Below are 219,313 nucleotides of genomic sequence, written 5' to 3' on the forward strand. Positions count from 1 at the left end.
CGAAAATCCTCGAGTGATGATCGCATGCCCGGCGCCCGCGCCGGGCAGCTGATCGCGAAAGGGCCGCCCATTGGGCGGCCCTTTTTCGTTGACCGCGGCACCCGCGACGCGCGCGCGCTCGGATCGCGTCTGGACGACGCAATTTGCCGCTGCGGACCCATCGTGAGGGGCTTGCCAAACAGGGCGCTCAGCCGTATATGCGCGCAACGGCCCGTGGGTCGTGAAGGGCGGGGTGATTCCCCGCCTTTTAGGTTCGATGAGGGTGCGGCGATGCGCGTCCATCCTCCTCTCAACCTTAACGCCAAAATAGGACTGTTCGATGAACCAGAACATCCGTATCCGGCTCAAGGCGTTCGATTACCGCGTCCTCGATGCATCGACGCAGGAAATCGTGAACACCGCCAAGCGCACCGGCGCTACGGTTCGCGGCCCGATTCCGCTGCCGAACAAGATTGAGAAATTCACCGTTCTGCGTGGCCCGCACGTGAACAAGAAATCCCGCGATCAGTTCGAGATTCGTACGCACAAGCGTCTTCTCGACATCGTCGATCCGACCCCGCAGACCGTGGACGCGCTGATGAAGCTCGACCTCGCGGCCGGCGTGGATGTCGAGATCAAGGTGTAAGGGGGCAGATCATGTTGCGCTCTGGAGTTATCGCAAAGAAAGTCGGCATGACCCGGCTGTTCATGGAAGACGGCAAGCAGATCCCTGTCACCGTCCTCCAACTCGAAGGTTGCCAGGTCGTCGCACAGCGGACCGCTGACAAGGACGGCTACAGCGCCGTTCAGCTCGGCGCCGGTGCGGCAAAGGCCAAGAACGTGTCGAAGGCCATGCGTGGTCACTTCGCCGCGGCCAAGGTTGAACCGAAGCGGAAGATCGCCGAATTCCGCGTCGACGCAGAGAATCTCATCGCCGTTGGCGAAGAGATCTCGGCAGAGCATTACTTCGAAGGTCAGTTTGTCGACGTTGCCGGCACGACCATCGGTAAGGGCTTTGCTGGTGCAATGAAGCGCCACAACTTCGGTGGTCTTCGTGCATCGCACGGCGTGTCGATCTCGCACCGTTCGCACGGTTCGACCGGTCAGTGTCAGGACCCGGGCAAGGTCTTCAAAGGCAAGAAGATGGCCGGCCACATGGGCGCCGTCCGTGTCACCACGCAGAACCTGCAGGTCGTGAAGACCGATGCCGACCGCGGCATCATCATGATCAAGGGCGCGGTGCCGGGCTCCAAAGGCGGCTGGGTCACCATCAAGGACGCCGTGAAGAAGCCGTTCCCCGAGAACGCTGCTCTGCCGGCTGCCCTGAAATCCGCCGCTGCTCCGGCTGAAGCCGAAGCCGAGAAGAAGGAAGGCGACGAATGAAACTCGACGTGATCAAACTCGACGGCGGTGCCGCGGGCGAAGTCGAGCTGACGGACGCGATCTTTGATCTCGAGCCGCGCGCCGACATTCTGCACCGTGTGGTTCGCTGGCAGCGTAACAAGGCGCAGGCCGGTACGCACAAGGTCAAGACCCGCTCGGAAGTCAGCTACTCGACCAAGAAGATTTATCGCCAGAAGGGCACCGGCGGCGCACGCCACGGCTCCCGCAAGGCGCCGATCTTCCGCAAGGGTGGTATCTACAAGGGTCCGACCCCGCGCAGCCACGGCCATGATCTTCCCAAGAAGGTCCGCGCACTCGGCCTGAAGCTGGCTCTGTCGGCGAAAGCCAAGACCGGCTCGCTCGTGGTGATCGACACCGCGGAGACCGATGGCAAGACCAAGACGCTGGCGGCACAGGTCAAGAGCCTGGGCTGGAAGCGCGCTCTGGTGATCGACGGTGCATCGGTGAACGAGGGCTTTGCCCGCGCCGCCGCGAACATCGACGGTCTGGACGTGCTGCCCTCCGTCGGCGCCAACGTGTATGACATCCTCAAGCGTGACACTCTCGTGCTCACCAAGGCGGGTGTCGAAGCTCTGGAGGCTCGACTGAAATGACCGCTAAGGCACAACACTACGACGTGATCCGCAAGCCGATCATCACCGAGAAATCCACCATGGCCGGCGAGAACGGCACCGTGGTTTTCGAAGTGGCGATCGACTCGACCAAACCGCAAGTCAAAGAGGCCGTCGAGGCGCTCTTCGGCGTGAAGGTGAGATCGGTGAACACCACCATCACCAAAGGTAAGGTCAAGCGTTTCCGCGGCCAGATCGGCAAGCGGAACGACGTCAAGAAGGCCTATGTGACCCTCGAAGAGGGCAACACGATCGACGTGACCACCGGTCTCTGATCGTCGCCTTCGGCACATTCGGGAAAGCCCTCGCGTCTGCGGGGGCTTTTCCAATTCCCGGCTGCATTTCTCGGCCGGGCGGGGGAGGGCGGAAATCGCCCCAAACCCCGGTAAATAAGGGCCTCAAGGCCCTTTGCGGCGGCGGTTGCGCTTGACCTTGATCGACTCTTTGACTAGAGCAGGCCATCCGCTGAGCCCCGGATTCGTCCGGGGCTTCGCTTTTGTTCGAAAGAACAGATCGTCTGGGACCTTCGGGGCCCTCTAAATCGGCCACCTTCGGGGGGCTAAACTCCGGCACACCCGATACGCGGGTGCTGTCGCATTACAACGGAAGACAGAAAGCATGGCACTTAAGTCGTACAAGCCGACGACGCCGGGCCAGCGCGGGCTGGTGCTGATCGACCGTTCGGAGCTGTATAAAGGACGTCCCGTCAAAGCCCTCACCGAGGGCCTGACGAAGTCGGGCGGCCGGAACAACACCGGACGGATCACTGCACGCCGCCGCGGCGGTGGCGCAAAGCGTCTCTATCGCATCGTCGATTTCAAGCGGAACAAATTCGACGTGTCGGCCACCGTGGCCCGCATCGAATATGACCCGAACCGGACTGCGTTCATCGCGCTCGTCCAGTATGACGACGGCGAGCAGGCCTACATCCTGGCCCCGCAGCGCCTCGCCATCGGCGACCGCGTCGTGGCGTCGGCAAAGGCCGACATCAAGCCCGGCAACGCAATGCCCTTCTCGGGCATGCCGATTGGTACCATCGTCCACAACATCGAACTGAAGCCCGGTAAGGGCGGTCAGATCGCACGCGCCGCGGGCACCTACGCTCAGTTCGTCGGCCGTGACGGTGGCTACGCACAGATCCGCCTCTCCTCGGGTGAACTGCGCATGGTTCGTCAGGAATGCATGGCCACCATCGGTGCCGTGTCGAACCCCGACAACTCGAACCAGAACCTTGGTAAAGCCGGTCGTAACCGCCACTACGGCAAGCGTCCGTCCGTCCGCGGCGTCGTGATGAACCCGATCGACCACCCGCACGGTGGTGGTGAGGGTCGTACCTCGGGTGGTCGTCACCCGGTGACCCCGTGGGGCAAGCCGACCAAGGGCAAGCGTACCCGCAACACCAACAAGGCGTCGCAAAAGCTGATCATCCGCTCGCGCCACGCCAAGAAGAAGGGGCGGTAATCCATGACGCGCTCTGTTTGGAAAGGCCCGTTCGTCGACGCCTACGTCCTGAAAAAGGCCGAGAAAGTCCGCGAATCTGGCAAGAACGAAGTCATCAAAATCTGGTCGCGCCGCTCGACGATCCTGCCCCAATTCGTGGGTCTGACGTTTGGCGTCTACAACGGCCAGAAGCATGTTCCCGTGAACGTCTCCGAAGACATGATCGGTCAGAAGTTCGGTGAGTACTCGCCGACTCGGACCTATTACGGTCACGCGGCTGACAAGAAAGCCAAGAGGAAGTAAGCCATGGGCAAGGATAAGAATCCCCGCCGCGTGGCGGACAACGAGGCGATGGCAAAGCTGCGCATGCTGCGCACTTCGCCCCAGAAGCTGAACCTGGTAGCCGCGCTGATCCGCGGTAAGAAGGTCGACCGTGCTCTCACGGACCTCACCTTCTCGAAAAAGCGGATCGCCGTGGACGTGAAGAAATGCCTTCAGTCCGCTATCGCGAACGCCGAGAACAACCACGGTCTGGACGTTGACGAGCTCGTCGTCGCCGAGGCCTATGTGGGCAAGAACCTTGTGATGAAGCGCGGTCGTCCGCGTGCACGTGGCCGCTTTGGTCGCATCAACAAGCCGTTCTCGGAACTCACCATCAAGGTGCGTCAGGTCGAGGAGCAAGCCTAATGGGTAACAAGACCAATCCGATCGGCATGCGCCTCCAGGTCAACCGCACCTGGGACAGCCGCTGGTACGCCGACACCAAGGACTATGGTGATCTGCTTCTGGAAGACATCGCGATCCGCGAATTCCTCCACGAAGAGTGCAAGCAGGCGGGTGTTGCCCGCATCATCATCGAGCGTCCGCACAAAAAGTGCCGCGTCACGATCCACACCGCACGCCCCGGCGTCATCATCGGCAAGAAAGGCGCGGACATCGAAGTTCTGCGCAAGAAGCTGGCGAAGATGACCGACAGCGAGCTGCACCTCAACATCGTTGAAGTGCGCAAGCCCGAGCTCGACGCCCGCCTCGTGGGTGAGAGCATCGCGCAGCAGCTTGAGCGTCGTGTGTCGTTCCGTCGTGCGATGAAGCGTGCCGTGCAGAACGCCATGCGTATGGGCGCCCTGGGTATCCGGGTGAACGTCGCTGGTCGTCTGGGTGGTGCCGAGATCGCACGTACCGAGTGGTATCGCGAAGGCCGTGTGCCCCTGCACACCCTGCGCGCCGACATCGATTACTCGCACGTCGAAGCAACGACCCCCTATGGTATCATCGGGATCAAGGTCTGGATCTTCAAAGGCGAGATCATGGAGCATGACCCCGCAGCCCGCGATCGTAAGTCGCAGGAACTGCAAGATGGTCCGGCTCCGCGCGGCGCCATGGGCGGCCGTCGCTGAGGAGGTTTGAGAAATGCTTCAACCGAAACGCACTAAATTCCGGAAGATGTTCAAAGGCCGCATCAAAGGTGAGGCCAAAGGCGGTTCCGACCTGAACTTCGGCCACTACGGCCTGAAGGCACTTCAGCCCGAGCGTGTGACGGCTCGTCAGATCGAAGCGGCTCGCCGCGCGATGACGCGTCACATGAAGCGTCAGGGCCGGGTCTGGATCCGTATCTTCCCGGACACCCCCGTGACCTCCAAACCCACCGAAGTCCGGATGGGTAAGGGTAAAGGTTCCGTGGATTTCTGGGCCTGCAAAGTGAAGCCGGGCCGCGTGATGTTCGAGATCGATGGCGTCTCCGAGGAAGTGGCGCGCGAAGCGCTGCGTCTGGCGGCGATGAAACTGCCGATCAAGTCGCGCGTCGTGGTTCGCGAGGACTGGTAATCCCTTCGGGATGACCGCATGACAAAGGCCCCCGCCGAGCGATCGGCGGGGGCTTTCCGTTTCATTCCCGCGCGGGGCAGGAGGGCCTGCGTCGCGCCGCTCGACAGAGGACCGCGCCATGGCCCAGATCCGTTCCCTCTTTGCGACCCGTCTCTACCGCGCCCGCCTGTCGGAGTTCGATCCGGCGGTCGACGCCGATGAGCTTGAGGGCTCGTGTTATTCCATCGCCGAAGACGACGAGGCAGGGCAGGAGTGGTGCGAGAACAACGGCTATCCGGGCTACACGTCCTATGCCTCGCTGACCGACCTGCCGTGGCGCTTTCCGATCTTCGGTGATCTGGTGAAGGCGCTGGACGCGCATGTGGCGGCCTTTGCCGAGGATCTCGAGTTCGACCTTGGGGACAAGCAGCTCGTGCTGGAGGATCTGTGGATCAACATTCTGCCCGAGGGCGGCACCCACGGCTCGCACATCCACCCGCACTCGGTGATCTCGGGCACGACCTATGTGGCGATGCCCGACGGCGCCAGCGCGCTGAAGCTGGAAGACCCGCGGCTGCCGATGATGATGGCCGCACCGACCCGCCGCAAAGGCTGCCGCGAGGAACTCGAGAGCTTTGTCTACGAGGCACCGGTGGTGGGCGATGTGCTGCTCTGGGAAAGTTGGCTGCGGCACGAGGTGCCGATGAACATGTCCGAAGACGAACGCATCTCGGTGAGCTTCAACTACAAGTGGGAGTGACCTGAACCGGCACCTCCACCACTGCTGGGGCCGGTGCGTCGGCCCCGGGAAATGACAACCCAGCCATGCGCGCGGGCCCTTGTTTTACAGGGTTGTCACGATCGAGATTCTGGCCTATATCGCGCGCTCATCCACCTCCACCGGGAATCAGGGTGACCCGCATAACGACGGGGCTCTCCGGTGATGTTGAAACGAAGGAGCGACCATATGGACGCCAAAGAACTTGCGAACAAGACCCCGGATCAGCTCCGGGACGAGCTCGTCGCGCTGAAGAAGGAAGCGTTCAACCTGCGCTTCCAGAAAGCCACCGGCGCTCTCGAGAACACCGCACGCATCCGTCAGGTGCGCCGCGACGTTGCCCGCGTCAACACCGTGCTGAACCAAAAAGCCGCTGGCGCGGCCGCAACCGAGTAAGGGAGGCTAAGTAATGCCCAAGCGTATCCTGCAAGGCACCGTGACCTCCACGGCAAACGCACAGACCGTCACCGTTTCGGTCGAGCGTCGCTTCAAGCACCCGGTCATGCAAAAGACCGTTCGTAAGTCGAAGAAATACCGTGCCCATGACGAGGCCGGGAAATTCGCCGTTGGCGATACGGTCCGCATCATCGAATGCGCGCCCAAGTCGAAGACGAAGCGCTGGGAAGTCATCGCGGAATAAGCGTCTCGCCTCGGCCTAACGGTCGGGGCCTGCGCTTTTCCTGCGATGGTGCCCAGCATCATCGAAACCCTGGGGGGTAGACCAAGAACAACCCCCAAAGGTCGGGAGAAACCAAATGATCCAGATGCAGACCAATCTGGATGTCGCTGACAATTCCGGTGCCCGGAAAGTTCAGTGCATCAAGGTCCTCGGCGGCTCGCATCGCCGCTACGCATCGGTCGGCGACATCATCGTCGTCTCGGTGAAAGAGGCCATTCCGCGCGGTCGCGTGAAAAAGGGTGACGTCCGCAAGGCCGTCGTCGTGCGCACCGCCAAGGAAGTTCGTCGTGAAGATGGCACGTCGATCCGCTTCGACCGCAACGCAGCTGTCATCCTGAACAACTCGGGCGAGCCGGTCGGCACCCGTATTTTCGGGCCGGTGGTTCGCGAACTGCGTGCGAAGAACTTCATGAAGATCATCTCGCTCGCTCCGGAGGTGCTGTAATGGCTGCTAAACTCCGCAAAGGTGACAACGTCATCGTCCTGTCCGGCAAGGACAAGGGCAAGACCGGCACCATCGAGTCCGTTGATCCCAAGGCTGGCAAGGCAGTTGTCGGCGGCGTGAACATGGCCGTCCGTCACCAGCGTCAGAGCCAGACCGAGCAGGGCGGCCGCACGCCGAAGGCGATGCCGATCGACCTGTCGAACCTGGCGATCGTCGATGCCAACGGCAAGGCAACCCGCGTCGGCTTCCGCATGGAAGGTGACAAGAAGGTCCGCTTCGCCAAGACCACGGGAGACGTGATCGATGCTTGATACCGCGACCTACATGCCGCGTCTCAAGACGCAGTACCGCGACACGATCAAAGCTGCTCTGAAAGAAGAGTTCGGCTACAAAAACGACATGCAGATCCCTGCTGTCGACAAGATCGTGCTGAACATCGGCTGCGGTGCAGAAGCCGTGCGCGACTCCAAGAAGGCGAAATCGGCTCAGGAAGACCTGACCAAGATCGCCGGTCAGCTGGCCGTCACCACCAAGGCAAAGAAGTCGATCGCCGGCTTCCGCGTCCGTGAAGACATGCCGCTTGGCGCCAAGGTCACGCTGCGTGGTGACCGGATGTACGACTTCCTCGATCGCCTGATCAACATTGCGATGCCGCGTATCCGCGACTTCCGTGGTGTGAAGCCGTCGTTCGACGGTCGTGGCAACTTTGCCATGGGCGTCAAGGAGCACATCGTTTTCCCCGAGATCGAATTCGACAAGGTCGATGAGGTTTGGGGTCTGGACGTGATCATCACCACCACCGCCGCAACCGACGCGGAAGCCAAGGCGCTGTTGAAGCATTTCAACATGCCCTTCAACGCCTGAGGAGCGAGACACATGGCTAAAAAATCCATGATCGAACGCGAAAAGAAGCGTCAGAAGCTGGTGGAACAGTATGCCGCCAAGCGTGCCGCTCTGAAAGAGATCGCGAACGACGAAACCAAGCCGATGGAAGAGCGTTTCAAGGCCCGCCTTGATCTGGCAAAACTGCCGCGCAACTCCTCGCCGACCCGTCTGCACAACCGTTGTCAGCTGACCGGTCGTCCGCACGCGTATTACCGGAAGCTCAAGGTCAGCCGTATCGCCCTGCGCGAACTCGGCTCGAACGGCCTGGCCCCCGGTCTCGTGAAATCGAGCTGGTAAGGAGGGTATGAGATGAACGATCCTATCGGCGATATGCTCACCCGTATCCGTAACTCCCAGATGCGCGGCAAGTCGGTCGTTTCGACCCCGGCTTCTAAACTGCGCGCTTGGGTTCTCGACGTGCTGGCGGACGAAGGTTTCATCCGCGGCTACGAGAAGGGCACCGACGCAAGCGGTCACCCGACGCTCGAGATCAGCCTGAAGTACTTCGACGGCACCCCCGTCATCCGCGAACTGAAGCGGGTGTCGAAGCCGGGCCGCCGTGTGTACATGGGCGTGAGCGACATCCCGCAGGTCCGTCAGGGCCTGGGTGTCTCCATTGTCAGCACGCCCAAAGGCGTGATGTCGGACGCAAACGCCCGCGCTGCCAATGTCGGCGGCGAGGTGCTCTGCACGGTATTCTAAGGAGGGACTCATGTCTCGTATTGGGAAAAAGCCGGTCGAGCTGCCGTCGGGTGTCTCCGCATCCGTCACTGGCCAGACCGTGGAAGTGAAGGGCCCGAAAGGGACCCAGACCTTCAACGCCACCGACGATGTGACGATCACCGTCGAGGACGCCACCATCACCGTTGCGCCGCGCGGCAACTCGAAGCGCGCGCGTCAGCAGTGGGGCATGTCCCGCACCGTGGTCGCGAACATGGTTCACGGCGTTCAGGACAGCTTCAAGAAAGAGCTTGAAATCCAAGGTGTGGGTTACCGCGCCGCGGTTCAGGGCTCGGTTCTGAAGCTGAACCTCGGCTACAGCCACGATGTGAACTTCGACATCCCGCAAGGCATCACGGTCACCACGCCGAAGCCGACCGAGATCGTGATCGAAGGTCATGACGCACAGCAGGTTGGTCAGGTTGCGGCGAACATCCGCGACTGGCGCCGCCCCGAGCCCTACAAAGGCAAGGGTATTCGCTACAAAGGCGAATACATCTTCGCCAAGGAAGGCAAGAAGAAGTAAGGACGCAGAAAATGGCACTCAGCAAACGGGAACTGTTCCTCAAGCGCCGCCTGCGCGTCCGGAACAAGCTTCGCAAGACGAACGCAGGTCGCGTGCGTCTTACGGTTCACCGCTCGAACAAGAACATCAGCGTTCAGCTGATCGACGACATTCGCGGCGTGACCCTGGCGTCGGCCTCCACCATGGAGAAAGACCTGGGCGTGACCGGCAACGGCGCAAACGTCGATGCGGCTCAGAAGGTGGGCGCGGCTATCGCCGAGCGCGCCAAGAAGGCCGGCATCGAAGAAGCTTACTTCGACCGCGGTGGCTTCCTGTATCACGGTCGCGTCAAGGCTCTGGCCGACGCAGCCCGCGAAGCAGGCCTGAAAATCTGATCAGCGCGGCGGGCTCGCCCGCCGCAGGATCGACAGTGGCAAGGCGGGCCTGTCCCGCCTTGCGCTTTTGCAGGTGGAAACACCTCGATGATCCGGGATCGCCCGCCCTTCGGCGCAGCGATCACCTGGATTGGACAAATCGGTGCCGATGCGGCACGGGCCCCGGCCTGCACCGCCACGCGCCAACCTGAGAAAAGGATGCCAGATGGCAGAACGTGAGAACCGCCGGAACCGTCGCGACCGCGACGAAGCTCCGGAATTCGCCGATCGCCTTGTTGCGATCAACCGTGTGTCGAAGACCGTTAAAGGCGGTAAGCGTTTCGGCTTTGCCGCGCTCGTCGTCGTCGGCGACCAGAAGGGCCGCGTTGGCTTTGGCAAGGGTAAGGCCAAGGAGGTCCCCGAGGCCATCCGTAAGGCCACCGAGCAAGCCAAGCGCAAGATGATTCGTGTGCCGCTGCGCGAAGGCCGCACGCTGCACCACGACATCGAAGGCCGTCACGGCGCTGGCCGTGTGGTGATGCGCACCGCACCGACCGGTACCGGGATCATCGCTGGTGGTCCGATGCGTGCCGTGTTCGAGATGCTCGGCGTGCACGACGTGGTCGCCAAGTCGATCGGTTCGCAGAACCCCTACAACATGATCCGCGCCACTCTGAACGCGCTGGAGCGGGTGAACTCGCCTCGCAACGTCGCACAGCGTCGTGGCAAGAAGGTCGCCGACATCCTCCCGAAGCGTGACGAAGCCCCCGCGGAATCGTCGCAAGTGGCTGAGGAGGCCTGAGACCAATGGCGAAAACCATCGTTGTGAAGCAGATCGGCTCGCCGATCCGTCGCCCCGCCGTGCAGCGCCAGACGCTGATCGGCCTGGGCCTGAACAAGATGAACAAAACCCGCGAGCTTGAGGACACCCCCGCCGTGCGCGGCATGGTCCGCAAGATCCCGCACCTGGTTGAGATCATCGAAGAGCGCGGCTGAGCCGTCTCTCTTTGCCAATCTCGGAAGCGCCCCGGACCTCATGCCGGGGCGTTTTCTTTTGGGCGCCTGCCTTGTGGGGCAGGGGCCTCCGGCCTTCAAACAGCATCGCGAGGACCTTCGAAGGCTGCTGGCGGTAACCAAATCGCAACACTTCCCAAGCGACACTTCGACCGGGGACCAGCGCGCGCCGGTCTGCACTCTTGCACCGCACAAGCTCGGGCGCTATACGCCCACGGTGGCCGGGTTCTTTGAATCCGATCCACTGATTCCGAAAACATGCATGCCGCGTTTGCTCCATCCGTCGCTGGGGGGCACATCCGGCAAGGAGAAGCGACAATGAAACTGAATGAACTTCGCGACAACGAAGGCGCAGCACGCTCGAAAAAGCGCATCGGCCGTGGCCCGGGTTCGGGCAAAGGCAAGATGGGTGGCCGTGGTATCAAAGGCCAGAAATCGCGTTCGGGTGTGGCCATCAACGGCTACGAAGGCGGCCAGATGCCGCTCTACCAGCGTCTTCCCAAGCGTGGCTTCAACAAGCCGAACCGGAAGTCCTACGCCGTGGTCAACCTCGGCCTGATCCAGAAATTCGTCGAAGCCGGCAAACTCGAAGCGGGCTCGATCAACGAAGACACGCTGGTGACCTCCGGCCTCGTGCGCCGCAAGCTCGACGGCATCCGCGTTCTGGCGAAGGGTGAGGTCACCTCGGCCCTGACCATCGACGTCACCGGTGCTTCGAAAGCCGCTGTCGAGGCGGTCGAGAAGGCAGGTGGCGCGCTCAAGACCGCAGCCGCGGCTGAATAAGCGGGTTGTGAGCGGCCGTTGTGCCGCTTACATAAGGCCCCACGTTTTCCACGAACGCCGCCGGAGCCGGAAAGCGCCCCGGCGGCGTTTCGTCTGAGAGAGGACCCTCATGGCATCCGCTGTGGAACAAATGGCCGCCAACACCAGCTGGGCGGCGCTTGGCAAGGCGACGGACCTTCGCAACCGCATCTTCTTCACGTTGGGGCTGCTGATCGTCTATCGTCTCGGCACCTATATCCCCGTTCCGGGCATTGACGGCGCAGCGCTGCGCCAGTTCATGGAACAGGCCGGACAGGGCATCGGCGGCATGGTTTCCATGTTCACCGGCGGCGCGCTGGGACGGATGGGCATCTTCGCCCTCGGCATCATGCCCTATATCTCTGCCTCGATTATCGTTCAGCTGCTGACGGCCATGGTGCCGGCGCTTGAACAGCTGAAGAAAGAGGGCGAGCAGGGCCGCAAGAAGATCAACCAGTACACCCGCTACGGTACGGTCGCTCTGGCGCTGTTCCAGGCCTACGGCCTTGCGGTGAGTCTCGAGGCGGGCGATCTCGCTCATGATCCGGGCTGGTACTTCCGCACAGCCGTGGTGATCACCCTCGTGGGCGGCACCATGTTCCTGATGTGGCTGGGCGAGCAGATCACCGCCCGCGGCATCGGCAACGGTATCTCTCTCATCATTTTCGTCGGCATCATCGCCGAGATCCCCGCCGCGCTGGCGCAGTTCTTCGCCTCGGGCCGCTCGGGTGCCATTTCGCCCGCGCTGATAATCGGGGTGATGGTCATGGTCGTCGCGGTGATCATGTTCGTGGTGTTCATGGAACGCGCCCTGCGCAAGATCACCATCCAGTACCCGCGCCGTCAGGTCGGGATGCGGATGACCGAGGCGCAGCAGTCGCACCTGCCGGTCAAGGTGAACCCGGCGGGCGTGATCCCGGCGATCTTCGCCAGCTCGCTGCTGCTTCTGCCGACCACGATCGCGACCTTCAGCCAGACGGGCTCCACTGGCCCGGTCATGTCGACGATCCTCGCCTACTTTGGCCCGGGTCAGCCGCTGTACCTGCTGTTCTTCGCGGCCATGATCATCTTCTTCGCGTATTTCTACACGTTCAACGTGTCGTTCAAACCCGACGAAGTGGCCGACAACCTCAAGAACCAGAACGGTTTCATTCCGGGTATCCGCCCGGGCAAGAAGACCGCAGACCACCTCGAATACGTGGTCAACCGCGTGCTGGTGCTGGGCGCTGCCTATCTCACGGCCGTCTGCCTGCTGCCCGAGGTCCTGCGCTCGCAGTTCGCCATCCCGTTCTACTTCGGCGGCACCTCTGTGCTGATCGTTGTGTCGGTGACGATGGACACGATCCAGCAGGTCCAAAGCCACCTGCTCGCACATCAATACGAAGGTCTTATCCAGAAATCGCAGCTGCGTGGTAAGGGTAAGGCACGCAAACGGAAGGGACCCGCACGGCGATGAACATCATTCTTCTTGGACCGCCCGGCGCAGGCAAAGGCACTCAGGCCAGAATCCTCGTGGACGAGCGTGGCATGATCCAGCTGTCGACTGGCGACATGCTGCGCGAGGCCAAGGACAGTGGCACCGAGATGGGCAAGAAGGTCGCTGACGTGATGGCACGTGGCGAACTCGTCACCGACGAGATCGTCATTGGCCTGATCCGCGAAAAGCTCGAGGCGAACCCGACCGCCGGCTATATCTTCGACGGTTTCCCGCGCACGCTGAAGCAGGCGGATGCGCTGGCAGAGCTTCTTGAAGAGCAAGGGCAGACGCTGGACCGTGTGGTCGAACTGCGGGTGAACGACGATGCGCTGGTGGAGCGGATCACCGCCCGCTCGACCTGCGGCTCCTGCGGTGAGGTATACAACGACCTCACCAAGCCAATCCCGGCGGATGGCAAGTGTTCCAACTGCGGGGGCACCGAGTTCAAGCGTCGGGCCGACGACAATGCGCAGGCGCTGCAGAAGCGACTGATGGAATACTACAAGCAGACCTCGCCGCTGATCGGCTATTACTACGCCAAGGGTCAGCACACCCGTGTGGATGGTCTGGGCGAGATCGGCGACGTCAAAGCCGCGATCGCGTCCAAGCTCGACTGAGCCGTTTCTTCTCCGGGCCGGCACTTCGCTCTGACGAAGGCGGCCCGGGGAGTCCCGCCGAAAAGGGCGCAAGCGCCCCCAATGTGTCCACCGCCTCAGGCGGCTCCGGCGATCTCTCGGACACGGCTGAAGGCAACCGACAGGTTTCGCCCTTCGCCCGCGTAAAGCCTCGACAAGTACCTGCGATCCTGCGCCGACATCGCGCCGTAGGCCATCGACCAGTCCGGGAACATGCGGGTAGGGATGTGCCTGTTGATCCGTTCGACCACCGAAAAGTGGCGGTGGTCCTCGCGAATCTCCTCGAACAGGCCCCGCACGGTGCTGCGCGCCCCTTCGAGCACTTGGCAAAACCCATCTTCCTCGCGCAGCAGACAGCCGGTCACCCCAAGCAGCAGATTGCGGTCGATCGCCTTGGTCATGATGTCCACATCGGATGTGTGACGCTGCGGAAACAGTGAGCGGCTCGTGTAGAGCAATTGGTAAATCATTGATCTCCCAGTCCTGCGCAGGGTTGCGCGACGCAAATCGAGAGGGCAGGGTGCCTACCGAGGGTTTGGGGAAGGGTTGTCGTGACCTGCATGAGACTGTAAACGATGGGGATCGAGAATGGTTCCCGAATGGGGCTTGACGCTCCTTACGAATCCTCATACCCACTCCCATCTCTAATCGAGACTCAGTTTGCGAGCCGGGCCGCGCCTGTCTTGCAGATCACCTCATCAGCGGAAAGCCCGGCGGCGCCTGCGTGCCTCGGGCTGATGTTGTGAAAAAAGGTTCTGGAGCTACGGAACCGCAACGAAAGGAATAGACACTTGGCACGTATTGCCGGCGTTAACATCCCGACCCACAAACGGGTGCCGATCGCCCTGACCTACATCACCGGTATCGGCGACACCTCCGCCAAAGCCATCTGTGACGCCGTGAACATCGACGTGACCCGTCGCGTGAACGAGCTGTCGGACGCCGAAGTTCTGGCGATCCGCGAGCACATCGACGCAAACTTCACCGTCGAAGGCGACCTCCGCCGTGAGACGCAGATGAACGTCAAGCGCCTGATGGACCTTGGCTGCTACCGTGGCCTGCGGCACCGTCGCAACCTCCCCGTCCGCGGTCAGCGGACCCACACCAACGCTCGCACGCGTAAGGGCCCCGCAAAGCCCATCGCTGGCAAGAAGAAATAAGGGAGGCTGACCAATGGCACGTGATACCCGTCGCGGAGGCAAGAAGAAGGTCTCCAAGAACATCGCCGCAGGCGTGGCGCATGTTAACTCCTCGTTCAACAACACCAAGATCCTGATCTCGGACGTGCAAGGCAATGCGATCTCCTGGTCGTCCGCTGGCACCATGGGCTTCAAGGGCTCGCGTAAGTCGACCCCTTATGCTGCTCAGCTCGCCGCCGAAGATGCTGGCCGCAAGGCGCAGGAACATGGTGTGAAGACGCTGGAAGTCGAAGTTCAGGGCCCCGGTTCGGGTCGTGAATCGGCTCTGCGCGCTCTGGCTGCCGCGGGCTTCAACATCACGTCGATCCGCGACGTGACGCCGATTGCTCACAACGGTTGCCGTCCGCCGAAGCGTCGTCGCGTCTGATCGGACTTACTTATGAGGTGGGGCCTCGCCTTGTGCGCGGGGCCCTGCCTTCGTCATTTCAACCTCGGGCGTCCGCGCCTTTGGACATGGGGCACGGACTGGAATGGAGGGACGCATGATCCACAAGAACTGGGCTGAACTTATCAAGCCGACCCAGCTGGAGGTTCGCCCCGGCGCCGATCCTACCCGCGTTGCGACCCTCGTCGCAGAACCGCTCGAGCGTGGCTTCGGCCTGACCCTCGGCAACGCGCTGCGTCGGGTCCTGTTGTCGAGCCTTCAGGGCGCGGCAATCACCTCTGTGCAGATCGACAACGTGCTGCACGAGTTCTCGTCGGTTGCCGGCGTGCGGGAAGATGTCACCGACATCATCCTGAACCTCAAGGGTGTGGCTCTCCGCATGGAAGTCGAAGGCCCGAAGCGTCTTAGCCTGACCGCAAAAGGTCCGGGCGTGGTAACCGCGGCGGACATCGCCGAAACCGCGGGCATCGACGTGCTGAACAAGGATCACGTGATCTGCCACCTCGACGAGGGCGCGGACTTCTACGTGGAACTGACCGTCAACACCGGCAAGGGCTACGTCTCGGCTGACAAGAACAAGCCCGAAGACGCCCCCATCGGCCTGATCCCGATCGATGCGATCTACTCGCCGGTCAAGAAGGTCGCCTACGACGTGCAGCCGACCCGTGAAGGTCAGGTTCTGGACTATGACAAGCTGACCATGAAGGTCGAGACCGACGGTTCGGTCACGCCCGAGGACGCGATCGCATTTGCCGCCCGCATCCTGCAGGATCAGCTGTCGATCTTCGTGAACTTCGAAGAGCCCGAATCCGCTGGCCGTCAGGACGACGACGATGGTCTCGAGTTCAACCCGCTTCTGCTGAAGAAAGTGGACGAACTGGAACTGTCCGTGCGTTCGGCGAACTGCCTGAAGAACGACAACATCGTCTACATCGGCGATCTCATCCAGAAGACCGAAGCCGAGATGCTCCGCACCCCGAACTTCGGCCGCAAGTCGCTGAACGAGATCAAAGAAGTGCTGTCGGGCATGGGTCTGCACCTTGGCATGGACGTCGAGGACTGGCCGCCGGACAACATCGAAGATCTGGCGAAGAAGCTGGAAGACCAGTTCTGAGCCAACCGAAGGGCGGGGGAGACCCCGCCTTTCACACAAGGGCATTCCGCCCCAAGGAGAGAGCCCCGCACGCATGGGGTTCCGGACAAAGCAAAACACGTATCTGGAGATAGAAAATGCGTCACGCAAAAGGTTACCGCCGCCTGAACCGTACCCACGAGCACCGCAAGGCGCTGTGGGCAAACATGGCCGGCTCGCTCATCGAGCATGAGCAGATCAAAACCACCCTGCCCAAGGCGAAAGAACTGCGCCGCGTGGTGGAAAAGCTCGTCACCCTCGGCAAGCGCGGCGACGTCCACGCCCGCCGTCAGGCTGCCGCGCAGCTCAAGCAGGACATGCACGTTGCAAAGCTTTTTGACGTGCTTGGCCCGCGCTACGCAGAGCGTCAGGGCGGCTACATCCGCATCCTGAAAGCCGGCTTCCGCTATGGTGACATGGCGCCGATGGCGATCATCGAGTTCGTCGACCGCGACGTCGATGCCAAAGGCGCTGCCGACAAGGCCCGCCTCGAAGCCGAAGAGGCCCTGGCTGACGCCGAATAAGATTTTCTCTCTTCGAGAGACCTGGGCGCTGCCGGCAACGGTGGGGCCCTTTTCTTTTGCGCCGCGCCTTTGGTGGAGCGTGGCGGTGAGTATTTTGGGAAAGATGAAAGCGCGGTCCCAGTGGCGGGCTGCGTATTCGTTGAACAACGAAAACCGGGGTGTGGCGTGAAATTTCGGGCTGGGGGCGCATAACCGCTTGCAGCCGCAGGAAAGCCGAAGCTAGCTGCGGCCCATTGCATTCCCTGCTGGAAGGACAAAGATCATGAGAACCCGTGCAGCCGTGGCGCTGGAAGCCGGCAAACCGCTCGAGATTATGGACGTGGAGCTTGATGGCCCGAAGGCTGGCGAGGTGCTGGTGGAGGTGAAGGCCACCGGCCTGTGCCACACTGACGAGTTCACCCGGTCGGGCGCCGACCCCGAGGGCATCTTCCCGGCCATCCTTGGCCATGAGGGCGCCGGGGTGGTGCTGGAGGTGGGCGAGGGCGTCACCACGTTGCAGCCCGGCGATCACGTCATCCCGCTTTATACCCCCGAGTGCCGCGAGTGTCCGTCGTGCCTGTCGGGCAAGACCAACCTCTGCACCGCGATCCGCAATACCCAAGGGCAGGGGCTGATGCCCGATGGCACCACCCGCTTCAAGATGCTCGATGGCACGCCGATCCATCACTACATGGGCTGCTCCACCTTCGCCAACCACACGGTGATGCCGGAGATCGCGCTGGCCAAGGTGCGCGACGACGCGCCCTTCGACAAGATCTGCTACATCGGCTGCGGCGTCACCACCGGCATCGGCGCGGTGATCAACACCGCGGGCGTCGAGATCGGCTCCACGGCGGCGGTGTTCGGTCTGGGCGGCATTGGCCTCAACGTGATCCAGGGGCTGCGCATGGCCGGTGCCGACATGATCATCGGCGTTGATCTCAATGACGACAAGGCCGAGATGGCCCGCAAGTTCGGCATGACCCATTTCGTGAACCCGTCGAAGGTCGAGGACACCAAGCAGGCGATCATCGATCTGACCAAGACCGAGCGCGACCAGATCGGCGGGGTGGATTACAGCTTCGACGCCACCGGCAACGTGCAGGTGATGCGCGACGCGCTGGAATGCTCGCACCGCGGCTGGGGCGTGTCGGTGATCATCGGCGTGGCGCCGGCCGGGGCCGAAATCAGCACCCGTCCGTTCCAGCTGGTGACGGGCCGAGTCTGGAAGGGCACGGCGTTTGGCGGCGCCAAGGGCCGCACCGATGTGCCGAAGTTCGTCGACTGGTACATGGACGGCAAGATCGAGATCGACCCGATGATCACCCACAAGCTGACCCTCGACGAGATCAACCACGGCTTTGATCTGATGCACGAGGGCAAATCGATCCGCGCGGTCGTCGAGTTCTGAGACCGGCACTGCGCCGCCGGCCCTTGGGCCGAGACGAAAATTCTTCCGGCAGGCGCTTGGCTTGCCGGGAGTCCCGCGCCACCCTATAGCTGCAAGATGCCAGACAGGGGACGGCGGTGATGAGCCTGCGCGACAAGCTGAAGGAACTCTACGAGGGCGGCAGTGACCGGGCGCACCGGTTTCGCTACGCGCTTCTGGCCTTCGATATCTTTACCGTCATCTTCGTCATCGGCACGTCCTTCACCGACCACGGGCGGATTGTAGAGACCATAGACGTCGCCTTTGGCGTGGTGATCCTGACGGATTTTCTCGCGCGGCTTTGGATCGCGCCACGCAAGACCCCGTTTCTGTTCAGCCCCGCGACGGTCGCTGACCTTGTGTCGATGGTGTCGTTCCTTGCGCCGCTGGCGGGCGAAGGGCTTGGCTTCTTGCGGGTGCTGCGCACCTTGCGGCTGCTGCACACCTATCAGCTCAGCAAGCGGTTGCGTGAGGACTTCAAGTTCTTCCGCCAAAACGAGGACGTGCTTGTCGCCGTGGTGAACCTGACGGTCTTCCTCTTCGTTATGACCGGGCTGGTTTATGCGCTGCAGTACCGCAGCAATGACGACATCAACAATTACGCCGACGCGCTCTATTTCACTGTGACGACGCTGACCACCACCGGCTATGGCGACATCACGCTCGACGGCTCGTGGGGGCGGGTGATCTCGGTGGTGGTGATGATCTGCGGTGTCACCCTGTTCCTGCGGCTCGCGCAGGTTCTGTTCCGCCCGATCAAGGTGAAGAAGACCTGTACAACCTGCGGGCTGCGCCTGCATGACGCCGACGCGATCCACTGCAAGCATTGCGGTGAGGTCATCCATATCGAGACCGAAGGGCAGAATTGATGAGCGAGACGCTGGAGGTGCGCCCCTACGCGACCGAAGACGCCGAGGCGCTTTGGCAGATGCTGGAGCCGGTGTTTCGCGCCGGTGACACCTATGCCATCGATCCCGATATCACGCGCGAGGCGGCGATCGCCTATTGGACGGGCCCGGAACGCCGGGTCTTTGTGATGACCGACGGGGCGCGCCTGCTGGGCACCTATTATATCGTGCGCAACCAGAAGGGTGGCGGGTCGCATGTGTGCAACTGTGGCTATGTCACTGCGGCAGATGCGCGGGGCAAGGGGATCGCGCGCAAGATGCTCGCGCATTCGCTTCAGATCGCGCTGCAGCTGGGCTTCCGGGCGATGCAGTTCAATTTCGTGGTCTCGACCAACACGCGTGCGGTCGAGACCTGGCAGAAGGCGGGCTTCGATATCGTTGGCCGCCTCCCCGGTGCCTTTCATCACCCCGCGCAGGGCGACGTGGATGCGCTGGTCATGTACAAGACGCTTGCGGGCAGTTGAGCCCGCGAAGGAGACAGAAATGCGAGACGACACCCGCCTGCTGGCGGTCCTGATCGACGCCGACAACACCTCACCGAAATACGCCAAGGCGATCTTCGACGAACTGGCCAGTCTGGGCGAGGCCAGCGTGCGCCGCTGCTACGGCGATTTTTCCAGCCAGCAAATGGCGGGCTGGTCGAAGGTCACCGCCGAGTTCGGCCTCGTGCCGCACCACCAGCCGGCCAACACCGTGGGCAAGAACGCCAGCGACATCGCGTTGGTGATCGACGCGATGGACCTGATGCACTCGGGTCGTTTCGACGGCTTTGTGCTGGTCAGTTCCGACAGCGATTTCACCCGGCTTGCCAGCCGCATCCGCGAGCAGGGTCTCGATGTTTACGGCATGGGCATGCAAAAGACGCCGGATGCCTTCCGCAAAGCCTGCAAGCGGTTCATCTTCCTTGAAAACCTCGACAGCGCGCCGGAGAAGGCGGCGGGCATCAAGCCGCAGAAAAGCGGCAGCCTCGAGGATGCGCGCAACCTCATCTTCACCGCGATGGACGCCATCGAGCAAGAGGATGATTGGTACACGCTGGGCCAGCTGGGGCAGTTCATAACCGCGGCCAATCCCGATTTCGACACCCGCAGCTATGGCAAGCGCAAGCTGTCGGATCTGGTGGACGAACTGAAGGTTTTTGAGACCAAGCGCGGGCCCGGCAACCAGTTGCTGGTGCGGCGGCTCGACTGAGCCCGGCGCTCAGACGCCGTAACGGGCAAGGAAGGTGGTCACCGCGCCCTGCACCGTTCGGTCGACCTCGGCGGCGCCGGGGCGGGCGCCGACGCCAAAGATGGTGCGTGTCCAGATGCCGGCCTTGCACAGCTCGATGAATTGGTCGGCGGCGAATTCCAGATCGTCGATGCGCAGCTCACCGCGGGCCGCCGACAATTCCAGATAATCGGTCAGCTTGCTGCGCATGGTCATCGGGCCGCTTTGGTAAAACTGCTGCCCTAGATCGGGGAAGCGGTCGGCCTCGGCGATGCAGATGCGAAAGATGCGCTGCCCGGTGTCCGACAGCACGAATTCGAGGAAGGCGCGCGCGACAGGTGGCAACACCCGCTCGGGCGGCTGCGCCGGGTCGATGGTGGTGGTGGCGCGCTCGGCCTGCATCGCGCACTGCCGGCTGGCCACCTCCATGAACAGAAGTCGCTTGTCGGGGAAATAGCTGTAGAGGGTGGCCTTGGAGACCCCCGCCGTGCGCGCGATCTCGTCGACATTCGCCCCCTCGAACCCGTCTCGGAGAAAGATCGCCCGCGCGCCGTCCAGCACTTGCTCGAACTTCCGCCCGCGGCGCACACCGGCTGTTTCGGTCCTCATCGGGCTGCTCCTTTGTGCACAGCAGCATAAACTGCGCGGTTCAGTTCGGGCAAGCAAGATGCCTGAAGACGTGACAGTCTGCCGCCTTGCTCCGAAGCCGTATTTCTCTAGATTAGAATTATTCTAAACTGCTGAGTCCCGGAGTTCTCCCATGCGTTTCTTCACCCAGCGGCGTCATTTCCGCGACCTGAGCGAGCAGGAGGTGCTCGCGCTGGCAATCTCCTCCGAAGAGGACGATGCCCGTATCTACCGCTCCTATGCAGACAGGCTGCGCACCGATTATCCCGACACGGCCGCGGTCTTCGACGGTATGGCCGAGGAGGAGGATGGCCACCGCCGGGCGTTGATCAACCTGCATCGCATGCGGTTTGGCGAGGTGATTCCGCTGATCCGCCGCGAGCATGTGGCGGGCTTCTACGCCCGGCGCCCGGTGTGGCTGGTGCAAAACCTGTCGCTCGAACGCATCCGCGACGAGGCCGAGGCGATGGAGCGCGACGCCGAACGTTTCTACGTCGAGGCTGCCAAGCGCAGCAGCGACGCGGCAACGCGCAAACTTCTGGGGGATCTGGCGGCGGCGGAGGCCGGCCACGAGGAGCGGGCCGGAGAGCTTGCCACGGCGCATCTGGGCGGTGACGCGCGCGAGAGCGAGGACCGCATGGCGCACCGCCAGTTCGTGCTGACGTGGGTGCAGCCGGGGCTGGCGGGGCTGATGGATGGCTCGGTTTCGACGCTGGCGCCGATTTTCGCCACGGCCTTCGCCACGCAGGACACGTGGACGACCTTTCTGGTCGGCCTCGCCGCCTCGGTCGGGGCGGGCATTTCCATGGGGTTCACCGAGGCTGCGTCGGACGACGGCGAACTGTCGGGGCGTGGCTCGCCGGTCAAGCGCGGCATCGCCTCTGGCGTGATGACCACGCTAGGCGGGCTTGGCCATGCGCTGCCCTATCTCATCCCGCATTTCTGGACGGCGACGATCCTCGCGTGGGTCATCGTGTTCTTCGAACTCTGGGCCATTGCGTGGATTCAGAAGCGCTACATGCAGACTCCCTTCCTGCGCGCCGCGACGCAGGTGGTCCTTGGCGGTGCACTGGTTCTGGCGGCAGGGGTGCTCATCGGCAGCGGCTGAGCCCATGCCGCAGACGCATCTCGGCTGCGCCGCCCGGCCTGCCTCCGGCGGGGATATTTGGGTCTAGACGAAGCCGCAGGCGGGCTCGGGCCTTCGTCTAGACGGAAATATCCCGGGGGAGCCGCGCGCAGCGCGGCGGGGGCAGCGCCCCCGGAACCGCCGATGCCCCGCGATCGCCTCTGGCACCCTGCGCCCGGTCATGGCAAACCACCCGTGCAAAAGCGCGGACGCCAAGGAGACGCACCATGACCCAGTTCGGCAAGGGCTGCCATCTGCATCTGATCGACGGATCGGCCTTCATCTTCCGCGCCTACCACGCGCTGCCGCCGCTCACCCGCAAGTCCGACGGGCTGCCCATCGGTGCGGTCAGCGGCTTTTGCAACATGCTGCAGAAATACGTCGAGGACAGCTCTGGCCCCGATGCACCGACCCATGTGGCGGTGATCTTCGACAAGGGCAGCCACACCTTCCGCAACGATCTCTACGATCAGTACAAGGCCAACCGCGAGGCGATGCCGGAGGACCTGCGTCCGCAGATCCCGCTCACCCGCGAGGCCACCATCGCCTTCAACATCGCCTGCAAGGAGCTTGAGGGGTACGAGGCCGACGACATCATCGCCACGCTGTCGTGTCAGGCGCGCGAGGCGGGCGGGCGCGTCACGATCATCTCGTCGGACAAGGACCTGATGCAACTGGTCGGCGACGGCGTCGAGATGCTCGACGCGATGAAGAACCGCCGCATCGACCGTGACGGGGTGATGGAGAAATTCGGCGTCGCGCCCGAGCGGGTGGTCGATGTGCAGGCGCTGGCCGGCGACTCGGTCGACAACGTACCGGGCGCGCCGGGCATCGGCATCAAGACCGCGGCGCTGCTGATCAACGAGTATGGCTCGCTCGAAGAGCTTCTCGATCGGGCTGAAGAGATCAAGCAGCCCAAGCGGCGCCAGACGCTGATCGACAAGCGCGACCAGATCGAGCTGTCGAAGAAACTGGTGCAGCTCGACTGCGAGACGCCGCTGGATTTCACCCTCGACGATCTGGAAGTGCAGGATCCCGATCCCGATAAGTTGCTCGCCTTCCTTGCGGAGATGGAGTTCAGCACACTGACCAAGCGAATTGCCAATGCGCTTGGCGCCGAGGCACCGGTGATCACCGAGGCCAAGGCCCCGGCGGCGGACACCCCCGCATCCGGCGACGCGCCCGAGATGCCGCCGATCGACCCTGAGGCCTACACATGGGTGAAGACCGCCGAGGACCTCGCGCCGTGGATCGCGCAGGCGCGGCAGCGCGGCTGGGTGGCAGTGGACACCGAGACCACCGGCCTCAACGAGATGACCTGCGACCTGGTCGGCGTGTCGCTGGCGATCGAGCCGGGACAGGCCTGCTACATCCCGCTGGCGCATCGCGCGGCGGGCGGCGAAAGCGATCTTTTCGGTTCGGACGATCTGGCCGAGGGGCAGATGGCGATGAATGCCGCGCTGGACCTGCTCAAGCCGCTGCTCGAAGACCCGGCGGTGATGAAGATCGGCCAGAACATGAAGTACGATGCCAAGGTGCTGTCGCGCTACGGCATCGGCGTCGCGCCGATCGACGACACCATGCTGATCTCTTACGCGCTGCACGCCGGTCTGCATGGCCACGGCATGGACACGCTGTCGGAACGCTACCTTGGCCACACGCCGATCCCGATCAAGGACCTGCTGGGCTCGGGCAAGAAGATGATCACCTTCGACCGGGTACCGGTGGCGGAGGCGGTGAAATACGCCGCCGAAGACGCCGACATCACCCTGCGCCTGTGGAAGCTGCTGAAGCCGCGGCTGCATCAGGCGCGCGTCACCCGCGTCTACGAGGGCACCGAGCGCCCGCTGGTGCCGGTGCTGGCGCAAATGGAACTGGCCGGGGTGCAGGTGGATCGCGGTACGCTGTCGCGCATGTCGACCGCTTTCGCGCAGAAGATGGCAGGGCTTGAGGCCGAACTGCACGAACTGGCGGGCCATTCGTTCAACGTCAACTCGCCGGCGCAGGTGGGCGAGATTCTCTTTGCCGAGATGGGGCTCGAGGGCGGCAAGAAGACCAAGACCGGCGCATGGTCGACCCCCGCCGAGGTGCTGGAGGATCTGGCCACCGAGCATGACTTCGCCGCGCGCGTACTGGACTACCGCCAGCTGCAGAAGCTGAAGTCGACCTATACCGACGCACTGCAGGAGCACATCAACGCCGAGACCGGGCGGGTGCACACCTCCTATTCGATCGCCGGGGCCAACACCGGGCGGCTCGCCTCGACCGAGCCGAACCTGCAGAACATCCCGGTGCGCTCGGAAGAGGGGCGGCGCATTCGCGAGGCCTTCGTCGCGCCCGAGGGCAAGGTGATGGTGGCGCTTGACTACAGTCAGATCGAACTGCGCATCCTTGCCCATATGGCCGATATCGACGCGCTCAAGCAGGCCTTCCGCGACGGGCAGGACATTCACGCGATGACCGCGTCGGAGATGTTCGGCGTGCCGATGGACGAGATGACCTCGGAAGTGCGGCGCCGCGCCAAGGCGATCAACTTCGGCGTCATCTACGGCATCTCGGGATTTGGCCTTGCGCGCAACCTGCGCATCCCGCGCGGCGAGGCGCAGGCCTTCATCGACCGCTACTTCGAGCGTTTCCCGGGCATCAAGACTTACATGGATGACACCATCGCCTTCGCCAAGGAACACGACCGGGTCGAGACGCTGTTCGGGCGGGTGATCCACACGCCCGAGATCAACGCCAAGGGCCCACGCTCGGGCTTTGCCCGTCGCGCCGCGATCAACGCGCCGATCCAGGGCACGGCGGCGGACATCATCCGCCGCGCAATGATCCGCATGCCCGCCGCCATCGAGGGGCTGCCCGCCAAGATGCTGCTGCAGGTTCACGACGAACTGATCTTCGAAGTTGAAGAAGACGGCGTCGACAAGCTCATCGCCACCGCGCGCGAGGTGATGGAGGGTGCCGCCGAGCCGGTGGTGAAGCTCGACGTGCCGCTGGTCGTGGATGCCGGGCAGGGGGCGAACTGGGCCGAGGCGCACTGAACCGGGGGCGGTCCGGCAAAGAAAAACGGCGTCCCCGCGGGGACGCCGTTTCTTGTTTCAGCGGTCGCGTCTGGGGCACAGCGGCTTCAGAGCAGCCCGGCTTGCTTGAACAGCTCGGGCAGGCTGGCCTCGGGGCGCGGACCCATGTGGCTGATCACCTCGGTGGCGGCCACGGTGCCCATGCGGCCCGCGGTCTCCATGTCGGTGCCGCTGGCAAGACCGTAGAGGAAGCCGGCGGCGAACTGGTCGCCCGCGCCGGTGGCATCGACGGGCACGATCTTGGTCACCGGCACATCGGTGCGCACGCCGTCGCGCATGATCGTCACCCCGTCGCCCGAGCGGGTGCAGATCACCAGCGGGCAGATCGCCGCGACGCGGGCGAGGTCGGCCTCCAGTGAGTCATCCTGATAGAGCGAGCGGATCTCGGCCTCATTGCCGATCACATAGTCCATCTCGTGCTCGATGAGTTGCAGGAAGTCCTCGCGGTGGCGCTCGACGCAGAACGGGTCGGAGATGGCGATCCCGGCCTTGCCTCCGGCGGCGCGGCAGGCGCGGGCGAGGCGGATGAAGGCGTCCTTGCCCTTGTCCTTGTCGAAGAGGTAGCCCTCGAGAAAGACGATCTCGGCCTCGGCTGCCACTGCCTCGTCGACATCATCGGGCCCAAGCTCGGCGGAGATGCCAAGGTAGGTGTTCATCGAGCGCTCGCCATCGGGCGAGACGAAGATCATCGAGCGCGAGGTCGGCAGTTCGCCACCGGGCACCGGCGGGTTGACGAAAGCGGTGCCGTCCTTCTCCATCGCCTCGGCGTAGAACCGCCCCAGCGCGTCGTCATGCACCCGGCCGATGAAGGCGGTGCGCAGCCCGAGGTTGCCCAGCCCCGCGAGCGTATTGGCCACAGAGCCACCGGGGGCCTGCACGCGGCCGTCCATGGCCCCGTAAAGCAGTTCGGCGCGGTCGCGCTCGACCAGTTGCATGATGCCCTTGGTGATGCCCATGTGCTCGAGGAACGAGTCGTCCGCCCGGGTCAGCACGTCGACGATGGCGTTGCCGATGCCGACAACCTGATACTTTTTCATAGGGTCTTTTCCTCGAATTGGCAGAGGTCGCGGATCAGGCAGGCCCCGCATTTGGGCTTGCGCGCGACGCAGGTGTAGCGTCCGTGCAGGATCATCCAGTGATGCGCGTGCTGCTGGAAATCCACAGGGATATTGTCTTCGATGGCGCGCTCGACGGCGACCACGTCTTTGCCGGGGCAGACGCCCGAGCGATTGCCGAAGCGGAAGATATGTGTGTCCACCGCCTGCGCCGGGTAGTGCCACCACATGTTCAGCACCACGTTGGCGGTCTTGCGCCCGACGCCGGGCAGGCTCTCCAGCGCGGCGCGTGAACAGGGCACCTCGCCGCCGTAGTCCTCGACGAGGATCTTCGACAGCTTGATGACGTTCTTGGCCTTGTTGCGGTAAAGGCCGATGGTCTTGATGTGTTGGGTCACGCCCTCTTCGCCAAGGGCGAGCATCTTCTCGGGCGTGTCGGCGATCTTGAACAGCTCATGCGTGGCGCGGTTCACCCCGGCGTCGGTGGCCTGCGCCGACAGGGCGACGGCCACCACCAGCGTATAGGCGTTGACGTGATCAAGCTCCCCTTTCGGCTCCGGCTCTGAGGCGTGGAAGCGGGTGAAGATCTCGCGGATCGTATGATAATCAAGCTGCTTGGCCATGCCAGAGCTATGCAACGCCGGGCCCTGTGCCGCAAGTCCGGCTTCTTCTCTTTGGCAAATACGCACGGCCGTCCCGCGCCGCTTGCGCAACATTCGGGTCGCGCGCGATACCCGTTTCCCGCTATTCCAATGGCCAAGAGCATCGGGAGGCCGCAATGGGCGAGCTTGCACAGCAGGGGTACCACTTCAACGTCATGCGCCGGGCGATCGAACTGATCGATGCGGGCGGGCCGCAGATGACGCTGGAGCGGCTGGCCGCCGAGATGGACATGAGCCCGGCGCATTTCCAGCGGGTCTTCTCCCGCTGGGCCGGGGTCTCGCCGAAGCGCTTCCAGCAGTATCTCGCGCTTGGCCATGCCAAGGCACTGCTGTCCGAGCGCTTCTCGACGCTCGAGACGGCGCATGCGGCGGGGCTGTCGGGGGGCGGGCGGTTGCACGACCTCTTCCTGCGCTGGGAGGCGATGAGCCCCGGCGAGTTTGCCAAGGGCGGGGCGGGGCTGACGATCTTCTGGGGCTGGTTCGAGAGCCCCTTCGGCCCGGCGCTGGTCATGGGCACCGAGAAGGGCATCTGTGGCATGGGCTTCGCCGCCGAGGCAGGCGAGGAGGAAACCTTCCGCGACCTGCTCTCGCGGTGGCCGCAGGCGGAGTTCGTTGAGGACCCGATGTTCCTGCGGCCTTGGGTGCTGACGGCCTTTGGCGTGCAGCAGGAGGGGGAGGTGCCGATCTACCTCATAGGGGCGCCATTCCAGATCAAGGTCTGGGAGGCGCTGATGCGCATCCCGACCGGCCATGTCACCAGTTATTCCGAGATCGCCGAGGCCATCGGCAGCCCCCGCGCGGTACGCGCCGTGGGCACGGCGGTGGGGCGCAACCCGGTCTCGCTGCTGATCCCCTGCCACCGCGCATTGCGTAAGTCGGGCGGGCTCGGGGGCTATCACTGGGGGCTGCCGGTGAAGCGCGCCATCCTAGCGTGGGAGGCGGCGCGGCTGGAGGCTGCCGAGACAGAACTGCCGGCCTGAAAACGCCGAAATACTATGACATGCATGGGCGGGGATCTGCCGACAATGTGTGCAGGCCGCCATTGGCTCAGGCGCGTTGCACACTATAACTGGGGCACACCCAAGATTGGGCCAACGAAACGAGGCATTACATGTTCCGGGCAAAGACTTCTGTCATTCTCACTCTCGCCGGCGCGTTGGCGCTGACCGCCTGTACCGACGTGAGCGATCCCAACCGTCAGGCAAAGAACGGCGCTCTGATCGGTGCGCTTGGCGGCGCCGTCGCGGGCCGCGCGATCGGCGGCAACAACTCCGACGCCACCAAGAACGCGCTGGCCGGTGCCGCCGCCGGTGCCATCGCGGGTGGCCTGATCGGCAACAACCTCGACAAGCAAGAAGCGGCGCTGCGCCAGCAACTGGGCAACAACGTCGGCATCACCAACACCGGTGACCGCCTGATCGTCACCATGCCGCAGGACATCCTGTTCGCCACCGACAGCGCCTCGCTGCGCCCGGACCTGCAGGGCGATATTTCCACCGTCGGCCGCAGCCTGCTGGAATACCCGAACACCACCGTTCAGGTCGTCGGCCACACCGACAGCGACGGCGCCGCCGCTTACAACCAGTCGCTGTCGCAGCGCCGCGCGGCTTCGGTGGCGTCGCTGCTGATGCAGCAGGGCGTCTCTTCCTCGCGCATCCAGTCGATCGGTCGTGGCGAAGACCAGCCGATCGCGTCGAACCTGACGCCGGAAGGCAAGCAGCAGAACCGCCGCGTCGAGATCGTCATCCTGCCGAACGCCTGATTTCGGGTCGCCGCAGAGACATTTCAGGGGGCGTCCGGGGAAACTCGGGCGCCCTTTGCTTTGGGGCTTGCTGCTGTCCTGCGCGCAAAAAAATGCCCCCGCCGAAGCGGGGGCCGTTGATCCCAAGGGCGGGCGATTAGCAGCCAGTGCCGCGACAGACCACCTTGAGCGTCCGCAGCAGCACTTTGATGTCGGTGCCGAAGGACATTTCGGAGAGATAGGCGGTGTCGAACTGCGCGCGCTCGGCAAAGCTGGCTTCGTTGCGCACCGACGTTTGCCAGAAACCGGTGATGCCCGGGCGCAGCGCGTAATAGGCGGTGCCGGGGTAGATCGAGGTTTGCTCGACCATAATCGGGCGCGGTCCAACCAGTGACATCTCGCCGCGCAGCACGTTCCACAGTTGCGGCAGCTCATCCACCGAGGTCTTGCGCAGCACGCGGCCGATGGGGGTGATGCGGGGATCGTGGCGCAGCTTCTGGTTTCTGTTCCATTCGGCGCGAGCGTGCGGGTTGCTGCGCAGATGCGCGGCGAGCAGGCAGTCTGCGTTCGGCACCATCGTGCGCAGTTTCCACATGCGGAAGACCCGCCCGTTGCGCCCGACACGGCGCTGCAGGTAGAGCGGCGCGTGACCGTCGCGCGCCACGAGCGCGGCGCAGAGCAGCACGATCGGAAGCACAGGCAGAGCCACGATTAGAACCAAAGCGATATCGAGGACCCGCTTGAAAGCGTTGCGATATGCAGCGTGATACGGGGCGCGGGTCAGCGCCTCGTCGATCAGGTTTTCAAAGTCCACCGCTGCGTGGGGCGGTTGGTGGGCATGCATCGTCAATTCGACCTCCCCGAGGTTCATCGACGGAAGCTATGCAAGACGGCACTTGTGCCAAGGATCACCTCAGGATGCAGGATCTTGGCGCGGTGCCACGCGGCATCGCGATAGAGACCTGCCCGGCAGGCGCATCAATGTTTCAGATGTTCAGTCCTCAGCGACGTTCAGCAGACTCACAAACACTCCCAAAGTGGAAGCACCAACCCCCAAGTGCCGTTATGTGGCGGAAACAAGGCATCCGCCCGACAAGAATGGTTATGAGCCTGAGGCGAGACATCGTCAACTCAAGCTTTGGAACGCAATCTTGAGGTGATCCGGTGGGCCTTGGGGGCTTACTGCAAGCCCCTGTGAATAAGCATCTTTCGGGGCCGGGAAGGGGGCTTGGGGGATGGGGAAGCCGTGCTTTCGATGGCGTCGAATGCGCGCGAAATGGAAACGGTGCTTGGCGCCTTGTCGGGCGATCTGTTGCAAGCGGGTGGTCAAAATGTAGGCATTTCGAGAATGGTTTCTAGATCGTGGTGAATGGACCGGCTTTCGCCTCGATCTCGCCGTTCGGAGAGCGCTGCTGTGGAAACAGTAGCGGTGGGTTTAGCCGAAATCTCTCGGTCGCGGCGCGGACAGGCGGCGAGGTGCGGGCGTTTGCAGGGAGGACACGCAAGAGGCGATTTCGTCAGATCACGGAATGTTACAGTTTGATGTGGTTGGCGATGAGCGTGCCCGAATCATCGCGTCGTTTCGCCCGGTTTTGGTCGTAATACGTACGAATCTCGTCACAATGTGCGGTCAGAGTTGGGGTGAATGTGGCGATCTTGCCGCGTCCGCCGCAGTTGCATGGCGCGCGGCAGAGGCCTATGTGCGAGCAAACGCGCGTACGCGCGGGCGGGCGAAGTCAAAGGGATCAGTATGGCGAACCATCTCTATCAGGGCGATCTGCCGGACGGGCTGGACCTTGGTCCCGTGGTGGCCATCGATTGCGAGACCATGGGGCTCAACCCGCATCGCGACCGGCTCTGTGTTGTGCAGCTGTCGGCTGGCGACGGGGATGCGCATCTGGTTCAGGTGGCGCGCGGGCAGACCGAAGCGCCGAACCTGTGCCGTCTGCTAGAGAACCCGGAGGTGCTCAAACTGTTCCATTTCGGCCGGTTCGACATTGCCGCGATGTACAACACGTTCGGCGCGCTGGCCGCACCGGTCTATTGCACCAAGATCGCCAGCCGTCTGGTGCGCACCTACACTGATCGCCATGGGCTGCGGAACATCGCGCAGGAACTTCTCGGCGTCGATATCTCCAAGCAGCAGCAGTCCAGCGACTGGGGCGCGCCCGAGCTGAAGCAGGCGCAGATCGACTATGCGGCCTCGGACGTCTTGCATCTGCACCGCCTGCGCGATGCGCTGGACGGCATGCTGGCCCGCGAAGGCCGGAGCGAGCTGGCGCAATCGTGCTTCGACTTCCTGCCGACGCGGGCGAAGCTTGATTTGCTGGGATGGGCCGACACCGACATCTTTGCGCATTCCTGACTCATGGCACAGCGCCGCGACTCATATTCCAGCTTCATCGCGTGGCTGAAGATCCTGCTGCCGCTGGTGGCGCTGGCGTCGCTTTCCACGCTGTTCCTGCTGTCGCGCGGCTCGCAGACCTCGCAGGACATCCCCTTTGCCGAAGGGAACATGCCCGAGTCTGAGCAGGTGGCGGCGCCGCAGTACTCGGGCACGACCACCCGCGGCGACTCGGTGACAATGACCGCAGAGCGCGCGCGCCCCACCGGCGGGGCGGGGGGCGAACTGGAGGCGGACGGCTTTTTTGCCACGATGGACCTGACCGACGGCAGCCGGATCACGCTCGATGCGAACCTCGCGACGATGAGCGACGGCACGCAGGCGGCGCTGCTGCAGCAGGGCGTGCGGATCACCAGTTCGACCGGCTATGTGATCACCACCGATGAGATGCGCACCGCGTTGGACCGGATCGAGGCAGAGACGCTGGCGCCGGTCCGCGGCGAGGGGCCGGCGGGCCGTTTGACCGCCGGGAGGATGAAAATTACCTCCTCGGGCAAAGAGGATGACGTGCATCTGCTTTTCACGGACGGTGTGAAGCTGATATACGATCCGAAAACTGAGTGAGTTCATTATGCTTCGCATTGCCGCCTCGATGATTGCGCTGCTCATGCTGGTCAGCCCCCTGTCTGCTCAGGGCACCAGCGTGGCGTTCGGCGGAATGCAGCAGGACACCAGCGCCCCTGTCGAGGTGACGGCGGACCAGTTGGAGGTGAACCAGAGCGACGGCACCGCGCTCTACACCGGCAATGTGATCATCGGGCAGGGCGAGATGCGCTTGGCGGCACCGCGCGTGCTGGTGGTCTACGCCGAGGGCGAAAGCGGCGCGGGGCGGATTCAGCGCATGGAAGCCACTGGCGGCGTCACGCTGGTGAACGGCGACGAAGCCGCCGAGGCCGAGCGCGCCGATTACGACATCGACGCCGGCACCGTGGTGATGACCGGCGACGTACTGCTGACCCAAGGCGGGAACGCGCTGACCTCTGAACGCATGGTGGTGAACCTTGAGGATGGGACCGCCCAGATGGCCGGGCGGGTGCAGACGGTGATCAACCAAGATGGCAGCGGGCAAGGTCAGAACTGATGGTCCGTCCCGAACTTACCGTGACCGAAGGCAGTCATGGCCTGCGGGTCGATCATCTGCGCAAAAGCTACCGCAAGCGCACTGTGATTCAGGACGTGACGCTGAAACTCGACCGCGGTGAGGTGGTTGCGCTGCTCGGGCCGAATGGCTGCGGCAAGACGACGACGTTCTATTCGATCGCCGGTCTGGTGAACCCCGAAGGCGGGCAAGTCAGCATCGACGGGCGCGAGGTGACCTATCTGCCGATGTACCGCCGCGCGCGCATGGGTATCGGCTATCTGCCGCAGGAGAAGTCGATCTTCCGAGGGCTGTCGGTCGAGGACAATATCGCTGCGGTGCTCGACATCGCCGAGAGCGATCGCCACCGCCGCCGCGAGAGGCTCGAAGAACTGCTTGGCGGCTTTTCCATCGAACACCTGCGCCGCGCGCCCGCACTGGCGCTGTCGGGCGGCGAGCGGCGCCGGGTCGAGATTGCCCGCTGCCTTGCCGCCAACCCCAAGTACCTGCTGCTCGACGAGCCCTTTGCCGGGGTCGATCCGATCAGCGTGGGCGATATCCGCCACCTCGTTGCCGACCTTAAGAAGCGCGGCATTGGCGTGCTGATCACCGACCATAACGTTCGCGAGACGCTGGAGATCGTCGACCGGGCGTACATCCTGCACGACGGGCAGGTTCTGATGTCGGGCACGCCGACCGAAGTGGTGCAGAACGAGAACGTGCGCCGGGTTTATCTGGGCGAGAATTTCCGCATCAGCTAAAGCGATTCCTTGAGGAATTCCGCCTATTCTTCCCTCTCGAGTTTGCGACAGATCATTGACAAAACGGGGGGTGCTGACCTCAAATGAGGATATGACGCACCGTTTTTCTGCAGATCCGGCACACGCGTCCCCCGAGGAGAGGGGCCGCCGGATCCATTCTGCAGCGGCCTTGCGTCACCCCTGATCCGCACCACATCTGAGGCAGCCTCCGGGCTGGATGCGATACGGATCCAAAGAGAGAAGGAACAAAGATGCGCTATCAGATCACGGGTAAGCAGATCGACATCGGCGACGCGCTCCAAACTCATACAAAACAAGAGCTTGATGGAGTATTTGGGAAGTATTCCGGCCGTCCGACCGATGCGAGTATCACCTTTTCCAAAAGCGCGCATGAATACGTCTGCGAGGTCTCGGTCCACCTTTCGACGGGGCTGACAACCTCGGCCAAGGATAAGGCCACCGAGATCTATTCGGCCTTCGATGGCTGCTGCGAGAAGATCGACAAGCAGTTGCGCAGATACAAGCGACGCCTGAAAGACCATCACAAGGATCGCGTGGAGCCCGTTGAACTCCAGAACGCCGCCTCGTATATCCTCGCGCGCGAAGAGGACTCGCACGACGATAACGAGCCCGATACGCTGCAGCCCATTATTGTGGCGGAGATGGAAACCTCCATCCCGTCGCTGACCGTGGGCGAAGCCGTGATGCAGATGGAATTGGCCGGGGCTCCCGTGCTGGTCTTCCGCAACGAGAAAAAGGATGGCGTGAACGTCGTGTATCGGCGTGACGACGGCAACATCGGCTGGATCGATCCGTAAGGGTCGCACACTGGCCGGTGGAATCGGCGCCTTCGAGCAGACAGTAAAGGGCGGTCCATGACCTTTCTTGAACTCCTGAAACCGCAGGCCGTGAAGGTCGTCGCGGCGGCAAGCAGCAAGAAGCGGCTGATGCATGACATCGCCGAGCTGGCCGAATCCGCCTACGGCATCCATGCGGCCTCGGCCGTCGAGGCGCTGATGGAACGCGAGAGCCTTGGCCCCACTGGTGTGGGCCATGGCGTCGCGCTGCCGCACGCGCGCATTCCGGGCATCGATCAGGTCCACGGGGTATTCATCCTGCTGGAAAAGCCGGTCGAGTTCGAAGCGGTGGACCGGCAGCCGGTGGATGTGGTCTTTGCGCTCTTCGCGCCCGAAGACGCCGGGGTCGAGCACCTCAAGGCGCTAGCGCTGGTCTCGCGCTCGCTGCGTGACGCGGCGCTTTGCACCAAGCTGCGGGCGAACCCGGATCCGGCAACGCTCTACGCGGTGCTGACAGAGGACCGCTCGTCGCAAGCGGCCTGAGCCGGCGGTACACCATTGGGGGAGCGGGCAGAAATGTCCGCTCTTTTCTTTTGCGGTGTCGGTTGGGGCGGCGGGCCGCCCTCAGCCCCAGTCGCGGAAGCCGAACATCAGATAGTCGCGCTGATAAACATCGCGGGCCAGCGCCTCGAGGTCTGGGTCGTAGATGTCGGCGAGCGCGTAGGGTGTGGTCGCCACCTCTGTCTGCGGTTCCGGCGGCGCCGGGTGGCCGACCTGCATGGCCAAGGCGGGCAGATAGACGGCCATCTCATCCTCGCGCACGATCATGTCGGGCAGGGTGAACTCGGCCATGCCTTGCAGGCATTGGCTCTGCGAGGCCCAATGCCCGTCGATCCGTAGCGCGGTCTGACCAGCGAGGTTCGCCTTCACAAAGCGCAGGAACGCCTCGAAGCAAGCGCGGTGCTGCTCTGCGGAATAGTCGGGGCCGGGAGCGCCTTCGGGCAGGGGCAGCCCGTGGGCGCGGCGCAGCGTCTTGCGGATACGGGCGAACCCACCCGGGCCGGTGTCGAGAATCTTGCTGCAGAAGGCCTCATGCGCGCGCGACAGCGGGTGGCGCACCACGGTAAAGCCGCGATGGCCCGGACGGGCGCGTTTCCATTGGCGCAGGGTCTTCTGGGTGAACCGGGTGGTCAGCGCGGCGTCGGAGACGTTATCGAGTTCGCCAAGCCAGCGTCGCACGGTGTCTGTGGGGCCCGAGTGGATCGGCATGTAGATCAGCGGCGTTTCGGCCCCAGCGACGTAAGAGGGCACGACGGGTCCGCGGCGCGGCTCGAAGCTTGGCGTGCGCGCGAGGTTGAAGCGGTCGAGCCGGGCGAGCGCGCGCTCCATCTCGGCGGGATTGGCGACCTTCTCGGCCACCGGCTGCGGGTTCTGCCGCTTGAGTGAGGCATCCAGCGCATCGAGCCGCGCCGGGATCCCCAGCCACTTTGCCAGCCCGTTCATCACCGCGACGTTCTGAAGGTCCTCGTAGGCGACGTAAAAGGCGGTTTGCCCGGTCACTTGCAGGCTCTGCATCAGATGCACCTGAAAGTCCTGCAGCCGCGCCAGATGCGCCTCGAACTCTGGCCCGTCGAACTGCGCCTGCGCATCCTTGCGTTTCTTGACGTTGGTCAGCTTCCACTGGCCGGTGGCCTGCGCGATCTTCCAGCTGACGTAGCTTTCCACGGGGTTGCGGGTCAGCACGATCTTGGCCACGCGCGCGTCCTCAAGCAGCGGCTGCAGCATACGGGCGTCGTGGTCGTGGAAGAAACGGAAGCCGCCCATCCCGCCGGGGGTGTCGTGCCGGATCGCCCGCAACAGGCGCATCGGGTCGGCGTCACGCTCGGCTTGGCTTATCCCGAGGATATCGCCGGAGTTTGGGTAGCCGATGAAATGCGGGTTGAACGCTTCGCCGTGGCAGGTCAGCCCGTCCATCGCGTTGAGGTTGGTCTCGAGGAAATTCGAGCCGGTGCGCATCTCGGCAAAGACGACGAAACAGTCGAAGCGGTCGGACATGAAAGCTCAGTTCTTCACGAGGTAGGGTTTGCGCGCCGGCGAGGCGCTGGGGCGGGGGGCCGGTTCGACCGGGAAGTCCCCCATGAGGTAGGGATGCATGCCCTGGTTCTTCAGTTGCTGCAGGAACCGCCCGAAGCCATCGAGATCGCGCATCACCGGCGCCTCGGCCAGTCGGCGCGGGGTTTTCTGGCCGATCTCGTCGATGATCATCTGCAGCGGCTCCATCGGCGCCTCGATGAACTCGGCCATGGTCCAGATGCGGATCCGCGCCTTGGCGTCGGGCGAGCGCAACTGATCGAGCAGCGCATGCTCGGCCTTTTGCAGGGCGGCGGCCTCGGCGCGCAGCACCGGGAAAGCCTCGCCTGATCGGAACAGCGGCACCGCCCATGCGCCCGAGATCACGCTGATCTGGGCGTTGGGGTCGCGGGCCATGTCCCACATGATGTCGGGCGTGTCATGCGGGCCGAACTGAAAGCACTGCCGTTCGCCGCGCGTGCTCCAGATCAGGTTGGTGAGAAAGGCCCGTGGGTTCCAGTCGCGATAGGCGGGGGTGTCTGGCAGTGCGCCATTCAGCAGGCTTTGCCCGCCCGCGAACTCGGCGCGCTCGGGCGCGAAGAGGTGCCCGTGCACCTGCGCCCCGGTGGTGCGCCCGAGCCAGTGTTCGAAGTCCTCGAAGAGCTCGGCAAAGCCTTGGAAGACCGAATAGCGGGCGGCAGTCATCCCGTTCTCCCAGCCAAAATTGGGAAAGCGGGACTGCATGTAGAGCCCCACGCGCCCGCGGGTCCGGCGGTCGACCGCCTTGGCGAAGATGCGGTCGATCTTGCCGGGGTTCGGCTCCTGCCGGTTCTCGGCGCTTTCCGCATGGGTCAGGAAGGCCTGATAGAGCCGCTCTGCATGCGGCCAGATCTTACGTGCAACGAAACAGTCCGACCGGCGCAGCAGCTGCAGATGATCGTCGTAGAAGATGTGCGGCTTGCCCTGAAAATCGAACTTCGACAGCGTCAGCGAGCGGCTCTCGATGTTGCGCGAATAGAGCCGCGCGAGAGACTGGAAATAGCTCTCGTCGGGGATCCAGACCCGTTTGAAATAGCGTTCGCGACGGCGGCGCTGCGGGGCTTCGAGGATCGCCGAGAGGGTCTGACGGGTCAGACACCACCATTGGCTGCCCATATGCGGCACGATCCCTTTTGGGATGCGCCGGCTTATGCGCAGCGCGCGCTGCGCCTCGACCAGCCGGTCGAAGAGGTAGCGGTTGCGCCGCCAAGAGAATGGAAAGAAGAGCGTGAACCGCTCGTCATCAAGCCCGCCCACCGTCCATGGCACGTCGGCGGTGGTGGCGCTTTCGATGAAATCGGTCTGCGGGCGGGCGTCGAGGTAGGAGATTAACTCCTCTACCGGGCGCAGCGGCAGACAGGAGCCGGACGTGAGATAGACGTGACGCACCCCCGCGAAACGGTCCAGCATCAGCTCTGCGGCGTCCTGACTGGCGGCGACCAGCCCCCATGTGCCCCATTCGCAGCGGTGGCGGGGGGAAAACAGCACGTCCGGCAGGTCTGCCAGAGCCGTCGTGAAAGCGTCATAGGTTTGCTGCGGCACTTTGCCGTCGACATGGATCACCACCGGGCAGCCCGCCCGTGCCCAGTGCCGCGCCACCTGCTCGGCGCGATCAAAGGCGGTGTGCACCAGCATGAGGATCCCCACGCTCATCGCTGCGCCCCGGTCATGCCCAATTGCCTTTGGACATCAGGCCCAGAATCTCCAACTGCCGCCAGTTGATGTATTTCTCGGACCACTTGCACCACAGATCGGGGTTGTCGCGGACCGCTTCAGCATAGGCGATATACTCGGTGGACCCGGCATAGTGCTGCTTGCGGTTCAGTTCCTCCTCGGCCTTGGCGTTGAATGTGTCGAGGAACTTGGTGTGCAGCAGCAGCCCCGAGGCCTTTTCGCCCCCCCATTCATCGTAGACGAGGTTGAGCCCCCGCGGCAGGAGCATATGCGTCGAACTGACATAGGCGTAGCGCCTGTCCCATTTGACCAGCGGCACCTTGTTGAGCGCAGGCGCGCGCTCGGGCCGGTCGCCAAAGAACATGCGCGCCCGCGGCCCGCCTTGGATCCAGAGGTTGCCAAAGCGCTTGTTCCGTTTGACCGAGTAGTTGCCGGCATCGAACCACGCGGCGATCTCCAGCGGGTCCTGCCCGGCCTTATAGGGCTGCGCGTCGAGCCGGCCCTTGGGGTACATGTCGAGAAGCATGGCCGAGAAGCTTTTGATCGACGAGGCGTCGAGCCAGTCGGTCAGCGCGCGCAGCGGGCGGGTGTCGCAGAACGGGTAGAGGAACAGCTCGTCAGGATCGACGACAAGCACCCAGTGCCCGTCGCCGTATTTGCGCAGCAGCCAGTTGATCCAGTCCATGCCGAAGCGTGCGCGCTTGTAGCTGGCGCGGGTGTGCCAGACAGAGACATCCTCTTGCGCCCTGAGGTAGTCGAGCGAGCCATCGGTGCTGTCGTTGTCGACCATGACGAAGTGGTTCACGCCCATGTCGCGGTAGTATTGGAGGAACCACGGCAGGCGCACCCCTTCGTTGCGGGCGGTGCAGAACACGATCAGATCGGAGGGGCGGATGCGGTCGGTGCGGTTGGCCACAGGGCTCAGTTCGCGCCGTTTGCGCAGGGCCCGGATCAGCCAGCGCTTGCGCTGCAGCCGGAGCCTGTATGATTGCCATGCACCCACTCACTATCCCTCGTTCGGGGCGAGGCCCCGCGGCCGGCTTGGCGCCAGCTATCAGATCAGGGTTAACACGGCTTTGAAATGGGCGTCCCACGTTGGCGGGGCGAACGCCGCCCGCACCCGGTTCATCCCGTCCGGTTGCTCCCGATACCCTTTGGCCATTTGCCTTATTCTTGCGGCCCAAAGATATCGGTCCGATTCGTCTGCGTAAACCGGATTGTCGCCCAGCACTTCGTGCACCACCGGCAGTGGCGCGCTGAGCACGGGCACGCCCAAGGCTGCCGCTTCGACCGGCGGCAGGCCGTAACCTTCGGCATGACTGGGAAACAGCAGGCCGGCGCTGTGCTGCAGCAGGGCGGCGGTTGCGCCATCGTCAAGGCCGGGCAGTTCGTGGACGCGGGGGATGCCTGCGTCGAGGGCGGCGAAGACCTCTTCGTTCTGCCAGCCGCGCTGGCCGCAGATCAGCAGATGCGCAGGCGGTGTCAGATCGCGCCAGATGTCGAGCAACAACGCGTGGTTCTTGCGCGGCTCGATTGTGCCGAGTGCGACGAAATACGGCTGCCCGGTCCATGCGCCCTTTGGTGCGGTGGCGGGACTTGGGCGCGGCACCCCCAGATGTGCGACGATGCTGTCGGGAACGCGCTCGCCTGCGAGATGCCGGGCCATGTCGGCGCGGGTCACCTCGGAATTGCAGATCACCAGATCGGCGCTTTTGCCCACCCGGCGCAGGAAAGCACCAAAGTTCTCGACGCTGCCGTCGCGCTGGAACTGTGGCCAGTCGAGCGGAATGGTGTCGTGCAGCAGCACCGCGATCCGGGCAGCGGGCATTTGCCTGACGGCGGCGATCACCCGGTCCGAGAAATTGCTGTGTCCGGTGTTGAGATAGACCGTCCCCTCGGGCAGTTGCCGCCGCAGCATCGGCCCGAGCAGAGAGGGCAGGGCGCGGCCACATGCGATGCGGCGCAGCGCGCTCTCAGCACCTGCGCGGGCCGGATCGTTTCGGCGCGCCGCGCGGGCCAGAAAATCGGGGGCGGGCCAATCCCGCGCGTCGAGGCGCCATTTCACCTCGGCGCAGCCTGCACCATCCAGAAGCAGGTAGCCCAGCGAGGTTTTTACTAGCGCAAAAAGCGGAACCGGCTCCGATAGGAGCCGGTCCAGATAGGCGTATTCCACACGATCCACGCCGGTCATCACCCGGCCCGCGCGGCTGGCGAGCCGTGTCAGATCCAGCAGGCGCGCTGGCGGCGAGCCGCTCTCAGCGATCGTAGTGCCCGTTGAGGTGCCAGTTCCACGCATCTTCGATCATCTTGGGCATGGTGGACCGAGCAGGCTCCCAGCCAAGCTCGGCCAGCGCGCGGGTCGAGCCGGAGACCAGCTTCGTGGCATCCCCGGCGCGACGTGGCCCTTCGGAGTGCGGCACTTCGCGATTGGTAACTGCGCGCGATGCGTCGATCACTTCGCGCACCGAGAACCCTTTGCCGGTGCCGAGGTTGAACACAGAAGATGGCTTGCCAGCTTCGAGCCATTTCAGCCCGAGCACATGCGCATCCACCAGATCCATCACATGCACGTAGTCGCGGATGCAGGTGCCATCCGGCGTGTCGTAATCGGTGCCATGGATGGTCAGCGCCGGACGCTTGCCGTCAATCGCCTCGAGCATCACCGGGATCAGGTGAGTCTCGGGGCGGTGGTGCTCGCCCACCTCGCCCTCGGGATCGGCGCCCGCGACGTTGAAGTAGCGGAAGATCACGTGGTTCAGCCCGTCTGAGGCGGCAAAGTCGCGCAGGATGTTCTCCACCGCGCGCTTCGAGGCCCCGTAGGCGTTGAGAGGGAACTGCGGGGTGTCTTCATCGAGCACGACGTTGTCATGCTCGCCGTAGGTGGCGCAGGTCGAGGAGAAGACGAAATTCTTGCAGCCCGCGGCACAGGCGGCCTCGATCAGCGTCAGCGAGCCCTCGACGTTGTTGCGCCAGTAGAGCCCGGGCTGGGACATGGCCTCGCCAACCTGACTGAGCGCGGCGAAATGCATCACTGCGACCGGCTGGTACGTCGCGAAGACCTCGTCGAGCCGCGCGCGGTCCGAGAGGCTGCCTTTTTCGAAGGGCCCGAATTTCACCGCCTGTTCCCAGCCGGTGACCAGATTGTCATAGGTGACGGGCGTATAGCCCGCCTTTTTCAAAGCTTTACAGGCGTGCGAGCCGATATAGCCCGCGCCACCCGTCACCAGAACGTTTGCCATAAGGGGTTTCGCTGCCCTTACTGCGCGGCTTTGCGCGCAGAGATCACTTCATGCAGGTAGGCCTCAAGATCGTCGCGCAGTTCGTCGCGCTCGAGACCGAAGGAAACGGTGGCCTGCAGAAAGCCGGCTTTCGAGCCGCAGTCAAACCGCTGGCCGTTGAAGCGGAAGCCGTAGACGCCGTCGTCCTCGCTGCCGATCTGCTTGGCGATGGCATCGGTCAACTGGATCTCGCCGCCCGCGCCGACTTGCTTGTCTTCGAGGTTCTGCAGGATCTGCGGCGACAGGATGTAACGGCCGATCACCGCGAGGTTCGACGGCGCTTCGCCAGCTTTCGGCTTTTCGACCATGCCCTTCACCGAGACGAGCGAGCCCATGTCTTCTTCGACGTCGAGGATACCGTAGGCCGAGGCCTTGTCGGAGGGCACTTCCATCGCCGCAACCATGTTGCCGCCCACTTCCTCGTAGGCTTCGACCATCTGCTGCAGGCAGGGCTTGTCGGCGGCGATCACGTCGTCGGGCAGCATCACGGCAAACGGCTCGTCGCCGATCAGGCGGCGCGCGCACCAGATCGCGTGGCCAAGGCCAAGCGCCTTGTGCTGGCGGATGTAGGCGATCTCGCCCGAGTCCATGTTGGTGGACCGCAGCGTTTCCAGAAGCTTGTCCTTACCTTTGGCTTCAAGCTGCTGCTCGAGCTGCGGAGCGTGGTCGAAATAATCCTCGAGCGCGCCCTTGCCGCGCGAGGTGACGAAGATGAACTCCTTGATGCCCGCGGCGCGGGCCTCATCGATCGCGTATTGTACCAGCGGACGGTCAACCAGTGTCATGATCTCTTTCGGGACTGACTTGGTTGCGGGCAGGAAACGGGTCCCCAAACCCGCCACGGGAAAAATCGCTTTTGAAACTTTGCGCGACATGGAATTTGCTCCTTAGACGTGTGCTGAGCACAGTGCAGCCAGCGTGAATCAATTGATAACAATCATATTGCTGTGACAGCGTAAAAGTAAATCTATGCCCTGTGAAAGGGCAAAGCGCGGCTTGCCCCGCGCACCGTCTCAACGCGGGCGTTTTCGGTGGCGATACGGTTGGAAAACCGGCAGAAACGAAAGAGTTTTTCTGTCCTTTCGCTGCGCCCGAACAGGCCACCGGTCTGCTCCCAGTAGCCCTCTGGGCGGAATCGGACACGGTGATAAAGCGCTGTGTGCGAAAAGCGGTGCAGTGTCACGATGTCGCCGTTTTTTGTGCGGCTCTGCGCCGCCTGTCGGAGCGCGGCGCGTCGGTATGGTGGCCCGGCAAGTGTAACCCGCCGTGCCCCCGGCAGGCCGGGGTAGGGGCGGAAGTCCGAGCCGCTGCTCTCGATGGGCGGCAAAGGCGATGGCGTCCGCTGCGCGCCGGCTTGAAAGCCCGCGTCGAGCCCCTTCAGCAAACGCGCGACATCATCGGCTCCGAGCGGTCCGCGCTGCATCAGGCGCAGTAAGCGCCTGCGTTGCTCCGCGCGCTGGTCTGCCCAGATTTCGCGGTGCCGATCGACCGGCGAATGCCGCAAGAGGAAGGCGTGGATCGAGGCCCCGATTTCGGAAAGATCAAGCGGTGTTCGATCGCTGGCGCGGTGGCTGCTGGCGGCGTAGCCATGATGTACTTCGGCGCGCGGTGTCACGGCGACCCGATGCCCGGCGGTGGCGTGGCGCAAATCGAGGTCGGTTTCGTCGAGGTAGAAGCGAAAGGCCGGGTCGAAGCCGCCCATGTCTGCCAATGTCTCTCGCCGGTGGGCCATATTGGTGCCCTGCAGCTTGAGCGTTCGGCCCGGCTGCATTTCCGGTACATGCGGGTCGCTGCCCGCCAGCCGCAGATCTTCCTCGCGCAAGTCCGCGCCAATCGAGCGCCCGCGCCATTGGAAAGAGATGCCGTTGCGACCGCGCACGAAACCTCCCGCGGCGGCCACCTTGGGATCGGCAAAGGGCGCGCAGAGATGGTGCAGCCACAGCGGCTCCGGCACGGCATCATCGTCGATGAAGGCAACGATCTCTCCCGCCGCATGCGCGAGTCCGAGATTGCGTGCGTCGGAAATGTTGGGCTCGTCGAAAGGAACGAGCTTGATGTGGGGGCGGTCGGCCCGTGCGGCGACCGCCGCCGCGCCTTTGGGGCAGGCGACCACCACGACCTCGAAGGCCGGGTGGTCGAGCTGCGCAACACCGGTCAGGCAAAGATCGAGGGCCGCGGGACGTCCGCGGCTGACGATCACCACGCTGACCGGCAGGGCGGTCATGCCCGGATCACGCCTCTTTCAGCGCGACGTCAGGCGAATAGGCGATGAAGAACGGGTTGGCGAAGCCCGGTTTGCCATAGGACAGCGGCGTATGGTCGTCGAAGCGCACCACGCGGCCGCCGGCACCCTGCAGCACGGCCTGACCTGCGGCGGTGTCCCACTCCATCGTGCGGCCAAGGCGCGGATAGAGGTCGGCTTCGCCGGTGGCCACGAGGCAGAACTTCAGCGACGAGCCGGCGCTCTTCATGTCGGCGGTGCTGTATTTGTTGATATAGTCGTCGGTGGCCTGATCGCGGTGCGATTTCGAGGCGACAACGAGCAACGCCGAATTGTCGGGCGCGCTGACCTTGATCGGCGTGGTCTCGCCGGGGGTTTCCTTGTCGAACGGTCCCATTTCCTCGACCGAATTTCCGACGCTGTCGGTGTAGAACATGCGGTCGCGGGCCGGGGCGTAGACCACGCCAAAGGTCGGTACGCCGTTTTCGACCAGCGCGATGTTCACGGTGAAATCGCCGCGCCGGTTGACGAATTCCTTGGTGCCGTCGAGCGGATCGACGATCAGGAAGGTCATCGCGTCGATGTCATGGCTGTCGGCCTGCTCTTCGGTCACCAGCGGCAGGTCGGGGAAGGCTTCGCGCAGGCCAGCCGAGATAAGTGCGTCTGCGGCCTCGTCGGCTGCGGTGACGGGGCTGGCGTCGGACTTGGACTTAACTTCGAAATCATCAGAATTATAAATTTCCATGATCTTGTCCCCCGCTTCGAGCGCAAGGCGACGGATCACGGCAACAAGGTTTTCGTAATTCAAGGCGGTACTCCCTTCCGCGGCGCGGATTTATTGATTTGAAAGCCTGCGACTCTTATGCTGCGCTGCATCGAGATGGGCAAGAAGACCCGTCCTTTTCTGCCAGTACCGGAGCAGTGTTGCCATGTTTCAGACCTCGAAGCCGCGCTCTCGGCTGGGATCGGCCCTCTACATCTTCGAGTTGATCTACCACAATTCGGTTCGCGCTGTCCGGAAGAGCCACGGCAATGCCTTCATGGCGATCTTCATGAACATGCTGCAGACCATCATCTTCGTGCTGGCCTTCTACTTCATGTTCCAGATCCTCGGGATGCGCGGCACGGCGATCCGTGGGGATTTCATGATCTACATCATGACCGGGGTCTTTCTTTACATGACCCACACCAAGACGCTGGGCGCAGTGGCAGGGTCAGAAGGGCCAGCCAGCCCGATGATGCAGCACGCGCCGATGAACACGGCGATTTCCATCGCCTCTGCCATGCTGTCGACGCTCTACATTCAGGTGCTGTCGCTTTTTGCCATCCTGTTCGTCTACGACGTGGCGTTCAATCCCTTCGTCATGTCAGAGATTCACGACCCCATCGGCGCGATGGCGATGCTGCTGCTGTCATGGTTCTCGGGCGCGGCGATCGGCATGGTGCTGCTGGCGGCGAAGCCGTGGTTTCCGACGCCGGTGTCGATCCTCACCACGGTCTATCAGCGCGCCAATATGATCGCCTCGGGCAAGATGTTCGTGGCCAATTCGCTGACGCCGGGCATGCTGGCGATCTTCGACTGGAACCCGCTGTTCCACACTATCGACCAGTCCCGCGGCTATGCTTTTGCCAATTACTTTCCGCGCAACTCCAGTTGGGAATATGCGCTGTGGGTGTCGATCGTGCTGATCATGATCGGGCTGATGGGCGAGTTCTACACCCGCAAGCACGCCTCGGCGTCTTGGGCGGCGCGGCGCTGAAACTGCGGATCCGGGGGGCTCGCGCGTCCTGCGTGCGGAAGCGGGCGCTGGCTGCGAGACTGGACGCGGGACGCAATCTTGCGCAGTCTGGTGCGGGCGGGACGTTTCGGAGGAAGCAAGAGTGCGACAGCTTATCATTGCGGCGGCGCTGCTGAGCGCCACTCAGGTTACGGCGCAAGATCTGCCGGGCTTCTATGACGTGTCGGGCGTGGCGGCAGATGACATCCTCAATGTCCGAGCAGCGCCTTCCGTAGATGCCGAGACTCTGGAGACGCTCGCGCCCAATGCCAGCGATGTGCAGGTCAGCGCGCTCGATGATGCGGGGACGTGGGGGCGCGTGGTGAGCGGCGAGGGCGTGGGCTGGGTGTCCATGTCCTTCCTGTCGCCGGCCCAAGACGGGACCTTGCCGCAGGTGGCCGGGCTGCGCTGTTTCGGCACCGAGCCGTTCTGGTCCTATGAGGTCCGGCAGGGCGATACGGCCACATGGCAGACGCCCGACGGCAGTGAGACGCTGCTGGCCGGGCCGATCGAAGCCGCCAGTGGCATGACGCGGCCCTTCTCGGCTGTGGCGGGCGCCGACAATCTGCAAGCGGTGCTGGTTGCCAGCCCCGAAGCGCAGTGCAGCGATGGCATGTCGGACCGGCTCTACGGTCTTTCGGCCACGCTGGTGCTGACCGGACGTATCGCGGGCACGTTTGGCGGCTGCTGCGAGCTGTCGCGGTAGGGCGGCCCTAGGTCACCACGCGCAGCGTCAGATTGATCCGCCCGCCCTGCGGCAGCAGGCTGGACGAGCCGAAGCGGATGCGATCGACGCCATGATACTTGAGCCGCGCCGCGCCGCCCATCACCACCACGTCGCCGGATTTCAACCAGACCGACTCGGTCTTGCCGCCGCGCGCCTCATTTCCCATGCGAAACAGCCCCTCGTCGCCCAGCGAGACCGAGACCACGGGGCAGTCGAAATCCGTCTCGTCCTTGTCCTGATGCAGCCCCATGCGCGCGCCTTCGCCGTACCAGTTGATCAAGCAGCACTCGGGATCGCGGGGGCTGTTCGAGACCGCACGCCAGATCGCCAGCACCTGTGCGGGAATCGGCGGCCAGTCGATGCCTTCGGGGTGGCGCGGCTCGTAGCGATAGCCGCGGCGGTCGGTGACCCAGCCAAACCGGCCCGCGGCGCTCATCCGGACCGACATCTTCTGCCCGCGCGGCGTGACCGGCTGGTAAAGCGGCGCCTGCCGCAGCAGCTCGCGCAGCGTGCCTACGAGCGCTTCCTGAGCCGGACGGTCAAGAAATCCCTGGAACAGCTTGAAGCCTCGGATGTCGAGAGGGGAGGTCATGGCCCCGTTTTGTGGCATTCCGCCACGGCGTGCAAAGAAATTCCCCCCAAATGCAGGCAAAGCCCCGCCACAGCCGCTTGCAGCGTTCAAACCCCCTCCTTATATACCCTTCGAACGCCGCGAGGCCCCCGCCGGACGGCTTCTTCAACAAGCGGGGCTGGATGCCGTAACGGGTCCGACGCCTCGCGTCATCGCCTTGAATTGGAAAGGGATCGAATCATGGGCAAAGTGATCGGTATCGACCTCGGCACCACGAACTCCTGCGTCGCCATCATGGACGGCAGCCAGGCACGTGTGATCGAAAACGCCGAAGGCGCACGTACCACCCCGTCGATCGTCGCCTTCGCCGACGACGAACGTCTTGTCGGCCAGCCCGCAAAGCGGCAGGCCGTCACCAACCCCGAAGCCACCATCTTCGCCGTGAAGCGTCTGATCGGTCGCCGCACCACCGATGCGGAAGTGACCAAGGACCAGAAGATCGTCCCCTACAACATCGTGGACGGCGGCAATGGCGATGCCTGGGTTGAAGCCAAGGGCGAGAAATACTCGCCGTCGCAAATCTCCGCCTTCATCCTCGGCAAGATGAAGGAAACCGCCGAGAGCTATCTCGGCGAAGAGGTGACCCAAGCGGTCATCACCGTGCCCGCCTACTTCAACGACCAGCAGCGTCAGGCGACCAAAGACGCCGGCAAGATCGCTGGCCTCGAAGTGCTGCGCATCATCAACGAGCCGACCGCGGCTGCTCTGGCCTATGGCCTCGACAAGAAAGAGTCGAAGACGATTGCCGTGTATGACCTTGGCGGCGGTACGTTCGACGTGACCATCCTCGAGATCGACGATGGCCTGTTCGAAGTGAAATCCACCAACGGCGACACGTTCCTCGGTGGCGAAGACTTCGACATGCGCATCGTCAACTACCTCGCGGACGAGTTCAAAAAAGAGCACCAGGTCGATCTGACCAAGGACAAGATGGCCCTGCAGCGTCTGAAAGAAGCTGCCGAGAAAGCCAAAATCGAACTGTCCAGCTCCAGCCAGACCGAGATCAACCAGCCGTTCATCTCGATGGGCTCGAACGGCCAGCCGCTTCACATGGTCATGAAGCTGACCCGTGCGAAGCTGGAAAGCCTCGTGTCCGACCTGATCAAAGCGTCGATCAAGCCGTGCCAGGCCGCGCTGAAGGATGCCGGCCTCACCAAAGACGAGATCGACGAAGTCGTTCTGGTTGGCGGTCAGACCCGTATGCCGAAAGTCTTCGAAGAAGTGACGAAGTTCTTCGGCAAAGAGCCGCACAAGGGTGTGAACCCGGACGAAGTGGTTGCCATGGGCGCCGCCATTCAGGCTGGTGTTCTGCAGGGTGACGTGAAGGACGTTGTTCTTCTCGACGTGACCCCGCTGTCGCTGGGCATCGAGACGCTGGGTGGCGTGTTCACCCGCCTGATCGACCGCAACACCACGATCCCGACCAAGAAGTCGCAGATCTTCTCCACCGCCGAAGACAACCAGTCGGCCGTGACGATCCGCGTCTTCCAGGGCGAGCGCGAGATGGCTTCTGACAACAAGCTGCTCGGCCAGTTCAATCTAGAGGACATCCCGCCGGCACCGCGCGGCCTGCCGCAGATCGAGGTGACCTTCGACATCGACGCCAACGGCATCGTCTCTGTTTCGGCCAAAGACAAAGGCACGAACAAAGAGCAGAAGATCACCATTCAGGCGTCGGGCGGTCTGTCGGACTCCGACATCGAGAAGATGGTTCAGGACGCCGAAGAGAACGCCGAGGCCGACAAGGCGCGCAAAGAGCTGGTCGAGGCCCGCAACCAAGCGGAAAGCCTCATCCACTCGACCGAGAAATCGATCGAGGACCACGGCGACAAGGTCGACCCGTCCACCATCGAGGCCATCGAACTGGCGCTGTCGGCGCTTAAGGACGATCTCGAGAAGGACGATGTCACCGGCGAGAAGCTGAAGGCTGGCATCCAGAACGTGACCGAAGCGGCCATGCGTCTGGGCGAGGCGATCTACAAGGCGCAGGCCGAGCAGGGTGAAAGCACCCCCGAGGCCGATGCCGACGACGCCGACAAGTCGGGCACGTCGGATGACGACAACATCGTGGACGCGGATTTCGAAGACCTCGATGACCGCAAGCGCAGCTAAGCCATAGCGGAACCAGACGGGGGCCGGTCCGGATGCCGGACCGGCCCTTTTCTGTTCCGGGCCAAGGAGGGCATGGATGTCCAAGCGTGACTATTACGAGCTGCTCGGCGTCGCCAAAGGGGCCTCCGCGGACGAGATCAAGAAGGGCTATCGCAAGAAGGCGAAGGAACTTCACCCCGACCGGAACGCGGACAACCCTGACGCAGAAGCTCAGTTCAAAGAAGTGAACGAGGCCTATGAGGTTCTCAAGGACGCCGACAAGAAGGCGGCCTACGACCGGTTCGGTCATGCGGCCTTTGAGGGCGGCATGGGCGGCGGTGGCCGTCCGGGCGGCGGAGGCGGCGGATTCGGCCAGCAGGGCGATTTCGCCTCGGCGTTCTCCGACGTGTTCGACGATCTTTTCGGCGATTTCATGGGCGGTGGCCGCGGTGGCGGCGGCGGACGCACGCGCGCTGCGCGCGGTGCCGACCTGCGCTACAATCTGCGTGTGACGCTCGAAGAGGCCTACAACGGCCTGCAGAAGACCATCAACGTGCCGACCTCGGTGCAATGCGATGAGTGCAGTGGCTCGGGTGCCGAAGGCGGCGCCGAGCCGGTGACCTGCCCGACCTGTTCGGGCATGGGTAAGGTCCGCGCCACGCAGGGTTTCTTCACCGTCGAGCGCACCTGTCCCACGTGTTCGGGGCTGGGCCAGATCATCAAGAACCCCTGTAATGCCTGTGGCGGTCAGGGCCGGGTGCAGAAAGAGCGCGCCCTGTCGGTGAACATTCCCGCAGGTGTCGAGACCGGCACCCGCATCCGTCTTGCCGGCGAAGGCGAGGCGGGCATGCGTGGCGGTCCTGCGGGCGATCTCTACATCTTCATCGAAGTGAGAAAGCACGAGATCTTCGAACGCGAGGCCACCGAATTGCACTGCCGTGTGCCGGTGTCGATGATCGCCGCCGCGCTTGGCGGCGACATCGAAGTGCCGACGATCGACGGTGGCCGCAGCCGGGTGAAAATCCCCGCCGGAAGCCAGTCGGGCCGGCAGATGCGCCTGCGTGGCAAGGGCATGCCCTCGCTGCGTGGCGGCGGCACGGGTGACATGTTCATCGAACTGGCGGTCGAGACCCCGGTAAACCTCACGTCGCGGCAAAAGGAACTGCTGCGCGAGTTCGAAGGGCAGTCCGAGGACAACAACCCGGAATCGAAGAGCTTCTTCTCTTCGGTCAAAGGTTTCTGGGACTCGATGAAGGGCTGAAACTCGGCCTCTTCGAGATCAAAGACGGCGCGGGGTTTCCCGCGCCGTTTTCGTTTTGGCACCAGCCGGTCCCGCGCTGTTTAAGGGTTTTCTAACCACGCCGCCGCCATGCTGCGCCGATGACTCGCCCGCGCCATTTTTCGGACGGCCAGCCCTCGCTTTTCGCCCATGACGAGGCACCGGTGCAGCCGGTGCCCGGTGGGCGGGCGCTGCCGTCCTACATCCGCGATCACCGCAAGCGCCTGCGCGCGCGGTTTCTCGAGGGCGGCGCCGATGCGATGCCGGACTATGAACTGCTTGAACTGGTGCTGTTTCGTGCGATCCCACGTCAGGATGTGAAACCGCTCGCACGGCGGTTGCTGGACCGTTTTGGCGATTTCAACGCGGTGGTCTCGGCTCCGCCTGCGCGGTTGCGCGATGTGCAGGGGGTGGGGGAGGCCGTGGTCCTTGAATTGAAGATCGTCGAAGCTGCGGCGCACCGGCTGGCGCGCAGCCGGGTGCTGCAGCGGCAGGTTGTCAGCTCGTGGGAGGCGCTGCTGGCTTACTGCCAGACCGCCATGGCACACCAGCAGACCGAGCAGTTCCGCATCCTCTTTCTTGACCGCAAGAACGTGCTGATCGCCGATGAGCCGCAGGCGCGCGGCACGGTGGATCATGTGCCGGTCTACCCACGCGAGGTGGTGAAACGCGCGCTTGAGCTTAACGCCAGCGCGCTGATCCTTGTCCACAACCACCCCTCGGGCGACCCCACGCCAAGCAGCGCGGATATCGAGATGACCGCCCAGATCGAGGCAGCGGCGTCGGTCATGGGGATCACGCTGCACGATCATCTGGTGATCGGCCGCTCGCAGGAACTGAGTTTTCGCGCCGAGGGGCTGCTCTAGCTCAACGCAGCCAGACCTCGACGCGGCGGTTCACCTCACGGCCCCAGACGGTCTCGTCGCAGGCCATGGGCATCGCCTCGCCAAAGGCATCGGTGTCCATCGTGATGCCCGCCAGATCGGTGGCTTCGGCAGCGGTCCGCACGGCATCGCGCACCGAGGCGGCGCGCTCCGCGGCGATCTCCAGATTGCCTGCCGCCGGTCCTTGCCCATCCGAGAAGCCGACGAAAACCAGCGTGCGCCCGGCATATTCCCCCAGTTCCAGCGCGCGGGCCAGTTGCTGCACGTTTGAGCGTGACTGCGCATCCAGCCGGGCGGAATTGGGCTCGAAGCGGAACGAAGTGGTGAGCCGCCGCATGGGCGACAACGTGGTGACCAGCCGCTTGAGTTCAGCAAGCCCCTCTTCGCCTTCGGCCACCTGCACGGCGTTGGCGAGCCGGTCGCCCTGCGCGTCAAGCAGCAGTTCCTCGGGGGTCTGATCGACGAAACCGGCGCGGCGAATGACGATCTGCGCCGGGGCGGAGCGGGTGAACTCCAGGAACTCGCGGGCCAGCTTCGGCAGCCGCCGGGCGGGCAGATAGACAAACACCGGCGTGGTCAGCGGGTAATCCTCGGTCTTGATCGCCTGCCGACTGCCGCGAAGGTGAAAGCCGCAGCTGCCGCTCAGCACCAGAGGCCGGGCGTTGCCAACCTCGGCGGCGCTGACGAAGCCGAGGCCCAGCGCATCCGCCGTCACCGCCTCGGACAAGGCGGCGGCGTTGGCGTGGCGCCGGGTTTCGGCGCTGCGCATGGTCAGGGATGGGGGCTGCAGCAACTGGTCTTCGAGCGCCTGCACCAGTCCCGAGCCTTCGGGGGGAAGATGCAGGACAATGGGCGCGTCGGGCCCACCAAGGGTCTGCCAGTTGCTGATCTCGCCCGACAGGACATGCGCCAGATCCGGCAGGGTTACTGCACTGACGGGGTTCTGCGGCGCGACGACGGGGATCAGCGCGTCCAGCGCAAGCACGCGGCTGCGGTTCGGCGCATCAAGATCGCCCAAACCGGCAGCCTGCGCCAGCTCACGTTCGGCAGGCCGGATCTCGCGCAGCGCGATGGCGATGTCGGCCTCATCGGCCAGCAAATCGGCAAAGCCTTCGCCGGTGCTCGACGGGGCGACGTCGAAACGACCGATAACCCGCTCGGGATCGCTGAGCGTGAAGCGCGTGCCGCCCCCCTCCAGCGTGCTGCGGGCGGCGGTATAGTCGTTGCGCTGCGCAAAGCTCTCGATCAGCGCGGGCATCAGAAGTTCGCCCATGGTGGCGGCGCCGGAGATGCGCAGCTCGGCCACGAAATCGGTGAGCGAGGGGCAGCCGACGCCTTCACAAAGCACGCCAGAGCTGTCGACGGTGAGTTCGCCGTAGCGGCTGTCGATGCGATAGAACTCGCCATCGAACCCCAGCATCGTGCCGCTCAGTTCGATGCCGCCATCGCGCGAGCGCAGGGTGACGTCCTGCGCTTCTGCGGCTGTGCCGAAAGCCATGCCGGTGAGGGCGCCCGGAATGAAAAGTGCGGCGAGGATCGCCGCACGGACCTGTCTCATCTGGGCCTCTTGACCGCTCGTTCTACTTTGCGGCGATCTTCAGGTCTTCGAGCAGGTTTTTCAACACCAGAAAATCGCCGGTGGTGCTGCAATCGGGGACCGCGAGCGTAAGGTCGCGCGCCCGCAGGCTGCCACCGACCCGACGTTCCAGCATCTGCGCCTCGATCTGCTGGCCGCAGTTGGCGCCGGTGATCTCGGCCTCGATGGTCAGCGCCACGGCGCCTTCGGTCTGCGCGGCGGCGGCGGGGAACGTATAAACCTCGGCAATGCGGGGATCGGGGCTGTCGGCGTCGCCGAGCCGGGTCAGGAAGCCGCCTTCGCCCTGCGCGGTGCGGGTGAGATCGCCCGCGGCGGCGGCCCAGACATGGCCGGTCTCGGTCCCGCGGGCGCCAAATTCGTTGGCGTGAAGTGCCAGCCCGCTGTCCCCGCGCCACTGCAGCACGACGCGATCGTAGAAGGGCAGGGCGGGCACTTCGGCCATGGCGGTCTGGCCGTCGCCATTGGCAAAGGCCGCGATGAACAGCGCATTTTCGGCCAGCGCAGGCACTTTCACCCGCAGGGTGCCGTCGGGTTGGGTCACCTCGGTGAACATCAGCCCGTTGTGATGGATGGTCAGGCGCTCGGAGGCGTAGCAGGGGGCCTCGATGTCCAGCGCCACGATGGCCCCGGCCCCGGTGCGCGCACTCATCTGAACGCTGCAGTCAGGGGCGGCCAGCGAAGTTTCCTCCGGCAGCCGGGATGGCAGACCGGGCGCGCTGGCAGCGGGGTCCGTGGCGGCTGAGGCGAGATGGACCTGCGCCTTTGGCAGCGCGGTTTCGGCGGCGCGGTCGGCGGGCAGCCGCGGCAGGGTCGCCGAGGAGGTGTCTTCGATCTGTGCGATCTGCAATGCGGCGGGCGCTGTGTCGCGCGCGTCGTACTGCTGCATCGCAAAACCGATGGCGACTGCGGCGCAAATCGTCACGGCGCCAAGCCTGTAGGTCTTCATCCGTCCCATGAACTCCCCCATCACTCTTAACCCTGGCCAGAGACACGGCCACTCGAACTGGTCCGGAAAACAGTCTGTCTGAGAAAAGAGGCGCTGGTTGGGCAATGCCGCGGAGTCATCGGGGCGGGCCTGCGACATAGTGTGCCGCGGACCCGCCCCGCCGTTCCGTCAGTGCTGTCGAGAGGTTCAGAGGCTGCCGTGGCAGTGCTTGAACTTCTTGCCCGAGCCGCAGGGGCAGGGGTCATTGCGGCTGGGGTTGCCCCATGTCGCGGGATCGCTCTCGTCAAAGCCCGCGACCAACGGCTCATGCGCTTCGGGCGTGCCGGCGGCTTCGCTCGGTCCCACGGCCTTGGCCTGCTCGGCGACGCGCTGTTGCTCGGCCTGCTGCGTGGCCATCTGCTGCAACATCTGCTTTTGCTCTTCTTCGGTCATCGGGCGGACCCGGCCGAGCTGCTCTGTGACGCGCTCGCGCAGCGATTCCAGCATCGACTCGAACAGCTGGAACGCCTCGGTCTTGTACTCGTTGAGCGGGTCGCGCTGCGCGTAGCCGCGGAAGCCCACCACCGAGCGCAGGTGCTCGAGCGTCAGCAGGTGGTCCCGCCATTTCTGGTCGATGGTCTGCAGCAGCACCTGCTTCTCGATCTGGCGCATGGTGTCGGGACCAAAGGCTTCGGCCTTCTCGGCCATCTGCTTGTCGGTGGCCTCTTCGATGCGCTCGCGGATGGTCTCGGCGTCGACGCCCTCTTCTTCGCCCCACGCGATGACCGGCAGGTCGATGCCCAGCTTCTCGATGCAGGCAGCGTAGAGGCCCTGCATGTCCCACTGGTCGGCATAGGCCTTGGCGGGCACATAGGTGTCGACCAGCTCGTCGATCACCTCGTGGCGCATGTCCTGCGCGATCTCCGACAGGTCCTGCGCCTCCATGATTTCCAGGCGCTGCGCAAAGATCACCTTGCGCTGGTCGTTCATCACGTCGTCAAACTTAAGCAGCTGCTTGCGGATGTCGAAATTGCGGCCCTCGACCTTCGCCTGCGCGCGTTCCAGCGACTTGTTCACCCACGGGTGGATGATCGCCTCGCCTTCCTTCATGCCGAGCTTGGACAGTACCTTGTCGAGCCGCTCGGAGCCGAAGATGCGCATCAGGTCATCTTCCAGCGACAGGTAGAACGAGCTGCGGCCCGGGTCGCCCTGGCGACCGGAACGGCCGCGCAGCTGGTTGTCGATGCGGCGGCTTTCGTGGCGCTCGGTGGCCAGCACGAAAAGACCGCCGGCTTCTTTCACTTCCGCTTCGGCCTTGGCGTGCTCGGTCTCGAGCTTCTGGCGGATGTCCTCGGGGTCGGCGTCGGGGCTGGCGGCGATGGCCTCCATCACCTGAAACTCGAAGTTGCCGCCGAGTTTGATGTCGGTGCCGCGGCCCGCCATGTTCGTCGCGATGGTGATCGCGCCCAGCTTGCCGGCATCTGCGACGATCTGCGCCTCCTGCTCGTGCTGACGGGCGTTGAGCACGTTGTGCTTCAGCCCGGCCTGCGTCAGCAGTTGCGACAGCATCTCGGATTTCTCGATTGACGTGGTGCCGACGAGGACCGGCTGGCCCTTTTCGTGGGCGACCTTGATCTCTTCGGTGATCGCGGCGAATTTCTCGCCGGCGGTGCGATAGACCTTGTCGTCATCGTCGATCCGCGCGATTGGGCGGTTGGTTGGCACTTCGACCACACCCAGCTTGTAGATCTCGGCGAATTCCTCAGCCTCTGTCAGCGCCGTACCGGTCATGCCCGACAGCTTGTCGTAGAGGCGGAAGTAGTTCTGGAAAGTGACGCTGGCGAGGGTGACGTTCTCGGGCTGGATCTGGCAGCCCTCTTTCGCCTCGATCGCCTGATGCAGACCGTCCGACAGGCGGCGACCGGCCATCATGCGGCCGGTGAACTCGTCGATCAGCACCACTTGGCCGTCGCGGACGATGTAGTCCTTGTCGCGGGTGTAGAGCTTGTGCGCGCGCAAGCCCTGATTGACGTGGTGCACCACGGTGGTGCTTTCCGGGTCGTAGAGCGTCTGGCCTTCTTCGAGGATGCCGCGGCGATGCAGCATATCCTCAAGCGCCTCGTTGCCTTCGTCGGTGAAGGTGACGTTGCGTGTTTTCTCGTCGAGCGTATAGGCGTCCTCGGGCAGTTCCGGGATCAGCCGGTCGATCGACACATAGAGATCCGAGCGATCCTGCGAGGGGCCGGAGATGATCAGCGGCGTGCGCGCCTCGTCGATCAGGATCGAGTCCACCTCGTCGACGATGGCAAAGCCGTGGCCGCGCTGCATCATCTGATCCAGCTCGGCCTTCATGTTGTCACGCAGGTAGTCGAAGCCCAGCTCGTTGTTCGTGGCGTAGGTGATGTCGCAGGCGTAGGCCTGCTTCTTCTCGGCCTCGGGCTGCTGCGGGTAGACCACACCGGTGGTCATACCGAGCGCGCCAAACACCTTCGACATCCATTCGGCGTCGCGGCGGGCGAGATAGTCGTTGACGGTGACCACGTGCACGCTCTTGCCGGTCAGCGCGTTCAGATAGGCCGGGAAGGTGGCGACGAGCGTCTTGCCCTCACCGGTCTTCATCTCGGAGATGTTACCTTGATGCAGGAAGGTGCCGCCCATCAACTGCACATCGAAGGCGCGCAGGCCAAGCGCTCGTTTCGCCGCCTCACGGCAGTTGGCGAAGGCCTCGGGCAGCAGCTTGTCGAGGCTTTCGCCGTCGGCAACGCGCTTGCGATACTCCTCGGTCTTGGCGATCAGCCCAGCGTCATCAAGAGCCTCGAACTCGGGTTCCAGCGCGTTTATCTGAGCGATCAGAGGTCGGGTGGCCTTGATCTTGCGGTCGTTCGGGGTGCCGAACACCTTCCGCGCGAGTTTTCCCATTCCGAGCATGTGGCCTGCCTGTCCTGTCTGACAAAGTCGTGTTCTGCGTGAGGCATCCGCTTGCCCGCCTCGCACTCAACCCATATGACACAGGGGAACGACCGGCCTTGCAGAGCCTTTTGGCGATGTAAGCGGCAGGTTGGTAAGTGTCAACGCCGCCCGGTGGCGGGCGGCCAACAGGAAGGACGCCTAGATGCCCAAAACCCTCACCAAACTGGGCGCGGCCGCGCTTGCCCTGACGTTCGCGCTGCCGCTTCACGCGCAGGAGCAAGCCGAAGAGCCGAGCGCCGAGACCGTCGTCGCCACGGTGAACGGCCAGGACATCACCCTGGGCGAGATGCTGATCATCCGCGCCGGCCTGCCCGACCAGTACCAGCAGCTTGGCGATGACGTGCTCTGGAGCGGCATCCTCGACCAGCTGGTGCAGCAAGAGGTGCTGGCGCAGGACGAAAAGGCGGTCGAGACCAACCGCGTAAAGCTGTCGATGGCCACCGAGCGCCGCACGCTGATGGCCGCCGAGACCGTTTCGGCCGTGGCCGAAGACGCGGTGACCGACGAGGCGATCCAGGCCGCTTATGACGCGCAGTACGCCAATGCCGATCAGGGGCAGGAGTTCAACGCGTCGCACATCCTCGTGGAAACCGAGGAAGAGGCAAATGCGATCATCGAAGATCTGCAGGGCGGCGCCGATTTCGCCGAAGTGGCGCAAGAGAAGTCGACCGGTCCCTCCGGTCCCAACGGCGGCGAACTTGGCTGGTTCAGCGCCGGCATGATGGTCGAGCCGTTCCAAGCGGCGGTCGAAGGGATGGAAACCGGCGCGATCACCGAGACCCCGGTGCAGACCCAGTTCGGCTGGCACGTGATCAAGCTCAACGAGACCCGCGCCAAGGAAGCGCCGGCCCTCGACGAGGTGCGCGACCAGATCGCGCAACAGGTGCAGCAGGCGGCGGTGCAGTCCTACATGGACGAGGCCATCTCGGGCGCCGAGATCACCCGCACCGAGGCCGGCGAGATCGATCCCTCGGTTCTGTCCAACTTCGAGCTTCTGGAGGAGTGAGTGGCCAAGACCCTCGCCGTTTCCCCGCTGGCCCCCGCGGCCTTTCCTGAACTGCCGGTGATCGACGGGGTGCGGTTCGCCTCTGTCGCCGCCGGGGTGCGTTATGCGGGGCGCACCGACGTCATGCTGGCCCAGCTCGACGCGGGCAGCACCATGGCGGGGGTCTTCACCCGCTCGGCCACACGGTCCGCCCCTGTGCTGGACTGTCAGGCGAAGATCGGCGCGGCCTCGGATGAGGGCGCGGCGATCATCGTCAACTCGGGCAATTCCAACGCCTTCACCGGCAAGAACGGCATCACGTCCACCCGCGCGGTGACCGAGGCGGTCGCCGCCGCCACTGGCCTGCCGGAAACCCGGGTGTTCTCGTCGTCCACCGGCGTGATCGGCGAGCCGCTGCCGCACGAGCGGATCACCGCGAAGGTGGAAGAGCTTGTCGCCGGGCTCGAAGCGGGCGGTATCTCCGGCGCGGCCAAGGCGATCATGACCACCGACACTTTCCCGAAGGGCAAGGCTGTGACAGTCAGCCTGCCGGGCGGCGAGGTGAAGATCGCGGGCATTGCCAAGGGGTCGGGGATGATCGCGCCCGACATGGCGACGATGCTGGTCTATGTGTTCACCGATGCCAAGGTGCCGCAGCCGCTGCTGCAGACGCTGGTCAGCAAGATCAATGATCGCAGCTTCAACTGCATCACCGTCGACAGCGACACCTCCACATCCGACACGCTGCTGATGGGCGCCACCGGCGCCTCTGGCGTCGAGGTGACCGAGGCCGATACCGCCTTCGCCGCAGCGCTCGAGGAGGTCTTCCTCGATCTCGCGCATCAAGTGGTGAAGGACGGCGAAGGCGCCACCAAATTCGTCACGGTCAATGTGACCGGTGCGGAAAGCGATGCGGATGCCCGCACCCACGCCATGGCCATCGCCAACTCGCCGCTGGTGAAAACCGCGATCGCTGGCGAGGACCCGAACTGGGGCCGCATCGTCATGGCGATCGGCAAATCCGGCGCAGCGGCAGATCGCGACCTGCTGACCATCCGCTTCGGAGATGTGCTGGTGGCCGAGCAGGGGTGGGTGTCGCCGGACTACCGCGAGGAAGACGGCGCGCGGCTGATGAAAGAGCCAGAGATCACCATCTCGGTCGATCTTGGGCTCGGGCAGGGCGCGTCCACGGTGTGGACCTGTGACCTCACCCACGGCTACATCAGCATCAACGCTGACTACCGCTCCTGAGCGGTTGCCTCTTCGTCTAGAGGCAAATATCCCGGGGAGCGCGAGGGGCAGGCCCCTCGCTTTCCCGACCCAGCCGAAAGCGCCGCTCCATGAAGAAGATCGTCCTCGTTTCCGCCGTTGCCCTGATCGACGTGGAGGGCCGCGTGTTGCTGGCGCAGCGCCCCGAAGGCAAGTCCATGGCCGGGCTCTGGGAGTTTCCCGGCGGCAAGGTCGAGGCCGGCGAAACTCCCGAAGCGGCCCTTATCCGGGAATTGCACGAGGAGCTGGGAATCGAGACCTGGGACAGCTGTCTCGCACCGCTGACTTTCGCCTCGCATGCCTATGATGATTTCCATCTGTTGATGCCGCTTTTTGCCTGCCGCAAATGGCAGGGCGTGCCGCAGGCGCAGGAAGGCCAAGTGCTGAAATGGGCGCGGGCAAAGGACTTGTCGACCTATCCGATGCCGCCTGCCGATATCCCTCTGATCCCGATTCTTCGAGATCTGCTATAGGCAAGGGGATTCTCCGGTTTCGGCCTGATTGACCATAAATTCAGCGCAAAAAAGTGCGGAATTGCCTAGTAATGAAACAGAATTGTGCAACTTAAGTGTAGTTTTGACTGCGCGCATGCGGTAAAAAGTTACTGCACAAGGTTTTAGTTGAGGACACAACATGTTGCGCACCATCATCATGGGTAGCTGCATTTCGGTCCAGGGCTTTCTTGAGAAGACTCTCCCCGATGGACGCATCATGGTGCGTGTCGGGCAGCAGCTCTTCACCGGGCGCCCGGTCTGATTTTCACGCCCCTAGAAGTCAACGATTTGCGAGTCGCCCCGAAACGGGCGGCTCGTATTTTTTTGCGCTTATGAATGGCTGCGGCTGTGCCGAATTGGTCCGAGGGTGAAAAGCGCATTCCCCTAGCTTTCCCCTCAACATGAAAAAGCCGGCGATGATCCATCGCCGGCTTTTTCGATATGTGAGGCCTCCGCGAAGAGGCAGGGGAGGGGTCAGAGCTTGCGCTCGACCTCCTCGCGCTCGAAGATTTCGATGACATCCTGCGGGCGGATATCGTCGTAGTTCTCGAACGCCATGCCGCATTCCTGGCCGGACTGCACTTCGGCAACCTCGTCCTTGAAGCGCTTGAGCGTCTTCAGCGTGCCCTCGTGGATCACCACGTTGTCGCGCAGCAGGCGAACGCCAGCCGAACGGCGTGCAACGCCTTCGGTGACCAGACAGCCTGCAACCTTGCCGACGTTGGAAACCTTGAACACTTCCTTGATCTCGGCGTAGCCGATGAAGTGCTCGCGGATTTCGTTCGACAGCAGGCCGGAAGCAGCCGCCTTAACGTCGTCGACCAGATCGTAGATCACCGAGTAGTAGCGGATCTCCACACCCTTCTGGTTGGCGCCGTTGCGGGCCGGAGCGTTGGCACGGACGTTGAAGCCAATGACCGGGCAGCCCGATGCTTCGGCAAGGCCGATGTCGGTTTCGGTGATTGCGCCCACACCCGAGTGGATGACGCGCACGCGCACCTCGTCGTTGCCGACCTTCTCGAGCGCCTGAACGATCGCCTCTGCCGAGCCCTGCACGTCCGCTTTGACGATGACCGGAAGCTCCGAGACGCTCTCGTCGTCTTTGGCTTTCTGCATCAGCTGTTCAAGCGTCGTGGCAGCACCAGCGGCGGCCCGCTTCTCTTTCGAGACATGTGCACGATACTCGGCGATCTCGCGGGCCTGCGCCTCGGTCTCGGTGACGTTGAGAACGTCGCCGGCCTCGGGCGTGCCGTTAAGACCCAGCACCTCGACAGGCACCGACGGACCGGCTTCCTGAACGCGCTCGCCCTTGTCGTTGATCAGCGCACGGACCTTACCGTACTGCTCACCGACAACGAAGACATCCCCCTGCTTGAGCGTGCCGTTCTGAACCAGAACGGTCGCAACCGGGCCGCGGCCCACGTCAAGCTTGGCTTCGATCACCGCACCTTCGGCTGCCCGGTCCGGGTTTGCCTTCAGTTCCAGAATCTCGGCCTGCAGAGCGATGGCTTCGAGCAGCGCGTCGAGGCCCTTGCCGCTTTTGGCGGAAACCTCGACGTCCTGCACGTCACCGGACATCTCTTCCACCACAACCTCGTGCTGGAGCAGGTCGGTGCGCACCTTGGTCGGGTTGGCCTCGGGCTTGTCGCACTTGTTGATCGCCACGATCATCGGCACACCGGCCGCTTTCGCGTGGCTGATCGCCTCGACCGTCTGCGGCATGACCGCATCGTCCGCGGCAACCACCAGAACGACGATGTCCGTCACCTGAGCACCGCGCGAGCGCATCGAGGTGAAGGCCGCGTGGCCCGGGGTGTCGAGGAACGACAGAACCGCGCCGCTTTCGGTGGTTACCTGATAAGCGCCGATGTGCTGCGTGATGCCGCCGGCTTCGCCGGAGGTCACATTGGCGTTGCGGATCGCGTCGAGCAGCGAGGTCTTGCCGTGGTCAACGTGGCCCATGATCGTGATGACCGGCGGACGACCTTCCAGGTCTTCCGGCTTGTCTTCTTCGATCTTGATCACGTCTTCGACGTCGGCGTCGGACACGCGGGTCACGCGGTGGCCGAATTCCTCGATGATCAGTTCCGCGGTGTCAGCGTCGATGGTCTGGTTCTGCGTCGCCATGATGCCGCTTTGCATCAGCGATTTAACCACATCCGCCACACGCTCGGCCATACGGTTGGCCAGCTCGGCGACGGTGATCGCCTCGGGCAGCTGAACGTCGCGCACGACCTTCTCGCGCTGTTGGCTGCCGCCCATCGCCTTCTGACGCGCGCGCTCTTGCTTGCGCTTCATCGCCGCCATGGACTTCTGACGACCGCCGCCGCCGCCCAGAGCTTGGTTCAGCGTCAGCTTGCCGGAGCGGCGGCCACCATCGTCGCGGCCACGGGCTGACCGGCCACGCTCTTCGCGCTCGCGGTCGGCCTTGCGCTGCGGCTGTGCCGCCGGCTTGGCTGCGCCAGCGGGGCGCGCCGGGGTCGACGAAGCATCGGCAGCCGCTGCGGGCTTCTTCGGCGCGGCATCGGCCTTCTTGGCTGCTTCCGCAGCCTCGGCTGCCTCGCGGGCCTTACGCGCTTCTTCCTCGGCTTTCGCCTTGGCACGCTCTTCGGCTTCGCGCTGCTCGCGCTCTTTCTGTTCTTTCTCGGCGCGCATACGCTCGCGCTCTTCAGCGCGGGCCTTTTCTACGGCCTCGCGCTGTGCAGCCTCCTCGGCTTCACGCGCCTTGGCGGCCTGCAGCGCGCGCAGCCGGCGTTCCATCTCCGCTTCGGTGATGCCCGCCGGGCGCTTGCCCGATCCGCCATGCGATCCGCCGCCCGAACCCTTTGCACCGCCAGCGGCGCCCGTTTTCGGGACCACGACGCGTTTACGCTTGGTCTCTACCACGACGTTTTTCGTGCGCCCGTGGCTGAAGCTCTGCTTCACGTTCCCCGAACGGGAGCCGCCGCGCAAACCCAAAGTCTTCTTGCCGTCGTTATCGCTCATTAAGATTCTCTTATCCTTTCCGGCGGCCCTTGCCGCCCGCGGCAGCCCCTGCTGCCGCTCTCGCGTCCGCCGATGCGACGCGCAGGCCCTTCAATCGTTGGGCCTCCTCTACAACACGTTTGGTGAGTCCACCAGCGCCAAGCGCGGCATGTATCACCTTTTCACGTCCGAAGGCCAGCCCCAGCTCGTCCGCGGTGAGCCAGCCGATGTAGTTCCCCCCGTAGGGAGTACTGAGTTTGGTCTTGCCGCGGGCGCTTCCGTCCTCGGCCTGAATCAGCACGCGGGCTTCTTCCTTACCCAGCCAATCCTTCACCTTTTCATAGCCGGCGACCGCTCCGCCGCCCTTGCGGGCAAGGCTGATAAGATCGACGACACGACGCGCCAGCATCCCTTCAACGAGGTTCGCCAGATCGTCCGGCACCGTCACTGGTGCCTTGGCAGAGCGGGCAAAGAGACCTTTGCCCGCCGCCTTTTCCAATGCCTTGCGGTCGGATGAGACCCAGATGCCCCGTCCCGGCAGTTTGCCGGCGATATCGGGAACCACTTGGTTCTCGGGCCCAACCACGAAGCGGATCAGCCCGGTCTTTGGCTCTACATCGCCGGTAGCGATGCAGCGCCGTTCGGGCCCGTCCGCCCTGTCTTTATCCCGGCCTCCGCGAGTCATCTGTGGCTCAGGCCTCCGACTCTTCGGATTCGCCGTCTTCAGCTTCGAGCTCTTCGCCCTCGGCGTCGTCGGCCACCAGTTCCTCGGGGTCGACCCAGCCCAGCATAACACGGGCGGTCATGATCAGGTTCTGCGCTTCATCAAGATCGACGTTGAATTTCTCGAGCAAGCCGTCGTCTTTCTGGCGCTCGCCGTCGACGGTGGTCCAGCCGCCGGCAAGTTCCCAGTCGGCGCAGGTGGCGAAATCTTCGAGCGTCTTGATGCCGTCTTCCGCCAGTGCCTCTACCATTTGGGGAGTGAGGCCCTCAAATTCAATAAGGCTGTCCTCGACACCCAGCTCGCGGGCTTTTTCCAGCGCCTTGCGGGCCTGCTCTTCGAGGAACTCGCGGGCGCGGGTCTGCAGCTCTTCGGCGGTGCTTTCGTCGACGCCGTCAATCACCAGCAGCTCGTCTTGCTCGACGTAGGCCACTTCTTCGAGGTTGGTGAAGCCTTCGGCAACCAGCAGCTGGGCAAAGAACTCGTCGACGTCCAGCGTGTCCATGAACAGCTTGGTGCGCTCTTCGAATTCTTTCTGGCGGCGGGCCGATTCTTCTTCCTCGGTCATGATGTCGATGTCGAGGCCGGTCAACTGCGAGGCAAGACGCACGTTCTGACCGCGGCGGCCGATGGCCAGCGACAGCTGCTCGTCGGGCACGACGACCTCGATGCGCTCGGCATCCTCATCCAGAACCACCTTCGACACTTCGGCCGGCTGCAGCGCGTTGACGAGGAAGGTCGGCATGTCCTCGTTCCACGGGATGATGTCGATCTTCTCGCCCTGCAGTTCGTTCACAACGGCCTGCACGCGGCTGCCGCGCATACCGACGCAGGCGCCGACCGGGTCGATCGAGCCGTCGTAGGAGATGACGCCGATCTTGGCGCGCGAGCCGGGGTCACGGGCCACTGCCTTGATCTCGATGATGCCGTCGTAGATTTCCGGCACTTCCATCTTGAACAGCTCGGCCATGAACTCCGGCGCAGTGCGCGACAGGAAGATCTGCGGGCCGCGGGCCTCGCGGCGCACGTCTTTGACGTAGCAGCGGATCCGGTCGCCGGGGCGGTAGCTTTCGCGGCCGATTTTCTCGTTGCGGCGCAGGATCGCTTCGCCACGGCCGATGTCGACGATGACGTTGCCGTACTCCTCGCGCTTGACCTGACCGTTGATGATGGTGCCCTGACGGTCCTTGAACTCTTCGTACTGACGGTCACGCTCGGCTTCGCGCACCTTTTGCAGAATCACCTGCTTGGCGCTCTGCGCGGCGATGCGGCCCAGATCGACCGGCGGCACTTCCTCGACGTAGGTGTCGCCCACCTGCGGATCGGCCATGTACTGCTTGGCCTGCTGGACGGTCATCTCGGACTGATAGTTCTCGAGGAGGTCCTCCTCGACCACGGTGCGCACGCGGGTGAAGGTGGCGCGACCGGTCTTGCGGTCGATCTTCACGCGGATGTCCATCTCCGAGCCGTAGCGGCTCTTGGCGGCGCGGGCGAGGCTCTCTTCCATCGCTTCGATCACCAGCGAGGGGTCGATCATCTTCTCGCGGGCGACGGCCTCGGCGGTCTGCAGAAGCTCGAGCTGGTTGGCAGAGGTGATTGCCATGGTCTTAGTCCTCCTGAGCGGCCGCGTCGTCGGCCTCGATGTCGTCGAATTTGGTTTCGTCTACTTCCTGCGCCTTGCGGGCGCGGAGCATGTCGCGGATCAGCTCGTCGGTCAGAACTAGCTTTGCGTCGGACAGCCAGTCGAACTGCAGGCCAATGGTCTGCTCTTCGCCGCCGTCTTCGATGTTGAGCAGCACTTCGCTGCCCTCCACCCCGGTCAGAACCCCGCGCCAGCGCTTGCGGCCGTCGATCAGTTCCGAGGTCTCAAGTTTGACCTCGTAGCCTTCGAAGGTCTCGAAGTCCTTGAGGCGGGTGAGTGGGCGGTCGATGCCGGGCGAGGAGACCTCGAGCGTATAGGCGTCGATGATTGGGTCCTCGACGTCCAGCACGGCCGAGACCGCGGTGGAGATATCGGCGCATTCATCCACTTCGATGCCGCCGTCGGGGCGTTCGGCCATGATCTGCAGCGTCGAGGTCTTGCCGCCCATCAGGCGGAGTCGCACAAGTTCAAACCCCATGTCTTCGATGACGGGGCCAACGATCTCGGCGAGGCGCTTATCAAGCGATGATTTGGCGATGAGGTCGGTCATTTTCTCCGACTCCTTCGGAAACAAAAATACGGGCGCGCGGCCCGTCGGTGTTTCCCGGTGGTGCTTCGGTGCCAGGACCGACGCGCCGCTGTTGAGGCGCCATATACGTGTCTGCGGTGGATTTCGCAAGGGTGATTCATTTGCGGTCTGGGGCAGGGAGGCCAATTCTGCCCCGGCTGCGCGCGCAGGACTGCCGCAGGCCGTGCGTCATCTCGCTGTCGCGCAAAACGCTTTCCATCTTCTGGCGTTTGCCGCTTCATTGGCGCGACCTTCCGTCAATTCGTTTTGCGCGGTGGAACCCGCCGGGGGGCCACGCCGTTTCCGCTGCGTGTTCCGCCCAAGAGGACCCTTGATGCAAATCTTCCGTTGCCCTGCCTGTTCCAGCCCGGTCTATTTTCACAACCTCGCCTGCGGCTGCGGGCAGGAGGTCAGCTTTGATCCCGACGCGCAGACCATGATCGCAGGCGCCCCCCATTGCGCCAACCGCGGTGACATCGGCTGCAACTGGGTGGCCGAGCAGGGCGGGCTCTGCCGCTCCTGCGCGATGACAGAGACGGTGCCGGACCTGCGCGCCGCGCAGAACCTGCCGCTCTGGGAGGGCAGCGAATACGCCAAGCGCCGGATGCTGGCCGAGCTTGGCCGCTGGGGCTGGTTCACCTCGTCCGATGCCGGCGCGCGGCCGGTGTTCCGCATGCTTTCGGAGGAGACACTTACCGGCGAGACGGATGTGATCATGGGTCATGCCGACGGGCTGATCACCATCAATGTCACCGAGGCGAGCGAGCCGGTTCTTGCCAAGCGACAGGAGCAATTCGGCGAACTCTACCGGACGATGCTGGGCCATATGCGGCACGAGATGGCGCACTTCCTGTTCCTGCGTCTGGCGGGGGAGCCGGGGTTTCTTGATGCCTTCCGCCCGCTTTTTGGGGATGAGCGCGAGGACTACGGCGCCGCCTTGCAGCGCCATTACCAGGCGCCCGCCGCGCCGGGTGAGACACACATTACCGATTACGCCACGGCGCACCCGCATGAGGATTGGGCCGAAACGCTGGCGCATCTGCAGCATCTGGTCTCGATGCTCGACAGCGGTGTGGCCAGCGGGCTGCGGCTGCCCGGTATGCCGGGGGAGGGGTATGATCCGTACCTGGAGGCCGACACCGATGCGGTGATCTCACAGGCGGTGAAATTGTCGATCGCGGTCAACCACGTGAACCGGGCGCTTGATCTGCCCGATCTCTATCCCTTTGTGCTGACCCAGCCGGTGCGCGAGAAGATGGCGCTCGCGCACCGCTGGTTGCGCCGTCTCTGAGCGGCGCGGGATCAGTTTCCCAGCAATCGCGCGCTGCGTGCGGCGTGCCGGAACAGCTGGGCATCGCGGCCCACAGCGCGGCGGGACAGGCGGCTCAGCGCGCCCTCGGCACGCGCCGATGCCGTTTCGAGCCGCCGCATCCGGGCAAGCGCGGCCCGTAGTGCGCGGCGTTCGGCTGCCGAGGTCTCTGGCGCGCCGAGGATCTCTTGCGCGCGCATCGCCGCATGACCCAGGTCGAGCAGCGCCAGCCCGGTATCCAGCGCATCGCGCTGCGCTCTTGCCGAGTGTTCGGTCAGTCGGAAGAGACGCAGCAGCCGGTGGTAGAGCCGGGCGCGCCAGACGTCCTTGTGCTGCGGGGCTGCCGGATCGGCGGCCAGCGCTGCCACGTCATGCAGCATCATCCGCGCCAGCGTCGCCTGTTTGCGGCGCAGGGTCGGCGGGTAGACCGTGCGGTACGCCACCAGCGCCGCCAGCGGCGCGGCGACCACCGCGAGCCCCATCATCACAGAAGTGCCGAAGCTGCCGGTCAGCGGCACGGCCGGATGTAACAAAAGCAGCATCACCATATTGTAGTCGAAGCTGACCTTCATGCCCCGGTCGTGCCCGCCGAGAACCCCGCCAAGCACAATGAACGGCAGCATCATCGCCACCATCTGCCATTCTGCCCCGGCATAGGGCCAGAGCAGCCAGCGGATCGCGATCGCCATGCTCGCGCCCATGAGTTGGCCGAGAAAGACAAAGGGCAGCATGGCGATCGGGTTCTCGAAGGTGGTGAAGATCGAGATCATGATCGACATGCCCAGCAGCAGAAACGCGCCAGCGGCAAAGCCGGTGATCTGCCACAGCGCACCGAACAGCAACAGGGCGGCCGTGGCGCGGATCGCCGCCTCTCGCGCCCCGATCCAGTCACGGTGCAGGACGGTCGGCAGGGCGCTTTCCGGCACCGGGGCGCTGCGGTTCTCAGGGGCGCGCCACTGGGCCAGCGCGGCAACAAGCGGACGCAGGGGCTCTTCAAGGCCGGGCAGGGCGGCAGCGCGCTTCAGCGCCTCCAGCGCGGCGGCGCCGTCATCGGCGCGCAGGGCCCCGGCGGCGTCGGTCAGCGCGATGGTGGCGGCCTCGGGAAGCGCCGCGCCCTCGTGCCCGCGCCGCCAGAGCAGCAGCGCCAGCGCCGTTGACAGCAGGTTGCGCGTTGCGCGTGTCTCGCGGTGCGACCGCAGCGATCCGGCGGCGTGGGGGTCCAGCGTGTCTTCGGCGCGGGCCATGGCTGAAATCAGGCCGCGAGCGGCTTCCGAGTCCTGTTGCGGTGCTGCGATCTGTTCGCACAAGTCAGCCAGCAAGCTGCGGATGCGACCGCGCAGCGCCTTGCCATCCGCAGCGGGGGCCAGCAGCCAGCCCACCAGCAGCGCGGCAACCACGCCGACAAGCACGGTCGCCATACGGTCCGCGCCCAGTGCTAGAACGTTCTCGGGGTGCCCGACGTCAAGCAGCGAAACCATCGCTGCAGTGTAGCCCGCTAGCACGGTGCCATAAGCGACGAAGCCGCGCGCGAGGTTGGCGAGGCCCGTGCACAGGCCCACCCAAAACGCCAGCCCGATGACCAGCAGCGCCGGATGCACCAGCATGGCGAAGATCAGGCCGACCCCGGCGATCGTCCCCACTACGGTGCCGGCAAAGCGGAAGAGGCTCTTTTCGAGCAGTTGCCCGCGCACAGGCTGAGACGCGGCCCAGACGGTCATCCCCGCCCATTGCGGATGTTCGAGCCCAAGCAGCCACGCGACGATCAGTGCAAGGCAGGAGGCAAAGGCGGTGCGCAGAGCAAAGATAAGCCGTGCCTTGTCGAATCCGAGGGACTGTAGGGCCGCGGTCATGCGTTCACCTCCCGCGTGTACTTGTCGTCCAGCATCGCCTCTGCACGCGCCGCCATGCGGGCGAACCCGTCGAGCATCGCCGCGAGGTCGTCGTCGCCGATGCCGGCCAGAAGCTCATGCTCGGCGCGCAGCAGCATGGCGCGAACTCTGTCCAGTTCTTCACGGCCGTCTTCGGTCAAGTGGATGCGCCGTGCGCGGCGGTCGTTCGGATCGACCCGGCGCTCGACAAAGCCGCGATCTTCCAGCAGGTCCAGTAGCCGTACAAGGGTCGAGGTATCAAGGCTGATGCGGGCCGCGAGATCGCGTTGGCTGATGCCGTCTCCGCCTTCGGCGAGATGGATCAGGGGGCGCCACGTGGCGTCGGTCAGCCCCGCCTCGGCAAGACGCATGTCGACGACGCGGTGCCACTGCCGGGCCAGAGAAACAAAAGCGAACCCGAAGCGGTCGCGGGGGGCGGAATACTGTGTCATGAGATTTAATGTAGATAAAAATAATTTGCAATACAAACTAAATGCCGGGCTTCCGACTGGCGCAGAAGGTCGCACCTTTACGCCGCGTCGTCAGCGGGGCGCCGCGCTCCCCTTTGCGTGAACGGTGCACGGATTGCGCCGCACTGCCCTGCGGGCTAGTCTTCGCGGCAACCAATCAACAGGAGGCGGCATGTCGGGCAAGGCAATCGGGACACTTCGCGGCACAGTCATGGCACTGGCGCTGATGGCTGCAGGTGCGGTTTCGGCCGAAAGCCTGTCGGGTGATTACCTTGCCGCGCGGCAGGCCAGCTTCTCCGGTGATTTCAAGGCGGCCGCCCGCTACTACGGCGAGGCGGTCAAGCATGATCCCGAAAATGCGGACCTGCTCGAGCGGGCTGCGCTCGCCAATATCGGTTTGGGCGATTTCAACAGCGCAGAGGCGTTGGCCGAGCGCCTGACCGCGCAGGGCCACAACAGTCAGGTCGGACATCTCGCCGAGGTCGCCGTGCTGGCGCATGAGGAAAACTACGACGCGCTGTTGTCCCGCGTCGAGGAAGGCCGCTCTGCCGGGCCTTTGGTCGACGGGCTGATCAAAGCATGGGCTGAGCTTGGCCGTGGCGATGTGAGTGCCGCTCTGGCGGGCTTTGACGCGGTCTCTGAAGAGCGTGGGCTGGCCGCCTTCGCGGCGTATCACAAAGCGCTGGCTCTGGCGTCGGTCGGGGATTTCGAAGGCGCCGAGGCGATCTTTGCCGATCCCGGAGCCGGAGGCATGCAGATGACCCGCCGCGGTGTCATGGCGCGGCTCGAAATTCTGTCGCAGATCGACCGTCAGGATGACGCCATCACCTTGATCGACGAGGCCTTCGGCCAGCAGCTTGATCCGGGCGTTGCCGAATTGCGGGCGCAACTCGAAGCTGGCGAGACGCTGCCCTTCGACGTGATCTCCTCTGCGCGGGATGGGGTTGCCGAGGTGTTCTTCACCATCGCCAGCGCCCTCGCGAACGAAAGCGCCGAGGACTATACGCTGCTGCACGTGCGGGTCGCCGAATACCTGCGCCCGGATCATGTTGGGGCGCTGCTTATGGCGGGTGAACTGCTGGAACAGATGGGGCAATACGAGCTTGCCGCCGCAACCTATCGCCGCGTGCCGCGCGACGATGCCTCGTTCCACGTCGCGGAACTCGGCCGGTCTGACGCGCTGCGCGCCGAAGGCAAGCTCGACGCGGCGGTGGAAGTGCTGGAACAGTTGGCCGACACTCATGGCAACCTGCCTGCGGTGCAATCGGCGCTGGGCGATCTGATGCGCCAGCTGGAACGCTATGACGAGGCGATTGCCGCCTATGATCGGGCGCTTTCCACCTTTGACGAGCCCGATCCGGCGCAATGGTTCCTCTACTACGCCCGCGGCATCTGCAAAGAGCGCGGCGGCGATTGGGATGCCGCCGAGAAGGATTTCCGTGCCGCGCTGGAGTTCGTGCCGAACCAGCCGCAGGTGCTGAACTACCTCGGTTACTCCATGGTCGAGCATCATGTGAACCTCGACGAGGCGCTGGAGATGATCGAACGCGCCGTCGATGCCGAACCGCAGAGCGGTTACATCGTCGACAGCCTTGGCTGGGCGCTCTACCGGCTGGGCCGCTATGACGAGGCGGTGGAGCATATGGAGCGCGCGGCAGAGCTGATGGCGGTGGACCCGGTGGTCAATGATCACCTCGGCGATGTTTACTGGGCCGTCGGTCGCAAGACCGAAGCGCGCTTCCAGTGGCAGCGGGCGCTGTCTTTCGTGGGTTGGGAGGATGCCTCGGACGATGTCGATCCGGACCGCATTCGCCGCAAGCTCGAGGTCGGGCTCGACGCGGTTCTCGCCGATGAAGGCAAGCCGCCGCTGAAGGTGGCGCATGACGTGGACTGACGTCTTCGCTCCGGCGAAGATCAATCTTACCCTGCACATCACCGGCCAGCGCGACGACGGGTATCACCTGCTCGACTCGCTGGTCGTCTTTGCGCCCGTGGGTGATGCGCTGCGCGTCGCGCCTGCCGAAGAACTGACGCTGCACCTCGAAGGTCCAGAAGCCAAAGGCCTGCCGGCCAATGGCGACAACCTCGCCCTGCGCGCCGCCGCCATGGTGGGCGAAGGGCAGGGGGTTCGGATCGTTCTGGAAAAGCTTCTGCCGGTTGCGTCGGGCATCGGCGGTGGCTCGGCGGACGCGGCGGCGGCTGCGCGCGCCGTGCTGGCAGGGTCCAACGCGCTCGACGATGCCATGATGGCGCGCGCTGAGGCCGCTCTTCTGGCACTGGGAGCCGATGTGCCCATGTGCCTTGCCTCCCGCCCGGTGCGGGTGCGCGGCATCGGGGAAGGACTGGAGCCGGTCAGCTTGCCGCCACTGCCTGCGGTCTTGGTCAATCCGCGCGTTCCGGTCTCCACGCCGCAGATTTTCCGCAGCCTGACCTCGCGCGATAACCCGCCGATGCCAGACATGCTGCCGGAGTTTGCCGGCGCGGAAGGGCTGATCGACTGGCTGAAGGATATGCGCAACGACATGGAGCCTGCGGCGCGGGCTCTGGAGCCGATGATCGATACGCTGCTGTCGGAGCTGCAGGGCCAGTCCGGCTGCCGACTGGCGCGCATGTCGGGCTCTGGCGCGACGTGTTTCGGGCTCTTTGCCAGCATGGATGAGGCCGCAGCTGCGGCAGAGGCGCTGCGTGCTGCGCGCCCGGACTGGTGGGTGGCCGAAGGTTTGCTGGGGGATCAGCAGGCGCGGGCGATGCCGCGCCGAGGCTGACTTAGGGCGCTACGCGCGCGGCGCAGGCTCAGTAAAGCCGCCCCACCACGAAGTCTGCCAGTTCGATCATCACGTCACGCATCTCGGATTGCGGCAACTGCGCCATCGAGGCCTTGGCCTTTTCCGACCAGCCGAGCGCATCCTCGCGGGTGGCTTCCAGCGCGCCGTGCTTGTTCAGCAGTTCCAGCGCGTGCTCGAGGTCGCCGTCTTCCTGCTTACCCTTCTCGATGGTGCGCTGCCAGAAGGCCCGCTCTTCGGCATCGGCGGCGGCTACAGCCTTGATCACCGGCAGCGTCAGCTTGCGTTCACGGAAGTCGTCGCCGACGTTCTTGCCGGTGGCAGAGGTGTCGCCCATGTAGTCGAGCAGGTCGTCGGCGATCTGGAAGGCGATGCCGAGCGCGTCGCCATAATCGAACAGGGCCTGCACCTGCGCCGGATCGGCCTCGGCGATGACGCCGCCCACCTCGGTCGCGGCCGAGAACAGCGCTGCGGTCTTGCCGCGCACCACCTGCAGGTAGATGTCCTCGTCGGTGCGCAGATCCTGCGCCGCGGTCAACTGCAGCACCTCGCCCTCGGCGATGGTGGCGGCGGCGTTGGACAGGATCTCCAGCACGCGCAGGTTGCCCGGCTCGGTCATCAACTGGAAGCTGCGGGCGAAGAGATAGTCGCCGACCAGAACCGAGGATTTGTTGTCCCACAGCAGGTTCGCTGTCGGGCGACCGCGGCGCTGCGCACTTTCATCCACGACGTCGTCATGCAGCAGCGTTGCTGTGTGGATGAACTCCACCGTCGCGGCCAGATGCACGTGATAGGGACCATCATAACCGCAGATATTCGCCGCGGCGAGTGTCAGCATCGGCCGCAGGCGTTTGCCGCCAGCCTCGACCAGATGCGCCGTCACTTCGGGAATGCGCGGCGCGTGTTTTGATGCCATCCGCTCGCGGATCAGCGCGTTGACCGCGCCCATATCCTCGACCAGCATCGACGCCAGACGATCATGCGGTTTCGCTTTTGCCGTATCCAAGCCCATCAGACCCCCGTCACAGGCTCGACAAGGCCGGGGCCCTGTCCTTACATCCCCTTTATGGAAGAACTTCTGCGAACCACCGACATAACGCTGATCCCGCTGGCGAAGACCCTCCTTGATGGGCAGGGTATAGACAGCTTTGAGTTGGACGTAAATATGAGCGTCCTAGAGGGATCACTTGGCATTCTGCCGCGCCGCCTGATGGTGCGCAGCGGCGATCTGGAAGCCGCGCGGCGTGTGCTGCGCGAGAACGGCGTTGCCTTCGAGGCGGGTGCATGAGGCGCGATCCCTTCGCCGAGGAGGATTTGCGCAAAGACGCATTCCTTGGCGGGATGGCGCATATATGGCAGCCAAAACATGGGCTTGGATATCGCGCGGGCGTGGATCCCGTGCTGCTGGCGGCGTCGGTCGAGGCGCGGCCGGGCCAAGAGGTGCTGGAACTGGGATGCGGCGGTGCCCCGGCGTTGGTCTGCCTTGGGGCGCGGATCGGCGGATTGCGGCTGGCCGGGGCGGAAATTCAACCCGCATATGCTGCGCTCGCGCGCCGTAACATTGCCGAGAACGGGCTCGACGGAGAGATATACGACGCCGATCTGGCGGCACCGCCGGCGGCTTTGAAGGCGCGCAACTTCGATCACGTTCTCGCCAACCCGCCCTATTTCGAAGAGGGCAAGCGCAGTGCAGCCCCGGACGCCGGGCGCGAACTGGCGCTGGCAGGGGCCTTGCCGCTTGCAGAGTGGGTGTCACTGGCGGCGCGGCGGCTGAAGCCGCGCGGCACCGCCACCTTCGTGCAGCGGGTTGAGCGGCTGCCCGAGTTGCTGGCGGCGCTGGCGGCGAATCTGGGGTCTGTGGAAGTGCTGCCGCTGGCGCCGCGGGCGGGACGCGAGCCCCGGCTGATTCTCGCGCGGGGCCGCAAGGGCGGGCGCGCGGCTTTCCGCCTTTGCCCGCCGCTGATCCTTCACGCTGGCGCGTGTCACCTTGAAGACGGCGAGAATTATACAAATGTCATTAAAGCAGCCTTGCGTGACGGAAAACCGATCAGCTTTTCTGGATGAGCGGGGTTTGGAGCAGGTCTCTGACCTTCCGTAAAGCAATGCTGCGAGTGCGGCGTGACAGAATGTAAAAGTTATGCTGCACTGTATCTGCCCAAAGCAAAAAAGGAGGACATAATGAGCTTAACTTCTCACCTGCAGGAACTGAAGAAGAAGCACCAAAACCTCGCCACTACCGTGGAAGAGATGCAGCGCAGTCCGGGCGTGGACGATCTGCATGTCGCGGCTCTAAAGAAGCAAAAACTCCGTATCAAAGAAGAGATTAACAGGCTCTCGGTCGAGGCCAGCTAAGCGGGCCCGGGCAGGTCTGGCCCGACCGGGGCGAACCCACCCACCTTGAGAGCGATCAGGTCCGCACGGCAGCCGCGCCGCCGGACCGCAGAGGTTCCGGGCCCGAATCTTTGGGCCCGGGCGGCAGGGCAGGCGCCAGACGGCGCGCGGCAATTTCAAAGCACGGCTTTTCACGACCCCCTTTTCATCCCCTTGCACGAAGAGGCGCAGGCATCGCCCGCGCGTGAGCAAGGCCGTGTGCGGGAACATGCCCTGCATGAAAAAAGCGCCCCCGGAGAGCCAGGCTCCGGGGGCGCACTCGTTTCCGGGGCGGGGGCGCCCGCGCCGGGTCAGTCGATCGGTTCGAGCTGTTCTTCGAGTTGCGCGCGCAGGTGCGCGTGTTGGGTCGGCAGCTTCAGGGCCCGTCCAGATGTGCGCGGTCCTCGTCGCGGTCGAAGCCCGGCTCATTGGTGGCCACTTCGAACAGCACGCCGCCGGGGCTGCGGAAGTAGATCGCGTAGAAATAGTCGCGATCAATCTGCGGGGTGATCTGAAAGCCGTTCTCGGTCAGCGCCTTGCGCACTTCAAGCTGCGCAGCCCGGTTCTCTACCGCAAAGGCGATGTGGTGGACGCTGCCGGCGCCTTGGCCCGCTTGCGGGGCATCGACTGTTTCGATGTCGATGGTGCCCGCACCCGCGTGCTCGGGCAGCGAGAGGCGCATCACGTTCCCCTGCCGGCACTCTTCCTCGTAGCCCATGAACTTCAGCAGCTCTGCTGTGGGGCCGGCATCGCGCAGACGCATCTGCACCGAGTGGAAACCACGGATCGCCATGTCGTCGCCGATACCGCTGCCGGTCCAAGGCGTGCGGCTGTCGTCGGCCTCGACCAAGGCCAGCCCGTCGCCGTCGGGGCCTTCGAACTCCAGCCGGTGCTCACCGTAGCGGTTGAGCCGCTCCAAACCCTTCACGCCCGCGTCGGTCAGCCGCGCCTCCCACGCGTCAAGCGATCCCTCGGGCACGGCAAAGGCCGTGGTCGCCACCTCACCTGCGCCCCGCTTGCCGCGGGCGGCATTGGGGAAGGGGAAGTAGGTCATCACGCTGCCCGGCGTGCCGACCTCGTCACCGTAGTAGAGGTGATAGACGTCGGGCGCGTCGAAGTTGACGGTCTTCTTCACCCGGCGCAGGCCAAGCGTGTCGGTGAAAAAAGCGTTGTTGCGAGACGCGCTGCTGGCCAGCGCAGTCACATGATGCAGGCCTTTGATTTGGGTAAGCATGGTCTCTCTCCTGATGCGGAATTGCTAGAAATATAAGGAGAAGGGCATCATCAGAAAACGAACGCTGCCGCGCGCAAGGGGTGCATCAGCGCACATCCCGCGCGCCAAGCAAAAGCCCCGGCAGGTGTACCGCCGGGGCTCTGGGTGGGTGTCGGGTGCCGTGGCGGCGGGTCAGACGAAGAACTGCGCGCCGTTGGCAGAGATCGTCGAGCCGTTCACGAAACCGGCCTTTTCGTCGGCGAGGAAGACCACGCAGCGGGCGATCTCCTCGGGCTCGCCGAGGCGGCCGGCGGGGATCTGCGCGATGATCGACTCGCGCACCTTTTCGGGCACCGCCATGACCATCTCGGTGGCGATGTAGCCGGGGCAGATGGCGTTGGCGGTGATGCCATAGCGCGCGCCTTCTTGCGCCAGTGACTTGATGATGCCCAGATCCCCGGCCTTGGTGGCGGCGTAGTTCACCTGCGCGAACTGGCCTTTCTGGCCGTTGATCGACGAGATCACGATGACCCGGCCGAACTTGCGTTCGCGCATGCCCGGCCAAAGCGGGTGCACGGTGTTGAAGACGCCGGTGAGGTTGGTGTCGATGACCTCTTTCCACTGTTGCGGCGTCATCTTGTGGAACGGCGCGTCGCGGGTGATTCCGGCGTTGGCCACCACCACGTCGATCGGTCCAAGGTCAGCCTCAACCTGCGCGAGCCCGGCCTTGGAGGCCTCGTAGTCGGCGACGTCCCACTTGTAGGTCTTGATGCCGGTCGCCTCGGTAAAGGCGGCGGCCTTCTCGTCGTTGCCGGCATATGTCGCTGCCACCTCGTATCCCTCGGCCTTGAGCGCCTTGGAGATCGCCTCCCCGATCCCGCGGCTCCCTCCCGTGACCAGTGCAACTTTCGCCATAGTATCCTCCAGTCCAGTCCGTCGTGATTTGAAACGTTGTTATGTTTTTGTTAATCTTTGGGTAACTTTGTTGCGCAGAAGTCGTCACCTGTCCAGCATTTGTTGGGCATCGCGGGCGCCTTGTGCCCAAGTGTCGCGGAGTTTCTGCGGGTCGGTGAAATCAATCTTGTCGGCTGCGGTCTCACGCGAGGGCCAGAGGTAATGACGGCCCGGCACATCGGGCAGACGTTTATATTCGCGTGTCAGCAGCACCATCGTCTCGCCGTCGTCCGGTTCGGGCAGCGGTGCCTGATCGGCCATGCCACCATCGACCACGCGCCGGCCTTCCCAGAGCGGCGGTTCAAACACCGGAGGGATCACCGCGGCGGCGCAGATGAGATCGATAAGCCGCCCCTCGCGGGCAGCGGTGTTGGCATTGATGAGGTTGGCGGTGAGCCCCATCTTCTCGGCCCAGTTGAAATGCGGCGATCCGACGAGATGCAGTTCGGCTTCATAGGCCGCTGCGAGCGCCGTGCCGGTCATCGTCGGCAGGCCGGTCTCGGGAGGATGTGCAATAAGGATTTGTAACTGCGGCCCTTCAGCGATCTTGCGGGCGGCTTCGGCGTCGATCACCTCGGACACCACGCCACAGTAAAGCTCCTGATGCGGGGTGATGCCGTTCTCGTCGGGGCGCAGCAGGTCGATATTGCTGTCCTGCTTTTCGAAGGCGGCGCACATGCGGTCCAGCAAGCGCTCTTCTACACCGGCGATATAGGCGCAGGACGCGAGTGCACCGCCGCTGACACCGGTGATGCGCTTGGGGCTGGGTGGGGGGCGGTGGCGGCAAAGCTCGGTCATGAAACCGCCTTGCCAGAAACAGCGCAGCCCGCCGCCGGAAAAGACGATCTGCGCGGGGGTGTCGGGAAGCCGTGGCTTATCGGGACTTGTCGTCATGGCCGTCCTTCGTGTCCTTGCGTGGGCACGGAAGCCGCGGGCACCGGGCTGACAGGGTCAGCGGCGCCCGCGGCGGTCGTTCAGTCGCGCTCGACGCAGAGGGCAACGCCCATGCCGCCACCGATACAGAGGGTCGCGAGGCCTTTCTTGGCGTCACGGCGCTGCATTTCAAACAGCAGCGTGTTGAGGATGCGTGCACCCGAGGCGCCGATCGGGTGGCCGATGGCGATGGCGCCGCCGTTGACGTTCACGATCGACGGATCCCAGCCCATGTCCTTGTTCACGGCGCAGGCCTGTGCGGCGAAGGCTTCATTGGCCTCGACGAGATCGAGGTCCTCGGGCTTCCATCCGGCCTTTTCCAGCGCCTTGCGCGAGGCGTGGATCGGGCCGACACCCATGATCGACGGATCGAGCCCGGCGGTGGCATAGGAGGCGATGCGCGCCAGCGGCTGGATGCCGCGCTTTTCGGCGTTCTCGGCGCTCATCAGCAGCACACCGGCGGCGCCGTCGTTGATGCCCGAGGCGTTGGCCGCGGTGACCGAGCCATCCTTGGTGAAGGCCGGGCGCAGCTTCTGCATGGCTTCGATGGTGGCGCCGTGACGGATGTATTCGTCCTTGTCGACGGTGATGTCGCCCTTGCGATGCTTGACCACGAAGGGGATCACCTCGTCATCGAACTTGCCGGCGTTCTGCGCGGCCTCGGCCTTGTTCTGCGAAGCGACGGCAAACTCGTCCTGCTGCTCGCGGCTGATTTGCCACTGCTCGGCGACGTTTTCGGCCGTCTGGCCCATGTGGTAGCCGTTGAACGCGTCCCACAGGCCGTCGCGGATCATCGTGTCGATGTATTTCACATCGCCCATCTTGTGCCCGGCGCGCAGATGCGCGGCGTGCGGCGAGAGGGTCATGTTTTCCTGACCGCCCGCGGCGACGATATCGGCGTCACCCAGCAGGATGTGCTGGGCGCCCAGCATCACGGTGCGCAGGCCCGAGCCGCAGACCTGGTTGATCGACCAGGCAGCGCTTTCCTTCGGCAGACCGGCATTGATATGGGCCTGACGCGCCGGGTTCTGTCCCTGCGCGGCGGTCAGCACCTGACCAAGAATGGTCTCCGAAACCTCTCCCTTCTCGATCCCGGCGCGCGCGACCAGCGCTTCGAGCACGGCGGCCCCCAGATCATGCGCAGGTGTGTTGGCAAAAGCGCCGCTGAAACTGCCCACGGCGGTCCGTGCCGCAGACGCGATGACGACATTGGTCATGAAGTTCTCCCTCCAAGCAAAGCGTGCAGTCGGAGTGCCCGTCCGCCGCCCTCGTGGCGGGGTCAGGGCCTCCGCTATTGGCCTCACCGTTGTTGATAACGCGGGGATCCGCAACTGCACAGAGGCAGCTTCACGGTTTTGCGTTTGATAGCGCAATTCGTCGCAGTTTCAGGGAGAAGGCCGGTATGAAGCGTGTATGGCGCGTGCTACCCGCCCCTGCCTTGACGCAAGGCGCTTTCCGCCGCGTCGGTGCGCCAGTCGGGGCTGATTGTCGGCGCGCCATAGAAATACCCCTGCAGGCAATCGATGCCGCTGGCTGCCGCGATCTGCGCGTCGTCCAGCGACTCTACCGATTCGGCGACCGTGAACATGTCGAACTCCTCGGCGATGGCGACGATGGCGCGCGCCAGAACCTGATTGTCGGGGTCGCGGGCGATGCCGCGGATGATCTGGCCGTCGATCTTGAGAATATCGAAGGAGAAGCGTTTGAAATGCCGCAGGGCGGTCTGCCCGGCGCCGAAATCGTCCATGGCAAAGGTGATGCCGCGGCGGCGCAAGTCAGCCATGAAGCCGATCACCAGTTCCGGCAGCAGCATGGCCGAGCGTTCGCTGATCTCGAGGATCAGCCGCTCGGCCACCGTGGGGTCTGTGGCGAGTCCCTGTTCCAGCACCTGCATCCAACGCCGGTACCCGATCGAGCGGGCGGACATGTTGATCGCAAGGCGCAGCCCCGGTGTGTGGATCAATTCGGCCAGCCCCTGTTCCAGTGCGATGCAGTCAAGAATCCGCCCCTCTTCGCGCTCTTCCATCTCGAAGATGAACTCGCGCGCGGGGACGATGCGGCCGGTTTCATCCATCACCCGAAGCATCGCCTCATAAAAGGCGACCTGCGCGGGAGCAGCGGCGTGCACCACCGGCTGGAACACCAGCAGCACCTGCCGATGGCGGATCGCTTCGCGGACGCGCTGCAGCACGTCGCGATCGCGCAGGCTCAGGGCTGTGTCCAGCGGATCGCCAACGGGCACCGGACCCGCGCGACCCGGTGCGCCGGCGCGTCCTGCGCCGCCTGCATGCGGTGCGGCGTTCGCCCGATTGCGGTGTGGCACTGAACTGGACATCACGCTCTCCCTTTGAGGGCAGTGGCATGGTGCACACCGAGGGGTTAATCACCACCTAAGCCGCGCCCAGCGGGAAACTGGGGGCGAAAAGCGGGCAGGGTGCTCATGGCCTGTTGACTCCCCCGCCAAAGCCCATATAAGCGCGCGCTCATTGGTGTTGGTGGCCCCCGCAAGGGGATGCCTGTCGGCCTTCGGGCAGGAGGACAACGCCCTTCACAACTTATGAAGGAGATCAGCCGTGACCAAACGCACGTCTGCCAAGTACAAAATTGACCGCCGCATGGGCGAAAACATCTGGGGCCGTCCGAAGTCCCCGGTGAACAAGCGCGAATACGGCCCGGGCCAGCACGGCCAGCGCCGCAAGGGCAAGATGTCGGACTTCGGTCTGCAGCTGCGCGCCAAGCAGAAGCTCAAGGGCTACTACGGCGACATGACCGAGAAGCAGTTCCGCCGCATCTTCGGCGAAGCGGAGCGGATCAAGGGCGACACCGGTGAGCTGCTCATCGGCCTGCTCGAGCGCCGTCTGGACGCCGTCGTGTACCGCGCCAAGTTCGTGCCGACCGTCTTCGCGGCCCGTCAGTTCGTGAACCACGGCCACGTGCTGGTGAACGGCAAGCGCGTGAACATCCCCTCCTACCGCGTGAAGGAAGGCGACGTCATCGAGGTTCGCGAGAAGTCGAAGCAAATGACCGTTCTGCTGGAAGCTGTTCAGCTCGCAGAGCGTGACGTGCCCGACTACATCGAGGCAGACCACTCCAAGATGACCGCGACCTTCGTGCGCACCCCCGGCCTTGCCGATGTGCCCTACGCGGTTCAGATGGAACCGAACCTCGTCATCGAATACTACGCACAGAACTAATCCTTCTGTCCGTACGATATTGGAAAGGCCGTGCTGAAAAGCGCGGCCTTTTTGCTTTTGTGGCGTAAGGTCTGGCGAAGCGCTGGCGAAGCGTCGGGCACGGTGTTCGCGGCAAGGTAAGGCAGGGCAAGGCTGAGCAAGCCACGGCGCCGTCGCAACGGCGGCAGGATGTTCCCGAGAGAAAAGAGCGCGCCCGCGACCGGGTCAGCCCCGGGCTAGACCTCGGGAGCGAGAATCTTGCGGAACACCGTCTCGACATGGGCGTTGGCGGCGGCCCAGCCGGGCTCTTCGTCGGGCACCAGAACCCGCACCTGCGTGTCGAAATCCGCGAAATGCTGGGTCAGCGCCCAGATCGACATGATCAGTTGCTGCGGGTCCTGCCGGGCCAGCTTGCCCGCCTCCATCCAGCCGGCGATCAGTGCACATTTCTCGTCGAACAGTGGTTTCAGATCGCTGTGCAGATGCGGCAGCATGCGCGGCGCGCCTTGGATGATCTCGGTGGCGAAGAGTCTGCTCTCACGCGGGTAGGCGCGGCTCATCTCCATCTTGCGCCGGACATAGCCGAGAATCTCTTCCATCGGCTCGCCGTCCGGGTCCATTTCGCGCAGCGGGTCGAGCCATTCGGTCATCAGCGCGTTCAGCAGGGCAACGTGGATCGCCTCTTTACTATCGAAATAGTAGATCAGGTTGGGCTTCGACATCCCCGCCGCCTCGGCGATCCGGTCCAGCGTCGCGCCGCGAAACCCGTGCTGCGAAAACTCGTCCAGCGCCGCCTCCATGATCTTGCGGCGATTGCGGATTTGGATCCGGCTGGGCTTTTTCACGGGAGAAACGGGCATCCGGTTCCTGTCTTGCTGTTTTTGCGGGCGCCTCTGCCCGATCACTGTGCATATGCTGCGACTGCCGGAAGGCGACCTTGCGGAAGCCTCTGGGGCGCATTGCAATGAAGCCTTTACCAAACGGTAAAAAACACGCGGGAGACGCGCAAGCGCCTCATTGCAAGACATGCACATCGCAGGACAAGGCGGCGAGGACAAGACTATGGCGGCACAGGATAGCGCGGCACCGGGCAGGAACCTTCGGATCAATGGCGAGCGTTTGTGGGACAGCCTCATGGAGATGGCGAAGATCGGACCGGGCGTGGCGGGCGGCAACAACCGGCAGACGCTGACCGACGAGGATGCCGAGGGCCGCGCACTCTTCCAAGGCTGGTGCGAGGCTGCGGGCCTGACCATGGGGCTTGATGAGATGGGCACCATGTTCGCCACCCGCGCCGGTGAGGATCCCGATGCGCTGCCGGTCTACATGGGCTCGCATCTCGACACGCAGCCGACGGGCGGCAAATACGACGGCGTGCTGGGGGTGCTGGCAGCGCTCGAGACGGTGCGCACGATGAACGATCTGGGGATCAAGACAAAGCACCCGATCGTCGTCACCAACTGGTCGAACGAGGAAGGCGCGCGCTTTGCCCCCGCGATGCTGGCCTCGGGCGTGTTCGCCGGGGTGCATGACCTTTCCTTCGCCTATGCGCGCAAGGATCTGGAGGGCAAGACCTACGGTGATGAACTGGACCGCATCGGCTGGAAGGGCGACGAGCCGGTCGGCGCGCGCAAGATGCACGCCTACTACGAGTTGCACATCGAGCAGGGGCCGATCCTCGAGGCCGAAGGCAAGGACATCGGCGTCGTCACCCATTGTCAGGGCCTGTGGTGGCTGGAGTTCACGCTGACAGGCCGCGCTGCGCATACCGGATCGACACCGATGGACATGCGGATCAACGCCGGGCTGGCGATGAGCCGCATCCTCGAGATGGCACAGGAGGTGGCGATGGCCGCGCAGCCGCACGCCATGGCGGGCGTCGGGCAGATGACCTTCGAGCCCAACTCGCGCAATGTGCTGCCCGAGAAGGTGATCTTCACCGTCGACCTGCGCTCGCCCGATCAGGCCAAGCTCGACGGCATGCGGGCCGAGATCGAAAAGCGTGCGCCGGAGATTTGCGCCGAACTGGGCGTGGACTGTGCGGTCGAGGCGGTGGGCCACTTCGATCCGGTCACCTTCACCCCCGAACTGGTCGGCACCGTGCGCGCGGCGGCCGAGGACTTAGGCTATTCGCATATGAACATCGTGTCGGGCGCCGGGCATGATGCCTGCTGGGCAGCCAAGGTGGCCCCCACGACGATGATCATGTGCCCCTGCGTCAAAGGCATCTCGCACAACGAGGCAGAGGAGATCTCGCAGGAGTGGGCGACGGCTGGAACCAACGTGCTGCTGCACGCGGTGCTGGAGACGGCGGAGGTCGTGGGCTGAAGTGGGGCTCTGCCCCATCCGCGGCCCGGGGGCCGCGGACTCCCCGGGATATTTGTATCTAGACGAAGCCCGGACCCGCGCAGGACAGAGGGAGAGAGACATGTCCACGGTGATCAAGGGCGGGACGATCGTCACCGCCGATCTGAGCTATGAGGCCGACGTGCTGGTCGAGCACGGCCGGATCGCCGAGATCGGCCCGGACCTGACGGGTGACGAGGTGCTCGACGCCTCGGGCTGCTATGTGATGCCGGGCGGGATCGACCCGCACACGCATCTCGAGATGCCCTTCATGGGCACTTATTCGGCGGATGACTTCGACAGCGGCACCCGCGCGGCGTTGGCCGGCGGCACCACCATGGTGGTCGATTTCGCGCTGCCTGCGCCGGGGCAGGGGCTGCTGGATGCGCTGCAGATGTGGGACAACAAGTCCACCCGCGCGCATTGCGACTACTCGTTCCACATGGCGGTGACGTGGTGGTCCGAGCAGGTGTTTGACGAAATGAAGGAGATCGTCGACCGCGGCATCACCACCTTCAAGCACTTCATGGCCTACAAGGGCGCGCTGATGGTGAACGACGACGAGCTTTTTGCCTCGTTCCAGCGCTGCGCCGAACTGGGGGCGATCCCGCTCGTGCATGCCGAGAACGGGGATGTGGTGGCCGAGCTTTCGGCGCGGCTTCTGGCAGAGGGCAACACCGGCCCCGAGGCGCATGCCTACTCCCGCCCGCCGCAGGTCGAGGGCGAGGCCACCAACCGCGCCATCATGATCGCCGATATGGCGGGCGTGCCGCTCTACGTGGTGCATGTGAGTTGCGAGGAGAGCCACGAGGCGATCCGCCGCGCCCGGCAGGCCGGCAAGCGGGTCTGGGGCGAGCCGCTGATCCAGCATCTGACTTTGGATGATAGAGAGTACGCCAACCCCGATTGGGACCATGCCGCGCGCCGGGTTATGTCGCCGCCGTTCCGGAACAAGGCGCATCAGGACAGCCTCTGGGCCGGGCTCGCCGCGGGCTCGCTGTCCTGCGTCGCGACGGATCACTGCGCCTTCACCACGGATCAAAAGCGCTATGGCCTGGGCGATTTCACCAAGATCCCCAATGGCACCGGTGGCCTTGAGGACCGGCTGCCGATGCTCTGGACGCAGGGCGTGGGAACGGGGCGACTGACACCGCAGGAGTTCGTTGCGGTGACCTCGACCAATATCGCCAAGATCCTCAACATCTACCCGCGCAAGGGCGCAATCCTCGTGGGGGCGGATGCCGATATCGTTGTGCTGGACCCGGCCCGCGAGAAGGTGATCTCGGCAAGAAGCCAGCAATCGGCCATCGATTACAACGTCTTTGAGGGCATGACCGTGAAGGGCCTGCCGCGCTTCGTGCTGAGCCGGGGCAAGGTCTCGGTCATCGAGGGGGGGATGCTCTCGGAGGAGGGGCACGGCCAGTTCGTCGCCCGCCCGCCCGCGGGGCCCGTGAACAAGGCGCTGAGCGCGTGGAAGGGTCTGACCGCGCCGCGTCCGGTGGCGCGTGGCGGCATTCCCGCCAGCGGCGTCTGAGCGGGGCAGAGAAGCCGGCAGGGCAGAGAAACTGACAGGCAAGCGAAACTGACAGGGCAGGGGGCCGGCAGACGCTTCCGCCACAACAGGAAGGCAAGAGATGACACAGACACAGGTCATGCAGTCAAAGGGCGCGCAGACCCAGACCACACGGGAACAGGCCGGTCCGTCAGCCATGCCGCCGGTGATCTCGGCGCAAGGGCTCAACCTTGTGTTCGAAACCGGCGATGGCCCGGTGCAGGCCCTCAAGGATGTTGACCTGAAGATCGGCAAGGGTGATTTCGTCTCCTTCATCGGTCCCTCGGGCTGCGGCAAGACCACCTTCCTGCGGGTGATGGCAGACCTTGAGACACCGACCTCGGGCACCGTTCTGGTCAATGGCGTGACCCCCGAGGCCGCCCGCAAAGCCCGCGCCTACGGCTACGTCTTCCAAGCGGCGGGGCTCTACCCGTGGCGCAGCATTGGCGGCAACATCCGCTTGCCGCTGGAAATCATGGGCTATTCCAAGGCAGAGCAGGCCGAGCGGGTGAAGCGTGTGCTGGATCTCGTGGAGCTTTCTGGCTTTGAGAAAAAATATCCGTGGCAGCTGTCTGGCGGCATGCAGCAGCGGGCCTCGATCGCCCGCGCGCTCGCCTTCGACGCCGATATTCTGCTGATGGACGAGCCTTTCGGCGCGCTTGATGAAATCGTCCGCGACCACCTCAATGAGCAGCTTCTGGCACTTTGGGCGCGCACTCAGAAGACCATCTGCTTCGTCACCCACTCGATCCCCGAGGCGGTGTATCTGTCGACCAAGATCGTGGTCATGTCGCCGCGCCCGGGGCGGATCACCGACGTGATCGAAAGCCCGCTGCCGAAAGAGCGTCCGCTGGATATCCGCGACACGCCGGAGTTTCTCGAGATCGCCCACCGCGTGCGCGAGGGGCTGCGCGCGGGGCATGCCTATGACTGATGTTCAAGTGCCTGACACGCAGTCTGCACCGCACAAAGCCCGCGCTGCGACCCGGAGCGCGCCGATTTCGCGCCGCGCCCCGGTGCCGCCCCGCAGAGGGTCTCGGAACGCGGGCTCCCCTTTCACCTTTCGCGGTCATCGGCTCTCCAGCCTGTACCGCGTGAATAGGGAAACACTCAAACCTTTCATCTTTCTGAAAATACTCAAGGCAGACCGGACCCCACAGGGAGAGGGGCATGAGTATTTGAGGAAAGATGAAAGCTGTAGGGGGCTAGGATGACCCATCCTGAGGTGAGGCGCGCGGGTGAGGCTGACATTCCCGCCTGCGCCGCGGTGGTCAACGGCTGGATCGACGCGACGCCATGGTTACCGCGGATCTTCTCCGCTGAAGAGATCGAGGGTTTCATCCGCGAAGCCTTCCCCGCGCGCGAGATATGGGTGACCGGGGCGCCGGTGGAGGCCTATCTGTCGCTTGATCCCGTAACCCTCAAGATCGGGGCGCTCTATTGCGCGCGGTCCGGCGCGGGGCTGGGCAAGGCATTGCTGGATATGGCGAAAGAGGGGCGTGAGCGGCTTTGGCTTCATACCCATGTGCCCAACACTGACGCTCAGCGCTTTTACCGGCGCGAAGGCTTTGTCGAGACCGGCCGTATTGCGCCCGAGCCTCCCGAGACCGTCGAGGAAATGCGAATGGAGTGGGTGCGATGAGAAACCTTATTCCCGTTTTGACCGTGGTGCTGGCCATCGTGGTGATCTGGTACGGCGCGGCCATAATGCTCAACAAGCAATGGGTGCTTGATCAGGCGGCCCGGCAGGAGCAGTCGCTGACCTCGCCGCAACTCATCGCCGCGACATGGTCGCAGGAAAAGCCCAAGCTGCCCGCGCCGCATCAGGTGGCGGGCGAGCTCTGGGACACGGTGGCGATGAAAAAGCCCACCTCCAAGCGCAGCCTTGTCTACCACGCTTGGGTGACGATGAGCGCCACGGTGCTGGGCTTCGGTCTTGGCACGCTGCTGGGCTTCGCGCTGGCTTTGGGCATCGTCTACAACCGGGTGATGGACATGTCGGTGATGCCCTGGGTGATCGCCAGCCAGACCATCCCGATCCTCGCCATCGCGCCGATGATCATCGTGGTGCTCAACGCCATGGGGCTGTCGGGGCTGCTGCCCAAGGCGATGATCTCGATGTATCTGTCGTTCTTCCCGGTGGTGGTTGGCATGGTGAAGGGGCTGCGCAGCCCTGACCGCATGCAGCTTGACCAGATGCGCACGTGGAGCGCCTCGCGCGGGCAGGAGTTTCTGCGGCTGCGGCTGCCGGCCTCCATGCCCTATCTCTTCGCCTCGATGAAGATCGCCATGGCGGCGAGCCTTGTCGGCGCCATCGTTGGCGAACTGCCGACGGGCGCAGTTGCGGGCCTTGGTGCGCGGCTGCTGGCGGGCAGCTACTACGGCCAGACCATTCAGATCTGGTCGGCGCTGCTGATGGCGGCGGCGCTGGCGGCGGTGCTGGTGGGGCTGATCGGCCTTCTCCAGCGGGCGACACTCAAGCGGATGGGGATGGCATGATCTGGATTGTACTGGGACTGATTGTCTGGGCTGCGGGGCTGGCGCTCAACGTCCACCTGTCAAAGCTGAAGGGCAGCCGCTGGGCGGCGCTGGCGGTGCCGGTGATCTTCGGTCTGACGTTGATCTTCGTCTGGGAAGCGGTGGTACGCGGCTTTGGCATCTCGCCGGTGCTGCTGCCGGCGCCATCGGTGATCGCCGCGCGCTTTGGCCAGTCCGGCGGCGTGATGTGGGAGGATTTCGTGCAGACCGTGCTGAAGGGCGCGCTCTCGGGCTACGTCCTTGGTTGCGGCGCGGCGCTGGTGACGGCGGTGATCGTCGACCGTTTCGACTTCCTGCGGCGAGGTCTGCTGCCGGTGGGCAATTTCGTCGCCGCGCTGCCAGTGATCGGCATCGCGCCGATTTTGGTGATGTGGTTCGGCTTCGACTGGCAGTCGAAAGCGGCGGTCGTGGTGGTGATGGTGTTCTTTCCGGTGCTGGTCAATGCGGTGCAGGGGCTGGCGGATACCAGCGCCATGCAGCGCGACCTGATGCGCACCTATGCCGCCAGCTACTGGACCAGCCTGTGGAAGCTGCGGCTGCCGGCGGCGCTGCCCTTCATTTTCAACGGGCTGAAGATCGCCTCCACCCTCGCGCTGATCGGTGCCATCGTCGCCGAGTTCTTCGGCTCGCCGATCCGCGGCATGGGCTTTCGTATTTCCACCAGTGTCGGGCTGCTGCAGCTCGACCTCGTGTGGGCAGAGATCGTAGTGGCCGCGCTTGCGGGCTCGGCCTTCTACGGCGGCGTGGCGCTGATCGAACGCGCCACCACCTTCTGGCACCCCTCGCAACGGGGCCAGTGACACAGACAAGACCAAGAAACGCGCAACGCAACAGGAGAGTATGATGACCAAGTTTACCGCATGGGGGATCGCTGCGGCGATGACGCTGGGCGCGAGCGGCGCACAGGCCGCCGACGCGCTGACGCTGCAGCTCAAATGGGTCACGCAGGCGCAGTTCGCCGGCTACTACGTGGCGGCCGAGCAAGGCTTTTACGACGAAGAAGACCTCGACGTGACGATCAAACCGGGCGGGCCGGATATCGCGCCGGTGCAGGTGCTGCTCGGCGGCGGCGCTGACGTGATGGTCGACTGGCTGCCCTCGGCGCTGGCGGCACGCGAGAACGGCGCGCCGATCCTCAACATCGCGCAGCCGTTCAAATCGTCGGGCCTGATGCTGACCTGCCTCAAGGAGCACGGTATCGAAAGCCCCGAGGATTTCCCCGGCCACACGCTGGGCACGTGGTTCTTTGGCAACGAGCTGCCGCTCTATTCTTGGATGTCCAAGCTCGGCTACCCGACTGACGGCTCCGAGGGCGGGGTGACCATCCAGAAGATCAACTTCAACGTCGATCCGCTGCTGCAGAAGCAGGTCGAATGCGCCACCACCATGACCTACAACGAATACTGGCAGGTGATCGACGCGGGGCTCACCCCCGACGATCTGGTGGTGTTCAAGTATCAGGATGAGGGCATCGCAACGCTTGAAGACGGCCTCTACACCACCGAGGAGAACCTCAACGATCCCGAGATGGTGGACAAGCTGGCGCGGTTCGTGCGGGCCTCGATGAAGGGCTGGAAATGGGCCGAGGAGAACCCGGACGAGGCCGCCGAGATTGTGCTCGAGAACGATGCCACCGGCGCGCAGACCGAAAAGCACCAAAAGCGCATGATGGGCGAGGTGGCGAAGCTCACCGCCGGTTCCAACGGCGCGCTCGACCCGGAGGATTTTCAGCGCACTGTGGACGTGCTGATGAGCGCCGGTGCCGATCCGGTGATCACCGAGGATCCGGGCGAGGCCGCCTGGACCCACAAGATCACCGATGCGGCACTTCAGTAAACGCGAACGCAGCAAAGAAAATGGGGGTGGCGCAAGCGCCACCCCTTTCTTCATAAAATCACTGGGTTTTCTGACTGGGGATGCGAATCCAATTCGCCGCACACGAAACCACGCCACTCAGCAAAGACACGCAACTCCTAGGGCGCGCTGGTGACGGTGAGGTGACGTAGATGTAACGGGGTCATGACCGTGCCGCTTGGTCAGGCCCGTGAATGTATCTCTCAAGGCCCGGATCAGGTCAGCTTCCGGACAAAAGCTCGGGCGGGTATCGGGGCAGGGTCAGGCCGGTCGGGCGCGCTGCAGTGTCTGCATCAGCTGATTGCTGTTGAACGGACGTTGCAGCACCTCGTAGGGGCAGGCGCTGCCCATTTCCTCGGCCACGTCGCCGGCCAACGCGATGCGCGTGCCCGCTTGGCTCAGTAGTCTGCCCAGCGGGCTTTGCGGCACCTCTTCGGGAGGCATCTGCAGCAGAGCAACGTTGACGCGGCCTTCGGCCAGCACCATCAGCAGCGCCGCCTCTGGGGTCTGTGCGCACAGCACGCGCGCGCCGGGCGCGTGCTCGGAAATGCTCCGGGCAACATCTTCGGCTACAAAGGGATCACTCAGCAGCACGAGAAAACCCGGCCCGGAATCGGGCGTGTCTTCGGGAATCATTCGCGGTCTCCTCTCGCTGGGGGCCATCTGGAACCAAAGCAGGGGGGTGCGCATTAATCTGCGACATAGGAGGCCCCTCATGCGTCAGATTTCTTGCGAGCATTGCCCGCTGCGTCGAAAGGCGCTGTTCCGTCCCTTCGACGATGACGAAAGCGCCTTCATGGAGGGCTTCAAGGCGGGGGAACTTAGCGTCGACGCAGGCACCCACCTGATGATCGAAGGCGCACCTTCACCGCAAATCTACACCGTGCTCGAGGGCATGGGTCTACGTTACAAGACACTGGAGAACGGACGCCGGCAGGTGGTCAACTTTCTGCTGCCCGGCGATCTGGTGGGGCTGCAGGCCGGGCTGCTTGGCGAGATGAAGCATTCGGTGCAGGCCACCAGCGAGATGCGCCTGTGCGTGTTCAACCGCAATGACCTCTGGGCGCTTTACCGCAAGCAGCCGTCGCTGGCCTATGACGTCACATGGATCGCCGCGGCAGAAGAGCACTTCCTCGGCGAGACGGTCGCGACGCTGGGTCAGCGCGACGCGACGCAGCGGGTGGCTTGGGCGCTGCTGAAGATTCACCGCCGCCTGTCGGAGCTGGGGATCGGTCAGGGCGCGCGGGTGCCGCTGCCCTACAGGCAGCAGGACCTCGCGGACGCGCTTGGCCTGTCGCTGGTGCACACCAACAAGACGTTGGCGCGGCTGCGCAGCCGGGGGCTTGCGCACTGGCAGGACGGTGAACTGCACATCGGCGATATCGAAAAGATCGCCGATGTGGCGATGGCGGATACCGAAGAGCCCGCGCGGCGACCGCTGCTCTGAGCGGACGCCGGTGCGGCGCGCCGGCCGATCAGCGGCGCAGCGTGTCGCCGTAGGCGATCTTGGGCGTCAGCTCGACGATGCGCTCGTAGTCGGCCTCGGGGTCCTCGACCCGCGCGGAGATGATCTCCGCCGCCTTGCGCCCGATCTCGGCACGGTGCGCATCCATCGTCGCCAACTGGCGCGGAAGCCCTTGCAGCAGTTCGACCCCGTTGAAGCCCGCAAGGCCGATCTCGGCCGGGATGTCGCGGCCTTGTTCCATCAGGTAGAGCAGGCCGCCCGCGCCGATCATGTCGTTGGAGTAATACAGGAAATCGATCTCGGGCTCGCGCTCCAGAATGGCCTGCGTCATCTCCCGGCCCTTCTTCAGCGCCGAGCCGCCGGAGTAGAATTCCTGATCCACCACCTCGACGCCGCTTTTCGCCAGCGCCTCGGTGAACCCCTCAAAGCGTTTGCGGGCGCGGTGGTCGAGCGGCATCTTTGTGCCCAGAAAGCCGATCTTCTGGTAGCCGGCGCGCAGGATCGCCTTGGCCATCTCGCGGCCCGCGCGGCGGTGCGAGATGCCGACGGCACAGTCAACAGGGTTCCCGTCGATGTCCATGATCTCGACCACCGGGATGCCGCTGGCCTTCATCATCGCCTTCGACGCTTCGGTGTGCTCCAGCCCGGCGATGATCACCCCCGAGGGACGCCACGACAGCATCTCGTAGAGCACACGCTCTTCCTTCTCGGGCATATAGTCGGTCACGCCGACCACCGGCTGCAGTTCGGTGTCTTCGAGCACCGACGATATGCCGGCCATCACCTCGGGAAACACCATGTTGCGCATCGACGGGATGATCACCGCGACAAGGTTCACCCGCTGGCTGGCCAATGCGCCGGCGATCTTGTTGGGCACATAGCCAAGCGTCTTGGCGGCCTCGAGCACCTTGGCGCGGGTTGCTTCTGACACGTCGCCCCTGTTGCGCAGCACGCGGCTCACGGTCATCTCGGAGACGCCGGAGGCTTCGGACACGTCGCGCAGGGTGAGGGGGCGGGGATCTGTGTCGGCCACGGCAGGCTCCTCCAATACTCTAAATACCTGAATGTTAGCCTTTCTGCCGGGGCATACAAGCATAAGCCCATGTCTGCCGGGAATTTCCGCTTCCGTGGTGACAACGCGCCGCGCCCGCGCTAAGGGGAGGGCGTCGGTCCCGTGGCTCAACTGGATAGAGCAGCCCCCTCCTAAGGGGCAGGTTGCAGGTTCGAATCCTGCCGGGATCGCCAGTTTTCCGGCTTTGGATGTCGTCTTGAGAGGGTGCTCAGCCGTCTTGGCTCTGCTCGTACTCGCCGACAAACTGCTGCCGGCAGGCGCCGTAGAGATAGCTCGCCGACCATGTCAGCACCATAAAGCCCGCCAGCGCCTGCATCATCGCGACGATGCGCAGGGGGCCGGTCACGTCCATACCGGTCTGGCCCAGCGTGGTGAAATTCATCCCCGAGAAGTAGAGGTAGTCGTTCCACGTGCCTCCAAAGCTTCCGCCGAAGGCCGTGGGAAAAAGGGTGGTGTGCAGCCAGAGGTAGACCGCACCGCCGGCAGCGATCTCGATCAGGTGAATCAGCGCGAGCAGGGCGAACACGGTTATCGGCAAGGCCTTGCTGCTGCGCAGGCTGTCCGGAACGCTCGATGTGGCCAGAACCAGTAGGCCGTGGTGCAGGCAGGCGGTCAACAGCATGAAGGCGATGCCGATGAGGTAGGCGGTCATGGAAACTCCAATGGATCGGTCGCAATATCAATGCCGTGGACGGCGTGCGGTTCCCCGATGCGGGCGCAGCATTGCACGGCAGGCTGTGATAGATGAATATGATGAGAATACGCTTATTCGATAGGTCAGTATGATCCCCAAGCTGGAGATGTTCATCGCGCTCGCCCGGGAGCAGCATTTCGGGCGTGCCGCGCTCAGCCTCGGCATCACCCAGCCGACATTGTCGACCGGCATTCGGCAGTTGGAGGACCAATTGGGGGTGAAGCTGGTGCAGCGCGGCTCACGCTTTGGGGGGCTGACGCCAGAGGGCCAGCGCGCCTTGGTCTGGGCGCGGCAGATCGTTGGCGATACGCGGCGGCTGCGCGACGAGATGCGCGCCTCGCGCGAGGGGCTGGCGGGCCACCTGCGGCTGGCGGTGATCCCCACCGCGCTGACATGGGCTTCGACGCTTGCGGCGCAGTTCAACCGGCGCCATCCGCGCGTCACCTTCACCGTGCTGTCGCGCGCCTCGGCCGACATCCTTTCGATGCTTGACGATCTCGAGATCGACGCTGGCATCTCGTATCTCGACAACGAACCGCTGGGCCGGGTGACCACACGCCCGCTGTATCGCGAGGCGTACCATCTTGTGTGCCATGCGGATCATCCGCTTGCCGGGCGATCGCAACTGGCGTGGCGCGAATTGGCAGATCTGAACCTGTGCCTGCTGACGCCAGAGATGCAGAACCGCCGGATCATTAACCGGCAGTTCATGGAGGCCGGGATAGAGCCCGCCCCGGCCATCGAATCAAACTCTACAGTGGTGCTGGTGAGCAACGTGCTGATGGGCGATTGGGTGACCATCCTGCCCACCGATCTTGCGACCTTTCTCGCTGATGGCAAGCCGCTGGCGCTGGTGCCCATGGCCGAGGACAGCCGGGCGCATGAGGTCGGGCTGATTGCGCCGTGGCAGGAACCCTACACACCCGTGTTGCAGGCGCTGCTCGATGCGGCGAAGGGGTTGGCACGCCCGGCGTGAGGACGCGCCATTTGATCCGGCTCAAGACAGCGGTGCCGTCTCTGCCCTAGGCTGGGGTCGAAGGAGGAGCGGATCGTGGCGGAGCAGCCGATCTACCGTGTCGAAGGGCTTACCCGCGTCTACGGCGAAGGCGCTTCGGCCGTGCATGCGCTGCGCGGCGTCGATCTCGTGCTGCCGCCGGGAGAGATCAGCGTGCTGCTTGGCCCCTCGGGCAGTGGCAAGTCGACGCTGCTCAACATCCTTGGCGGGCTGGATCGCCCTAGCTCTGGGCGGGCGTGGTTCCGGGGCGAGGAACTCACCGCCATGCGCGACCGGGCGCTCACGCGCTACCGGCGCGACAACCTTGGGTTCGTGTTCCAGTTCTACAATCTCATGCCTTCGCTCACCGCCGAGGAAAACGTGGCGCTGGTGACCGAGATCGCGCACGCCACGATGGCCCCCGCCGAAGCGTTGGCGCTGGTCGGGCTGGCCGAACGCAGCGGGCACTTCCCAAGCCAGCTGTCAGGCGGCGAGCAGCAACGTGTCGCCATTGCGCGTGCCGTTGCCAAACGCCCCGAGGTGCTGCTTTGCGACGAGCCGACTGGCGCGCTGGACAGTGCCACGGGCCGCGAGGTTCTGGGCGTGTTGCAGCATCTCAACCACAGCCTTGGCACCACGGTAATGATCGTCACCCACGCGGCGGCCACCGCTGCCATGGCGCATCGGGTGATCCGTTTTGCCGACGGGGCGATCCTGCAAGTCGAGATGAACGTGGCCCCGCGCTCTGCAGAAGAGATCGTGTGGTGAGCCGATGAGTGCTCTCGACCGCAAACTCTCGCGCGATCTGTGGCGCATGAAGGGGCAGGCGGCGGCGATCGCCGTGGTCATGGCACTGGGCGTGATGATGCAGGTGATGATGGCGGGGCTGGTCGATACGCTCGACGAAACCCGCCGCAGCTACTACGAACGCTACCGCTTTGCCGAGGTCTTTGCGCCGGTGACCCGCGCACCGCGCCATGCGCTGCATCAGGTCACGGCGCTGCCCGGCGTCGCTCTGGCAGAGGGCCGCATCTCTGGGCTGGCGCGGATCGAACTGCCGGGGCGCGCGGTGCCGGTTTCTGCGCAGGCGCTGTCCTTGCCCGATCACGGCGCGCCGCGGCTCAACGCCATCCGTTTGCAGCGCGGGCGCATGGCGGCGCCGGAAGCGCCGGAAGAGGTGGTGCTGCTCGACAGTTTCGCCGAGGCGCATGGGCTGCTGCCCGGCGATGGGCTTGAGGTGGTGATGAACGGCGCGCGGCGCAGCCTGCGGATCGTCGGGCTGGCGCGGGCGCCCGAGTTTCTCTACGCCGCCGCGCCCGGCGAGATGGTGCCCGATGACGCGCGCTTCGCGGTGCTGTGGATGTCGGAAACCTCGCTGGCGGCGGCCTATGACATGAAGGGGGCTTATTCGGAGTTCCTCGTCACGCTGACCCGCGGCACCGATCCGCGCGGCATCATCGCGGCGCTCGACCGGGTGCTCAAACCATGGGGCGCGGCAGGGGCATATGACCGGCAGGATCAGTTCTCGCATCGCTTCGTGTCGGAAGAGATCGACGGGCTGCGTGACACGGCAGGCGCGATCCCGCCGGTGTTCCTTGGCATCGCGGCCTTCCTGCTGAACATCGTCATCGCCCGGATGGTGCAGGCCGAGCGCGAAGAGATCGGGCTGCTCAAGGCCTTTGGCTACCGCGCGTCCGAGATCGGCGGGCACTACATGAAGCTGGTGCTGGTCATCGCGGTCGCCGGCGCGCTGCTGGGCGCGGGGCTGGGCATCTTGGGCGGGCGCGGGATGGTCCAGCTTTACCTGCAGTTCTTCAAGTTTCCCTTCCTCGTCTTCCGGCTTGATCCCGGCGCTTTGGCGCTGGGGCTGGCGGTGAGCGTGCTGGCGGCGGCAGCGGGCGGCGCGGTGGTGCTGCGGCGCATCTTCGCGCTGCAACCCGCCGAGGCGATGCGGCCCCCGGCGCCCGCGGACTATCGCCGCGCCGGTCGGTGGGCCGGGGCGCTGAACGTCTTTGATCAACCCACTCGTATGGTGATCCGGCGCTTTACCCGCACGCCCTTTCGCATGCTGGGGGCGGTGGTGGGGATCACCTTCGGCATGGGGCTGTCGGTGGCGATGCTGACCATTCATGCGGGGTTCAATCAGGCGGTGGCGATGAGCTTCGATGTGCTCGACCGGTCCGAGGCGAGCGTCACCTTCACCCACGCGGTGTCGCAAGAGACCCTGCTGGAACTGGCCCGCCAGCCCGGTGTGCTGCGCGCCGAGGGAGCGCGCTCGGTGCCGGTGGTGCTGCGCCATGGCCGCACCAGCTATCGCGGTGCCATCATCGGTCTGCCGCCAGAGCCCGCGCTGGTCCGGGCGCTGACGCCCGAGCTCGTGCCGATCACGCTGCGGGGGCCGGGGCTGGTGCTGAGCCACGCGCTGGCGAGCACGCTCGGCGCGCAAGTGGGCGATGTGCTGACTGTCGAGGTGCGCGAGGGGGCGCAGCCGGTGCTGCGCCTGCCGGTGACCGGCGTGTCGGAAACCGTGCTCGGCGCGCCAGCCTATATGTCGCTCGACGCGCTGGGGCGGGCGCTTTTCGAGCCCCGCCGCATTTCCAGCGCGGCCCTGCGGCTCGACCCGGCGCAGGCCGAGGCGGTGCAGATCTGGCTGCGCGGTCTGCCGGTGGTGGCGGGGGTCAGCCTCAAGGGCGAGGCACGCGAGGCGTTCGAGCGGGTGATGAACCAAGGCACCGGGGCGACGCGCTACATCATGGCCGCCGTGGCCTTCACCATCACGTTCGGCATTATATACAACGCCGCCCGCATCGCGCTGGCCGAGCGTGCCCATGACCTTGCCAGCCTGCGGGTCATCGGCTTTTCCAAGGGCGAGGCGGCCTATGTGCTGCTTGGGGAACTGGGCCTCGTGACGCTGCTCGCCTTGCCCTGCGGCGCGCTGCTTGGCTGGGGCATCGCGCATCTTCTGGCGGCGGCCTATTCGTCCGACCTCTACACCATCTCGGTGGTCTTCGAGCCCGCCGCTTTTGGCTTCGCCGCGCTTGTGGTGATCGCCGGGGCGGTGCTGTCGGGGCTGCTGGTGAAACGCGATGTGGACCGCGCCGATCTGGTGGCGGCGCTCAAGACACGGGATTGATCTCATGGCCCTTAATCACACCCGAACGCGCACCCGCATGATCCTTGGCCTTGGCCTTGCACTCTTGCTGGGCCTTGCGCTGGGGGCGGCCTTCTGGCCGCGCCCGGTGCTTGTCGATCTTGGCGCGGTGACGCGCGGGCCGCTGGTGGTGACCATCGACGAAGAGGGCAAGACCGAGGTGCGCGACGTCTACGTGGTGACCACTCCGGTCGCCGGGCGGTTGCTGCGGGTTCAGGCGATTGACGGCGACGCGGTGGCGCAGGGCGACGTGGTGGCCCATATGCGGCCCGCCGCGCCGTCGGTGCTCGATCTGCGCACGCGCGAGCAGGCGCGCGCCGCGGTGGCCGCCGCGCAGGCGGCGCTGCTGCAGGCCAAGGCCGAGGTCAGCGCGGCGCAGGCCGATGTGGAACTGGCGGTTTCGGATCATGACCGGGCCAAGGCGCTGGCGGCGCGCGGCACGATCTCGACCGCCGCGCTGGATCAGGCGCGCACCGCGGCGCTGGCGTCTCAGGCGCGGCTCGAGACCTCGCGCGCGGCGGTGGCCATGCGCGAGGCCGAGCTGGCCAATGCGCAGGCGCAGCTCATCGGCTTCGACGATCAGGGGCTGGCCGAAGCGCTGGCCGAGGTCGGAGCCAGCGACATCCCGCTGCGCGCGCCGGTGGACGGGCGGATCCTGCAGGTGGTCGAGCAGTCGGAAACCACGCTGGCGGCGGGGGCCCCGGTGCTGGAGATCGGCAATATCGCGCAAGACCTGCAGGTGGCGGTGGACCTGCTGTCGTCGGACGCGGTTCAGGTGACGCCGGGGGCGCGGGCGATGCTGGAGGATTGGGGCGGGCCGGGCGCGCTGCAGGCCGAGGTCGAACGCATCGCGCCGCTCGGCACCACCGAGGTTTCGGCGCTGGGGGTGGAGGAACAGCGCGTGCGGGTGATCCTGCGCTTCATCGCGCCGCCCGAGGCGCGCGCCACCTTGGGGCATGGTTACCGGGTGCTGGCGCGGATCGTGACATGGGAGGAGCAGGAGGCGCTGCAGGTCCCGCAAAGCGCGGCTTTCCGGGCGGGCGCGGGTTGGGCAGTCTTTCGTGTCGAGGAGGGGCGCGCCGTGCAGGTACCCGTCACGCTCGGGCAGGGCAATGGCATCGAGGTGCAAGTGCTGGAGGGGCTGAGCGAGGGCGATGAGATCGTGCTCTACCCGCCAGCGGAACTGACGAGCGGCGATCTGGTCGCGCAGCGCCAGGCTGGATGACCAGGGCGGGGTGAGAAGGGGCCAGATCACGAAGGCCGGTTGATGAGGGGCGGGCCCGGCCCGCCCTGCTCAGAGTGTCGAACTGGGCCGAAGCCCTGCGCGGTTCAGCCCTCGCCCTTTTCCAGAGCGTCGAGGCGGGCCTTCAGCGCTTCGTTCTCTTCGCGGGCTTTCTGCGCCATGGCGCGGACCGCGTCGAATTCTTCCCGCGTCACGAAATCGCGATCCGCCAGCCAGCGGTCGATCATCGATTTCATCGCGGTCTCCGCCTCGTCTTTCGCGCCCTGCGCCACGCCCATGGCGTTGGTCATGAGCTGCGACAGATCTTCGAATACCTTGTTGCGCGTCTGCATTGGGCTCTCCGTCATGTGATTGGGATCTATATGGAGCGGCAGGCGCCCGGTCACAAGGTTGACTTCGTCATGAAACTCCCGGCACACATCGCGCATGAAAGCTGCCATTCCCTTTCCGCCCCTGTCCTCCGAGGTCTTCTCGATCTCGGCCTTTGGCATGGAATTCGCCCTGCGCTGGTACGCGCTTGCCTATATCGCGGGCATCATCATCGGCTGGCGGATCTCCGTCGCGGCGGTGAAGCGCGCCCGGCTTTGGCCTGCCGACACACCGCCAATGAGCCCGGCGCAGGTCGAGCAGTTGCTGACATGGGTGATCTTGGGGATCATCCTTGGCGGGCGTTTTGGCTTCGTGCTGTTCTACCAGCCGGCCTACTACCTTTCGAACCCGGCCGAGATCCTCATGGTCTGGCAGGGCGGCATGTCCTTCCACGGCGGTTTTCTCGGGGTGCTGGTGGGCTTTTTCGGCTTCTGCCTGAAAAACCGCATCCCGCTTGGCTCCACCGCCGACATGCTGGCGATCTCGGTGCCGCCGGGCCTGCTGCTGGGGCGCATTGCCAATTTCGTCAACGCCGAGCTTTGGGGCCGCCCGACGGACCTGCCTTGGGGGGTGATCTTCCCCGGCAACGCGGCGCAATCCTGCGGGCAGGCGGTGGGCGAGCTTTGCGCGCGCCACCCCTCGCAGCTCTACGAGGCGGCGCTTGAAGGCATCGTGCTGGGTGGGCTGCTGCTTTGGCTGGCGCTGCGTAAAGGCGGGCTGAAGACGCCTTGGCAACTGGCCGGCGTGTTTCTGGCCGGCTACGGCATCGCGCGATTTGTCGTGGAGTTCGTGCGCCAGCCCGACGCGCAGTTCGTCACGCCCGGCAATCCGCTGGGACTGGCGTGGCACGTGGGCGGCTACGGGCTGACCATGGGCCAGATGCTGTCGCTGCCGATGATCCTTGTCGGGGCCGGCTTGATCCTTTGGGCACGGCGCCGGGCATGAGTGCGCTGCTGCCGCTGCTCGAGGCGCGCATCGCGGCCGAGGGGCCGATGACGGTGGCCGAGTATATGACATGGTGCCTGCTGCATCCGCAGCACGGCTATTACACCACGCGTGATCCTCTGGGCGCCGAGGGCGATTTCACCACCGCGCCCGAGATCAGCCAGATGTTCGGCGAACTGCTGGGGCTCGCGCTGGCGCAAAGCTGGCTGGAGCAGGGGCGTCCGGGGCGCATTGTCCTCGCCGAACTGGGGCCGGGCCGCGGCACGCTGATGGCCGACGCGCTGCGTGCCATGCGCGGCGTGCCGGGCTTGTTGGAGGCGGCGGAGGTGCATCTCGTCGAGGCCTCGCCCAAGTTGCGCGCCGAGCAAAAGACGCGCCTCGAGGGCGCCGCGCCGGTCTGGCACGACAGCCTTGCCGATCTGCCCGAGGCGCCGCTTTTCCTGATCGCCAATGAATTTTTCGACGCGCTGCCGGTGCGCCAGTTTCTGCGCGACGGCGCGGGCTGGCGCGAACGCGTGGTCGGCTGGCACGAGGGCAGGCTTGCGTTCGGACTTACCGACATCGCGCCGCAGGCGGCGCTGGAGCATCGACTGGCCGACACGCAGCAGGGCGATCTGGTCGAGACCTGCGCCCCGGCCGAGGCCATCACGCAAGAAATCGGCCGCCGCGTTGCCGCCCATGGTGGCGCGGCGCTGCTGGTGGACTATGGCAGCTGGGGCAGCCTTGGCGACACGCTGCAGGCGGTGCGGGCGCATCGAAAGACCAGCCCGCTGGAGACGCCGGGCGAGGCCGATCTGACGGCACATGTGGATTTTCGCGCGCTGGCGGCTGCCGCTGCTCCGGCGACGGCCTCGGGGCTGACGGCGCAGGGCGTCTTTCTTGAACGGCTCGGCATTACCGAGCGCGCCCGCGCGCTGGCTGCCCGGCTGACCGGCGCGGCGCTGGACAATCACATCCATGCACATCGCCGGTTGACGCACCCCGAGGAAATGGGAAGTTTGTTCAAGGTACTGGGGCTGTTCGCCCCGGGCTCACCGACCCCGCCCGGATTGGACGCATGACGCTGGAAATCATCACCGCAGACTCGCTCTCCCCACTCAGACACGGGTTTTTCACTCGTAAGGGCGGCGCGTCCTCCGGCGTCTTCGCGGGGCTCAATTGCGGTCCGGGGTCATCCGACCAGCGCGAGATCGTGTCGATCAACCGCACCCGCGTGGCGCAGGCGATGGGCGTGTCGGACGATGCGCTGATCACCGTCAGCCAAGTGCACTCTCCGCGGGTCGTGACAGTGACCGGCGCGTTGCCAGAGCCGCGACCCGAGGCCGACGCGCTGGTGACCCGAGAGCCGGGGCTGGCGCTTGCGGTGCTTACGGCAGACTGCCAGCCGGTGCTGTTCGCCGATGCCGAGGCCGGGGTGATCGGCGCCGCCCATGCGGGCTGGCGCGGCGCGCAGGGCGGCGTTCTAGAAGAGACGGTCGAGGCAATGCTGGCGCTCGGTGCGCGGCGCGACGGCATTCGCGCGGTGATCGGCCCGACCATCAGCCAGCGCGCCTATGAGGTCGGTCCGGAATTCTTCGAAGAGTTTCTCGACGAGGATCAGGGCAACGCGCGTTTCTTCGCCGGGGGAGAGGGGGATCGGGTGCAGTTCGATCTGCCCGCCTACGGTCTGCACCGTCTGCGTGAAGCGGGGGTCGACGCCGAATGGACCCGGCACTGCACTTACTCGGACCCGGAGCGGTTTTTTTCGTTCCGGCGTGCCACGCATCAGCGAGAGGCCGACTACGGTCGCTTGATCTCGGCCATTCGCCTCTGAGCCTCCACGCCTGCTACCCATCCGTTATCCGCGCGCCATGTTCGGGGCATTGATTCGAAAATCTCTGTACCAAAATGTGGCGGACAGGTTGCTGCCCTCGCGACAATCTCGTAAGGGTTGCATTATTGAGTGCCAAGTCCCGACAAAGGCTCTTCAATTTTGACAGAAATGTCAGATTGAGGCCTGTTCGTGGCCAGTCGGTTTGACGTCCGTCTGTCGTTGTTGGTGGGGGCCAACACGGATGTGACAGCCTCGCAAGGGATGTTCACATGACCAGTATTCATCACGCGGTACGAGGCCGCGACGATGCGTTTTCGCAAGCAATTCCTCGGGATCCGGTTTCTCTCCGGAGTGGGCGACCTCGGCGCGCAACTTCTCTCATGCGCAAATACGAGGTCGCCGCACTGCTGCCCGATCTGTCGCTGTCGATGAAACAGCAGATCGCCCCGGCGCTGCCGCTGTTCGAAGAGGCCTGCTCGGCCTTCGCGCGCGGTACGCTGATCCAGACCTCGCGCGGCCCGATCGCCATCGAGGATCTGCTGCCCGGTGATTCCATCGAAACCAGTCGCGGCCTGCAGGCGGTGACTTGGATCGGTTCGACCACCTATGTGCCCGGCGTGCGCAGCGAGAACAGCAAGCTCGACTCGCTGACCCGCATCACCGCCGAAGCCTTTGGACTGGGGCGCCCCGGCAGCGATCTGCTGCTGGGTCCGGCGGCGCGCATGGTGGTGAGCCGCGCCAAATTGCGCGCCCTTCTGGGCAATGACAGCGTTCTGGTGCCGGTCGCCGACGAGGCCGACTTCGACCGCATCGTGCCGGTCACGCCCGGCGGCGCGGTGCAGCTTTACCACGTCATGGTGCAGCGCCACGCGACGATCCGCGTCGGCAGTATCGAGATGGAAACCTATCACCCGGGCACGGCGCTGTCGGCGCTTGGCGGCGACAGCATGCGCGCGCTGTTCCTGTCGATGTTCGAAAACATCGACGGGCTGCAGGACTTCGGTGAGCTGTCGATGATGCGCTCGACGCGCGAGGCGCTGGATCAGCTGATCGCGCTGTGACGCCCCGCGACCGGGCCGCCGTCAGGCGGTCCGGCTTAGGCGTTCTTCGAGCACATCGAAGGGCACGCCCGGCTCATCCTTGGCGCAGCGAATGACCAGCGAGGTCTTCACCGAACCGACGTTCGGCGCGGTCAGCAGATCTTCGGTCAGGAAGGCCTGAAAGGTCGACAGATCGGGGGCCACGCACTTGAGGATGAAATCCACCTCGCCATTGAGCATGTGACACTCGCGCACCAGCGGCCAGTTGCGGCAGCGCTCTTCGAAGGCGCGCAGATCGGCCTCGGCCTGACTTTGCAGCCCGACGCTGGCGAACACCTGCACTTCGAAGCCCAGTTCGCGGGAATCAACCTCGGCGTGGTAACCCTTGATGAAGCCCTGCTCCTCAAGCGTGCGCACACGGCGCAGGCAGGGCGGGGCAGAGATGCCTACGCGGCGGGCAAGTTCGACATTGGTCATGCGGCCGTCGGCCTGCAGTTCTGCCAGAATCTTCCTGTCGATGGGATCGAGCCTGTGGGCGGGCATGCGTCTTCCTTGAAGCTTTTCGCGAATATTATATCAACCAGATCGCCGGCGCAATAATCTTTCATATTCTTGAAAGATTCTTAACGGGACGGAAATCGGGTGGGGAAGCGGTCGGCGCGGGGTTTGCGTCGCCGCCGCGCGTGGCTATATGCACTTCGCAAAGCAAATGCCATAGCTCGCGAGAGGCACGACATGTCCGACACCCGCCACACACGGCTTCTGATCATCGGCTCCGGCCCGGCCGGCTACACCGCAGGCGTTTACGCGGCCCGCGCCATGCTGTCGCCGCTGCTGGTGCAGGGGCTCGAACCCGGCGGCCAGCTGACCACCACCACCGAGGTGGAGAACTGGCCCGGTGAGACCGAGATTCAAGGCCCCGAGCTGATGGTGAAAATGGAAGCGCACGCGCGCGCCATGGGCTGTGAGATCGAGGGCGACATCATCGCCAAGCTCGAACTCGACAAGCGGCCCTTCGTGGCGCATGGCGACAGCGGCACCACCTACACCGCCGACGCGGTCGTGCTCGCCACTGGCGCCCGCGCCAAGTGGCTGGGCCTGCCCACCGAGGAAGAGTTCAAGGGCTTTGGCGTCTCGGCCTGCGCCACCTGTGACGGCTTCTTCTATCGCGGGCAGGAGATCGTGGTGATCGGCGGCGGCAACACCGCCGTGGAAGAGGCGCTTTTCCTCACCAACTTTGCCTCGAAGGTCACGCTGGTGCACCGCCGCGACACGTTGCGCGCCGAGAAGATCCTGCAAGAGCGCCTGTTCGCCCATCCAAAGGTCGAAACCCTGTGGCATCACCAGCTCGAAGAGGTGGTTGGCGAGGACATGCCCAAGGGCGTGACGGGTGTGAAGGTGAAGCACGTGACCACCGGCGAGATCACCGAGATCCCGGCCAAGGGCGTCTTTGTGGCGATCGGCCACGCGCCCGCCTCCGAACTGGTCAAGGACCAGCTAGAAACCCACATGGGCGGCTATGTGGTGACCAAGCCGGGCACCACCGAAACTTCGATCCCCGGCGTCTTTGCCGCGGGCGACCTGACCGACCACAAGTACCGTCAGGCCGTGACCTCGGCGGGCATGGGTTGCATGGCGGCGCTGGAAGCCGAGCGCTGGCTGGCCGAGCAGGGGCTCGAGGCCGGCAAGGACACCCGCGAGCCGCTGGGCCATGGCGTGCCGGTCGAATCCGCCAGCTGATCAGGCGTGTCGCTTAGACACAGGCGGCGCGGTGCTCGGAAGGGCGCCGCGCCGTTTTTCATTGCGAGATGCCCCCGCTCCTGCAGTGGCGCGTACTTTTTCTGCTGCATCGCCGCGCCCGTGGGCTAACGCTGCGTCTCTCTCACAGATTTGAGGCGCTTGGCGCGGCAGGGGGTTTGATGCGGTGCGCCGGGCCGATTATCTGCAGTCCCACCACCAGACTCGAAGACTTCGCCCCGACGCCAAGTAGACGCCAAGTACAGGCGTTCGGATCCCTTTCAACACCCGGAACCATGTCGCCCGGATCGCCGCCGCCGGAGACCGCCATGAAGACCGCAAGACCCTTGCGCGCGATCGCGCCATTGCTGCTGTTGCTGCTGTTCAGCCTGCTGTCGGCCCTGCCGCTGCGGGCCGAGGATGCGCTGCGGTCGGCCTATCGCAGCGGTGTGGCGACCACTCTGGATGCCTCGGTCGGGGCATTCAGCAGCGTGCTGGGCCACGCGGCGGGCGGCTATGGGCAGGTGCGCCTGACCGACAAGGGGTTTTTTCTTGCGACACCCAGCAGCACCGGTACCGCGCCGCGCATGTGGTGGGCCTTCGAGGCGCGTGAATACCACGGCGAAACCCGAGGCCGGAAATTCGACATGCTGCTTGGCTTTGAAAAGCCGCTGGGGGCGCGCACACGGCTTGGCTTTGCCACCGGCTACGGTGTCGCGGATCTGGACACCGGACGCGAGATCCGCTCGCGCACGCTCAGCTTCGCGCCGTATCTGCAGACAAAGCTGAACGACAATCTCGGCTTCAAGGCGTGGGCGGCGCTGGCCCGGCCCGATTACAGGCTCGACAGCACGCCGCGCGCCGCGTGGCGCACCGCGGCGGGGCTGAACGCGAACGGGGCCTATAAGCTGCGCATGCTCGATCTGTCCGGCTCTGCGGGGCTCTCCCTGTCGCGGCAAGCCAGCAGCGGGATTGGCAGCGTGTCGGGCTGGCAGGTCGGCAAGCTTGCCGCGACGCTGCGCACCCGCGCGACCTTGCGGCTAGAGCGCAATTTTCGCCCCTATTTCGAACTGGGTTACAGCTATGGCGCTTGGGTGGATGACGGCAATTCCGGCGACTCCGAGACGCCGAGCCTGCGAACCGGCCTGAGCTGGACCCATAAAAAGCGCAGCTTCACGCTCAACCTAAATGGCACGCAGGTGTTCGATCCGGTGCAGCCGCTGGTGCTTAGCACCGCTTACAACATCCGGTTTTGATGCGGCGGTTCAAAGGTGGATCTCGCCAGAGATCAGCACATGCGCCTGACCTGCCACGCGCACGCCACTGATTGCGTCGGGCGACCCCAGAACCTCGACCTGCGCCTGACCGGGACGACCCATGCCATGGCCTTGCTCGGCGGTGAACAGCGCGGCATCGATTAGCCCCTTGGACCAAAGGTAGGCCGCCATCGCGCCGGTGGCGGATCCGGTGAACGGATCCTCGGGCGGGCTCGGCGGGGCAAGCAGCAGGCGCGAGAAGGTGTCGCCCGCGTCTGTCGCGCCACCAAGTGTGACGAGGAAAGGCTCGGCCAGATCCATGCGCCCGCCAGTGTCCTGCGCCAGCCGCGCGAGCGCCTCCGGGTCCAGCCTCGCACGCTCCAGAGCGTCGCGATCCTTCAGCACCGTAACGCAGAAGGGCAGCCCGGTGGAGACCACCTGCGGCTGTCCCAGAATGTCAGCGGGTGACAGCGAGACCGCGTCGGCCACCAGCGCCTTGTCGGGGCTCGCGCCGAAAGTGGGCGCGATCTGTGTCATCACGATGCGGGGAGGGGCGACGGAGTGGTCCATCTCGATGGGAATCACCCCGGCCAGCGTCTCCAGCGTCAGCCGTGTGCCGCTGACCAATCCGCGATGCAGCAGCGCCGCGACGGTGGCGACGGTGGGGTGTCCGGCAAAGGGAATCTCGCCGCTGGCGAGGAAGTAGCGCACCCGCACGTCGGCCACCTCGGAGGGGCCGGTGAAGGTGCATTCGACCAGCGAGGTCTCGCGCACCACGCGCTTGCAGGTCTCATCGTCGAGCGCTGCACCGCCATGCAGCACGGCGCAGCCGTTGCCGCCGAACGGGCGATCGGTAAACGCGTCGACCCAGTCCAGCGGCAGCGTGCTCAATGGCTCATCCAAGCTTTGTGGCCAACTTAATGGACCGTGACCGGAGCGAGATCGTTCTGCCGCGCCAGCGCAAAGGCCATGCCGCGGTCGCGGACCAGCGCCAGACGCTCGCCGTCGGCGCGGTGCACCGCGTAGAGGCGAGTCGTGTCACCGACCTGTTCCTGCACATCCTCGGGCAGATCGCTCACCTCAACCGAGCGGACATAGACGATCCGGTCGGCATCGAATTCGGTGAAGTCGTACTTCGTGTTCATGGCTCAACCCTTTCTGATATTGATGGTCTGCACCACCGTCTCTGGACGGGACATGGTCAGATCCACGTGCAGCAGACCGTTTTCCATGACCGCCTCGCCCACCTCGACACCATCGGCCAGCACGAAGCTGCGCTGGAACTGCCGCGCCGCGATGCCGCGATGCAGGAAGATCCGGTCGGATCCGTCGTCGCGCTGCCGTCCGCGGATCACCAGTTGGCGGTCCTCGACGGTGATGGCGAGATCGGCCTCCGAAAACCCGGCCACGGCCAAGGTGATCCGGTAGGAGTGATCCGACGTCTGTTCGATGTTGAAGGGAGGGTAACCTTCGCTCGACTTGGCTGTGCGCTCGAGCAGGCGCTCGAGTTGCTCGAAGCCGAGCATATGCGGATAGGAACCCAGGGTCAGTTTGCTCATGACATGTCCTTGACAGGGAAGCGACCGTCTGCCGGGCCCCTTGAGCGGCAACCCGACATCACAGAATATGGGAAGCCTGATCGGGCAGCGCAAGGGTCTTGCGGGGGCTTTGCGGGCGCGGCAAGTCTTGGTATTGTAATGCTTCCCGTGAGTTCCAAGGATGGACAGCCATGAACGCGCCGCAAGACATCTCGATGAAGACCGAAGAGGTGCTGCGAGTGGAGCTTGAAGTCTTCCGCCACGAGCACCGCGATCTCGACGACGCGATCCGCGCCCTGCAGGAGCGCGGCACCGCCGACCAGCTGACCCTGCAGCGCCTGAAGAAGAAGAAGCTCTTCCTCAAGGACAAGATCGCGATGATCGAAGACCGGCTGACCCCCGACATCATCGCCTGAGCCGCGGTTGATCGCAGGGCGCGGACGACGTGCCTTTGCGCTTCTGGGGGCTGCAGTCTGCGGGGGCTCCGCCCCCGTCCGCGTTGCGGACTCCCCCGGGATATTTTCATCTAGACGAAGACGTAAGGCCGCTTGGGTGGCTGCCGTTGCACCCTTGGTGGGGGGCGCGTATCACTTGCGCGAACGTCGACAGGAGGATCGGATGACGGACGGTGAACTAGCGCAGCGCGGGCTCGTGCTGCTGGGCTGTGGCAAGATGGGATCGGCGATGCTCGAAGGCTGGCTGAAGCGCGGACTGCCCGCCGCCTCCGTCTGGGTCAAAGACCCGCGCCCCTCTGAGTGGCTGCAAGCGCAGGGCGTGCACCTCAACGAGGATCTGCCTGCGGACCCGGCGATTGTGCTGGTGGCGGTGAAGCCGCAGATGATGGCCGATGCGCTGCCGGTACTGGCCAAGCTCGGCAATGGCCCCACCGTGTTCCTGTCGGTGGCCGCCGGTGTCACTATCGCGACCTACGAGCAGATGCTGGGCGAGAAAACGCCGGTGATCCGCGCCATGCCGAACACACCCGCCGCCGTGGGGCAGGGGATCACCGCGCTTGCCGGCAACGGCAAAGCCAGCGAGGCGCATATGGCCATGGCCGAGGAGCTACTCTCGGCGGTTGGCGAGGTCGTGCGCCTTGAAGGCGAGGGCCAGATGGATGCGGTGACCGGGGTCAGCGGCTCGGGGCCGGCCTATGTCTTCCACATGATCGAATGTCTGGCCAAGGCGGGCGAGGCCGAAGGGCTGGCGCCCGAGCTGGCCATGCAGCTGGCCAAGGCCACGGTGGCTGGCGCGGGTGCACTGGCGATGCAGGCAGAGGACGAGCCGGCGCAGCTGCGCAAGAACGTCACCTCGCCCAACGGCACGACGCAGGCGGGGCTCGAGGTACTGATGGACGAGGACAAAGGGCTGCCGCCGCTGATCCGCGCCACGGTGGGCGCGGCGGTGCGGCGCTCGGAAGCGCTGGCCAATGGCTGAGATCAGCTTTGACGACTTTCTCAAGGTCGATATCCGCGCGGGCAAGGTGACCCGCGCAGAGCCCTTTCCCGAGGCGCGAAAGCCCGCCATCAAACTGTGGATCGATTTCGGCCCGGAGATCGGCGAGAAGAAAAGCTCGGCGCAGATCACCGTGCATTATGCCCCCGAGGATCTGATCGGCAAACAGGTGATGGCGGTGGTGAATTTCCCGCCGCGGCAGATCGGCCCCTTCATGTCGGAAGTTCTCGTTCTAGGTTTCTCCGACGAGGCGGGCGCGGTCGTGCTTGCCACCCCTGACAAGAGTGTACCGCTGGGAGGACGCCTGCATTGACCAAGATCCTGATCGCCCGGAACCTGCCGGAGCGCGTTGTCGCTGAAGCGCGCGAGAGCTTTGACGTCACCTATCGCGATCGTCCCGATCCGATGAGCCGCGAAGAACTGCTGGCCTCTCTGGCTGACTATGACGGTGTGCTGATGACCCTCGGCGACAAATACGATGCCGAGGTCTTTGCCGCCGCCGGGGTGCCGCGCGCGAAAATCCTTGCGAACTTCGGCGTCGGTTTCAATCATATCGACGTGGAGGTGGCGCGCAATGCCGGGGTCACCGTGACCAACACGCCCGGCGCGGTCACCGACGCCACCGCCGATATCGCCATGACGCTGATGCTGATGTCCTGCCGCCGCGCTGCCGAAGGCGAGCGCATGGTGCGCATGGGAAACTGGCAGGGCTGGCACCCCGTGCAGATGCTGGGGCTGCATATGACCGGCAAGACGGTGGGCATTCTTGGCATGGGGCGCATCGGGCAGGCGATCGCGCGGCGCTGCCATTTCGGCTTTGGCATGCCCGTGGCCTACGTCAGCCGCTCCGAGAAGTCGCTGGCCCACCCGGCGCAGCGCTACGAGACCGCCGAGGAGTTGGCGGCGAATGTCGATATCCTCGTCACCGCTCTGCCGGGCGGCGCGTCGACGCACCATACGGTGAATGCCGACGTGCTGGCGGCGATGCCGCCGCATGCGCATTTCATCAACATCTCGCGCGGCGACGTGGTCGATGAGGCGGCGCTGATCGCGGCGCTGCAGGCGGGCGAAATTGGCGGTGCCGGGCTCGATGTCTACGAGCATGAACCCGATGTGCCCGAGGCGCTGCGCCAGCTCGACAACGCGGTTCTGCTGCCGCATCTCGGCACGGCCGCGCTGGAAGTGCGCGAGGAGATGGGGCGTATGGCGCTGGACAACCTGCGCGCCTTCTTTGCTGGTGAGGCGGTGCCGAACCCGGTCTGAACACTGCCTCCGCGGGCGTTTGGCGCGCGCGGAGGTCCGCTTCTGGGGCTGGGGCTCGCGGGGGGGCGGGGTCAGCCCTGTGCCGCGCAATCCCCCATCGCCTCGCGCCAGTGCTTGCGGCACAGCGAGACGTAGGATTCATTGCCACCGATCTGCACCTGCGCCCCGTCGGTCAGCACGTTGCCGTCGCCGTCCTGTCGCACCACCATCGTCGCCTTGCGCCCGCAATGGCAGATGGTGCGCACCTCGCGCAGCGTGTCGGCCAGCGCCAGCAGCGCCGCAGAGCCGGGGAACAGCTTGCCGCGGAAATCGACCCGCAAGCCATAGGCCATGACCGGCAGCTTCAAATCGTCGACGATCCGCGCCAGTTGCCAGACCTGTGCTTCGGTCAGGAACTGCGCCTCGTCGATGAAGACACACGCGAGTGGCGTGGCCTCGCGCGCGGCGCAGACCATCGCGAAAAGATCGTCTTCGGCGCCGAAGGTTTCGGCCTCCTGACCCAGCCCGATGCGCGAGCCGATGCGGCCCAGCCCGGCGCGGGTGTCGAGCCGCGCGGTCAGCAGGAACACCTCCATGCCGCGTTCGCGATAGTTGTGCGCCGCCTGCAGCAGCAGGGTCGATTTACCGGCGTTCATGGTCGAATAGTGAAAATGCAGCTTGGCCATGGTCGCTGTCCTGCCGCAGCCTAGCGCGCAGCGCAAGGCTGACCGCGCGGGTGGGGCGACGCTGTGGCCGCGCTATCGCTGTCAGGCCTCGGGTTCGGCCCGCGTTCGATCCAGCAGCTCTGCCGCTCCGGTCATATTGGCGGCACGTTGCGCTGGCGTTTTCTGGCCGACGCACAGCTCGGCAACGCGCATCAGCACCGCGCGCCGGGCCCCGGGGTCGGACGTGGCCGCGTTTTCGATGGCCCGCAGCCGGTCCATCGTGTTGCGGAAAGATCTGAACGCCGCGCGCAGCTTGAGGTCATCCACGGTGCGGGGTGCCCGCAGCCGCGAGAAGACCCACCAGTGTTCGTTGTTGTTGATCTCGATGGCGTAGGAGGCGAGCTTTTCGCAGCGCGCGGCCTGAAGCGGCGCGGCCTCGGGATCGTGTAGAATCGACAGGCCCACCACCTTCACGACGTTGCACACCGTGTTGAACAAATAGGGCGTCATCCGCCGCGGGTTCAGCCCGGCGATCTCGTCGAAGGCGATCTGCGCCAGTTGCGCGCCGTGTCGCGCGCCGGTGGCTAGATCGAGGTTCAGCATCACGTTGAGCGCCGAGAACACCAGATGCGTGCGGTCGCGGCGCAGCCCGTATCCGAGCGGTGTGGCGCGGACCTCTTCCAGCGCGGTCAGCATCCGGTCGAGCCAGTCCGCCGATCGCGGCGAGGCCTGCTCGGACAGCTTGTGGCCGCCGGCGACCATGGCGAACAGTCGGTCGAAGTCGGTGAGCGTACTGTCGCGGGTCAGCCCGTCGAGCAGATCGAATTGCTCGCCAATGTCATCGGGGCGGCGGGCCTTCTTGTAGAGCAGGACGCGCGCCTCTTTCTGGCGTTGCCTGTGCGGCATGGCGGCCAAGGCCTGCAGGCATTGGTCGGCGGTCATCTCCCGGTAGCTTTTGCTGGCTTTGCTCACACCTGTGCCTCGGAATGCTTGCGGTGGTTTCAGACCATGCGGCCCCAGAGGTCATATTCTCCGGCTTCGTCGACTTCGACGGTGACCATGTCGCCGGGCTTGAGGTGCTCGAAGCCTTCATCGATGAAGAGGTTGCCGTCAATCTCCGGCGCGTCGGCCTTGGTGCGGCAGGTGGCGGCGTCCGCGTCGACCTCGTCCACCAGCACCTGCAGTGTCTGGCCGACCTTGGCTTCGAGCTTGGCCTCCGAGATCGCCTGCGCCTTCTCCATGAAGCGCTCCCAGCGGTCCTGCTTGACCTCTTCGGGCACATGATCCGGCAGCGCGTTCGAGCGCGCGCCCTCGACGTTCTCGTATTTGAAGCAGCCGACCCGGTCGAGCTGCGCCTCGTCCATCCAGTCGAGCAGGGTCTGGAACTCGTCCTCGGTCTCGCCGGGGTAGCCGACGATGAAGGTCGAGCGCAGGGTGATGTCCGGGCAGTCCGAACGCCAGGCGGCGATCTCGTCGAGCGTGCGCGCGGCGGCGGCGGGGCGCGCCATGCGCTTCAGGGTCTCGGGGTGGGCGTGCTGGAACGGGATGTCGAGATAGGGCAGCACCAGCCCCTCGGCCATCGCCGGAATGAGCTCGCGCACATGCGGGTAGGGGTAGACATAATGCATCCGCACCCAGGCGCCGAGCTGGCCCAGTTCGCGTGCCAAGGACAGGATCGGGAATTTCTCGTCCCGGTCCTTCCAGTCGGTGCCATAGGCCGAGGTGTCCTGGCTGATCACCAGCAGCTCTTTCACCCCCGCCTCGACCAGTTTCTCGGCCTCGCGCACGACGGCGCGCTGCGGCCGCGAGGTCAGCAGCCCGCGCATGTCGGGGATGATGCAGAACTTGCACTTGTGGTTACAGCCTTCCGAGATCTTCAGATAGCTGTAGTGCCGCGGCGTGAGCTTGACGCTCGAGCCCGGCAGCAGGTCGACGAAAGGATCGGGGGAGGGCGGCACGGCACCATGCACCGCGTCGAGCACCTGCTCGTACTGGTGCGGGCCGGTGACTGCCAGAACCTTGGGGTGGGTGCCGGTGATATACTCGGGCTCGGCGCCGAGACAGCCGGTGACGATCACCCGGCCGTTTTCCTTCAGCGCCTCACCGATCGCCTCGAGGCTTTCGGCCTTGGCGCTGTCGAGAAAGCCGCAGGTGTTGACGATCACCGCGTCCGCGCCCGAATAATCTGGCGAGATGCCGTAGCCTTCGGCGCGCAGCCGGGTGAGGATGCGCTCGCTGTCGACCAGCGCCTTGGGGCAGCCAAGCGAGACCATGCCGATGGTCGGCTGGCCGTCGCGGCGGGTTTCCGTGACGCGGGCGCGGGCAAGGTCGGGGCGAAGATCGGGCGGATTCTGCATGCGCGGCATATACGCCCTCTCTCGCGTCCGGAAAAGGGCGCTTGGCACCGGCGCGCTGCATTCTCTGCCCATCGCGTGCCGAACCGCCCTGCCGCGCGTATTTGAAAAGAGAAGAAGCCTATAGGTAGGGCCGGTTCTTCTTCTCTTTTCAAATACGCAAGGGGGGTGAGGCGCGTCAGCGCCGAGGGGGCAGCGCCCCCTTGCGGCACCGGTTCAGCCGTAGAGCAACAGGATCCCACCGCAGGCGGCCAGCGCCGCCACGAAGTTCATCGCCAGCCCGATCTTCAGGAAGTCGGAGAATCGGTAGTTGCCGGCGCCATAGACCAGCGTGTTGGTCTGGTAGCCGATCGGCGTCGCGAAGCTAGCCGAGGCGCCGAACATCACCGCTGCTGTCAGCGCGCGCGGGTCGAGCCCGGTGCTGTCGGCAAGGCCGATGGCGATCGGTGTGAAGACCACCGCAACGGCGTTGTTGGTCACGGTTTCCGTGAGCAGCGAGGCCAGGAGATAGATTGAGAGCAGCGCGAAGAAGGGGGGCAGCCCCGAGATCGGCGGCGACAGCCAGCTGACCAGCAGATCAACCGCGCCGGTGTTCTGCAGTCCCAGCCCCACGACCAGCATGGCGAAGATCAGCATCAGGATGGCGCCGTCCACCGCGCCCCATGCCTCGTCGGCATCGATGCAGCGCAGCATGAGGATGGCCGAGACCGCGAGGATCGAGAGGGTGGCGATTTCCATCACGCCGAAGGCCGCGAGCAGCACCACCGCGGCCAGTGCCGCCAGCACCAGCGGCGCGCGGCCACGCCGGAAGGCGCGCCCGGTGGGGCGGCTGACCGAGACCAGCTGCGCCTCGTCCTCGAGGGTCTGGAACGCGGTCGCTGGCCCTTCGAGCAGCAGCTTGTCCGCCGGGCGCAGGCGCACCGAGCCGAGGTCGGGGCCGGCGTTGTGTTCGTGCCGGTGCGCGCCCAGCACCCGCACGCCAAAGCGGCGGCCCAGCGACATGCTGCCAAGGCTGCGGCCGAGGCTGGATTTGCGCGGCGACACCACCACCTCCACCGTCACCAGTTCGCCCTCGGGCGGCTCGCCGCGGCGCAGCCCGATCTTCAGCGCCGGATCGTCGTGCAGGGTCAGCAATTCCGACGTGGGGGCGCGGAAGATCACCGTGTCGCCCTTTTCCAGCACCTGTTCGTCAAGCGGCGCTGGCAGGGGCCGCCCTTTGCGGCGCAGGCCAATGACCTTGACGCCGCCCCGCTTGAAGGGGCCGATCTCGGCCAGCGGGCTGCCATCATGGCTGTCATCGGCCAGCACGGCCTCCGACAGAAAAGTGGTCTCGCCAAGCATCTGGTCGGGATCGCTGGCCTGACGGTCGGGCAGCAGCCACGGTCCGAGCAGCGCCAATGTGCCGCCGCCAGCCAGCGCCACCATCAGGCCGATCGGGGTGATCTCGAAGATGCCAAAGGCGTCCAGCCCCTGGCCGCGCGCGACGCCATCGACGAGAAGGTTGGTCGACGTGCCGATCAAGGTGCAGGTGCCGCCGAGGATCGCCACGTAGCTCAGCGGGATCAGCAGGCGGGTGGGGGCCTTGCCGAGCGCCGCGGCAAGACGGATCACCACCGGGATCAGCACCAGCACCACGGGCGTGTTGTTGACGAACCCCGAGGCCACCAGCGTCACCCCGAGGATCACCGCCAGCGCCAGCGCGGGCTTTTCCTGCGCTTGGCTGATCACCATGTTGGAGATCGCTTCGAGCACCCCCGTGCGCACCAGCGCGCCCGACAGCACGAACATCGCACCGATGGTCAGGGGCGCGGGATTGGAGAAGACCGAGAGCAGCTCGTCGGTGGAGACGAAGCCCAGTGCGACAAACAGCGCCGCAAGGCCGGCGGCGGGCACCTCGGGCGGGTAGAGTTCGAGCATGAACAGAGCGAAGAGGCCGAGGATCAGCGCCAGCGACAGCAGCGCGGCGTGGTCCTCAATCAGGGTCTGTAGTTCGGTCATAGGTTGTCACCCGTTGGTCGGGGATAACGCTGCAGGTCGCGGCTTGGTTGCGCAACCCCCTGCCGGGTTTGCAGAATTTGCCGCGCTCTGGAAAGGCTGCGGCGCCGAAACGAAAAGCCGCCCGCGCCATGGGGCGCGGGCGGCTCAAAGTACAGGGCTGCGGCGCGGCTCAGCGGCGGCGGTCGCGGCGCGAGGACATCGGCTGGAACGCCACGCCCACATGCGCCTCGCAGTACGGCTTGCCCTGCTGCACGGGCAGCCCGCAGAACCAGAAATCTTCGGTCGCCGGGTCGCCGACGGGCCATTTGCAGGTGCGCTCGGTGAGATCCATCAGCGACAGCTTCTTGGCCTTCTTCTCGACCTCGCTGACCTTGGCCAGCGCCTCGGGGCTGATCTCGTTTGCCGAGGGCTGCGGCGGCAGCGGCTGACCCGCGGGCACGATCGGCTTGCGCGACGGGCCGACCGGGGCCGGGCGGGTTTCGGGCACCGGGGCCGCTTCGCGCGCAGCGGGCTCTGCCGTTGCCGCAGGCTCGGGTTTGGGTGCCGGTTTGGCCTTGGCCTCTTTCGCCGCCGGCTTGGCTTCCTTGGCCGGGGCCGCGGGCGCAGCGGGGGCCGCCGTGCCGCCAGCAGGGGCGGTGCGGTTCGAGAGGCCCAGCCGGTGAACCTTGCCGATCACCGCATTGCGGGTGACGCCGCCAAGTTCCTTGGCGATCTGACTGGCCGACTGTCCTTCGGCCCACATCTTCTTGAGAAGCTCGACGCGCTCATCCGTCCAGGACATGTCCGATCCTTGCTTGCGAAAAAGCGGCCCGTGATCGAGGGCCGCCTGAAAATTCCATCAGGGGCCCTATTGTAGTCATCGTATGGCGAGTTACAAGCCGGACCCAAACGGAAAGGAGACCTCATGGACAGCCAAGCTCGCTTTGAACCCGGTGCACGGCGTTTCGGCGCGGTGAACTGGTTGGGGCTCGCCACCCTGTGCCGGCGGGAAACCCAGCGTTTTCTCGCGGTTTGGACGCAGACGCTGCTGGCGCCGCTGGTGACCGCGGGTCTGTTTCTGGTGATCTTCACCATTGCGATAGGTCCGACGCGCGGCGAGGTGCTGGGCGTGCCCTTCACCGATTTCATCGCGCCGGGGATCCTGATGATGACAGTGATCCAGAACGCCTTTGCCAACACCTCCTCGTCGATCGTGATCTCGAAGGTGCAAGGCAATATCGTCGATACGCTGATGCCCCCTCTGGCGCCGTTCGAACTGGTGATCGGCTACCTGTGCGGAGGGATCGCGCGCGGACTGGTCGTGGCCTGCGCCATCCTGCTTGGGCTGTGGTTGACCACGGGGCTGGTGCCGGCGCATCCGCTGGTGGTGCTTGGCTTTGTGCTGCTGGGCGGGGCGTTCCTGTCGTCGGTGGGCATTCTGGCAGGGCTTTTCGCCAACAAGTTCGACCAGATGGCGGCGATCACCAACTTCATCGTGACGCCGCTCGCGTTTCTGTCGGGCACCTTCTATTCGCGCGAGGCGCTGCCGCCCCTGCTGTATGAAATCACCTTCTTCAACCCGGTGTTCTATCTGATCGATGGTGCCCGTTACGGGGTGCTTGGCGTGTCGGATGCGAACCCGGCGCTTGGCGCGGTGGTCTCTGTGGTGGCGACGTTGCTGGTCTCGCTGGGGGCGTGGTCGCTGTTCCGCACCGGATGGCGGCTCAAGGCCTGACCTCGGGGTCCGACCTAGCAAAGCAAAACGCCGGCCCGTACGGACGGGCCGGCGTTTTTTGTTGGGTTGGGAGACCTGCCTGATGATGTGGTCGGGCTCAGCGGCGCTGGGGAATCACCTGCTGCGCGATGCCGGCGAAGATCAGGTAGACCGAGGTGATCACCAGCCCCCAGTGCGCCCAGCTTCCGGCGTGGAAATTGGTCCATGCGGCCCAGCCGGCGCAGCCGGTCCAGACCAGCGCCATGGGCAGCGAGAAGGGGCGCCAGCGCGCAGTACGCACCGGGTGGATGAATTTCAGCGGCAGGAACATCGCCACCGACAGCAAGGCCACCAGCGCGAGGATCACCCAGAAGTCGGGTTTCAGGGCGAAGAGCACCAGCACCAGCATGTTCCAGCAGCCCGGAAAGCCCTGAAACGAATTGTCGGTGGTCTTCATCCGGCAGTCGCAGAAATACATCGCCGAGGCGAAGGTGATGACGATGATCGCGAACCATCCCGTCCAGCCCGGCAACAGGCCCGAATTGAAGAGGGCGAAGGCAGGGATGAAGACGTAGGTGAGATAGTCGATGATCAGGTCGAGCAGCACCCCGTCGAAACGGGGCGAGTTGTGTTTGACGTCATATTTGCGCGCAAGCGGGCCGTCGACGCCATCCACGGCGAAGGCCACCACCAGCCACAGGAACATGATCGACCAGTCCTCCTGCGCGGCGGCCAGCATGGCCAGCATGGCGAAAACCGCGCCGGTGGCGGTGAGCAGATGGACGATGAGGGCACGGGTTTGGAGTGTCATGCCGCCCGTCTTGGCGGAAATGCGGCCAGTGCGCAATCATCACGCCTTGTCTGGCGGAGGATCCTTCATCAGCGTGGCCAGCGCGCCCAGATCCGCCCCGAAGCCCTCCTGCAGCCGCACGGCGGCAGCCTCGCGCATCTCGGCTGGTTTGTTCTGCGAAAGCTTCCAAGTGCTGTCGATCTCGTCGATGTGCAGGCGGAAGGGCAGGATCATGCGCTGCAGCTTGCTGCGCGCGTCCGGGTCCATCTTGTCCATGGTCCAAGGTGTCTTGGGCGCAAGCCGGGCCTCGAAGGCGGCGCTCTGCTCGGCCAGCAGCGGATCGATCTGCTCGGGCGGCAGTGGCTCAAGCGTGCCGGTCAGATGCACGGCGACGTAGTTCCACGTCGGCACTTGGCCCGGATCGCCGTACCAGTCGGGCGAGATATAGCCGTCGGGGCCAGTCACCACGAGCCGGGCTGGTACCCCGGCGCGCACGGCGCGGCAGATCGGATTGGAGCGCACGAGGTGCAGATCGGCGTGATCGGCATCGTCCGACAGCAGGAACGGCACATGCGACAGTAGCGGCGCGCCCTCGGCGCTGACCGCCAGCGTGCCGAACGCGCGGGCGCGCACCAGATCGAGGCTGCGGGCAAGCTCGGTCCGGCGGAAGGTTGGGTTCGGATGCATGGTTTGCAGCCCTTAGACCGTCAGCTGGGTGCCGCGGATGCCGGTGATCGTCGCGGTGACGATGGCGCCTTCGGTCTGCGGGGCGTCGAAATGCACCTCGGTGAACTGCTCGGTGCGGCCCATCTCGGGGCTTTCCATCAGGATGTGATGCGTGCGGCCCGGCTGGGCGGCAAGGTGGCGCTCGACCGCGGCCTCGCCGGCGGCGCGCAGGCGCGCGGCGCGCGACTTGATGTCATTGCCGTTCACCTTGCTCGGGATGCGCGCGGCAGGGGTGCCGGGACGCGAGGAGTAGGGGAAGACGTGCAGCCACGTCAGGTCGCACTCCTCGACCAGCTTCAGCGAGTTGGTGAAATGCTCTTCGGTCTCGGTCGGGAAACCGGCGATGATGTCGGCGCCGAAGGTCATCTCGGGGCGCAGGCGCCGCGCCTCCTCGCAGAAACGGATGGCATCGTCGCGCAGGTGGCGGCGCTTCATGCGCTTGAGGATCAGATCGTCGCCATGCTGCAGCGACAGGTGCAGGTGCGGCATCAGGCGCGGCTCGGTGGCGATGGCTTGCATCAGGTTGTCGTCGGCCTCGATGGAATCGATCGACGAAATGCGCAGGCGCGGCAGGTCCGGCACCAGCTTGAGGATGCGCATTACCAGATCGCCAAGCCGCGGAGTGCCCGGCAGATCGGCGCCCCAAGACGTCAGGTCTACCCCCGTCAGCACCACCTCGTTGTAGCCCTGCTGGACCAGCCGCTTGATCTGGTCGACGACCACGCCGGCGGGGACCGAGCGCGAATTGCCGCGGCCATAGGGGATGATGCAGAAAGTGCAGCGATGATCGCAGCCGTTCTGAACCTGCACGTAGGCGCGCGACCGGGTGCCAAAGCCATCGATCAGGTGGCCGGCGGTCTCGGTCACCGACATGATGTCGTTGACCATCACGCGTTCGGTCTCGCCGATGAAGCCGCCGGAGAGGCGCGACCAAGTCTCGGGTGCCATCTTCTCGGTGTTGCCGACCACCGCGTCGACCTCGCCCATGGCAGCAAAGCTGTCGGGGTCGATCTGCGCGGCGCAGCCGGTGACAATGACCTTGGCGTCTGGGTTCTCGCGGCGCAGCCGGCGGATCTCCTGCCGGGCCTTGCGCACGGCTTCGGAGGTCACGGCGCAGGTGTTCACGATCACCGCGTTTTCCATGCCCGCTTGGCTGGCCAGATCCTTCATCGCCTCGGTCTCATAGGCATTGAGGCGGCAGCCGAGTGTGGTGAACTTGGGCGCGTCCGTCATGACACCGCCTCCAGCCAATCGTGAGTGAAATTGCCGTCAAAGACATGCGCGGTGCCGCCGGTCATCCAGACGCCATCCTCGCGCCAGTCGATCTGCAGCGTGCCGCCGTCAAGCTCGATGGTCACGTGGCGCCCGGTCAGGCCGCGGCGCGCGGCGGCGACGGCGGTGGCGCAGGACGACGAGCCCGAGGCCAGAGTCAGGCCCACCCCACGCTCCCAGACTCGCATGCGCAGATGGTCGGGGCCGATGAGGCTGGCGACCTGGACGTTGGTGCGTTGCGGATAGAGCGGATGATGCTCATGCGCGGGGCCGAAGGTGTCGAGGTCCACTGCCTCGGCGTCCTCGACGAAGAAGGTGCAATGCGGATTGCCCATGCCGGTGGCGGTGGGGGTGCCGTCGATCGGCAGCTTCAGCGTATCCATCTCGCGCGCCAGCGGCACCTCATGCCAGCGCAGCTGCGGCTGGCCCATGTTCACCGAGGTGAGGCCATTTCCGGCATCGCGCGCCAGCAGCACGCCGCGCTCGGTGGTGAGCGTCAGGGCGTCCTTGCCGGTCTCGTCGATCAGCAGCCGTGCGATGCAGCGCGTGGCGTTGCCGCAGGCGCCGGCGGTGGAGCCGTCGGCGTTGTAGAAGGTCAGATGCGCATCGCCGTCTTCGGCCTTGGAAATCAGCGCCAGCTGGTCGAAGCCAACGCCGCGGTGACGGTCGGCGATGGCCACGGCGAGGGCAGGGGTCATCGCGACATCGCGCGCCCGACCGTCGAGCACGACGAAGTCGTTGCCAAGCCCGTGCATCTTCATGAAGGGCAGGTGATATGTGCGCGCGTGTTTCATCCGCGCGCATATACGCGCGTTGACCAAACGTTTCCAGCCTGTGTTGCAAGGCGGGACGCAGCCTTGCGCACAGGGCGGGTCGGAAAGCGGGCATACCGGCCCGCACGCGCCCGGCGCGCGGGCAGCCGCGAAAACGGGCGGCGCAAGTTGGGCAGATTTTTCATTTTACCGCTTGACCCTCCCGGCCACACTTTCTAGAAGCCGCCCCACACATAGTGGGCCGTTAGCTCAGTTGGTAGAGCAACTGACTTTTAATCAGTGGGTCGCAGGTTCGAATCCTGCACGGCTCACCATGTGTCAAAATTCCTGCAGAGTGGGCCGTTAGCTCAGTTGGTAGAGCAACTGACTTTTAATCAGTGGGTCGCAGGTTCGAACCCTGCACGGCTCACCACTGGAACTCTTTCCGAGACATCGGATGCAAAATGCGCCGGCCCCCCAAACGGGCCGGCGCATTGCTTTTGTGGTCTACGATCTACTGTCCGGCAGCTCAGCTCAGCGCAGCGGCACGGGCTGCGGTCGGCCAGCGGGCCGCATGCGGGCGCGCATGGCTGGGTGATCCGCGTAGATGCAGCGGGTGATCATGTATGATTCGACGCCTAGGGCGACGACGTACCACAAGAAGCGCGGGATCGAATCCTGCAGGAAGGTCATCGCGGCGAGATAACCGACGAAGGCTCCGCAGTAGGCGATCAGGCGGCGCGACATCAATTCGTCACCGCACAAGCGGGCCAGCGCGGCACTGCGGAAGAAGTTGATCGCGCCATAGGTGGCAAATGCGAGGAAGGCCATGAGCCCGACGAGGCCCTGCTCGGTGAGAAACTCCAGATAGAGACTGTGAGTCGCGCGGCCCTCTCCGCGGAAAATCAGCCCCGATTCCAGCGCGTCGTTTTGGTAGTGAACCTCGAAATTTCCCACGCCGACGCCAAACCAAGGGTTCTCGTTAAAGACGTTGTAGGCCACGGTCCAACTTGCCAGCCGGCCTTCGGTGCTGGTGTCCTGCGCCTCGCCCGCCGTGGCGGTGCTGACGATACTGGAGAACCGCTCGATCAATTCGTCGCTGGCAATCGCCCCGGCGAGAACCACAACGCCCGCGAGGATGAGGCAGGCGGCGAGCAATTGTCGGCGTGTAAAGCTGGTGGCCAGCACGATCAGCCCCGGCAAGAGACCGATCATCGACCCGCGCGACTGCGTGGCGAGCAATCCGGCGATCATCGCCGCGACCACAAGGGCCCAGAGCAGCATCGTCAGCGGGTTGCGCGCGTTGAGAAGCTGGAAGAGGCCGAGCGGCACGGTGAAGACGACGATCGCCGCAAAGAAATTTGCATCGAGCAGCATTCCCGAGAATCGGCCTGAGCCCTCGGTAAATCGTGAGAACCCGGAGAAACCCGTGGGAGAGTGACCGGCCACGAGCTGATAGAGGCCCAGCATGCAGATGATCCCAATGGGTATGGTCGCCGAGAGCGCCACTGTCTCAAAGCCACGCTTGTGGTTCATGAATGCCAGCGCGAGGATGGCCACCACGGCCTCCTTGATGAAGTCCAGCGACAGATCGACGCTTGTGCCCCAGCGCAGGGCGTATGTCGCGCTCAGCAGCTTGAAGGCGAACATGATGGCCAGAAAGATGATTGCGACCTGCGGCACATAGGGTTTGTCCCTGTAGATCGCGTAGCGCGCCGCGAGCAGGACAAAGAGACCCGGGGCGGTGATCTTGGCCAGCGAGGGCAGGCCGTGGAACTCGATCAAGTTGTCCGAAAGGTTGGATATGATCATCGCGATCAGCCCGGCCAACGCCATCATCGGATAGCGGATGCCGACGGCGAAGATCAGCAGCGCAATGGGCGCGATCATCAGCAGCGTCATCGACCGGCTGGCCAGCACGTAGGATAGGCCGAGCGCCATGACCCCGGCCCCGAGGACGGCAAAGGTGCCGCGCCAGTCAAAGCCTTTGCGCGGCGGCGGCAGCATCGTGTCGGTCATGGCTTTGCTCCGCTCGTCACTGCGCCGCCCCCAAGGGCAGGGCTGGGTCCTTCGTGCCGGACCCGGTTTGGGCATCTGCTGGCTGAAACCTGGGCAAGCAGAGCGTAGGGGATGAACCGGGCCACCGCCCGGGATCGACCTTCTGCGCCGGGCTGCACGTGGCAGTTACCAACATGTGCAGGACTCGAAGAAGCCTCGACGCCTCCGGGCAAGTGAGGGCCGCGCTGCGCCGAAACCTCGAAGCCCGCCGCAGGGGACCCAAAGTTGTCTTCGGCCTGAGTGCAGGCACATCGATTTGGCACACGATGAAGTTCACCGGCACAACGTTCAGACGGTTTGCGGAAAAGAGTGAAGGGCAGGGCAAGAACGGGAACGTCGACGTCGCCTGGCCGGTTGGGAACACGTGGCATGAATATCCTCGAAACCATGAGGAGCGGAAATGAATAAGTGCGGCCTGAAAAATGCATCGCGCAAGCGACCAGCGGCCAAATGTTAAGAATCGATTTCAGTCTACGGTCTGAAGCGCGCGCGGCAAAGGACTAAAGCGTCTTGCTAGGCGCGGTGCACAAGTTTCCCGCGTTAAGGGCGGGCGCGTGCTTTGGCACCCTTGTTTTTCCGCGGTGCGGCGCGGAATTGTTGCCGCAAGCGAGGGGCGATGCTAAAGTTCCTCATCAGACTAAGTGATTTCGCACTATTTCAATTTCTTTTTATACCGACGCCTTGCGGTGTCCATGGATTGGTTTTGACCATGAAACGCATCATTCTTGCACTTGTCGTATTCGGCGCAGTTCTCACGCCACTCCTTTATGCCATCAAACAGTCCCAGCCTGTGTTCGAAGCGCGATCTCTGGTCTCCTTCGCGTTGGGACGCGAGTATGTCTATGTTCCCGACCCCAGTCTTACGGACATCAAGGCGCCCAACGCCGGTGATTTCCAAGGGTTCGTGAACGCCGAGATGCTGCTGCTGGACAACCCCAAGCTGGTGCGTGAGGCGATCGAAACGGTGGGGCTTGATCGGGTTTATCCCGAGATGCCGAACACGGAGGCGGGTCTCGTCGGTGCGACGATCATGCTGGACGAAAGTATGATGATCGAGCTGATCACCGGATCCTATGTGGTGAAAGTGTCGGTCTTTCACACCGATCCCGTGATCGCTGCGGAACTGGTCAACGCGCTTATCGACGCCTTCTTCGACCATCGCCGCGAGATGTACACCGAGCGCGAACTGGTCACCATCACCGCACGTCTCGAGAAAGCGCAACAGGAGGCTGAGGAAATCGACGGCGAGCTGACCGCGCTTCTGGGTGGTCCCGATGCAAGCGGTCTGGAAGTGCAGTATGAGAATGCGATCAATGATGAGGTGCAGCTCAAGACCGAACTGCGCGAGGCGCGGCTCGAACTGATCACATTGCGCCAGCGGCAAACGTCCTTCGAGAACCGGCTGGGCTTCGAGGCCGAGGCGGTCGAGGCGCAGACGCAAGTGCAGGAGGCCGAAAGCCGCATCGCGTACCTTGAGGGCGAACTGACCGGAACGCAGACGCAGGTGTCGGATCTGTCGCAGGTGCTGCCGCGGGCGCGGCTGCTGCAGACGCGGCAGTCTGCTCAGCTGGATCGGATTGCCGAACTCGACCTGCGCTTGCGCGATGCCCGCGCCGTCGAGGTCTCGGGCTTCGACAACGTGCGGGTGATCGAAGAGGGCACGCCGCCGATCAACCCGGTGAACATGTCGCGGCGCACGCAGTTCGCGATTGCCATCGTGGTTGCCGCGATTGCTGGCTTTGCTGCCTATATGATCGCGATGCTGCTGGGCGCGCGTCCGAAACAAAGACGCGACGAAGAAGAGCATCAGGTGCACAGCGTCACCGTGATGAAGCAGTCGCCCCGTGGTGACGATCGACCGGCGCATCTGGCGCGTTGATCCCGTCGCGCGCGGCCCTTGCCGCCGCGCGCCTCCGAGTTCACTTACGGACGGACAAAAACCATGAAGGCTGCGAAGATTGACCTTCCCACGCCGGCTCTGGCCCTTGAAGGCCCGGAGCCGCTGCGTCTGGGGTACCTGATCGATACACTTGTCACTGGCGGAGCGGAACGCCTCGTGCTCACCTTTGCCGAAACCATCCGCACCCGCAGGGACGTGGCGCTGACGGTGTTCGTGCTGAGCGATCTGCGGACCCCGTTCTACGAAAAACTGCGCGCGCTCGGTACCGATGTGGTGATGCTGCCCGGGCGCAACCTTGCGGACCTTGGACGCTTCCGGCGACTGGTAGCTGCGCTGCGCGAACACCGAATCGAGTATCTGCACGCGCATCTTGCGTCCTCCAGCACGCTGGGTGCCTACGCCTCGAGGCTGCTGGGGATTCCCTTTGTGACGACAATCCACAACGTCAAACCCTCGGTTCGCCGCATCCGTGCCGGGCGGCGTTTGCTGCAGGGGGCGGCGATGCGCTTGCCGGGGGTGAACAAAATTGCCGTCGGCGAGGCGGTGGCGCAGGCCGCGGGGAAGGAGATTGGCCGCTCGGGCTGCCGGGTTGTGCCCAATGCCGTTGCCGACAGCGTGGTTGCGCCTTTTGGCGCGCGGACGCGCTTGCGCCGCGAGCTTGGACTGGCCGAAGATCAGATCGCGTTGGTCTGTGTCGGCGCGCTCATCGGACAAAAGGCGCATGAGTTGCTGCTCGATGCCTTTGCGTCGGTGCGTGAGACCGCGCCGAACACCGTGCTGCTCTTGGTCGGGGATGCGCGCGATACGCAGCGCCACGCGGCTCTGTTGGCGCAGGCCGATCAGCTTGGCCTGACCGATGCGCTGAGGTTCCTCGGCATGCGCAGCGACATTCCCGAGGTGCTGGCCGCGAGCGACATCTTCGTCAGTTCCTCGCATTGGGAAGGGGCGCCTGTGTCCTTGCTCGAAGCGATGGCCAACGGGTTGCCGCCGGTGGTGACTGATGTGGGAGAGAACGCGCTGGTGCTGGAAGGCACCGGGTCCATCCTCGTGCGGCCGCGCGATCCCGAGGCGCTGGCGCGTGGGATGCTCGAAATGATCGCGGCGCCCGACCTGCGTAGAGCGACCGCCGAGGCTGTGCGTGAGCGGGCGCTGGGGCGCTACGGGACGGTCACATGGGTTGAGCGGCTGCTGGCGATCTACGCCGAGACCGGGCGGCGCCGCGACTGGCATCACCCGCGCGCAGACGTGCCTGTGCCGCCGCTTCAGATGCGGCGATTGCCACAGTGAGGGGCGCTCGCGCCACGTGGGGTTGGCGCACGGCGGCGGCGCGGCCATAAAACCTTGACGCCCCTTTGGGGCGCTGCGTATCGTCTAAGAATAGTTGAGAACCGTGGGCTCATCCTGTTTTCGTCGCGAGCCCGAATTTGTAGATTTTCGTCCCAAAGCTTCAGGGGGACTCTGTGTCAGTCATCACGCCACTTCCGGCATGTTTGCCAACGGATTTCGTCCGCTCGCTCGGGAATGGCAGATGCCGCTGAACATATCGGAAAGGAGGCTACGCTTGAGGCGCGATCCCGGCTCTGCCGACAGATCGCGGCATGCGCCCATGGACAGGCAGGCTGAAGAAACGCCGCGGCGCGACCGCAGCTATGTCCGGCTGGCGATATTGACGACGTCCTGTGCACTGACCGCAATTTTTTACGCTTGGCTTATTACATTCTTCGTCGGGTTCAGCCTTGGGGCTATGGCCTGGATTGGCATTGCATTTTTTGGCGCTCTGGCCGGGTTCATTCTGTCGATCATGCTTTGATCACAACACCCGGTTCAACCTGTGGGCTGGCGCTCCGATCCTAGGTGTACCTCTGCCGCCTTCGCGACGGCTGGCCAATCCGGCAACGCAGTAGGAGATGCTGCCGTGTCGACCCAATACTTTCCGGTGAAGGCCAAATTGGCCTCACTCATTGCGCTGTTTCCGCGCGCCGTCTGTCCGACCGGCGAACCGAAATCCGACGCCTCGTATTTATAACTGATTGATTTTTATTTTGAAAAGGAAGCATCATGTTGAAGCGCAATTACAACAGCCGCAAACGCATCCTCGTCACCGGGGGCGCGGGATTCCTTGGCTCTCACCTGTGCGACCGTCTTCTGGAGGCGGGTGCCGAGGTGCTTTGCGTCGACAACCTGTTCACCGGCACCAAGCGCAATATCGAGCATCTGCTCGGCAATCCGCGCTTTGAGTTTCTGCGCCATGACGTCACCATCCCGCTCTATGTCGAAGTGGACGAGATCTACAATCTCGCCTGCCCGGCGTCGCCGATCCACTATCAGCATGACCCCGTGCAGACGACCAAGACCTCGGTGCATGGCGCGATCAACATGCTGGGTCTGGCGAGGCGGCTGAAATGTCCGATCCTGCAGGCGTCCACCTCCGAGGTCTATGGCGATGCGCTGGTCTCGCCGCAGGCCGAAGGTTACTGGGGCAACGTGAATCCGATCGGCGTGCGCTCGTGCTACGACGAGGGCAAGCGCTGCGCCGAGACGCTGTTCTTCGATTATCACCGCCAGCACGGTCTGCCGATCAAGGTGGTCCGCATCTTCAATACCTACGGGCCGCGCATGCACCCGCAGGATGGCCGCGTGGTGTCGAACTTCATCCGTCAGGCGCTTTACGACGAAGACATCACCATCTACGGCGACGGCAGCCAGACTCGCTCGTTCTGCTATATGGACGAACTGATCGACGGGATGATCCGCATGATGGGAACCCCGGATGGGTTCACCGGGCCGGTCAATCTGGGCAACCCGCAAGAATGCACCGTGAAGCAGCTGGCCGAGATGATCGTGGCGCAGACAGGCTCGCGCTCGCAGCTGGTGTCGCGCGAGTTGCCCAGCGACGATCCGGTGCAGCGCCGGCCTGATATCAGCCTCGCGCAAGAGCACCTTGGCTGGACCCCCGGCGTCGAACTGTCGGAAGGGATCGCCAAGACGATCGCCTATTTCGAGGACCTGCTGAACAAGCCCGCGCGGCAGATGCAGACCACCTCGTGAGGTGACTGCGCCCGAACAGTCGAAAGGCAGGACCCGGACGCTGTGGTGCCCGGGTCATCCCCCTTGTTAGGATACGTACTATGGCACCCTCGGTGCGCGTGGCCGGCCTTCTGAGGCTGGCAGGGTTGATCTCCGGCGGCCTCATCGCCGGCTGGTTCTTGATGGTTGATGAGGCGGTGTCACAGACATCGCCGCCAGTTGCGGCGTCGGAGGCGGTCGGCTTCGGCGCTGAAGCCAGCGGCGGGGCAGGGGGGCGCAGCGTTGCCGTGACCACGCTCGCCGACGACGGGCCCGGCAGTCTGCGTGCAGCTGTGGAGGCTGCGGACGGGCCGCGGCTTGTCCGGTTCGACGTGGGCGGGACGATTCCGCTGACGCATCAGATCGAGATCGGCCCGGACATCACCGTGGATGCCAGCACCGCACCCGCGCCGGTGACATTGACCGGAGGCCGCCTGCGGGTGGTGGGCAGCAACGTGGTTTTGCGCGGGCTGCGCGTGCGCCCCGGTGACGGGCCCGGCGACGGCGGCGAGAACCGGGACGGCATTTCCATCGGCAACGGCAAGAAGCTGATCCGCAACGTGCTGATCGACGGCAATTCGATCAGCTGGTCGGTGGACGAGGGGCTGGCGGTCTGGGGCAACGTGTCGGATGTCACCATCTCGAACAACATCATAGCCGAGGCTCTGGACCATTCGATCCACCCCAAGGGCCGGCACAGCATGGGTCTGCTGATCGGCGGCGGCGCGGCGCGGCGGATCACCATGGTGGGCAACCTCTTGGCGCACAATCGGCACCGGAACCCCAACATCAAGGACCAGAGCCGCAGCATCGAATGGGTGAACAACCTTGTCTACAATTGGGGGCCGAGCGGGTTTCAGGGCACCAGCTCGGAAATCCATATTCTTGGCAACGTCTACGTGCCCGGTCCCAACAGCGTCGACCGCCCGCCGCTGCACCTTCAGGATGGCGAGTTGACGGGCGCGCCCTTCTATCTGCAGGACAACGTGGGCACCTTGCGTGAGGATGCGGTGGTAACATTGTCGGACGGCCCGGTCTTCCAGGGCAGCGGCGTGCCCGTGCTCCCCTCCGCGAAGGTCGAAGAGCGGGTTCTGTCGCGTGCCGGGGCACGCCAGCCGGAGCTTGATGCCGTTGATCGCCGGCTTGTTCAGGAGGTTCGAGACCGGACCGGCTATATCATCGATTCGCCGGATCTGGTGATCGGAGGCCGTAAGCCAAAGCCTGCAAAAGATCCCGGAAAATCGGATGCTGGCGCAGAAAACTGCACAGATCAGGATTGCACTGAGGGGACGGTGGAACCCACGAGCGCAGAAAATGGAGGGTGAGGCCTAGGTTCTCTTTCGGGCTGCACAGCCCACGGGCGGGCTGCACAGCCCACGGGCAAGTGCGGCGCGCAGAGGGCCGAACCATGGCAGTTTTCACGAACTTGCATGCCCTGTTTCAAAAAACAGCTTTTCACTCTCCGACCGAAAAGTTACTATTTTTTAGCTATCATAAGCATTGATTACGTTTGAATTCTTGTCGCTCCGCCGTATTTCAGGAGCATGTTCCGGCCATTTTTCGGCCACCATCCGGCGCTTTGCCGGCTCATATTTTGACCGCCGTGTGCTCGCACGGCTCGTATTATGCGTACTTTTGGCTGGGGCTTAGCCCTTTCGCCGTTTAAGTCTGCCGAGGATATTCATGATGGATTTTTCTACCAATAGTGAGATCGAAAAGCCGAAGAGTTTCCAGCCTCTAGACGACACCACTGCCCGCCTCAAAGCCTTCACATCCACTCAATACCGCGCCGATCAGGGGACATCGGCGGCGCGCACTGCTGAACTCACCGGTGAGGCAGGCGTGCTCTCTCCCGCGCCCGGTCGCACTGCGATCTGGCCGCGCTTCTCGGTTGGCTTTCAGCCGCGGTCGCGCACGTTCTACCGCGCCTACAACTTCGCCATTTCGATGGCGCTGTTTGTGATGGTGCTGCCGCTCTTTTTGGTGATCACCGGCCTTGTGGCGCTCACACAGGGGGCACCGATCTTCTACCGCGGCCCGCGCATTGGCGAAAATGGCGAGCTGTTCGACGTTCTGAAATTCCGTACCCTCGACAGTGCAAAGGCAGCGCAGCTGACCAAGGACAAGGTTCTGCCCAAGGGCTCCGGGCTCGAAACCCCGATGGGGCTCTTCCTGCGCGAAACCCGGCTCGACGAGATTCCGCAGTTGCTCAACGTCATCAAGGGCGACATGAACATGTGCGGCCCGCGTCCGGTCCGCCCCGAAATCGCTGCGCAATACGCCTCGGAGATCCCGGACTACGAGCGCCGCTTCCGCGTCAAGCCGGGCATGATCGGGCCTGCGCAGGCGTTCATGAGCCACGGCACCTCAAAGGCGATCCGCTCGCGGCTGAACAACAAGCTGTGCCGCACCGAAGTGTCCTATCTTGGCGAGATTTCCCTCGTGTTCATCGTCGGCGTCTGCGTCTTGGCGCGCACCGGATCGCGGATCCTGTCGCGGGTGTTCCGCGGCAAAGCCGAACGTGTCGAGGCGGTACGCGCCCGGGAATATGACATCCGTTTCGTGTCTGATGACGGCGCTGCGCGCGCAGTGTTCTGGGTGGACGAAGAACAACTGATCCTCGAGCAGGGCAATGTGCTCAACGTGCCGGTGACCGGGCGGCTGGTGATGAACCTGCCCGATGGCCAGACCCGAAGCGCCGCGGTTGACTTGAGTTCCGTTCAGGCCACGGCGCCGAACGGGCGGGTTCAGGTCGCCTATAGCGCCAAGAGCGATTTCAGCGCGCATATCCTGAGCCGATATCTGTTTCAGGCCGTCGTGGTTCCGCATCGCTCGGAGTTCCTTTCGGCCCGGCTGCGCCGCGCCCTGTCGCGCAGCACCTGAAATGTTTTGGCGAGTGCGCCCGGTGCGCGCTCGCCCCGTTCTAAAGGCCGCACCGGACCAGCGGTGCGCGAAGACCAAGAGACCAGCGAAGATCTAGCTGCGGGATTCATTTCAATCACCGCTGACCCGACAAGACCGAACAAAAAAGTACTTTTAGCAAATCCTTTTTTCCCTCTCCTCAGAGGACATACAGATGCCCGAGGATATCACATTTGGCGTCGCCGACCTCAGCGGCGAACTTAATGAGAACCCGACTGCGCTGGGTTTCAGCGAGACCGGAAACCCTGTGCTCTTCGTTGCGCAGCAGGATGGCACGATCTACCGCTACGAGATCGAGCGCCAAGCCGACGGATCGGATGCGGACAGCACCGCTGATTTTGTGGTGACCTCGGCCATCGCGATCGATGTGATCCCGGACGAGACGCAGAACTTCAACGACGACGGTGCGACCAACTCGACCAGCGAACGGCAGATGACCGGGCTGCTGGCGACCACCGACGCGGACGGAAACGACGTGCTCTACGTCACCTCCTCGGACTGGCGGATCGCGGTCGGGGATGACAGCGGCCTCGACACCAACTCCAGCCAGATCCATCGGATCGTGCTGGATGCGGACTCTGGCGAAGTGTTGTCGAACGTGGCCATCGTGCGCGGACTGCCGCGGTCCGAGGAAAACCACTCGGTGAACGGGCTCGACCTATCCACAGACCCGGCGACGGGCGACACCTACCTGTGGGTGACGGTCGGCGGCAACACCAACAAGGGCGCGCCGGGCAACAACTTTGCCGGCACGGTGGACTTCGCCCTCTCGGCGTCGGTGATCAAGATCAACCTCACCGAGCTGGAATCCTATGACATCCGCACCGATGCCAACGGCAATCTGTTCATTCTCGATCTGCCCACGCTCGACGATCCGTCGCGCGACAACGTCGATCTGAGCACGCTGGACATCGAGAACCTCGCGCTCGATCCCAACTTCACCCTCGACGACAACGGCAGCATCGACGGCGTGCTGCAGCCCGACTGGGCCGGGGGCAACAACGGCCTGAACATGGCCAAGATCAGCGACTATGTTCTGGTCAGCGAAGATGGCCAGCTGAAGCTGGTCGACAACCCGATGGCGGTGCATTCGCCGGGCTTCCGCAACCCCTACGACGTGCTGGTGACCGAAGACGGCCAGGTCTACACTTGGGACAACGGGCCGAACGGCGGCTGGGGCGGTCAGGCGCTGTCCTATTCCGACGGCTCGGTCGTGAACGACTGGACCTCGGAGTTCGCCACCAACGAGTTCAACGAAGCAGGCTCCAGCGGTTTTGGCGACCAGCTTCATTACCTTGGCGAGATCACCGACGAATATGGTCCCTACGGCGGCCACACCAACGTTATACGGGCCGCGGCAGAGGCCCTGTCGCTCGCCTTCGACAGCGATGGAACCTACGCCGGCTCAAGCTCGGGCGATCCGATCATCGCCTATGGCGAGGTGCTCTTTGCCAATGAGGCTGAGGCGCGGGATTTCCTGTCGCAACTGCTGATCATCTACGAAGAGCAGGGCGACGGAAACTGGGTGGATGTGACCGGCGACACGGGGCTGCCGGCTGATTTCTTCGACGTGGTGTCGGGCTACGACTGGGCGCACCCCGGCGGTTCGATCGCCAACGTGCTGGCGCATTTCGACGGCACCTCGGTGATGGACGGCACGGCCTATTCGCCCGAGTCCGAACTGCTGGACGAGGATGAAGACGGCTCGATTCTGGTCACGCCCGAGTCGACCAACGGCATGGCCGAATACACCGCGACGTTCTTCGACGGCCAACTGGCCGGAACGATCATTGGTGCCAGCTTTGACGAGACGCTCTACTTCGTTCAGCCCGCAGACACCGATGGCGATGGCCGGGTGGATTCCGCGTCGATCGTCTACACGCTCAGCGATTTTGGCTCCACGCCGCTGGCGGTGACGACGCTCGGTGATGATGGGCTGGGCACCTTCATCGACAATGACGGCGACGGAATCGACGATTTTGCCGGTCTGGTCGTCAGCGCGGTCTATGGCGCCAACAACGTGGTAATGTTCGTGCCCGGGGGCGAGCCGCTGGATCCCAGCGATGACCTCGATCTCGACGGCGTTGACAACATCCTCGACAGTCACGTCGGCGATCCGACCGACGGCAAAGGGGTCGTGGTGGGGCCGAACGCCACGGCGCGGTGGGATTTCGAACTCAACAATCCCGCGTCGACGCCGCTGGGCGCAGTGCCCGACGGTGACAGCATCGCCGGCGGTATCGGCATCAACGCGGTGTGGCGCAATAACGTGCTGCCGGGGCTCGATAACGGCGGAGACCCGACGCAGGGGCTGTTCAATGGCGGCGTGTTCAACGTGGGTGGCGCGTCCAGCTTCGTGTCGATCGACGAGGCCTTTGCCGGCAGCGCCGAAGGCACGGCGGACAGCCAGCAGGACGTGCTTGGCATCGGCTTCATGTCCGCCGGGGCGACCGAGCTGACGATCACCACCGAGATGGTCAACATCTTCACCTACTCGCTCAACACCGATGCCCCGGCCAAGACGTGGGACGGGGGCGAGAAGGTCGGCCTGATGGTCGGGCCGGGCGATCAGGACAATTTCGCCGAGGCCACCATCGCCGTCATCAATGACGGCGGCACGATCAAATACGGCGTGCAGCTTCTGGTCGAGGAGAACGACAGCTACCTCACCAGCTTCGTCGAGATCGCCGGGATCGAGAACCCGGACATCCTCGGGGTCGGCGATCCCAACTTCCAAGTGGCGATCGATCTCGACATGAGCGCGGGCACCGCCAGCGCGCGCGCGCGCTACGTCAACGACGGCGCCTACACCAGCTGGGTCTCGACTGCCGCTCTGGCACTGCCCGCGGCGGTGAGCGAGGCGGTCGTCGGCGCGTACGACAACATCGGCAGCACCACCGGCGCGGTGGTCGGCATGGTGGCCTCGACCGACGTGGGCGATGACAGCTTCGCCGCCTCGTGGGACTGGATCGAGGTGACCAACGCCTCGGACGGAGAGGTGGTGCACCGCTGGGTGGGTGGCAACACCGATGTCGCCGCCACCGACGGCGGCATGGACTGGACCAATGACACCTCTGCGTTGGTGGCTGGCTCGACCACGGTCTCGTCTTTCAACATCAGCGATCTCGACGCCTCGGTGCCCGGCGGCACGCCCGTCGGGCTCTACGCGCAGGAACGCTGGGCACAGCCGACCGGCGCGGGCATGCAGTATGAATTCGCCGTTGATCCGGGAACCTATGCCATCCGGCTCTATATGGGCGATGGCTATGGCGGCACCACGCAGGTGGGCGACCGGGTGTTCGATGTGTCGATCGAAGGGGCGCTGTTCCTTGACGATTTCGATCTGGTCGAGACCTTCGGCAACGCCGTGGGTGGCATGGTGCAATGGACCGGGATGATCGACGACGGCATCGCCGACATCGACTTTGCCCATGTGGTCGAGAACCCGTTGATCAACGCCATCGAGATCATCGCCATCGACGGCGCCGCAGCGGGCCCGGCGATCTCGGTCGCGGATGCCACCGTGGCCGAGGATGAAGGCTCGGTGACCGTGGCCATCTCGGCCAGCAACTACGTGCCTACGGGCAGCCAAGTGTTCGTGCAGTTCGAGGTCCGCCCGCTCACCGCCACGGCGGCAAGCGACTACAGCGTCGCGGATGCCACGTTCAACGCGAGCACCGGAATCTACACCGGCACGCGCGAGATCGCGGGTGGCTCGGCCGATGCCAGCGTGACCATCGACATCCTCGATGACGCGCTGGGGGAGGCCGCCGAAACCTTTGAGGTGGTGATCACCGCCGTGGCCGGGGCCAATGCGACCATCGGGGAGGACACAGCAATGGTGACGATCACGGACGACGACGGCGGCGCGAGCGGCGGCGGTGCGGTGACGCTCGGCATCACCGAGAACGTCAACAACGTGCAGCGGTCGAACTACGACAGCGGATCTTTCGTGCTGACCAACGTCGGCGACAAAGTGGTGACCAAGGTCGAGATCGACGTGACCAACGCGATCCTCACCGACGCGGTGTTCGATCCCTTCGGCGTTGCCGGCGATACGGTCGCCAAGGCGCTGACCATCAACTCCTCGGGTGGCACAGGGGTAGAGTCGCCCAACAACGATGAGAACGACCCCAACAACGAGACCTACGTCGGCGCGGGCGGCACCGCCGGTTACGAAGGCATCGTGCTGACCTTCGACCCGTCGACGAACGGCGGGTTCCAGAGTGGCGAGAGCATGACCTTCTCGGTCGACATGGATCCCAATTCAGTGGCGGGGGCCAAGAAGTCGACGCTCGACGAAGGCACCGACCCAAGCTGGGACGTGGGCGGGGTGTCCGGGGCAGAGCTCATCGGGTCGAGCTTCACCGTCACCTATGCCGACGGCACCACCAGCACCGGCTATCTTCATGGCACCGACACGCAGGCTGGATCGAAAGGGCTGTCGTCGCAGGCCGCGCCGGGCACCACCGCCAGCCTGTCGGTCAACGGGCTGGGCGAGGGTGGCGTCGGTACCTATTCGGCGGATGATTTCAGCGTCATCGTCAATGGTGCGGCGGGCAGCGTGCTGCGCGTGGTGCTGATGAAGGGGATGATCCAGCCCACCACCAACGCCTTCACCACCGGCACCAGTTCTGAACAGACCTATGCGCCGATCCTCGATGCGCAGCTTGCGGCGCTGGCGGCCTCGGACTTTCCGGCCAACAATGCGGTCGAGGTGCAGACGGTGGATGTCACGCTCACGGGCGGGGCGCAGGATATCTCGTCGCTGTTCGATCTTTCAGGGGTCGATGGTTATGACTTCAGCGGCGAAGACCAGCTGCCGCTTGGCATCGTCGCCTCGGTGATCGACCCCGGCAATGACGATCTGCCGCTCGGGCCGACGACGGACGCGATCTATCTGTCCTATGACGCCAACAGCGACTCCGGTGGCGGCACCGGAGGGGGCGGTGGCACGCCCGTGGGTGATCCCTTCCGTGTCGAGGCCGAGGACATGACGCTCGTGCAGGGCTTTGCCGCGCAGAGCAACGGCCATGCCTCGGGCGACGTGCTGATCCAAGCCACCGATCCCGGCACCCAGATCGCCAGTTACACCTACTCGCAAAGCGCAGGGACCTTCGACATCACGCTGGGCTACTACGATGAATCCGACGGTCAGTCGTCGCTCGACGTGATCCTCAACGGCACGGTGATCGACAGTTTCGTCTGGGATGCCGACGCCGGGGATGCGACGGTGAATTCCTCCTCCTTCGCCGAGCACACGATTGCGGGCATCGCGCTGACGTCCGGCGACGTGCTGCAACTGTCCGGCGTCTCGGACGGTGGCGAACCGCTGCGTATCGACTATGCCGATTTCACACCGGTCGAGGGCGGTGACACCGGCGGTGGCGATACCGGCGGTGGCGGCACGGGCGGTGGCGACACGGGCGGCGGAGATACCGGGGGCGGTGGCACGCCCACGGGCGATCCGTTCCGCGTCGAGGCCGAAGACATTACGCTGGTGCAGGGGTTCGTGGCCAATAGCAACGGCCATGCCTCGGGCGATATGCTGATCCAGGCCAGCGATCCCGGCACGCAGATCGCAAGCTACACCTTCTCGCAAGGCACGGGCAGCTTCGATATCACGCTGGGCTACTACGATGAATCCGACGGTCAGTCGTCGCTCGACGTGATCCTCAACGGCACGGTGATCGACAGCTTCGTCTGGGATGCGGATGCCGGGGATGCGACGGTCAACTCATCGTCTTTCGCCGAGCACACGATCTCGGGCGTCGCGCTGACGTCCGGCGACGTGCTGGAACTGTCCGGCGTGTCGGACGGCGGCGAGCCGCTGCGCATCGACTACATCGACTTCACGCCGCTCGATGGCGGATCTACGGGCGGTGGCTCTTCCGGTGGCGGCTCCGGCAGCACACCGCCGAGCGATCCCGTGCGGGTCGAAGCCGAGACCTTCTCGCTCGATCAGGGGTTCTTTGTTCAGGCCAACAACCACGCCTCCGGCGACCTGATGCTCCAGGCTGGGAACTCTGGCACGCAGAGCGCCAGCTTTACCTTCGACGATGCCACCGGCAGCTATGATCTCGCGCTTGGCCACTTCGATGAATCCGACGGCCAGTCGAGCCTCGATATTCTCGTCAACGGCGTACTGGTCGACAGCTTCGTCTGGAACCTCGACGCCGGTGACGCGACGGTGAACAAGAGTTCCTTTGCCGAGCATATGACCACCGGTGTCGCGCTGCAGGCGGGCGACGTGATCACGTTGACCGGTGTCTCGGACGGCGATGAGCCGCTCAGAATTGATTATCTCGAATATGTATATGTGGATGAGGTCATTGGTTGAAATGAAGGATTTTAGCACGGCCCGACCCGGAGCGTTGCGGGGGTTGATGGTCATTCGTGGCAGCTTTTCGCACATCAACGCGCAGCTCGAACAGGCGATGCGCCGGGTCCGCCCGGAGATTGAGTTCGAGGTCTTTGATGTGGGCAAGGAGTTCAAGGAGGACATGCTGGGCCAGCTGCGCTGCCTGCTGGGCGTGCAGCGCGAATACGGCCTGTCGAGCTGGGGCTCGAAGGACATGCTGCGCTACCGGCTGGCGCGGTCGCAGGCCTACTATCGCGCGGTCAGCGGCATGATCCGCGACCGCTATCACCCGATGGAGTTCGATTTCACCCTGCAGACCCAGTCGCTGTTCAACGCGGCGCTGCCGGGCATCCCGAACTTTGTCTACACCGATCACGTGGCGCGGGCGGGGATGTCGGCTTTGCAGGGCCAGTTCGGCGCCCCGAGCGGCGGCTGGTTCGACTGCGAGCGCCAGATCTACACGCAAGCCGAGCAGGTTTTCACCTTCGGGCCAAAAATCCGCCGCCTGCTGATCCAGCACTACGGCATCACGCCCGACCACGCGACGGCGATCGGGGCGGGCGCGTCGGTCCTGCCCAAACGTCCGGTGGAACTGACGGTCGAGCGCTTTGCCCGCCGTCGCATTCTCTTCGTCGGCGTCGATTGGGAGCGCAAGGGCGGACCGGAGCTGGTCGACGCCTTCAGACTGCTGCGTCAACGTTTGCCGGACGCGACGCTGACCATCATCGGCTGCAGCCCCGACGTTGCCGGCGATGGCATCGAGGTTCTGGGGCGGCTGCCGCTCGAACAGGTGTCCGAGCATTTTCACGATGCCTCGTGTTTTTGCATGCCGTCGCGGCTCGAACCCTTCGGCGTGGTGTTCGTCGAGGCCATGCAGTTCGGCCTGCCGGTGGTGTCCACCGACGTCGGCGACATCGGCTCGATCGTGGTCGAGGGCGAAACCGGCCACGTGGTGCCGAGCGGCGATGCCGCGGCGCTGTCGGAGGCGCTGTTCCAGACCCTCGCCATCCCCGAGCGCTGCCAGCGCCTCGGCGTGGCGGCAAAGGAGCGCGCGGCCCAGTTTACATGGGATGCCGTGGCCCGGCGCATCGCCGCGCACTTCCCGGGCGAGCCCTCGTTCCCGCGGGCCGAACTGGAGGTGACGTGGTGAGCAAGCGCATCCTCTATGTGATCGACAGCCTGAAGATCGGCGGCGCCGAGATGCTGCTGCTGGGGCTTCTGGATGCGGTGCGGGCGCGCGGCGGCGAGGCGCATGTGGCCTATTTCTCTCCCGGCCCGCTGGAGGCGCGGGTGGCCGAGCGGGGCGTTGCCATGACCCGGCTCAGCCAGAAGGGCGTGCGCGATCCGCGCGCGTTGACGCGGTGCATGAAGCTGATCCGCGACTGGCAGCCCGATCTCGTCCACAGCCACCTCATCAAGAGCGACCTGATCGGCCAGATGGCCGCGCGGCTGTCGGGGGTGCCCCGGATCATCACCCTGCACAACACAGACCCATGGCGCGAGAACAAGGCCAAGAGCCTTGTCTATCGCGCGGCTACCGCCGGGGCCGACGCCTGCATCGGCGTGTCCGAACGGGTGTCCGCGCACGTCGCCCGTACGGGAGGCTTTCGCGCCGACGGCATCCAGACCATCGCCAACGGCATCGACCTCGATCATTTCGACCCCGCGCGCGTGCAGCCGCTTGACCTGTCGCCATGGGGCGTCGCCCCCGGCGCGCCCGTGGTCGCCGTGGTCGGCAGCCTGACCGCGCAGAAGGATCACGAGAACTTTCTGCGCAGCGCCGCCAGCCTCGCGCAGCGGGTGCCCGAGGCGGTGTTTCTCGTCGTTGGCGAGGGGCCGCTGGGTGCTCAGATCGAGGCGCAGGCGCGGAGCCTTGGATTGGGCCCCGAGCGGCTGATCCTCACCGGCGCGATCTCGCAGATGCGCGAGCTTCTGGCCGCGCTCGACGTGCTGGTGATCTCTTCGGCATGGGAGGGGCTGCCGATGGTGCTGCTGGAAGGGATGGCGATGCAATGCGCCATCGCCTCCACCTCGGTCGGCGGTATCCCCGACGTTCTGCACGATGGCAGCACCGGCCGGCTCGTCCCGCCTCGGGCCCCCGAGGCGCTGGCCAGCGCGGTCGAGCAGCTTTTGACCAATCGTCCCGCCGCCGCAGCCTTTGGTGAGGCAGCGCGCAGCACCGTCGCCGAACGTTTCAGCGCCGCGATCATGCGCGAGCGCATCTTCGCCCTTTACGACACCACACACCGGCCGCGCCGCAAAGCCGGCCGCCAGACGGGCCAACCCCGTCTGGACAGTTCCAACTGAGGAGTAGCGATAATGGCATTTTTCCTTCGCCACCTGACCGCCGGTCTGGCATCGGCCCTGATCCTTGCGGCCGCGATGTTCGCCAGTGGACCCGCCGCCGCCGAGACCGGGGACTACAAGGTGGATATCGGCGATCGTCTGACGATCTCGGTCTATGGCAAGCCCGAGATGTCGGGCACCTTTCAAGTGCGCGCGGATGGCAATGTCGCGCTGCACCTTCTTGGCCCGGTCACCGTTGCCGGGCTGACCATGCGCGAGATCGAAGAGCGGATCGAAACCGAGGCGCGCGAGCGTTTCCAGAGCCGAGAGTCGGTGCTGGTGGACATGCAGGAATACCGCGATGTCTTTGTGTTGGGCGCCGTCGATACACCGGGCGCCTATGAATATCGCCCTGGGCTGACCGTGATGAAGGCGGTGGCGATGGCCGGTGGCTTCGAGCGGATACAGGAAGAAATGAACGACGACCGCGAAATTCGCAGGGCGCGCGCCACCGTCGCCGAGGCCAAGAGCCGCCTCAATTTCGCTCAGAGCGAGCGCGACGCGCTGGCCCGCGAACTGGCGCGGCTCGACGGGGCGGCGCCGGAGGCGGCGGTGCAGGGCGGTTCGCTCGACGAGGATCAAGAGCATCTGGTCGGCCTGCGGCGCTCGCTGATGGAAGACCTGATGTCAGGCGCCACGCTGCGCAGTTCGCTGGCCGATGAAGAGGCCGGAATGCTGGACCAGCGCCGCGAGTTGATCCTCGACCGTCTTGAGGCCACGCAGGAACAGCTGGAAGGCATGCAGGAGCTCGAGTCACGTGGCCTGGCGCGCAAGGAACAGACGCTGGGGCTGAAGATCGATCTCAGCGAGTACAACGCCGACCTGCTGGAGATCGCCGCCTTCGTCTCGCGCGCCAAGCAGACCCGCGCCAATGCCGAGAGCGATATTCAGGAGGCGCAGACCGAGTATCGGCTGAAGCTGCTTCAGGACAAGCTTGAGGCGGATCAGCGCGTCGCGCTGGAGCAGACCGATCTGGAGATGGCGCTGGATTACCTGCGCCGCGCCAGCCCGGCGGCCGCGGCCGATCTCGGCACGGCGGTCGAGACCGTCTACGAGGTCTACCGCGGCGGATCTGACACCGCCGAGCGCGTCAGCCCCACCGCCACGCTCAACCCCGAAGACGTGCTGCAGATCAGCTTCGAGCCGGTGCTCAACAACGGCTGAAACGCGCGATGACGGTGGAACCGGCGTGGCTCAGGCCGCGCCGGTTTGCTCTTCGGCTTCGGCCTCGGCGACCGCCAGGTCTGCCATCTTCAGCACCGCCTCGCGGCTGCTGGCCACGGCGATGAAACGCCCGTTGTGACAGAACTTCGCGCCCGGCACGCCGCTGGCCTCTTCCAACGCGGCATCGGTCAGCCCGGCCCATGCGGCGGGCAGATCGGCGCGCTGCTCGAAGCCTTCGGAGTGCTTGCGGATGCCGCCGAGCGTCCAGTCCTCGCCGCGCGGGGTGACAACAAAGAGCAGATGATCCGCCCCGGCAGCGTCCACCGCCGAGCGGAACGGCATGCCCTGCGGCAGTTCCAGCACCCGGCTTTCGCCCGCCGCCTCGATGGCGGTCATCACTTGCGCTTCGGCGCGGCGCTTGGCGGCCTTGCGGCGGATCTGCGCCTCGACAAAGGCGCGGGCCATGTGCAGCGCATCGGCAAAGGCGATGTCATCGGCCTCGGGTGCGGTGTCGTCGAACACCGGCTTGAGGCTTTCGAGCAGCACCGGCAGTGTCAGCCCGGTCAGCATCGGCCCGGCCTCGGAGGGGCTGAGCGCACCGTTGTCCATCAGGTCGATGGGCAGCACGAAGCCGCGGTCGAAACTGCCGTGGATGCTGTCGATCTGGTCCTCGGGCACATCCAGCGCGCGCAGATAGTCGGCGCCAAAATGCTTCCAGATAAGGCCGAACGAGCTGTAGGGCTGCTCGTCCTCGCGCAGCGGCGCGTCCTTCTGGTGGTGGTCGAAGATGCGCTGATCGGCATCATAGTCGCGTCCGACGTCGTAGATGATCTTTCCCTCACCCGGCGTAATCCAGCCCGCATCGCGCGTGCGGACGATCTCGGCCTGCGGGTGCAGCCGGGTCAGAATGACCGAAGACAGCAGCTCGTCGGCGTGGAAACCGCCGGAGTGGGTGACAAGGTGGGTGATCTGCATTGTCGGGCCTCTGGGTCGCTCGCCGCCCCCATAACGCGGGTGGCGCGCGCTGCCAAGGCGGCGTTCCGAGAGATCAGCCCGCCGCCAGCCGCACCCGGATTGCCTGCGCCAGCACCGCCGCCGTCTCCTGCGCAAAGCCATGCGCCTCGGCGCGCACGTCCGCGGTGTCCGCCAGTGTCCGGGCGCGGCCCTGCCAGCCCTCGCAGCGCAGCGCCAGATCGGCATCCTCGCCACCAAGCCGCATCAGCAGCGCGGCGAATTGCTCGATGGCCGCGCCGCCCTCAAGCTTCAGCCCACGCGTGGCCAGCGTCAGCGCGTGGATGCCCGTCGCGCCTTCGTAGATCGCGGTGATGCGCGCATCACGCCAGACCTGCGCCACGCCGTATTCCTCGAGATAGCCATAGCCACCAAGGATCTGGATCCCCAGATCGGCGGCGCGGATGCCTGCCTCGGTGCCGTAGATCTTGCACAGCGGGGTGAGCAGCTCGATCAGGGCAGGGGCCTCGCGCTTTTCCAGTTCCGCCAGCGCGATGTGGCACATGGCACGGGCGGTGCGCGCAAGGTCGTGCTGCTCGTCCAGCATGCGCTGCACGTCGGGGTGGTCGGTCAGCAGTGCCGGACCGCCCTCGGGGGTGCGGCCCTGTTTGCGCTCGGCAGCGTAAGCGCGGGCGATGGCATGGGCGCGGGACGCATGGGCGACGCCCTGTAGCGCCACGTCGAGCCGGGCGTGGTTCATCATGGTGAACATCGCCGCCAGCCCGCGCCCCTCGGTGCCGATCAGCTCGGCGGTCGCGCCGTCGAACTCCATCTGGCAGGTGGGCGAGGCGTGCAGGCCGAGCTTTTCCTCGATGCGGGTGACGGTGATCGGATTGCGCACGCCATCGATGTGCGACGGGCAAGCGAACAGCGACAGTCCCTTCACCCCGTCCTCGGGCGCGCCGGTGCGCGCCAGCACCAGATGCAGGATGCCCTCCGACATGTCCTGATCCCCGCCGGAGATGAAGATCTTCTGACCCTCGATTTTCCAGCCGTCGTTGTCGCGCGTGGCCTTGCAGCGGATGCGCGAGAGGTCAGAGCCCGCGCCAGCTTCGGTCAGGCACATGGTCGAGAGCCATTCGCCGGAGGTGAGGCGCGGGATATAGGCAGCCTGCTGTTCGGCCGAGCCATGGGCGAGCAGGGTCGAGATCGCGCCGGGCACCAGCCCCGTCACCATTTGCAGCGAATGGTTGGCGCCGGTGAAGATCTCCGACACTGCCGCCGCCGTCAGGTGATCGAGCGCCTGACCGCCGAACTCTTCGGGGGCGGTGAGCCCCTGCCAGCCGCTCTCGGCCAGCTCCGTATAGGCCGCGCCGAACCCGTCGGGCATGCGCACCCGGCCGTTCTCGAGCCGGCAGCCCTGCCGGTCGCCGGGCGCGTTGAGCGGTGCGAGGACGCCCTCTGCGAAGGCGGCGAAGTGCTGGGTAATTTCCTGCGACGGCTCGGGGTCCCAGCCGGGGGTGTCCCCGGCGAAGGTGCGCAGGCTGTGGAAGATCTCGTCGGTGGGGGCCTGAAAGGGGATCATCGGTGCCTCACTCGCAGCGGAAGCTGTCGGCGGATTTCGGATCGCCGCCCTGATAGCGGGCGACCTGCGGGGCCGGGCAGAGCGGGCGGCTGGCGCCCTGCAGCGGTTCCGGCAGCTCGGCGTTGTCGGCGCGCGCCGTTGCGGTGATCGCGCTGGGGGCGGTGCCGTCCTCGACCCAAGAAACCAGCGGTGTCAGCAAGTCGAAGGCGTCGGTGGCCGGTCCGCCGTGACAGTGGTTCATCCCCGGCACCGGGTAGAAGCGGGCGAAGGCTTCGGCGTCATCGCCGTTGTTGGCATCCAGCGCGGCATACCAGCGGGCGGTGTCATTGACCGAGAACACCGGGTCGGCGACGCCGTGGGTGACGATGATCTTGCCGCCCGCATCGCGAAAGTCGGCCAGTTCGGGGTTATCAGCACCCGGCGGGGTCATCACCTCCATCGCGGAATCGGGGAAGGCCTCGGAAGTGGCGTCGATCGCGCCCGCCTCTGCGGCGATGTCGAACCGCATCAGGAAGTCGGACAGTGCCTGCGGCGTGCCCTCGGCCTTGGTCGGCGGTACGGTAAAGACCTGCGCCAGCGAGGCCGATCCCATCACCGCGATGAGCGGCATCTGCTCCCATGGCGGCACGGTGCTCTCGACCTTCCAGAAGCGCCAGTTGCCGCCCTCGATGCCCGTATCCCAACTCCAGTCGGAATAAAGCTGCTCGCCGTCCGCCCCCTTCGGCCCGGCGTGGATGGTCTGCAGGGCCGAGACCTGCGCCTCGGAGAGACATCCGGAGTTCTGCCCTTCGGTGCATTGTAGGGCGGTCACGTCGAAGGCGGGCTGGCAGGCGGCGGTGTCCATCACCAGCCCGTCCTCCAGCCCGTCGAGCGCATCGCAGCTGGCGCGGATGCTCTGCGCCACCAGCGACAGGTCTGCTTGCGAGAACGCGGTGCGGATGTCGCCGGTGATCGCGGTCAGCGCCTGCACGTCCAGCGCGTGTTGCACGGCGGCGCGGGGCAGGTTGAAGCCGGGTGCGGCGGCCAGCAGCCCGTCGAAGGCTTCGGGCATGCGCGCCGCGGCGACCATCGCGTGCCGCCCGCCGTTCGAGCAGCCGATGCCGTAGGCGTGCTCCACCGGCGCCTCGTAATAGGCCTCGACCATCTTGCGTGCGAGCGGCTGCAGGATCTCCACCGCCTTGTAGCCGTACATCTGACGTGCCTCGAAATCGAACCCGAAGGCGGCGCCGCCGGCCAGTCCGCTGTCGGGGTTGGCCTTGCCGTCGTGCCCTGCGTCGCTGGAGACCACGGCAAAGCCGCGCGCCAGCGGCGAGGCGTCGCCGGTGCCGCTCTGCAGGGCGCCGATGGCGGGCTTCACTTCGCCGTCGTTGCCGCCGTTGAACTGGTGGACGAAATCGCCGTTCCAGTCGTCGGGCAAGGCCAGCTCGAAGTTCAGCGCGTAGTCTTTGCCGTCGGTGCCCACCCGCTCGGCGGTGCGGGCACGGATGCGGCACTGGGCAACCGGGCTCTCATCCCCGGCGGAAAGGCTGACAACCTCGGTGAAGGTGACACCCGAGAGCCCGAGCGCCTCGGGGGTTAGCCCGTCGCAGTCGAGCGCGAAGGCGGGGGCGGCGGTGCAGATGAGGGCCGTGCTGGCCAGAAGCGATTTCATGGGGATCCTCCGGTGTCTTTGAAGCCCGCACGCCTCCTCCGCGCGCGGGCGGGTCGTTCAGGCCTCGATGCCCAGCAGACGCATGGCGTTTTCCTTTAGGATCAGTGGCCGCACCTCGTCCTTGAACTCGGCCTTGTCGAAGGCGTTCAGCCATTTCTCGGGCGCGATCATCGGCCAATCGGATCCGAACAGCATCTTCTTCTTCAGGATCGAATTGGCGTATTGCACGAGGATCTTCGGGAAGTACTTCGGCGACCAGCCCGAAAGGTCGATGTAGACGTTGGGCTTGTGCTGCGCGACCGAGAGCGCCTCTTCCTGCCAAGGAAACGATGGATGCGCGAGGATGATCGGCATGTCCGGAAAATCCACCGCCAGATCATCCATGTACATCGGGTTCGAATACTTCAGCCGCATGCCGTTGCCACCGCGCATGCCCGAGCCGACGCCGGTCTGTCCGGTGTGGAAAAGCGCCGGAACCCCGGCCTCGGCAATCGCCTCGTAGAGCGGGTAGGCCATGCGGTCGTTGGGGTAGAAGCCCTGCATCGTGGGGTGGAACTTGAAGCCCTTGATGCCGTGATTCTCCACCAGATCGCGGGCCTCGCGGGCGCCCAGCTTGCCCTTCGCCGGATCGATGGAGGCGAAGGGGATCAGGATATCCGAATTCTTGGCGCAGGCGTCGGCGACCTCGTAGTTGTCATAGCGCCGGTAGCCGGTCTCGCGTTCGCTATCGACGGGGAAGATCACCGCCGCGATGTTCATCTGCCGGTAATGCGCGGCGGTCTCGTCGATAGTCGGCGGATGCGCCCAGGGTGCGCCGAAGTATTTGGCCATGGTCGATTGCAGCTCGTCATAGCCATCGTCGGTGTGGCAGCCGCAGGCTTCCTCGGCGTGGGTGTGGAAATCGATCGCACGGATCTTGGCGAAGTCGATCATGGGGATGCCTCCTCAGACGCGGATCAGCGCCGGGTCTTCGTTGTCGTAAAGCCGCTCCAGCAGGTCGGCGCGGCGGGTGAGGATCTTCTTGATGTTGAGCGAGCCCTTGTCGGTGGCCTCGTGGTGCTCCAGCGAGGGCGGCTCGGCCAGCACCAGCGCGCGGGTGATGCGCTTGGCCGAGCCGGTGACATGGGCGTTCATTTCGCGCAGGCGCAGTTCGATCTTGGTCATCAGTTCAGGATCGGTGACGGCCCCTTGGGTGACCTCGCCCGCCTTCGCCGCGCCGGGCACGGGGAAGATGAACAGCCCAACTTCGCCGCGGTCGTGCCCGCAGATCACCACGTCCTGCGCCAGCCCGGCCAGATCCTTCAGCGCGGTCATGCGCAGGTTGCCCGCCTGCACCCAAGTGCCAGTGTCGAGTTTGAAATCTTCCGAGACCCTGCCATCGAAGACGAGCCCGCGGTCGGCATCCTCGGGGTCGACAAAGCGCACCGCGTCGCCGGTGATGAAAAAGCCCTCGTCGTCGAAGGCCTCGGCGGTCTTGGCGGGGTCATTGAAGTAGCCCTGCATCACGTTGGGGCCCTTCACGCGGACCTCGCAGCGCATGTCCTCGTCGGGGATCAGCTTGACCTCGACGCCGGGCAGCGGCACGCCGATCACTCCCGATCGGCCGATCGGCTCGTGCACCATCAGACAGGCGGGGGCGGTCTCGGTCAGGCCCCAGCTCGAGATCATCATCGGCAGCCCGCCGCGGGCGCGAATGCAGAACTGCTCAAGCGCCTCCCAGACGTCCTGCGGCAGCGAGGCGCCGGCGTAGAACAGCAGTTGCTGGTCCTTGAAGAGATGCTCCTGCAGGGCAGGGTCATCCTTGATCGCATCCACCAGCATGTTCCAGCCCACCGGCACATTGAAGGCCAGCGTGCCGGGGCGATCGGTGCGGTTCTTGAGCGTGGTGGCAAAGCCCTTGCCGGTGGGCTTGCCGCTGTCGATGGTCAGCGTGCCGCCATGCGCGAGCATCATGTTCACGTTGTGCGAGCCGCCGAAGACGTGGTTCCACGGCAGCCAGTCGGTGATGCGCGGCGCGTGGTCCATCAGGAAGGGCAGGGCGACCTGCATTTGCACCTGATTGACGCACATCATCCGGTGGGTGGTCAGCACGCCCTTGGGGTCGGAACTGGAGCCGGAGGTGAAGAGGATTTTCGCCAGCGTGTCCGGTCCGACCTTGGCGTGCACGGCGTCCAGTTCGGGGCTTTCCTCGGCATGGATCAGCTCGGACAGCGGGGTGACCGGGCGGCCCGCCTCGCCGCGCGCTGCGACCACCTCGACCTCCGCAAGCTCGGGCAGGGCAAGGGCGGAGGCATAGCGCGTGGCGTCATCGACGAAGGCGAGCTTGGGGGTCACCTTGTCGAGCACATAGATCAGGCGGCCATGCGCCTCGGGGATCAGCGAGTATTGCTCGGCCAGCGGCACCACCGGCACGCCGATGTATTGCGCGGCAAGCGAGACCAGCAGGTGATCGAGCCCGTTGCCCGAGAGCATGGCGATCGTGTCGCCTTCTCCCAGCCCGCGCGCCAGCAGCGCAGAGGCGATGGCGCGCACCTGTTGAAGCAGTTCCTGATAGGTCACATTGCGCCAGCCCGGCCCCTCGGTGGGGCGCTCCGAGACGGCGACGCGATAGGGGGCTTCTTGCGCCCACCTGTGCAGCCAAGCGCCGGTGTTCGGCACCGGCTCGGGCAGATCGTAGCCCGAGCGCAGCAGGATGGTGCCATCCTTGCGGTTCTCGCGGATCACCTTATGCGGTGCGAAACGGGTCAACGTGTGGCGGCGGGCCCAGTCGGCGCGGGCCTCGGGGCCGGTCGGGGCGCGTTCGATGATTGTCATGTCCATTCCTCCTCCCTCCGGTCGGTTCAGCGGAACACCGGTGCGCGCTTTTCGAGGAAGGCGTTCAGCCCCTCTTCGGCGTCCGGGGTGGTCTGCACCAGCGCGGCGCAGAGGCTCTCGGTAAAGAGACCATCGCTGCGCGACATGTCGTTGATCCGGCTCAGGGCCTGTACCATGAAGTAATTGGACATGGGCGCGTTCCCGGCGATCTGTTCGGCCAGCTTGCGGGCCAGCGGCAGCGCCTCGCCCGCCTCGACGCTGTAGTGGGTCAGCCCCAGTCGCAGCCCGTCCTCGGCGCCGTACTTGCGCCCGGTGAGCATCATCTCGACCATGCGATCCGCCCCGAGGATGCGGCCCACGCGCACCGAGGCGCCGCCGCCGACGAAGATGCCGCGCCGCCCCTCGGGCAGTTGGAAGATCACCGAGGGCTCGGCGATGCGCACATGGGTCGAGGCCGCCAGTTCCAGCCCGCCGCCGATCACCGCGCCTTCCATGGCCGAGATCGTCACCTTGCCGCCGAACTGGATCATCTCCATCACCCGGTGCCAGTTGCGCGAGTGGTAGACGCCGTCTTCGGCGCTGCGCGAGACATGCTCCGACAGGTCGAGCCCCGAGCAGAAGTGTCCGCCCGCGCCGGTCAGGATGACCACGCGCACGTCTTTCGGCAGGGTGGCATAGGCGTCCTCCAGCGCCGCGATCAGCCCGTCGCTCATGGCGTTGCGCTTGTCGGTGCGGATCATGGTGATGGTGGCGATCTGGCCGTCCACTTTGGTGGTCAGATATTTGGCGTGGCCGGACTGTGCGGGATCAGACATGGCTGTCTCCTTCGGGGTCTTGGGGCGGGCGGTCATTTCGGGGCGAGCCGGACGGCGCTGTCGAGGCGGATCACCTCGCCGTTCAGCAGCGGGTTCTGGATGATCTGCTGCACCAGCAGCGCGAACTCATCGGGCTTGCCCATGCGCGAGGGGAAGGGCAGGCCGGCTTCGAGAGCGGTGCGCGCCTCGGGCGGCAGGCCGGCGCTCATGGCCGTCTCGAACAGGCCCGGCGCGATGGTCATCACACGGATGCCGAAGCGGGCCAGTTCGCGCGCAGCGGGCAGGGTGAGCGAGGCGATCCCGCCCTTGGAGGCCGCATAGGCGGCCTGTCCGATCTGACCGTCCTGATAAGCGACCGAGGCGGTGTTGAGGACGACCCCCCGCGCGCCGTCCGCATCCACCGGATCAAGCACCGACATGGCGCGGGCGGCGTGGCTCAGCACGATGTAGCTGCCGAGCGTGTTGATCTTCAGCGTGCGTTCAAACGCCTCGATGGACAGCGAGCCGTCGCGGGGCAGAATGCGGGTGGCGGTGCCGATCCCGGCACAGTTGACCGCAATGCGCGGCGTGCCGAGCTTTTGCGCAACTTGCGCAAATGCGGCCTCTACGGCGGCAGCGTCCGAGACGTCGACCGCCACCGCCAGACCGCCGATCTCGGCTGCGACGCGCGCGGCGGCCTCGGCCGAGAGGTCCAGCACTGCGACCTTTGCCCCCTCTGCCGCCAGCCGCCTAGCGGTGGCCTCGCCGAGGCCGCTTCCGGCGCCGGTGACGAGGGCGATGGTTCCTTTGATGTCCATGGTCGAAATCCTCAGAAGAAGCCGCGCACGGCGAGCATGCCGCCGACCAGCACGAGGTCGGCGAGGATGAAGGGCACAATCCCCGCGAACACCTGCTCGAGCCGCACGTAGTCTCGGGCGACCGAATGTATGACGAAGACGTTGAGCCCCACCGGCGGCGTGATCATTCCGATCTCCAGCAGCTTGGCGACCAGCAGGCCGAACCACAGCTTGTCGACGCCGTGCTGGGCAAGGATCGGCAGGAACAGCGGCAGGGTCAGCAGCAGCGCGCCGATCGGTTCGAGGAACATGCCAAGGATCAGGTAGATCACCACGATCACCAGCAGCAGCGCGAAGGTGCCAAGGCCAAGCCCCTCGACGAACAGGCCCATCTGCATCGACAGGCCAGACATCGCGACGAGCCGGGTAAAGAGGTTGGCGCCGATGGCGATGATGAAGAGCGCGCCCGATGACAGCAGCGTGTCGACAAGGCTTTCCTTGAAGTCGCCCCAGCTCAGCGAGCGGCGGGCGATGCCGAGGACCAGCGCGACGAAGCTGCCGAAGGCGCCGGCCTCGGTGGCGGTGAAGAAGCCGGTGAAGAGCCCGCCGAACACCGCGCCGATCAGCAGCAGCACGGGCCAGATCTCGGCGGTCTTCTGCCAGCGGTCGCCCATGGTGTAGGGCTCGGCGCGGGGCAGGCTTTCGGGATTGCGCAGCCAGACCAGCAGCACGGCGCAGATGTAGAAGGCCAGCGAGGCGAGGCCGACGAAGAGCCCGCCGAGGAAGAGGTCGTTGATCGAGATCTCGGCCTGAATGCCGAAGAGGATCAGGATGATCGAGGGCGGGATCAGCGCGCCGATGGTGCCGCCCGCGGCGACGGCGCCGGTGGCAATGCGCAGGTCGTACTTTTGCCGTGCCATCTCGGGCACCGCGATGCGGCCGATGGCTGCGGAGCAGGCGACCGACGAGCCCGACACCGCGGCAAAGCCCGACGCGCCTGCCAGCGAGGCGATGGCCAGCCCGCCGGGCAGCCAGCCCCACCAGACCCGCGCCGCCTCGAAGAGGCCACGGGTGAGGCCCGAGTGATAGGCAATATAGCCCATCAGCAGGAACATCGGGATCGAGCTGAGCGTCCAGCTCGCCGAGGTGGTGTAGGGAATGGTCGAGAGCATCGAGAGCGCCGGGCGCAGGCCCGCGACTGCCCAGATGCCAAGGAATGACACGAGGATCAGGCTGGCGGCGATCGGCACGCGCAGGGCGATGAGGATCAGCAGGGCGGCGAGGGCCAGAATGCCGATGGTGACGGGATCCATCAGATGTCCTCCCCGGACTTGGTGATGTCTTCGAAGGCGCCCTTGGGGTCGTCGTCATGATCTCCGAAACGCCCGGACAGCACTTCGATGATGCGGATTGCCATGATCAGCAGGGCCAGCGCGAAGGAGATCGGCAGGATCCAGTAGCTCGGCCATGTGACGAAGCGCAGGGTGCCGGCCTCGATGTAAGCGCCGCGCGACATCTGTCGCATTGCCTCGAGCCCCGAGCCGTAGGTCAGCACGACCAGCACCGCGGCGAAGATGCCGAAGCCGAGCAACTGCACCACGCGCAGCGGCGTACCGGTGAGCGTCTGGGTGAAGACGGTCGCCTCGATGTGGCGACGCTTCAGTTCGGTCAGGGCCAGCGGCAGCACGCTGACGGCGACCATGTAGTATTTGCCGACGAGGTCGGAGGTGCCGGGAAAGCCTGCGCCGAGAAAGGCGCGCATGAACACGTCGACGACGACCTGTCCCATCATGGCCAGCAGCACGAAGCCGCCCAATACCATACTGATCCGCGCCACGGCGGACTCAATCGGGGTGAACATCCGATCCTCCGAAGGTTTCGGTGTGAGGAATTTCGGCGTGGGATAGAGGGGGCGCGCGCCGGGGGAGCGCCGGCGCGCGCCGGTCGGGCTCAGCTGCCGTAGGAGGTCAGGTCGATCTTCGACCAGATTTCCTCGGCCCGCAGCGCGCCCAGATCTTCGGGAGACATGTCGGGGGTGACCAGTTCTTCCCACTTGTCGATCAGCGCCTTGTAGCGGTCGATCTTGGTCTGCGCGTCCTCGACGCCGCGCTCCTCGAGGATCGAGGCGGCACTGGCGAGGCGCTCTTCGTTGAAGCTTTCGCGGGCGTCGATCAGGCTCTGGTCGGGGGCGATGAACTCGACCATGTCGCCGGCGCGCACCTCTTCGATCTGGGTGTCGAAGCCTGCGAGGCCGGCGGCGATGCCATATTGCGCTGCGGTGGCCAGCGCGCTGCGGTCGGCCTCGTCCATGCGGTCCCAGAGCATGGCGCTCGCGGTGGTGATCGCGGCGCCGTTGAACACGCCCTGCTCGATCTCGGTCACGTAGTCGACCACGTCGCCGAGGCGGTTGGCGATGATCTCATGCGGCGAGGAGAACGTGGCGTCGATCACGCCTTGGCTGAGGCTCTCGAAAAGTTCCGATGAGGGCATCTGCACCGGCGCACCGCCGACGCTTTCGACGAAGGCCGCGTAAAAGGGCGAGCCCGAGCGCACCTTGAGGCCGGCCATGTCCTCGACGGTCTTCACCGGTTGGGTCGACAGCAGGTCATAAAGCGGCGTGGTGTCCGAGCCGAGGTAGACTTGTCCGTTGCGGCTGAACTTGGCCTGACAGGGTTCGCAGGTGGCGATGTACTCGGTCACCGCCGAGCTAACCACCGCAGCGCTGGAGCCCAGCATCGACAGTTCCGAGACCAGAACGCTGTCGGGGTACTCGGCGACAAAATAGGGCATCAGCAGCGCCCCGAACTCGGTCACACCATCGCGCAGGCCGGTGGACATCTCGTTTGGCGCGACCAACCCCGATGGGGTGTCCTGCCCGGTCCAGCGCCCGTCGGTCAGCTCTTCGAGCTTTTTGAACATCGTCGGATAGACGTCTTTGGCGATGGCGTGGTTGGGGCCGAAGCCGCTGGTGGCGCGGATGGTTTCGGCCGAAGCGCTGACGGCCAGTGCGGAAATCGAGCAGGCGAGCAGGCCCGCGGCAATGCGCGTTTTCATGTGTTTCCTCCCGTTTGAACAACACGGCCGGCCTCCTCTGCCGCCCGCGCAACTCCTTTAGCGTGCCTTCTCTTCGAGCCGTTCCAAGACGGCCATCAGGTGGGCGCGGTCTTTCTCGTCAAGGCGGCCGATGATGTTGTCCTCGGCCGTCCTCACCTTGTCGGCGGCGCGGTCGCGCAGGCGGCGTCCCCGCAGCGTGGTGGTCAGCGCATAGCGCCGACGATCGGTGGGAACCTTCTTGCGGGCGATAAGACCGCGCTGTTCCAGCTCGTCGATGATCACGACGAGATTGGAGCGTTCCATCTGCAGGGCGTCCGCAAGTTCCGACTGAACGATGCCGGGGTTGTCGGTGATGATCGACAGGCACGAAAAGCTGACCACCCGCAGATCGTCCTCGGCCAGCACGCGCTGTGCCTCGGGCTGGATCTGCATGTAGGCGCGCTTGAGCCGGTAGCCGATCAGATTGCCGAGCACCGTATCCTCCACGTTCGGCCCTTTGGGCGCCTCCGAAATATCGTCGGGATGCGTCATCGGGTTCCTCCTCGCTCAAAAGGCTATGTAGGATAATAGTTATAGTCAATAACTATTTCTGAGGATGCGTTGCGGGTCGCCGGTGGGGTGGCGGCCCGGAGGTTTTTCTAGGTGTCTTTGCAGATCATGCGCGGAGCAGGAAGCCTTTGAAGAAATGTGATATTTCCTCGACGTTCTCAAGCGGAAGAACCTGCGCGACATACTGGTCCGGGCGCAGCACAAGCAGCGCGCCGCGCGCCCGATCAATACCGCGAAGATCGAAGATATCCGGCCCGTTCGGCGCGGGGCAAAACACCTTTTCGTAGTCGGTGAGTCCGTATTTTCCCTTCTTCGGCAGCAGCGCCTCGGGCAGGTCTTCAAGCTGCATCTCGCGGTGCGGTGTCTGGAAGATGGCGCGCAGATCAATCATGCTGTCGGGGTCGGCGTCCGCCGGGGTGAAGCCGGCGATCACTGGCTCGATCTTGGCGCAGAGCCGCGCAACAGAGCCGTCCGCTTGCCCAGCGTCGCCCTTGGATGCGAAGGCCAGCACCCGCCAGCGCCCGTCGGCCTTGAACGCATGGCCCAGTTGCATCGGCTTGGCATCGGCCAGACGCACCACCGGCGCGGAGTGGAACCGCTTGCCCACTGGGAACCCCGCCGCCAGCGCCTGATGCTCGGCCCCGCCGGTGATCAGCGACGGGTCATAGCGCGTCTCGACCCCGGCAGTGTAGCGCCCGTGCTGCTTGAAATAGCGCTGGAACTGCGCGGCCTCGGCGGCGTCTTTCGGCTTGGCGCTGAACAGGCGCGCCATGTCGCGGTCAAAATCGATCAACTCCTTGGCCTTGGCGCGGCGCTCCTCGGAGTAGGTGTCCAGAAGGGCAGGGGCCGCGCGTTCGCGCAGCACGGCGGCCAGCTTCCAGCCGAGGTTGAACGTGTCGGCCATGCTGACGTTCATGCCTTGCCCGGCCTTGGGGCTGTGGGTGTGGCAGGCATCGCCGGCGATGAAGATGCGCGGGCTGCGGCTGCCGCGCTCGGTCTCGGGCACGTCGTCGAAGGCATCGCAGACCCGCTGGCCGATCTCGTAGGCGGACCACCATGCGACCTCCTTCACATCCAGCGCATAGGGCGCGAGAATTGCCTGCGCCTTGGCGATCAGCATCTCGGCGCTGACATCGCGGTCGGCGGCGCGTTCGCCCTCCTGCAACTCATCCAGTTCGATGTACATGCGGACCATGTAGCCGCCCTCGCGCGGGATGATGAGGACGCTGCCCTGATCCGCCGATTGGATCGCCGCCTTGAGGCGGATGTCGGGGAAATCGGTCACCGGCAGCACGTCCATCACGCCCCAGAGCTGCCGTGCCGACTCGCCCTTCAGCGCATGGCCCATGGACGCGCGCACCGTGCTGCGCGCGCCGTCACAGCCCACGACGTAGCGGGCGCGGATGGTCTCGGTGCCGGTCCCGTCGAAGTTGTTGAATGTTGCCTGCATCGGATAGTCGGGATCGCCGCTTTCGGCCAGATCCACGAGTTCGCGGTTGTAGTCCGGCGTCAGGCGGCGTGGCGAACTGCGCATGATCTCGAGGTAGAAGTCATGCACCCGCGCCTGGTTGAGGATCACGTGGGGCATTTCCGACAGGTCGTCCTCGACGTCCGGTATGCGGTCGGCGCGACGCAGGGCGCCGTTGCTGCCTGACCGCCAGAAGGCGACCTCATTGATCCAGTAGCCCTCTTTCATGACCTTCTCGGCAAAGCCGAAGGCCTCGAACATCTCGACCGAGCGGCAGGCGATGCCGTCGGCCTGTCCGACCTCCAGCGGGCCCGGCTTGCGCTCGGTGATGCGCACGGAAATTTCCGGAAAGGCAGAGAGTTGCGCCGCCAGCGTCAGACCGGCGGGCCCGCAGCCGACGATCAGCACGTCGACCTCGGGCGCTTTCGGTTCGGCGGTGTCCAGCGGGTCAGACATGGCCGGATCGCCGGGGCGGAAGCCGTTGAGGTGGAATTGCATGGCGGGATCCTCCCATTTGATATGTGTACTTACTATACCGTGCTGGACTGGGGTGGAGTCAATATGGTAAGTATACGTATTATATTTGGAGCCCGCCGTGACCCAGCGTACCGATCTCTCTTCCATGCCCGGACACCTGATCCGGCGCCTCAACCAGCGCTCTACTGCGGTGTTCCACGAGCGGATGAAGGCGGCGCCGGTGGACCTCACCTCGGTGCAATACGCCGCGCTTGATGTGCTGTCGCAGCAACCGGGCATCGATCAGGCCAAGCTGGCGGCGCTCATCGCCTATGACCGGGCGACGATCGGCGAGGTGGTCAAGCGGTTGGTGCAAAAGGGGCTGGTGGCGCGGCAGGTCAATGAGGACGATCGCCGGGCGCGGAGCCTCAGCCTCACCGACGCGGGCGAGGCGGCGCGCGCCGAGGTGGCGCCGCTGGTCGCCGATCTGCAGGTGGATATTCTCGGCGGGCTCACGGCGGAGGAGCGGGCGCAGTTCATCGCGCTGGCGCGCAAGATCGTCGAGGGCTGAGCCGCCACCGACTGCGACAATTTTTCCGCGGGCGGGGGGATGACGTTTGCTCGCTCGGAAATACATTCGACGAAATGAATTTGTAGAGGCGGCGGCGATCCGCCCGACAGCCGAAGAAGGAACGCCAAATGACCATCAGCCCCGTTGTCAAAAGCTTCTGGGACGAACCCACGGGAAGCTGGCAATACGTCTTCCATGATCCCGAGAGCATGAAGGGCGCGATCGTCGATCCGGTGCTGGACTTCGATCCGCTGGCCGGTGCGACGCGCACCCATAGTGCCGATGCGATCATCGCCTACGTGCAAGAGGCCGGCATCGAGATCACCCACATCCTCGACACCCATCCGCACGCCGACCACTTCTCGGCAGCCCCCTACATCAAGTCGAAGATCGGCGGCACCACGGCCATCGGCGAGAAGGTCACTGAGGTGCAAAAGCTGTGGCAGGGCATCTACAACCTGCCCGATCTGCCCACCGATGGCGCGCAGTGGGATGTGCTCTATGCCGATGGCGACGAGTTCATGGTCGGCGCGGTGCCGGTGAAGGTGATCTTCAGCCCCGGTCACACGCTGGCCTCTATCACCTATGTGGCCGGAGACGCGGCCTTCGTGCACGACACCTTCATGATGCCCGACAGCGGCACCTCGCGCGCAGACTTCCCCGGCGGCAGTTCTGCGCAGCTTTACGAGAGCCTGATGCGGATCCTCGCGCTTCCTGACGAGACGCGGCTTTACGTCGGGCATGACTATGCGCCCGAGGGACGCGAGGCGCAGTGCTGCGCCACGGTGGCCGAGCACAAGGCCAAGAATATCCACCTCAAGGACGCCCCGTCGGAACAGGACTACCGCGCCGTGCGTGACAAGCGCGACGGCACGCTGCCGCTGCCCAAGCTGATGCTGGCGGCGCTGCAGGTGAATATCCGTGGCGGGCGTCTGCCCGACCCCGAGGACAACGGCCGCAGCTACCTGAAAATCCCGCTCAATCACTTCGATCCGCGCTGAGGTCTGTGCTGAAAAGCGGTCGGTCAAAAAACGGGGTGCCGGGGCGTGTGCCCCGGTCCCCGAATGGGTCATGACCTGCTAGGGACGTCAGGCCCTGACCGCAACCTTGCCCGCCATCGCGGCAAATTCCGCAAGGCAGGTCTCGATGCCGATGACATCGGCATATTTCGCGTTCATGTCGAAGAGATTGGCCTCATGCGGCCCCTCGTGCCGGTCGCCGCAGGCCTCGCGCACCACCAGCGTGCGGAAACCGTGGCTCATGGCGTCGACGCAAGAGGCGCGCACGCAGCCCGAAGTGGTCAGCCCGGTGAGGATCACGCTGTCGCAGCCCATGGCATGCAGGGTCGAGGCCAGCGAGGTGCCGAAGAACGCCGAAGGGTATTGTTTCGGCACCACCAATTCGTCGTCCTCGGGGGTCAGCCCGGCGGCGAATTCGGCGGTGGCGCGGCCCGGCAGAAAGGCTTCCAGCGGCGCGGCCTTTTCGAAGAACCGCCCGCCGTCGACACCGCTGGGGTGCAGCGCCATGCGTGTCAGCACCACCGGCACACCCACCTTCCGAGCCGCCGAGCGCAATGCCAGCGCCGCGTCCAGCGCGCTGACCGCACCGGGTCCGGCGAAAAGCGGGCAGCCCTCGTCGTAATAGGCGTGGGCGAAGTCGATCAGCACCAGCGCCGGCCGCGCGCCGAAGCCCACCTGCCGGTCATAGACGCCCGCGTAGTTCTCCGCCGCACCGCTCATGCTCAGGCCACCTCGGTCTTGACCAGATGCTCGAACTTGCCGTCGTGGTAGAGCAGCGGATCGGAGGCGCTTTCCCAGTCGGTGACCGCGACAACTTCGCCGATGAAGATCGTGTGGGTGCCGAAACTGCTTTTCTGGGCCGGGCGACAGTCGAAGCTGACCTGCGCGCCGCGCAGCGCCGGGGCGCCGGTTTCCAGCTCGGTCCAGTCGCCCATCTCGAAGCGGGTCTCGCGGTCTTTCGGCGTGGCGAAGCGCGTGGCGATGTCCTGCTGGTCGCGCGAGAGGATGTTGACGCAGAACGCGCCCGCCTCGCTCAGGTGTTCATGGATCGAGGCGGTGGCGTTGACGCAAATCAGTAGGCTCGGCGGCTCGGCGCTGAGCGAGGTGACGGCGGTGGCGATCAGCCCGTGCCGGGCACCGCCGCTTTCGCAGGTGATCAGCGAGACACCGGCCGCGAGCCGACGCATGCCGTTCTTGAAATCATTGGGGTCCATCAGTTGTCCTTTCCTTCCATCACGGCGGGCCGGGAGAGAGCCATCGCCGGCGCGATCTGCGCGGCCAGCCGGATCAGCCGGCTGTCCTGCGCGCGCGCTGTCACCAGTTGTACACCCAGCGGCAGCGGATCCGCGCTTACCGGAACATGAATGCAGGGCAGTTGCATCGCCGTCCAGAGGGCATTGAACTTCGGGTTGCCCGGTGCCCGCCCCGGTGGCGCGAAACCGGGCGCCGAAGGCGCAATCACCGCATCATAGGGCGCGGCAAGGTTTTCAAAAGCGCGGCGGTGGTCTGCGAGGCGATCATAGGCCTCGAACATCTGCCGCGCGGTATGGCCTTCGCGGCGCTCGGCACGGGCGATGAAATCGTCGTGAACAAGGGGGCCGCGTGCGCTCAGATTGCGGAACGCAGCGGCGCCTTCGCTCAGCAGCACGCAGCGGTGCAGCGCGTCGAGGTCGCCCATCGCATCGGGCAGATCGAGCCATTCGGTATCGGCCACCGGCGCCAGCCGCTCCGGCAGCGCTTCCAGCAGGGCCAGCATCTCGGGCGCCAGGTCCTTGGCGTAGGGCGTGCGGCACAGCGCCAGCTTCGGGCGGGCAGGGGGCGCCGCGCCGGGGGCAAATCCATAAATGTCGCCCAGCAGCGCAAGGTCGGTGTAGGACCGCGCGTAGAGCCCCACCGTGTCGAGGCTGGCGGCGTAGAGCTTTACCCCCTCGGCCGAGATCAGCCCCCAGCTTGGCTTCATCGCCGGCACGCCGCAAAACGCGGCGGGGCGGATGGTCGAACCGCCGGTCTGGGTGCCAAGCGCCAGAGGCACGTGGAAATCGGCCACGGCGGCGGCGGAGCCCGCCGAGAAGCCGCCGGCGGTGCGCGACGGGTCGGCGGGGCAGCCGGTCACCGCGTTGCGCCCGGCGGCGGCAAACTCGGTGGTGTCGGTCTTGCCGAGGATGATCGCCCCGGCCGCGCGCAGCATCTCGACGCAGGGCGCATCATCACCCGGGCGGCGGGTGCTATAGAGCGGCGAGTTGTGGGTGGTCGGCAGCCCCTCGGTGTCGATCACATCCTTGATGCCCACCGGGATTCCGGCCAGCGGGCGCGGGTCCGAGGCGGCGATGGCGCTGGCCTCGGCCTCGGCGCGCGGGTTGAGGCTCAGCCACGCGCGGACCTCGCCATCGCGTGCGGCGATGCGCTCAAGGCAGGCACGCGTCAGGTCGCGCGGCGTCAGACGGCCATCGCGCATCAGCGCGCGGGCAGAGGTGGCATCAAGCCGACAAAGGTCAGTCATCTAAGGGTCCGTTCGGTCTGCGGCCGCCCCGAGGGGAGCGAAGGGGCGGCCGCGCCAGTCAGCTGAATGAGGCCCGCAGGCTCAGGCGGCCTTGAGCTTGTGGCTGCGCGACTGCATCAGCGGCTGGATCTTCTGGCCGAAGGTGTCGATGCCCTCGAGGAAGTCGTCGAAGGTCATCATGATGCCCTTCACGCCTTCCACTTCGGCGGCCTCGTCGAGCATCTTGGCGACGGTGGCGTAAGAGCCGACCAGCGTGCCCATGTTGAAGTTCACCGCGCCCTCGGGGACCGACATATGCTTGGCGGTCGAGGTGCCGTCGCGGCCTTCGTCGACGTTGGACTGGTCGATCAGCCATTTCAGCGCGTCCATGTCGGCCTCGTCGTGGTACTTTTTCCACTTGGCCATGGCCGCCTCGTCGGTCTCGTCGGCGATGACCATGAATAGCACATAGGCGCCGACGTCACGGCCCGATTCCTTGCTGGCCTCGACAAGCGCCTGCGAATGCTCGGCAAACGAGGTCGGCTTGTTGATGCCGGTGCCGAGGATGAAGTTGTAGTCGGCGTATTCCGAGGCGAACTTCATGCCGCGCGGGCTCATGCCGGCGGCGACGATTTCCACGTCGCCTTCCGGCGGTGGCGACAGCTTGCAGTCGTCCATGGTGAAGTGCTCGCCCTTGAGGTCCGAGCTGCCCGTGCCCCAGAGGTCCTTCATCACCTGCACGTATTCGGTCGCGTAATCGTAGCGATAGCCGAACCACTCGTTGCCCGGCCACAGGCCCATCTGGCTGTATTCGCCCTCGGCCCAGCCGGTGACGATGTTGACGCCGAAGCGGCCCGGCGCGATCGAACTGATGGTCGAAGCCATACGCGCAACGATCGCCGGCGGCAGCGTCAGGATGGCGGTGGAGGCGAAGAGCTTGATTTCCGAGGTGACGGCGGCAAGGCCAGCCATCAGGGTGAAGCTTTCCAGCGCGTGATCCCAGAACTCGGTCTCACCGCCAAAGCCGCGCAGCTTGACCATCGATAGGGCAAACTCCAGCCCGTAGCCCTCGGCCTTCTGCACCACCTGCTTGTTGAGGTCGAAGCTCGCCATGTACTGCGGCGAGCCCTTGGAGATCAGCCAGCCGTTGTTGGCGATCGGAATGAAGACACCCATGTCCATGTGAATTCTCCTGCTGGACGTATCGTTTTTTGTATGTCCGAACTTAGTGGCGAGCAGGTGGGGGCGGTCCAGAAGGACTACGTAAGAAAGTCCGGACTTTTACGGAAAGTCCGGACGGCTGGTGATTTTCTGAGCAAATGGTGCGTGCGCTGGCAATCGCTTAAGCGTTGTGCGTGCCGCGCCGGCGTCTATTCAGCCGAGAGATTCGTCCGATAGGCGAAGGAATCTGCCGGCGAGGTCTGGATCGCATACTCCAGCAAGCGCCCACCCGAGGCGAGATAGCGGCGCGTGATGCGCAGGCCGATGGTGCCCTCGTGGCGGTTGAGCGCGTCGCAGACTTCGGGCGCGATCTGCACGGCGCGGATCTCTTGTTGAATCTCTTCGATCCGCTCCCCGGTGCGCTGCTCGACCAGTTGGAACAGCGACGAGCGCAACACGTCCATATCGGCGACCACGTCCTGCGCGATCGGGTCAAGATAGACCTCGTTCCAGCAAAACGGCGTCGGTTCGCCGATGAAATGCCGCGGGCCTGCCATGTAGATCAGCCGTTTGCCGGGGCGGCAGCCGATCTCCGCGGCGGTCTTGCCGCGCACCTCTCGGCGTTCCCTGCGGTTGATGAAGAATTCGCTCTGGTTGGCGAAATCGAAGAGGTCATCGCGCGAATCGTTGCGGAACCGGTCGCGCCAGTCGGGTTTCGACGCCTCGACCCGCGTGCCGACGCCCTTGCGCGCCGCCAGCATGCCGCGCTTGCGCAGCTGCGCGATGGCCTGGCGGATGGTGTGGCGGCTGACGCCAAGCTGTGTGGCCAGTTCCGCCTCGGGAGGCAGCAGGCTGCCCACCGCGCGTTCGCCGGACACGATCTGCCGCTCAAGCCTGTGCGCGACCTGCAGATAGAGGGGGGTAGACGTGCCGCTCCCCTCCGGATCGCCGCCGGGCCGTTCGTCGCTTTCCAGATCGCTCATGCTGCCTTGCTCCCCTCCCGCGGATCAAAATCTTGTCAATAAGTACGGACTTATTTACTAGTGGTGCGCAGTTTCCGCCCTCTGGCGCCCCATCAAGTCCGGACTTTACGCGAATGAGCGACAGCTTGTCGACCCAAGGCGCGCCTGCCGCGCCAACCCTTTGGATCAAGCCTCTGACGGTGATGACGCTGGTGCAGATCGCCGCCACCTGCAGCATCCTCGCGCTGACTGCGCTGGCCCCGGAAGTGGCCGAAAGCCTTGGCATCGGTGCGCATTGGATCGGCTATCAAATCAGCCTGATCTACTTCTCGGGCATGTTCGCCTCCGGTTTGGCCGGTGCGGTTGTCGAGACGCTGCGCGCCGAGCGGGTGATCCGTCTTGAACTGGCGCTCTTCGTTCTGGGGCTGCTGATGCTGGCCACAGGGATGCCGCTGCTGATGGTCGCGGCCTCGCTGCTCTTTGGCATCGGCTACGGGCTCAACAACCCGGCCTCCTCGGTGATCCTGCACCGCTTCACCCCGCGCCGCAGCCAGAGCCTCGTGTTCTCGATCAAGCAAAGCGGCGTGCCGCTGGGCGCGGTGGTGGCCAATGTGCTGCTGCCGGCGATCGCGGTGGCGCTGGGGGTGGGCTGGCGCATGGCGCTGGTGCTCGCGGCTCTGCCGCCAGCGTTGCTGTTGCTGTGGTCGGTGCTGACCGACCGGCCCGAACCGGTGCAGCGGGGCGCGGCCTCCGAAGGCGTGTGGCGCCGTATGCTGCGCGAACAGAAAGCGATCCATGCGAACCCGCGTCTGCAGACCTTGGCGTTCCTCGGCTGCCTCTATTCGGCGCTGCAACTGATCGCCACGGCCTTCATCGTGGTCATGCTGGTCGAGCACGGCTGGACGCTGGTGGCGGCGGGCAGCGTTGCGGCGGCCTCGCAGCTGATGGGGGCGATCGGGCGGGTGGCATGGGGCGTCGCGGCGGACCGGCTCGGCGGCTTCAGGACGCTGGCGCTGATTGGTCTGATCGCTGGCGGTATCCTGTTCTCGCTCAACTGGGTCGAGGCTTTTCCGGCGCCGCTGCAGGTGGGGCTGCTGGCCAGTCTCGGCGGCGTCGCCTCGGGCTGGAACGGCGTGTTCCTCGCCGCCGCCGCGCGCACCGCGCCGCAGGGCAAGGTCGGAGCCAACACCGGCGCGCTGCTGGTCTACACCTTCATCGGCGTCATCATCGGCCCGTCGTGTTTTGCCTTCATCTACGGGCTGGTGGGCGACTACGGGCTGGGCTTCACGCTGTTCTCGTCGGTCGGGTTTCTCGGAGCTCTGCTGGCGTGGCGGCAGGTGCGGGCGCAAGCGCGCACCGTATGAGTCCGCATCGGCGGGGGCCATCGGCGCGTGGTGAAAAATCAGGCTACGCGGCGCGAAGCGCGCAGTTATAGCGCCCGACAGCGGGAAGGCGCGTTGACATGATCCCCGCATTAGTCCGGACAATGTATGCAGGCTGCGGCCCGTTTTGGCGGCCGCATCATCCTGCGCGCCGAGCGCATTGGCCAGACACGAGACGAGACATGCGCAGCACCACTCCGCCCCGGCGGCCCGACCGCCGCACCGCCGTCCCCGCGGGGACGCGCCGGGGTACATGTGCGGTGTCGCGCCATCGCTCCTTCGCCCGCGTCCCCGCGGGGACGGACCGAATGAGAGGCCGGAACACAGTCTGGGACACGGGCCGGAACACAGGTCGCGAGTCCGGCGAGCGACTAAATTCTCAGCATCGTCGCGGCGCATCTGCCCGCGCCGTTGGCAGTTCCCACGCCACGCTGGAGATTTCCGGTATCTCTCTGGCCTTCGCCTCTGCCCGCCCTCAGCACACCCGCAAGAGCAGCCGCACCCTGACGGCTGGGAAAGGACCACTGACATGGAACAGGAGCTGACCGCCCTGCTGGGCCGCCCGCCCTCGGAAGACGAGCTTGCCATCGCCCACGACCAGCGCGCCCGGGTCGAAAGCGGCATCTTTGCCAACCCGCTGCTGGACCCGCCGGGCAACGGCACGCTGCGCCCTGTGGGGCGGTGCGGCACGCTGGCGGCAACCGATCCTTTTGCGGAGGGCGGGGCATGACGCTGGTAACAATCTCCGAGCTTCTGAGCCGCCTCGAACGCGGCGAGACCACCTCGGTCGCGCTGCTCGAGGACCTGCAGGCACGGATCTCCGCGCAGGGCACGCTCTCGCCGTTCCAGCGCCTCGAATGGGAACGCGCCTATCAGCAGGCCCGCGCGGCCGACCGGGCCCGCCGCGAAGGCACCCCGCTTGGCCCGCTGCAGGGGGTGCCGATGGCGCACAAGGATATGTTCGACCGCGCCGGCTCGACCGTCGGCTGCGGTGGCCACCCCTCGGCGCGCAAGACCGCGCAGGGCACGGCGGCGGTGCTCGACCGGCTCGACGCCGCGGGGGCGGTGGATTTCGGGCGTCTGCAGATGTCTGAGTTCGCCATGGGCCCCACCGGGCAGAACCATCATCATGGCATGCCGCAGAACCCGGCTGTGCCCGGCGGTGTGCCGGGCGGCTCGTCCAGCGGCTCGGGCGTTGCGGTGGGCATGGGGCTGGTGCCGGCGGCGCTCGGCTCCGACACCGGTGGCTCGATCCGTGTGCCAGCCGCCTGCAACGGTGTTGTCGGCTTCAAGCCCGGCCTCGGCGTGGTGCCGCTGACCGGCGCCATGCCGCTGAGCTGGACGCAGGATACCGTGGGTCCGCTCGCCGCCAGCGTCGACTGTGCCCGGCGCGTGCTGTCGGTGGTCTCGGGCGGGCGCACACGCGCCACCGCCCAAACCCCCGGCAGCCTGCGCATCGGCTTCGATCGCGGCAGCTTCGTCGCAGGCATCTCTGACCGGATGCGCGCCGCGATGGCCGAGCTGCGCGCCGCGCTGTCGGCGCAGGGGCATGACACCGTGTCGCTCGACATGGGGTTCTTTTCCGACCTGACCGAGCCTGCCAACGTCATCGCCATCGCCGAGGCGGCCACCGTGCACGCCGACCGGCTACGCGACGTGCCTCAAACCTATGGCACACAGGTGCGCGCGCGTCTGGCGCAGGCGGCGGGCATCCCGGCGCAGGCCTACCTGCGCGCCCGGCAGATCCGCGAAATTGCCATGGCCCGCACCGAGGCCGAGATCTTCGGCGCCGCCGATCTGATCGTGCTGCCCGGGCTCGCCGATGTGGCGCCGCAGGCCGAGGCATTGGTGCACGCGCAGGGCGCCGAGATCGCGCGAATGATCTCGGGCATGACCGGCTTTACCCGCCCGGGCTCGATCCTCGGTCTGCCGGTGCTGTCGCTGCCCGTGGCATGGACCGACGACGGCCCGCTCTGCGTGCAGATCATGGGGCCGCGCGGCTCCGAGGATCTGATCGCCGACCTTGCTGAAACCTTCGAGGTCGCCCGCCCGCCGATGGCCGGCGCGGTGGCCGAACCCGCATGACCGCTGGAAAGGCATAAACTGATGAAAGATATCGCACTCCCCGGCGCGCTCGACGCCGCAGCCCTCGACACGCTGTTTCTCGAAGCGCGTTCGCAGAACGCGTGGCAGGACAGGGACATCCCCGAGGACATTCTCGAGACGCTTTACGACCTGACCAAGATGGGCCCGACCTCGGCGAACTGCTCGCCGGCGCGCTTTGTCTTCGTGCGCAGCAAGGAGGCCAAGGAAAAGCTCTCGCCCACGCTGTCCAGCGGCAACCGCGACAAGACCATGACCGCCCCGGTGACGGTGATCGTCTGCCACGACATGGAGTTCTATGAGAAACTCGGCGAGCTTTTCCCGCACGCCGACGCCAAGCCGTGGTTCACCGGCTCCGAGCAAATGATCAACGACACCGCCTTCCGCAATTCCTCGCTGCAGGGCGCTTACCTGATGCTGGCGGCGCGGGCGCTGGGGCTCGATTGCGGCCCGATGTCCGGCTTCGATCCGGCGGCGGTCGAGGAAGCGTTCCTTGCCGGCACCACGTGGAAGGTCAACTTCATGATCAACCTCGGCTATGGCGAGCCGTCGAAGGTCTTCGACCGTCTGCCGCGCCTCAAGATGGAAGACGCCTGCAAGATCGTCTGAGCCGCAGGCTCACTTTGGCCCGCGCGGCGTTGCGCGGGCCAAAGCCGCCACTCTTCTTCTCTTCAAAAATACGCCGGGGTGAATTGGCCGCAGGCCAAGAGGGGCAGCGCCCCTTCCTTCCGCGCGCGGCCAAAGGCGCCGCCTTCGCGCCGCGCGCACCGGCCAACCCCCTTTCCCCTCCCGCCTCATTCCGCTAAGGACCGGACCCAAGCGAAACCAAGCCGGGCCGAGAGATGAAATTCACGCTTTCCTGGTTGAAAGACCACCTCGACACCTCCGCCACGGTGGAGGAAATCACCGAGGCACTGACCGATCTGGGACTGGAAGTCGAAGGGGTCGAGAACCCTGCCGATCGCCTGTCGGCCTTTACCATCGGCAAGGTGCTCAAGGCCGAGAAACACCCCGACGCCGACAAGCTGCGCGTCTGCACGGTGATGACCGACGAGGGCGAGAGCCAGATCATCTGCGGCGCGCCCAACGCGCGCGAGGGGATCACCGTCGTCGTGGCCAAGCCCGGCACCTATGTGCCCGGCATCGACACCACCATCCAGGTTGGCAAGATCCGCGGCATCGAGAGCTTCGGCATGATGTGCTCCGAGCGCGAGATGGAACTGTCGGAAGAGCATGACGGCATCATCGAGCTGCCCTCGGGCGAGGTCGGCGAGAAATTCACCGACTGGCTCGCGGCCAATGATCCGGCCAAGGTCGATCCGGTGATCGAGATCGCCATCACCCCCAACCGCCCCGACGCGCTTGGCGTGCACGGCATCGCCCGCGATCTCGCGGCGCGCGGCCTTGGCACGCTGAAGGCGCTGCCGGAGCATAAGGTCGCGGGCAGCTTCGCCTCGCCGATCAACGTCACCATCGACGAAGACACGCTGGACGATTGCCCGGTGTTCTACGGCCGTGTCATTCGCGGCGTGAAGAACGGCCCGTCGCCGCAGTGGTTGCAGGACCGGCTGAAGGCCATCGGCCTGCGCCCGATCAGCTTCCTTGTCGATGTGACCAACTTCTTCACCTTCGACCGCAACCGCCCGCTGCACGTCTTCGACGCGGGCAAGGTGTCGGGCGATTTGCGCGTGCATCGCGCCAAGGGCGGTGAGACGCTGGAGGCGCTGGACGAGCGGACCTACACGCTCGAGCCGGGCATGGTTGTGATCTCGGCAGGGGACACGGTCGAGAGCCTCGGCGGCGTCATGGGCGGCGAGCCCACGGGCGTCAGCGAAGAGACCGTGGATGTCTTCCTCGAGGCGGCCTATTTCGAGACCGTCCGCACCGCTTACACGGGCCGCGCGCTGAAGATCAATTCCGACGCCCGCTACCGCTTTGAGCGCGGCATTGACCCGGCCTCGGCGGCCCCGGGGATCGAGGCGGCCACCGCGATGATCCTCGAGATCGCCGGCGGTGAGGCCTCCGAGGTGATCGTCGCGGGCGCCACGCCCGACGTCAGCCGCGCCTACAAGCTCGACACCGACCGGGTGATCAGCCTTGTCGGCATGGAGATCCCGGCAGACGAGCAGCGCGCGACGCTGACCGCGCTTGGCTTCACCTTTGACGGCGATATGGCGAACGTGCCGAGCTGGCGTCCCGACGTGATGGGCGAGGCCGATCTGGTGGAAGAGGTGGCCCGGGTCGCCTCGCTGACCAAGCTGCAGGGCCAGCCGATGCGCCGGACGCAGCCGGGTGTTCCGAAGCCGATCCTGTCGCCGATGCAGAAGCGCGAGCAGGTCGCCCGCCGCACCACCGCAGAGCTCGGCTACAACGAGTGCGTGACCTATAGCTTCATCGATCAGGCGGCGGCAGAGATGTTCGGCGGCGGCACCGATGCGACGAAGCTGGCCAACCCGATCAGTTCGGAAATGAGCCACATGCGGCCGTCGCTGCTGCCGGGGCTGCTGCAGGCGGCGGCGCGCAATCAGGCGCGCGGCTTTGCCGACATGGCGCTGTTCGAATGCGGCCCGGCCTTCGCTGGTGGCGAGCCGGGCGAGCAGGCGACGCAGGTGTCGGGCATCCTCGTCGGGCGTACCGGCCCCAAGGATGTGCACGGTGCCTCGCGCCCGGTTGATGTCTTTGATGCCAAGGCCGATGCCGAGGCGCTTCTGTCGGCCATGGGCGCGCCTGCCAAGATGCAGATCCTGCGCGGCGCCGAGGAATGGTGGCATCCGGGCCGTCACGGCAAGTTCTGCCTCGGCCCGAAGAAGGTGCTGGGCGTCTTTGGCGAGTTGCACCCCAAGGTGCTGCAGGCGCTGGATGTGAAGGGGCCCGTGGTGGCCTTCACCCTCTACCCGCAGGACATCCCGCTGCCGCGCAACACCGGGGCCGCGCGCCCGGCGCTGAAGCTCAACGACCTGCAGGCGGTCGAGCGCGACTTCGCCTTCGTGGTGGACGCGGGCGTCGCGGCGCTCGATCTGGTGAACGCCGCGGCTGGTGCCGACAAGGCGCTGATCGAGGACGTGCGGGTGTTCGACGAGTTCATCGGCGGCAGCCTCGGTGAGGGCAAGAAGTCGCTCGCCGTCACTGTGCGTCTGCAGCCCAGCGACAAGACGCTGAAGGAAAAGGACATCGAGGAAGTGGCGGCCAAGATCGTCGCCAAGGTCGAGAAGGCCACCGGCGGCACGCTGCGCGGCTGACCTCGATCCCGAGACTGACAAAGGCCCCGGCGGAGCGATCCGCCGGGGCCTTTGCATACGGGGCCTTTGCACACGCGGCCTTGTGAGGCTTCGCCCGCGCTCAATCGGGCGGGCCGGCGCTCTGAGATCGGTGCGGCCCGGGAGCGTGCCTGCCTGATCGCGGCGCTGACTTGGGCTCAGCCCTCGGCGGTGAACTCGTCGTAGGCGGCCAGCGCCTTGGCGGCGTACATCAGGCCAGGACCGCCGCCCATCTGGATCGCCATGCCGCAGACATCGGCGATCTCTTCGCGGGTCGCGCCGAGGCGGACCAATGCGTTGACGTGGCTCAGAATGCAAGAATCACAGCGGATCGCGATGCCGATGCCAAGCGCCACGTATTCCTTTTGCTTGTGGTCCAGCGCGGCCTCGGCGGAGGCGGCTTTCTCCATCTCGACGAAGCCGGCGAACGTATCGGGGATGGCCTTGCGCAGCTCACGCAGTTCGCGGCGCTTGTCGGCGAGTTGTTCCTTGTAGGACATATCAACCTCCTGGAATGTGTCCGCCTCTCCAGACCACGGTGGCGGCGGCGCGACCTTGATGCAGATCAGACAAGGGGAGGTTAGCCGGATTGCGCGATGCGCAGGGCAAAAAGGCCCCGCTGGGCGGGGCCTTGCCGGTGGAGGCCATAGAGAGGGCTTAGCCGCGCGGTCACCTGCGCCGGAGAGACCGCGACATTCTCAGCCGAGCAGGCGGCGCGCGATCACCTGCGCCTGAATCTCGGCGGCACCTTCGAAGATGTTGAGGATGCGGGCATCGCACAGGATGCGGCTGATGCTGTATTCCAGCGCGAAACCATTGCCGCCGTGGATCTGCAGCGCGTTGTCGGCATTGGCCCAGGCGACGCGCGCGCCCAAGAGCTTGGCCATGCCCGCCTCGAGATCGCAGCGGATGCCCTCGTCCTTCTCGCGCGCCGAGAAATAGGTCAGCTGGCGCGCAATCATGATCTCCACCGCCATCATCGCCAGCTTGCCCGAGACGCGCGGGAAGGCGATCAGCGACTTGCCGAATTGCTTGCGCTCTTCGGCGTAGCGCATGCCGACGTCGAGCGCCGATTGCGCCACGCCGATGGCGCGGGCCGCGGTCTGGATGCGGGCACTTTCGAAGGTCTCCATCAGCTGCTTGAAACCCTTGCCTTCTTCGCCGCCCAGCAGGTTCTCGCCCTTCACCTTGAAGCCGTCGAAGCCCAACTCGAATTCCTTCATGCCGCGATAGCCCAGCACCTCGATCTCGCCGCCGGTCATGCCGGGGGTGGGGAAGGGGGTTTCATCGTCGCCCGGCTGCTTCTCGGCGAGGAACATCGACAGGCCCTTGTAGTTGTCGGTGCCGGGGTCGGTGCGGGCCAGCAGGGTCATCACATGGGCGCGGGCGGCGTGGGTGATCCATGTCTTGTTGCCGGTGATCGTGTAATCGCCGCTGTCGTCTTTCACCGCGCGGGTGCGCAGCGAGCCGAGGTCCGAGCCGGTGTTGGGCTCGGTGAAGACGGCGGTGGGCAGCGTCTCGCCGCTGGCGATACGGGGCAGCCATTTGGCCTTTTGTTCTTCGGTGCCACCGGCGATGATCAGTTCGGCGGCGATCTCGGAGCGGGTGCCGAGGGAACCGACGCCGATATAGCCGCGCGAAAGCTCCTCGGAGACCACGCACATCGACGCTTTGGACAGGCCGAAGCCGCCGTATTCCTCGGGGATGGTGAGGCCGAAGACGCCCATCTCGGCCAGCTCCTCGATCACCTCCATGGGAATGTAGTCGTCCTTGAGGTGCCAGTCGTGCGCGTGCGGTTCGACCTTTTCCACCGCGTAGCGGCGGAATTGCTCGCGGATCATCTCCAGCTCGTCGTCGAGGCCGGTGCGACCGACTGTGATCTCGGCAGCGCGCTCTTGCATCAGCGCGACGAGGCGGCTGCGGGCGGCCTGCGTGTTGCCTTGCGCGGCGAGCGTTCCGGCGGCGCCGGTTGTCAGCGGCGCGGCGGCAGTGGCGGGCAGGCCAAGGTCGGTGAGGCGCACCATCTCGCCCTGATTCATCTGGATGCCGCCGGCGATCTGGCTGAGGTATTCGCCGAAGGCGATCTGCAGCAGCAGCTGTTCGACCTCGCCAAAGGTGCCCTCGGCGGCCATCCGTTCGGCCCAGCCGTGCATCTGGCGCAGCGACTCGGCGTAGGTGGCGAGCCACGCGAGACCATGGGCGGCGAATTGGTTGGCCTCGATCAGGCGGCCGGAGACACGGCCATCTTCTTGGGTCACGGCGCGCAGGGTCTCGCGCGCCTGTTCGAAGATCTGCTCCACCGGGGCGAGCGCGGCGCCGGTCAGCCCCAGAAGATCGTCCAGCATCGTGCCCTCTTCCAGCGTGCCACCCTGTCCATCATGCGCCATGAATCATCTCCTCCTGCTGCCAATGAGGGGATAGCGATTTTGCAGTCGCAGCGCAACAAAAATGCTTTGAGAGATCATTTGGGGATTTAATGTTACCCTGAGAAACGGGGCTGTTGCGGCGATGCGCCCGTGATATGAGCCACTTATGGATGCGCTCTTCTCTCTCGTTTCGCCGCAGACCCTTGCCCTGGCCTTCGCTGTCGCAGCACTCGCCGGGGTGGTGAAGGGTATGGTCGGCTTCGCCATGCCGATGATCATGATCTCGGGGCTGGGGTCGGTCGTGGGGCCTGAACTGGCTTTGGCCGGGCTGATACTGCCGACGCTGGCGACCAATGTGCTGCAGGCCTTCGGCGAAGGGCCGCGCGCGGCGTGGGACACGGTGAAGAGCTTCAAGGTCTTCCTGATCGTCGCCTTCGTGATGCTGGCGCTGTCGGCGCAGTTGGTGCGTGTGCTGCCCGCGTCTGTCCTGCTGGCGATGATCGGCGGTCCGGTGGCGGTGTTTTGCCTGATGCAGCTTGCCGGCTGCCGCCCCAACCTGCGCAACGGAAAGACGCCGCGGATCGAGGCCACCGTTGGCGCGGTGGCCGGATTCATCGGCGGCATGTCCGGGGTCTGGGGGCCGCCTTTCGTGGCTTATCTGACGGCGATTGGTACCGAAAAGCGCGATCAGATCCGGGTGCAAGGTGTGGCTTACGGGCTGGGCGCCGTGTCGCTGACGGCGGCGCACACGCTGTCGGGGGTGTTCAACGCGCAGACCGCGCCGTTCTCGGCGGTGCTGCTGGTGCCGGCCATGGCGGGCATGTGGCTGGGACGCCGCGTGCACGACCGTATCGATCAGGCGATGTTCCGGCGGATCACGCTGATCGTCCTGCTGGTGGCGGCGCTGAACCTGCTGCGGCGGGCGTTCTTCGGCTGAGAGGCGGTGAGGGGCGGCGCCCCTCTGCCCTGCGGGCATTCAGCCCGACATATATTTTTGCGTATTTTTAAAGAGAAGAAGACCCCGGCTCAGTCGAAGAAAAGCTCGGGGTAGCCGGTGCGCGGGTCGGTGGCGCGGCGGAAATGTACGGGGGCGAGCCCAACGATCACCTCGGCGGTGGTGCGCACGATTGAGCCGTCGAGCAGGTGCCCGCCAAGCATCTGGCCACGCGAGTCGGACACCGCGATATGCAGATGTGGGCCATCCTGAGAGAAGGTGCCCGACAGCGAAACGATCTCGAGCGTGACCGACAGGGTCATCGCGCTGTCCTGACCGGCCGGACGCAGGGCGACCACGGAGAGGCTGCCGACGCAAGCAACGACAAAGCCCGCGTGCTCGCGCTCAGCTTCGAAGGCCTGCTGCAGCGTGGCGCGCAGGTCATCGCCTGGCAGCAGGCGCAGCGCCAGAAAGCGCGTCGCGGCGGCGGGCCACAGGGTTTTGAGATCAGCGGTTTGCGGGGGTTCGGGACTCATGCGCTCAGAGTGCCACAGCGCAGGGCGATCTCCTACGGGGATCGTTTGATCTGTCGCGCTTCGGCGTCAGTTTGCTCGTTCCGCCAGCCATTCGGTCGCCGCGGCGACATCCGCCTGCGCCAGACCGTGTCCCATGGGCAGGGTGCGCGCGTCGAGGCTGGCGCAGGTGCTCTCCAGCCACGCATTGAGCGCAGGGGCGTATTGGCCATAGGGGTCGCTCTGCCCAGCGATGGTCAGCACCTCGTGGCCAGAGAGGTCGGGGGTGGGCGTGTCTTGCAGCACGAGCATGGGGCGCAGCAGAATGGCGCGGCGCAGCAGGTCGGGGTGCAGGGCCAGCAGCGCGGCGGCAAAATTGGCGCCGTTGGAATAGCCCAGCACTGTGAGGTGAGACGCGTCCAAGTCATTGGCGGCGAGGGTGCGTGGCAGGAAGGTGGCGAAGGCCTGCGCCTCGCTGCGGATCTGGTCCTGATCGAAACGGGCCATGTCGAGCCGGCGGAACCAGCGCGGCGCGCCTTCGTCGGTTGCGCGGCCGCGCACCCCCAGCAGAGTGGCGCGCGGCGCCAGCATCTGGCCGAGCGGCAGGAGATCGGTCTCATTGCCGCCGGTGCCGTGCAGCAGCAGAAGCGTGCTGCCATCGGGGGTGTCGGGGCGGTGCAGGACGTGGACGAAGTCGGTGGCGGTCATATGGGTCTTCCGCGATTGGGGAGGGCGCTGTGAGAGGATAGGCGGTGCGGGCGCCGCTGTCGCCCCGCGTGCCTGCGCGCCGCCGCGCGGGGCCTGTTCGGGACTGCAGAGCACAGGGGTGCGCGTGCGGGTGGTTTGCGGGGTGCCTGCGCGCCTGCAGGCTGCTAGGAGAGGGGGATAACAGCAGGAGGGCCGGTCTATCCGGCGTCGCAGAGGCATGTTCGATTTCTCACACCCGTTCTTTCGTCCGCTCTGGCGGCGCGTGGTGATCACCGCGATCTGCTTTGGCTGGGGCGTTCTGGAGATCGCCATCGGCGGGCCGGGTTGGGCAGTGGTCTTTCTCGGGCTCGGCGCGGTCTGCGCCTACAAGCTGCTGCTGGCCTACGAGCCTCCGGCAGACGGAAAATAGCCGGGCCGGGGCTGGCTTTGGGGTGCGGGTTTCGGCGCTCTATCGGGGCGGCGCGACGGAAGCCGGATTTCCCAAGATATCCGGTTGACCCTGCCCGCAGAACCTTCTAGAGAGCGCAACACAGTAGGGGTATAGCTCAGCTGGTAGAGCGACGGTCTCCAAAACCGTAGGTCGCGGGTTCGAACCCTGCTGCCCCTGCCACGCACCACCGCCACCGCGCGTCGTTGGTGCAAATCATTTCCAGATAGATCGATCTGACACGCAGTGAGGCGCCGCTGCTCTGCGTTTGCTGTGCGGCGTTTGCGCGGCACATTGGCCCGGGCGGGGCGGGTCTGGTTTTTGCCGTCGCAACCTCAGCGGGAAAAACATGTTTCTGTGTCGGCTGAAACTGTCTTAGGGTCAGGCAAGGACATTTTTCGATTAAGCCCGCCGATGATTTGATTGCCGAGATTTCGATGTGATTGTGCGCAGCACAGAGTCCCATGGGCCAGACAGCTTGCCTCTCCGCCGTGACACGCGCGTCGGCGCGTCTGTGTTTTGCAGGCCCAAGCCCCGGAAATCACGGAAGAGTTCGCGTAGCGTGGGGAACAGGATCGGGTCCTCGCGCGTTGCCTCCCGCGTGTCGTCACATTGGCGATACATCGATTCGCCATAAGGCGGGCGAACAGTGAAGGAACATGCCCGGATGCCGACCTATTCCGCAGGCACAGATGCCCGCACCCCGTACCGCAGCCTGTTCATCTCTGACCTGCACCTCGGAGCGCGCGCCTGCCGGGCAGAGCCGATCCTCGCGTTTCTGCGCGGCGTCGAGGCTGAGACCATCTACCTTGTCGGCGACATTTTCGACCTCTGGCACGGCGGGCGGCTGCACTGGACGGCGGCGCATGACGAGATCATGTCGGAACTGCGGGCGCGGGCGAAGGCCGGCACGCGGGTGGTGTATCTGCCGGGCAATCATGACGCCACGATGCGCGCGCCGGGGTCGGTGATCGAGGGCTGGGAGCTGCGCGAGGCGGTGATCCACCATTCGGTGGATGGACGGCGGTTTCTTGTTCTGCATGGCGACCAATGTGATCCGCGTATCCTGCGGTGGCACTTCATGACGCGGCTTGGCAGCCGGATCGACGCCTCGCTGCGCCAGCTCGACGCCTACCTGCGACGCCGCGCAGGGCTGACCGAATGGGAGCAGAGCTTTGTCGACCGGGTCTTTGGCTGGGCCAACGGGATGCTGGCCATGGGGGACGGGTTCGAGCGCAAACTCACCCGGCTGGCCGAGGCGGCGGGCGCACGGGGGGTGATCTGCGGCCATTCGCACAAGCCCGGCGTGCGGCTGCGCAGCGGCATCACCTACGCCAACTGCGGCGATTGGGTCGACAGTCTGACCGCGCTGGTCGAGGATTTCGACGGGCGGCTACGGCTGGTCAACTACGAGCGGGCCCCGATGCCTGCGGCGGCGGCGCGGCCTGTGCCGGTGCGGCCCGGCGAGGCGGCCAAGCCCGAGGGCGGCGCTTTGGCAGAAGGGGCGATGTGATGGGGATGGTTCTGCTGCTATTGATCTTGCTGCCGCTGGCGATCCACCTGCTCAGCATCGCGCTGGCGGGCTGGCGCTATGTCTCTCCGGCAGAGGACGCGGCGCCGGGGGCGCGGCCATTCCTGTCGCTGATCCGCCCGGTGTGCGGCGTGGATGCCTTCGACCGCGAGACGCTGGCCTCGTCCTTCGCGCAGGACTATCCGGCCTATGAGGTGATCTTTTGTGCTGCGCGCGAGGAAGACGCCGCCGTTCCGCTGGTGCGGCAACTGATCGCCGACAATCCGCAGGTGCCCGCGAAGCTGCTGATCGGGGATACCCGGCCGACCGGCAACCCAAAGCTCAACAACCTCGTCAAAGGTGTCGCCGCGGCGCGCAGCGACGGGCTGGTGATGACCGACAGCAATCTGCTGCTCGATCGCGATTACCTGTCCCGGCTCGTGGCCACATGGCGCGATGACACCGGGCTGGTCTCTGCGCCGCCGGCGGGCAGCCGACCGGGGAATTTCTGGGGCGCGGTGGAGTGCGCTTTTCTCAACAGCTCGCAAGGCCGCTGGCAACTGGCGGCGGACAGCCTTGGTCTGGGCTTCGCGCAGGGCAAGACACTGTTCTGGAAGCGGCAGGTGCTGGAGGCGGGCGGCGGGCTCGAGGCGCTGGGGCGCAACCTTGCTGAAGACGTGGCCTCGACCAAGCTGGTGCGGGCGCAGGGGCTGAAGGTGCGACTGGCGCGGCGGCTTTTCTCGCAGCCCATCGGCAGCCGGGCGGCGCGCACGGTCTGGGACCGGCAACTGCGCTGGTCGCGGGTGCGGCGCGATGGCTTCCCGGGGGTGTTCATTGGCGAGATCGCGCAGGGGCCGCTGCTGCCGCTGCTCGGGCTGGCCGGGTTGATGCTGATCGGAGCGGCGCCGCTGTGGGCGCTGCCGCTCCTTTTGATCGTGTGGTACGGTGCGGAATGGGCCCTGTGCAAACTGGCGGGCTGGCCTGCTGGCGGGCGGGATGTTGCGGCCATGGTGGTGCGCGACCTCTTGCTTCCGGCAATCTGGGTGGCCACATGGGCCGGGCGCGGGATATCCTGGCGCGGAACGGACATGGCGCCCGGCGGCACATCCTCCTCGGCTGCGGGGCCTGCGGAGTAAGACCTTGATCGGACTGGAAACGGTAACCGCCCTCATCGCCAAGGAGGGGCTGGCGATCCTCGCCCCCATCGCCATGCTCGAAGGGCCGATCGTCACGGTGATCGCCGCGTGGCTGGCCAGCCGCGGTCTGCTCGACATCTGGAGCGTGACGCTGGTGGTGATCGTCGCCGACGTGGTTGGCGACGTGCTCTACTACGGCATCGGGCGCTGGGGGCTGACCCGGCTGCCGCAGCGCTGGCTGATGAAGATGGGGCTGAACCGGGCGCGTCTGGCGGCGCTGGCGGGGCATTTCCACCACAAGGGCGGGCGCACGCTGGTGATCGGCAAGATCACCCATAGCGCCGGGGCGCCGATCCTCGTGGCCGCGGGCATGGCGGGCATGTCGCTGTGGCGCTTTTTCTGGGTGAACACGCTGGCGACCATTCCCAAGAGCCTGTTCTTCGTCGCACTCGGCTACACGCTGGGGTCGGCCTACAGCCAGATCGACAACTGGATCGCCCGCGCCTCGCTGGTGCTGCTGGGCGGGCTGGTTCTGTTCGCGGTGGGCTGGGGGCTGCGCCGTGGCTTGAAGGTGGGAGCGAAGAAATGACCGAGATCGCGCTGAGCTGCATCATCCCTGCCTACAATGAGGCCCCGCGCATCGGCGGCGTGCTGCAAGCGGTGCTGGACCATCCGCTGATCGGCGAGGTGGTGGTCGTGGACGACGGCTCGGCCGATGGCACCGCCGAGGCGGCCGAGACCGCCGGGCAGGGGCGTGACAAGTTGCGGGTGCTGCGCCAGCCGCGCAACGGCGGCAAGACGCGCGCTGTCGCCCGTGGCATCACCGAGGCGCGCGGGGAGCATGTGCTTTTGCTCGACAGTGACCTTCTGGGGCTTGGCCCGGAGCATCTCTCGGCGCTGGCTTCGCCGGTGCTTCAGGGTCAGGCGGGCGCCGCGATCAGCCTGCGCCGCAACGCGCCACTGCTGTGGCGGATGATCGGCATCGACTATATCTCGGGCGAGCGGGTGATGCCGCGTGCGGTTCTGGCCTCGCAGATAGCGGCGCTGGAGACGCTGCCGCGCTTCGGGCTGGAGGTGTTCATGAACCGGCTGTGGATCGAGGCGGGGCTGAGCGTCGCGGTGGTGCGCTGGCCCGAAGTGGAAAGCCCCTACAAGCACGACAAGCGCGGCGGCTGGATTGCCGGGGTGCGCGCCGACGCCGCGATGCTGGGCGATATCTTCCGCACCGTGCCGCCGACCGAGACGTTGCGGCAGGTGCTGGCGCTGCGCGCACGGCGGGTCTGAGACAGCTCTTGAACGTGCCGCCAAGGCGGCCCAAGACTGCGCCGATGATCGATGCCTTCCTGCTTCCCCTGCAGCGCCGCCTGCTGCATCCCGTCGCCCGTAAGCTGCACGCCGCGGGCGTGAAGGCTGATTGGATCACGCTGGCGGGCTTCGGCTTGGGGCTCGGGGGTGTGGCGGCAGCGGCGCTTGGCTCACCCGGGGTGGCGCTGGCGGGGCTGGCGGCCAACCGGCTGGCCGACGGGCTGGATGGAGAGGTCGCGCGGATGGCTGGGCCGAGCGATCGGGGGGCGTTTCTTGATATCGCGCTCGATTTCCTGTTTTACGCGCTGTTTCCGCTGGGCTTTGCTCTGGCGAACCCCGAGGCCAACGCGCTGGCAGCGGCCTTGGTGATCGCCAGCTTCATCGGCACGGGATCGTCTTTTCTTGCCTTCTCGCTGATCGCCGAACGGCGCGGCATGACGGCGGCGGAGTATCCTTCGAAGGGCATCTACTACTTAGGTGGGCTGACCGAAGGGGCAGAGACCATCCTGTTTCTGGCCGCCATCTGCGTCTGGCCCGGCGCCTTCGCGCCGCTGGCCTGTGTCTTCGCCGCGGCCTGCGCGATCACCACCGCGACGCGGATATTGGCGGGCTGGCGGCTGTTCCGCTGATCTGGCGGGTTTCTGCGCAGGGGGCATGATGGGGGGAACTGCAGCGGGCCTGTCAGGGTTAGGTCTGTGAGCCCCGGAGGGGCAATGGACCAGATCCCGGAGGAAGACATGTCCTTTGCAAACATCATTCGCCGCGCCGCCAAGAGTTATGCGTCTGGCGGACACCGCAGCAACCGCCCGATCCGCCGCCGCCCGGTGAAGCGCGGGCACAGCCAGAAGCTGCGGCTTGCCGAGCGGGCACTGCGCGAGGTCAATCGCCGCTTCTGAACGGTGGGCGACACCACGCGAGAGCAGATACGAAAAGGGGCGGTCCCGACCGGGCCGCCCCTTTCCTGTGCGGGGGAGGTCCCCCTGCGAAATCCGGTGCTCAGGCGAGCTGGATGTTCACGGCGCTTTCACGGCCGTCACGACCGGCCTGAAGGTCGTAGGTGACCTTCTGGTTGTCGGCGAGGCCGGTGAGGCCCGAACGCTCGACTGCGGAGATGTGCACGAACACGTCCTTGGAGCCGCCATCAGGTGCGATGAAGCCGTAGCCTTTGGTGGTGTTGAACCACTTCACGGTGCCAGTTGCCATGGGATAAACCCCTTTCCTGTCTTGTGCTGCCCACGGAACTGCGGCAGCCCGGCGTAGAAACGTCTGTATCGATAGACTGCGTGCCGGGTCGGAACTGGGTCGTCGAATAGAAGCCTAAGCGACCTCGAGGTTGGCATGAGAAAACCCTCATTTCAAGGGGATTCGCGGGCTTTGGAATGGGGGCAAGGGCGTGGCCGGGCACGACAATCGTGGCCAGCCCGTCGGTGCTTTGCGCCGCGCGGCGGCCTCCTTGGACCCGCTATCGCCGCGCACAGGCGGTGGGGCTTGCGGCCCGGCTGCCCTTGCGGCACCTCTAGGCGAAACAGGGAGACCGTCGATGCAGCAACTCTTGATCGGGATCGCCATGGGGCTTGGCGGCACCGTGGCCATGGACCTCTGGGCGCTGTGCCTGCACCTCGTGCTGGGCTACCCGCGCCCGGCGTGGGGCAACCCGGGCCGCTGGGTGGCGCATGTGGCGCGCGGCAAGGTGTTTCATGATGACATCACTGCCGCCGCGCCGGTGCCGGGCGAAGCCGCCATCGGCTGGACCTTCCACTATGCCGTCGGCGCCATCTACGGCGCGATCTTCGTGCTGCTCGCCGGGACGGACTGGTTGGCGGCCCCGACATGGGCGCCGCTTTGGGCCTTTGCGCTGGTCACAATCGCCGCAGGCTGGTTCCTGCTGCAGCCCGGTATGGGGCTGGGATGGGCCCTGTCGAAAACGCCCACCCCTTGGAAGGGGCGGGCGCTGGGTCTGATCGCCCATACCGTGTTCGGTCTGGGGATGTATGTGGTGGCGCTGGTCGCCACCTGAGCGTCAGATCATCGCCCAATCGGTAAAGCGGAACGCGGGTTCTGGCTCGGGTTCCGGTTGCTTCGGCGCCGACTGGCGGGATTTCTGTGCTGACTGCGTGCTCATTCTGAACTCTTGAGGTCTATGCGTGTGTTTGCGCGGAAGGCCGGGCGCTTCGCCGCATCTTCCGCGACGGGCCACGTAATGATCCATGCGCCGGAACGAAAGACCCCGCGCACGGATGTGTACGCGGGGTCATCTTCATTCTCTAAAATGCTGGGCGGACGGTCGCTCAGCGGGCGAATTTCTTGAACTTCACCCGCGTCGGTTCCAGCGCATCGGCACCGAGGCGGCGCTTCTTGTCTTCCTCGTAGTCCTCGAAGTTGCCCTCGAACCACTCCACATGCGCTTCGCCTTCGAAGGCGAGGATGTGCGTACAGATACGGTCGAGGAAGAAACGGTCGTGCGAGATCACCACGGCGCAGCCGGCGAAATCGACAAGCGCGTCTTCGAGGGCGCGGAGGGTTTCCACGTCCAGATCGTTGGTCGGTTCGTCGAGCAGCAGGACGTTGCCGCCCTCTTTCAGCAGGCGCGCCATGTGCACGCGGTTGCGTTCACCCCCCGAGAGCAGGCCAACCTTCTTCTGCTGGTCGCCGCCCTTGAAGTTGAACGCACCGCAATAGGCGCGGCTGTTGATCTGCGCGTCGCCCAGCTGGATGATTTCCGCACCGCCCGAGATCGCTTCCCAGACGTTGGCGTCGGGATCGAGATCGTCGCGCGACTGGTCGACATAGGACAGCTTGACCGTGTCGCCGTAGGTGACGGTGCCCTCGTCGGGCTGTTCCTGACCGGTGAGCATCTTGAACAGCGTCGATTTACCGGCGCCGTTCGGGCCGATCACGCCGACGATGCCGCCCGGCGGCAGCGAGAAGTCGAGGTTTTCGATCAGCAGCTTGTCGCCCATGGCCTTCTTCAGGCCCTCGACCTCGATTACCTTGCCACCAAGGCGCGGGCCGTTGGGGATGACGATCTGGGCGCGGCCGACGCGCTCGCGCTCGGACTGGCCTGCCATTTCTTCATAGGCGGCGATACGGGCCTTCGACTTGGCCTGACGCGCCTTGGCGCCCTGACGCATCCACTCAAGCTCGCGCTCGAGGGTCTTCTGCTTGGCCTTGTCTTCGCGCGCTTCCTGCGCGAGGCGCTTGGCTTTCTGTTCCAGCCAGCTGGAATAGTTGCCCTCGTAAGGGACGCCGCGACCGCGGTCGAGCTCGAGGATCCAGCCGGTGATGTCATCGAGGAAGTAACGGTCGTGCGTGACGCACAGGATTGTGCCCTTGTACTCGATGAGGTGGTTCTGCAGCCAGGCGATGGTCTCGGCGTCGAGGTGGTTGGTCGGTTCGTCGAGCAGCAGCATGTCGGGCGCTTCGAGCAGCAGCTTGCACAGCGCCACGCGGCGCTTCTCACCGCCCGAAAGCGTGGTCACATCCGCCTCGTCCGGCGGGCAGCGCAGCGCTTCCATGGCGACGTCGATCTGGCTGTCGAGATCCCACAGGTTCTGCGAATCGATCTCGTCCTGCAGCTGCGCCATTTCGTCGGCGGTCTCGTCGCTGTAGTTCATCGCCAGTTCGTTGAACCGGTCGAGCTTGGCCTTCTTTTCGGCCACGCCGAGCATGACGTTGCCGCGCACGTCGAGCGAGGCGTCGAGTTCGGGCTCCTGCGGCAGATAGCCGACCTTGGCACCCTCGGCGGCCCAAGCCTCGCCCGAGAAGTCCTTGTCGATGCCCGCCATGATGCGCAGCAGGGTCGATTTACCGGCGCCGTTGACGCCGACGACACCGATTTTAACGCCGGGCAGAAAGCTGAGACGGATGTTCTCGAAGCATTTCTTGCCGCCGGGATAGGTCTTGGAGACGCCGTCCATGTGGTAGACGTACTGATAGCTGGCCATCGGTTCCTCCGGTGAAAAAGCTTTGCGGGCGTGTATGGCACCGAGCGGGGGGAAAGCAAATGCCTTGTTTCCCGCGATCCGGCCCGCTCGGCGGGCTTTGGGCACTGCGGGCGTGAAAAATGCGGTTGATCCCTGTGCGCAATCCGGTGTCTTTGGGCATTCATTCCAAAAGGAAGGGACGCAATGCTCTGGGATGCGCATGAAACCGGCTTTTACTTGCGGGCCGGGCAGAGGATCGGATTGCTCGGCGGCTCGTTCGACCCGCCGCACGATGGGCATGTGCGCATCACGCTGGAGGCGTTGAAGAGGTTCCGGCTCGATCGGGTCATCTGGCTGGTCAGCCCCGGCAACCCGCTCAAGCCGCAGGGTCCGGCACCGCTGGAGGCGCGGATCGCGGCGGCCCGCGCGTTGATCCAGCATCCGCGTGTCATGGTCAGCGGGTTTGAGGCGCTGGCCGGCACAAGGCACACGGCCCGCACGCTGGCGCTGCTGCAAGCGCGGCATCCGGGGGTGCGCTTTACTTGGCTGATGGGCGCCGACAATCTGGCGCAGCTGCACCGCTGGGAAGACTGGCGCGGCATCATGCGGCGGGTGCCTGTCGGGGTGCTGGCACGCCCGGGAAGTCGGCTTGCCGCGCGCGAGTCGGTGGCGGCCACGGTGTTCCGCCATGCCCGTCTGCCGAGCCGGGCTGCGGCGGTGCTGCCACTTGCCTCTCCGCCGCGCTGGTGTTTCGTGAATTTGCCGATGTCCAACCTCAGTTCAACCGCGATCCGTGCGCGGGCGCGCGCCGAACCGGCGCAAATGTGAAGTATTCACGCGCGCAGGACGCTTGCTGCGCCGCGCGCGCTTCGGTTAGATCGACGGCATGAACCGCGGTCCTTCACGTCGTCACTTTCTGTCTTTCCTTGCGGCAACCGGCGTTTCCGCCGCGGCGGCTCCGGCATTTGCCGGCGCGGTCGAACGGTCTCTGCGGCCCGTGGGGCGCGGCGACAATGTTGCTCTGCGCACGCTCGACACGCCCGAGCAGCTGATCGCCAAGGCCAATCTTGGCGAGGGGCTGGTCGGCTACGCGGTGCTGAGCGCCGCCACGGGCAAGCTGCTGGAAAGCCATCAGGGCACGCTGGGCTTGCCGCCCGCGAGCGTGGCGAAATCGCTGACCGCCTCCTATGCGCTGGATACGCTGGGGCCCGACTACCGTTTCGCCACCGAGCTTTGGACCACCGGCGCGATCGTCGGCGGCGAAGTGAAGGGCGATCTGGTGCTGGTCGGCGGCGGCGATCCGACGCTGGACACCGACGGTCTGGCCGAAATGGCGCGCAGCCTTGCCGAGATCGGCATCAAGAAGGTGAGCGGGCGTTTCATCGTCGATGGCGGGGCGCTCCCCAACGAGCCGCAAATCGACACCGAGCAGCCGGTTCATGTGAGCTACAATCCGGCGGTTTCGGGGATCAGCCTTAACTACAACCGGGTGAGTTTCGAATGGGAGCGGGCCGGCAACGGCTATGACGTCAGCATGGACGCGCCTTCGTTCTCCGGGCGGAAATCGGTACGCATGGCGCATATGGAGGTCTCGGACCGCAATGGTCCGATCTACACCTACGCCGATCAGAACGGCCGCGACGAGTGGAGCGTGGCCGGGCATGCGCTTGGCAATGGCGGCTCGCGCTGGCTGCCGGTGCGCAAGCCCGAGCTTTACGCCGGTGAGGTGTTTCAGGCGCTGGCCGGCGCGCAGGGGCTGCAACTGCCCGAGCCGGTGATCGAACATGGTGTCGAGACGCTGGACCTGGTGGCGCGCCGCGAGAGCGAGCCGCTGCATGTGATCCTCAAGGAGATGCTGAAGTACTCCACCAACCTCACCGCCGAACTAGTCGGCATGACCGCCACGCGCAAGCGGCTGGGGCAGGCCGAATCGATCGTGCACTCGGCCGAGGCGATGAATGACTGGGCGCGCGAGGAACTGGGGCTGACCCGTATCGCGATGACCGACCATTCGGGGCTTGGCGGCAGCAGCCGTGTCGCGGCGGCGGATGTGGCCTCTGCGCTGTTGCAGGCCGAACGGCGGCTGGACCTGAAGCCGCTGCTGAAGCCGGTCACCATGCTCGACGGGCGGGGGCGGCCGGTGCAGGACCATCCGCTGAAAGTGCATGCCAAGACCGGCACGCTGAACTTCGTCAGTGGCCTTGGCGGGTTTGTCGACATGCCAAGCGGCGAACAGGTGGTTTTTGCGATCTTCTGCGGCGATGTTCCGCGGCGCGACGCGATCCCGGTGGCCGAGCGCGAGCGCCCGCCGGGCATGCGCTCATGGAACCGTCGGGCCAAAGCGCTGCAGCAGGATCTGATCGAACGTTGGGCCGTGCTCTTCCCCGAAGGCAAGGGTCCCGAGCCGCAGGCGGATGTGGCCAGCGCGGCCCCGGATGTCACGCCGACCACGCAAACCTCATCCGGTACTGTCGCCGCGCCGCAAGGCGCCACGCCCTGAAACGGGTGGACCGGCGCTGCGGGAGTGGGGCCGCATCTCTACTGGCTGCATGATGGTCAGCGCGGCCTCAGAGGGCCAGCACGCCGAGGATCGGCAGCAAGCAAAGCAGCAGGGCGGCGAACAGGGTGAACCGATGACGGGTCACGTGGTGGCGTGACATTGGGCTGTCTTCCTTCGAAATGCAGTGGAAACGGAAAAGACTCGGAAAGAATGAGTGGTGGATTGCGTGCGAAAATGCGCACGCTTTCATCATATTCTAAAATGCGCGTTTCGTCACGCTGCAGCGCGGCGGCGCGACCGAAGTTGGGAAGTTTCCGCCGATCGCGGTGCCCGCGCCTTTGTCCCGCTATCTGCGGGGCGGCAGTGATGCCTCTGATCGCTCAGCCGTGCAGGTGCCGGGCCCGCGCGCCGCGCTCGATGGCGGCGGCGTGAAGCCGGTCTATGTCGAGTTCGTAGCGGATTTCCTCGAGCAGCCGCAGTTCCGCCTCGCGCAGCGTGCCATCGGCAGCGGCGACGTCACAGGCGAGCGCATAGGCGGTCTCGTTCAGGCGCTCGGGCAGGTTGTCGCGCAGAAGCCCGAACAGCGCATCAAGCCCGTCTTCCTGCTCGAACAGGTCGAACACCAATTCGGTAACGACGCGCATCCGGTCGATGTCGTAGTCGCTGAAGATCGGCAGCATGTTGACCGAAGATTCGATCTTCACCAGTTCGGCGGTACGCATGTTCTCATCCGAGGCCGACACTGCGATCATCAGGGCGACCAGACAGTCTTGCGGGGTCATCGGGTGCGGGGCGGCGTCAGACACTGGAATACTCCGGAAAAATCATGCTACCGGCAATTTATTGACCCCGTGCCCCGGCTGCAATAGGACGCGGGCGCACTGCCCCGTGAACGGGGGCGTTTCTTCCCTAAGGAGTGTTTCCTCATGTCCGAACTGCGCGACGCAGCAATGAGCTCGAAGGCTTGGCCCTTTGAAGAGGCGCGCCGGGTGCTGAAACGCTACGAGAAGACGCCGCCCGAAAAGGGCTACGTGCTGTTCGAGACCGGCTACGGCCCGTCCGGCTTGCCGCATATCGGCACCTTCGGCGAAGTTGCGCGCACCACGATGATCCGCCGCGCCTTTGAGTTGATCTCGGACATCCCGACCCGTCTGATCTGCTTTTCGGACGACATGGACGGCATGCGCAAAGTGCCGGAGAACGTGCCGAACCAGGCGCTGCTGCAGGCGAACCTGCAGCGCCCGCTGACCTCGGTCCCGGACCCGTTCGAGGAATACGAGAGCTTCGGCCACCACAACAACGCCATGCTGCGCCGGTTCCTCGACACCTTCGGGTTCGAGTACGAGTTCTATTCGGCCACCGACTTCTACAAGTCCGGCAAGTTCGACGAGATCCTGCTGCGCTGCTGCGAGAAATACGATGATCTGATGAAGATCATGCTCAAATCGCTGCGCGAGGAGCGCGCCTCGACCTACTCGATCTTCCTGCCGGTGCACCCCGAGTCCGGCCGCGTGCTCTACGTGCCGGTCAAGCACGTCGATGCTGCCGAGGGCACGATCACCTTCGACGATGACGACGGCAAGGAATGGACCATCCCGGTCACCGGCGGCAACGTAAAGCTGCAGTGGAAGCCCGACTTCGGTGCTCGCTGGGCCGCGCTCGGCGTCGACTTCGAGATGTACGGCAAGGACCACTCGACCAACACGCCGATCTACGATGGCATCTGCCGCACGCTCGGCGTGCGCGCGCCCGAGCACTTCACCTACGAGCTTTTCCTCGACGAGAACGGCGAGAAGATCTCGAAATCCAAGGGCAACGGCCTGTCGATCGACGAGTGGCTGACCTACGCCTCGTCGGAATCGCTGTCGTACTTCATGTACCAAAAGCCCAAGACCGCGAAGCGGCTCTGGTGGGACGTGATTCCCAAGGCGATGGACGAGTACCACCAGCAGCTGCGCGCCTATCCGACACAGGACGCCAAGGCGCAACTGAACAACCCGGTGTGGCACATCCATGGCGGCGACGTGCCCGAATCGAAGATGGTTGTGCCGTTCTCGATGCTGCTGAACCTCGCTTCGGCCGCCGGTGCCGAGGACAAGGAAGCGATGTGGGGCTTCATCCGCCGTTATGCGCCCGATGCCGCGCCGAAGACCCATCCGGATCTCGACGCCGCTGCCGGTTACGCGGTGCGCTACTACAACGATTTCGTCAAACCGACGAAGCAGTTCCGCGCGCCCAGCGATCAGGAGCGGGCGGCGATGGAAGACCTTGCCGCCCAGCTCGAAGGCTACGACGGAGCGGTCGAGGACGAGGCGCTGCAGACCATGGTCTTCTCGGTCGGCAAGGCGCATGAGTTCGAGAACCTGCGCGAGTGGTTCAAGGCGCTCTACGAAGTGCTGCTGGGCCAGAGCCAAGGGCCGCGCTTTGGCGGCTTCATCGCGCTCTACGGCGTCGATGAGACCGCGGCGCTGATCCGCAAGGGGCTGGCGGGCGAGCTGGGCTGAGCCCTGCGCAATTGACCGAAGCCAAGGAAAAGCTACCTCCCTGAGCATTCAGGGAGGTTTTTTCATGCGCAGTCTTCTTGCTTCACTGCTCCTGTTCGGCGTGATGAGCGCCCCGGTCGCGGCGCAGGAGGCCGAGATTACCGGCACCATCCGCAGCCAGATGGACGCTTTTCTGGCCGAGGACGCCGAGACCGCCTTTGGTTACGCCAGCCCCGGAATTCAGGGGCTTTTCGGCACGCCCGAGAATTTCTCGCGCATGGTCCGCGAAGGCTACCCGATGGTCTGGCAGCCCGGTCAGGTGCGGTTCGGTAGCCTTGTCGAACAGGGCAACTATCTGGCGCAGAACGTTTATGTCACCGATGAGGCCGGCCGGGCGCACGCGCTGGAATACCTGATGGAGCAGGTGGACGGGCGCTGGCGGATCGCCGGGGTGCGCCTGCTGGAACTGCCCGAGGCGGCGGTCTGACTGCCGCCTGCGTTGCGCGGCAGTCCGGGGCTGCGCGCGCTGTCACCGGATGTCTTTAACGCTCTGTCTTTAGCTCTTTCGCTCGTGGGGTCGGCACGGCCCGCGCGGGATCAGAGCAGAGGAAGCAGGGCATGAACATTGCGGTGACCGACGGGGTGGTGCTGACCCCCACGCCATTTTCCGAAGGACTGGACCTGTGGTCGCGCGGCGACGGGCGGCCGGGCTCGGACACGTATGCGGGGTCCGCCTCGGCGGCCTATGTGCCTGCCGATGCGGATTTCGGCGGCTGCCTCGAGATCCAGAAGACCGACAGCACGCAAAAGCTGCGCTACATGGGCCAGACGCCCATTCTGCCCGGCGTCTACCTGCGGATCAGTGCACGGGTGAAGGCGGTGTCCGGCAACTTGCCGTCGGTGCGCATCGCGGGCTGGGCAGGTACTGGCAATGATGTGGCGGTGGGCGGCGTGCCGATGCAGGCGCCCGAGGTGACGCTGGCCAGCTATGGTGAGGTGATCGAGGTTTCGGCCATCGTCGGCACCGGCGCGCGTGCGGGCGTCGACCTCATCTGGGGGATGGGGCCGAGTTACGGACATTTCGGGCTTGACCTCACGGGGCTCAACGGCGGCGTTTTGCGCATCGATGACCTGCGGATCGAGGACGTGACGGACATCTTCCTGCGGCAGATGATGGCGAGCGTGGACGTGCGTGATTATGGCGCGCTCGGCGATGGCAGCACCGACGACAGCGCTGCGTTCGAAGCTGCCGACGCGGTGGCGGATGGCCGGCAGATCATTGTTCCGGCGGGCACGTATCGGCTCGCAAATTCCGTGACGCTGGAAAACCGCGTGCGCTTCGAGGGGCAGTTGAGCATGCCCGACCAAGCGATCCTGTCGCTGACCAAGGATTTCAACCTGCCCGCTTATGTCGATGCGTTTGGCGGGAATGAACAGCTGGCGCTCGCCAAGGGACTGCAATCGCTGCTCAACAACGCCGACCACGAAAGTTTCGACATGGGCGGGCGCCGCGTGTCGCTGACTGCGCCGCTGGACGTGCGCGCCGCTGTCAGCAACCGCGAGACCTATGCGCAGCGGCGCGTGCTGCGCAACGGGCAGTTGCGCGCCGAGGACAGCGGCGGCTGGGCCGCAAGCAGCGTCACCAGCACCGCGACCTATGCGGCGGCGAACCAATGGCAGCTGACCAATGTGACCAATATCGCCAATATCGAGGTCGGCAGCCTGATCACAGGCGCGGGCGTGGGGCGCGAGGTCTACGTGAAATCCAAGAACGTTGGCGCGCAGCAGATCACCCTGTCGCAGCCGCTGTCAGACGCCGCCGGCACGCAAAGCTACACCTTCACCCGCTTTCGCTATCTGCTGGATTTCTCGGGGTTCACCAAGCTCGAAAAGTTCGAGATCGAGGATGTGGAGTTCCAGTGCGCGGAACTGGCCAGCGGCGTCATGCTGCCCCCTCTGGGCACGGTCAACGTGATCCGCAACTGCGTGTTCAACCGTCCCGGCCATCGCGGCATCACATCGCCCGGCGACGGCTGTCAGGGGCTGCTGGTCGACCACAACCAGTTCATCAGCGCCGAGGGCGGGCTGGCGACGCAGAGCCGCCAGTCGGTGGCGCTCAACAGCAACGCCAACGATGTGAAGATCCGCAACAACCGCGCCTCGCAGTTCCGCCACTTCGCGGTGATCTCGGGCGCGCATGCGGTGGTCTCGGGCAACCACTTCTTTCAGGGCGATGACAGCGGCGCGGGCATCCGCTCGGCGGGCATCGTGTTGTGCCTGCGCGCCTGCAACACCACGATCTGCGACAATTACATCGACAATTGCTTCATCGAATGGACCAACGAGCGAGAGCCAGAGCCGGATTTCACCGGCGGTTTCGGCTTCGCCGGCCTGTCGCTGACCGGCAACGTGATGCTCTGCTCGGGCGTGGCTGAGTGGTTTTCCTTTCTCGTGGTAAAGCCTTACGGCTCGGGTCACATGATCAATGGGTTGAACGTGTCGGGCAACCTCTTCCGCAGCGTTGGCGGCACCATTACCCGCGTCGACCGGGTCGATACCTCTTTCGCCGGCCTGAACCTTGGTGCGATGCGGCGGGTCTTTGTCGGGGCGAACACCTTCCACAACATCGATCTGCAAACCGAGAACCCGCTGCCGGTGCGCCACGCGCAGACCACCGCCGCCGCGACTTGGGTGGTGGAGACGGCAAACAAGCTGCCCTTCGGCGGCCATGCGCGCGAGATCGAGAGCCTCGTGCTGCGCTCGCCGCCGCGCGATGCCTCGGATACGGCGCAGTTCGTCACCCCCTACGCCGCCTCGGAAGGTGGCAGCGGGCAGGACGCGGTGCATGTGGTCTGGCCCGAGCCGATGCGCGGCGATCTCACGCTGACCGTGCGCATGGATTATTGAGCGCTGGGGCGCGGGCCGGTGCCTTGGGGCAGGGGCAGCCGCTCAGAACTGGGTCCAGAGCCCCAGCAGCACCCCGGCGCTGTCGTCGCCGGTCAGCCCCCAGCTCACCCCGAACTCGCCCTGCAGGCGCTCGCGCAGCGGCACCACCAGCGAGGGGGCCAGCCGCAGGAAGGCAGGATCGCCCCGCTGCACTCCGCTTTGCAGCTGAAGGATCGCCTTGCGGTCCTTTGGCAGGTTCAGCCCGAGCGTCAGGTCGAGCTTCACATCGGTTCCCGCCGTCCCGCGCAGTTCCGCCAGCAGATCAGCGTTGAGCCAGCCGCGCGGATGGCCGAGACCCAGCGACAGGCCGGGGCGCAAGGCGTCATGCCCCTCGATCCGGCCTGCGCCAAGCTCGGCCGAGAGGCGCAGGGGGCCATCGGCGATCACGGGCAGACGCACAAAGGCCAGAGCCTTTCCCGCGCCGGAAATCGCCCGGCCAAGGTCGGCGCCGATGGTCAGCCGCCCGGTCAGCCCGTATTCCAGATACAGCGTGTCGTAGCGCCCGCTGGGCAGTTGCCAGCCCTGCAGCCCATAGGCCTGCGGCCAGCTCAGCCGCACGGTGCTGCTGGCAAACCCCGCGCCGCGTGGCTGCAGCCACGCCCCAGCCTGCACCGGCGCCGCGCTCAGCCAGATCAGGCAGCAGAAGGTGATCAGCCGTGCCGGGTGGCGCATGGGGTCTCTCCTCGCCTCCAGCCTTGCCGCACCGTGGTTAATGCGCGGTGAAGAAAGGACCGGATCCGCGCAGCGGCGGCGACACGCGGGCACTGGACGGGGTGCCGCGATCGGATATGCTGCAGATGCAAAACGCCCGTCAGAGGGGCGGGGAGGGGGCAGCCATGACCGGACAGGTGATCACCGTCGCGCAGCAGAAGGGGGGCTCGGGGAAAACCACGCTCTCGGCCAATCTGGCCATCGGGTTTCTCACGCAGGGCAAATCCGTGGCGCTGGTGGATATCGATCCGCAGGGTAGCCTCGGCCGCTGGTTCATGACCCGGCTGGAGCGCGACCCCGAGGCGCTCGGCGCGCTGGAGTTTGCCACCTCCTCGGCGTGGGGGGTGACCTATGAGTGCCGCAAGCTGGCGGGCAGCCATGACGTGGTGATCGTCGACACGCCGCCCAAGGCCGACAGCGATCTGCGCCCGGCCCTGCGCGCCGCCGATCTGGTGGTGGTGCCGGTCTCCATGAGCCACCTCGACCTCTGGGCCACCGAAGGGGTTCTGGACCTTGCCCGCCGCGAGAATCGCGAGGCGCTGGTGGTGCTCAACCGCACCCGGCCCGGCACGCGCCTTTCCGGCGAGATCGCCGAGGCGGTGGGCGCCATGGATGTGCGCATCGCCGCGGCGCAACTGGCCAACCGGGTGGGCTATGCCGAGGCCTTCGGTCGCGGGCAGAGCGCCGCCGAGGGGCGCAAAACCCCCGCCCGCGCCGAGGTTGCCGCGCTGACGGCAGAGGTGGCGGAGGCGCTGGCAAACGGGTAAAGCGTGCCGCAACAGGAGAGATGCCCGCCGATGACCGAGATGACAGACCACGCCGCGCTTGCCGATACCATCCGTCGCCACCAGCAGGGGCAGGGCCAGCCGATTTCGCGGCTGGGATATTTCTGTGCGCCGTTCCGTCCCCCGCAGGGGCCGTTCGCCGACAAGGTGATCAAGGTCTACCGAGGCCTGCCCGACGGCGCCAAGCTCGAGCGGCTGGCGCGCGCGCATGATGCCTATGTCGCCGCGCTGGAGCAGACCGGTGTGCCGCTGCCGCAGACCGAGTTTCTGCTGATGCAGACCGAACAGGGCCGCGTGCCGGTGATCGTGCAGGAGGCGCTGCCGGAAAGCGCACTGATGCGCCCGCGCATGCAGCGCGAGGATCTGGCCTCGACGCTGGCGATGATGGAAGCCGCCGGTCAGGTCATCGCGCAGTTCTGGAACAACGCCGATCAACTGGACGGCCGGGTTGGCTTCCACCCCTCGATTCGCAATTTCGCGGTGCAGGACGGTCGGGCGATCTTCTACGACACCTTCCCGCCGCTGATCGGCTACAGCCGCGATGAAATGGGCGAATTGCTGCTGCTGTTTTCGGATAAGCGCCTGATGCGCTGGGTCGGCCCGTTCCTCAAGGCCAAGGTCACCGGCATTCAGGAAGAGTGGTATTCCGCTCCGGAGACGCTGGTCGGCCTCGTCGGCTCGGCCTGCCGCCTGCGCCCCGAGCATGCCGACGCCTATCTTGACTGGGGGCGCGAGTTCGCCCCGCGCGCCATGCCGCGCTTTGCCGAGGAGGCGCTGGAGGGCCTGTCGCAGCCGCCGCGGCTGCCGGGCTACTGGACAGGTGTGCGCAAGCTTCTGGGCCTGCAGGGGGAACCCAACGTCTGAGCGCGGCACGGGCGGAAGCGCCGTAAGTGCGTATTTGCAAAGAGAAGAAGCGGCGGGCGCGGGGAGAGGCGCCGCGCTCGGTCAGGGCGCTCAGTCAGGGTAACGGCTGGTTAACCTTGAGACCCTAGGCTTGGTCGTGCGGTACAGGCTGGCGAGCCGATGGCCGCAAGAGGAGAAGCCTCGCGGTCGCGCGATCTTTCAGCTTTCCCGGCCCGGATCGTGCTGCCGCGGGGTGGACCTGCGCCGACCAAAGCAGCTTCTTCTCTTCAAAAATACGCATGGCTGGCAATGGCGGCCGGGCGCGAATGCTAAGGCTGATACGCCAGAGTCGTCGGACGCCAGAGACGAAAAAAGGCCCGCCTCCAAGAGACGGGCCTTGATGGTTCAGCGCGGTGCGCAGATCAGACGATCTTGATGCCGGCTTTCTCGGCGTCGGCGACAAAGGCGGCGAGGCCCTTGTCGGTCAGCACATGGTTGGCCATTGCCTTGATCACCGCGGGCGGCGCGGTGCAGACGTCGGCACCGATCTTGGCGCATTCGGACATGTGGTTGGCCGAGCGGATCGAGGCGGCCAGCACCTGCGTCTCATAGCCGAAGTTGTCGTAGATCGTGCGGATGTCGGCGATCAGCTGCAGCCCGTCGAGGTTGAGATCGTCGAGGCGGCCGATGAACGGCGAGATGAAGGTGGCGCCGGCCTTGGCCGCCAGCAGCGCCTGATTGGCCGAGAAGCACAGCGTCACGTTGACCATGTTGCCCTCTTCCGAGAGCACCTTGCAGGCCTTCAGACCATCCCAGGTCAGCGGCACTTTCACGGCGATGTTCGGGGCGATCTGGGCCAGCTTGCGGCCTTCTTCGATCATTGCCTCGGCGTCGAGCGCGACCACCTCGGCGGAGACGGGGCCCGGCACCATCTCGCAGATTTCCTTGGTGACTTCGAGGATGTCACGGCCCGACTTCGCGATCAGCGAGGGGTTGGTGGTGACGCCGTCCACCATGCCGAGCTCATGCAGCTCGCGAATGGCATCGACGTCGGCGGTGTCGACAAAGAATTTCATCTGGGTCAGCCCTCCAGGCTTGGCTTGGCATTCGGTCGCGCCTGTCTTACCTCATGAGATGAGGGGCGGGAACCCCCTTGAAAATAGCGCTAACGGACCTGCCCTCAATGGATGATCACTACGACGAAGGCACGCTGGTCGCGGTGTTGACCACGCAGCCGCTCGACCGGCTGCTGGACTACAAGGCGCCGCCGGGCGGCTGCGCGCAGGGCGCCTTCGTCGAGGTGCCGCTGGGCCCGCGCAAGGTGTTCGGCGTGGTCTGGGGGCCGGGGCAGGGCGGTTTCGATCCGGCCAAGGTGCGCAGCGTCAGCCGCGTGCTCGAGGCGCAGCCGATGCGCGCCGAGCTGCGCGAGTTTCTCGAGCGCTCCGCCGATTACACCCTGACCCCGCGCACCGCCATGCTTCGGCTGGCCACCCGCGCGCCGGGGCTGGGCGAGGCGCCTTCGATGCGCAAGATTTACCGCCGCGGCGAAAGCGTGCCCGAGCGGCTGACCGACGCCCGCCGCCGGGTGCTTGAGGTGCTCGACGAGATGGGCGGGCTGTCGCTGACCCTCAAGGAGCTTGCCGATGCCGCTGGCGTCACCTCTTCGGTGGTCAAGGGACTGGCGAAGCTGGGGGCGGTGCGCGAAGAGGAAGCGCCGCGTGACACCGCGTTTGCCCGGCTCGATCCCGCGTATTCCGGCAAACAGCTAACCGATGATCAGGCGAAAGCCGCCGAGGTGCTGCGCTCTGGCGTACGTGCCGGGACATATGGCACCGTGCTGCTGAAAGGCGTGACCGGTTCGGGTAAGACGGAGGTGTATCTCGAGGCGGTGGCGGAATGTCTGCGCCAGGGGCGGCAGGCGCTGGTGCTGCTGCCCGAGATCGCGCTGACCTCGGAGTTTCTTACCCGCGTCGAGGCGCGCTTCGGCGCAAGGCCCGCCGAGTGGCACTCGGGCGTCACCGTCACCGAGCGGCGTCGGGTCTGGCGGCAGGTGGCCGAGGGTGGCGCGCAACTGGTGGTGGGGGCGCGTTCGGCGCTGTTCCTGCCGTTCCGCGATCTGGGGCTGACGGTGGTCGATGAGGAGCACGACACCTCCTACAAGCAGGAGGAAGGCGTGCTCTACAACGCTCGCGACATGGCGGTGCTGCGCGCCTCGATCTGTTCGGGGCGGGTGGTTCTGGCCTCGGCCACGCCCTCGCTGGAGAGCTGGGCCAACGCCGATGCGGGCAAATATGAGCGGCTCGATCTGGTCTCGCGTTTCGGCCCTGCGGTGATGCCGGAGATGCGCGCGCTGGACATGCGCGGCGAGGATCTGCCGGGCAGCCGCTGGATCTCGCCGTCGCTGCAGGCGGCGGTAAAGCGGCGGATCGCCAATGGCGAGCAGGCGATGCTGTTCCTCAACCGGCGCGGCTATGCGCCGGTCACCATCTGCCGCGCCTGCGGCCACCAGATCGCCTGCCCGCATTGCGATGCGCGGATGGTCGAGCACCGTTTTCTGCAGCGCCTCGTCTGCCATCAGTGCGGGGAGAGCACGCCAAAGCCGGAGAAATGCCCGTCCTGCGAGGTCGAGGGCAAGCTGGCGGCGGTGGGGCCGGGGGTCGAGCGGCTGGCCGAAGAGGCGGCAGAGGTCTTTCCCGACGCGCGGCTGGCGGTGCTTTCGTCGGACCTGTTCGGCTCGGCGCGGCAACTGAAGGCGGAGATCGAGAAGATCGCCATGGGCGGTGCTGATATCGTCATCGGCACGCAGTTGGTGGCCAAGGGGCACAACTTCCCCAACCTCACTTTGGTGGGCGTGATCGACGCCGACCTTGGCCTGCAGGGCTCGGACCTGCGGGCCGCCGAACGCACCTTTCAGCTGATGCGGCAGGTGGCCGGGCGCGCCGGGCGGGCCGAGAAGCCGGGCACGGCGCTCTTGCAGACCTTCCAGCCCGAACACCCGGTGATCCGGGCGATCCTGTCGGGCGACGAGGAAGGCTTCTGGAAGGCCGAGGCCGACGAGCGCCGCGCCGCCGGGATGCCGCCCTATGGCCGCCTCGCGGGGGTGATCCTGTCGTCGACCGAGGTGCAAGAGGTCTTCGATCTCGGCGCAGCCATGGCGCGGCAGGACGGGCCGCTGCGGCGTATCGGGGCGCAGATCTATGGCCCGGCGCCGGCGCCCATCGCGCGGGTGCGCGGGCGGCACCGGGTGCGCCTGCTGGTCAAGGCGCCGAAGGGCGTGGCGCTGCAGGCGGCGCTGGCCGAATGGGCCGGGCAGTTCCGCCTCAAGGGCGAGCTGCGCATGGCCATCGACATCGACCCGCAGAGCTTTTTCTGACGGCGCGGAGCGGCGCGCCACCGCGATCCCGGCGGACAGGCGGCGCGGCGTGGTTTTGGGACGGGTGTGTGGCCGATCACGCGGCTGCCGGAAAACTCGCCGCCGCGCGATGACTTGGCGGCAGGCGACGACTCGCCGATTTCCGGCGGAGGCGACTGTTTTCGGGCGCTGAAGAGCGGCTTCGGCGGCTATCGCGTACGCAGAGTGGTGCAAATCGAAAACCAGCGCTGAGATCACAGTCCGGGGCGCTGGACTCTGCCGATATGCCCTCTACAGTCGCCCGCGAAGACGCAGTCGCGGGAGGACCAGCCAGATGGAAAAATTCGGCAAGAGCCAGTCGTTCAAACGCACCGAGGACGTGCGCTTTCTGACCGGCCATGGGCGCTATGTGGATGACATCGCGCCGGAAGGTGCGCTGCATGCCTATGTTCTGCGCTCGCCGGTGGCGCATGCGAAGATCACCGAGCTGGACGTGGCGGACGCGCGCGAGATGCCGGGCGTTCATCTGGTGGCCACGGTGGACGATCTGCTGGCCTCGGGCATGGACATCTCGATGGGCGGCACGGTGATCAGCAACCGCGACGGCAGCAAGGCCGCCGACCCGATGCGCCCGGTGCTGGCCAAGGATCACGTCCGCCATGTGGGCGAGCCGGTGGCGCTGATCGTCGCCGACACGATGGTCGAGGCGAAGGATGCCGCCGAGGCGATCCTATTCGATTTCGAGGAACTGCCGGTACAGATGGCGCTGGAGGCGGGCGGCGATGCGATCCACCCCGAGGCGCCCGACAACCGCGCCTTTGATTTCGGGCTGGGCAACGAGGCCGAGACCGAGGCGGCCTTTGCCAGCGCGGCCAAGGTGGTCAGCCTTGAGGTTGGCGACAACCGGGTCATCGTCAATGCCATGGAACCGCGCGGCGCTTACGCCGAATGGGATGGCGAGAAGCTGCATGTGGCGTTCAACGGGCAGGGCGTCTGGGGGCTGAAGTCGGAGCTGGCACAGGCCTTCGATCTGCCGGTCGAGCAGATCCGCGTCACCAACCCCGACGTCGGCGGCGGCTTCGGCATGAAGGCGCCGGGATACCCCGAGTATTTCGCCATCGCCTATGCGGCAAAGGAACTGGGCAAGCCGGTGCGCTGGATGTCCGACCGCACCGAGGCGATGCTCTCGGATCACGCCGGGCGCGATCTGGTGACGCTGGCCGAACTGGCCTTCGACGAAGACAACCGCATCCTCGGCTACCGCAATCACACCCGCTGCAACCTTGGTGCCTACAACTCGAACTTCGGGCAGGCGATCCAGACCGCACTTTACGCCAAGGTTCTGACCGGCACCTATGACATCAAGGCCGCCTACATGCGGGTCGAGGGCTTTTACACCAACACCACGCAGGTCGACGCCTACCGCGGCGCCGGACGCCCCGAGGCGATCTACACGCTCGAGCGGGTGATGGATCGGGCGGCGCGCGAGTTGAACGTCGATCCGATGGAGCTGCGCCGGATCAACTTCGTGCAGGAGTTCCCTTACAAGACGGTGACCGGCGAGAATTACGACGTGGGCGATTTCTCCCGCGTGCTGGCCCATGCCGAGGCGGATGCCGATATCGCGGGCTACCCGGCGCGCAAGGCCGCCTCGGAGGCGCAGGGCAAGCTGCGCGGGCTGGGGCTGTGCTATTATATCGAGAGCATCCTTGGCGATCCGGCGGAAGACGTGAAGGTCGAGTTCACCGAGGACGGCGGCGCGACCATCTACGTCGGCACCCAGTCGAACGGGCAGGGGCACGAAACGGTGTTTGCCAAGTTCCTGTCGGACCAGACCGGCATCCCGGTCGAGAAGATCGGCTTCGTGCAGGGCGACAGCGACCGTATTCCGCGCGGCGGTGGCACGGGCGGCTCGCGCTCGGTGACCACGCAGGCGACGGTGACGCTGACCGCGGTGCGCGACATGATCGCGGGCTTCGCCGAGTTCCTCGCCGGCGAGATGGGAGTCGATCCGGACGAGGTGCGCTTCGATGACGAGCAGTTCCGCGCCGAGGGCTCGAACCTGCACCCGACCATGCTCGAAGCGGCCGCGCTGGCCCGCGAGAAGGGCCGCGAGGATCTGCTGAGTTGGTCCGCCCGCACCGCCATCGACGCGCGCTCCTATCCCAATGGCGCGCATTTCTGCGAGGTCGAGATCGACCCAGACACCGGCGTGACGCAGGTGGTGAAATACACGGTGGTCGATGACTTCGGCAACCTCATCAACCCGATGCTGGCCGAAGGGCAGGTGCATGGCGGGGTGGTGCAGGGGCTGGGTCAGGCGCTGACCGAGCACACCGTCTACGACGAAGACGGCCAGTTGCTGACCGCGACCTTCATGGATTACGCCATGCCGCGCGCCAAGGATGCGCCATGGATCGGCTTCGATGTCGAGCCGGTGCCCTCCACCGGCAACCCGATGGGGATGAAGGGCTGCGGCGAGGCAGGCACCGTAGGTTCGATGGCGGCGGTGTCGAACGCGGTGCAGGACGCGCTGTGGGAGAAGGGAATTCGTCAGGCAGACATGCCGTTTACGCCGCATCGGGTCTGGCAGATGCTGAATGGCGCCGCGCTGGCTGCGGAGTGAGGGCGTCAGCACGTGAGGGAAGTAAGGTCAAGATTTTTTCTTCACGTAATCGCGATTGCCCTTACATTCGTGGCATTTTTGCCTATCTCTAGTGCAGAGGCGCGGAAACGGAACTTCCGCTGCCCCTTCACTGTCCCTCGTTCCGTAACTGGCGTCCGGGTTTCTCCCGGACGCTTTTTCTTTTCCCAGTTTCGCTTCCCCGAGCGCTGTGACAGGCTGTCCGCATGAGCTACTCCGACGCATTTCTCAAAGATGTCCTGACCCGCACGCGGGTCATCGCCGTGGTCGGCATCTCGACCAACCTCATGCGCCCCAGCCATTATGTCTCGCGCTTCCTGCATCAACGTGGGTACCGGATCATCCCGGTCAACCCGGGCCATGCGGGCCAGACGCTGTTTGGCGAGGACTTCCGCGCCGGCCTGTCGGAAATCGACGCGCCGGTGGACATGGTCGACATCTTCCGCCGCCATGATGCCGTGCCCTCGGTGGTCGGCGCGGCGCTGTCGCATCTGCCGCAGCTGCGCACCATCTGGATGCAGCTTGGTGTCGAGCATGCAGAGGCCGCCGCGAAGGCCGAGGCGAAGGGAATCGACGTGATCCAGGATCGCTGCACGAAAATCGAATACGAGCGGCTGCTTGGGGCGTCCATGCCACTCGCCGACGCGATGGGCAGCTAAGGGGGCAGCCAGAAGGGGGCTCTGCCCCCGTCCGCGATGCGGACTCCCCCGGGATATTTGCTTCTAGACGAAGACCGCAAGGCCGCGCCGGCCCTTCTTCTCTTCAAAAATACGCCGGGGGTGAGCCGCGCAGCGGCAAGGGGGCAGCGCCCCCATAGCGGGCCGTCTCAGCCCTTGGGACGCGCGGCCTTCTCGGCGATGCCGGACTGACCCTGACGCCGCTGCAACTCGGCCATGACCGCCGACAGCGGCACTTCGCGGGCGCGCAGCATCACCAGAAAATGGAAGAGCACGTCGGCGGCCTCGGAGGCGAGCTTGTCGTTGTCGCCCTTCACCGCCTCGATGATCGCCTCGATGGCCTCTTCGCCGAATTTCTCGGCGCATTTCTCCGGCCCTTTGGCGAGCAGCTTGGCGGTCCAGCTCTCGTCGGGCGAGGCGGAGGCGCGGGCGGCGACCACCTCTTCGAGGGCTTCGAGCGTCATTTCGGTCATCGCGGGGCCTCTCAGAGTCGCACCGGCACGCCGGCGGCGGCCATATGGGCCTTGGCTTCGGCGATGGTGTAGGTGCCGAAGTGGAAGATCGAGGCGGCCAGCACCGCCGAGGCGTGGCCTTCGGTCACCCCTTCGACGAGGTGATCGAGCGTGCCGACGCCGCCCGAGGCGATCACCGGGATCGGCACTGCGTCGGAAATCGCCCGGGTCAGAGGCAGGTTGAAGCCCGCCTTTGTGCCGTCACGATCCATCGAGGTGAGCAGGATTTCCCCCGCGCCTTTCTGCGCCATGGTGATGGCGAACTCGACGGCGTCGATGCCGGTGGGGCGGCGTCCGCCGTGGGTGAAGATCTCCCAGCGGCCGGGTGCCACGGTCTTGGCGTCGATGGCGCAGACGATGCACTGGCTGCCGAAGTGATCGGCGGCCTCGGCCACGACGTCGGGATTGGCCACGGCGGCGGAGTTGAACGAGACCTTGTCGGCCCCGGCCAGCAGCAGCGCCCGCACGTCGGCGACGGTGCGCACGCCGCCGCCCACGGTGAGCGGGATGAAGCATTGCTCGGCGGTGCGGGTCACCACATCGAACATCGTGCCGCGGTTTTCATGCGTGGCGTGGATGTCGAGGAAGCAGATCTCGTCAGCGCCGGCGGCGTCATAGGCGCGGGCGGCGTCCACCGGGTCGCCCGCATCGCGCAGGTCGACGAAGTTGACGCCCTTGACCACGCGGCCATCGGCCACGTCGAGGCAGGGGATGATGCGGGTCTTTAACATGGGGCCGTGATAGTGCGGAATTTCCGCGGGGGGAAGAGGATGTTGCGCCGCGCCCGCCGTGGATTTGGCGCGCCAACGAAGAAGGGCGCGCCGCATGGCGCGCCCTTGTGGTTGCTTGCACCCGGCAACGGATCCGGCGAGGATCAGTCCTGCACGGTGATCCGGCCGTCGGTATAGGGCTCGTAGGGCGTCTGCGCGGCAATGAACTCGGCGGTGACATCGGCTAGATCGGGGCCGAAGTCGTAGGCATTCTCGGCGGTGGTGAACATCGTGTAGCCGTCGCCGCCATTGCGTACGAAGTTGTTCGACACCACGCCATAGGTCGCGCTCTCGTCCAGCGCGCTGTCGCCGACCATCACGTCGGAGATGCGGCTGCCGGCCTCGGCCGAAGGATCGACGGTGAAGCTGAGGCCCGAGACCTGCGGGAAGCGCCCGCCGCCTTCCTCGATCTGGCTGACGCCGTTTTCCAGCGCTTCGAGGATCACTGCGCCGCTGACTTGGAAGGTCGAGAGCGTGTTCTGGAACGGCAGTACGGTCAGCACTTCGCCCATGGTCACCTCGCCGGCGTCGATCGAGGCGCGCAGCCCGCCGCCGTTGGTGATGGCGATGTCGATGCCCTGATCCTGCACCCGGTCGAGCATGGCGTCGGCCACCAAGTTGCCCATCGGACATTCCTCGGCACGGCACATATCGCGGCTGCCAACGATTTCGGCAGTAGACTCGCCGATCACCGCGTTGCGGATCTCGTCAAGCGGCGCGGCGGCTTCGGAGATGCGCGACTTGGTGGCCTCATCCTCGGTCACGCTGGCATCCATGATCAGCGGCTGGCCCGAGGTTTCGATCAGATTGCCATCGTCGTCGAAGGTTGCGTTCAACTCGCCGAGAAACTTGCCATACGCGTAAGCCGAGAGGATCGCGGTGTCCTTGACCATGGTCGGGTAGGGGCCCGCGGCGCCATCCATTTCGCCCAGCAGCGTGTTCGAGTGGCCGCCGACGATGATGTCGACGCCAGTGGTCTCTTCGGCCACGCGCTGGTCGGTGTGATAGCCCGAATGCGACAGCACGACGATCTTGTTGACGCCCTCGGCGGTCAGCTTGTCGACCTCGCCCTGCACCGCGTCCACCGGATCGGTGAACACCACGTTCGGCCCCGGCGAGGACAGTTCCTTGGTGTCCACCGGGGTCAGGCCGATAAGGCCGATCTTCTCGCCGTCCTTCTCGATCACAACGGATTTCTGAATGGCGCCGGTCAGCAGGTCTTCGCCGCTGAGATCGGCGTTGGACATCAGCACGGGGAATTCGACCGAATCGACAAAGCCGCGCAGCACCTCGGGGCCGTCGTCGAATTCGTGGTTGCCCACGGTCATCGCATCATAGCCCATCTGGTTCATCATCTCGGCGGCGAGCTTGCCCTTGTAGTAGGTGTAAAAGAGCGTGCCCTGAAACTGGTCGCCGCCGTCCACCAGAAGGTAGTTGCCGGCGCGGTCCTTGGCCTCGGCGATGGCCGTCTGCAAGCGGGCGGAGCCACCGAAGCATTCGCCCGCCGCGTTGTCATCTTCACCGCAGGTGGAATCGTACTTGCTGATCGGCTCGAAGCGCGCGTGGAAATCGTTCGTGTGCAGGATGGTGATGGCATAGTCGGCGCTGGCTGTGCCGGCGGTCAGCGCCAGCGCGGCGGCGCCGGTCAGAAGACGAAGCGACATGGGAATCCTATCTGTCGGGTTTTTATCGCCTGATCCTGCAACGGGTTTTTCCACCTGTCAAAGCACGTTGCGCCGGATTGGCGCGGCTCGGGGGTGGCGGTGACGCAGGGTCGCCTGCCGCTTGGGCAAGGCGGGCTTGCCGGGCAGCGTGGGCTGGAGTGCAGGGCGCGGAGGCAGGGATACCGCCGGGGGATTGACCGGGGCGGGGTTCCACGGCATCTGGAGCCCATGCTGATCTACAAAATCCTCCGGGCCGACGAATGGGCGGCACTGCAGGCGCAGGGCGAGACCGCCGGGGCGCCCATCGACGTGGCCGACGGCTACATTCACTTCTCGACCGCCGAGCAGGTGCGCGAGACTGCCGCGAAGCATTTTTCTGGCGTCGAGGGGCTGCATCTGCTCTGCTACGAGGCGGAGCAGCTGGGCGATCAGCTGCGCTGGGAGCCGTCGCGCGGTGGTGCGCTGTTCCCGCATCTCTATGCCGCGCTGCCGATGGCGGGGCTGAAATGGGCGCGTCCGCTGCCCCTGGGTGGCTCCGGCGCGCATGTATTTCCGGACGATATGGCATGATGCGATTTCTCGAAAAGGCAGGGCTGCCGCTGGTCCACAGGCTCGATCCCGAGCAGGCGCATCGGGCCGCCGTTCTGGCGCTGAAGATGGGGCTGGCACCGGCACCGGGGCTGATCACCTCGGACCGGCTGCGCTGCGAGGTGGCAGGGCTGCGGCTGCCGAACCCGATCGGCCTTGCCGCCGGGTTCGACAAGAACGCAGAGGCGCTGTCGGGCCTGTCGCGCGCGGGCTTTGGCTTTGTCGAGGTAGGCGCGATCACCCCGCGCGCGCAGCCGGGCAACCCCAAGCCGCGTCTGTTCCGGCTGACCGAAGACCGCGCAGCGATCAACCGCTTCGGCTTCAACAATGAGGGCATGGAGGCCGCTGCCGGGCGGCTGGTGCATCGCCCTCGCGACATGGTGCTGGGGCTCAACCTTGGTGCCAACAAAGACAGCGACGACCGCGCGGCGGATTTCGCCAAGGTGCTGGCGCGCTGCGGCGAGCATCTCGATTTCGCCACCGTCAACGTCAGCTCGCCCAATACCGAGCGGCTGCGCGACCTGCAGGGCAAGGATGCGCTTGCGGCGCTGCTGGGCGGTGTCATGGACGCGCGCGCGCACCTCGATGACCGCATTCCGGTGTTCCTCAAGATCGCGCCGGACCTCGACGAACAGGGGCTGAAGGACGTGGCCGAAGTGGCCATGGCCTCGAAGGTCGACGCGGTAATCGCCACCAACACCACGCTCTCGCGCGAGGGGCTGCGCTCGAGCCATGCCTCCGAAGCGGGCGGCATGTCGGGCCAGCCTTTGTTCGAGAAATCCACCCGAGTGTTGGCGCATCTGTCGCAGCTGACCGAGGGCCAGCTGCCGCTGATCGGGGTCGGCGGCATCGGCTCGGCCGAGCAGGCGTATCAGAAGATTCGTGCTGGGGCCTCGGCGGTGCAGCTTTACACCGCGCTGGTCTATGGCGGGCTGTCGCTGGTGCAGGACATCGCCGAGGGCCTCGATGCGCTGCTGGCGCGCGACGGTTTCGCCTCGGTCGAGGAAGCGGTGGGCACCGGGCGCGGAGACTGGACATGATCCTCTGGCACAATCCCCGTTGCAGCAAGTCGCGCGAGGCGCTGCAACTGCTGCAGGACAAGGGTGTGGAGCCGCAGGTGCGCCGCTATCTCGAAGACGCGCCGAGCTATGACGAGCTGAAGGCAGCGCAGGCCGCGCTTGGTGTGCCGGTGATCGAAATGATGCGCACCAAGGAAGCCGAGTTCAAAGCGGCGGGTCTGAGCAAGGCCAGCGACGATGAGACGCTGCTGCGCGCCATGGCCGAGACGCCCAAGCTGATCGAGCGGCCGGTCGCCTTCGAGGGCGATCGCGCGGTGATCGGCCGTCCGCCCGAGCGCGTGCTGGACCTGCTCTGAGCCATGGACGATAAATTCGAGATCTTCCTTGCCTGCGCGCCGGGGCTGGAGCCGGTTCTGGTGCAGGAGGCCAAGGCGCTTGGCTTCGGGCCGCTGAAGCCCGAGCAGGGCGGCGTGTCGTTTCAGGGCGGCTGGCCCGAGGTAGCGCGCGCCAATCTGGAACTGCGCGGCGCGGCGCGGGTGCTGGCGCGGATCGGCGGCTTCCCGGCACTGCATCTGGCGCAGCTCGACAAACGGGCGCGCAAGTTCCCATGGGGCGACATCCTGCGCGCCGATGTGCCGGTGAAGGTCGAGGCGCTGAGCCGCAAGTCCAAGATCTATCACGCGGGCGCCGCCAAGCAGCGCATTGAGCGCGCGATCACCGAAGAGCTGGGCGCGCCCATCGCCGAGGATGGCGTGCGCATCCTCGCGCGGATCGAGAACAACCTCGTGTCCTTCTCCGTCGACACCTCCGGCCAGCCGCTGCACCGGCGCGGGCTTAAGCAGGCGGTGAGCAAGGCGCCGATGCGCGAGACGCTGGCCTCGCTCTTCCTGCGGGCCTGCGGCTACGATGGCGTCGAGCCGGTGCTCGACCCGATGTGCGGCTCGGGCACCTTTCCCATCGAGGGGGCCGAGATCGCCGCCGGCCTCCTGCCGGGCCGGGCGCGGGCGTTTGATTTCGAGCGTCTGGCGGTCTTTGCGCCGGCGGACCTCAAGGGGATGAAGCGGCAGGGTCCGCTGCGCACGCCCTCCGCGCTCTACTATGGCTCCGATCGCGACGCGGGGGCGATCCGCTCGGCAACCGCCAATGCCGAGCGTGCCGGGGTGACGGAGTGGACGCGCTTCGACTGCCGCCCGGTGAGCGAGCTGCAGCGTCCCGAAGGCCCGCCGGGCCTTGTCATGGTGAACCCGCCCTATGGCGCGCGCATCGGCGAGAAGGGCCCGCTGCACGCGCTGCACGCCTCGCTGGGCGCGGTGCTGAGGGAAAACTTCGCCGGCTGGCGCGTCGGGATCATCACCACCGAGCCGGGTCTGGCCAAGGCCACCGGCCTGCGCTTCCTGCCCACCGGGGCGCCAGTGGCCCATGGCAGCCTGAAGGTGAAGCTCTACCGCACCGAGCCGCTCTGACGGCGGCGGATCAGCCAGATCACAAGAAGCGCCGCGGCGATCAGGCCGGCCAGCGGCAGCGTCACCAGCGCGAACCAGCCCGACACGAACAGCATCGCCAGCGTGCCGCCGATGTCCCGCCCCAGCACAACGCAGGGATAGCTGCCGGCCTCATCGAGCCGGCAGCCCGCCAGGTCTGCCACGGTGGTGGAGGCAAGGACGCCGGCGACCGGCAGCAGGCAGACCGCCAGCAAGGCGATCAGCGCATAGGTGATCGCCCGCAACACCACGGGTTCAGCCCTTGAGGGCGGCCAGCGCGGCTTTCAGGTCGATCGCCCCGTCGTAGAGCGCCCGGCCCGAGATCGCGCCGTTGAGTTCAGCGCCGCAATCGCGCAGGGCGATCAGATCGGCCATCGACGACACGCCGCCCGAGGCGATCACCGGGATCGACACGGCGCGCGCCATGGCGGCGGTATAGTCGATGTTCGGACCCTGCATGGCGCCATCGCGGTTGATGTCGGTGTAGATGATCGCCGCCACGCCGTCGTCTTCGAAGCTGCGCGCCAGGTCCACCGCGTCCACATCGGTCACCTCGGCCCAGCCCTTGGTCGCCACGCGCCCGTCGCGGGCGTCGATGCCGACGGCGATCTTGCCGGGGAACGCCTTTGCCGCCTCGCGCACCAGCGCCGGGTTCTCCACCGCCACGGTGCCGAGGATGACGCGCGCCAGCCCCTTGTCGAGCCAGCGCTCGATGGTCGCCATGTCACGGATGCCGCCGCCAAGCTGCGCCGGCACCTTGGTGCGCTCAAGGATCGACTCGACCGCCGCGGCGTTCACCGGCTCGCCGGCGAAGGCGCCGTTGAGATCCACAAGATGCAGCCAGTCGCAGCCGGCGTCGACAAACTCCATCGCCTGCGCGGCGGGATCGTCGTTGAAGACCGTGGCCTTCTCCATATCGCCGCGCAGCAGGCGCACGGCCTTGCCGTCCTTGAGGTCGATGGCGGGGTAGAGGATCATGGCGCGGCTCCGCAAAAGGTCAGTGACGGGATCGGTGTCGGCCACCCTATAGCCGCGCCGAGGCGCGCTTTGCAATCCGCGTGCCCGCGCCGGGGATCAGGGCGCCCAGGTCAGGAAGTTGCCGATCATCCGCAGCCCGGTTTCGGCGCTTTTCTCGGGGTGGAACTGAAAGCCCAGCATGGTGCCGCTGCCGACCACTGCGGTGACCGTGCTGCCGTAGTCCACATGGGCGATGCGGTGCTCGGGGGTGAGCATACGCATCTGGTAGGAGTGCACGAAATACGCGTGATCGCCGGTCTGCACGCCGTCAAGCACCGGGTGGTCGCGGTCGATCACCAGCTCGTTCCAGCCCATGTGCGGCACTTTCAGCGCCGGATCGGCGGGCAGGATCTTTTCGACCTCGCCATCGACCCAGCCAAGGCCGGGGGTCTCTTCGTATTCAAAGCCGACCCGCGCCATCAGTTGCATGCCGACGCAAATCCCAAGGAACGGACGGCCCCGCGCGATCACCGCTTCGACCATGGCGTCGAAGCAGCCCGAATGGCGCAGCGCCTTGGCGCAGGCCGGAAAAGCGCCATCGCCGGGCAGCACCAGTCGATCAGCCTTCGCCACCACCTCGGGGTCGTCGGTCACCACCACGGTGCCCGCGTCCAGCTCGTTCGCCATGCGTTGAAAGGCCTTCTCGGCCGAATGCAAGTTGCCGCTCTCGTAGTCGATGATCGCCGTCAGCATGTGGCTCACCTTTCCGGGCCGGTGCAGTCCCGGCCCCTTTCATCTTTCCGCAAATACTCCGGGGAGCGCGAGGGGCTGGCCCCTCGCTGGCCCTTGGCAAATTCAGAGCGCGCCCTTGGTCGAGGGAATCGCGTCGCTCTTGCGTGGATCGGGCTCCACCGCCTCGCGCAGCGCGCGGGCCACCGCCTTGAACACCGCCTCGACGATGTGGTGCGAGTTCACGCCATCGATCGCCTCGACATGCAGGGTGATACCGCCATGCGTCGCCAGCGCCTGAAAGAACTCGCGCACCAGCTCGCAGTCGAAGGCGCCGATCTTTTCGGTGGGCAACGCGACCTTCCAGACCAGGAAGGGCCGGGCCGAGAGATCCAGCGCGGCGCGCACCAGCGCGTCGTCCATCGGCAACAAGCAGGCACCGTAGCGGCGGATGCCGCGCTTGTCGCCAAGCGCCTTGGCCAGCGCCTGCCCAATGGCGATGCCGGTGTCCTCGACAGTGTGGTGGTCGTCGATGTGCAGGTCGCCCTCGGCGCGCACCACCATATCGATCAGCGAGTGGCGCGCCAGTTGGTCCAGCATGTGGTCAAAGAACCCCACGCCGGTCTTCATGTCGTAGCTGCCGGTGCCGTCGAGATCGAGGCTGACCTCGATCTTCGTCTCGGCGGTGCTGCGGCTCACTTCGGCCTTGCGCATGGACCATACTCCTCGGTGTGTTGCAGCGGCTTATAGGGCGGGGCAGGGCGCGCGCCAAGCCCCGGACGCAGCCAAGCCCGGGGCAGCGAAGCATCGGGCGCGGCTTGCGGCGGCGGGGGCGGTGTGACAGCTTGCCCGCATAGCAACGAAAGGCCCCGACCATGACCACCTGTGTCTTTGTGCAGATCCGCTGCAAGCCCGGCACCACCTATCAGGTGGCAGATGCGATCGCGCTGAAAGAGATTCACTCTGAACTCTATTCGACGTCGGGCGAATGGGACCTGCTGCTCAAGCTCTATATCCCCGAGGATGCCGACGTCGGGCATTTCATCAACGAAAACCTGCTCGTCGTGCCGGGCATCGAACGGTCGTTGACCACGCTGACTTTCAAGGCGTTCTGATCTGCAGTTCTGATCTGCAGTTCTGATCTGCAAGGGGGGGGGCGGCCTGCGGGTCGCCCGTCGCGTCTGTGCCGTTTGGGGGCGGAGACGCAAAGCCTGAGGCGCAAACGAAAAATCCCGGCATCGCGTGTCTGCGTCCGGTTGCCTCTGTGTCTGTCTGTAAGAAGGTGGTGAATGGAGCGGGCGAGGCGATTCGAACGCCCGACCCTTACCTTGGCAAGGTAATGCTCTACCCCTGAGCTACGCCCGCAAACCATTCATCATGTTCGGCTTTTCAGGCATCCGCCTGACTGCCGATCCGGCCTCTCACCGGTCCGACTTGCGCCGGAGGTCCAACTGGAGCGGGCGAGGCGATTCGAACGCCCGACCCTTACCTTGGCAAGGTAATGCTCTACCCCTGAGCTACGCCCGCTTCCTTGTTGGTGTGGGCGATTTAGAGTTTCCCGCAGACCTCCGCAAGAGGAAAATTCAGGTTTTTGCCGGAAATTTTCGGAAGAGCAAAAAAGCCCAGCAAAACGCGACGGAAACTTGGCGGCGGCGCGTATCGACCGTGGGCGTGCGAGGCGAGAGCGCGGCCCGCCCAAAGCCAGCATCGGAGCAATTGCACATGACCCGCGCCATTTACCGCTATGCCACACCGCTCATCACCGGGCTCTTTCTGGTCTCGCTGACCTCGGGACTCGCGCTGTTCTTTCACTGGAACATGGGCTGGTTCCACGGCATGCACGAATGGCTGAGCATGGTGCTGATCATGCCCTTCGCGCTGCACCTGTGGAAGAACTGGCGCCCGATGACCGCCTATCTGCGCAAGCCGGCCTTTGCCATGGCCATGGCGGCCTCGGTGATCATGGCCGGGGCCTTCGTCGTGCCAGCGCTGCTTGCGCAGGCGGGCCCGCGGGTGGGAGGCGTCCGCCGCAGTTCGCAGCGGCGGACCTGGTCCTGAACGGTAGCGTGGCCGAGGTGGCAGCGCTGATCGACGTGCCGGCCGCGGGACTGGCCGCGACGCTCACGGCGGCGGGATTCGCGGTGGGCGGACAGGAAGAAAGCCTTGCCATGATCGCACGCGCCTCGGGGCGGAGCGATGCCGAGATGCTTGGGACGGTGATCGGCGCGTGGCGCTGAGACGCAGGTTTCAATGTGCGTATTTGAAAAGAGAAGAAGGCCCGGGGCGAGATGCTCGGGCCTTCTTCTCTTCAAAAATACGCAGCTGCGGACGGGCGGGAGCGGCTGATTGCGGCGCCGCGCTGTGTCAGAACGGCACGTCCCCCGCCGAATCCGCCGCGGTGACGAAGCGCGCGACCACCTTCTTCACGCCGGCCTTCTCGAAATCGATCTCCAGCTTGTCGCCCTCGATAGCGACGATCTCGCCGTAGCCGAATTTCTGGTGGAAGACGCGCTCGCCCATCGCGAAGGCCGAGACCGCCTGCAGGTCGATGACTTGGTTGCGGCTCTCGCGCGGCTGGCTGACAGAGCGCGCGCTGGATGAGCGTTCCTGCAGCCGCTTCCAGCCGGGCGAGTTGTAGACATTGGCCTCGGAGGCGCGCGTCTCGAGGCCCGAACCGCCGCCATAGCCGCTGTTCATGCCCGCCGCGCCATAGCCGCCGCCGTAGAGGCCGGGCGGGGTGAGAATCTCCACGTGCTGCTCGGGCAACTCGTCGATGAAGCGCGAGGGCAGGGCCGATTGCCACTGGCCGAACACCCGCCGGTTGGCGGCGAAGGAGATGGTGCAAAGCTCTTCGGCGCGGGTGATGCCGACGTACGCGAGGCGGCGTTCTTCCTCGAGCCCCTTGAGGCCGCTTTCGTCCATCGAGCGCTGCGACGGGAACAGCCCGTCTTCCCAGCCCGGCAGGAACACCGCCGGAAACTCCAAACCCTTGGCAGCGTGCAGCGTCATGATCGAGACCTTGGCGCCGGTCTCTTCCGTCTCGTTGTCCATGATCAGCGCGACGTGTTCGAGAAACCCCTGCAGGTTGTCGAAATTCTCCAGCGCCTTGACCAGTTCCTTGAGGTTTTCCAGCCGGCCCGGGGAATCGGGGTTCTTGTCGTTTTGCCACATCTCTGTGTAGCCGCTCTCGTCGAGCATGATCTCGGCCAGTTCCACGTGGCTCATGGTCTTGGCCAGCGGCTTGTCCTCGTCGATCAGCACCAGATCGTCGTCGTCCTGCTGCACTTCCGACGGCAGGCCGAGTTGCTGGCGGGCGACCTCGTGCCAGCGGTCCATCTGTTCGACGAAGGTGGCCAGCTTGCCGGCGCCCTTGCCGGTGATTTCCTTGTCGCGCAGCAGCAGGCGCGCGCCGTTCAGCAGCGTCGTGCCGTTGGCGCGCGCTTTCATCTGGATCTTCTGCTGCGCCTTGTCGCCGAGGCCGCGCTTGGGGGTGTTGACGATGCGCTCGAAGGCCAGATCGTCCTCGGGCGAGACCACCAGCCGGAAATAGGCCATGGCATCGCGAATCTCGAGCCGTTCGTAGAAGCGCGGCCCGCCGATCACCCGGTAGGGCAGACCGATGGTCAGGAAGCGGTCCTCGAAGGCGCGCATCTGGTGTGAGGCGCGCACGAGGATCGCCATATCGTCCAGCGAGAAGGCGTGCATCCCGCGCGCGCCGCGCTGCGCCGCCTCGATCTCCTCGCCGATCCAGCGCGCCTCTTCCTCGCCGTCCCAATGGCCGATCAGGCGCACCTTCTCGCCATCCCCGGCTTCGGTCCACAGCTCTTTGCCGAGTCGGTTCTCGTTGCCGCGGATCACCGAAGAGGCGGCGGCGAGGATATGCGGGGTCGAGCGGTAGTTCTGTTCCAGCCGGACCACATGCGCGCCGGGGAAATCCTTTTCGAAGCGCAGGATGTTGCCCACCTCGGCACCGCGCCAGCCGTAGATCGACTGGTCATCGTCGCCGACGCAGCAGATGTTGGTGTGGCCCTGCGCCAAAAGCCGCAGCCAGAGATACTGGGCGACGTTGGTATCTTGATACTCGTCCACCAAGATAAAGCGGAACCAGCGCTGGTATTGCTCCAGCACGTCGGCGTGCTGCTGGAAGATTGTCACCACATGCAGCAGCAGATCGCCGAAGTCGCAGGCGTTCAGTTCGCGCAGCCGGGTCTGGTACTGGGCGTAAAGCTCGGTGCCGCGGTTGTTGAAGGCCGAAGCCTCTGACGCGGGCACCTTGTCGGGCGTCCAGGCGCGGTTCTTCCAATTGTCGATCAGCGACGACAGCTGCCGGGCCGGCCAGCGCTTTTCGTCGATGTTGTTGGCCGCGATCACCTGTTTCAGCAGGCGGATCTGGTCGTCGGTGTCGAGGATGGTGAAATTCGTCTTCAGCCCCACGAGTTCGGCATGGCGGCGCAGCAGCTTGACGCAGATCGAGTGGAAGGTGCCCATCCACGGCAGCCCCTCGACCGCATGGCCGAGCAGGCGGCCGACCCGCTCTTTCATCTCGCGCGCGGCCTTGTTGGTGAAAGTCACCGACAGAATCTCATTCGGCCGGGCGCGGCCGGTGGTCAGCAGGTGCGCGATACGGGCGGTCAGCGCCTTGGTCTTGCCGGTGCCGGCACCGGCCAGCATCAGCACCGGCCCGTCGAGCCGTTCCACCGCCTCGCGCTGCGCGGGGTTGAGATCGTCGAGGTAGGGCGCCGGGCGCGCCGCCATGGCCCGCTGCGACAGCGAGGCTCCCTCGAATGCATCCATGTCGTCAAAGCTGCTCATGGCGCAAATCTAGCGCGGCCCGGCGCCCGGCGAAAGGTGCGTTCTTTATTTGTTCTTAAAATCTCCGGCGAGGGCGTGTTTGCAGGGTGCGCCGGCGGCCATCGGCTCGCGAAGGCTGCAGTCGTTCCCTAGTTTTGCGGAGCACGCGGGCGTTTCGAACGGTCCGCCAGACCGCCGCGTTGCGGGTCGGCAGGCGGCGGACCTCGTGCTTTTTTGCTCAGGCGAGGCGTATCGGGCCTCAGGCTGCTAAGTCATTCCTCGCGACGAATGTCGGGCGCGGGCAGGGGGCCGCAGGCGTCCGACGCGGGATGCACGCAAGGATTGAAATCGGCGAGGTTTTGCAAAGTTTGCGCTCGCAGATGCTAAATTTGCATAGCCACTTGCGCCGCATCGCAGCATCGCGTTCACTCCACGTCACCGCAGGCATGGCGGTAGTGACGGAGGAAGATAATGCCAGAGTTCCAGAAGATTCTCATCGCCAACAGGGGCGAGATCGCGATCCGCATCATGCGGGCGGCGAACGAGATGGGGAAGAAGACGGTCGCCGTCTACGCGGAAGAGGACAAGCTGGGGCTCCACCGTTTCAAGGCCGATGAAGCCTATCGGATTGGCGAGGGCCTCGGGCCGGTGGCGGCGTATCTGGCGATTCCCGAAATTATTCGCGTGGCCAAGGAAGCGGGCGCCGACGCGATCCATCCGGGCTATGGCCTGCTGTCGGAAAACCCCGAATTTGTCGATGCATGCGCCGAGGCGGGCATCACCTTCATCGGGCCCAAGGCTGAAACCATGCGCGCGCTTGGCGATAAGGCCAGCGCCCGCGAGGTGGCGATCGAGGCCGGCGTGCCGGTGATTCCCGCGACCGAGGTGCTGGGTGATGATTTCGACGCCATCGCCAAGGACGCCGAAGAGATCGGCTATCCGCTGATGCTGAAGGCCAGCTGGGGCGGCGGCGGGCGCGGGATGCGTCCGATCGAGTCTTCCAAGGAACTGAAAGAGAAGGTGCTGGAGGGCCGGCGGGAGGCCGAGGCCGCCTTTGGCAATGGCGAGGGGTATCTCGAGAAGATGATCACCCGCGCCCGCCACGTCGAGGTGCAGATCCTCGGCGACAAGCAGGGCAACATCTACCACCTCTACGAGCGCGACTGCTCTGTGCAGCGCCGCAACCAGAAGGTCGTCGAGCGTGCCCCTGCGCCCTATCTCAGCGAAGCGCAGCGCGAGGAGCTGTGCGAGCTTGGCCGCAAGATCTGTGCCCATGTGAACTACGAATGCGCCGGCACCGTCGAATTCCTGATGGATATGGACAGCGGCAATTTCTACTTCATCGAAGTGAACCCGCGCGTGCAGGTCGAGCACACCGTCACCGAAGAGGTGACCGGCATCGACATCGTGCAGGCGCAGATCATGATCGCCGAGGGCAAAAGCCTCGCCGAAGCCACCGGCAAGGCCTCGCAATACGACATCCGTCTCACCGGCCACGCGCTGCAGACCCGGATCACCACCGAAGACCCGACCAACAACTTCATCCCCGATTATGGCCGGATCACCGCCTATCGCTCGGCGACGGGCATGGGCATCCGCCTCGACGGCGGCACGGCTTACGCGGGCGGGGTGATCACCCGCTACTACGATTCTCTGCTGGTGAAGGTGACCGCCAAGGCGCCGACCCCGGAGAAGGCGATCAGCCGCATGGACCGCGCGCTGCGCGAGTTCCGTATTCGCGGGGTCAGCACGAACATCGACTTCGTGATCAACCTGCTCAAGCATCCGGTGTTCCTGAACAACCAGTACACCACGAAGTTCATCGACACGACGCCCGAACTCTTCGACTTCAAAAAGCGCCGTGACCGCGGCACCAAGGTGCTGACCTATCTCGCCGACATCACGGTGAACGGTCACCCAGAGGTGCAGGGGCGCCAGAAACCCCATGCCGAACTGAAGCCCGCCCGCGCGCCGTCGCTGCGCGCCGAGGCGCCGCCGCCGGGCACCCGCACGCTGCTGGAGGAAAAGGGCGCGCAGGCCGTGGCCGACTGGATGGCGGCGCAGAAGCAGCTGCTGATCACCGACACCACCATGCGCGACGGGCACCAGTCGCTGCTGGCCACGCGGATGCGCTCGCTCGACATGATCAAGGCGGCACCGGCCTATGCGGCAAACCTGCCGGGCCTCTTCTCTGTGGAATGCTGGGGCGGGGCGACCTTCGATGTGGCCTACCGTTTCTTGCAGGAATGCCCGTGGCAGCGCCTGCGCGACATCCGCGCCAAGATGCCCAACATCATGACGCAGATGCTTCTGCGCGCCTCCAACGGCGTCGGCTATACCAACTATCCCGACAACGTGGTGCAGAGCTTCGTCGCACAGGCGGCGACCAGCGGGGTCGACGTGTTCCGCGTGTTCGACTCGCTGAACTGGGTCGAGAATATGCGCGTGGCGATGGATGCGGTGATCGACAGCGGCAAAATTTGCGAAGGCACGATCTGCTACACCGGCGACATCCTCGATCCGGCCCGCGCCAAGTACGATCTCAAGTACTACGTGGCGATGGGCAAGCAGCTGAAAGAGGCTGGCGCGCATGTGCTGGGCCTGAAGGATATGGCCGGTCTGCTGAAACCCTCTGCCGCCGGTGCGCTGGTGACCGCGCTGAAAGAAGAGGTCGGCCTGCCGATCCATTTCCACACCCATGACACCAGCGGTGCGGCGATTGCCACCATCATGGAAGCCTCGAAAGCGGGCGTTGATGCGGTGGACGCGGCGATGGACGCGCTTTCGGGCAATACCTCGCAGCCGACGCTCGGCTCGATCGTCGAGGCGCTGCGCCACACCGAGCGCGACACCGGGCTCGACGTCGACGTGATCCGCGAAGTGTCGAACTACTGGGAGGCGGTGCGCGGCCAATATGCGGCCTTCGAGAGCAGCATGCAGGCCCCCGCGTCGGAGGTCTACCTGCACGAGATGCCCGGCGGCCAGTTCACCAACCTCAAGGCGCAGGCACGCTCGCTGGGGCTGGAAGAGCGCTGGCACGAGGTCGCCAAGACCTATGCCGACGTGAACATGATGTTCGGCGATATCGTGAAGGTGACCCCTTCGTCGAAGGTGGTGGGCGACATGGCGCTGATGATGGTCAGCCAGGGCCTCACCCGCGCACAGGTGGAGGACCCCAAGAGCGACGTCAGCTTCCCCGACTCGGTGATCGACATGATGCGCGGCAACCTCGGCCAGCCGCCGGGCGGCTTCCCCGAGGGGATCGTCAAGAAGGTTCTGAAAGGCGAGAAGCCCAACACCGAACGTCCGGGCAAGCATCTGCCGCCCGCCGATCTTGATAAGCTGCGCGCCGAACTGCAGGAGAAGTTCCCGGACGTCGAATTCGACGACGAGGATCTCAACGGCTACCTGATGTACCCCAAGGTCTTCACCGACTACATCGCGCGGCACGAGGAATACGGCCCGGTGCGGGTGCTGCCGACGCTGGCCTATTTCTACGGCATGCAGCCGGGCGAGGAGATCACCGCCGAGATCGATCCGGGCAAGACGCTGGAGATTCGCCTGATCACCGTCGGCGAGACGCAGGACGACGGCGAGGTGCGGGTGTTCTTCGAACTCAACGGCCAGCCGCGCGCGGTGCGCGTGCCGGACCGCAAGGCAAAGGCGGCCACCGGGGCCAAGCCCAAGGCCGAGCTGGGCAACGCCAACCACATCGGCGCTCCGATGCCCGGCGTTGTGGCGTCGATCGCGGTGCAGGCCGGGACGAAGGTCAAGGAAGGCGATCTGCTGTTGACCATCGAGGCGATGAAGATGGAGACCGGCATGCACGCCGAGCGCGACGCGGTGATCAAGGCGGTGCATGTGACGCCGGGCAGCCAGATCGACGCCAAGGACCTTCTGATCGAACTGGAAGAGTAACCTCGCGCCACGACGCAGCGGCTCAGAAGCGCGGGGCAGGGCAACCTGACCCCGCGTTTTTCATGCGCGTCACATCGCCCACATGGCCCCTGTCCAGATCGCTGGCCCAAGAAGCGCAAAGGCGATGAGGATCAACAGCCCGTCGCGCAGCGTCAGGCCGAGGCCAAACAGCAGCACCGGCAGTGCAACGAGAAAGGGCAGGCCCGGCACGAAGCCAAGGCCGATCACCGCGATGCCCGCCACCACCAGCAACACCGCAATGATCCGCGAGACCGTGCCGTTCGCCGCCCATGTCATGCGCGAGCCGACATAGCGCCGGATGCGCCGCGCCTTGGGCCACGCCTTCTTGATGCTGGCGGTGAACGTGTCGGCGGGAAATTCGATGCAGGCCAGCTTAGACGGCAGCCAGACGCCGGATTTGCCGCGCATCATCTGCGCGCCGCACAGGATGAACAGCACACCGATCAGCGCGGGCACGCCGGGGATCATCCCTATGGGCAGCATCAGGAAGGCCGCGAGCACGATCAGCAGCGGACCGAACCCCCGCGATTCAAGCGTGCGCACCACGTCCCTTACCTCGATACAGCCGTCGCTGTCTCCGAGGTGCGAGAGGTCTTGCATGATTCCTTCGAGTGGCTGGTCGGTCATATCGCTCCCCAAAGACGTGTAAGGGGTAAGCGCCGCAAGGGCGGCGCGGGTTCCGATATGCGTGTCTTCCCTTGGGGCAAGCGCTGCGCCGGGCGCTGAGCAAAAGGGTCGGGCACGCCGCCGCGCCCGACCGAAAGTGCTTATTCCGCCGCTTTGCGCGCCGCCTTCGGGGCGGTGATCGGCAGGTAATCCTGCGGCTCACGGTGCTCTTCGAAGTTGAACACATTGGCCCGGATCTCGGAGCAGCGGTCGAGATCGACTTCCGCCGTGATCACCTCGTCGCCCGAGGTGCTGGCCTTGGCGACGATCTCGCCCGTGGGGGCGACGATGATGCTGCCGCCGATCAGGATCGAGCCTTCCTCAAGCCCCGCCTTGGCCACGGCGACACCCCACGTGCCGTTCTGGTAGCAGCCCGCCTGCACCGACAACTCGTTGTGGAAATACTGCAGGTGGTCATGCTCGGGCGCCGGGGCGAAATGGATCGGGGTGTTGTAGCCGAGGCAGACCAGTTCGGCCCCGCCAAGACCCAGCACACGCCACGTCTCGGGCCAGCGGCGGTCGTTGCAGATACACATGCCAAGCTTGCCGCCGAGCATGTCGAAGGTCGGCCAGCCGAGATCGCCCTTTTCGAAGTAGCGCTTTTCGAGATGCTGGAACGGACGCCATTCCTCGTTCTCCCAGTGGCCCGGCAGGTGGATCTTGCGATACTTGCCGACGATCTCGCCGTCCGGCCCGACAAGGATGGCGGTGTTGTAGTGGTGGCCGTCCTCGGTCAGTTCGGCGTAGCCGAGGTGGAAGCCGATCTGCAGCTCGCGAGCGAGCGCAAAGAGCGGCGCTGTATCTTCGTTCGGCATCTCGGTCTCGAACCACTGGTCCAGCTCGGGGCCGGCCTCGATGAACCAGCGCGGGAAGAAGGTGGTGAGCGCGAGTTCGGGGAAGACCACGAGGCTGGCGCCGCGGTCCTTGGCGCTGCGCATCATCGCGCACATGCGGGCAACGGTGGAGCTGCGCGGCTCGTCCTTGGCGATGGGGCCAAGCTGGGCGGCGGCGACAGTGAACTTGCGGCTCATATGGGAGGTCCTTTTTTAGTGTCGTATCTGGGAGGCCGGGGCGCCGATGAGTTGCTCGTAAAGCTCGGGATCGGTGTCGCCCTCGGTGCCGAAGGTGAGAATGCGGGAGGTTTCGTCGAGGCCGAGAAGGGCGCGGGCCTGCGCATCGGCCATCGCAAGCCGCAGCCCGGCAATGCCCGCGACGGCCGACTCGCCTGCGACCAGCGCGGGATCGCCCCCCTGAGGGTAGGCAAGGCGGCGCATGGCGGCGATGGCGGCGGCATCGGCGAGCGCGATGACCGCGTCGCCATGATCTTGCAGGATCTCCCACGCGAGCGCCGAGACCTCGCCGCAGGCGAGCCCGGCCATCAGCGTCTCGAGATCGCCGTGCACGGCCGTGCGCGCGCCGCTGCGGTAGGAGGCGAGGAAGCAGGCGGCCTGATCGGGGTCGCAAAGCACGATCTTCGGGCGGTCCGCGCCATAGCGGCGGACGGCCTGTGCGGTGACCGCTGCGGCCATGCCGCCGACGCCGGTTTGCAGGAAGATGTGGGTGGGCGGCTCGGTCAGTGCGTCGAGCGCCTCGGCGGCCATGATCTCGTAGCCCTGCATCACGTCGCGCGGCACATCCATGTAGCCGGGATATGAGGTGTCGGAGACCACGAACCAGCCGTTGGCGCTGGCCGTCTCCTGCGCTTTGCGCACCGAGTCGTCATAGTTGCCTTGGGTGCGGCGGACCTCGGCGCCAAATGCCTCGATGGCCGATCTGCGGCCCTCGGAGACGGTGGCATGAATGAAGATGACGCAGGCGCAGCCGAAGCTCTGCGCGCCCCAGGCGACGGAACGCCCATGATTGCCGTCGGTGGCGCAGCAGACGGTGATCTCAGCAGCCTCTGGAAGCGCGCGGGAGGTGATCTCTTCCATGCTCACCTCGCGGGCAAGGCGCGCCGAAAGTTCCTTCTGCAGCAGCCGCGCCACGGCATAGGCGCCGCCGAGCGCCTTGAAGCTGCCAAGGCCGAAGCGGGTGCTTTCGTCCTTGTAGTGCAGCGCCGCGACGCCGATCTCGGCCGCCAGCGCGGGCAGCGCGGTGAGCGGGGTCTCGGTGTAGCCCGGCCACGCGCGGATGGTCGCGGCGGCGGTGGTAAACCCCGTGTCGCTGAGGATCGCGTTCTGCGCCTCGCTCCACGGCGAGCCGGGGACGGCCTGCGCGTTGAGAGCGAGCGTGAAGGCCTCATCTGTGCCTGCGTTGCGCGTGAGTTCTTCGGCCATGGTGTCCTTCCAAGGGTCTGCGGTACTGAAGAAGAAAGTTCGGACTTTTGCAAAGGTGTGCGGGGCGTCGGGTGCCTTTGGGTAAGCCTGTGCTGAATATTCGGGCACCTCAAGCGGGCGTTTCAGGTCAAGCGTGTGCTGCAGCGGGTCAGCCGGTCGATCAGGCGGCGATTTCCCGCAACAGCCAGTCGCGGAAAGTGCCGACCTCGGCGCTGCCGGCGCTGCGCTCGGGCAGGATAAGCGCGTAGCTTTCGCCGGTGTCGAAGCGGCGCGGGGCAGCGCGCGCGAGATGGCCGCTGGCGAGCGCCGGGCGAGCAATGATCTCGGGCACGATGCCAACGCCAAGGCCCGCCGTCGCGGCATCGAGGATCATGTCGAAATGGTCGAAGCGCGCGCCGCGCAGGATGCGGCGGGCATCTGTATCGCTGCCGCGGAACCAGTCGAGCCACAGCGTCGGGCGGGTGGATTGCTGCAGCAGCGGCAGATCCAGAAGCTCGGCATCGGTCAGTTCGGCGCGCCCGTCGAGCAGCGCGGGGGCGGCGACCACAACCATCTCCTCGCGGGCGACCGTCTCGGCGCTGGTGCCGGGGGTTTCATGCTGGCTGCGCATAAGCGCAAGGTCGAAGGGGTCGCGGGCAAACTCCACCGGCTGCAGCCGCGCCGACAGATCGAGGGTGATGCCGGGAGCGACCAGAGCAAATTTCGGCAGGCGCGGGATCAGCCATGTGCGGGCAAAACTCGGCAGCACAGCAATGCGCAGCACGGTGGACTGCCCACCAAAGGCCATGACACCCATGGCGGCGGAGTTCAGCTCGCCCAGCACCTTTTCGGCCTGCACCAGAAAGGCCTGCCCGGCTGGCGACAGCACCAGTCGTTGCCGGACGCGGAGGAAGAGAGCCACGCCAAGCCGGTCCTCCAACGCCGCGAGCGAGCGCGAGATGGCGCTTTGCGTAAGGTTCAGGCTCTCGGCGGCCATGGTGGTGGTGCCGCGCCGGGCGCAGGCGACAAAGGCTTCCAGCTCGCCGACGCTGGGCATGTAGGGTTTGCGCATCGAGGTCTCCTTGGATGCGCGGACTATGAGTTTTCATCATGACTTGAGCAATTCAAATCGTTTCCCAGAGGGACGCAGCGGCGCTAGTCTGCGCGCCAAACGCATGATCCTTTCGAAGGAGCCTCCCGATGACTGACCTGTCCCACCTCAAGCCCAAGGAACAGCCCGCGCTTGCCTCGTTCAGCTGGGAGGACCCGTTTCTGTTCCACGAGCAGCTGACCGAAGAAGAGCGGATGATCAGCGACACCGCGCACGCCTTCGCGCAGGAAAAGCTGCTGCCGCGCGTCGAGCATGCGTACCTCGAAGAACACACCGACCCCGAGATCTTCCGCGAGATGGGCGAGCTGGGCCTCTTGGGCTCGACCATTCCTGAGGCCTATGGCGGCATCGGCGCGGGATATGTGGCCTACGGCCTCGTCGCGCGCGAGGTGGAGCGGGTGGACAGTGGCTACCGGTCGATGATGTCGGTGCAGTCCTCGCTCGTGATGTACCCGATCTACGCCTATGGCTCCGAAGAGCAGCGCATGAAGTACTTGCCGAAGCTCGCCAGTGGCGAGTGGATCGGCTGCTTTGGCCTGACCGAGCCCGACGCGGGGTCCGATCCCGCGGGGATGAAAACGCGGGCTGTGAAGACCGAGAACGGCTACGTGCTCAAGGGCTCGAAGATGTGGATCTCCAACGCGCCGATTGCCGATGTCTTTGTGGTCTGGGCCAAGTCGGAAGCGCATGGCGGCAAGATCCGCGGCTTCGTGCTGGAAAAGGGCATGAAGGGGCTGAGCGCACCGAAGATCGGTGGCAAGCTGAGCCTGCGCGCCAGCATCACCGGCGAGATCGTCATGGATGACGTCGAAGTCGGCGAAGACGCGCTGCTGCCCAACGTCGAGGGTCTCAAGGGGCCGTTCGGCTGCCTCAACCGCGCGCGCTACGGCATCGCCTGGGGCGTCATGGGCGCCGCCGAGTTCTGCTGGCATCAGGCGCGCAGCTACGGTCTCGACCGCAAGCAGTTCGGCAAGCCGCTGGCTGGCACGCAGCTCTTCCAGAAAAAGCTCGCCGACATGCAGACCGAGATCGCGCTTGGCCTGCAGGCCTGCCTGCGCACGGGTCGGCTGATGGACGAGGGCCGCGCCGCGCCCGAGATGGTCTCGCTGATCAAGCGCAACAACTGCGGCAAGGCGCTGGATGTCGCGCGCATGGCCCGCGACATGCACGGCGGCAACGGCATCCAGATCGAATACGGCGTGATGCGCCACGCCGCCAACCTTGAGACGGTCAACACCTATGAGGGCACCCACGACGTGCATGCGCTGATCTTGGGGCGGGCGCAGACCGGCATTCAGGCGTTCTTTTGATGCAGGTTCCCCCATTGCCGCCGATGCACGGGGTGCGCGTGATCGAACTGGCGCGCATCCTCGCCGGGCCTTGGGCCGGGCAGGTGCTGGCCGATCTGGGTGCGGAGGTGATCAAGGTCGAGGCGCCGCAGGGCGACGACACCCGCCGCTGGGGCCCCCCGTTCATCGAACGCGAAGGCGACCGCTCGGCCGCCTACTTCCACGCCACCAACCGCGGCAAACGCTCGGTCATTGCCGATTTCCGCACGCCCGAGGGGCAGGCGAGGGTGCGCGAACTGGTGGCCGAGGCCGATGTGGTGATCGAGAACTTCAAGCTCGGAGGCCTGCGCAAATACGGCCTCGACTACGAGAGCCTGCGCGAAGTGAACCCGCGGCTGGTCTATTGCTCTATCACCGGTTTTGGGCAGGACGGGCCCTATGCCGAGCGGGCCGGGTACGACTCTTTGATCCAGGGCATGGCGGGCTGGATGGACCTGACCGGCAGCCCCGAGGGCGAGCCGCAGAAGGTCGGCGTGGCCTTTGCCGACATCTTCACCGGGCTCTATTCGGTGATCGGCATTCAGGCGGCGCTGGCCGCGCGCGAACGCACCGGGCAGGGGCAGCTGGTCGACATGGCGCTGCTCGACTGTGCGGTGGGCGTGCTGGCCAATCAGGGGATGAACTACCTGGCCACCGGCAAGGCGCCGCGCCGGCTGGGCAATGCGCATCCAAATATCGCGCCCTACGAGGTGCTGCCCACTGGCTCGGGCGATCTGATCCTTGCCGTAGGAAACGACGGGCAATTTGCCCGGCTGTGCGACGTGCTTGGGCTGTCGCTGGCCGAGGATGCGCGCTTTGCCACCAACGAGGCGCGGGTGGCGAATCGCGACCTGCTGCGGCCCGCGTTGGTGGGGGCGCTGGCAAAATGGGACCGGGGCGAGTTGCTGGCGGCGTTGGAGAAGGCCACCGTGCCTGCCGGGCCGATCAACTCGGTCGATCAGGTGTTCGAGAACCCTCAGGTGATCGCGCGCGGTATGGCGGTGGAGGCAGGCGGCGTGCCCGGCATCCGCACGCCGATCCGCCTGTCTGAAACGCCGCTGACGCCGGCGCGCCCATCGCCGAAGCTCGGGCAGGGCTGAAAGGGTGGCGAGGGGGCGCCGCCCCCTCGGCGCTGCGCGCCTCACCCCCGGGCGTATTTGCAAAGAGAAGAAAGGCGTGGCGCGTGGCTTCTTCTCTTGAAAAATACGCCCGCCGGAGGCGGACCGGCGCTCTGCAAAGGCAGCCTCCGCCGGGAAAAGCGCGATGCTCTGCGCTGCGCTCTGGTACGCGCCGCGCCGCTTTAGTAGGGTCGCGCGCATGACGGCGCCCGCGATCAGTTTTTCCGAGGATCAGGCCGAAGCCTGGGACCGCGTGGCCGAGATGCTGCGCGGGGCTGGCGTCGATCTGGATGAAGGCACCACCGAGCCCGCGCGCGAGGGGCTTTCTAAGGTCATGGCTCTGATGGGCAAGGCCGGCTCGGGCAAGACGCTGCTTCTGGCCGAGCTGTGCAAGGCGCTGCAGGAGGCGGGCTGCGAGATCGTCTCGGGCGATTTCGAAAGCCGCAAGAAGCGCGAGAAGCGCACGCTGGCGGTGCTGGCGCCGACCAACAAGGCGGCCTCGGTGCTGCGCATGCGCGGCGTGCCGGCGACCACCATTCACCGCATTCTTTACACGCCGGTCTACGACCCGGTCTACGAACGCATCGCCGAATGGCTGATGGGCAACGAGGAGCGCCCGGAGATCGAGGCGCTGACCGAGGAGGCGCTGGACCGCGCCTATGCCTCCTATCAGGGGCACAAGTCGGTGCCGGCGGCGCTGGCGGCGGCGGGGCTGCGCGGCAGCGATTTCATCACCGGCTGGAAGCGCCGCGAGGAGCCGCTCGACATCGGTTTCGTCGATGAGGCCTCGATGCTGGACGACCGGCAGTTCGAGGATCTGCGCGAGATTTTCCCCAACCTGCTGCTGTTCGGCGATCCGGCGCAGCTGGCGCCGGTGAACCAGTCGGGCAAGATGGTCTTTGACGCGGTGCCCGAAGAGCGCAAACTGGAGCTGTCGCGCATCCACCGGCAGGAGGCCTCGAACCCGATCCTCGATCTTGCGCATGCGCTGGCCGACCCGGAGGTGGATTTCTACCGCTTCGAGCGTCTGGTCGAGGAGATGGCGGCGAAGGACGACCGGGTGGTCTGGGGCCAGCGGGTCGAGGTCGACCTGATGGCGCGCTCGCCGGTGCTGGTCTGGCGCAACGCCACGCGCATTCGCCTGATCAACGCGTTCCGCGCTGTGCATGATGCGCCCGAAACCGAGCTTCTGCCCGGCGAGCCGCTGATCTGCGACGGGCTGGAACTGCCGCTGAAGCACCGCAAGAAGCGGCTCGATCTGGAGGCGCGCGGGCTGATCAAGGGCGCGCAGGTGGTCTACCTCGGGCCGGGCAAGAAGCCGGGCTTCTCGCGGCTGCATGTGGTCGGCGCGCCGGACCCGCAGGTCTCGGCCGCCTCGATCGTGAAGATCGAAAAACCCGACGAGGAAGAGCCCTTTATCCCCTTTGCCGCGCGCATGGGCGCGACCTTTCTGCACGGGGCGGCGGTGACCATCCACAAGGCGCAGGGCTCGCAATGGGAGAACGTGCAGGTGTTTGCCCCCGACCTCTATACCGCCGCGCGCATGGGGCGGGTCGAGGCGGGCCAGCCGCTGTGGAAACGTCTGGCCTATGTGGCGATCACCCGCGCCAGCGACCGGCTGCACTGGGTGGTGCGCAATCGCCTTGCGCGCCCCTCCGGGCCGCTGCGGGTGGACG

214 protein-coding genes, 6 tRNA genes and 1 pseudogene (1 of these 221 cut by a window edge) are annotated in these 219,313 nt (G+C 65.3%); 132 read left to right on the top strand and 89 right to left on the bottom strand.

The window, feature by feature from the left end; translation table 11 throughout:
- The coding region (locus ACXAJT_RS07000) for a hypothetical protein (protein ID WP_475234185.1) at positions 1-333 on the bottom strand (333 nt) is incomplete at its 3' end.
- Between ACXAJT_RS07000 and rpsJ the strand changes: the two genes are divergently transcribed.
- The 24 genes from rpsJ (at position 320) to ACXAJT_RS07120 (ending at position 13,532) form a co-directional block, all read left to right on the top strand.
- Positions 320-625: a 30S ribosomal protein S10 gene (gene rpsJ / locus ACXAJT_RS07005; RefSeq protein ID WP_066104052.1), complete on the top strand. Its 306-nt coding sequence runs from the start codon at positions 320-322 to the stop codon at positions 623-625. The two genes, ACXAJT_RS07000 and rpsJ, sit on opposite strands and share 14 nt — an antisense overlap.
- An 11-nt stretch (positions 626-636) precedes the next feature.
- A complete protein-coding gene (gene rplC / locus ACXAJT_RS07010; RefSeq protein WP_475234187.1) occupies positions 637-1,362 on the top strand; it encodes a 50S ribosomal protein L3 in 726 nt (241 codons plus the stop codon).
- Positions 1,359-1,976, top strand: a complete 618-nt coding sequence (gene rplD / locus ACXAJT_RS07015) for a 50S ribosomal protein L4 (RefSeq protein ID WP_475234189.1) — start codon at positions 1,359-1,361, stop codon at positions 1,974-1,976. The genes rplC and rplD overlap by 4 nt, the downstream gene beginning before the upstream one ends.
- Positions 1,973-2,269, top strand: coding sequence for a 50S ribosomal protein L23 (locus ACXAJT_RS07020; protein ID WP_475234190.1), 297 nt, complete (start codon positions 1,973-1,975; stop codon positions 2,267-2,269). Before rplD ends, ACXAJT_RS07020 begins: the two co-directional genes overlap by 4 nt.
- A gap of 343 nt (positions 2,270-2,612) precedes the next feature.
- Positions 2,613-3,455: a 50S ribosomal protein L2 gene (gene rplB / locus ACXAJT_RS07025; RefSeq protein ID WP_066104062.1), complete on the top strand. Its 843-nt coding sequence runs from the start codon at positions 2,613-2,615 to the stop codon at positions 3,453-3,455.
- Between the two features lie 3 nt (positions 3,456-3,458).
- Positions 3,459-3,737, top strand: coding sequence for a 30S ribosomal protein S19 (rpsS, locus tag ACXAJT_RS07030; RefSeq protein WP_066104065.1), 279 nt, complete (start codon positions 3,459-3,461; stop codon positions 3,735-3,737).
- Positions 3,738-3,740: 3 nt separating this feature from the next.
- Entirely contained in the window at positions 3,741-4,121 is a 381-nt protein-coding gene (gene rplV / locus ACXAJT_RS07035; RefSeq protein WP_066104068.1) for a 50S ribosomal protein L22, read from the top strand.
- Positions 4,121-4,831: a 30S ribosomal protein S3 gene (gene rpsC / locus ACXAJT_RS07040; protein WP_066104071.1), complete on the top strand. Its 711-nt coding sequence runs from the start codon at positions 4,121-4,123 to the stop codon at positions 4,829-4,831. Before rplV ends, rpsC begins: the two co-directional genes overlap by 1 nt.
- Positions 4,832-4,844: 13 nt before the next feature.
- Positions 4,845-5,258, top strand: coding sequence for a 50S ribosomal protein L16 (gene rplP / locus ACXAJT_RS07045; RefSeq protein WP_475234192.1), 414 nt, complete (start codon positions 4,845-4,847; stop codon positions 5,256-5,258).
- Between the two features lie 118 nt (positions 5,259-5,376).
- The gene (locus ACXAJT_RS07050; protein WP_475234194.1) at positions 5,377-5,997 is read left to right on the top strand and encodes a 2OG-Fe(II) oxygenase family protein; all 621 of its coding nucleotides are present in this window, start codon (positions 5,377-5,379) and stop codon (positions 5,995-5,997) included.
- A 207-nt stretch (positions 5,998-6,204) separates the two neighbouring features.
- Positions 6,205-6,411, top strand: coding sequence for a 50S ribosomal protein L29 (gene rpmC / locus ACXAJT_RS07055; RefSeq protein ID WP_066104080.1), 207 nt, complete (start codon positions 6,205-6,207; stop codon positions 6,409-6,411).
- A 13-nt stretch (positions 6,412-6,424) separates the two neighbouring features.
- A complete protein-coding gene (gene rpsQ / locus ACXAJT_RS07060; protein WP_475234196.1) occupies positions 6,425-6,655 on the top strand; it encodes a 30S ribosomal protein S17 in 231 nt (76 codons plus the stop codon).
- A gap of 115 nt (positions 6,656-6,770) precedes the next feature.
- Positions 6,771-7,139, top strand: coding sequence for a 50S ribosomal protein L14 (gene rplN, locus ACXAJT_RS07065; protein ID WP_005854833.1), 369 nt, complete (start codon positions 6,771-6,773; stop codon positions 7,137-7,139).
- Positions 7,139-7,450 carry a 50S ribosomal protein L24 gene (rplX, locus tag ACXAJT_RS07070; RefSeq protein ID WP_475234198.1) on the top strand — a complete coding sequence of 104 codons (312 nt, stop codon included), beginning with the start codon at positions 7,139-7,141 and terminating at the stop codon, positions 7,448-7,450. The genes rplN and rplX overlap by 1 nt, the downstream gene beginning before the upstream one ends.
- Entirely contained in the window at positions 7,443-8,003 is a 561-nt protein-coding gene (gene rplE, locus ACXAJT_RS07075; protein WP_475234200.1) for a 50S ribosomal protein L5, read from the top strand. Before rplX ends, rplE begins: the two co-directional genes overlap by 8 nt.
- A 12-nt stretch (positions 8,004-8,015) precedes the next feature.
- A complete protein-coding gene (gene rpsN / locus ACXAJT_RS07080; protein ID WP_066104093.1) occupies positions 8,016-8,321 on the top strand; it encodes a 30S ribosomal protein S14 in 306 nt (101 codons plus the stop codon).
- A 12-nt stretch (positions 8,322-8,333) separates the two neighbouring features.
- Positions 8,334-8,726, top strand: a complete 393-nt coding sequence (rpsH, locus tag ACXAJT_RS07085) for a 30S ribosomal protein S8 (RefSeq protein WP_475234202.1) — start codon at positions 8,334-8,336, stop codon at positions 8,724-8,726.
- 10 nt (positions 8,727-8,736) lie between these two features.
- The gene (rplF, locus tag ACXAJT_RS07090; RefSeq protein ID WP_475234205.1) at positions 8,737-9,270 is read left to right on the top strand and encodes a 50S ribosomal protein L6; all 534 of its coding nucleotides are present in this window, start codon (positions 8,737-8,739) and stop codon (positions 9,268-9,270) included.
- 11 nt (positions 9,271-9,281) lie between these two features.
- On the top strand, positions 9,282-9,644 hold the full coding sequence (rplR, locus tag ACXAJT_RS07095; RefSeq protein WP_475234207.1) for a 50S ribosomal protein L18: 363 nt from the start codon (positions 9,282-9,284) through the stop codon (positions 9,642-9,644).
- Positions 9,645-9,849: 205 nt separating this feature from the next.
- Entirely contained in the window at positions 9,850-10,425 is a 576-nt protein-coding gene (rpsE, locus tag ACXAJT_RS07100) for a 30S ribosomal protein S5 (protein ID WP_475234208.1), read from the top strand.
- A gap of 5 nt (positions 10,426-10,430) precedes the next feature.
- Positions 10,431-10,619, top strand: a complete 189-nt coding sequence (gene rpmD, locus ACXAJT_RS07105) for a 50S ribosomal protein L30 (protein WP_066104107.1) — start codon at positions 10,431-10,433, stop codon at positions 10,617-10,619.
- Between the two features lie 336 nt (positions 10,620-10,955).
- Positions 10,956-11,420, top strand: coding sequence for a 50S ribosomal protein L15 (rplO, locus tag ACXAJT_RS07110; protein WP_475234210.1), 465 nt, complete (start codon positions 10,956-10,958; stop codon positions 11,418-11,420).
- A gap of 109 nt (positions 11,421-11,529) precedes the next feature.
- Positions 11,530-12,894 (top strand): preprotein translocase subunit SecY, encoded by a 1,365-nt coding sequence (secY, locus tag ACXAJT_RS07115; RefSeq protein ID WP_475234212.1) that lies wholly within the window; start codon positions 11,530-11,532, stop codon positions 12,892-12,894.
- Positions 12,891-13,532 (top strand): adenylate kinase, encoded by a 642-nt coding sequence (locus ACXAJT_RS07120; protein WP_475234213.1) that lies wholly within the window; start codon positions 12,891-12,893, stop codon positions 13,530-13,532. The genes secY and ACXAJT_RS07120 overlap by 4 nt, the downstream gene beginning before the upstream one ends.
- Before the next feature lie 95 nt (positions 13,533-13,627).
- On the opposite strand, the gene ACXAJT_RS07125 is transcribed toward ACXAJT_RS07120, so the two are convergent.
- Positions 13,628-14,020 carry a BLUF domain-containing protein gene (locus ACXAJT_RS07125; RefSeq protein WP_475234214.1) on the bottom strand — a complete coding sequence of 131 codons (393 nt, stop codon included), beginning with the start codon at positions 14,018-14,020 and terminating at the stop codon, positions 13,628-13,630.
- Positions 14,021-14,341: 321 nt separating this feature from the next.
- On the opposite strand from ACXAJT_RS07125, the gene rpsM reads away from it, so the two are divergent.
- The 8 genes from rpsM (at position 14,342) to ACXAJT_RS07165 (ending at position 20,297) form a co-directional block, all read left to right on the top strand.
- Positions 14,342-14,710, top strand: a complete 369-nt coding sequence (gene rpsM, locus ACXAJT_RS07130) for a 30S ribosomal protein S13 (protein ID WP_475234215.1) — start codon at positions 14,342-14,344, stop codon at positions 14,708-14,710.
- Positions 14,711-14,723: 13 nt separating this feature from the next.
- Complete coding sequence (rpsK, locus tag ACXAJT_RS07135; RefSeq protein ID WP_066104130.1) at positions 14,724-15,116, top strand: 30S ribosomal protein S11; 393 nt, start codon at positions 14,724-14,726, stop codon at positions 15,114-15,116.
- Between the two features lie 115 nt (positions 15,117-15,231).
- Positions 15,232-16,248: a DNA-directed RNA polymerase subunit alpha gene (locus ACXAJT_RS07140; protein WP_066104134.1), complete on the top strand. Its 1,017-nt coding sequence runs from the start codon at positions 15,232-15,234 to the stop codon at positions 16,246-16,248.
- Positions 16,249-16,364: 116 nt separating this feature from the next.
- Positions 16,365-16,790: a 50S ribosomal protein L17 gene (gene rplQ, locus ACXAJT_RS07145; protein WP_475234217.1), complete on the top strand. Its 426-nt coding sequence runs from the start codon at positions 16,365-16,367 to the stop codon at positions 16,788-16,790.
- 262 nt (positions 16,791-17,052) lie between these two features.
- Positions 17,053-18,180: an S-(hydroxymethyl)glutathione dehydrogenase/class III alcohol dehydrogenase gene (locus ACXAJT_RS07150; RefSeq protein ID WP_475234219.1), complete on the top strand. Its 1,128-nt coding sequence runs from the start codon at positions 17,053-17,055 to the stop codon at positions 18,178-18,180.
- A gap of 119 nt (positions 18,181-18,299) precedes the next feature.
- Positions 18,300-19,067 (top strand): ion transporter, encoded by a 768-nt coding sequence (locus ACXAJT_RS07155; protein WP_475234220.1) that lies wholly within the window; start codon positions 18,300-18,302, stop codon positions 19,065-19,067.
- Entirely contained in the window at positions 19,067-19,570 is a 504-nt protein-coding gene (locus ACXAJT_RS07160; RefSeq protein WP_475234222.1) for an N-acetyltransferase family protein, read from the top strand. Before ACXAJT_RS07155 ends, ACXAJT_RS07160 begins: the two co-directional genes overlap by 1 nt.
- A gap of 19 nt (positions 19,571-19,589) precedes the next feature.
- Positions 19,590-20,297: an NYN domain-containing protein gene (locus tag ACXAJT_RS07165; RefSeq protein ID WP_475234223.1), complete on the top strand. Its 708-nt coding sequence runs from the start codon at positions 19,590-19,592 to the stop codon at positions 20,295-20,297.
- Between the two features lie 9 nt (positions 20,298-20,306).
- Here the strand turns inward: ACXAJT_RS07165 and ACXAJT_RS07170 are convergent, their stop codons facing one another.
- Complete coding sequence (locus tag ACXAJT_RS07170; RefSeq protein ID WP_475234225.1) at positions 20,307-20,924, bottom strand: TetR/AcrR family transcriptional regulator; 618 nt, start codon at positions 20,922-20,924, stop codon at positions 20,307-20,309.
- A gap of 151 nt (positions 20,925-21,075) precedes the next feature.
- Between ACXAJT_RS07170 and mbfA the strand changes: the two genes are divergently transcribed.
- The gene (gene mbfA / locus ACXAJT_RS07175; protein WP_475234227.1) at positions 21,076-22,050 is read left to right on the top strand and encodes an iron exporter MbfA; all 975 of its coding nucleotides are present in this window, start codon (positions 21,076-21,078) and stop codon (positions 22,048-22,050) included.
- A 245-nt stretch (positions 22,051-22,295) separates the two neighbouring features.
- A complete protein-coding gene (polA, locus tag ACXAJT_RS07180; protein WP_475234229.1) occupies positions 22,296-25,109 on the top strand; it encodes a DNA polymerase I in 2,814 nt (937 codons plus the stop codon).
- Positions 25,110-25,195: 86 nt separating this feature from the next.
- Here polA and ACXAJT_RS07185 read toward each other — a convergent pair whose 3' ends face one another.
- Both ACXAJT_RS07185 and nth read right to left on the bottom strand, forming a co-directional pair.
- Positions 25,196-26,185, bottom strand: a complete 990-nt coding sequence (locus tag ACXAJT_RS07185; protein WP_475234231.1) for an adenosine kinase — start codon at positions 26,183-26,185, stop codon at positions 25,196-25,198.
- Positions 26,182-26,826 (bottom strand): endonuclease III, encoded by a 645-nt coding sequence (nth, locus tag ACXAJT_RS07190; RefSeq protein ID WP_475234232.1) that lies wholly within the window; start codon positions 26,824-26,826, stop codon positions 26,182-26,184. Before nth ends, ACXAJT_RS07185 begins: the two co-directional genes overlap by 4 nt.
- A 155-nt stretch (positions 26,827-26,981) precedes the next feature.
- On the opposite strand from nth, the gene ACXAJT_RS07195 reads away from it, so the two are divergent.
- Both ACXAJT_RS07195 and ACXAJT_RS07200 read left to right on the top strand, forming a co-directional pair.
- Complete coding sequence (locus ACXAJT_RS07195) at positions 26,982-27,845, top strand: methylated-DNA--[protein]-cysteine S-methyltransferase (RefSeq protein ID WP_475234233.1); 864 nt, start codon at positions 26,982-26,984, stop codon at positions 27,843-27,845.
- A gap of 131 nt (positions 27,846-27,976) precedes the next feature.
- A complete protein-coding gene (locus tag ACXAJT_RS07200; RefSeq protein ID WP_475234235.1) occupies positions 27,977-28,627 on the top strand; it encodes a YiaD family glycine zipper/OmpA-like lipoprotein in 651 nt (216 codons plus the stop codon).
- Positions 28,628-28,763: 136 nt separating this feature from the next.
- Here ACXAJT_RS07200 and ACXAJT_RS07205 read toward each other — a convergent pair whose 3' ends face one another.
- Entirely contained in the window at positions 28,764-29,456 is a 693-nt protein-coding gene (locus ACXAJT_RS07205) for a sugar transferase (protein WP_475234237.1), read from the bottom strand.
- Between the two features lie 900 nt (positions 29,457-30,356).
- Between ACXAJT_RS07205 and ACXAJT_RS07210 the strand changes: the two genes are divergently transcribed.
- From ACXAJT_RS07210 to ACXAJT_RS07235, 6 genes are all read left to right on the top strand, one after another.
- On the top strand, positions 30,357-30,971 hold the full coding sequence (locus ACXAJT_RS07210) for a ribonuclease D (protein ID WP_475234239.1): 615 nt from the start codon (positions 30,357-30,359) through the stop codon (positions 30,969-30,971).
- A gap of 3 nt (positions 30,972-30,974) precedes the next feature.
- Positions 30,975-31,574, top strand: a complete 600-nt coding sequence (gene lptC, locus ACXAJT_RS07215) for an LPS export ABC transporter periplasmic protein LptC (RefSeq protein ID WP_475234241.1) — start codon at positions 30,975-30,977, stop codon at positions 31,572-31,574.
- 7 nt (positions 31,575-31,581) lie between these two features.
- Positions 31,582-32,091 (top strand): lipopolysaccharide transport periplasmic protein LptA, encoded by a 510-nt coding sequence (gene lptA / locus ACXAJT_RS07220; RefSeq protein WP_475234243.1) that lies wholly within the window; start codon positions 31,582-31,584, stop codon positions 32,089-32,091.
- Complete coding sequence (gene lptB / locus ACXAJT_RS07225; protein WP_475234245.1) at positions 32,091-32,849, top strand: LPS export ABC transporter ATP-binding protein; 759 nt, start codon at positions 32,091-32,093, stop codon at positions 32,847-32,849. The genes lptA and lptB overlap by 1 nt, the downstream gene beginning before the upstream one ends.
- A gap of 251 nt (positions 32,850-33,100) precedes the next feature.
- Positions 33,101-33,667, top strand: a complete 567-nt coding sequence (gene hpf, locus ACXAJT_RS07230) for a ribosome hibernation-promoting factor, HPF/YfiA family (RefSeq protein ID WP_475234247.1) — start codon at positions 33,101-33,103, stop codon at positions 33,665-33,667.
- Positions 33,668-33,724: 57 nt separating this feature from the next.
- Positions 33,725-34,189 carry a PTS sugar transporter subunit IIA gene (locus ACXAJT_RS07235; RefSeq protein WP_475169312.1) on the top strand — a complete coding sequence of 155 codons (465 nt, stop codon included), beginning with the start codon at positions 33,725-33,727 and terminating at the stop codon, positions 34,187-34,189.
- 81 nt (positions 34,190-34,270) lie between these two features.
- On the opposite strand, the gene ACXAJT_RS07240 is transcribed toward ACXAJT_RS07235, so the two are convergent.
- From ACXAJT_RS07240 to cysQ, 8 genes are all read right to left on the bottom strand, one after another.
- A complete protein-coding gene (locus ACXAJT_RS07240) occupies positions 34,271-35,701 on the bottom strand; it encodes a sulfotransferase family 2 domain-containing protein (RefSeq protein ID WP_475234249.1) in 1,431 nt (476 codons plus the stop codon).
- Between the two features lie 6 nt (positions 35,702-35,707).
- The gene (locus tag ACXAJT_RS07245; RefSeq protein ID WP_475234251.1) at positions 35,708-37,408 is read right to left on the bottom strand and encodes a DUF5927 domain-containing protein; all 1,701 of its coding nucleotides are present in this window, start codon (positions 37,406-37,408) and stop codon (positions 35,708-35,710) included.
- A gap of 13 nt (positions 37,409-37,421) precedes the next feature.
- Complete coding sequence (locus tag ACXAJT_RS07250; RefSeq protein ID WP_475234253.1) at positions 37,422-38,432, bottom strand: glycosyltransferase family 2 protein; 1,011 nt, start codon at positions 38,430-38,432, stop codon at positions 37,422-37,424.
- 51 nt (positions 38,433-38,483) lie between these two features.
- The gene (locus ACXAJT_RS07255; protein WP_475234255.1) at positions 38,484-39,725 is read right to left on the bottom strand and encodes a glycosyltransferase family 4 protein; all 1,242 of its coding nucleotides are present in this window, start codon (positions 39,723-39,725) and stop codon (positions 38,484-38,486) included.
- The gene (gene galE / locus ACXAJT_RS07260; RefSeq protein WP_475234257.1) at positions 39,685-40,668 is read right to left on the bottom strand and encodes a UDP-glucose 4-epimerase GalE; all 984 of its coding nucleotides are present in this window, start codon (positions 40,666-40,668) and stop codon (positions 39,685-39,687) included. The genes ACXAJT_RS07255 and galE overlap by 41 nt, the downstream gene beginning before the upstream one ends.
- Before the next feature lie 17 nt (positions 40,669-40,685).
- A complete protein-coding gene (galU, locus tag ACXAJT_RS07265; RefSeq protein WP_475234259.1) occupies positions 40,686-41,582 on the bottom strand; it encodes a UTP--glucose-1-phosphate uridylyltransferase GalU in 897 nt (298 codons plus the stop codon).
- Positions 41,583-41,674: 92 nt separating this feature from the next.
- The gene (locus ACXAJT_RS07270; protein WP_475234261.1) at positions 41,675-42,931 is read right to left on the bottom strand and encodes a glycosyltransferase family 2 protein; all 1,257 of its coding nucleotides are present in this window, start codon (positions 42,929-42,931) and stop codon (positions 41,675-41,677) included.
- A gap of 7 nt (positions 42,932-42,938) precedes the next feature.
- Positions 42,939-43,736 (bottom strand): 3'(2'),5'-bisphosphate nucleotidase CysQ, encoded by a 798-nt coding sequence (cysQ, locus tag ACXAJT_RS07275; RefSeq protein WP_475234262.1) that lies wholly within the window; start codon positions 43,734-43,736, stop codon positions 42,939-42,941.
- 121 nt (positions 43,737-43,857) lie between these two features.
- Here cysQ and ACXAJT_RS07280 point away from each other — a divergent pair, with 121 nt between their 5' ends.
- Both ACXAJT_RS07280 and ACXAJT_RS07285 read left to right on the top strand, forming a co-directional pair.
- Positions 43,858-44,688: an ABC transporter permease gene (locus ACXAJT_RS07280; protein ID WP_475234265.1), complete on the top strand. Its 831-nt coding sequence runs from the start codon at positions 43,858-43,860 to the stop codon at positions 44,686-44,688.
- Positions 44,689-44,809: 121 nt separating this feature from the next.
- Positions 44,810-45,412, top strand: a complete 603-nt coding sequence (locus tag ACXAJT_RS07285) for a COG3650 family protein (protein ID WP_475234267.1) — start codon at positions 44,810-44,812, stop codon at positions 45,410-45,412.
- A gap of 7 nt (positions 45,413-45,419) precedes the next feature.
- On the opposite strand, the gene ACXAJT_RS07290 is transcribed toward ACXAJT_RS07285, so the two are convergent.
- A complete protein-coding gene (locus ACXAJT_RS07290) occupies positions 45,420-46,025 on the bottom strand; it encodes an alpha-ketoglutarate-dependent dioxygenase AlkB family protein (protein WP_475234269.1) in 606 nt (201 codons plus the stop codon).
- 219 nt (positions 46,026-46,244) lie between these two features.
- On the opposite strand from ACXAJT_RS07290, the gene dnaK reads away from it, so the two are divergent.
- From dnaK to radC, 3 genes are all read left to right on the top strand, one after another.
- Positions 46,245-48,176 (top strand): molecular chaperone DnaK, encoded by a 1,932-nt coding sequence (gene dnaK / locus ACXAJT_RS07295; RefSeq protein ID WP_475234271.1) that lies wholly within the window; start codon positions 46,245-46,247, stop codon positions 48,174-48,176.
- A gap of 76 nt (positions 48,177-48,252) precedes the next feature.
- The gene (dnaJ, locus tag ACXAJT_RS07300) at positions 48,253-49,416 is read left to right on the top strand and encodes a molecular chaperone DnaJ (protein WP_475234273.1); all 1,164 of its coding nucleotides are present in this window, start codon (positions 48,253-48,255) and stop codon (positions 49,414-49,416) included.
- A gap of 119 nt (positions 49,417-49,535) precedes the next feature.
- A complete protein-coding gene (gene radC / locus ACXAJT_RS07305; RefSeq protein ID WP_475234274.1) occupies positions 49,536-50,300 on the top strand; it encodes a RadC family protein in 765 nt (254 codons plus the stop codon).
- Position 50,301: 1 nt separating this feature from the next.
- On the opposite strand, the gene ACXAJT_RS07310 is transcribed toward radC, so the two are convergent.
- The 3 genes from ACXAJT_RS07310 to secA form a co-directional block, all read right to left on the bottom strand.
- On the bottom strand, positions 50,302-51,876 hold the full coding sequence (locus ACXAJT_RS07310) for a phosphate ABC transporter substrate-binding/OmpA family protein (protein ID WP_475234276.1): 1,575 nt from the start codon (positions 51,874-51,876) through the stop codon (positions 50,302-50,304).
- 22 nt (positions 51,877-51,898) lie between these two features.
- Positions 51,899-52,870 (bottom strand): translocase, encoded by a 972-nt coding sequence (locus ACXAJT_RS07315; RefSeq protein ID WP_475234277.1) that lies wholly within the window; start codon positions 52,868-52,870, stop codon positions 51,899-51,901.
- 177 nt (positions 52,871-53,047) lie between these two features.
- On the bottom strand, positions 53,048-55,768 hold the full coding sequence (gene secA, locus ACXAJT_RS07320; RefSeq protein ID WP_475234278.1) for a preprotein translocase subunit SecA: 2,721 nt from the start codon (positions 55,766-55,768) through the stop codon (positions 53,048-53,050).
- 184 nt (positions 55,769-55,952) lie between these two features.
- On the opposite strand from secA, the gene ACXAJT_RS07325 reads away from it, so the two are divergent.
- The 4 genes from ACXAJT_RS07325 (at position 55,953) to ACXAJT_RS07340 (ending at position 58,820) form a co-directional block, all read left to right on the top strand.
- Positions 55,953-56,816, top strand: a complete 864-nt coding sequence (locus tag ACXAJT_RS07325) for a peptidylprolyl isomerase (protein WP_475234279.1) — start codon at positions 55,953-55,955, stop codon at positions 56,814-56,816.
- A complete protein-coding gene (gene argJ / locus ACXAJT_RS07330) occupies positions 56,817-58,046 on the top strand; it encodes a bifunctional glutamate N-acetyltransferase/amino-acid acetyltransferase ArgJ (RefSeq protein WP_475234280.1) in 1,230 nt (409 codons plus the stop codon). It begins immediately after the preceding gene.
- Positions 58,047-58,135: 89 nt separating this feature from the next.
- Complete coding sequence (gene mutT, locus ACXAJT_RS07335) at positions 58,136-58,537, top strand: 8-oxo-dGTP diphosphatase MutT (RefSeq protein WP_475234281.1); 402 nt, start codon at positions 58,136-58,138, stop codon at positions 58,535-58,537.
- A 160-nt stretch (positions 58,538-58,697) separates the two neighbouring features.
- Entirely contained in the window at positions 58,698-58,820 is a 123-nt protein-coding gene (locus ACXAJT_RS07340) for a hypothetical protein (RefSeq protein WP_255455331.1), read from the top strand.
- Between the two features lie 212 nt (positions 58,821-59,032).
- Here ACXAJT_RS07340 and infB read toward each other — a convergent pair whose 3' ends face one another.
- The 4 genes from infB to rimP are packed head-to-tail and all read right to left on the bottom strand — an operon-like array spanning position 59,033 to position 64,435.
- A complete protein-coding gene (gene infB / locus ACXAJT_RS07345) occupies positions 59,033-61,543 on the bottom strand; it encodes a translation initiation factor IF-2 (protein WP_475234282.1) in 2,511 nt (836 codons plus the stop codon).
- Positions 61,544-61,553: 10 nt separating this feature from the next.
- On the bottom strand, positions 61,554-62,207 hold the full coding sequence (locus ACXAJT_RS07350; RefSeq protein ID WP_475234283.1) for an RNA-binding protein: 654 nt from the start codon (positions 62,205-62,207) through the stop codon (positions 61,554-61,556).
- A 7-nt stretch (positions 62,208-62,214) separates the two neighbouring features.
- On the bottom strand, positions 62,215-63,846 hold the full coding sequence (gene nusA, locus ACXAJT_RS07355) for a transcription termination factor NusA (RefSeq protein WP_475234284.1): 1,632 nt from the start codon (positions 63,844-63,846) through the stop codon (positions 62,215-62,217).
- A gap of 4 nt (positions 63,847-63,850) precedes the next feature.
- Positions 63,851-64,435 (bottom strand): ribosome maturation factor RimP, encoded by a 585-nt coding sequence (rimP, locus tag ACXAJT_RS07360; protein WP_475234285.1) that lies wholly within the window; start codon positions 64,433-64,435, stop codon positions 63,851-63,853.
- Positions 64,436-64,787: 352 nt separating this feature from the next.
- On the opposite strand from rimP, the gene ACXAJT_RS07365 reads away from it, so the two are divergent.
- The gene (locus ACXAJT_RS07365; RefSeq protein WP_475234286.1) at positions 64,788-65,744 is read left to right on the top strand and encodes a zinc-binding metallopeptidase family protein; all 957 of its coding nucleotides are present in this window, start codon (positions 64,788-64,790) and stop codon (positions 65,742-65,744) included.
- 11 nt (positions 65,745-65,755) lie between these two features.
- On the opposite strand, the gene ACXAJT_RS07370 is transcribed toward ACXAJT_RS07365, so the two are convergent.
- On the bottom strand, positions 65,756-67,612 hold the full coding sequence (locus ACXAJT_RS07370; RefSeq protein ID WP_475234287.1) for an FUSC family protein: 1,857 nt from the start codon (positions 67,610-67,612) through the stop codon (positions 65,756-65,758).
- A complete protein-coding gene (locus ACXAJT_RS07375) occupies positions 67,609-68,082 on the bottom strand; it encodes a MarR family winged helix-turn-helix transcriptional regulator (RefSeq protein WP_475234288.1) in 474 nt (157 codons plus the stop codon). Before ACXAJT_RS07375 ends, ACXAJT_RS07370 begins: the two co-directional genes overlap by 4 nt.
- Before the next feature lie 190 nt (positions 68,083-68,272).
- On the opposite strand from ACXAJT_RS07375, the gene ACXAJT_RS07380 reads away from it, so the two are divergent.
- Together ACXAJT_RS07380 and ACXAJT_RS07385 are read left to right on the top strand one after the other, a co-directional pair.
- Entirely contained in the window at positions 68,273-69,994 is a 1,722-nt protein-coding gene (locus ACXAJT_RS07380; RefSeq protein ID WP_475234289.1) for a tetratricopeptide repeat protein, read from the top strand.
- A complete protein-coding gene (locus tag ACXAJT_RS07385) occupies positions 69,981-70,865 on the top strand; it encodes a 4-(cytidine 5'-diphospho)-2-C-methyl-D-erythritol kinase (RefSeq protein WP_475234290.1) in 885 nt (294 codons plus the stop codon). The genes ACXAJT_RS07380 and ACXAJT_RS07385 overlap by 14 nt, the downstream gene beginning before the upstream one ends.
- Before the next feature lie 28 nt (positions 70,866-70,893).
- On the opposite strand, the gene ACXAJT_RS07390 is transcribed toward ACXAJT_RS07385, so the two are convergent.
- Positions 70,894-71,895 (bottom strand): polyprenyl synthetase family protein, encoded by a 1,002-nt coding sequence (locus tag ACXAJT_RS07390; protein ID WP_475234291.1) that lies wholly within the window; start codon positions 71,893-71,895, stop codon positions 70,894-70,896.
- 54 nt (positions 71,896-71,949) lie between these two features.
- On the opposite strand from ACXAJT_RS07390, the gene ACXAJT_RS07395 reads away from it, so the two are divergent.
- From ACXAJT_RS07395 to ACXAJT_RS07405, 3 genes are all read left to right on the top strand, one after another.
- Positions 71,950-72,171 carry a putative signal transducing protein gene (locus tag ACXAJT_RS07395; protein WP_475234292.1) on the top strand — a complete coding sequence of 74 codons (222 nt, stop codon included), beginning with the start codon at positions 71,950-71,952 and terminating at the stop codon, positions 72,169-72,171.
- On the top strand, positions 72,168-72,947 hold the full coding sequence (locus tag ACXAJT_RS07400) for a tRNA1(Val) (adenine(37)-N6)-methyltransferase (protein ID WP_475234293.1): 780 nt from the start codon (positions 72,168-72,170) through the stop codon (positions 72,945-72,947). The genes ACXAJT_RS07395 and ACXAJT_RS07400 overlap by 4 nt, the downstream gene beginning before the upstream one ends.
- 114 nt (positions 72,948-73,061) lie before the next feature.
- Positions 73,062-73,235 (top strand): YdcH family protein, encoded by a 174-nt coding sequence (locus ACXAJT_RS07405; RefSeq protein WP_475234294.1) that lies wholly within the window; start codon positions 73,062-73,064, stop codon positions 73,233-73,235.
- A gap of 329 nt (positions 73,236-73,564) precedes the next feature.
- Here ACXAJT_RS07405 and ACXAJT_RS07410 read toward each other — a convergent pair.
- The 5 genes and pseudogenes from ACXAJT_RS07410 to ACXAJT_RS07430 all read right to left on the bottom strand — a co-directional run bounded on the left by ACXAJT_RS07410 (position 73,565) and on the right by ACXAJT_RS07430 (position 78,688).
- Positions 73,565-74,487: pseudogene (locus ACXAJT_RS07410) on the bottom strand (VOC family protein).
- Between the two features lie 171 nt (positions 74,488-74,658).
- The gene (phbB, locus tag ACXAJT_RS07415) at positions 74,659-75,381 is read right to left on the bottom strand and encodes an acetoacetyl-CoA reductase (protein WP_475234295.1); all 723 of its coding nucleotides are present in this window, start codon (positions 75,379-75,381) and stop codon (positions 74,659-74,661) included.
- 84 nt (positions 75,382-75,465) lie between these two features.
- Complete coding sequence (locus tag ACXAJT_RS07420; RefSeq protein WP_475234296.1) at positions 75,466-76,314, bottom strand: patatin-like phospholipase family protein; 849 nt, start codon at positions 76,312-76,314, stop codon at positions 75,466-75,468.
- Positions 76,315-76,394: 80 nt separating this feature from the next.
- On the bottom strand, positions 76,395-77,570 hold the full coding sequence (locus tag ACXAJT_RS07425) for an acetyl-CoA C-acetyltransferase (RefSeq protein ID WP_475234297.1): 1,176 nt from the start codon (positions 77,568-77,570) through the stop codon (positions 76,395-76,397).
- 206 nt (positions 77,571-77,776) lie between these two features.
- Positions 77,777-78,688 carry an EAL domain-containing protein gene (locus ACXAJT_RS07430; RefSeq protein ID WP_475234298.1) on the bottom strand — a complete coding sequence of 304 codons (912 nt, stop codon included), beginning with the start codon at positions 78,686-78,688 and terminating at the stop codon, positions 77,777-77,779.
- 238 nt (positions 78,689-78,926) lie between these two features.
- On the opposite strand from ACXAJT_RS07430, the gene rpsD reads away from it, so the two are divergent.
- Complete coding sequence (gene rpsD, locus ACXAJT_RS07435; protein ID WP_475234299.1) at positions 78,927-79,547, top strand: 30S ribosomal protein S4; 621 nt, start codon at positions 78,927-78,929, stop codon at positions 79,545-79,547.
- 215 nt (positions 79,548-79,762) lie between these two features.
- Here the strand turns inward: rpsD and ACXAJT_RS07440 are convergent, their stop codons facing one another.
- Entirely contained in the window at positions 79,763-80,386 is a 624-nt protein-coding gene (locus ACXAJT_RS07440) for a TetR family transcriptional regulator C-terminal domain-containing protein (protein WP_475234300.1), read from the bottom strand.
- Positions 80,387-80,588: 202 nt separating this feature from the next.
- Here ACXAJT_RS07440 and ACXAJT_RS07445 point away from each other — a divergent pair, with 202 nt between their 5' ends.
- From ACXAJT_RS07445 to ACXAJT_RS07475, 7 genes are all read left to right on the top strand, one after another.
- A complete protein-coding gene (locus ACXAJT_RS07445) occupies positions 80,589-81,854 on the top strand; it encodes a Zn-dependent hydrolase (RefSeq protein WP_475234301.1) in 1,266 nt (421 codons plus the stop codon).
- A gap of 100 nt (positions 81,855-81,954) precedes the next feature.
- Complete coding sequence (gene hydA, locus ACXAJT_RS07450; RefSeq protein ID WP_475234302.1) at positions 81,955-83,406, top strand: dihydropyrimidinase; 1,452 nt, start codon at positions 81,955-81,957, stop codon at positions 83,404-83,406.
- A 175-nt stretch (positions 83,407-83,581) separates the two neighbouring features.
- Complete coding sequence (locus tag ACXAJT_RS07455; RefSeq protein WP_475234525.1) at positions 83,582-84,358, top strand: ABC transporter ATP-binding protein; 777 nt, start codon at positions 83,582-83,584, stop codon at positions 84,356-84,358.
- A 276-nt stretch (positions 84,359-84,634) separates the two neighbouring features.
- Positions 84,635-85,066, top strand: coding sequence for a GNAT family N-acetyltransferase (locus ACXAJT_RS07460; protein ID WP_475234303.1), 432 nt, complete (start codon positions 84,635-84,637; stop codon positions 85,064-85,066).
- Positions 85,063-85,923, top strand: coding sequence for an ABC transporter permease (locus ACXAJT_RS07465; RefSeq protein WP_475234304.1), 861 nt, complete (start codon positions 85,063-85,065; stop codon positions 85,921-85,923). Before ACXAJT_RS07460 ends, ACXAJT_RS07465 begins: the two co-directional genes overlap by 4 nt.
- On the top strand, positions 85,920-86,762 hold the full coding sequence (locus ACXAJT_RS07470) for an ABC transporter permease (protein ID WP_475234305.1): 843 nt from the start codon (positions 85,920-85,922) through the stop codon (positions 86,760-86,762). The genes ACXAJT_RS07465 and ACXAJT_RS07470 overlap by 4 nt, the downstream gene beginning before the upstream one ends.
- A 40-nt stretch (positions 86,763-86,802) precedes the next feature.
- Positions 86,803-87,798 (top strand): ABC transporter substrate-binding protein, encoded by a 996-nt coding sequence (locus ACXAJT_RS07475; RefSeq protein WP_475234306.1) that lies wholly within the window; start codon positions 86,803-86,805, stop codon positions 87,796-87,798.
- 279 nt (positions 87,799-88,077) lie between these two features.
- On the opposite strand, the gene ACXAJT_RS07480 is transcribed toward ACXAJT_RS07475, so the two are convergent.
- On the bottom strand, positions 88,078-88,452 hold the full coding sequence (locus ACXAJT_RS07480; protein WP_475234307.1) for a response regulator: 375 nt from the start codon (positions 88,450-88,452) through the stop codon (positions 88,078-88,080).
- Between the two features lie 79 nt (positions 88,453-88,531).
- On the opposite strand from ACXAJT_RS07480, the gene ACXAJT_RS07485 reads away from it, so the two are divergent.
- Positions 88,532-89,263, top strand: coding sequence for a Crp/Fnr family transcriptional regulator (locus tag ACXAJT_RS07485; RefSeq protein ID WP_475234308.1), 732 nt, complete (start codon positions 88,532-88,534; stop codon positions 89,261-89,263).
- 28 nt (positions 89,264-89,291) lie between these two features.
- Here ACXAJT_RS07485 and ACXAJT_RS07490 read toward each other — a convergent pair whose 3' ends face one another.
- Entirely contained in the window at positions 89,292-90,314 is a 1,023-nt protein-coding gene (locus tag ACXAJT_RS07490; RefSeq protein WP_475234309.1) for a LacI family DNA-binding transcriptional regulator, read from the bottom strand.
- 135 nt (positions 90,315-90,449) lie between these two features.
- Between ACXAJT_RS07490 and ACXAJT_RS07495 the strand changes: the two genes are divergently transcribed.
- Positions 90,450-90,526 (top strand) — tRNA-Arg (locus ACXAJT_RS07495).
- A 35-nt stretch (positions 90,527-90,561) separates the two neighbouring features.
- Here the strand turns inward: ACXAJT_RS07495 and ACXAJT_RS07500 are convergent.
- Entirely contained in the window at positions 90,562-91,005 is a 444-nt protein-coding gene (locus tag ACXAJT_RS07500; RefSeq protein WP_475234310.1) for an ion channel, read from the bottom strand.
- Between the two features lie 130 nt (positions 91,006-91,135).
- Between ACXAJT_RS07500 and ACXAJT_RS07505 the strand changes: the two genes are divergently transcribed.
- From ACXAJT_RS07505 to ACXAJT_RS07520, 4 genes are all read left to right on the top strand, one after another.
- Entirely contained in the window at positions 91,136-92,023 is an 888-nt protein-coding gene (locus tag ACXAJT_RS07505; protein WP_475234311.1) for a LysR family transcriptional regulator, read from the top strand.
- Positions 92,024-92,098: 75 nt separating this feature from the next.
- Positions 92,099-92,809: an ABC transporter ATP-binding protein gene (locus tag ACXAJT_RS07510; protein ID WP_475234312.1), complete on the top strand. Its 711-nt coding sequence runs from the start codon at positions 92,099-92,101 to the stop codon at positions 92,807-92,809.
- Positions 92,810-92,813: 4 nt separating this feature from the next.
- Entirely contained in the window at positions 92,814-95,174 is a 2,361-nt protein-coding gene (locus tag ACXAJT_RS07515; protein WP_475234313.1) for an ABC transporter permease, read from the top strand.
- A gap of 4 nt (positions 95,175-95,178) precedes the next feature.
- Positions 95,179-96,417 carry an efflux RND transporter periplasmic adaptor subunit gene (locus ACXAJT_RS07520; RefSeq protein WP_475234314.1) on the top strand — a complete coding sequence of 413 codons (1,239 nt, stop codon included), beginning with the start codon at positions 95,179-95,181 and terminating at the stop codon, positions 96,415-96,417.
- A gap of 104 nt (positions 96,418-96,521) precedes the next feature.
- Here the strand turns inward: ACXAJT_RS07520 and ACXAJT_RS07525 are convergent, their stop codons facing one another.
- Positions 96,522-96,767 (bottom strand): accessory factor UbiK family protein, encoded by a 246-nt coding sequence (locus ACXAJT_RS07525; protein ID WP_475234315.1) that lies wholly within the window; start codon positions 96,765-96,767, stop codon positions 96,522-96,524.
- A 94-nt stretch (positions 96,768-96,861) separates the two neighbouring features.
- Here ACXAJT_RS07525 and lgt point away from each other — a divergent pair, with 94 nt between their 5' ends.
- The 4 genes from lgt (at position 96,862) to ACXAJT_RS07545 (ending at position 100,623) form a co-directional block, all read left to right on the top strand.
- Positions 96,862-97,749 (top strand): prolipoprotein diacylglyceryl transferase, encoded by an 888-nt coding sequence (gene lgt, locus ACXAJT_RS07530; protein ID WP_475234316.1) that lies wholly within the window; start codon positions 96,862-96,864, stop codon positions 97,747-97,749.
- Positions 97,746-98,810 carry a class I SAM-dependent methyltransferase gene (locus ACXAJT_RS07535; protein WP_475234317.1) on the top strand — a complete coding sequence of 355 codons (1,065 nt, stop codon included), beginning with the start codon at positions 97,746-97,748 and terminating at the stop codon, positions 98,808-98,810. The genes lgt and ACXAJT_RS07535 overlap by 4 nt, the downstream gene beginning before the upstream one ends.
- On the top strand, positions 98,807-99,562 hold the full coding sequence (pgeF, locus tag ACXAJT_RS07540; protein WP_475234318.1) for a peptidoglycan editing factor PgeF: 756 nt from the start codon (positions 98,807-98,809) through the stop codon (positions 99,560-99,562). The genes ACXAJT_RS07535 and pgeF overlap by 4 nt, the downstream gene beginning before the upstream one ends.
- Positions 99,563-99,942: 380 nt before the next feature.
- Entirely contained in the window at positions 99,943-100,623 is a 681-nt protein-coding gene (locus ACXAJT_RS07545) for a Hint domain-containing protein (protein ID WP_475234319.1), read from the top strand.
- Between the two features lie 21 nt (positions 100,624-100,644).
- Here ACXAJT_RS07545 and ACXAJT_RS07550 read toward each other — a convergent pair whose 3' ends face one another.
- On the bottom strand, positions 100,645-101,145 hold the full coding sequence (locus ACXAJT_RS07550; RefSeq protein ID WP_475234320.1) for an Lrp/AsnC family transcriptional regulator: 501 nt from the start codon (positions 101,143-101,145) through the stop codon (positions 100,645-100,647).
- A 192-nt stretch (positions 101,146-101,337) separates the two neighbouring features.
- On the opposite strand from ACXAJT_RS07550, the gene trxB reads away from it, so the two are divergent.
- Positions 101,338-102,342 (top strand): thioredoxin-disulfide reductase, encoded by a 1,005-nt coding sequence (gene trxB, locus ACXAJT_RS07555; RefSeq protein WP_475234321.1) that lies wholly within the window; start codon positions 101,338-101,340, stop codon positions 102,340-102,342.
- Between the two features lie 326 nt (positions 102,343-102,668).
- Positions 102,669-103,595 (top strand): autotransporter domain-containing protein, encoded by a 927-nt coding sequence (locus tag ACXAJT_RS07560; RefSeq protein ID WP_475234322.1) that lies wholly within the window; start codon positions 102,669-102,671, stop codon positions 103,593-103,595.
- Between the two features lie 9 nt (positions 103,596-103,604).
- Here the strand turns inward: ACXAJT_RS07560 and ACXAJT_RS07565 are convergent, their stop codons facing one another.
- The 3 genes from ACXAJT_RS07565 to ACXAJT_RS07575 are packed head-to-tail and all read right to left on the bottom strand — an operon-like array spanning position 103,605 to position 105,154.
- Positions 103,605-104,486 carry a PhzF family phenazine biosynthesis protein gene (locus ACXAJT_RS07565; RefSeq protein ID WP_475234323.1) on the bottom strand — a complete coding sequence of 294 codons (882 nt, stop codon included), beginning with the start codon at positions 104,484-104,486 and terminating at the stop codon, positions 103,605-103,607.
- A 26-nt stretch (positions 104,487-104,512) separates the two neighbouring features.
- A complete protein-coding gene (locus tag ACXAJT_RS07570) occupies positions 104,513-104,740 on the bottom strand; it encodes a DUF1150 family protein (RefSeq protein WP_475234324.1) in 228 nt (75 codons plus the stop codon).
- Between the two features lie 3 nt (positions 104,741-104,743).
- Positions 104,744-105,154 carry an Hsp20 family protein gene (locus ACXAJT_RS07575; protein WP_066104369.1) on the bottom strand — a complete coding sequence of 137 codons (411 nt, stop codon included), beginning with the start codon at positions 105,152-105,154 and terminating at the stop codon, positions 104,744-104,746.
- A 170-nt stretch (positions 105,155-105,324) separates the two neighbouring features.
- On the opposite strand from ACXAJT_RS07575, the gene ACXAJT_RS07580 reads away from it, so the two are divergent.
- From ACXAJT_RS07580 to ACXAJT_RS07595, 4 genes are all read left to right on the top strand, one after another.
- Positions 105,325-105,549, top strand: a complete 225-nt coding sequence (locus ACXAJT_RS07580; protein WP_475234325.1) for a YdcH family protein — start codon at positions 105,325-105,327, stop codon at positions 105,547-105,549.
- A 202-nt stretch (positions 105,550-105,751) separates the two neighbouring features.
- The gene (gene proC / locus ACXAJT_RS07585) at positions 105,752-106,567 is read left to right on the top strand and encodes a pyrroline-5-carboxylate reductase (RefSeq protein WP_475234326.1); all 816 of its coding nucleotides are present in this window, start codon (positions 105,752-105,754) and stop codon (positions 106,565-106,567) included.
- Positions 106,560-106,898 (top strand): tRNA-binding protein, encoded by a 339-nt coding sequence (locus ACXAJT_RS07590; RefSeq protein ID WP_475234327.1) that lies wholly within the window; start codon positions 106,560-106,562, stop codon positions 106,896-106,898. Before proC ends, ACXAJT_RS07590 begins: the two co-directional genes overlap by 8 nt.
- Positions 106,895-107,848 (top strand): 2-hydroxyacid dehydrogenase, encoded by a 954-nt coding sequence (locus ACXAJT_RS07595; RefSeq protein WP_475234328.1) that lies wholly within the window; start codon positions 106,895-106,897, stop codon positions 107,846-107,848. Before ACXAJT_RS07590 ends, ACXAJT_RS07595 begins: the two co-directional genes overlap by 4 nt.
- A gap of 71 nt (positions 107,849-107,919) precedes the next feature.
- Here ACXAJT_RS07595 and ACXAJT_RS07600 read toward each other — a convergent pair whose 3' ends face one another.
- From ACXAJT_RS07600 to ACXAJT_RS07620, 5 genes are all read right to left on the bottom strand, one after another.
- On the bottom strand, positions 107,920-108,513 hold the full coding sequence (locus ACXAJT_RS07600) for a thymidine kinase (protein ID WP_475234329.1): 594 nt from the start codon (positions 108,511-108,513) through the stop codon (positions 107,920-107,922).
- Positions 108,514-108,594: 81 nt separating this feature from the next.
- Positions 108,595-109,464, bottom strand: a complete 870-nt coding sequence (locus tag ACXAJT_RS07605; RefSeq protein ID WP_475234330.1) for a hypothetical protein — start codon at positions 109,462-109,464, stop codon at positions 108,595-108,597.
- 29 nt (positions 109,465-109,493) lie between these two features.
- Complete coding sequence (gene rimO / locus ACXAJT_RS07610; RefSeq protein ID WP_475234331.1) at positions 109,494-110,858, bottom strand: 30S ribosomal protein S12 methylthiotransferase RimO; 1,365 nt, start codon at positions 110,856-110,858, stop codon at positions 109,494-109,496.
- 204 nt (positions 110,859-111,062) lie between these two features.
- Complete coding sequence (locus ACXAJT_RS07615; RefSeq protein WP_475234332.1) at positions 111,063-112,844, bottom strand: SLC13 family permease; 1,782 nt, start codon at positions 112,842-112,844, stop codon at positions 111,063-111,065.
- A gap of 169 nt (positions 112,845-113,013) precedes the next feature.
- Positions 113,014-113,625, bottom strand: a complete 612-nt coding sequence (locus tag ACXAJT_RS07620) for a GcrA family cell cycle regulator (RefSeq protein WP_475234333.1) — start codon at positions 113,623-113,625, stop codon at positions 113,014-113,016.
- 123 nt (positions 113,626-113,748) lie between these two features.
- Between ACXAJT_RS07620 and ACXAJT_RS07625 the strand changes: the two genes are divergently transcribed.
- A complete protein-coding gene (locus tag ACXAJT_RS07625) occupies positions 113,749-114,558 on the top strand; it encodes an ABC transporter permease (protein WP_475234334.1) in 810 nt (269 codons plus the stop codon).
- Between the two features lie 97 nt (positions 114,559-114,655).
- On the opposite strand, the gene ACXAJT_RS07630 is transcribed toward ACXAJT_RS07625, so the two are convergent.
- Genes ACXAJT_RS07630 through dapF form a run of 4 tightly spaced genes read right to left on the bottom strand, consistent with a single transcriptional unit; the run spans position 114,656 to position 118,119 of the window.
- Positions 114,656-115,348, bottom strand: a complete 693-nt coding sequence (locus ACXAJT_RS07630; RefSeq protein ID WP_475234335.1) for a CDP-alcohol phosphatidyltransferase family protein — start codon at positions 115,346-115,348, stop codon at positions 114,656-114,658.
- 39 nt (positions 115,349-115,387) lie between these two features.
- Positions 115,388-116,014 (bottom strand): FMN-binding negative transcriptional regulator, encoded by a 627-nt coding sequence (locus ACXAJT_RS07635; protein ID WP_475234336.1) that lies wholly within the window; start codon positions 116,012-116,014, stop codon positions 115,388-115,390.
- A 12-nt stretch (positions 116,015-116,026) separates the two neighbouring features.
- Complete coding sequence (gene mtaB, locus ACXAJT_RS07640) at positions 116,027-117,286, bottom strand: tRNA (N(6)-L-threonylcarbamoyladenosine(37)-C(2))-methylthiotransferase MtaB (protein ID WP_475234337.1); 1,260 nt, start codon at positions 117,284-117,286, stop codon at positions 116,027-116,029.
- Positions 117,283-118,119, bottom strand: coding sequence for a diaminopimelate epimerase (gene dapF, locus ACXAJT_RS07645; protein ID WP_475234338.1), 837 nt, complete (start codon positions 118,117-118,119; stop codon positions 117,283-117,285). Before dapF ends, mtaB begins: the two co-directional genes overlap by 4 nt.
- 217 nt (positions 118,120-118,336) lie before the next feature.
- Here dapF and ACXAJT_RS07650 point away from each other — a divergent pair.
- Positions 118,337-118,412: transfer RNA gene (locus tag ACXAJT_RS07650), tRNA-Lys, on the top strand.
- A 22-nt stretch (positions 118,413-118,434) separates the two neighbouring features.
- Positions 118,435-118,510, top strand: a tRNA-Lys gene (locus ACXAJT_RS07655).
- 101 nt (positions 118,511-118,611) lie between these two features.
- Here the strand turns inward: ACXAJT_RS07655 and ACXAJT_RS07660 are convergent.
- Positions 118,612-120,096, bottom strand: a complete 1,485-nt coding sequence (locus ACXAJT_RS07660; protein ID WP_475234339.1) for an O-antigen ligase family protein — start codon at positions 120,094-120,096, stop codon at positions 118,612-118,614.
- A 748-nt stretch (positions 120,097-120,844) separates the two neighbouring features.
- Between ACXAJT_RS07660 and ACXAJT_RS07665 the strand changes: the two genes are divergently transcribed.
- The 10 genes from ACXAJT_RS07665 (at position 120,845) to ACXAJT_RS07710 (ending at position 137,894) form a co-directional block, all read left to right on the top strand.
- A complete protein-coding gene (locus ACXAJT_RS07665; protein ID WP_475234340.1) occupies positions 120,845-122,014 on the top strand; it encodes a GumC domain-containing protein in 1,170 nt (389 codons plus the stop codon).
- A gap of 63 nt (positions 122,015-122,077) precedes the next feature.
- On the top strand, positions 122,078-123,322 hold the full coding sequence (locus ACXAJT_RS07670; RefSeq protein WP_475234341.1) for a glycosyltransferase: 1,245 nt from the start codon (positions 122,078-122,080) through the stop codon (positions 123,320-123,322).
- Between the two features lie 274 nt (positions 123,323-123,596).
- Positions 123,597-123,845 (top strand): hypothetical protein, encoded by a 249-nt coding sequence (locus ACXAJT_RS07675; RefSeq protein WP_475234342.1) that lies wholly within the window; start codon positions 123,597-123,599, stop codon positions 123,843-123,845.
- A 248-nt stretch (positions 123,846-124,093) separates the two neighbouring features.
- Entirely contained in the window at positions 124,094-125,083 is a 990-nt protein-coding gene (locus ACXAJT_RS07680) for a UDP-glucuronic acid decarboxylase family protein (protein ID WP_475234343.1), read from the top strand.
- A gap of 80 nt (positions 125,084-125,163) precedes the next feature.
- On the top strand, positions 125,164-126,426 hold the full coding sequence (locus ACXAJT_RS07685; protein WP_475234344.1) for a hypothetical protein: 1,263 nt from the start codon (positions 125,164-125,166) through the stop codon (positions 126,424-126,426).
- A 361-nt stretch (positions 126,427-126,787) separates the two neighbouring features.
- Entirely contained in the window at positions 126,788-127,984 is a 1,197-nt protein-coding gene (locus ACXAJT_RS07690) for a sugar transferase (protein WP_475234345.1), read from the top strand.
- 193 nt (positions 127,985-128,177) lie between these two features.
- Positions 128,178-134,363 carry a malectin domain-containing carbohydrate-binding protein gene (locus tag ACXAJT_RS07695; RefSeq protein WP_475234346.1) on the top strand — a complete coding sequence of 2,062 codons (6,186 nt, stop codon included), beginning with the start codon at positions 128,178-128,180 and terminating at the stop codon, positions 134,361-134,363.
- Between the two features lie 46 nt (positions 134,364-134,409).
- Positions 134,410-135,534 (top strand): glycosyltransferase family 4 protein, encoded by a 1,125-nt coding sequence (locus ACXAJT_RS07700; RefSeq protein ID WP_475234347.1) that lies wholly within the window; start codon positions 134,410-134,412, stop codon positions 135,532-135,534.
- The gene (locus ACXAJT_RS07705) at positions 135,531-136,691 is read left to right on the top strand and encodes a glycosyltransferase (RefSeq protein WP_475234348.1); all 1,161 of its coding nucleotides are present in this window, start codon (positions 135,531-135,533) and stop codon (positions 136,689-136,691) included. The genes ACXAJT_RS07700 and ACXAJT_RS07705 overlap by 4 nt, the downstream gene beginning before the upstream one ends.
- Positions 136,692-136,703: 12 nt before the next feature.
- Entirely contained in the window at positions 136,704-137,894 is a 1,191-nt protein-coding gene (locus ACXAJT_RS07710) for a polysaccharide biosynthesis/export family protein (protein WP_475234349.1), read from the top strand.
- Positions 137,895-137,924: 30 nt separating this feature from the next.
- Here the strand turns inward: ACXAJT_RS07710 and ACXAJT_RS07715 are convergent, their stop codons facing one another.
- From ACXAJT_RS07715 to ACXAJT_RS07770, 12 genes are all read right to left on the bottom strand, one after another.
- Positions 137,925-138,869: an MYG1 family protein gene (locus tag ACXAJT_RS07715; protein WP_475234350.1), complete on the bottom strand. Its 945-nt coding sequence runs from the start codon at positions 138,867-138,869 to the stop codon at positions 137,925-137,927.
- A 73-nt stretch (positions 138,870-138,942) separates the two neighbouring features.
- Positions 138,943-140,430, bottom strand: coding sequence for an acyl-CoA dehydrogenase family protein (locus ACXAJT_RS07720; RefSeq protein ID WP_475234351.1), 1,488 nt, complete (start codon positions 140,428-140,430; stop codon positions 138,943-138,945).
- Between the two features lie 7 nt (positions 140,431-140,437).
- A complete protein-coding gene (locus ACXAJT_RS07725; RefSeq protein ID WP_475234352.1) occupies positions 140,438-142,081 on the bottom strand; it encodes a tannase/feruloyl esterase family alpha/beta hydrolase in 1,644 nt (547 codons plus the stop codon).
- 57 nt (positions 142,082-142,138) lie between these two features.
- Entirely contained in the window at positions 142,139-143,014 is an 876-nt protein-coding gene (locus ACXAJT_RS07730) for an amidohydrolase family protein (protein WP_475234353.1), read from the bottom strand.
- Positions 143,015-143,026: 12 nt separating this feature from the next.
- Positions 143,027-144,901: a feruloyl-CoA synthase gene (locus tag ACXAJT_RS07735; RefSeq protein WP_475234354.1), complete on the bottom strand. Its 1,875-nt coding sequence runs from the start codon at positions 144,899-144,901 to the stop codon at positions 143,027-143,029.
- Positions 144,902-144,921: 20 nt separating this feature from the next.
- Entirely contained in the window at positions 144,922-145,710 is a 789-nt protein-coding gene (locus tag ACXAJT_RS07740; RefSeq protein WP_475234355.1) for a crotonase/enoyl-CoA hydratase family protein, read from the bottom strand.
- Between the two features lie 32 nt (positions 145,711-145,742).
- On the bottom strand, positions 145,743-146,507 hold the full coding sequence (locus ACXAJT_RS07745) for an SDR family NAD(P)-dependent oxidoreductase (protein WP_475234356.1): 765 nt from the start codon (positions 146,505-146,507) through the stop codon (positions 145,743-145,745).
- A gap of 11 nt (positions 146,508-146,518) precedes the next feature.
- Positions 146,519-147,799 (bottom strand): TRAP transporter large permease, encoded by a 1,281-nt coding sequence (locus ACXAJT_RS07750; RefSeq protein ID WP_475234357.1) that lies wholly within the window; start codon positions 147,797-147,799, stop codon positions 146,519-146,521.
- Positions 147,799-148,347, bottom strand: coding sequence for a TRAP transporter small permease (locus ACXAJT_RS07755; protein WP_475234358.1), 549 nt, complete (start codon positions 148,345-148,347; stop codon positions 147,799-147,801). The genes ACXAJT_RS07750 and ACXAJT_RS07755 overlap by 1 nt, the downstream gene beginning before the upstream one ends.
- 89 nt (positions 148,348-148,436) lie before the next feature.
- Positions 148,437-149,540: a C4-dicarboxylate TRAP transporter substrate-binding protein gene (locus tag ACXAJT_RS07760; protein ID WP_475234359.1), complete on the bottom strand. Its 1,104-nt coding sequence runs from the start codon at positions 149,538-149,540 to the stop codon at positions 148,437-148,439.
- Positions 149,541-149,597: 57 nt separating this feature from the next.
- Positions 149,598-150,071: a MarR family winged helix-turn-helix transcriptional regulator gene (locus tag ACXAJT_RS07765; protein ID WP_475234360.1), complete on the bottom strand. Its 474-nt coding sequence runs from the start codon at positions 150,069-150,071 to the stop codon at positions 149,598-149,600.
- A 124-nt stretch (positions 150,072-150,195) separates the two neighbouring features.
- Positions 150,196-152,055 (bottom strand): FAD-dependent monooxygenase, encoded by a 1,860-nt coding sequence (locus ACXAJT_RS07770; protein WP_475234361.1) that lies wholly within the window; start codon positions 152,053-152,055, stop codon positions 150,196-150,198.
- Between the two features lie 97 nt (positions 152,056-152,152).
- Between ACXAJT_RS07770 and ACXAJT_RS07775 the strand changes: the two genes are divergently transcribed.
- Complete coding sequence (locus tag ACXAJT_RS07775; protein ID WP_475234362.1) at positions 152,153-152,584, top strand: MarR family winged helix-turn-helix transcriptional regulator; 432 nt, start codon at positions 152,153-152,155, stop codon at positions 152,582-152,584.
- Between the two features lie 128 nt (positions 152,585-152,712).
- Positions 152,713-153,585 carry an MBL fold metallo-hydrolase gene (locus tag ACXAJT_RS07780; protein WP_475234363.1) on the top strand — a complete coding sequence of 291 codons (873 nt, stop codon included), beginning with the start codon at positions 152,713-152,715 and terminating at the stop codon, positions 153,583-153,585.
- Between the two features lie 87 nt (positions 153,586-153,672).
- Here the strand turns inward: ACXAJT_RS07780 and ACXAJT_RS07785 are convergent, their stop codons facing one another.
- The 5 genes from ACXAJT_RS07785 to ACXAJT_RS07805 all read right to left on the bottom strand — a co-directional run bounded on the left by ACXAJT_RS07785 (position 153,673) and on the right by ACXAJT_RS07805 (position 158,226).
- Positions 153,673-154,323 (bottom strand): isochorismatase family protein, encoded by a 651-nt coding sequence (locus tag ACXAJT_RS07785; RefSeq protein ID WP_475234364.1) that lies wholly within the window; start codon positions 154,321-154,323, stop codon positions 153,673-153,675.
- A 2-nt stretch (positions 154,324-154,325) separates the two neighbouring features.
- Positions 154,326-154,817: a flavin reductase family protein gene (locus tag ACXAJT_RS07790; protein WP_475234365.1), complete on the bottom strand. Its 492-nt coding sequence runs from the start codon at positions 154,815-154,817 to the stop codon at positions 154,326-154,328.
- Complete coding sequence (locus ACXAJT_RS07795; protein WP_475234366.1) at positions 154,817-156,103, bottom strand: amidase; 1,287 nt, start codon at positions 156,101-156,103, stop codon at positions 154,817-154,819. The genes ACXAJT_RS07790 and ACXAJT_RS07795 overlap by 1 nt, the downstream gene beginning before the upstream one ends.
- 81 nt (positions 156,104-156,184) lie before the next feature.
- Complete coding sequence (gene rutA, locus ACXAJT_RS07800) at positions 156,185-157,264, bottom strand: pyrimidine utilization protein A (protein ID WP_475234367.1); 1,080 nt, start codon at positions 157,262-157,264, stop codon at positions 156,185-156,187.
- A gap of 188 nt (positions 157,265-157,452) precedes the next feature.
- Positions 157,453-158,226 (bottom strand): GntR family transcriptional regulator, encoded by a 774-nt coding sequence (locus ACXAJT_RS07805; protein WP_475234368.1) that lies wholly within the window; start codon positions 158,224-158,226, stop codon positions 157,453-157,455.
- Between the two features lie 113 nt (positions 158,227-158,339).
- On the opposite strand from ACXAJT_RS07805, the gene ACXAJT_RS07810 reads away from it, so the two are divergent.
- The 5 genes from ACXAJT_RS07810 (at position 158,340) to pheT (ending at position 164,929) form a co-directional block, all read left to right on the top strand.
- Positions 158,340-159,569 (top strand): MFS transporter, encoded by a 1,230-nt coding sequence (locus ACXAJT_RS07810; protein WP_475234369.1) that lies wholly within the window; start codon positions 158,340-158,342, stop codon positions 159,567-159,569.
- A gap of 547 nt (positions 159,570-160,116) precedes the next feature.
- Positions 160,117-160,317, top strand: a complete 201-nt coding sequence (locus ACXAJT_RS07815; RefSeq protein ID WP_475234370.1) for a hypothetical protein — start codon at positions 160,117-160,119, stop codon at positions 160,315-160,317.
- Positions 160,314-161,672 (top strand): amidase, encoded by a 1,359-nt coding sequence (locus tag ACXAJT_RS07820; protein WP_475234371.1) that lies wholly within the window; start codon positions 160,314-160,316, stop codon positions 161,670-161,672. The genes ACXAJT_RS07815 and ACXAJT_RS07820 overlap by 4 nt, the downstream gene beginning before the upstream one ends.
- A 21-nt stretch (positions 161,673-161,693) precedes the next feature.
- Positions 161,694-162,299: a malonic semialdehyde reductase gene (locus ACXAJT_RS07825; protein ID WP_475234372.1), complete on the top strand. Its 606-nt coding sequence runs from the start codon at positions 161,694-161,696 to the stop codon at positions 162,297-162,299.
- Positions 162,300-162,532: 233 nt separating this feature from the next.
- A complete protein-coding gene (pheT, locus tag ACXAJT_RS07830) occupies positions 162,533-164,929 on the top strand; it encodes a phenylalanine--tRNA ligase subunit beta (RefSeq protein ID WP_475234373.1) in 2,397 nt (798 codons plus the stop codon).
- A 176-nt stretch (positions 164,930-165,105) separates the two neighbouring features.
- On the opposite strand, the gene ACXAJT_RS07835 is transcribed toward pheT, so the two are convergent.
- Both ACXAJT_RS07835 and ACXAJT_RS07840 read right to left on the bottom strand, forming a co-directional pair.
- Positions 165,106-165,447 (bottom strand): carboxymuconolactone decarboxylase family protein, encoded by a 342-nt coding sequence (locus ACXAJT_RS07835; RefSeq protein ID WP_475234374.1) that lies wholly within the window; start codon positions 165,445-165,447, stop codon positions 165,106-165,108.
- Positions 165,448-165,645: 198 nt separating this feature from the next.
- A complete protein-coding gene (locus tag ACXAJT_RS07840; protein WP_475234375.1) occupies positions 165,646-167,334 on the bottom strand; it encodes an acyl-CoA dehydrogenase family protein in 1,689 nt (562 codons plus the stop codon).
- A 145-nt stretch (positions 167,335-167,479) separates the two neighbouring features.
- On the opposite strand from ACXAJT_RS07840, the gene ACXAJT_RS07845 reads away from it, so the two are divergent.
- Positions 167,480-168,250: a sulfite exporter TauE/SafE family protein gene (locus ACXAJT_RS07845; protein WP_475234376.1), complete on the top strand. Its 771-nt coding sequence runs from the start codon at positions 167,480-167,482 to the stop codon at positions 168,248-168,250.
- Between the two features lie 89 nt (positions 168,251-168,339).
- On the opposite strand, the gene ACXAJT_RS07850 is transcribed toward ACXAJT_RS07845, so the two are convergent.
- A complete protein-coding gene (locus tag ACXAJT_RS07850; protein ID WP_475234377.1) occupies positions 168,340-168,783 on the bottom strand; it encodes a PPC domain-containing DNA-binding protein in 444 nt (147 codons plus the stop codon).
- 66 nt (positions 168,784-168,849) lie between these two features.
- The gene (locus tag ACXAJT_RS07855; RefSeq protein WP_475234378.1) at positions 168,850-169,467 is read right to left on the bottom strand and encodes an alpha/beta hydrolase; all 618 of its coding nucleotides are present in this window, start codon (positions 169,465-169,467) and stop codon (positions 168,850-168,852) included.
- A 217-nt stretch (positions 169,468-169,684) separates the two neighbouring features.
- Between ACXAJT_RS07855 and ACXAJT_RS07860 the strand changes: the two genes are divergently transcribed.
- The 8 genes from ACXAJT_RS07860 (at position 169,685) to ACXAJT_RS07895 (ending at position 174,741) form a co-directional block, all read left to right on the top strand.
- The gene (locus tag ACXAJT_RS07860; RefSeq protein ID WP_475234379.1) at positions 169,685-169,876 is read left to right on the top strand and encodes a hypothetical protein; all 192 of its coding nucleotides are present in this window, start codon (positions 169,685-169,687) and stop codon (positions 169,874-169,876) included.
- 125 nt (positions 169,877-170,001) lie between these two features.
- Positions 170,002-170,077, top strand: a tRNA-Trp gene (locus tag ACXAJT_RS07865).
- Between the two features lie 484 nt (positions 170,078-170,561).
- A complete protein-coding gene (locus ACXAJT_RS07870; RefSeq protein WP_475234380.1) occupies positions 170,562-171,407 on the top strand; it encodes a UDP-2,3-diacylglucosamine diphosphatase in 846 nt (281 codons plus the stop codon).
- Positions 171,407-172,540, top strand: coding sequence for a ceramide glucosyltransferase (locus tag ACXAJT_RS07875; protein WP_475234381.1), 1,134 nt, complete (start codon positions 171,407-171,409; stop codon positions 172,538-172,540). Before ACXAJT_RS07870 ends, ACXAJT_RS07875 begins: the two co-directional genes overlap by 1 nt.
- Positions 172,541-172,544: 4 nt before the next feature.
- Entirely contained in the window at positions 172,545-173,129 is a 585-nt protein-coding gene (locus tag ACXAJT_RS07880) for a DedA family protein (RefSeq protein ID WP_475234382.1), read from the top strand.
- The gene (locus ACXAJT_RS07885; RefSeq protein WP_475234383.1) at positions 173,126-173,824 is read left to right on the top strand and encodes a glycosyltransferase family 2 protein; all 699 of its coding nucleotides are present in this window, start codon (positions 173,126-173,128) and stop codon (positions 173,822-173,824) included. Before ACXAJT_RS07880 ends, ACXAJT_RS07885 begins: the two co-directional genes overlap by 4 nt.
- 44 nt (positions 173,825-173,868) lie before the next feature.
- Positions 173,869-174,474 (top strand): CDP-alcohol phosphatidyltransferase family protein, encoded by a 606-nt coding sequence (locus ACXAJT_RS07890; RefSeq protein ID WP_475234385.1) that lies wholly within the window; start codon positions 173,869-173,871, stop codon positions 174,472-174,474.
- An 84-nt stretch (positions 174,475-174,558) separates the two neighbouring features.
- On the top strand, positions 174,559-174,741 hold the full coding sequence (locus ACXAJT_RS07895; protein ID WP_475234386.1) for a hypothetical protein: 183 nt from the start codon (positions 174,559-174,561) through the stop codon (positions 174,739-174,741).
- Positions 174,742-174,841: 100 nt separating this feature from the next.
- On the opposite strand, the gene ACXAJT_RS07900 is transcribed toward ACXAJT_RS07895, so the two are convergent.
- Entirely contained in the window at positions 174,842-175,048 is a 207-nt protein-coding gene (locus ACXAJT_RS07900; RefSeq protein WP_475234387.1) for a cold-shock protein, read from the bottom strand.
- Between the two features lie 337 nt (positions 175,049-175,385).
- Between ACXAJT_RS07900 and ACXAJT_RS07905 the strand changes: the two genes are divergently transcribed.
- A complete protein-coding gene (locus ACXAJT_RS07905) occupies positions 175,386-175,862 on the top strand; it encodes a DUF2938 domain-containing protein (protein WP_475234388.1) in 477 nt (158 codons plus the stop codon).
- 271 nt (positions 175,863-176,133) lie between these two features.
- Here the strand turns inward: ACXAJT_RS07905 and ettA are convergent, their stop codons facing one another.
- Positions 176,134-177,789: an energy-dependent translational throttle protein EttA gene (gene ettA / locus ACXAJT_RS07910; RefSeq protein WP_066104557.1), complete on the bottom strand. Its 1,656-nt coding sequence runs from the start codon at positions 177,787-177,789 to the stop codon at positions 176,134-176,136.
- Positions 177,790-177,972: 183 nt separating this feature from the next.
- Between ettA and ACXAJT_RS07915 the strand changes: the two genes are divergently transcribed.
- Together ACXAJT_RS07915 and dacB are read left to right on the top strand one after the other, a co-directional pair.
- The gene (locus ACXAJT_RS07915; RefSeq protein WP_475234389.1) at positions 177,973-178,596 is read left to right on the top strand and encodes a nicotinate-nucleotide adenylyltransferase; all 624 of its coding nucleotides are present in this window, start codon (positions 177,973-177,975) and stop codon (positions 178,594-178,596) included.
- A 58-nt stretch (positions 178,597-178,654) separates the two neighbouring features.
- Positions 178,655-180,268 carry a D-alanyl-D-alanine carboxypeptidase/D-alanyl-D-alanine endopeptidase gene (gene dacB, locus ACXAJT_RS07920; protein ID WP_475234390.1) on the top strand — a complete coding sequence of 538 codons (1,614 nt, stop codon included), beginning with the start codon at positions 178,655-178,657 and terminating at the stop codon, positions 180,266-180,268.
- Between the two features lie 380 nt (positions 180,269-180,648).
- Here dacB and ACXAJT_RS07925 read toward each other — a convergent pair whose 3' ends face one another.
- Positions 180,649-181,074, bottom strand: coding sequence for a tellurite resistance TerB family protein (locus ACXAJT_RS07925; protein WP_475234391.1), 426 nt, complete (start codon positions 181,072-181,074; stop codon positions 180,649-180,651).
- Between the two features lie 120 nt (positions 181,075-181,194).
- Here ACXAJT_RS07925 and ACXAJT_RS07930 point away from each other — a divergent pair, with 120 nt between their 5' ends.
- The 3 genes from ACXAJT_RS07930 to ACXAJT_RS07940 all read left to right on the top strand — a co-directional run bounded on the left by ACXAJT_RS07930 (position 181,195) and on the right by ACXAJT_RS07940 (position 185,658).
- Complete coding sequence (locus ACXAJT_RS07930) at positions 181,195-182,772, top strand: lysine--tRNA ligase (RefSeq protein WP_475234392.1); 1,578 nt, start codon at positions 181,195-181,197, stop codon at positions 182,770-182,772.
- Between the two features lie 64 nt (positions 182,773-182,836).
- Complete coding sequence (locus tag ACXAJT_RS07935; protein WP_475234393.1) at positions 182,837-183,238, top strand: DUF4864 domain-containing protein; 402 nt, start codon at positions 182,837-182,839, stop codon at positions 183,236-183,238.
- Positions 183,239-183,369: 131 nt separating this feature from the next.
- Positions 183,370-185,658 carry a glycosyl hydrolase family 28-related protein gene (locus tag ACXAJT_RS07940; RefSeq protein ID WP_475234395.1) on the top strand — a complete coding sequence of 763 codons (2,289 nt, stop codon included), beginning with the start codon at positions 183,370-183,372 and terminating at the stop codon, positions 185,656-185,658.
- Positions 185,659-185,700: 42 nt separating this feature from the next.
- Here ACXAJT_RS07940 and ACXAJT_RS07945 read toward each other — a convergent pair whose 3' ends face one another.
- Positions 185,701-186,369: a hypothetical protein gene (locus tag ACXAJT_RS07945; RefSeq protein WP_475234396.1), complete on the bottom strand. Its 669-nt coding sequence runs from the start codon at positions 186,367-186,369 to the stop codon at positions 185,701-185,703.
- A gap of 164 nt (positions 186,370-186,533) precedes the next feature.
- Here ACXAJT_RS07945 and parA point away from each other — a divergent pair, with 164 nt between their 5' ends.
- On the top strand, positions 186,534-187,175 hold the full coding sequence (gene parA / locus ACXAJT_RS07950) for a ParA family partition ATPase (protein WP_475234397.1): 642 nt from the start codon (positions 186,534-186,536) through the stop codon (positions 187,173-187,175).
- A 30-nt stretch (positions 187,176-187,205) separates the two neighbouring features.
- The gene (locus ACXAJT_RS07955; protein WP_475234398.1) at positions 187,206-188,057 is read left to right on the top strand and encodes a DUF6206 family protein; all 852 of its coding nucleotides are present in this window, start codon (positions 187,206-187,208) and stop codon (positions 188,055-188,057) included.
- 401 nt (positions 188,058-188,458) lie between these two features.
- On the opposite strand, the gene fsa is transcribed toward ACXAJT_RS07955, so the two are convergent.
- The gene (gene fsa / locus ACXAJT_RS07960) at positions 188,459-189,112 is read right to left on the bottom strand and encodes a fructose-6-phosphate aldolase (protein WP_475234399.1); all 654 of its coding nucleotides are present in this window, start codon (positions 189,110-189,112) and stop codon (positions 188,459-188,461) included.
- Between the two features lie 107 nt (positions 189,113-189,219).
- Here fsa and ACXAJT_RS07965 point away from each other — a divergent pair, with 107 nt between their 5' ends.
- From ACXAJT_RS07965 to ACXAJT_RS07975, 3 genes are all read left to right on the top strand, one after another.
- Complete coding sequence (locus ACXAJT_RS07965; RefSeq protein WP_475234400.1) at positions 189,220-191,409, top strand: primosomal protein N'; 2,190 nt, start codon at positions 189,220-189,222, stop codon at positions 191,407-191,409.
- 313 nt (positions 191,410-191,722) lie between these two features.
- A complete protein-coding gene (locus ACXAJT_RS07970) occupies positions 191,723-194,014 on the top strand; it encodes a xanthine dehydrogenase family protein molybdopterin-binding subunit (protein WP_475234401.1) in 2,292 nt (763 codons plus the stop codon).
- A gap of 224 nt (positions 194,015-194,238) precedes the next feature.
- Positions 194,239-194,691, top strand: coding sequence for a CoA-binding protein (locus ACXAJT_RS07975; RefSeq protein ID WP_475234402.1), 453 nt, complete (start codon positions 194,239-194,241; stop codon positions 194,689-194,691).
- Positions 194,692-194,858: 167 nt separating this feature from the next.
- On the opposite strand, the gene ACXAJT_RS07980 is transcribed toward ACXAJT_RS07975, so the two are convergent.
- From ACXAJT_RS07980 to ACXAJT_RS07990, 3 genes are all read right to left on the bottom strand, one after another.
- The gene (locus ACXAJT_RS07980) at positions 194,859-195,173 is read right to left on the bottom strand and encodes a phosphoribosyl-ATP diphosphatase (RefSeq protein ID WP_475234526.1); all 315 of its coding nucleotides are present in this window, start codon (positions 195,171-195,173) and stop codon (positions 194,859-194,861) included.
- A 20-nt stretch (positions 195,174-195,193) separates the two neighbouring features.
- Positions 195,194-195,952 (bottom strand): imidazole glycerol phosphate synthase subunit HisF, encoded by a 759-nt coding sequence (gene hisF, locus ACXAJT_RS07985; RefSeq protein ID WP_475234403.1) that lies wholly within the window; start codon positions 195,950-195,952, stop codon positions 195,194-195,196.
- Positions 195,953-196,095: 143 nt separating this feature from the next.
- Positions 196,096-197,655 carry a bifunctional metallophosphatase/5'-nucleotidase gene (locus ACXAJT_RS07990; RefSeq protein ID WP_475234404.1) on the bottom strand — a complete coding sequence of 520 codons (1,560 nt, stop codon included), beginning with the start codon at positions 197,653-197,655 and terminating at the stop codon, positions 196,096-196,098.
- Between the two features lie 228 nt (positions 197,656-197,883).
- Here ACXAJT_RS07990 and ACXAJT_RS07995 point away from each other — a divergent pair, with 228 nt between their 5' ends.
- From ACXAJT_RS07995 to ACXAJT_RS08010, 4 genes are read left to right on the top strand one after another with little or no spacing between them, the layout of a single operon-like run.
- Complete coding sequence (locus ACXAJT_RS07995) at positions 197,884-198,225, top strand: DUF952 domain-containing protein (protein ID WP_475234405.1); 342 nt, start codon at positions 197,884-197,886, stop codon at positions 198,223-198,225.
- The gene (locus ACXAJT_RS08000) at positions 198,225-199,283 is read left to right on the top strand and encodes a quinone-dependent dihydroorotate dehydrogenase (protein ID WP_475234527.1); all 1,059 of its coding nucleotides are present in this window, start codon (positions 198,225-198,227) and stop codon (positions 199,281-199,283) included. Before ACXAJT_RS07995 ends, ACXAJT_RS08000 begins: the two co-directional genes overlap by 1 nt.
- The gene (arsC, locus tag ACXAJT_RS08005) at positions 199,280-199,618 is read left to right on the top strand and encodes an arsenate reductase (glutaredoxin) (protein WP_475234406.1); all 339 of its coding nucleotides are present in this window, start codon (positions 199,280-199,282) and stop codon (positions 199,616-199,618) included. Before ACXAJT_RS08000 ends, arsC begins: the two co-directional genes overlap by 4 nt.
- Positions 199,619-199,621: 3 nt before the next feature.
- Positions 199,622-200,725, top strand: coding sequence for a THUMP domain-containing class I SAM-dependent RNA methyltransferase (locus ACXAJT_RS08010; protein WP_475234407.1), 1,104 nt, complete (start codon positions 199,622-199,624; stop codon positions 200,723-200,725).
- Here ACXAJT_RS08010 and ACXAJT_RS08015 read toward each other — a convergent pair.
- From ACXAJT_RS08015 to hisB, 4 genes are all read right to left on the bottom strand, one after another.
- Positions 200,704-200,994, bottom strand: a complete 291-nt coding sequence (locus ACXAJT_RS08015) for a hypothetical protein (RefSeq protein WP_475234408.1) — start codon at positions 200,992-200,994, stop codon at positions 200,704-200,706. The two genes, ACXAJT_RS08010 and ACXAJT_RS08015, sit on opposite strands and share 22 nt — an antisense overlap.
- 4 nt (positions 200,995-200,998) lie before the next feature.
- Positions 200,999-201,721: a 1-(5-phosphoribosyl)-5-[(5-phosphoribosylamino)methylideneamino]imidazole-4-carboxamide isomerase gene (gene hisA / locus ACXAJT_RS08020; protein WP_475234409.1), complete on the bottom strand. Its 723-nt coding sequence runs from the start codon at positions 201,719-201,721 to the stop codon at positions 200,999-201,001.
- 96 nt (positions 201,722-201,817) lie between these two features.
- Positions 201,818-202,453 (bottom strand): imidazole glycerol phosphate synthase subunit HisH, encoded by a 636-nt coding sequence (gene hisH / locus ACXAJT_RS08025; protein ID WP_475234410.1) that lies wholly within the window; start codon positions 202,451-202,453, stop codon positions 201,818-201,820.
- A gap of 102 nt (positions 202,454-202,555) precedes the next feature.
- The gene (gene hisB, locus ACXAJT_RS08030) at positions 202,556-203,143 is read right to left on the bottom strand and encodes an imidazoleglycerol-phosphate dehydratase HisB (RefSeq protein WP_475234411.1); all 588 of its coding nucleotides are present in this window, start codon (positions 203,141-203,143) and stop codon (positions 202,556-202,558) included.
- A gap of 161 nt (positions 203,144-203,304) precedes the next feature.
- Here hisB and ACXAJT_RS08035 point away from each other — a divergent pair, with 161 nt between their 5' ends.
- Positions 203,305-203,544 carry an Lrp/AsnC ligand binding domain-containing protein gene (locus ACXAJT_RS08035; RefSeq protein ID WP_475234412.1) on the top strand — a complete coding sequence of 80 codons (240 nt, stop codon included), beginning with the start codon at positions 203,305-203,307 and terminating at the stop codon, positions 203,542-203,544.
- 175 nt (positions 203,545-203,719) lie between these two features.
- Here ACXAJT_RS08035 and ACXAJT_RS08040 read toward each other — a convergent pair.
- Together ACXAJT_RS08040 and ACXAJT_RS08045 are read right to left on the bottom strand one after the other, a co-directional pair.
- Positions 203,720-203,794: transfer RNA gene (locus ACXAJT_RS08040), tRNA-Gly, on the bottom strand.
- An 87-nt stretch (positions 203,795-203,881) separates the two neighbouring features.
- Positions 203,882-203,956: transfer RNA gene (locus ACXAJT_RS08045), tRNA-Gly, on the bottom strand.
- Positions 203,957-204,151: 195 nt separating this feature from the next.
- On the opposite strand from ACXAJT_RS08045, the gene ACXAJT_RS08050 reads away from it, so the two are divergent.
- Both ACXAJT_RS08050 and ACXAJT_RS08055 read left to right on the top strand, forming a co-directional pair.
- Positions 204,152-204,487: a hypothetical protein gene (locus ACXAJT_RS08050; protein WP_475234413.1), complete on the top strand. Its 336-nt coding sequence runs from the start codon at positions 204,152-204,154 to the stop codon at positions 204,485-204,487.
- Between the two features lie 8 nt (positions 204,488-204,495).
- Positions 204,496-204,666 (top strand): hypothetical protein, encoded by a 171-nt coding sequence (locus ACXAJT_RS08055; protein WP_475234414.1) that lies wholly within the window; start codon positions 204,496-204,498, stop codon positions 204,664-204,666.
- A 127-nt stretch (positions 204,667-204,793) separates the two neighbouring features.
- Here ACXAJT_RS08055 and ACXAJT_RS08060 read toward each other — a convergent pair whose 3' ends face one another.
- Positions 204,794-207,241 carry an ATP-dependent helicase gene (locus ACXAJT_RS08060; protein WP_475234415.1) on the bottom strand — a complete coding sequence of 816 codons (2,448 nt, stop codon included), beginning with the start codon at positions 207,239-207,241 and terminating at the stop codon, positions 204,794-204,796.
- A 450-nt stretch (positions 207,242-207,691) separates the two neighbouring features.
- Here ACXAJT_RS08060 and pyc point away from each other — a divergent pair, with 450 nt between their 5' ends.
- Complete coding sequence (gene pyc, locus ACXAJT_RS08065; RefSeq protein ID WP_475234417.1) at positions 207,692-211,138, top strand: pyruvate carboxylase; 3,447 nt, start codon at positions 207,692-207,694, stop codon at positions 211,136-211,138.
- 69 nt (positions 211,139-211,207) lie between these two features.
- On the opposite strand, the gene ACXAJT_RS08070 is transcribed toward pyc, so the two are convergent.
- The 4 genes from ACXAJT_RS08070 to ACXAJT_RS08085 form a co-directional block, all read right to left on the bottom strand.
- The gene (locus ACXAJT_RS08070) at positions 211,208-211,786 is read right to left on the bottom strand and encodes an exopolysaccharide biosynthesis protein (protein WP_475234418.1); all 579 of its coding nucleotides are present in this window, start codon (positions 211,784-211,786) and stop codon (positions 211,208-211,210) included.
- Between the two features lie 140 nt (positions 211,787-211,926).
- Positions 211,927-212,856 carry an N-carbamoyl-D-amino-acid hydrolase gene (locus tag ACXAJT_RS08075; protein WP_475234419.1) on the bottom strand — a complete coding sequence of 310 codons (930 nt, stop codon included), beginning with the start codon at positions 212,854-212,856 and terminating at the stop codon, positions 211,927-211,929.
- 15 nt (positions 212,857-212,871) lie between these two features.
- Positions 212,872-214,101 (bottom strand): diaminopropionate ammonia-lyase, encoded by a 1,230-nt coding sequence (locus ACXAJT_RS08080; RefSeq protein WP_475234420.1) that lies wholly within the window; start codon positions 214,099-214,101, stop codon positions 212,872-212,874.
- 160 nt (positions 214,102-214,261) lie between these two features.
- Entirely contained in the window at positions 214,262-215,152 is an 891-nt protein-coding gene (locus ACXAJT_RS08085) for a LysR substrate-binding domain-containing protein (RefSeq protein WP_475234421.1), read from the bottom strand.
- A gap of 128 nt (positions 215,153-215,280) precedes the next feature.
- Here ACXAJT_RS08085 and ACXAJT_RS08090 point away from each other — a divergent pair, with 128 nt between their 5' ends.
- From ACXAJT_RS08090 to ACXAJT_RS08100, 3 genes are all read left to right on the top strand, one after another.
- Complete coding sequence (locus ACXAJT_RS08090; RefSeq protein ID WP_475234422.1) at positions 215,281-216,501, top strand: acyl-CoA dehydrogenase; 1,221 nt, start codon at positions 215,281-215,283, stop codon at positions 216,499-216,501.
- Positions 216,501-217,619 (top strand): CaiB/BaiF CoA transferase family protein, encoded by a 1,119-nt coding sequence (locus ACXAJT_RS08095; RefSeq protein ID WP_475234423.1) that lies wholly within the window; start codon positions 216,501-216,503, stop codon positions 217,617-217,619. Before ACXAJT_RS08090 ends, ACXAJT_RS08095 begins: the two co-directional genes overlap by 1 nt.
- Before the next feature lie 217 nt (positions 217,620-217,836).
- Positions 217,837-219,313: the 5' portion of an ATP-dependent DNA helicase gene (locus ACXAJT_RS08100; protein WP_475234424.1), read on the top strand. Its footprint extends 65 nt past the window's final position; the window shows 1,477 of its 1,542 coding nt (coding positions 1-1,477); it begins with the start codon at positions 217,837-217,839; its stop codon lies off the right edge, out of view.

This window comes from Salipiger sp. ABF4_146 (genome assembly GCF_056161345.1).

Excerpts from the sequence above, each read along its gene's own strand:
- rpsJ (WP_066104052.1), top strand. The coding sequence starts at position 320 with ATGAACCAGAACATCCGTATCCGGCTCAAGGCGTTCGATTACCGCGTC.
- rplC (WP_475234187.1), top strand. The coding sequence starts at position 637 with ATGTTGCGCTCTGGAGTTATCGCAAAGAAAGTCGGCATGACCCGGCTG.
- rplD (WP_475234189.1), top strand. The coding sequence starts at position 1,359 with ATGAAACTCGACGTGATCAAACTCGACGGCGGTGCCGCGGGCGAAGTC.
- ACXAJT_RS07020 (WP_475234190.1), top strand. The coding sequence starts at position 1,973 with ATGACCGCTAAGGCACAACACTACGACGTGATCCGCAAGCCGATCATC.
- rplB (WP_066104062.1), top strand. The coding sequence starts at position 2,613 with ATGGCACTTAAGTCGTACAAGCCGACGACGCCGGGCCAGCGCGGGCTG.
- rpsS (WP_066104065.1), top strand. The coding sequence starts at position 3,459 with ATGACGCGCTCTGTTTGGAAAGGCCCGTTCGTCGACGCCTACGTCCTG.
- rplV (WP_066104068.1), top strand. The coding sequence starts at position 3,741 with ATGGGCAAGGATAAGAATCCCCGCCGCGTGGCGGACAACGAGGCGATG.
- rpsC (WP_066104071.1), top strand. The coding sequence starts at position 4,121 with ATGGGTAACAAGACCAATCCGATCGGCATGCGCCTCCAGGTCAACCGC.
- rplP (WP_475234192.1), top strand. The coding sequence starts at position 4,845 with ATGCTTCAACCGAAACGCACTAAATTCCGGAAGATGTTCAAAGGCCGC.
- ACXAJT_RS07050 (WP_475234194.1), top strand. The coding sequence starts at position 5,377 with ATGGCCCAGATCCGTTCCCTCTTTGCGACCCGTCTCTACCGCGCCCGC.
- rpmC (WP_066104080.1), top strand. The coding sequence starts at position 6,205 with ATGGACGCCAAAGAACTTGCGAACAAGACCCCGGATCAGCTCCGGGAC.
- rpsQ (WP_475234196.1), top strand. The coding sequence starts at position 6,425 with ATGCCCAAGCGTATCCTGCAAGGCACCGTGACCTCCACGGCAAACGCA.
- rplN (WP_005854833.1), top strand. The coding sequence starts at position 6,771 with ATGATCCAGATGCAGACCAATCTGGATGTCGCTGACAATTCCGGTGCC.
- rplX (WP_475234198.1), top strand. The coding sequence starts at position 7,139 with ATGGCTGCTAAACTCCGCAAAGGTGACAACGTCATCGTCCTGTCCGGC.
- rplE (WP_475234200.1), top strand. The coding sequence starts at position 7,443 with ATGCTTGATACCGCGACCTACATGCCGCGTCTCAAGACGCAGTACCGC.
- rpsN (WP_066104093.1), top strand. The coding sequence starts at position 8,016 with ATGGCTAAAAAATCCATGATCGAACGCGAAAAGAAGCGTCAGAAGCTG.
- rpsH (WP_475234202.1), top strand. The coding sequence starts at position 8,334 with ATGAACGATCCTATCGGCGATATGCTCACCCGTATCCGTAACTCCCAG.
- rplF (WP_475234205.1), top strand. The coding sequence starts at position 8,737 with ATGTCTCGTATTGGGAAAAAGCCGGTCGAGCTGCCGTCGGGTGTCTCC.
- rplR (WP_475234207.1), top strand. The coding sequence starts at position 9,282 with ATGGCACTCAGCAAACGGGAACTGTTCCTCAAGCGCCGCCTGCGCGTC.
- rpsE (WP_475234208.1), top strand. The coding sequence starts at position 9,850 with ATGGCAGAACGTGAGAACCGCCGGAACCGTCGCGACCGCGACGAAGCT.
- rpmD (WP_066104107.1), top strand. The coding sequence starts at position 10,431 with ATGGCGAAAACCATCGTTGTGAAGCAGATCGGCTCGCCGATCCGTCGC.
- rplO (WP_475234210.1), top strand. The coding sequence starts at position 10,956 with ATGAAACTGAATGAACTTCGCGACAACGAAGGCGCAGCACGCTCGAAA.
- secY (WP_475234212.1), top strand. The coding sequence starts at position 11,530 with ATGGCATCCGCTGTGGAACAAATGGCCGCCAACACCAGCTGGGCGGCG.
- ACXAJT_RS07120 (WP_475234213.1), top strand. The coding sequence starts at position 12,891 with ATGAACATCATTCTTCTTGGACCGCCCGGCGCAGGCAAAGGCACTCAG.
- ACXAJT_RS07125 (WP_475234214.1), bottom strand. The coding sequence starts at position 14,020 with ATGATTTACCAATTGCTCTACACGAGCCGCTCACTGTTTCCGCAGCGT.
- rpsK (WP_066104130.1), top strand. The coding sequence starts at position 14,724 with ATGGCACGTGATACCCGTCGCGGAGGCAAGAAGAAGGTCTCCAAGAAC.
- ACXAJT_RS07140 (WP_066104134.1), top strand. The coding sequence starts at position 15,232 with ATGATCCACAAGAACTGGGCTGAACTTATCAAGCCGACCCAGCTGGAG.
- rplQ (WP_475234217.1), top strand. The coding sequence starts at position 16,365 with ATGCGTCACGCAAAAGGTTACCGCCGCCTGAACCGTACCCACGAGCAC.
- ACXAJT_RS07150 (WP_475234219.1), top strand. The coding sequence starts at position 17,053 with ATGAGAACCCGTGCAGCCGTGGCGCTGGAAGCCGGCAAACCGCTCGAG.
- ACXAJT_RS07155 (WP_475234220.1), top strand. The coding sequence starts at position 18,300 with ATGAGCCTGCGCGACAAGCTGAAGGAACTCTACGAGGGCGGCAGTGAC.
- ACXAJT_RS07160 (WP_475234222.1), top strand. The coding sequence starts at position 19,067 with ATGAGCGAGACGCTGGAGGTGCGCCCCTACGCGACCGAAGACGCCGAG.
- ACXAJT_RS07165 (WP_475234223.1), top strand. The coding sequence starts at position 19,590 with ATGCGAGACGACACCCGCCTGCTGGCGGTCCTGATCGACGCCGACAAC.
- ACXAJT_RS07170 (WP_475234225.1), bottom strand. The coding sequence starts at position 20,924 with ATGAGGACCGAAACAGCCGGTGTGCGCCGCGGGCGGAAGTTCGAGCAA.
- mbfA (WP_475234227.1), top strand. The coding sequence starts at position 21,076 with ATGCGTTTCTTCACCCAGCGGCGTCATTTCCGCGACCTGAGCGAGCAG.
- polA (WP_475234229.1), top strand. The coding sequence starts at position 22,296 with ATGACCCAGTTCGGCAAGGGCTGCCATCTGCATCTGATCGACGGATCG.
- ACXAJT_RS07185 (WP_475234231.1), bottom strand. The coding sequence starts at position 26,185 with ATGAAAAAGTATCAGGTTGTCGGCATCGGCAACGCCATCGTCGACGTG.
- nth (WP_475234232.1), bottom strand. The coding sequence starts at position 26,826 with ATGGCCAAGCAGCTTGATTATCATACGATCCGCGAGATCTTCACCCGC.
- ACXAJT_RS07195 (WP_475234233.1), top strand. The coding sequence starts at position 26,982 with ATGGGCGAGCTTGCACAGCAGGGGTACCACTTCAACGTCATGCGCCGG.
- ACXAJT_RS07200 (WP_475234235.1), top strand. The coding sequence starts at position 27,977 with ATGTTCCGGGCAAAGACTTCTGTCATTCTCACTCTCGCCGGCGCGTTG.
- ACXAJT_RS07210 (WP_475234239.1), top strand. The coding sequence starts at position 30,357 with ATGGCGAACCATCTCTATCAGGGCGATCTGCCGGACGGGCTGGACCTT.
- lptC (WP_475234241.1), top strand. The coding sequence starts at position 30,975 with ATGGCACAGCGCCGCGACTCATATTCCAGCTTCATCGCGTGGCTGAAG.
- lptA (WP_475234243.1), top strand. The coding sequence starts at position 31,582 with ATGCTTCGCATTGCCGCCTCGATGATTGCGCTGCTCATGCTGGTCAGC.
- lptB (WP_475234245.1), top strand. The coding sequence starts at position 32,091 with ATGGTCCGTCCCGAACTTACCGTGACCGAAGGCAGTCATGGCCTGCGG.
- hpf (WP_475234247.1), top strand. The coding sequence starts at position 33,101 with ATGCGCTATCAGATCACGGGTAAGCAGATCGACATCGGCGACGCGCTC.
- ACXAJT_RS07235 (WP_475169312.1), top strand. The coding sequence starts at position 33,725 with ATGACCTTTCTTGAACTCCTGAAACCGCAGGCCGTGAAGGTCGTCGCG.
- ACXAJT_RS07240 (WP_475234249.1), bottom strand. The coding sequence starts at position 35,701 with ATGTCCGACCGCTTCGACTGTTTCGTCGTCTTTGCCGAGATGCGCACC.
- ACXAJT_RS07245 (WP_475234251.1), bottom strand. The coding sequence starts at position 37,408 with ATGAGCGTGGGGATCCTCATGCTGGTGCACACCGCCTTTGATCGCGCC.
- ACXAJT_RS07255 (WP_475234255.1), bottom strand. The coding sequence starts at position 39,725 with ATGCGTGGAACTGGCACCTCAACGGGCACTACGATCGCTGAGAGCGGC.
- galE (WP_475234257.1), bottom strand. The coding sequence starts at position 40,668 with ATGGCAAACGTTCTGGTGACGGGTGGCGCGGGCTATATCGGCTCGCAC.
- galU (WP_475234259.1), bottom strand. The coding sequence starts at position 41,582 with ATGTCGCGCAAAGTTTCAAAAGCGATTTTTCCCGTGGCGGGTTTGGGG.
- ACXAJT_RS07270 (WP_475234261.1), bottom strand. The coding sequence starts at position 42,931 with ATGACCGCCCTGCCGGTCAGCGTGGTGATCGTCAGCCGCGGACGTCCC.
- ACXAJT_RS07280 (WP_475234265.1), top strand. The coding sequence starts at position 43,858 with ATGTTTCAGACCTCGAAGCCGCGCTCTCGGCTGGGATCGGCCCTCTAC.
- ACXAJT_RS07290 (WP_475234269.1), bottom strand. The coding sequence starts at position 46,025 with ATGACCTCCCCTCTCGACATCCGAGGCTTCAAGCTGTTCCAGGGATTT.
- dnaK (WP_475234271.1), top strand. The coding sequence starts at position 46,245 with ATGGGCAAAGTGATCGGTATCGACCTCGGCACCACGAACTCCTGCGTC.
- dnaJ (WP_475234273.1), top strand. The coding sequence starts at position 48,253 with ATGTCCAAGCGTGACTATTACGAGCTGCTCGGCGTCGCCAAAGGGGCC.
- radC (WP_475234274.1), top strand. The coding sequence starts at position 49,536 with ATGACTCGCCCGCGCCATTTTTCGGACGGCCAGCCCTCGCTTTTCGCC.
- ACXAJT_RS07310 (WP_475234276.1), bottom strand. The coding sequence starts at position 51,876 with ATGAGACAGGTCCGTGCGGCGATCCTCGCCGCACTTTTCATTCCGGGC.
- ACXAJT_RS07315 (WP_475234277.1), bottom strand. The coding sequence starts at position 52,870 with ATGGGACGGATGAAGACCTACAGGCTTGGCGCCGTGACGATTTGCGCC.
- secA (WP_475234278.1), bottom strand. The coding sequence starts at position 55,768 with ATGCTCGGAATGGGAAAACTCGCGCGGAAGGTGTTCGGCACCCCGAAC.
- ACXAJT_RS07325 (WP_475234279.1), top strand. The coding sequence starts at position 55,953 with ATGCCCAAAACCCTCACCAAACTGGGCGCGGCCGCGCTTGCCCTGACG.
- mutT (WP_475234281.1), top strand. The coding sequence starts at position 58,136 with ATGAAGAAGATCGTCCTCGTTTCCGCCGTTGCCCTGATCGACGTGGAG.
- ACXAJT_RS07340 (WP_255455331.1), top strand. The coding sequence starts at position 58,698 with ATGTTGCGCACCATCATCATGGGTAGCTGCATTTCGGTCCAGGGCTTT.
- infB (WP_475234282.1), bottom strand. The coding sequence starts at position 61,543 with ATGAGCGATAACGACGGCAAGAAGACTTTGGGTTTGCGCGGCGGCTCC.
- ACXAJT_RS07350 (WP_475234283.1), bottom strand. The coding sequence starts at position 62,207 with ATGACTCGCGGAGGCCGGGATAAAGACAGGGCGGACGGGCCCGAACGG.
- nusA (WP_475234284.1), bottom strand. The coding sequence starts at position 63,846 with ATGGCAATCACCTCTGCCAACCAGCTCGAGCTTCTGCAGACCGCCGAG.
- rimP (WP_475234285.1), bottom strand. The coding sequence starts at position 64,435 with ATGACCGACCTCATCGCCAAATCATCGCTTGATAAGCGCCTCGCCGAG.
- ACXAJT_RS07365 (WP_475234286.1), top strand. The coding sequence starts at position 64,788 with ATGCAAATCTTCCGTTGCCCTGCCTGTTCCAGCCCGGTCTATTTTCAC.
- ACXAJT_RS07370 (WP_475234287.1), bottom strand. The coding sequence starts at position 67,612 with ATGACCGCGGCCCTACAGTCCCTCGGATTCGACAAGGCACGGCTTATC.
- ACXAJT_RS07375 (WP_475234288.1), bottom strand. The coding sequence starts at position 68,082 with ATGACACAGTATTCCGCCCCCCGCGACCGCTTCGGGTTCGCTTTTGTT.
- ACXAJT_RS07380 (WP_475234289.1), top strand. The coding sequence starts at position 68,273 with ATGTCGGGCAAGGCAATCGGGACACTTCGCGGCACAGTCATGGCACTG.
- ACXAJT_RS07385 (WP_475234290.1), top strand. The coding sequence starts at position 69,981 with ATGACGTGGACTGACGTCTTCGCTCCGGCGAAGATCAATCTTACCCTG.
- ACXAJT_RS07390 (WP_475234291.1), bottom strand. The coding sequence starts at position 71,895 with ATGGGCTTGGATACGGCAAAAGCGAAACCGCATGATCGTCTGGCGTCG.
- ACXAJT_RS07395 (WP_475234292.1), top strand. The coding sequence starts at position 71,950 with ATGGAAGAACTTCTGCGAACCACCGACATAACGCTGATCCCGCTGGCG.
- ACXAJT_RS07400 (WP_475234293.1), top strand. The coding sequence starts at position 72,168 with ATGAGGCGCGATCCCTTCGCCGAGGAGGATTTGCGCAAAGACGCATTC.
- ACXAJT_RS07405 (WP_475234294.1), top strand. The coding sequence starts at position 73,062 with ATGAGCTTAACTTCTCACCTGCAGGAACTGAAGAAGAAGCACCAAAAC.
- phbB (WP_475234295.1), bottom strand. The coding sequence starts at position 75,381 with ATGGCGAAAGTTGCACTGGTCACGGGAGGGAGCCGCGGGATCGGGGAG.
- ACXAJT_RS07420 (WP_475234296.1), bottom strand. The coding sequence starts at position 76,314 with ATGACGACAAGTCCCGATAAGCCACGGCTTCCCGACACCCCCGCGCAG.
- ACXAJT_RS07425 (WP_475234297.1), bottom strand. The coding sequence starts at position 77,570 with ATGACCAATGTCGTCATCGCGTCTGCGGCACGGACCGCCGTGGGCAGT.
- ACXAJT_RS07430 (WP_475234298.1), bottom strand. The coding sequence starts at position 78,688 with ATGTCCAGTTCAGTGCCACACCGCAATCGGGCGAACGCCGCACCGCAT.
- ACXAJT_RS07440 (WP_475234300.1), bottom strand. The coding sequence starts at position 80,386 with ATGCCCGTTTCTCCCGTGAAAAAGCCCAGCCGGATCCAAATCCGCAAT.
- ACXAJT_RS07445 (WP_475234301.1), top strand. The coding sequence starts at position 80,589 with ATGGCGGCACAGGATAGCGCGGCACCGGGCAGGAACCTTCGGATCAAT.
- hydA (WP_475234302.1), top strand. The coding sequence starts at position 81,955 with ATGTCCACGGTGATCAAGGGCGGGACGATCGTCACCGCCGATCTGAGC.
- ACXAJT_RS07455 (WP_475234525.1), top strand. The coding sequence starts at position 83,582 with ATGCCGCCGGTGATCTCGGCGCAAGGGCTCAACCTTGTGTTCGAAACC.
- ACXAJT_RS07460 (WP_475234303.1), top strand. The coding sequence starts at position 84,635 with ATGACCCATCCTGAGGTGAGGCGCGCGGGTGAGGCTGACATTCCCGCC.
- ACXAJT_RS07465 (WP_475234304.1), top strand. The coding sequence starts at position 85,063 with ATGAGAAACCTTATTCCCGTTTTGACCGTGGTGCTGGCCATCGTGGTG.
- ACXAJT_RS07470 (WP_475234305.1), top strand. The coding sequence starts at position 85,920 with ATGATCTGGATTGTACTGGGACTGATTGTCTGGGCTGCGGGGCTGGCG.
- ACXAJT_RS07475 (WP_475234306.1), top strand. The coding sequence starts at position 86,803 with ATGATGACCAAGTTTACCGCATGGGGGATCGCTGCGGCGATGACGCTG.
- ACXAJT_RS07480 (WP_475234307.1), bottom strand. The coding sequence starts at position 88,452 with ATGATTCCCGAAGACACGCCCGATTCCGGGCCGGGTTTTCTCGTGCTG.
- ACXAJT_RS07485 (WP_475234308.1), top strand. The coding sequence starts at position 88,532 with ATGCGTCAGATTTCTTGCGAGCATTGCCCGCTGCGTCGAAAGGCGCTG.
- ACXAJT_RS07500 (WP_475234310.1), bottom strand. The coding sequence starts at position 91,005 with ATGACCGCCTACCTCATCGGCATCGCCTTCATGCTGTTGACCGCCTGC.
- ACXAJT_RS07505 (WP_475234311.1), top strand. The coding sequence starts at position 91,136 with ATGATCCCCAAGCTGGAGATGTTCATCGCGCTCGCCCGGGAGCAGCAT.
- ACXAJT_RS07515 (WP_475234313.1), top strand. The coding sequence starts at position 92,814 with ATGAGTGCTCTCGACCGCAAACTCTCGCGCGATCTGTGGCGCATGAAG.
- ACXAJT_RS07520 (WP_475234314.1), top strand. The coding sequence starts at position 95,179 with ATGGCCCTTAATCACACCCGAACGCGCACCCGCATGATCCTTGGCCTT.
- ACXAJT_RS07525 (WP_475234315.1), bottom strand. The coding sequence starts at position 96,767 with ATGCAGACGCGCAACAAGGTATTCGAAGATCTGTCGCAGCTCATGACC.
- lgt (WP_475234316.1), top strand. The coding sequence starts at position 96,862 with ATGAAAGCTGCCATTCCCTTTCCGCCCCTGTCCTCCGAGGTCTTCTCG.
- ACXAJT_RS07535 (WP_475234317.1), top strand. The coding sequence starts at position 97,746 with ATGAGTGCGCTGCTGCCGCTGCTCGAGGCGCGCATCGCGGCCGAGGGG.
- pgeF (WP_475234318.1), top strand. The coding sequence starts at position 98,807 with ATGACGCTGGAAATCATCACCGCAGACTCGCTCTCCCCACTCAGACAC.
- ACXAJT_RS07545 (WP_475234319.1), top strand. The coding sequence starts at position 99,943 with ATGCGCAAATACGAGGTCGCCGCACTGCTGCCCGATCTGTCGCTGTCG.
- ACXAJT_RS07550 (WP_475234320.1), bottom strand. The coding sequence starts at position 101,145 with ATGCCCGCCCACAGGCTCGATCCCATCGACAGGAAGATTCTGGCAGAA.
- trxB (WP_475234321.1), top strand. The coding sequence starts at position 101,338 with ATGTCCGACACCCGCCACACACGGCTTCTGATCATCGGCTCCGGCCCG.
- ACXAJT_RS07560 (WP_475234322.1), top strand. The coding sequence starts at position 102,669 with ATGAAGACCGCAAGACCCTTGCGCGCGATCGCGCCATTGCTGCTGTTG.
- ACXAJT_RS07570 (WP_475234324.1), bottom strand. The coding sequence starts at position 104,740 with ATGAACACGAAGTACGACTTCACCGAATTCGATGCCGACCGGATCGTC.
- ACXAJT_RS07575 (WP_066104369.1), bottom strand. The coding sequence starts at position 105,154 with ATGAGCAAACTGACCCTGGGTTCCTATCCGCATATGCTCGGCTTCGAG.
- ACXAJT_RS07580 (WP_475234325.1), top strand. The coding sequence starts at position 105,325 with ATGAACGCGCCGCAAGACATCTCGATGAAGACCGAAGAGGTGCTGCGA.
- proC (WP_475234326.1), top strand. The coding sequence starts at position 105,752 with ATGACGGACGGTGAACTAGCGCAGCGCGGGCTCGTGCTGCTGGGCTGT.
- ACXAJT_RS07590 (WP_475234327.1), top strand. The coding sequence starts at position 106,560 with ATGGCTGAGATCAGCTTTGACGACTTTCTCAAGGTCGATATCCGCGCG.
- ACXAJT_RS07600 (WP_475234329.1), bottom strand. The coding sequence starts at position 108,513 with ATGGCCAAGCTGCATTTTCACTATTCGACCATGAACGCCGGTAAATCG.
- rimO (WP_475234331.1), bottom strand. The coding sequence starts at position 110,858 with ATGCCGCGCATGCAGAATCCGCCCGATCTTCGCCCCGACCTTGCCCGC.
- ACXAJT_RS07615 (WP_475234332.1), bottom strand. The coding sequence starts at position 112,844 with ATGACCGAACTACAGACCCTGATTGAGGACCACGCCGCGCTGCTGTCG.
- ACXAJT_RS07620 (WP_475234333.1), bottom strand. The coding sequence starts at position 113,625 with ATGTCCTGGACGGATGAGCGCGTCGAGCTTCTCAAGAAGATGTGGGCC.
- ACXAJT_RS07625 (WP_475234334.1), top strand. The coding sequence starts at position 113,749 with ATGGACAGCCAAGCTCGCTTTGAACCCGGTGCACGGCGTTTCGGCGCG.
- ACXAJT_RS07630 (WP_475234335.1), bottom strand. The coding sequence starts at position 115,348 with ATGACACTCCAAACCCGTGCCCTCATCGTCCATCTGCTCACCGCCACC.
- ACXAJT_RS07635 (WP_475234336.1), bottom strand. The coding sequence starts at position 116,014 with ATGCATCCGAACCCAACCTTCCGCCGGACCGAGCTTGCCCGCAGCCTC.
- mtaB (WP_475234337.1), bottom strand. The coding sequence starts at position 117,286 with ATGACGGACGCGCCCAAGTTCACCACACTCGGCTGCCGCCTCAATGCC.
- dapF (WP_475234338.1), bottom strand. The coding sequence starts at position 118,119 with ATGAAACACGCGCGCACATATCACCTGCCCTTCATGAAGATGCACGGG.
- ACXAJT_RS07660 (WP_475234339.1), bottom strand. The coding sequence starts at position 120,096 with ATGACCGACACGATGCTGCCGCCGCCGCGCAAAGGCTTTGACTGGCGC.
- ACXAJT_RS07665 (WP_475234340.1), top strand. The coding sequence starts at position 120,845 with ATGAAACGCATCATTCTTGCACTTGTCGTATTCGGCGCAGTTCTCACG.
- ACXAJT_RS07670 (WP_475234341.1), top strand. The coding sequence starts at position 122,078 with ATGAAGGCTGCGAAGATTGACCTTCCCACGCCGGCTCTGGCCCTTGAA.
- ACXAJT_RS07680 (WP_475234343.1), top strand. The coding sequence starts at position 124,094 with ATGTTGAAGCGCAATTACAACAGCCGCAAACGCATCCTCGTCACCGGG.
- ACXAJT_RS07685 (WP_475234344.1), top strand. The coding sequence starts at position 125,164 with ATGGCACCCTCGGTGCGCGTGGCCGGCCTTCTGAGGCTGGCAGGGTTG.
- ACXAJT_RS07690 (WP_475234345.1), top strand. The coding sequence starts at position 126,788 with ATGGATTTTTCTACCAATAGTGAGATCGAAAAGCCGAAGAGTTTCCAG.
- ACXAJT_RS07695 (WP_475234346.1), top strand. The coding sequence starts at position 128,178 with ATGCCCGAGGATATCACATTTGGCGTCGCCGACCTCAGCGGCGAACTT.
- ACXAJT_RS07700 (WP_475234347.1), top strand. The coding sequence starts at position 134,410 with ATGGTCATTCGTGGCAGCTTTTCGCACATCAACGCGCAGCTCGAACAG.
- ACXAJT_RS07710 (WP_475234349.1), top strand. The coding sequence starts at position 136,704 with ATGGCATTTTTCCTTCGCCACCTGACCGCCGGTCTGGCATCGGCCCTG.
- ACXAJT_RS07715 (WP_475234350.1), bottom strand. The coding sequence starts at position 138,869 with ATGCAGATCACCCACCTTGTCACCCACTCCGGCGGTTTCCACGCCGAC.
- ACXAJT_RS07720 (WP_475234351.1), bottom strand. The coding sequence starts at position 140,430 with ATGATCCCCTTTCAGGCCCCCACCGACGAGATCTTCCACAGCCTGCGC.
- ACXAJT_RS07725 (WP_475234352.1), bottom strand. The coding sequence starts at position 142,081 with ATGAAATCGCTTCTGGCCAGCACGGCCCTCATCTGCACCGCCGCCCCC.
- ACXAJT_RS07730 (WP_475234353.1), bottom strand. The coding sequence starts at position 143,014 with ATGATCGACTTCGCCAAGATCCGTGCGATCGATTTCCACACCCACGCC.
- ACXAJT_RS07735 (WP_475234354.1), bottom strand. The coding sequence starts at position 144,901 with ATGGACATGACAATCATCGAACGCGCCCCGACCGGCCCCGAGGCCCGC.
- ACXAJT_RS07740 (WP_475234355.1), bottom strand. The coding sequence starts at position 145,710 with ATGTCTGATCCCGCACAGTCCGGCCACGCCAAATATCTGACCACCAAA.
- ACXAJT_RS07745 (WP_475234356.1), bottom strand. The coding sequence starts at position 146,507 with ATGGACATCAAAGGAACCATCGCCCTCGTCACCGGCGCCGGAAGCGGC.
- ACXAJT_RS07750 (WP_475234357.1), bottom strand. The coding sequence starts at position 147,799 with ATGGATCCCGTCACCATCGGCATTCTGGCCCTCGCCGCCCTGCTGATC.
- ACXAJT_RS07755 (WP_475234358.1), bottom strand. The coding sequence starts at position 148,347 with ATGTTCACCCCGATTGAGTCCGCCGTGGCGCGGATCAGTATGGTATTG.
- ACXAJT_RS07760 (WP_475234359.1), bottom strand. The coding sequence starts at position 149,540 with ATGAAAACGCGCATTGCCGCGGGCCTGCTCGCCTGCTCGATTTCCGCA.
- ACXAJT_RS07765 (WP_475234360.1), bottom strand. The coding sequence starts at position 150,071 with ATGACGCATCCCGACGATATTTCGGAGGCGCCCAAAGGGCCGAACGTG.
- ACXAJT_RS07770 (WP_475234361.1), bottom strand. The coding sequence starts at position 152,055 with ATGCAATTCCACCTCAACGGCTTCCGCCCCGGCGATCCGGCCATGTCT.
- ACXAJT_RS07780 (WP_475234363.1), top strand. The coding sequence starts at position 152,713 with ATGACCATCAGCCCCGTTGTCAAAAGCTTCTGGGACGAACCCACGGGA.
- ACXAJT_RS07785 (WP_475234364.1), bottom strand. The coding sequence starts at position 154,323 with ATGAGCGGTGCGGCGGAGAACTACGCGGGCGTCTATGACCGGCAGGTG.
- ACXAJT_RS07790 (WP_475234365.1), bottom strand. The coding sequence starts at position 154,817 with ATGGACCCCAATGATTTCAAGAACGGCATGCGTCGGCTCGCGGCCGGT.
- ACXAJT_RS07795 (WP_475234366.1), bottom strand. The coding sequence starts at position 156,103 with ATGACTGACCTTTGTCGGCTTGATGCCACCTCTGCCCGCGCGCTGATG.
- rutA (WP_475234367.1), bottom strand. The coding sequence starts at position 157,264 with ATGGACATGGGTGTCTTCATTCCGATCGCCAACAACGGCTGGCTGATC.
- ACXAJT_RS07805 (WP_475234368.1), bottom strand. The coding sequence starts at position 158,226 with ATGAGCGATCTGGAAAGCGACGAACGGCCCGGCGGCGATCCGGAGGGG.
- ACXAJT_RS07810 (WP_475234369.1), top strand. The coding sequence starts at position 158,340 with ATGAGCGACAGCTTGTCGACCCAAGGCGCGCCTGCCGCGCCAACCCTT.
- ACXAJT_RS07815 (WP_475234370.1), top strand. The coding sequence starts at position 160,117 with ATGGAACAGGAGCTGACCGCCCTGCTGGGCCGCCCGCCCTCGGAAGAC.
- ACXAJT_RS07820 (WP_475234371.1), top strand. The coding sequence starts at position 160,314 with ATGACGCTGGTAACAATCTCCGAGCTTCTGAGCCGCCTCGAACGCGGC.
- ACXAJT_RS07825 (WP_475234372.1), top strand. The coding sequence starts at position 161,694 with ATGAAAGATATCGCACTCCCCGGCGCGCTCGACGCCGCAGCCCTCGAC.
- pheT (WP_475234373.1), top strand. The coding sequence starts at position 162,533 with ATGAAATTCACGCTTTCCTGGTTGAAAGACCACCTCGACACCTCCGCC.
- ACXAJT_RS07835 (WP_475234374.1), bottom strand. The coding sequence starts at position 165,447 with ATGTCCTACAAGGAACAACTCGCCGACAAGCGCCGCGAACTGCGTGAG.
- ACXAJT_RS07840 (WP_475234375.1), bottom strand. The coding sequence starts at position 167,334 with ATGGCGCATGATGGACAGGGTGGCACGCTGGAAGAGGGCACGATGCTG.
- ACXAJT_RS07845 (WP_475234376.1), top strand. The coding sequence starts at position 167,480 with ATGGATGCGCTCTTCTCTCTCGTTTCGCCGCAGACCCTTGCCCTGGCC.
- ACXAJT_RS07850 (WP_475234377.1), bottom strand. The coding sequence starts at position 168,783 with ATGAGTCCCGAACCCCCGCAAACCGCTGATCTCAAAACCCTGTGGCCC.
- ACXAJT_RS07855 (WP_475234378.1), bottom strand. The coding sequence starts at position 169,467 with ATGACCGCCACCGACTTCGTCCACGTCCTGCACCGCCCCGACACCCCC.
- ACXAJT_RS07860 (WP_475234379.1), top strand. The coding sequence starts at position 169,685 with ATGTTCGATTTCTCACACCCGTTCTTTCGTCCGCTCTGGCGGCGCGTG.
- ACXAJT_RS07870 (WP_475234380.1), top strand. The coding sequence starts at position 170,562 with ATGCCGACCTATTCCGCAGGCACAGATGCCCGCACCCCGTACCGCAGC.
- ACXAJT_RS07875 (WP_475234381.1), top strand. The coding sequence starts at position 171,407 with ATGGGGATGGTTCTGCTGCTATTGATCTTGCTGCCGCTGGCGATCCAC.
- ACXAJT_RS07885 (WP_475234383.1), top strand. The coding sequence starts at position 173,126 with ATGACCGAGATCGCGCTGAGCTGCATCATCCCTGCCTACAATGAGGCC.
- ACXAJT_RS07890 (WP_475234385.1), top strand. The coding sequence starts at position 173,869 with ATGATCGATGCCTTCCTGCTTCCCCTGCAGCGCCGCCTGCTGCATCCC.
- ACXAJT_RS07895 (WP_475234386.1), top strand. The coding sequence starts at position 174,559 with ATGGACCAGATCCCGGAGGAAGACATGTCCTTTGCAAACATCATTCGC.
- ACXAJT_RS07900 (WP_475234387.1), bottom strand. The coding sequence starts at position 175,048 with ATGGCAACTGGCACCGTGAAGTGGTTCAACACCACCAAAGGCTACGGC.
- ACXAJT_RS07905 (WP_475234388.1), top strand. The coding sequence starts at position 175,386 with ATGCAGCAACTCTTGATCGGGATCGCCATGGGGCTTGGCGGCACCGTG.
- ettA (WP_066104557.1), bottom strand. The coding sequence starts at position 177,789 with ATGGCCAGCTATCAGTACGTCTACCACATGGACGGCGTCTCCAAGACC.
- ACXAJT_RS07915 (WP_475234389.1), top strand. The coding sequence starts at position 177,973 with ATGCTCTGGGATGCGCATGAAACCGGCTTTTACTTGCGGGCCGGGCAG.
- dacB (WP_475234390.1), top strand. The coding sequence starts at position 178,655 with ATGAACCGCGGTCCTTCACGTCGTCACTTTCTGTCTTTCCTTGCGGCA.
- ACXAJT_RS07930 (WP_475234392.1), top strand. The coding sequence starts at position 181,195 with ATGTCCGAACTGCGCGACGCAGCAATGAGCTCGAAGGCTTGGCCCTTT.
- ACXAJT_RS07935 (WP_475234393.1), top strand. The coding sequence starts at position 182,837 with ATGCGCAGTCTTCTTGCTTCACTGCTCCTGTTCGGCGTGATGAGCGCC.
- ACXAJT_RS07940 (WP_475234395.1), top strand. The coding sequence starts at position 183,370 with ATGAACATTGCGGTGACCGACGGGGTGGTGCTGACCCCCACGCCATTT.
- ACXAJT_RS07945 (WP_475234396.1), bottom strand. The coding sequence starts at position 186,369 with ATGCGCCACCCGGCACGGCTGATCACCTTCTGCTGCCTGATCTGGCTG.
- parA (WP_475234397.1), top strand. The coding sequence starts at position 186,534 with ATGACCGGACAGGTGATCACCGTCGCGCAGCAGAAGGGGGGCTCGGGG.
- ACXAJT_RS07955 (WP_475234398.1), top strand. The coding sequence starts at position 187,206 with ATGACCGAGATGACAGACCACGCCGCGCTTGCCGATACCATCCGTCGC.
- fsa (WP_475234399.1), bottom strand. The coding sequence starts at position 189,112 with ATGAAATTCTTTGTCGACACCGCCGACGTCGATGCCATTCGCGAGCTG.
- ACXAJT_RS07965 (WP_475234400.1), top strand. The coding sequence starts at position 189,220 with ATGGATGATCACTACGACGAAGGCACGCTGGTCGCGGTGTTGACCACG.
- ACXAJT_RS07970 (WP_475234401.1), top strand. The coding sequence starts at position 191,723 with ATGGAAAAATTCGGCAAGAGCCAGTCGTTCAAACGCACCGAGGACGTG.
- ACXAJT_RS07975 (WP_475234402.1), top strand. The coding sequence starts at position 194,239 with ATGAGCTACTCCGACGCATTTCTCAAAGATGTCCTGACCCGCACGCGG.
- ACXAJT_RS07980 (WP_475234526.1), bottom strand. The coding sequence starts at position 195,173 with ATGACGCTCGAAGCCCTCGAAGAGGTGGTCGCCGCCCGCGCCTCCGCC.
- hisF (WP_475234403.1), bottom strand. The coding sequence starts at position 195,952 with ATGTTAAAGACCCGCATCATCCCCTGCCTCGACGTGGCCGATGGCCGC.
- ACXAJT_RS07990 (WP_475234404.1), bottom strand. The coding sequence starts at position 197,655 with ATGTCGCTTCGTCTTCTGACCGGCGCCGCCGCGCTGGCGCTGACCGCC.
- ACXAJT_RS07995 (WP_475234405.1), top strand. The coding sequence starts at position 197,884 with ATGCTGATCTACAAAATCCTCCGGGCCGACGAATGGGCGGCACTGCAG.
- ACXAJT_RS08000 (WP_475234527.1), top strand. The coding sequence starts at position 198,225 with ATGCGATTTCTCGAAAAGGCAGGGCTGCCGCTGGTCCACAGGCTCGAT.
- arsC (WP_475234406.1), top strand. The coding sequence starts at position 199,280 with ATGATCCTCTGGCACAATCCCCGTTGCAGCAAGTCGCGCGAGGCGCTG.
- ACXAJT_RS08010 (WP_475234407.1), top strand. The coding sequence starts at position 199,622 with ATGGACGATAAATTCGAGATCTTCCTTGCCTGCGCGCCGGGGCTGGAG.
- hisA (WP_475234409.1), bottom strand. The coding sequence starts at position 201,721 with ATGATCCTCTACCCCGCCATCGACCTCAAGGACGGCAAGGCCGTGCGC.
- hisH (WP_475234410.1), bottom strand. The coding sequence starts at position 202,453 with ATGCTGACGGCGATCATCGACTACGAGAGCGGCAACTTGCATTCGGCC.
- hisB (WP_475234411.1), bottom strand. The coding sequence starts at position 203,143 with ATGCGCAAGGCCGAAGTGAGCCGCAGCACCGCCGAGACGAAGATCGAG.
- ACXAJT_RS08035 (WP_475234412.1), top strand. The coding sequence starts at position 203,305 with ATGACCACCTGTGTCTTTGTGCAGATCCGCTGCAAGCCCGGCACCACC.
- ACXAJT_RS08050 (WP_475234413.1), top strand. The coding sequence starts at position 204,152 with ATGACCCGCGCCATTTACCGCTATGCCACACCGCTCATCACCGGGCTC.
- ACXAJT_RS08060 (WP_475234415.1), bottom strand. The coding sequence starts at position 207,241 with ATGAGCAGCTTTGACGACATGGATGCATTCGAGGGAGCCTCGCTGTCG.
- pyc (WP_475234417.1), top strand. The coding sequence starts at position 207,692 with ATGCCAGAGTTCCAGAAGATTCTCATCGCCAACAGGGGCGAGATCGCG.
- ACXAJT_RS08070 (WP_475234418.1), bottom strand. The coding sequence starts at position 211,786 with ATGACCGACCAGCCACTCGAAGGAATCATGCAAGACCTCTCGCACCTC.
- ACXAJT_RS08075 (WP_475234419.1), bottom strand. The coding sequence starts at position 212,856 with ATGAGCCGCAAGTTCACTGTCGCCGCCGCCCAGCTTGGCCCCATCGCC.
- ACXAJT_RS08080 (WP_475234420.1), bottom strand. The coding sequence starts at position 214,101 with ATGGCCGAAGAACTCACGCGCAACGCAGGCACAGATGAGGCCTTCACG.
- ACXAJT_RS08085 (WP_475234421.1), bottom strand. The coding sequence starts at position 215,152 with ATGCGCAAACCCTACATGCCCAGCGTCGGCGAGCTGGAAGCCTTTGTC.
- ACXAJT_RS08090 (WP_475234422.1), top strand. The coding sequence starts at position 215,281 with ATGACTGACCTGTCCCACCTCAAGCCCAAGGAACAGCCCGCGCTTGCC.
- ACXAJT_RS08095 (WP_475234423.1), top strand. The coding sequence starts at position 216,501 with ATGCAGGTTCCCCCATTGCCGCCGATGCACGGGGTGCGCGTGATCGAA.